Annotated in this window: 220 protein-coding genes, 1 tRNA gene, 2 pseudogenes and 3 other annotated features (1 of these 226 cut by a window edge); of the genes and pseudogenes, 192 read left to right on the top strand and 31 right to left on the bottom strand. The window is 35.0% G+C overall.

The features are described 5' to 3' along the window. Both NST60_RS23900 and NST60_RS23895 read right to left on the bottom strand, forming a co-directional pair. On the bottom strand, nt 1–271 hold the beginning of the coding sequence (locus tag NST60_RS23900; protein ID WP_016201726.1) for a PilW family protein. 311 nt of this gene lie to the left of the window's left edge; only the first 271 of its 582 coding nucleotides appear in the window; it begins with the start codon at nt 269–271; its stop codon lies beyond the left edge, outside the window. Continuing rightward, a complete protein-coding gene (locus tag NST60_RS23895) occupies nt 255–749 on the bottom strand; it encodes a type IV pilus modification PilV family protein (protein WP_016201725.1) in 495 nt (164 codons plus the stop codon). Before NST60_RS23895 ends, NST60_RS23900 begins: the two co-directional genes overlap by 17 nt. A gap of 155 nt (nt 750–904) precedes the next feature. On the opposite strand from NST60_RS23895, the gene NST60_RS23890 reads away from it, so the two are divergent. From NST60_RS23890 to pheA, 30 genes are all read left to right on the top strand, one after another. Beyond that, the gene (locus NST60_RS23890; protein WP_341100563.1) at nt 905–2,104 is read left to right on the top strand and encodes a hypothetical protein; all 1,200 of its coding nucleotides are present in this window, start codon (nt 905–907) and stop codon (nt 2,102–2,104) included. Between the two features lie 24 nt (nt 2,105–2,128). Continuing rightward, nucleotides 2,129–2,869, top strand: a complete 741-nt coding sequence (locus NST60_RS23885; RefSeq protein ID WP_341100562.1) for a PRC-barrel domain-containing protein — start codon at nt 2,129–2,131, stop codon at nt 2,867–2,869. A 19-nt stretch (nt 2,870–2,888) separates the two neighbouring features. Continuing rightward, nucleotides 2,889–4,247, top strand: a complete 1,359-nt coding sequence (locus NST60_RS23880) for a G5 domain-containing protein (protein ID WP_341100560.1) — start codon at nt 2,889–2,891, stop codon at nt 4,245–4,247. 24 nt (nt 4,248–4,271) lie between these two features. Then, nucleotides 4,272–5,936: a GspE/PulE family protein gene (locus NST60_RS23875; protein WP_341100558.1), complete on the top strand. Its 1,665-nt coding sequence runs from the start codon at nt 4,272–4,274 to the stop codon at nt 5,934–5,936. Nucleotides 5,937–5,947: 11 nt separating this feature from the next. Next, the gene (locus NST60_RS23870) at nt 5,948–6,988 is read left to right on the top strand and encodes a type IV pilus twitching motility protein PilT (protein ID WP_341100556.1); all 1,041 of its coding nucleotides are present in this window, start codon (nt 5,948–5,950) and stop codon (nt 6,986–6,988) included. Between the two features lie 2 nt (nt 6,989–6,990). Beyond that, nucleotides 6,991–8,196, top strand: a complete 1,206-nt coding sequence (locus NST60_RS23865; protein WP_016201718.1) for a type II secretion system F family protein — start codon at nt 6,991–6,993, stop codon at nt 8,194–8,196. Nucleotides 8,197–8,298: 102 nt separating this feature from the next. Next, nucleotides 8,299–8,730 (top strand): type II secretion system protein, encoded by a 432-nt coding sequence (locus NST60_RS23860; protein WP_341100555.1) that lies wholly within the window; start codon nt 8,299–8,301, stop codon nt 8,728–8,730. A 14-nt stretch (nt 8,731–8,744) separates the two neighbouring features. Further along, nucleotides 8,745–9,491: a prepilin peptidase gene (locus NST60_RS23855; RefSeq protein ID WP_341100553.1), complete on the top strand. Its 747-nt coding sequence runs from the start codon at nt 8,745–8,747 to the stop codon at nt 9,489–9,491. A 68-nt stretch (nt 9,492–9,559) separates the two neighbouring features. Further along, nucleotides 9,560–10,552, top strand: a complete 993-nt coding sequence (pilM, locus tag NST60_RS23850) for a type IV pilus biogenesis protein PilM (RefSeq protein WP_341100551.1) — start codon at nt 9,560–9,562, stop codon at nt 10,550–10,552. 2 nt (nt 10,553–10,554) lie between these two features. Beyond that, nucleotides 10,555–11,205 carry a hypothetical protein gene (locus NST60_RS23845; RefSeq protein ID WP_016201714.1) on the top strand — a complete coding sequence of 217 codons (651 nt, stop codon included), beginning with the start codon at nt 10,555–10,557 and terminating at the stop codon, nt 11,203–11,205. After that, nucleotides 11,202–11,963 (top strand): pilus assembly protein PilO, encoded by a 762-nt coding sequence (locus tag NST60_RS23840; protein WP_254415469.1) that lies wholly within the window; start codon nt 11,202–11,204, stop codon nt 11,961–11,963. The genes NST60_RS23845 and NST60_RS23840 overlap by 4 nt, the downstream gene beginning before the upstream one ends. A gap of 30 nt (nt 11,964–11,993) precedes the next feature. Continuing rightward, on the top strand, nt 11,994–12,449 hold the full coding sequence (locus NST60_RS23835) for a type II secretion system protein (protein WP_341100548.1): 456 nt from the start codon (nt 11,994–11,996) through the stop codon (nt 12,447–12,449). Nucleotides 12,450–12,550: 101 nt separating this feature from the next. Further along, entirely contained in the window at nt 12,551–13,651 is a 1,101-nt protein-coding gene (locus NST60_RS23830) for an SPOR domain-containing protein (protein ID WP_341100544.1), read from the top strand. 214 nt (nt 13,652–13,865) lie between these two features. Next, nucleotides 13,866–14,444: a Maf family protein gene (locus NST60_RS23825; protein WP_016201710.1), complete on the top strand. Its 579-nt coding sequence runs from the start codon at nt 13,866–13,868 to the stop codon at nt 14,442–14,444. 61 nt (nt 14,445–14,505) lie between these two features. Next, the gene (gene radC, locus NST60_RS23820) at nt 14,506–15,189 is read left to right on the top strand and encodes a RadC family protein (protein WP_040342753.1); all 684 of its coding nucleotides are present in this window, start codon (nt 14,506–14,508) and stop codon (nt 15,187–15,189) included. 169 nt (nt 15,190–15,358) lie between these two features. Then, nucleotides 15,359–16,381 (top strand): rod shape-determining protein, encoded by a 1,023-nt coding sequence (locus NST60_RS23815; protein ID WP_016201708.1) that lies wholly within the window; start codon nt 15,359–15,361, stop codon nt 16,379–16,381. Nucleotides 16,382–16,402: 21 nt separating this feature from the next. Continuing rightward, nucleotides 16,403–17,293, top strand: a complete 891-nt coding sequence (gene mreC, locus NST60_RS23810) for a rod shape-determining protein MreC (RefSeq protein WP_169188897.1) — start codon at nt 16,403–16,405, stop codon at nt 17,291–17,293. Beyond that, on the top strand, nt 17,290–17,805 hold the full coding sequence (gene mreD, locus NST60_RS23805; RefSeq protein WP_016201705.1) for a rod shape-determining protein MreD: 516 nt from the start codon (nt 17,290–17,292) through the stop codon (nt 17,803–17,805). The genes mreC and mreD overlap by 4 nt, the downstream gene beginning before the upstream one ends. A gap of 608 nt (nt 17,806–18,413) precedes the next feature. Further along, nucleotides 18,414–19,091 (top strand): septum site-determining protein MinC, encoded by a 678-nt coding sequence (minC, locus tag NST60_RS23800; RefSeq protein WP_016201704.1) that lies wholly within the window; start codon nt 18,414–18,416, stop codon nt 19,089–19,091. Nucleotide 19,092: 1 nt separating this feature from the next. After that, nucleotides 19,093–19,896, top strand: a complete 804-nt coding sequence (gene minD / locus NST60_RS23795) for a septum site-determining protein MinD (RefSeq protein ID WP_016201703.1) — start codon at nt 19,093–19,095, stop codon at nt 19,894–19,896. Nucleotides 19,897–20,278: 382 nt separating this feature from the next. Continuing rightward, nucleotides 20,279–21,049 carry a M23 family metallopeptidase gene (locus NST60_RS23790; RefSeq protein WP_101730739.1) on the top strand — a complete coding sequence of 257 codons (771 nt, stop codon included), beginning with the start codon at nt 20,279–20,281 and terminating at the stop codon, nt 21,047–21,049. Beyond that, nucleotides 21,042–21,908, top strand: a complete 867-nt coding sequence (locus NST60_RS23785; RefSeq protein WP_169188895.1) for a M50 family metallopeptidase — start codon at nt 21,042–21,044, stop codon at nt 21,906–21,908. The genes NST60_RS23790 and NST60_RS23785 overlap by 8 nt, the downstream gene beginning before the upstream one ends. A gap of 142 nt (nt 21,909–22,050) precedes the next feature. Continuing rightward, the gene (locus NST60_RS23780; RefSeq protein ID WP_341100538.1) at nt 22,051–23,490 is read left to right on the top strand and encodes an Rne/Rng family ribonuclease; all 1,440 of its coding nucleotides are present in this window, start codon (nt 22,051–22,053) and stop codon (nt 23,488–23,490) included. An 83-nt stretch (nt 23,491–23,573) separates the two neighbouring features. Beyond that, nucleotides 23,574–23,655: a sequence feature (ribosomal protein L21 leader region), on the top strand. A 15-nt stretch (nt 23,656–23,670) separates the two neighbouring features. Next, nucleotides 23,671–23,979 (top strand): 50S ribosomal protein L21, encoded by a 309-nt coding sequence (gene rplU / locus NST60_RS23775; protein WP_016201698.1) that lies wholly within the window; start codon nt 23,671–23,673, stop codon nt 23,977–23,979. 12 nt (nt 23,980–23,991) lie between these two features. Continuing rightward, nucleotides 23,992–24,324 carry a ribosomal-processing cysteine protease Prp gene (locus NST60_RS23770; protein WP_224427800.1) on the top strand — a complete coding sequence of 111 codons (333 nt, stop codon included), beginning with the start codon at nt 23,992–23,994 and terminating at the stop codon, nt 24,322–24,324. Nucleotides 24,325–24,341: 17 nt separating this feature from the next. Next, entirely contained in the window at nt 24,342–24,632 is a 291-nt protein-coding gene (rpmA, locus tag NST60_RS23765) for a 50S ribosomal protein L27 (RefSeq protein WP_016201696.1), read from the top strand. 665 nt (nt 24,633–25,297) lie between these two features. Beyond that, a complete protein-coding gene (locus NST60_RS23760) occupies nt 25,298–25,849 on the top strand; it encodes a Spo0B C-terminal domain-containing protein (protein ID WP_101730742.1) in 552 nt (183 codons plus the stop codon). Between the two features lie 338 nt (nt 25,850–26,187). Further along, on the top strand, nt 26,188–27,477 hold the full coding sequence (gene obgE, locus NST60_RS23755) for a GTPase ObgE (RefSeq protein ID WP_016201694.1): 1,290 nt from the start codon (nt 26,188–26,190) through the stop codon (nt 27,475–27,477). A gap of 269 nt (nt 27,478–27,746) precedes the next feature. Next, complete coding sequence (locus NST60_RS23750) at nt 27,747–28,202, top strand: ACT domain-containing protein (protein WP_341100530.1); 456 nt, start codon at nt 27,747–27,749, stop codon at nt 28,200–28,202. A gap of 194 nt (nt 28,203–28,396) precedes the next feature. Further along, nucleotides 28,397–29,251: a prephenate dehydratase gene (gene pheA, locus NST60_RS23745; RefSeq protein WP_101730744.1), complete on the top strand. Its 855-nt coding sequence runs from the start codon at nt 28,397–28,399 to the stop codon at nt 29,249–29,251. Nucleotides 29,252–29,532: 281 nt separating this feature from the next. Here the strand turns inward: pheA and NST60_RS23740 are convergent, their stop codons facing one another. Further along, on the bottom strand, nt 29,533–30,075 hold the full coding sequence (locus NST60_RS23740; protein ID WP_016201691.1) for a transcription repressor NadR: 543 nt from the start codon (nt 30,073–30,075) through the stop codon (nt 29,533–29,535). A 478-nt stretch (nt 30,076–30,553) separates the two neighbouring features. On the opposite strand from NST60_RS23740, the gene safA reads away from it, so the two are divergent. From safA to yajC, 11 genes are all read left to right on the top strand, one after another. Then, entirely contained in the window at nt 30,554–32,332 is a 1,779-nt protein-coding gene (gene safA / locus NST60_RS26885; protein ID WP_445304424.1) for a SafA/ExsA family spore coat assembly protein, read from the top strand. After that, a complete protein-coding gene (locus NST60_RS23730; protein ID WP_212116948.1) occupies nt 32,322–33,302 on the top strand; it encodes a phosphotransferase in 981 nt (326 codons plus the stop codon). The genes safA and NST60_RS23730 overlap by 11 nt, the downstream gene beginning before the upstream one ends. Before the next feature lie 14 nt (nt 33,303–33,316). After that, a complete protein-coding gene (locus NST60_RS23725; RefSeq protein ID WP_341100526.1) occupies nt 33,317–34,090 on the top strand; it encodes a YhcN/YlaJ family sporulation lipoprotein in 774 nt (257 codons plus the stop codon). 277 nt (nt 34,091–34,367) lie between these two features. Then, the gene (locus tag NST60_RS23720) at nt 34,368–35,291 is read left to right on the top strand and encodes an NAD-dependent epimerase/dehydratase family protein (protein WP_341100524.1); all 924 of its coding nucleotides are present in this window, start codon (nt 34,368–34,370) and stop codon (nt 35,289–35,291) included. A 147-nt stretch (nt 35,292–35,438) separates the two neighbouring features. Beyond that, nucleotides 35,439–35,969 carry a BofC C-terminal domain-containing protein gene (locus NST60_RS23715; RefSeq protein ID WP_016201684.1) on the top strand — a complete coding sequence of 177 codons (531 nt, stop codon included), beginning with the start codon at nt 35,439–35,441 and terminating at the stop codon, nt 35,967–35,969. A gap of 209 nt (nt 35,970–36,178) precedes the next feature. Further along, nucleotides 36,179–36,790 (top strand): Holliday junction branch migration protein RuvA, encoded by a 612-nt coding sequence (gene ruvA / locus NST60_RS23710; RefSeq protein WP_016201683.1) that lies wholly within the window; start codon nt 36,179–36,181, stop codon nt 36,788–36,790. Between the two features lie 62 nt (nt 36,791–36,852). Beyond that, the gene (gene ruvB / locus NST60_RS23705) at nt 36,853–37,848 is read left to right on the top strand and encodes a Holliday junction branch migration DNA helicase RuvB (RefSeq protein ID WP_016201682.1); all 996 of its coding nucleotides are present in this window, start codon (nt 36,853–36,855) and stop codon (nt 37,846–37,848) included. A 52-nt stretch (nt 37,849–37,900) separates the two neighbouring features. After that, nucleotides 37,901–38,107 (top strand): DUF2905 domain-containing protein, encoded by a 207-nt coding sequence (locus NST60_RS23700; RefSeq protein WP_016201681.1) that lies wholly within the window; start codon nt 37,901–37,903, stop codon nt 38,105–38,107. A gap of 36 nt (nt 38,108–38,143) precedes the next feature. Next, nucleotides 38,144–39,172 (top strand): tRNA preQ1(34) S-adenosylmethionine ribosyltransferase-isomerase QueA, encoded by a 1,029-nt coding sequence (queA, locus tag NST60_RS23695; RefSeq protein WP_016201680.1) that lies wholly within the window; start codon nt 38,144–38,146, stop codon nt 39,170–39,172. 163 nt (nt 39,173–39,335) lie between these two features. Then, on the top strand, nt 39,336–40,475 hold the full coding sequence (tgt, locus tag NST60_RS23690) for a tRNA guanosine(34) transglycosylase Tgt (RefSeq protein WP_016201679.1): 1,140 nt from the start codon (nt 39,336–39,338) through the stop codon (nt 40,473–40,475). A gap of 29 nt (nt 40,476–40,504) precedes the next feature. Next, nucleotides 40,505–40,804 carry a preprotein translocase subunit YajC gene (yajC, locus tag NST60_RS23685; protein ID WP_016201678.1) on the top strand — a complete coding sequence of 100 codons (300 nt, stop codon included), beginning with the start codon at nt 40,505–40,507 and terminating at the stop codon, nt 40,802–40,804. 366 nt (nt 40,805–41,170) lie between these two features. Here the strand turns inward: yajC and NST60_RS23680 are convergent, their stop codons facing one another. Beyond that, nucleotides 41,171–41,551: a TIGR04086 family membrane protein gene (locus tag NST60_RS23680; protein WP_040342744.1), complete on the bottom strand. Its 381-nt coding sequence runs from the start codon at nt 41,549–41,551 to the stop codon at nt 41,171–41,173. 256 nt (nt 41,552–41,807) lie between these two features. On the opposite strand from NST60_RS23680, the gene NST60_RS23675 reads away from it, so the two are divergent. Further along, nucleotides 41,808–42,449: a DUF421 domain-containing protein gene (locus tag NST60_RS23675; protein WP_016201676.1), complete on the top strand. Its 642-nt coding sequence runs from the start codon at nt 41,808–41,810 to the stop codon at nt 42,447–42,449. A gap of 87 nt (nt 42,450–42,536) precedes the next feature. On the opposite strand, the gene spoVB is transcribed toward NST60_RS23675, so the two are convergent. Beyond that, complete coding sequence (gene spoVB, locus NST60_RS23670; RefSeq protein WP_016201675.1) at nt 42,537–44,081, bottom strand: stage V sporulation protein B; 1,545 nt, start codon at nt 44,079–44,081, stop codon at nt 42,537–42,539. Between the two features lie 215 nt (nt 44,082–44,296). Between spoVB and NST60_RS23665 the strand changes: the two genes are divergently transcribed. The 7 genes from NST60_RS23665 to dtd all read left to right on the top strand — a co-directional run bounded on the left by NST60_RS23665 (nt 44,297) and on the right by dtd (nt 54,405). Next, nucleotides 44,297–44,596 (top strand): post-transcriptional regulator, encoded by a 300-nt coding sequence (locus NST60_RS23665; RefSeq protein WP_016201674.1) that lies wholly within the window; start codon nt 44,297–44,299, stop codon nt 44,594–44,596. A gap of 379 nt (nt 44,597–44,975) precedes the next feature. Beyond that, nucleotides 44,976–47,228, top strand: a complete 2,253-nt coding sequence (gene secDF / locus NST60_RS23660) for a protein translocase subunit SecDF (protein WP_341100519.1) — start codon at nt 44,976–44,978, stop codon at nt 47,226–47,228. Nucleotides 47,229–47,703: 475 nt separating this feature from the next. Beyond that, the gene (locus NST60_RS23655) at nt 47,704–48,003 is read left to right on the top strand and encodes a LapA family protein (RefSeq protein WP_341100517.1); all 300 of its coding nucleotides are present in this window, start codon (nt 47,704–47,706) and stop codon (nt 48,001–48,003) included. A gap of 316 nt (nt 48,004–48,319) precedes the next feature. Beyond that, entirely contained in the window at nt 48,320–50,683 is a 2,364-nt protein-coding gene (gene recJ / locus NST60_RS23650; protein WP_224428360.1) for a single-stranded-DNA-specific exonuclease RecJ, read from the top strand. After that, the gene (locus NST60_RS23645; protein ID WP_016201669.1) at nt 50,674–51,186 is read left to right on the top strand and encodes an adenine phosphoribosyltransferase; all 513 of its coding nucleotides are present in this window, start codon (nt 50,674–50,676) and stop codon (nt 51,184–51,186) included. Before recJ ends, NST60_RS23645 begins: the two co-directional genes overlap by 10 nt. Before the next feature lie 571 nt (nt 51,187–51,757). Then, nucleotides 51,758–53,953: a RelA/SpoT family protein gene (locus NST60_RS23640; protein ID WP_016201668.1), complete on the top strand. Its 2,196-nt coding sequence runs from the start codon at nt 51,758–51,760 to the stop codon at nt 53,951–53,953. 11 nt (nt 53,954–53,964) lie between these two features. Continuing rightward, nucleotides 53,965–54,405: a D-aminoacyl-tRNA deacylase gene (gene dtd, locus NST60_RS23635; protein ID WP_341100512.1), complete on the top strand. Its 441-nt coding sequence runs from the start codon at nt 53,965–53,967 to the stop codon at nt 54,403–54,405. 254 nt (nt 54,406–54,659) lie between these two features. On the opposite strand, the gene NST60_RS23630 is transcribed toward dtd, so the two are convergent. Next, entirely contained in the window at nt 54,660–56,198 is a 1,539-nt protein-coding gene (locus tag NST60_RS23630; protein ID WP_341100509.1) for an N-acetylmuramoyl-L-alanine amidase, read from the bottom strand. Nucleotides 56,199–56,406: 208 nt separating this feature from the next. Between NST60_RS23630 and NST60_RS23625 the strand changes: the two genes are divergently transcribed. From NST60_RS23625 to NST60_RS23585, 9 genes are all read left to right on the top strand, one after another. Then, nucleotides 56,407–56,583: a hypothetical protein gene (locus NST60_RS23625; protein WP_016201664.1), complete on the top strand. Its 177-nt coding sequence runs from the start codon at nt 56,407–56,409 to the stop codon at nt 56,581–56,583. A 235-nt stretch (nt 56,584–56,818) separates the two neighbouring features. Further along, nucleotides 56,819–57,052 (top strand) — a binding site (T-box leader). 99 nt (nt 57,053–57,151) lie between these two features. Further along, nucleotides 57,152–58,426: a histidine--tRNA ligase gene (hisS, locus tag NST60_RS23620; protein ID WP_016201663.1), complete on the top strand. Its 1,275-nt coding sequence runs from the start codon at nt 57,152–57,154 to the stop codon at nt 58,424–58,426. Between the two features lie 55 nt (nt 58,427–58,481). Then, the gene (gene aspS / locus NST60_RS23615) at nt 58,482–60,251 is read left to right on the top strand and encodes an aspartate--tRNA ligase (protein WP_224428362.1); all 1,770 of its coding nucleotides are present in this window, start codon (nt 58,482–58,484) and stop codon (nt 60,249–60,251) included. Between the two features lie 280 nt (nt 60,252–60,531). Next, nucleotides 60,532–61,299, top strand: coding sequence for a tRNA threonylcarbamoyladenosine dehydratase (locus NST60_RS23610; protein WP_016201661.1), 768 nt, complete (start codon nt 60,532–60,534; stop codon nt 61,297–61,299). 172 nt (nt 61,300–61,471) lie between these two features. Then, nucleotides 61,472–61,669, top strand: a complete 198-nt coding sequence (locus NST60_RS23605; protein WP_254415451.1) for a hypothetical protein — start codon at nt 61,472–61,474, stop codon at nt 61,667–61,669. Between the two features lie 290 nt (nt 61,670–61,959). Further along, on the top strand, nt 61,960–62,235 hold the full coding sequence (locus NST60_RS23600; RefSeq protein ID WP_341100501.1) for a hypothetical protein: 276 nt from the start codon (nt 61,960–61,962) through the stop codon (nt 62,233–62,235). Between the two features lie 7 nt (nt 62,236–62,242). Continuing rightward, entirely contained in the window at nt 62,243–62,620 is a 378-nt protein-coding gene (locus NST60_RS23595) for a GntR family transcriptional regulator (RefSeq protein ID WP_016201659.1), read from the top strand. Continuing rightward, entirely contained in the window at nt 62,621–63,310 is a 690-nt protein-coding gene (locus tag NST60_RS23590; RefSeq protein WP_254415449.1) for an ABC transporter ATP-binding protein, read from the top strand. Between the two features lie 21 nt (nt 63,311–63,331). Further along, a complete protein-coding gene (locus NST60_RS23585) occupies nt 63,332–64,234 on the top strand; it encodes an ABC transporter ATP-binding protein (RefSeq protein WP_341100495.1) in 903 nt (300 codons plus the stop codon). Nucleotides 64,235–64,485: 251 nt separating this feature from the next. Here NST60_RS23585 and NST60_RS23580 read toward each other — a convergent pair whose 3' ends face one another. Beyond that, a complete protein-coding gene (locus tag NST60_RS23580) occupies nt 64,486–65,925 on the bottom strand; it encodes a DDE-type integrase/transposase/recombinase (protein WP_169187685.1) in 1,440 nt (479 codons plus the stop codon). A gap of 166 nt (nt 65,926–66,091) precedes the next feature. On the opposite strand from NST60_RS23580, the gene NST60_RS23575 reads away from it, so the two are divergent. The 32 genes from NST60_RS23575 (at nt 66,092) to NST60_RS23420 (ending at nt 105,533) form a co-directional block, all read left to right on the top strand. Continuing rightward, nucleotides 66,092–67,045, top strand: coding sequence for an ABC transporter permease (locus NST60_RS23575; RefSeq protein WP_169188884.1), 954 nt, complete (start codon nt 66,092–66,094; stop codon nt 67,043–67,045). 434 nt (nt 67,046–67,479) lie between these two features. Next, nucleotides 67,480–68,763 carry a replication-associated recombination protein A gene (locus tag NST60_RS23570; RefSeq protein ID WP_212116986.1) on the top strand — a complete coding sequence of 428 codons (1,284 nt, stop codon included), beginning with the start codon at nt 67,480–67,482 and terminating at the stop codon, nt 68,761–68,763. A gap of 333 nt (nt 68,764–69,096) precedes the next feature. Then, nucleotides 69,097–70,464, top strand: a complete 1,368-nt coding sequence (locus tag NST60_RS23565) for an extracellular solute-binding protein (protein WP_341100491.1) — start codon at nt 69,097–69,099, stop codon at nt 70,462–70,464. A gap of 135 nt (nt 70,465–70,599) precedes the next feature. Continuing rightward, nucleotides 70,600–71,508: a carbohydrate ABC transporter permease gene (locus NST60_RS23560; protein WP_084668613.1), complete on the top strand. Its 909-nt coding sequence runs from the start codon at nt 70,600–70,602 to the stop codon at nt 71,506–71,508. 10 nt (nt 71,509–71,518) lie between these two features. Further along, a complete protein-coding gene (locus NST60_RS23555) occupies nt 71,519–72,349 on the top strand; it encodes a carbohydrate ABC transporter permease (protein ID WP_016201651.1) in 831 nt (276 codons plus the stop codon). A 6-nt stretch (nt 72,350–72,355) separates the two neighbouring features. Continuing rightward, nucleotides 72,356–75,463: an alpha-mannosidase gene (locus tag NST60_RS23550; RefSeq protein WP_341100488.1), complete on the top strand. Its 3,108-nt coding sequence runs from the start codon at nt 72,356–72,358 to the stop codon at nt 75,461–75,463. Nucleotides 75,464–75,618: 155 nt separating this feature from the next. Continuing rightward, complete coding sequence (locus NST60_RS23545; RefSeq protein ID WP_254415445.1) at nt 75,619–77,850, top strand: helix-turn-helix transcriptional regulator; 2,232 nt, start codon at nt 75,619–75,621, stop codon at nt 77,848–77,850. 269 nt (nt 77,851–78,119) lie between these two features. Next, entirely contained in the window at nt 78,120–79,235 is a 1,116-nt protein-coding gene (locus NST60_RS23540) for an IS4 family transposase (RefSeq protein WP_100525938.1), read from the top strand. Between the two features lie 204 nt (nt 79,236–79,439). After that, on the top strand, nt 79,440–80,561 hold the full coding sequence (gene menC, locus NST60_RS23535) for an o-succinylbenzoate synthase (protein ID WP_169189703.1): 1,122 nt from the start codon (nt 79,440–79,442) through the stop codon (nt 80,559–80,561). A gap of 20 nt (nt 80,562–80,581) precedes the next feature. Further along, entirely contained in the window at nt 80,582–81,406 is an 825-nt protein-coding gene (locus NST60_RS23530; RefSeq protein ID WP_341100484.1) for a hypothetical protein, read from the top strand. Between the two features lie 27 nt (nt 81,407–81,433). After that, nucleotides 81,434–82,576, top strand: coding sequence for a M20 peptidase aminoacylase family protein (locus NST60_RS23525; RefSeq protein WP_016202897.1), 1,143 nt, complete (start codon nt 81,434–81,436; stop codon nt 82,574–82,576). Between the two features lie 471 nt (nt 82,577–83,047). Further along, nucleotides 83,048–83,731 carry a YczE/YyaS/YitT family protein gene (locus tag NST60_RS23520; protein ID WP_169188876.1) on the top strand — a complete coding sequence of 228 codons (684 nt, stop codon included), beginning with the start codon at nt 83,048–83,050 and terminating at the stop codon, nt 83,729–83,731. Then, nucleotides 83,731–84,150 (top strand): cysteine metabolism transcriptional regulator CymR, encoded by a 420-nt coding sequence (gene cymR, locus NST60_RS23515; protein WP_101730770.1) that lies wholly within the window; start codon nt 83,731–83,733, stop codon nt 84,148–84,150. The genes NST60_RS23520 and cymR overlap by 1 nt, the downstream gene beginning before the upstream one ends. Nucleotides 84,151–84,660: 510 nt before the next feature. Further along, nucleotides 84,661–85,803: a cysteine desulfurase family protein gene (locus NST60_RS23510; protein ID WP_101730771.1), complete on the top strand. Its 1,143-nt coding sequence runs from the start codon at nt 84,661–84,663 to the stop codon at nt 85,801–85,803. 46 nt (nt 85,804–85,849) lie between these two features. Further along, complete coding sequence (mnmA, locus tag NST60_RS23505; RefSeq protein WP_016202901.1) at nt 85,850–86,965, top strand: tRNA 2-thiouridine(34) synthase MnmA; 1,116 nt, start codon at nt 85,850–85,852, stop codon at nt 86,963–86,965. A gap of 518 nt (nt 86,966–87,483) precedes the next feature. Next, nucleotides 87,484–88,134: a tetratricopeptide repeat protein gene (locus NST60_RS23500; RefSeq protein WP_016202902.1), complete on the top strand. Its 651-nt coding sequence runs from the start codon at nt 87,484–87,486 to the stop codon at nt 88,132–88,134. 33 nt (nt 88,135–88,167) lie between these two features. Then, nucleotides 88,168–90,594, top strand: a complete 2,427-nt coding sequence (recD2, locus tag NST60_RS23495; RefSeq protein WP_169188874.1) for an SF1B family DNA helicase RecD2 — start codon at nt 88,168–88,170, stop codon at nt 90,592–90,594. Nucleotides 90,595–90,919: 325 nt separating this feature from the next. Next, on the top strand, nt 90,920–91,108 hold the full coding sequence (locus tag NST60_RS23490; protein WP_016202904.1) for a hypothetical protein: 189 nt from the start codon (nt 90,920–90,922) through the stop codon (nt 91,106–91,108). 55 nt (nt 91,109–91,163) lie between these two features. Continuing rightward, nucleotides 91,164–91,295, top strand: coding sequence for a DUF3918 family protein (locus tag NST60_RS23485; protein WP_084668708.1), 132 nt, complete (start codon nt 91,164–91,166; stop codon nt 91,293–91,295). Between the two features lie 133 nt (nt 91,296–91,428). Then, on the top strand, nt 91,429–92,508 hold the full coding sequence (locus NST60_RS23480) for an AI-2E family transporter (RefSeq protein WP_224428005.1): 1,080 nt from the start codon (nt 91,429–91,431) through the stop codon (nt 92,506–92,508). Between the two features lie 59 nt (nt 92,509–92,567). Further along, nucleotides 92,568–92,800, top strand: a binding site (T-box leader). Between the two features lie 85 nt (nt 92,801–92,885). Beyond that, nucleotides 92,886–95,513, top strand: a complete 2,628-nt coding sequence (gene alaS / locus NST60_RS23475) for an alanine--tRNA ligase (RefSeq protein WP_169188873.1) — start codon at nt 92,886–92,888, stop codon at nt 95,511–95,513. Between the two features lie 74 nt (nt 95,514–95,587). Then, the gene (locus NST60_RS23470; RefSeq protein ID WP_016202907.1) at nt 95,588–95,854 is read left to right on the top strand and encodes an IreB family regulatory phosphoprotein; all 267 of its coding nucleotides are present in this window, start codon (nt 95,588–95,590) and stop codon (nt 95,852–95,854) included. Nucleotides 95,855–95,858: 4 nt separating this feature from the next. Beyond that, on the top strand, nt 95,859–96,275 hold the full coding sequence (gene ruvX, locus NST60_RS23465; RefSeq protein WP_016202908.1) for a Holliday junction resolvase RuvX: 417 nt from the start codon (nt 95,859–95,861) through the stop codon (nt 96,273–96,275). Between the two features lie 12 nt (nt 96,276–96,287). Beyond that, complete coding sequence (locus NST60_RS23460; protein WP_016202909.1) at nt 96,288–96,575, top strand: DUF1292 domain-containing protein; 288 nt, start codon at nt 96,288–96,290, stop codon at nt 96,573–96,575. Between the two features lie 183 nt (nt 96,576–96,758). Beyond that, nucleotides 96,759–97,910, top strand: a complete 1,152-nt coding sequence (gene mltG / locus NST60_RS23455) for an endolytic transglycosylase MltG (protein WP_341100474.1) — start codon at nt 96,759–96,761, stop codon at nt 97,908–97,910. A gap of 317 nt (nt 97,911–98,227) precedes the next feature. Next, a complete protein-coding gene (locus tag NST60_RS23450; RefSeq protein ID WP_226752509.1) occupies nt 98,228–98,869 on the top strand; it encodes an O-methyltransferase in 642 nt (213 codons plus the stop codon). A 2-nt stretch (nt 98,870–98,871) separates the two neighbouring features. After that, nucleotides 98,872–99,801, top strand: a complete 930-nt coding sequence (locus NST60_RS23445; protein ID WP_169188871.1) for a peptidase U32 family protein — start codon at nt 98,872–98,874, stop codon at nt 99,799–99,801. Nucleotides 99,802–99,821: 20 nt separating this feature from the next. Continuing rightward, entirely contained in the window at nt 99,822–101,090 is a 1,269-nt protein-coding gene (locus tag NST60_RS23440; protein ID WP_016202914.1) for a peptidase U32 family protein, read from the top strand. 6 nt (nt 101,091–101,096) lie between these two features. Continuing rightward, a complete protein-coding gene (gene udk, locus NST60_RS23435) occupies nt 101,097–101,732 on the top strand; it encodes a uridine kinase (RefSeq protein ID WP_016202915.1) in 636 nt (211 codons plus the stop codon). A 518-nt stretch (nt 101,733–102,250) separates the two neighbouring features. After that, entirely contained in the window at nt 102,251–102,727 is a 477-nt protein-coding gene (gene greA / locus NST60_RS23430; RefSeq protein WP_016202916.1) for a transcription elongation factor GreA, read from the top strand. Between the two features lie 282 nt (nt 102,728–103,009). After that, nucleotides 103,010–104,773, top strand: a complete 1,764-nt coding sequence (locus NST60_RS23425; RefSeq protein ID WP_016202917.1) for a peptidoglycan D,D-transpeptidase FtsI family protein — start codon at nt 103,010–103,012, stop codon at nt 104,771–104,773. A 115-nt stretch (nt 104,774–104,888) separates the two neighbouring features. Beyond that, nucleotides 104,889–105,533, top strand: coding sequence for a YrrS family protein (locus NST60_RS23420; RefSeq protein ID WP_169188870.1), 645 nt, complete (start codon nt 104,889–104,891; stop codon nt 105,531–105,533). A 276-nt stretch (nt 105,534–105,809) separates the two neighbouring features. On the opposite strand, the gene NST60_RS23415 is transcribed toward NST60_RS23420, so the two are convergent. Then, a complete protein-coding gene (locus NST60_RS23415; protein WP_016202919.1) occupies nt 105,810–106,022 on the bottom strand; it encodes a YrzA family protein in 213 nt (70 codons plus the stop codon). A gap of 234 nt (nt 106,023–106,256) precedes the next feature. Here NST60_RS23415 and NST60_RS23410 point away from each other — a divergent pair, with 234 nt between their 5' ends. The 8 genes from NST60_RS23410 (at nt 106,257) to NST60_RS23375 (ending at nt 111,389) form a co-directional block, all read left to right on the top strand. Continuing rightward, nucleotides 106,257–106,904: a class I SAM-dependent DNA methyltransferase gene (locus tag NST60_RS23410; RefSeq protein WP_169188869.1), complete on the top strand. Its 648-nt coding sequence runs from the start codon at nt 106,257–106,259 to the stop codon at nt 106,902–106,904. A gap of 4 nt (nt 106,905–106,908) precedes the next feature. Next, entirely contained in the window at nt 106,909–107,601 is a 693-nt protein-coding gene (gene mtnN, locus NST60_RS23405; protein WP_169188868.1) for a 5'-methylthioadenosine/S-adenosylhomocysteine nucleosidase, read from the top strand. 348 nt (nt 107,602–107,949) lie between these two features. Next, nucleotides 107,950–108,873: a cysteine synthase A gene (cysK, locus tag NST60_RS23400; protein WP_169188867.1), complete on the top strand. Its 924-nt coding sequence runs from the start codon at nt 107,950–107,952 to the stop codon at nt 108,871–108,873. Then, entirely contained in the window at nt 108,874–110,007 is a 1,134-nt protein-coding gene (locus NST60_RS23395; protein ID WP_169188866.1) for a bifunctional cystathionine gamma-lyase/homocysteine desulfhydrase, read from the top strand. Nucleotides 110,008–110,190: 183 nt separating this feature from the next. Continuing rightward, nucleotides 110,191–110,430 carry a YrhC family protein gene (locus tag NST60_RS23390; RefSeq protein WP_016202924.1) on the top strand — a complete coding sequence of 80 codons (240 nt, stop codon included), beginning with the start codon at nt 110,191–110,193 and terminating at the stop codon, nt 110,428–110,430. Between the two features lie 471 nt (nt 110,431–110,901). Further along, complete coding sequence (locus tag NST60_RS23385) at nt 110,902–111,051, top strand: YrzI family small protein (protein WP_016202925.1); 150 nt, start codon at nt 110,902–110,904, stop codon at nt 111,049–111,051. 27 nt (nt 111,052–111,078) lie between these two features. Next, nucleotides 111,079–111,231 carry a YrzI family small protein gene (locus NST60_RS23380; RefSeq protein ID WP_016202926.1) on the top strand — a complete coding sequence of 51 codons (153 nt, stop codon included), beginning with the start codon at nt 111,079–111,081 and terminating at the stop codon, nt 111,229–111,231. Between the two features lie 20 nt (nt 111,232–111,251). Continuing rightward, a complete protein-coding gene (locus NST60_RS23375; protein ID WP_016202927.1) occupies nt 111,252–111,389 on the top strand; it encodes a YrzI family small protein in 138 nt (45 codons plus the stop codon). A 227-nt stretch (nt 111,390–111,616) separates the two neighbouring features. Here the strand turns inward: NST60_RS23375 and NST60_RS23370 are convergent, their stop codons facing one another. Then, nucleotides 111,617–113,554 carry a fructose-1,6-bisphosphatase gene (locus NST60_RS23370; RefSeq protein WP_169188864.1) on the bottom strand — a complete coding sequence of 646 codons (1,938 nt, stop codon included), beginning with the start codon at nt 113,552–113,554 and terminating at the stop codon, nt 111,617–111,619. A gap of 307 nt (nt 113,555–113,861) precedes the next feature. On the opposite strand from NST60_RS23370, the gene sigK reads away from it, so the two are divergent. Next, nucleotides 113,862–114,581 (top strand): RNA polymerase sporulation sigma factor SigK, encoded by a 720-nt coding sequence (gene sigK, locus NST60_RS23365; RefSeq protein WP_016202929.1) that lies wholly within the window; start codon nt 113,862–113,864, stop codon nt 114,579–114,581. Between the two features lie 154 nt (nt 114,582–114,735). On the opposite strand, the gene NST60_RS23360 is transcribed toward sigK, so the two are convergent. Then, nucleotides 114,736–115,056: a hypothetical protein gene (locus tag NST60_RS23360; RefSeq protein WP_016202930.1), complete on the bottom strand. Its 321-nt coding sequence runs from the start codon at nt 115,054–115,056 to the stop codon at nt 114,736–114,738. 436 nt (nt 115,057–115,492) lie between these two features. Between NST60_RS23360 and NST60_RS23355 the strand changes: the two genes are divergently transcribed. The 4 genes from NST60_RS23355 (at nt 115,493) to NST60_RS23340 (ending at nt 119,249) form a co-directional block, all read left to right on the top strand. Beyond that, nucleotides 115,493–115,960: a hypothetical protein gene (locus NST60_RS23355; protein WP_169188863.1), complete on the top strand. Its 468-nt coding sequence runs from the start codon at nt 115,493–115,495 to the stop codon at nt 115,958–115,960. A 168-nt stretch (nt 115,961–116,128) separates the two neighbouring features. Continuing rightward, the gene (locus NST60_RS23350; RefSeq protein ID WP_016202932.1) at nt 116,129–116,893 is read left to right on the top strand and encodes an N-acetylmuramoyl-L-alanine amidase; all 765 of its coding nucleotides are present in this window, start codon (nt 116,129–116,131) and stop codon (nt 116,891–116,893) included. A 112-nt stretch (nt 116,894–117,005) separates the two neighbouring features. Continuing rightward, complete coding sequence (locus NST60_RS23345) at nt 117,006–117,218, top strand: hypothetical protein (protein WP_016202933.1); 213 nt, start codon at nt 117,006–117,008, stop codon at nt 117,216–117,218. A gap of 246 nt (nt 117,219–117,464) precedes the next feature. Continuing rightward, complete coding sequence (locus NST60_RS23340; protein WP_169188862.1) at nt 117,465–119,249, top strand: M3 family oligoendopeptidase; 1,785 nt, start codon at nt 117,465–117,467, stop codon at nt 119,247–119,249. 148 nt (nt 119,250–119,397) lie between these two features. Here NST60_RS23340 and pssA read toward each other — a convergent pair whose 3' ends face one another. Further along, complete coding sequence (pssA, locus tag NST60_RS23335; protein ID WP_016202935.1) at nt 119,398–119,937, bottom strand: CDP-diacylglycerol--serine O-phosphatidyltransferase; 540 nt, start codon at nt 119,935–119,937, stop codon at nt 119,398–119,400. A gap of 119 nt (nt 119,938–120,056) precedes the next feature. On the opposite strand from pssA, the gene NST60_RS23330 reads away from it, so the two are divergent. Continuing rightward, nucleotides 120,057–120,863, top strand: coding sequence for a phosphatidylserine decarboxylase (locus NST60_RS23330; protein WP_169188861.1), 807 nt, complete (start codon nt 120,057–120,059; stop codon nt 120,861–120,863). A gap of 192 nt (nt 120,864–121,055) precedes the next feature. On the opposite strand, the gene NST60_RS23325 is transcribed toward NST60_RS23330, so the two are convergent. After that, complete coding sequence (locus tag NST60_RS23325; protein ID WP_016202937.1) at nt 121,056–121,196, bottom strand: sporulation histidine kinase inhibitor Sda; 141 nt, start codon at nt 121,194–121,196, stop codon at nt 121,056–121,058. 601 nt (nt 121,197–121,797) lie between these two features. On the opposite strand from NST60_RS23325, the gene NST60_RS23320 reads away from it, so the two are divergent. From NST60_RS23320 to NST60_RS23285, 8 genes are read left to right on the top strand one after another with little or no spacing between them, the layout of a single operon-like run. Next, the gene (locus tag NST60_RS23320) at nt 121,798–122,313 is read left to right on the top strand and encodes a YqeG family HAD IIIA-type phosphatase (protein WP_016202938.1); all 516 of its coding nucleotides are present in this window, start codon (nt 121,798–121,800) and stop codon (nt 122,311–122,313) included. 3 nt (nt 122,314–122,316) lie between these two features. Continuing rightward, nucleotides 122,317–123,420 carry a ribosome biogenesis GTPase YqeH gene (yqeH, locus tag NST60_RS23315; RefSeq protein WP_016202939.1) on the top strand — a complete coding sequence of 368 codons (1,104 nt, stop codon included), beginning with the start codon at nt 122,317–122,319 and terminating at the stop codon, nt 123,418–123,420. A 49-nt stretch (nt 123,421–123,469) separates the two neighbouring features. Further along, nucleotides 123,470–124,297, top strand: a complete 828-nt coding sequence (aroE, locus tag NST60_RS23310; protein WP_169188860.1) for a shikimate dehydrogenase — start codon at nt 123,470–123,472, stop codon at nt 124,295–124,297. Between the two features lie 2 nt (nt 124,298–124,299). Continuing rightward, entirely contained in the window at nt 124,300–124,593 is a 294-nt protein-coding gene (gene yhbY / locus NST60_RS23305) for a ribosome assembly RNA-binding protein YhbY (RefSeq protein ID WP_016202941.1), read from the top strand. Between the two features lie 23 nt (nt 124,594–124,616). Beyond that, nucleotides 124,617–125,186: a nicotinate-nucleotide adenylyltransferase gene (locus NST60_RS23300; protein WP_016202942.1), complete on the top strand. Its 570-nt coding sequence runs from the start codon at nt 124,617–124,619 to the stop codon at nt 125,184–125,186. Next, the gene (gene yqeK, locus NST60_RS23295) at nt 125,176–125,745 is read left to right on the top strand and encodes a bis(5'-nucleosyl)-tetraphosphatase (symmetrical) YqeK (RefSeq protein WP_016202943.1); all 570 of its coding nucleotides are present in this window, start codon (nt 125,176–125,178) and stop codon (nt 125,743–125,745) included. Before NST60_RS23300 ends, yqeK begins: the two co-directional genes overlap by 11 nt. After that, on the top strand, nt 125,746–126,102 hold the full coding sequence (gene rsfS / locus NST60_RS23290) for a ribosome silencing factor (protein ID WP_016202944.1): 357 nt from the start codon (nt 125,746–125,748) through the stop codon (nt 126,100–126,102). Further along, complete coding sequence (locus tag NST60_RS23285; protein ID WP_016202945.1) at nt 126,099–126,854, top strand: class I SAM-dependent DNA methyltransferase; 756 nt, start codon at nt 126,099–126,101, stop codon at nt 126,852–126,854. Before rsfS ends, NST60_RS23285 begins: the two co-directional genes overlap by 4 nt. Before the next feature lie 183 nt (nt 126,855–127,037). On the opposite strand, the gene comER is transcribed toward NST60_RS23285, so the two are convergent. Next, complete coding sequence (gene comER / locus NST60_RS23280) at nt 127,038–127,865, bottom strand: late competence protein ComER (RefSeq protein WP_169188859.1); 828 nt, start codon at nt 127,863–127,865, stop codon at nt 127,038–127,040. A gap of 88 nt (nt 127,866–127,953) precedes the next feature. Between comER and NST60_RS23275 the strand changes: the two genes are divergently transcribed. The 4 genes from NST60_RS23275 (at nt 127,954) to holA (ending at nt 133,334) form a co-directional block, all read left to right on the top strand. Beyond that, nucleotides 127,954–128,574 carry a helix-hairpin-helix domain-containing protein gene (locus NST60_RS23275; protein WP_016202947.1) on the top strand — a complete coding sequence of 207 codons (621 nt, stop codon included), beginning with the start codon at nt 127,954–127,956 and terminating at the stop codon, nt 128,572–128,574. Nucleotides 128,575–128,875: 301 nt separating this feature from the next. Further along, a complete protein-coding gene (locus NST60_RS23270) occupies nt 128,876–129,454 on the top strand; it encodes a ComE operon protein 2 (RefSeq protein WP_016202948.1) in 579 nt (192 codons plus the stop codon). A gap of 48 nt (nt 129,455–129,502) precedes the next feature. Further along, nucleotides 129,503–131,833 (top strand): DNA internalization-related competence protein ComEC/Rec2, encoded by a 2,331-nt coding sequence (locus tag NST60_RS23265; RefSeq protein ID WP_224427397.1) that lies wholly within the window; start codon nt 129,503–129,505, stop codon nt 131,831–131,833. A 478-nt stretch (nt 131,834–132,311) separates the two neighbouring features. Then, entirely contained in the window at nt 132,312–133,334 is a 1,023-nt protein-coding gene (gene holA, locus NST60_RS23260; protein WP_101730804.1) for a DNA polymerase III subunit delta, read from the top strand. 97 nt (nt 133,335–133,431) lie between these two features. On the opposite strand, the gene rpsT is transcribed toward holA, so the two are convergent. Continuing rightward, the gene (gene rpsT / locus NST60_RS23255; protein ID WP_016202952.1) at nt 133,432–133,698 is read right to left on the bottom strand and encodes a 30S ribosomal protein S20; all 267 of its coding nucleotides are present in this window, start codon (nt 133,696–133,698) and stop codon (nt 133,432–133,434) included. 208 nt (nt 133,699–133,906) lie between these two features. Here rpsT and gpr point away from each other — a divergent pair, with 208 nt between their 5' ends. From gpr to deoC, 12 genes are all read left to right on the top strand, one after another. Next, nucleotides 133,907–135,028, top strand: coding sequence for a GPR endopeptidase (gene gpr / locus NST60_RS23250; protein ID WP_101730805.1), 1,122 nt, complete (start codon nt 133,907–133,909; stop codon nt 135,026–135,028). Nucleotides 135,029–135,145: 117 nt separating this feature from the next. Next, nucleotides 135,146–135,493, top strand: a complete 348-nt coding sequence (locus tag NST60_RS23245) for a YqxA family protein (protein WP_101730806.1) — start codon at nt 135,146–135,148, stop codon at nt 135,491–135,493. Nucleotides 135,494–135,595: 102 nt separating this feature from the next. Further along, the gene (gene lepA / locus NST60_RS23240) at nt 135,596–137,431 is read left to right on the top strand and encodes a translation elongation factor 4 (RefSeq protein ID WP_016202955.1); all 1,836 of its coding nucleotides are present in this window, start codon (nt 135,596–135,598) and stop codon (nt 137,429–137,431) included. A gap of 189 nt (nt 137,432–137,620) precedes the next feature. Beyond that, the gene (gene hemW, locus NST60_RS23235) at nt 137,621–138,763 is read left to right on the top strand and encodes a radical SAM family heme chaperone HemW (RefSeq protein ID WP_341100433.1); all 1,143 of its coding nucleotides are present in this window, start codon (nt 137,621–137,623) and stop codon (nt 138,761–138,763) included. Nucleotides 138,764–139,293: 530 nt separating this feature from the next. Next, complete coding sequence (gene hrcA, locus NST60_RS23230; protein ID WP_016202957.1) at nt 139,294–140,322, top strand: heat-inducible transcriptional repressor HrcA; 1,029 nt, start codon at nt 139,294–139,296, stop codon at nt 140,320–140,322. Between the two features lie 122 nt (nt 140,323–140,444). After that, nucleotides 140,445–141,047 carry a nucleotide exchange factor GrpE gene (gene grpE, locus NST60_RS23225; RefSeq protein ID WP_016202958.1) on the top strand — a complete coding sequence of 201 codons (603 nt, stop codon included), beginning with the start codon at nt 140,445–140,447 and terminating at the stop codon, nt 141,045–141,047. Nucleotides 141,048–141,082: 35 nt separating this feature from the next. After that, nucleotides 141,083–142,912 (top strand): molecular chaperone DnaK, encoded by a 1,830-nt coding sequence (gene dnaK / locus NST60_RS23220; RefSeq protein WP_016202959.1) that lies wholly within the window; start codon nt 141,083–141,085, stop codon nt 142,910–142,912. 183 nt (nt 142,913–143,095) lie between these two features. After that, the gene (dnaJ, locus tag NST60_RS23215) at nt 143,096–144,220 is read left to right on the top strand and encodes a molecular chaperone DnaJ (RefSeq protein WP_101730808.1); all 1,125 of its coding nucleotides are present in this window, start codon (nt 143,096–143,098) and stop codon (nt 144,218–144,220) included. A gap of 190 nt (nt 144,221–144,410) precedes the next feature. Continuing rightward, nucleotides 144,411–145,352, top strand: a complete 942-nt coding sequence (gene prmA / locus NST60_RS23210; RefSeq protein ID WP_016202962.1) for a 50S ribosomal protein L11 methyltransferase — start codon at nt 144,411–144,413, stop codon at nt 145,350–145,352. A gap of 123 nt (nt 145,353–145,475) precedes the next feature. Beyond that, nucleotides 145,476–146,219, top strand: a complete 744-nt coding sequence (locus NST60_RS23205; RefSeq protein WP_016202963.1) for a 16S rRNA (uracil(1498)-N(3))-methyltransferase — start codon at nt 145,476–145,478, stop codon at nt 146,217–146,219. Between the two features lie 5 nt (nt 146,220–146,224). Continuing rightward, nucleotides 146,225–147,577 carry a tRNA (N(6)-L-threonylcarbamoyladenosine(37)-C(2))-methylthiotransferase MtaB gene (mtaB, locus tag NST60_RS23200; protein WP_016202964.1) on the top strand — a complete coding sequence of 451 codons (1,353 nt, stop codon included), beginning with the start codon at nt 146,225–146,227 and terminating at the stop codon, nt 147,575–147,577. Between the two features lie 137 nt (nt 147,578–147,714). Beyond that, on the top strand, nt 147,715–148,380 hold the full coding sequence (deoC, locus tag NST60_RS23195) for a deoxyribose-phosphate aldolase (RefSeq protein ID WP_341100428.1): 666 nt from the start codon (nt 147,715–147,717) through the stop codon (nt 148,378–148,380). Nucleotides 148,381–148,459: 79 nt separating this feature from the next. Here deoC and NST60_RS23190 read toward each other — a convergent pair whose 3' ends face one another. Next, nucleotides 148,460–149,245 (bottom strand): helix-turn-helix domain-containing protein, encoded by a 786-nt coding sequence (locus NST60_RS23190; RefSeq protein WP_016202966.1) that lies wholly within the window; start codon nt 149,243–149,245, stop codon nt 148,460–148,462. Between the two features lie 471 nt (nt 149,246–149,716). On the opposite strand from NST60_RS23190, the gene NST60_RS23185 reads away from it, so the two are divergent. Further along, nucleotides 149,717–151,477: an ABC transporter ATP-binding protein gene (locus tag NST60_RS23185; RefSeq protein ID WP_341100426.1), complete on the top strand. Its 1,761-nt coding sequence runs from the start codon at nt 149,717–149,719 to the stop codon at nt 151,475–151,477. Beyond that, the gene (locus NST60_RS23180; protein ID WP_016202967.1) at nt 151,467–153,248 is read left to right on the top strand and encodes an ABC transporter ATP-binding protein; all 1,782 of its coding nucleotides are present in this window, start codon (nt 151,467–151,469) and stop codon (nt 153,246–153,248) included. The genes NST60_RS23185 and NST60_RS23180 overlap by 11 nt, the downstream gene beginning before the upstream one ends. A gap of 446 nt (nt 153,249–153,694) precedes the next feature. Here NST60_RS23180 and NST60_RS23175 read toward each other — a convergent pair whose 3' ends face one another. Continuing rightward, on the bottom strand, nt 153,695–154,612 hold the full coding sequence (locus tag NST60_RS23175; protein WP_016202968.1) for a Na/Pi symporter: 918 nt from the start codon (nt 154,610–154,612) through the stop codon (nt 153,695–153,697). 325 nt (nt 154,613–154,937) lie between these two features. On the opposite strand from NST60_RS23175, the gene rpsU reads away from it, so the two are divergent. The 25 genes from rpsU (at nt 154,938) to NST60_RS23050 (ending at nt 179,135) form a co-directional block, all read left to right on the top strand. Continuing rightward, nucleotides 154,938–155,111, top strand: coding sequence for a 30S ribosomal protein S21 (rpsU, locus tag NST60_RS23170; protein WP_003152957.1), 174 nt, complete (start codon nt 154,938–154,940; stop codon nt 155,109–155,111). A 17-nt stretch (nt 155,112–155,128) separates the two neighbouring features. Continuing rightward, complete coding sequence (locus NST60_RS23165; protein WP_101730811.1) at nt 155,129–155,572, top strand: GatB/YqeY domain-containing protein; 444 nt, start codon at nt 155,129–155,131, stop codon at nt 155,570–155,572. 227 nt (nt 155,573–155,799) lie between these two features. After that, nucleotides 155,800–157,140 (top strand): NfeD family protein, encoded by a 1,341-nt coding sequence (locus tag NST60_RS23160; protein ID WP_016202970.1) that lies wholly within the window; start codon nt 155,800–155,802, stop codon nt 157,138–157,140. Continuing rightward, complete coding sequence (gene floA / locus NST60_RS23155; protein ID WP_016202971.1) at nt 157,140–158,141, top strand: flotillin-like protein FloA; 1,002 nt, start codon at nt 157,140–157,142, stop codon at nt 158,139–158,141. Before NST60_RS23160 ends, floA begins: the two co-directional genes overlap by 1 nt. 25 nt (nt 158,142–158,166) lie before the next feature. Next, on the top strand, nt 158,167–158,607 hold the full coding sequence (locus NST60_RS23150; protein WP_254415424.1) for a hypothetical protein: 441 nt from the start codon (nt 158,167–158,169) through the stop codon (nt 158,605–158,607). 244 nt (nt 158,608–158,851) lie between these two features. Then, a complete protein-coding gene (yqfC, locus tag NST60_RS23145; protein WP_016202973.1) occupies nt 158,852–159,136 on the top strand; it encodes a sporulation protein YqfC in 285 nt (94 codons plus the stop codon). Nucleotides 159,137–159,150: 14 nt separating this feature from the next. After that, nucleotides 159,151–160,344, top strand: a complete 1,194-nt coding sequence (yqfD, locus tag NST60_RS23140) for a sporulation protein YqfD (protein WP_016202974.1) — start codon at nt 159,151–159,153, stop codon at nt 160,342–160,344. Continuing rightward, nucleotides 160,341–161,306: a PhoH family protein gene (locus NST60_RS23135; RefSeq protein WP_016202975.1), complete on the top strand. Its 966-nt coding sequence runs from the start codon at nt 160,341–160,343 to the stop codon at nt 161,304–161,306. Before yqfD ends, NST60_RS23135 begins: the two co-directional genes overlap by 4 nt. A 315-nt stretch (nt 161,307–161,621) precedes the next feature. Then, nucleotides 161,622–163,793, top strand: a complete 2,172-nt coding sequence (locus NST60_RS23130; RefSeq protein WP_101730812.1) for an HD family phosphohydrolase — start codon at nt 161,622–161,624, stop codon at nt 163,791–163,793. Between the two features lie 12 nt (nt 163,794–163,805). Then, nucleotides 163,806–164,276 carry an rRNA maturation RNase YbeY gene (ybeY, locus tag NST60_RS23125; RefSeq protein WP_016202978.1) on the top strand — a complete coding sequence of 157 codons (471 nt, stop codon included), beginning with the start codon at nt 163,806–163,808 and terminating at the stop codon, nt 164,274–164,276. Then, entirely contained in the window at nt 164,254–164,649 is a 396-nt protein-coding gene (locus NST60_RS23120) for a diacylglycerol kinase family protein (protein WP_016202979.1), read from the top strand. Before ybeY ends, NST60_RS23120 begins: the two co-directional genes overlap by 23 nt. 539 nt (nt 164,650–165,188) lie before the next feature. Next, on the top strand, nt 165,189–165,626 hold the full coding sequence (locus tag NST60_RS23115; RefSeq protein ID WP_084668711.1) for a cytidine deaminase: 438 nt from the start codon (nt 165,189–165,191) through the stop codon (nt 165,624–165,626). Beyond that, nucleotides 165,613–166,527: a GTPase Era gene (gene era, locus NST60_RS23110; RefSeq protein ID WP_016202981.1), complete on the top strand. Its 915-nt coding sequence runs from the start codon at nt 165,613–165,615 to the stop codon at nt 166,525–166,527. Before NST60_RS23115 ends, era begins: the two co-directional genes overlap by 14 nt. Before the next feature lie 240 nt (nt 166,528–166,767). Next, nucleotides 166,768–166,911 carry a YqzL family protein gene (locus tag NST60_RS23105; protein WP_016202982.1) on the top strand — a complete coding sequence of 48 codons (144 nt, stop codon included), beginning with the start codon at nt 166,768–166,770 and terminating at the stop codon, nt 166,909–166,911. A 33-nt stretch (nt 166,912–166,944) separates the two neighbouring features. Then, entirely contained in the window at nt 166,945–167,700 is a 756-nt protein-coding gene (gene recO / locus NST60_RS23100) for a DNA repair protein RecO (protein WP_040343267.1), read from the top strand. 377 nt (nt 167,701–168,077) lie between these two features. Then, complete coding sequence (glyQ, locus tag NST60_RS23095; RefSeq protein WP_016202984.1) at nt 168,078–168,968, top strand: glycine--tRNA ligase subunit alpha; 891 nt, start codon at nt 168,078–168,080, stop codon at nt 168,966–168,968. Continuing rightward, nucleotides 168,961–171,027: a glycine--tRNA ligase subunit beta gene (gene glyS, locus NST60_RS23090; RefSeq protein ID WP_169188854.1), complete on the top strand. Its 2,067-nt coding sequence runs from the start codon at nt 168,961–168,963 to the stop codon at nt 171,025–171,027. The genes glyQ and glyS overlap by 8 nt, the downstream gene beginning before the upstream one ends. A 213-nt stretch (nt 171,028–171,240) precedes the next feature. Further along, the gene (locus tag NST60_RS23085; protein ID WP_169189702.1) at nt 171,241–171,891 is read left to right on the top strand and encodes a helix-turn-helix transcriptional regulator; all 651 of its coding nucleotides are present in this window, start codon (nt 171,241–171,243) and stop codon (nt 171,889–171,891) included. Next, nucleotides 171,884–172,714 carry a pyruvate, water dikinase regulatory protein gene (locus tag NST60_RS23080; RefSeq protein WP_016202987.1) on the top strand — a complete coding sequence of 277 codons (831 nt, stop codon included), beginning with the start codon at nt 171,884–171,886 and terminating at the stop codon, nt 172,712–172,714. Before NST60_RS23085 ends, NST60_RS23080 begins: the two co-directional genes overlap by 8 nt. A gap of 404 nt (nt 172,715–173,118) precedes the next feature. Next, the gene (locus NST60_RS23075) at nt 173,119–173,580 is read left to right on the top strand and encodes a YaiI/YqxD family protein (protein ID WP_169188853.1); all 462 of its coding nucleotides are present in this window, start codon (nt 173,119–173,121) and stop codon (nt 173,578–173,580) included. A gap of 37 nt (nt 173,581–173,617) precedes the next feature. After that, nucleotides 173,618–175,432 carry a DNA primase gene (dnaG, locus tag NST60_RS23070; protein ID WP_169188852.1) on the top strand — a complete coding sequence of 605 codons (1,815 nt, stop codon included), beginning with the start codon at nt 173,618–173,620 and terminating at the stop codon, nt 175,430–175,432. A gap of 39 nt (nt 175,433–175,471) precedes the next feature. Beyond that, nucleotides 175,472–176,596, top strand: coding sequence for an RNA polymerase sigma factor RpoD (gene rpoD, locus NST60_RS23065; protein ID WP_016202990.1), 1,125 nt, complete (start codon nt 175,472–175,474; stop codon nt 176,594–176,596). Nucleotides 176,597–176,746: 150 nt separating this feature from the next. Next, entirely contained in the window at nt 176,747–177,286 is a 540-nt protein-coding gene (locus tag NST60_RS23060) for a hypothetical protein (RefSeq protein ID WP_016202991.1), read from the top strand. Between the two features lie 26 nt (nt 177,287–177,312). Then, nucleotides 177,313–178,023 (top strand): tRNA (adenine(22)-N(1))-methyltransferase, encoded by a 711-nt coding sequence (locus NST60_RS23055; protein WP_169188851.1) that lies wholly within the window; start codon nt 177,313–177,315, stop codon nt 178,021–178,023. Continuing rightward, nucleotides 178,017–179,135: a Nif3-like dinuclear metal center hexameric protein gene (locus tag NST60_RS23050; protein ID WP_328823071.1), complete on the top strand. Its 1,119-nt coding sequence runs from the start codon at nt 178,017–178,019 to the stop codon at nt 179,133–179,135. Before NST60_RS23055 ends, NST60_RS23050 begins: the two co-directional genes overlap by 7 nt. 178 nt (nt 179,136–179,313) lie before the next feature. Here the strand turns inward: NST60_RS23050 and NST60_RS23045 are convergent, their stop codons facing one another. Together NST60_RS23045 and vrrA are read right to left on the bottom strand one after the other, a co-directional pair. After that, a complete protein-coding gene (locus NST60_RS23045; protein ID WP_169188849.1) occupies nt 179,314–180,255 on the bottom strand; it encodes a 4-hydroxy-3-methylbut-2-enyl diphosphate reductase in 942 nt (313 codons plus the stop codon). Nucleotides 180,256–180,522: 267 nt separating this feature from the next. Beyond that, nucleotides 180,523–181,101 (bottom strand): VrrA/YqfQ family protein, encoded by a 579-nt coding sequence (gene vrrA / locus NST60_RS23040; RefSeq protein WP_169188848.1) that lies wholly within the window; start codon nt 181,099–181,101, stop codon nt 180,523–180,525. 285 nt (nt 181,102–181,386) lie between these two features. Between vrrA and NST60_RS23035 the strand changes: the two genes are divergently transcribed. Both NST60_RS23035 and NST60_RS23030 read left to right on the top strand, forming a co-directional pair. Further along, nucleotides 181,387–182,697, top strand: coding sequence for a DEAD/DEAH box helicase (locus tag NST60_RS23035; RefSeq protein ID WP_169188847.1), 1,311 nt, complete (start codon nt 181,387–181,389; stop codon nt 182,695–182,697). A 20-nt stretch (nt 182,698–182,717) separates the two neighbouring features. Beyond that, nucleotides 182,718–183,611: a deoxyribonuclease IV gene (locus NST60_RS23030; RefSeq protein ID WP_016202997.1), complete on the top strand. Its 894-nt coding sequence runs from the start codon at nt 182,718–182,720 to the stop codon at nt 183,609–183,611. A 53-nt stretch (nt 183,612–183,664) separates the two neighbouring features. Here the strand turns inward: NST60_RS23030 and NST60_RS23025 are convergent, their stop codons facing one another. After that, nucleotides 183,665–183,922 (bottom strand): DUF2624 family protein, encoded by a 258-nt coding sequence (locus tag NST60_RS23025; RefSeq protein WP_016202998.1) that lies wholly within the window; start codon nt 183,920–183,922, stop codon nt 183,665–183,667. Between the two features lie 290 nt (nt 183,923–184,212). Between NST60_RS23025 and NST60_RS23020 the strand changes: the two genes are divergently transcribed. Continuing rightward, a complete protein-coding gene (locus tag NST60_RS23020) occupies nt 184,213–184,626 on the top strand; it encodes a Fur family transcriptional regulator (protein WP_016202999.1) in 414 nt (137 codons plus the stop codon). 62 nt (nt 184,627–184,688) lie between these two features. Here the strand turns inward: NST60_RS23020 and NST60_RS23015 are convergent, their stop codons facing one another. Next, nucleotides 184,689–185,267: a hypothetical protein gene (locus NST60_RS23015; RefSeq protein ID WP_169188846.1), complete on the bottom strand. Its 579-nt coding sequence runs from the start codon at nt 185,265–185,267 to the stop codon at nt 184,689–184,691. A gap of 170 nt (nt 185,268–185,437) precedes the next feature. On the opposite strand from NST60_RS23015, the gene NST60_RS23010 reads away from it, so the two are divergent. Beyond that, nucleotides 185,438–185,809: a DUF4190 domain-containing protein gene (locus NST60_RS23010; RefSeq protein ID WP_016203000.1), complete on the top strand. Its 372-nt coding sequence runs from the start codon at nt 185,438–185,440 to the stop codon at nt 185,807–185,809. Nucleotides 185,810–185,904: 95 nt separating this feature from the next. On the opposite strand, the gene ispG is transcribed toward NST60_RS23010, so the two are convergent. Both ispG and NST60_RS23000 read right to left on the bottom strand, forming a co-directional pair. Next, a complete protein-coding gene (gene ispG, locus NST60_RS23005; protein ID WP_198013196.1) occupies nt 185,905–187,020 on the bottom strand; it encodes a flavodoxin-dependent (E)-4-hydroxy-3-methylbut-2-enyl-diphosphate synthase in 1,116 nt (371 codons plus the stop codon). 240 nt (nt 187,021–187,260) lie between these two features. Beyond that, entirely contained in the window at nt 187,261–187,581 is a 321-nt protein-coding gene (locus NST60_RS23000; RefSeq protein ID WP_016203002.1) for a LysM peptidoglycan-binding domain-containing protein, read from the bottom strand. 180 nt (nt 187,582–187,761) lie between these two features. On the opposite strand from NST60_RS23000, the gene NST60_RS22995 reads away from it, so the two are divergent. Beyond that, nucleotides 187,762–189,441, top strand: a complete 1,680-nt coding sequence (locus NST60_RS22995; RefSeq protein ID WP_016203003.1) for a methyl-accepting chemotaxis protein — start codon at nt 187,762–187,764, stop codon at nt 189,439–189,441. A gap of 185 nt (nt 189,442–189,626) precedes the next feature. Here the strand turns inward: NST60_RS22995 and NST60_RS22990 are convergent, their stop codons facing one another. Continuing rightward, nucleotides 189,627–190,406 carry a DUF1189 domain-containing protein gene (locus tag NST60_RS22990; protein ID WP_016203004.1) on the bottom strand — a complete coding sequence of 260 codons (780 nt, stop codon included), beginning with the start codon at nt 190,404–190,406 and terminating at the stop codon, nt 189,627–189,629. 144 nt (nt 190,407–190,550) lie between these two features. Here NST60_RS22990 and NST60_RS22985 point away from each other — a divergent pair, with 144 nt between their 5' ends. Then, a complete protein-coding gene (locus NST60_RS22985) occupies nt 190,551–191,030 on the top strand; it encodes a DUF456 domain-containing protein (RefSeq protein ID WP_016203005.1) in 480 nt (159 codons plus the stop codon). Nucleotides 191,031–191,435: 405 nt separating this feature from the next. On the opposite strand, the gene NST60_RS22980 is transcribed toward NST60_RS22985, so the two are convergent. Next, nucleotides 191,436–192,131, bottom strand: a complete 696-nt coding sequence (locus NST60_RS22980) for a Crp/Fnr family transcriptional regulator (RefSeq protein ID WP_169188845.1) — start codon at nt 192,129–192,131, stop codon at nt 191,436–191,438. Nucleotides 192,132–192,745: 614 nt separating this feature from the next. Here NST60_RS22980 and NST60_RS22975 point away from each other — a divergent pair. The 9 genes from NST60_RS22975 (at nt 192,746) to phoU (ending at nt 204,066) form a co-directional block, all read left to right on the top strand. After that, entirely contained in the window at nt 192,746–193,354 is a 609-nt protein-coding gene (locus tag NST60_RS22975) for a superoxide dismutase (RefSeq protein WP_169188844.1), read from the top strand. A gap of 169 nt (nt 193,355–193,523) precedes the next feature. Next, nucleotides 193,524–194,741, top strand: coding sequence for an MFS transporter (locus NST60_RS22970; protein ID WP_169188843.1), 1,218 nt, complete (start codon nt 193,524–193,526; stop codon nt 194,739–194,741). A gap of 219 nt (nt 194,742–194,960) precedes the next feature. Next, nucleotides 194,961–197,081, top strand: coding sequence for a peptidoglycan D,D-transpeptidase FtsI family protein (locus tag NST60_RS22965; RefSeq protein WP_341100397.1), 2,121 nt, complete (start codon nt 194,961–194,963; stop codon nt 197,079–197,081). 263 nt (nt 197,082–197,344) lie between these two features. Further along, nucleotides 197,345–199,450 (top strand): peptidoglycan D,D-transpeptidase FtsI family protein, encoded by a 2,106-nt coding sequence (locus NST60_RS22960; protein ID WP_341100395.1) that lies wholly within the window; start codon nt 197,345–197,347, stop codon nt 199,448–199,450. Nucleotides 199,451–199,668: 218 nt separating this feature from the next. After that, complete coding sequence (locus tag NST60_RS22955; protein ID WP_016203011.1) at nt 199,669–200,637, top strand: PstS family phosphate ABC transporter substrate-binding protein; 969 nt, start codon at nt 199,669–199,671, stop codon at nt 200,635–200,637. A gap of 68 nt (nt 200,638–200,705) precedes the next feature. Further along, a complete protein-coding gene (gene pstC / locus NST60_RS22950) occupies nt 200,706–201,656 on the top strand; it encodes a phosphate ABC transporter permease subunit PstC (RefSeq protein WP_169188839.1) in 951 nt (316 codons plus the stop codon). 1 nt (nt 201,657) lies between these two features. Next, complete coding sequence (gene pstA, locus NST60_RS22945) at nt 201,658–202,536, top strand: phosphate ABC transporter permease PstA (protein WP_016203013.1); 879 nt, start codon at nt 201,658–201,660, stop codon at nt 202,534–202,536. Nucleotides 202,537–202,556: 20 nt separating this feature from the next. Next, nucleotides 202,557–203,375 (top strand): phosphate ABC transporter ATP-binding protein PstB, encoded by an 819-nt coding sequence (pstB, locus tag NST60_RS22940; protein WP_016203014.1) that lies wholly within the window; start codon nt 202,557–202,559, stop codon nt 203,373–203,375. A 37-nt stretch (nt 203,376–203,412) separates the two neighbouring features. Further along, the gene (phoU, locus tag NST60_RS22935; protein ID WP_016203015.1) at nt 203,413–204,066 is read left to right on the top strand and encodes a phosphate signaling complex protein PhoU; all 654 of its coding nucleotides are present in this window, start codon (nt 203,413–203,415) and stop codon (nt 204,064–204,066) included. Nucleotides 204,067–204,522: 456 nt separating this feature from the next. Here phoU and NST60_RS22930 read toward each other — a convergent pair whose 3' ends face one another. Both NST60_RS22930 and NST60_RS22925 read right to left on the bottom strand, forming a co-directional pair. Next, nucleotides 204,523–205,011 carry an endolytic transglycosylase MltG gene (locus NST60_RS22930; RefSeq protein WP_169188838.1) on the bottom strand — a complete coding sequence of 163 codons (489 nt, stop codon included), beginning with the start codon at nt 205,009–205,011 and terminating at the stop codon, nt 204,523–204,525. Between the two features lie 4 nt (nt 205,012–205,015). Next, the gene (locus NST60_RS22925) at nt 205,016–205,366 is read right to left on the bottom strand and encodes a hypothetical protein (protein WP_328019316.1); all 351 of its coding nucleotides are present in this window, start codon (nt 205,364–205,366) and stop codon (nt 205,016–205,018) included. A 545-nt stretch (nt 205,367–205,911) separates the two neighbouring features. Here NST60_RS22925 and NST60_RS22920 point away from each other — a divergent pair. From NST60_RS22920 to NST60_RS22880, 9 genes are all read left to right on the top strand, one after another. Beyond that, nucleotides 205,912–206,610: a DUF4912 domain-containing protein gene (locus tag NST60_RS22920; protein ID WP_016203019.1), complete on the top strand. Its 699-nt coding sequence runs from the start codon at nt 205,912–205,914 to the stop codon at nt 206,608–206,610. Next, nucleotides 206,607–209,060 (top strand): glycosyltransferase, encoded by a 2,454-nt coding sequence (locus NST60_RS22915; protein WP_341100388.1) that lies wholly within the window; start codon nt 206,607–206,609, stop codon nt 209,058–209,060. The genes NST60_RS22920 and NST60_RS22915 overlap by 4 nt, the downstream gene beginning before the upstream one ends. A 25-nt stretch (nt 209,061–209,085) precedes the next feature. Further along, nucleotides 209,086–209,712 carry a hypothetical protein gene (locus NST60_RS22910; RefSeq protein WP_169188835.1) on the top strand — a complete coding sequence of 209 codons (627 nt, stop codon included), beginning with the start codon at nt 209,086–209,088 and terminating at the stop codon, nt 209,710–209,712. Nucleotides 209,713–209,779: 67 nt separating this feature from the next. Next, nucleotides 209,780–209,929: a 50S ribosomal protein L33 gene (gene rpmG / locus NST60_RS22905; RefSeq protein ID WP_016204868.1), complete on the top strand. Its 150-nt coding sequence runs from the start codon at nt 209,780–209,782 to the stop codon at nt 209,927–209,929. Nucleotides 209,930–209,998: 69 nt separating this feature from the next. Beyond that, the gene (locus NST60_RS22900) at nt 209,999–210,568 is read left to right on the top strand and encodes a 5-formyltetrahydrofolate cyclo-ligase (protein WP_169188834.1); all 570 of its coding nucleotides are present in this window, start codon (nt 209,999–210,001) and stop codon (nt 210,566–210,568) included. Further along, entirely contained in the window at nt 210,561–211,337 is a 777-nt protein-coding gene (locus NST60_RS22895) for a DUF92 domain-containing protein (protein WP_169188833.1), read from the top strand. The genes NST60_RS22900 and NST60_RS22895 overlap by 8 nt, the downstream gene beginning before the upstream one ends. Before the next feature lie 110 nt (nt 211,338–211,447). After that, nucleotides 211,448–211,648, top strand: a complete 201-nt coding sequence (locus NST60_RS22890; RefSeq protein ID WP_169188832.1) for a hypothetical protein — start codon at nt 211,448–211,450, stop codon at nt 211,646–211,648. 366 nt (nt 211,649–212,014) lie between these two features. Continuing rightward, the gene (locus NST60_RS22885) at nt 212,015–213,130 is read left to right on the top strand and encodes an IS4 family transposase (RefSeq protein ID WP_100525938.1); all 1,116 of its coding nucleotides are present in this window, start codon (nt 212,015–212,017) and stop codon (nt 213,128–213,130) included. A 299-nt stretch (nt 213,131–213,429) separates the two neighbouring features. Continuing rightward, nucleotides 213,430–214,947, top strand: coding sequence for a rhomboid family protein (locus NST60_RS22880; RefSeq protein WP_169188831.1), 1,518 nt, complete (start codon nt 213,430–213,432; stop codon nt 214,945–214,947). On the opposite strand, the gene NST60_RS22875 is transcribed toward NST60_RS22880, so the two are convergent. Then, complete coding sequence (locus NST60_RS22875) at nt 214,937–215,809, bottom strand: hypothetical protein (RefSeq protein WP_169188830.1); 873 nt, start codon at nt 215,807–215,809, stop codon at nt 214,937–214,939. The genes NST60_RS22880 and NST60_RS22875 overlap by 11 nt on opposite strands. 362 nt (nt 215,810–216,171) lie before the next feature. On the opposite strand from NST60_RS22875, the gene NST60_RS22870 reads away from it, so the two are divergent. From NST60_RS22870 to NST60_RS22840, 7 genes are all read left to right on the top strand, one after another. Further along, the gene (locus tag NST60_RS22870; protein ID WP_040344238.1) at nt 216,172–216,384 is read left to right on the top strand and encodes a YqgQ family protein; all 213 of its coding nucleotides are present in this window, start codon (nt 216,172–216,174) and stop codon (nt 216,382–216,384) included. A gap of 2 nt (nt 216,385–216,386) precedes the next feature. Next, nucleotides 216,387–217,349, top strand: coding sequence for an ROK family glucokinase (locus tag NST60_RS22865; protein WP_016204876.1), 963 nt, complete (start codon nt 216,387–216,389; stop codon nt 217,347–217,349). A 316-nt stretch (nt 217,350–217,665) separates the two neighbouring features. Next, nucleotides 217,666–219,564, top strand: a complete 1,899-nt coding sequence (locus tag NST60_RS22860) for an LTA synthase family protein (RefSeq protein ID WP_341100378.1) — start codon at nt 217,666–217,668, stop codon at nt 219,562–219,564. Between the two features lie 232 nt (nt 219,565–219,796). Continuing rightward, the gene (locus NST60_RS22855; RefSeq protein ID WP_016204878.1) at nt 219,797–220,984 is read left to right on the top strand and encodes a M14 family metallopeptidase; all 1,188 of its coding nucleotides are present in this window, start codon (nt 219,797–219,799) and stop codon (nt 220,982–220,984) included. 188 nt (nt 220,985–221,172) lie between these two features. After that, nucleotides 221,173–222,300, top strand: a complete 1,128-nt coding sequence (locus NST60_RS22850; protein ID WP_016204879.1) for a YqgU-like beta propeller domain-containing protein — start codon at nt 221,173–221,175, stop codon at nt 222,298–222,300. A gap of 99 nt (nt 222,301–222,399) precedes the next feature. Further along, entirely contained in the window at nt 222,400–222,717 is a 318-nt protein-coding gene (locus NST60_RS22845) for an MTH1187 family thiamine-binding protein (protein WP_016204880.1), read from the top strand. 12 nt (nt 222,718–222,729) lie between these two features. After that, nucleotides 222,730–223,365, top strand: coding sequence for an MBL fold metallo-hydrolase (locus NST60_RS22840; protein ID WP_016204881.1), 636 nt, complete (start codon nt 222,730–222,732; stop codon nt 223,363–223,365). Between the two features lie 60 nt (nt 223,366–223,425). Here the strand turns inward: NST60_RS22840 and NST60_RS22835 are convergent, their stop codons facing one another. Then, a complete protein-coding gene (locus NST60_RS22835) occupies nt 223,426–224,124 on the bottom strand; it encodes a helix-turn-helix transcriptional regulator (protein WP_016204882.1) in 699 nt (232 codons plus the stop codon). A gap of 579 nt (nt 224,125–224,703) precedes the next feature. On the opposite strand from NST60_RS22835, the pseudogene NST60_RS22830 reads away from it, so the two are divergent. After that, nucleotides 224,704–225,635: pseudogene (locus tag NST60_RS22830) on the top strand (cation diffusion facilitator family transporter). 429 nt (nt 225,636–226,064) lie between these two features. Here NST60_RS22830 and NST60_RS22825 read toward each other — a convergent pair. After that, a tRNA-Gln gene (locus NST60_RS22825) sits at nt 226,065–226,136 on the bottom strand. Nucleotides 226,137–226,348: 212 nt separating this feature from the next. Between NST60_RS22825 and NST60_RS22820 the strand changes: the two are divergent. Beyond that, nucleotides 226,349–227,053, top strand: a pseudogene (locus tag NST60_RS22820) (ATPase, T2SS/T4P/T4SS family); the annotation flags it as partial. A gap of 22 nt (nt 227,054–227,075) precedes the next feature. Here NST60_RS22820 and NST60_RS22815 read toward each other — a convergent pair. Together NST60_RS22815 and NST60_RS22810 are read right to left on the bottom strand one after the other, a co-directional pair. Next, the gene (locus NST60_RS22815) at nt 227,076–228,530 is read right to left on the bottom strand and encodes a recombinase family protein (protein ID WP_341100369.1); all 1,455 of its coding nucleotides are present in this window, start codon (nt 228,528–228,530) and stop codon (nt 227,076–227,078) included. A 73-nt stretch (nt 228,531–228,603) separates the two neighbouring features. Continuing rightward, nucleotides 228,604–229,236 carry a LexA family protein gene (locus NST60_RS22810; protein ID WP_341100366.1) on the bottom strand — a complete coding sequence of 211 codons (633 nt, stop codon included), beginning with the start codon at nt 229,234–229,236 and terminating at the stop codon, nt 228,604–228,606. Between the two features lie 176 nt (nt 229,237–229,412). Here NST60_RS22810 and NST60_RS22805 point away from each other — a divergent pair, with 176 nt between their 5' ends. The 4 genes from NST60_RS22805 to NST60_RS22790 form a co-directional block, all read left to right on the top strand. Then, nucleotides 229,413–229,658 carry a helix-turn-helix domain-containing protein gene (locus NST60_RS22805; protein ID WP_341100701.1) on the top strand — a complete coding sequence of 82 codons (246 nt, stop codon included), beginning with the start codon at nt 229,413–229,415 and terminating at the stop codon, nt 229,656–229,658. Between the two features lie 23 nt (nt 229,659–229,681). Next, nucleotides 229,682–229,822 carry a hypothetical protein gene (locus NST60_RS22800; RefSeq protein WP_341100364.1) on the top strand — a complete coding sequence of 47 codons (141 nt, stop codon included), beginning with the start codon at nt 229,682–229,684 and terminating at the stop codon, nt 229,820–229,822. Further along, on the top strand, nt 229,797–230,474 hold the full coding sequence (locus NST60_RS22795) for an ORF6C domain-containing protein (RefSeq protein WP_249937858.1): 678 nt from the start codon (nt 229,797–229,799) through the stop codon (nt 230,472–230,474). The genes NST60_RS22800 and NST60_RS22795 overlap by 26 nt, the downstream gene beginning before the upstream one ends. Before the next feature lie 13 nt (nt 230,475–230,487). Then, the coding region (locus NST60_RS22790) for a hypothetical protein (protein WP_341100355.1) at nt 230,488–230,686 on the top strand (199 nt) is incomplete at its 3' end.

The raw sequence follows: 230,686 nt of genomic DNA, 5'->3' as shown, positions 1-230,686 counted from the left end.
TCTCAAAAACTGTTTGCTCCGTATCATATAAGCTAATTTTAGTATCCCCTTCAATCGATACATAATCAAAAGGGATGCTATTAAAGGCATTCATCATCATTGATACAGCGTAATCAGCATCGTCACGTATTTGGCCTTCGATTTGAATTTTATTATATAAAGATAAACCTGACTGAAAGACACCATAAATGACAGGCAAGACGATAGCAAGAATCGTCATGGTTGCCAACAGTTCGTATAGTGTTATTCCTTTTTCATCGAAGATCTTCACTTTTAATGGCTCCCTCCATGGATGTACTATATTCTTTATTGTTCACACTCCATGTAACAGTTACCGTTAAAGGAATGAAGAAATTACTGTAATTTTCATCTATAGTAGGCTTAATATTTACATGATAATCAATATTATTAATTTTAATAGGTGTACAGGAAGTATTAGTTTCAGTATTCCAAATGACTTTATACTCATTATTGCAGACAAATAACTCTCCTGTTGTGTCTGAATTCTTGTCTATTCTGTTTTTGATGCTAAGAAAGGAATCTTCCATTGAAGCTTGTTCCATATAGGTTAAAGCATTTCTAGCAACATTTATGCCAGCAGTCTTTTTCTGGTTAAGATTTGTGAACGAATAAGCTTGATTAAAAAAGTTCATTATACCTAATAAGATAATACTAAGGATAGTGAGAGACAATAAGACTTCTATTAATGTTAATCCCTTTGAACTAGATATCAGCTTGAAATTTTTCATATTTTCCCCTGCTTTCAAAAATGCTAATCTTATTATACAATACTAAGTAGTTATTATATGAAGAAAATTGTCAAAAAAATAATGCAAAAGTTTTAGAAAAATTACAAAAAATGTCGTATTATTAGGAGAATGATTTGAATAGAGGAGGTGTGTGAATGAGTTTATATATTTTGGCGCTTTTGTCCTTGGTTATAGTTGTGCCTGTCATGTATTTATTGCCATTAGGACTTTCGAATCGCGGGAAATTTATTACTATTGGTTTGGCATTGTGTGTTTCTGCTATCGGTATATTGTCAAGGGAGTTATTTCCTATCTGGCAAAGTATTTTAATCATGCTATTATTTCTTATTATTGCAAGTTATTTCTTGATGAAAAATTGGTCAAAGGTTCTTTTTGAACTGTCAGAAGAAGTAGCAGAATCAGTTACAGAGAATGTTCAAGAAACAATAGAAGTGAAGGATAGCAAAGCAACAACGAATAGCGTAATAGAAGAAGAGGATATAATTACCTATGTGTCAAATATAAATTCTGAAGAAATTTTAATAAATGAAGAGAATGTGACCCTAGACAAAACGGTCGACAGTTTAGATGTGGAACTTGATCTTGATGTAATAGAGAAATTGGAATTAACCGAGCAAGAGGAAGTAATTTATCCTTCTGTTGAGGAACAGGAAATTCTCGATAAGGAATTAGATGATGAAGCAGTAGAGAAAAGTTATCTCGCTGAAATTGAAAAAATGCTGGACGAAGATGCTTCTCCTGTAATCGATTTAATCGAAGATAGAAAAGAAGATGAAATCGAAGAAATACCTTTTCCTATTTACGAGGAATCGGAAGTGGCAGTTTCATCGGAAAAGAATGAACAAGAACAGCATTTGGATGATCTATCACTCGATGTTTTAGCTGAAGTGGATATAGAGGATGAAAAAATCTTAGAACAAGAAAATATAGAGGAACTGCAAGATTTTTCAGCTAAAGAAATGTTGGACGAAGTAGCAGAAATTACTATTGAAGAAGACCAAGCGAATCCGATAGAATCAGATGGTCACGAAAAAGAAAATGAGGTAAGTGGATTAGCCTATAAAATTATCAACAATACTTTATCACAATTAGAAATGATGAAGCATTCAATGGATAAGGAAAAATTTGAAATAGTGCTTAAACAGTGCTTGAAGGAGAGTATGCCTTTAAATGAATATTTCGCTTTTTCCACTTTGTTGATTGATATATATGTACAAAATAATGAAAACGATAAATTAAAAAATTTATTGTATATATTACATGATAAATTTGCGGAACAACCAATTGTATTAGAACAAATTAAATTTATGGCAGAAAAATATCTGAATGAATAATAGATAGAATAGGGGACTTATTTTATGAAAATCAGCACACAACTAAAAGGTTTACCGATTATTAGCATCTCTAATGGACAGCAAGAAGGAAATGTACAGTCATTAATCATTAATCCAGAAAAAGGCTTTGTCGATTTTTTAGCATTAGAGCAAGAAGAATGGCAAGAAAGCATTCAAGCAATACCTTTTAAAAAGGTAATCGGTGTGGGGGGATATGCTGTAACGATTGAAAGTGTAAACTCTATCATTGATTTAACACAGATTCCGATTGCGAGTGAATTGGCAAGCAAAAAAATCAATATTATTGATACAAACGTTATTACTAGAAAAGGGGAACTTGTTGGTAACGTAACGGAGTACCAAATTAATGAAGAAACAGGTGAAATTATTGGCCTTATTCTGAAAGGGCAGGAGTCTGTTATCTCATCTGAATATGTCATTACATATGGGAAAGATATCATTATTGTGAAAGAAGAAGCAGCGGAACCAATTTCTGTTCACGAAGAAGTTGTTCTTACTAATGACCACATAATTGAAAAACTACCTAAAGAAGAATTATTGGCAGAAGAGGAAGCTAGTCTTAATGGGCTGAAAGAAAAACAAAGAGAGTTATTGTTAAATAAACAAGTGACAAAAGATATTTATTCAAATGATGGTGAATTGATTGTCGCAGGAGGATCTGTATTAACATTAGAGGATATTGAAAAGGCGCAAAATGCTGGGCCAAGTGTAGTAATTGATTTATCTATGAGTGTGAATGCATAACAAAAGGAGTCATTACTTCATGAAAAACGTTCAAGGTGTAAAGCTATTTGTAGCTATCGTGGTTACGACTGCGTTTATTTTTAGTTTTTCGCATTTTGGTGCAAATGCTTATGAAAGAATCTTTTCTAACAAGGAAGGATATGCAGAGGGGACGACTGTAGCAGGCGTAGATATCTCTGGGATGAATTTAGAAGAAGCATTGCAAGTATTGAAGGCTTCTCAGAATGAATGGCTTCAGTCAACTTCTATTCATTTGAAGTATAAAGAAAAAACAGTTGAATTTGATCCGAATTTATTTACCTTCCAATTTCAAGAAAGCTTAGAAAAGCTCCATCCAGGCACAGACAATGTATTGGTTGTTTCGCTAAATCAAGATGATTTATTGGGGGTGCTTTACTCGATATCTTCATTTCTTATTGAAGAGGATGTTTTTTATACAAATAAATGGAATGATAGTTTACTCGCAATAGCTTCTCAGTTGGATAAAGGAAATCATGAACTAGCACTTCAGGAATACTTAGTCAGCCAAAAAGAAGAAGAAGTAATTTTAGCTGATACTACATTAGATGTGCAGCAAAATAAGGAAAATGTCGCTAAATGGGTGAAACAATTTCCTAGCATTGAAGTTGGGCAAGAAGATACCATTTCCTTGCTAGACTTAATAGGCAATCAGGCAGAGGGTTATTCAGATACCACATTAAGTATGGTTGCAACTGCTCTCCATCAAGTAATATTGGCTACTAATTTTACGATTGCTGAGCGCTTTACGAGTAGCCAATTAACTAATTACGCACAATTAGGCTATGAAACAAAAATCAATCAATCAAAAAAAATGGATTATCGTTTTTATAATCCGAATGCTTCTGTTTATCAGCTTCAATTTAAAATGGCTGGTAATAAGTTGTATGCTTCGTTAGTTGGTATTCCGTTTCTATTTCAATATGATGTAGTTCTTTCCGATCAAGAAACCTTTAAGCCGAAAACAGTCATCCAATTTGATTCTTTATTAGGCTTTAATGAATATAAACCAATCTCGGAAGGAACGGACGGACTATTAATCAAAGTTTATCGTGTGGCAAAAAATAGCGATGGAGTAGAAGTTAAAAAAGATTTAATGAGTGAAGACTTTTACGCTCCAATCAATAAAATAGTTGCTTCGGGATTAATCGAAGAACGAGAAACAGTTATTGATACAGATAATGTCGACGACTCAAATGACTTAAATAATAATGTTGATTCTGAAGAAAATATCGACACTGAAGATAATGATTCCGGTAATCAAACAACAGAGGGTTCTACAGAGACGGACTCGAACAGCCAAAATCCAGAAGGCGTAAAGGAAGAGATTCCGCAATCAGAAGTAGATATGCAAAAATAAGCATAGAAATCAGAGGATAAATCAATGAAACAAATACGAAAGCGTTTAGGAGACTTGTTGGTGGAAGCTGGCTTGTTGACAGAAGATCAATTGCAGCAAGCACTTAAAGATAAGCATCCGGATCAAAGGCTTGGAGATAGTTTGCTTCAAAAAGGTTATATTACGGAACAACAATTAATTGAAGTGTTGGAATTTCAATTAGGTATTCCGCATGTCAGTTTGTATCGATATCCCTTTGATCCTAAGCTATTTACCATCATTTCAAAGGAAACAGCGAAAAGACAATTAATAATTCCGCTTAAAAAAGAAGGCGAAAAGTTATATGTTGCAATGGCTGATCCGATGGATTTCTACACAATAGATGATTTGCGTTTATCTACCGGTTTTCAAATTGAGACAGCTATTGCAACGAAAGATGATATTTTAAGAGCGATCAATAAATATTACGATATGGATGAAGGCTTTGAAGAGTTGCTGTCCGATAATGGGACAATTGGCGAAGATGTGAGTGGAAGTGTGGCGGAACAACAAGATACACCGATTGTCCGCTTAGTAAACCAGATATTATCGAATGCTGCAACCTTAAAAGCTAGTGATATCCATGTTGATCCTCAAGAAACGAAAGTCGTAATCCGTTATCGGATAGATGGCGTTCTACGTGTAGAAAGAGTCTTGCCGAAGCATATGCAGAGTGTATTAATTGCGCGTTTAAAGATTATGGCAAACTTGGATATTACCGAGCACCGTATTCCGCAAGATGGAAGAATGAAGTTTAATCTAGACTTTCATCCTATTGATCTCCGTGTGTCTACGCTTCCTACTGTTTTTGGGGAAAAAGTAGTTATGCGTATTTTGGATCTCGGAAGTGCACTAAATGATTTAAATAAGCTTGGGTTTAATAAAGTAAATTTGTCTAGATTTACAAATCTGATTGAAAAACCAACAGGTATCATTCTTATTACAGGTCCTACAGGTTCTGGTAAATCCTCGACGCTTTATGCAGCACTAAACCGTTTGAACAGTGAAGAAATCAATATTATTACAGTTGAAGATCCGGTTGAGTATCAGTTAGAAGGAATTAACCAAATTCAAGTAAATACCAATGTAGGAATGACCTTTGCTACAGGATTACGGGCAATTTTGCGTCAGGATCCTAATGTAATTATGGTTGGAGAGATTCGCGATAAAGAAACAGCCGAGATAGCCGTCCGGGCTTCTTTAACCGGTCACCTTGTATTAAGCACCTTGCATACAAATGATTCACTTGGTTCTGTTACAAGGCTATTAGATATGGGGGTAGAGCCGTTTTTAGTAGCTTCATCGGTAACAGGGATAGTCGCTCAACGTCTCGTTCGCAGAGTGTGTAGAGACTGTGGACAAGTTCATGCTGCCACAGTAAGAGAAAAAGAAATCTTCGCAAAACGAGGGCTGACTATTGATAAAGTTGTCAGAGGCAAAGGCTGTGCTTCTTGTAATATGACTGGTTACAAAGGAAGGGTAGCAATCCATGAAGTATTAGTCATGAATGATGAAATGAAAAAAGTCATTATGAATGGTGAATCATTCACCATGCTGCGCGATCTTGCCATGAAAGCAAAAACAATTTTCCTTATTGATGATGGATTATTAAAGGTAAAGCAAGGAATTACGACAACAGAAGAAGTATTAAGAGTAGCTATCCCTGATTAGGAGGGACATCATTGAATAATAATATTGATTACTTATTGAGAGTAGGCTTTGAATTAAAAGCCTCTGATATCCATTTAACAGTTGGTGTTCCCCCTGTTATGAGAATAAATGGAGATTTAAAGCGATACGGGAAAAATAATTTAGCACCAAATGATACTGAAATAATGGCTCAAACGATGATTCCTGAGAAACTGTGGGAAGTATTCGAAGACAGAGGGGAACTTGACTTTTCCTATAGTTTAAAAGGAGTATCTAGATTTAGGGTCAACGTTTATAAGCAAAGGGCATGTATTTCATTGGCGATACGAGTTGTGCCTACGTCTATCCCTAGTCTAGATGATTTAAAGCTTCCGAATATTTTAAAGAAAATTGCAGAAAAGCCACAAGGACTTATTTTAATTACTGGACCAACAGGCAGTGGGAAATCAACGACCTTAGCAGCGATGATTGCTTATATGAATGAAAATATGAGAAAGCATATTATTACTCTGGAGGATCCAATTGAGTATTTGCATAAGCATGGAAAATGTATTATTGATCAACGAGAAGTTGGATTTGATACGAATAATTTTGCCAATGGCTTACGAGCATCCTTGCGCCAAGACCCTGATGTAATTCTTGTTGGAGAAATGCGTGATTTAGAAACGATTCAAACAGCTATTACTGCAGCAGAAACAGGGCATTTGGTGTTAGGGACACTTCATACGTCAAGTGCTCCAGCAACTATTAACCGGATAATTGATGTATTTCCGCCGGTCCAGCAGGATCAGATACGAATTCAGTTGGCTTCTGTTCTAGTAGGTATAGTAGCCCAACGACTTTTCCCTACACCAGATAAATCGAGAAGGGTTTCAGCAACCGAGATTCTTGTTAACAATTCAGCTGTAGCCAATTTGATTCGCAATGAAAAAATCCATCAGATTTTAAACATTATGCAAACGTCGAAAGCAGCAGGAATGCATACATTGGAAAGCAATGTAAAAGAATTAGCCCAAGCTGGAGCCATTTTAAGAGAGGCTGCACTTCCTTATCTTCAAGAAAAGGAGCAATAAATATGGCCCGCTATAAATATGCAGGAAGAGATCGAAAAGGAAAAAAACAAGGGGTAGTAACAGCTGGATCTAAACGAGAAGCGATGGTGCAGTTAAAAGAAAAAGGGATTAAGGTAACCGAAATAAATGAAATCCCTGAAACGCTATTAACAAAGGAAATTTCATTTGGCAGCCCAGTAAAACTACAAGACTTTGTAATATATTTACGCCAATTCGCCACACTAATAAAAGCAGGGATATCGGTAGTAGATGCGACTGCTATACTTGCTGAACAAACGGAAAGTAAGGCCTTGCGAAAAGCGTTACTAGCGGTTGAGCAGGATTTAAAAGATGGAAATCCTTTATCTGTAGCTACAGCGAAACATAAAAAAGTGTTCTCCAGTATGTTTGTCAATATGATTCGCGCCGGAGAAGCTACAGGAAGCATGGATGAAACATTAGAAAGACTAGCTAATCATTTTGAGAAGCAGCATTATACGAAGCAGAAAATCATATCAGCCCTTACGTATCCTATTGCAATTGCAATTATTGCATTTATCGTTGTTATATTCTTGTTGGTAAGTGTAGTGCCAACATTTGTGGACATGTTTGCTGATTTTGATAGTGAGTTACCAGCAATTACCCAATTCGTTCTTTCGGCAAGTAGCTTTATGCAAAAGTTTTGGTGGCTAGTATCTTTGCTGTTGATCGCCGTTATTATTGCAATAATGGTTATTCGTAATAATAAAGCATCTAAGTATTATCTTGATTATTTTCTGTTAAGAGTGCCGATTTTCGGAAAAATCTTGCAGAAAGCAGCGATTGCGAGAATGACGCGAACACTTAGTTCTTTGTTTTCGAGCTCTGTCCCCATTTTACAGGCAATCTCAATTGTCGAAAGGGTTATTGAAAATGAAGTAATGGCAAAAGTCCTCGTTCAGTCAAGAAGTGCGCTAGAACAGGGGCAGTCATTAACTGTCCCAATGAAAGCCCATTGGGTGTTTCCACCCCTCGTGACACAAATGATAGCAATAGGCGAAGAAACAGGATCATTAGATGAGATGCTTTCAAAAGTAGCAGATTTCTATGAAAAGGAAGTAGATACCGCAACAGATCGATTAAAATCGTTGATTGAACCCATTATGATTGTTTTTCTTGCAAGCATTGTTGGAACCATTGTGTCATCTATCCTAATACCAATGTTTGAGATTTTTAATCACGTCCAATAATTTCTAAGGATTTATTGAAAAAAAGATATAATTAGAACAATCTATCTAGTATAATAGTAATAGATTTAAAACAAAAAATGACAATTAAAAGGAGATAAATACATGCGTCAATTAATCAAACAAACTATAAAAAATGAAAAAGGTTTAACACTTATCGAGTTACTAGCAGTTATTGTAATTTTGGGGATTATTGCAGCGATTGCAGTGCCTAGTATCGCTGGGATTATTCAGAATTCTAAAGAAGATGCGGTGAAGGCAGATGCTATTACAGTACTGAACGCAGCCAAAAACTATGTAGCAGCTAATGATATTCCAAATGATGGTGAAATTGATCAGGCGGAACTCCAAAGCTATGTAAGTGGTTTAAAGACAACGTTTGGTGATTATGTGGTTACAAGTACAGATGGTATAAATTTTACTTTAACAACTACTGATAAAGTTGCAGCAGGGAAAAAGTTCATTAAATTCACTGCGGCATCTATTGACGATATTAATAATGATACTGCAAGCAAAGTAATTGTAACAGATAATTAATAGTAGGTTAGAAAATGATCCATCTACTAATCTTCCTATACGGCATAACCCTTGGTTCGTTTTACAACGTAGTTGGCTTAAGGGTTCCTATAAATGAATCGATTGTTAGACCAAGATCTCATTGTTCAAGCTGTGGACGAACGTTATCGGCGATGGAGCTTGTACCAGTTTTAAGTTATGTATTATTAAGGGGGAAATCAAAATGCTGTAAAGCATCGATTTCCCCCTTCTATCCTATATTTGAGCTTTTAACGGGTGTTCTCTTTGTCATAAGTCCATTACTGCTTGGCTGGAGTTCCGAGCTGTTTGTATCATGGACACTGATTTCCTTGTTTATCATTATTACGGTAGCTGATTTAAAATATATGATTATCCCTGATAAAGTATTGCTGGTTTTTTCGGTTATTTTTATAATCGAACGATTTTTCATCCCGTTGCATCCTTGGTGGAATTCTTTACTTGGTGCAGTGGTTGGATTTACGCTTCTCCTCATTATTGCCATTGTTTCAAAAGGGGGAATGGGCGGAGGAGACATCAAGCTTTTTGCGGTAATTGGCTTTGTTTTAGGAATTAAGTTACTTTTTGTTGCCTTTTTTCTTTCTACTTTCTTAGGAACAATCGGAGGTCTTATCGGAATGGCTCTTGGTAAATCGAAAAAGAAACAACCTATTCCCTTTGGTCCTTATATTGCTCTAGGAACACTCATCGCTTACTATTTTGGTAATTCAATTATCCAATGGTACTTAAACATTGTCCTTTAAAACAGCTAAAAGGTCTTTTGGAAGGGAATTTTTCTTCCTCCATCTAGTAACAATAAGGAGTTTTCAATATGGCACTAAATTTTAATTTTGGCAAAAAGAGAGTGGTTAGCTTAACGATAAAGGATCATGTTATTCGATATGTGGAAATGAAGAATTCCCAAGATGCTTCTGTGCAAAGTTTTGGAGAGCGTTTTTTGCCGCCTGGATTGATTCATGATGGAACTATTCAGGATGTCGAAAATTTTCTGTGGATTCTAGAAGAATGTATGGATGAATGGAAACTATCGAAGAAACAAGTTCGCTTCTTAGTTCCAGATTCTTCGATTGTCATTCGAAAGCTTCCTATTCCAGAAGATGTGAGTGAAGATGAAATTAAAGGTTATTTGTATATGGAACTTGGAACATCGATCCATTTGCCATTCGAGGATCCTGTTTTTGATTATTACTTGTTGAAAGAAAAAGAAAAAAATAAACAGCAAATTATTTTATTTGCTGCACCTGAAGAAAGTGTTGCACAATATGCAGATCTATTAGAAGAGGCAAAATTATCTCCGCAATCTGCCGATATTTCCGCTTTAGCACTCTATCGTTACTTCTTTCATTCTAATAAAGTGGAAGCTGATGAAAATATCATGTTAGTTGAAATCGATATTAAAACAGTAAACGCCAGCATTTTTGAAGAACATTATCCTTTATTGATGAGACATTTATTACTAGAAATCGATGAACAACAGTGGACCATTACGACAGATGAGCATTTGCAAGAAGAAAAGCTGACATTTACAGGTGATAAGGCTGAGATTTGGAATGGTCTTGAGGATGTTTATAAAGAATTGGAAAAAGTGATGAGCTTTTATCGCTATACTTTAAATAAAGGCGACAAACAAGTGACAAAATTAGTAGTAGCAGGAGACCATCCATGGCATTCTACGATTGTAGAAAGTATAGAGAACCGTTTTGATATTCCTGTTCTTGCATTAAAAGTGAACCAAACAGTTTCTAACAAGCCTATACCATCAAGTTTTCTTTTAAACATTGGTTTAGGATTAAAAGAGGTGTAAAAATGTTAGTAGAAATAAACCTCCTTCCTAAAAAAGAACCAAAGAGAAAGTCACAATTACTTTGGGTTATCCTAGCTTTATTGATTACTTTATTATTAATAGGCTTATTTATCTGGCAGTCTACGACCAAAAAGGCTGAATTAGAGGCAACAGAAAACTCGTTAGAGATGACGACAAATCTTGTTAATACGTACAATCAGAAGTTAGATAACTACAAAAATTCAGAGTCTGTCCAAAGCCTTGAGTCAGCCATAAATTGGGCGAATAATCAATCAGTGGATTATGTTCTCTTCTTGCAAGAATTAACAAAAAACTTGCCCGAAAGAGGCTTTATTCAAGAATTAAAGGTATCGGATGATCTTACAACAAGTATGATTATACAGTTCGATACAAAAAGTGATGCAGCTTATTATTTAAATTCCTTACTAGATATTAGCTGGGTCGATGAGGCTCTTTTAACGGAAGCGAAATCAACAGACACACTTGAAAATAAAATTAGCGATCAAGTGGATCAAGCGATTGATATTTTGAAACAAGCTGAAGTGGAACCACGCTATTTTGCTAGTTATGAATTTGTACTAAATAAAGCAAAGCTGCGAGACGAAATGGAAAAGAAAAAAGAAGATAATGAAAAAGGGGAGGATTCCCCATGAGATTAAGTGATCATAAGCCACTCGTGTTCTTTTCTCTCAGTATGATTCTCTTAGTATTAGCAGCTTTATATAGTTATTATTTCTATTTAATGCCTTTATACAATGACGTAAATATGAAAAAAACAGAGTTGCAAATGGCAGAGCAACAAGCGAATATTTTGGAATCTAAACTAAAGACGACTGGTTCAGAAGCAAATACAAACACTATCGAGTTGCAGAAAAAGGTACCTGTGAAACGTTTGTTAGAACAGGCACTCCTTGAAATAGAAAAAGCAGAGATTATTTCTGATACGAATATTATCGAAATGAGTATAAATGGAACCGACACAGAAGAAGTGACAAATGGAGAGCTTACTACAGCCGATCAAGCAATCAGTGATGCAAATAAGCAAGAAAATGAGGACGCGGATGAAAAGACAAATACGGAAGAGATTGTTCTTCCAAGTGGTATTCATCAAACTTCAATCAACATTATTGGTGAAGCATCTACTTATTTCGAACTAGAGCGATTTATCGAAAAAATTGAAGCTTCCAACCGTATTATGACTATTGATTCGTTAAGCATTACAGGGCCAAAAGAGATTACATCAGTTGAAGAAAGTGATCAAGTGATAGACTTCGAACTAACAGTGTCTATTTATTACTATCCAGCATTAAATGATTTAATAGAGGATCTTCCTCGATTAGATACTCCTAAAGTATCTGAACGAAAGAATCCTTTTGATACCGGAACATTAGAAAATAGTAAAGATGAATAGTGGAACCGTAAAAAGAAGGTGGGTCTAGCAATGCTAAAAACTAGACTAAATGATAAGGGACTAACCCTAATGGAGTTGCTTGCTGTTCTTGTCATTCTTGGCATAATAGCTGCGATAGCGATTCCTTCTGTTCTGAAAGTAATAGGAGATATGCGTGATCGAGCTTTTATCGCAAACGCATGGAATATGAAAGAAGCTACTGATTTTTATATTAAAGAAGCAACAACTAGTGGAACGGATGCAAAAGAGAGAATTACTTATCATGAACTTGTCGAAAGTGGTTATATGGGAACATTTAATGATCCGGATACAGACCGCGAACTAGTTCCTTCTGCTAAAAGCTATGTAACCATTCAAAATAACATAGCTATTGCAGTTTGTTTAAAAGGGGAAAATCGAAAGCTTTGTACAGAGGAAGATGGAGTAGAGCAAGCAATTCAATATAAGGACCTTTCCCCAAGTCAGATTGTGTCTAACAACAACTGAATTTGACGAAATCATTCTATAACAAGACGACAAAAGTCTTGTTATTTTTTTTTATTTGTATGATAGGATAAACAAAATAAATGAAAATGGGGGTAGGACGAGTGAGTGAAAAACCGGAGAATCGAAAAACAATAACGATTAAAATCAACGGGAAAGACCGTCCATTCCAAAATAAGGATACAGATGAAGCGGTGGAGCGGAAGCAGCCTTCTGTTTTTCATAAGGATCAAAATAACGAGAATAAAGAAAAAGATTATTTTAGGGAAGAGTCAGCAGCCGGTCAAGAAACAGAGGTAGAAGAAAGTTTTGATTGGATTCTTCCGGAACCAGAGGAAGCACCAGCAAAAAATAAAGAAAAAAGTTTATTTGCCTTTCAATCTCCTCTTACTAAAAAGGACAAGCCAGCATTATTAAAGAACAGTAAAGCAAAAGAAGGTAAGAAAAAAAGCTTGCCGAAAGGAATCGTTGCGTCTATTTTCTTTGCCGTTTTTTTTGCGGTTATTTTGGGAACGAGCTTTGGATTTATTTTATTAAATATGGTGAGTAGTGATCAGAGCGCTGCAACAAATGGAAATATAACGGCTTCAGCCAATAATTCTTCCGATACTTCCAAAGGTGGACAAGCTTCTGCTGCAACGGAAATCGCCACGAAAGCAGATATCACTACTTATGTCCTTCAAAAAGGCGTCTTCTCTAATGAAGAGCGAGCAAAAATCGAACAAAAAAAATTAACCGATGCAGGAAAAACGAGTCAAATTATCTCGATTGATGAAAAGCAGTTCCTTTTAATAGGGGTTGTCAGTAATTTGGAGAATGCAAAAGCTTGGCAAAAGCAAGTAAAAGATACTTATGCAAAAGAGATGGTCTTTAATGGTAATGAGATAGAGAATGTGTCTAAGGAAGAAAAGGGGGTAATAGAAGCTTCTTCAGCCATTTATTATTCTATTCTTCAAATTGTCACAAGTGTTCAGTTTGATAAATCCATTTCTACGGAAGAGAAAAGTAAGTTAGAGAAAGCACTCGCTATCGTGGAGGAGAAAAAAATCTCTAATTTTTCGAATGAAAAGGTTCAAAAAATGGCGACCCATCTTGCCATGGGAGGGGAGCTTACGATGAAACTAACGAAAAATAGTAGTGAGAAAGAGATAGAGGCAATTCAACAGCAATTGTTAAACTATTTAGCCGCTTATGTAGCGCTGTAAAATTTAAGAGGGAGCGTAAAGTTTAAAAAACTAACGCTCCTTTTTATTATTTTAGGATAAAAAAATAATTTTATAAATATTTCTACAAATTTCGTCATATTACATTTTATTTACTATTCGATAAAAAATTCAGTTTCAAAATTGTGTATCCTGCGATTCTTTGATAGGATTAGTGTGTATCTCTCAATTTGAAAATAAGTAGGTAGGTGTAATCATGTTAAAGCAAACCCTCATATTGGCCTCTTCTTCTCCTCGACGAAAAGAGCTCCTTGAAGAACTCCAAATACCATTTGTTATATCTAGTAGTAATGTAGATGAAAGCTTTGACCCTTCTCTTTCACCAGAAAAAATTGTAATTGATTTAGCGGAAAGAAAAGTGGAAGCCATTTATTTGAATAACCAACACTCATTTATTCTAGGTGCCGATACGGTAGTATGTCTAGATGGTGTTATATTAGGAAAGCCTACTTCGAGAGAGGATGCGTCTCGCATGCTAAGTGAGCTTTCAGGCAAAACGCATTCTGTATATACTGGTGTCGCCATCATGGCAAATGGAATATGTTCCACATTTTATGAAAAAACTGACGTGTTATTTTGGGAATTAACAGATGAAGAAATACACGATTATCTAGACACCGGGGAACCATTTGATAAAGCAGGTGCGTATGGAATTCAAGGAGTAGGCAGAACGCTTGTGAAAGAAATTAAAGGAGATTATTTCACCGTAGTTGGTCTTCCAATTTCTCGAACGGTACGCGAATTGAAAGCGCATGGCTTCCATCTGCCTAAGTAAATCAAAGGGTCCCTAATTCTCTTCTTCCCAAAATCAAAGATAAGGGAGGAACGAATAAAGAATGGATTCGTTGTTAATAAAAGATTTTCCAAATGATGAACGACCAAGAGAACGTTTTATTAAACAGGGGCCAGAAAGCTTAGCAAATCATGAGCTAATTGCTTTATTGATTCAAACAGGTTCCAAAAATGAATCAGTATTAACGTTAGCGAACAAGCTTTTAATTCATTTTGATGGCCTTCGTCTATTAAAGGATGCAAGTCTTGATGAGTTAAAAGCAATCAAAGGGATTGGAACGGCAAAAGCAATTCAATTGATGGCAGCAATTGAATTAGGCAGACGTGTCTCCAATTTAGAATTTACCGATCGATATTGTATTCGGTCACCAGAAGATGCTGCTAAATATATGATGAACGAAATGAAATTTTTATCGCAAGAACATTTTATTTGCTTATATTTAAATACGAAAAATCAAGTGATGCATAAGCAAGTAGTTTTTATTGGGAGTTTAAATGCTAGCATTGTCCACCCAAGGGAAGTATTTAAAGAAGCATTTCGTAGATCGGCTGCTTCCATCATCTGTCTCCATAATCATCCATCAGGTGATCCATCCCCAAGCAGAGAAGATATTGAAGTAACGAAGCGATTAGTTGAATGCGGAAAAATTATTGGGATTGATTTGCTAGATCATATCATAATGGGGGAAAATAAATTTATCAGCTTAAAAGAAAAAGGCTACGTATGATACTATTCTTTTTTGTTGAAATAAGCTATAATATAATTTATGATTTTTTGGGTATTTATGTCTAAACATGACAAAATATAGATAAGTAATAATAAAAAGATAATTACAAAGAGGAGAATATCTACCTACTTTATAATATTGCATTAGTTTCAGAAAGGGAGATACATTTATGTTAGGTTTTGGAACAAGAGATCTTGGAATTGATTTAGGAACAGCGAATACGCTAGTTTATGTAAAGGGTAAAGGAATTGTACTAAGAGAACCTTCTGTTGTTGCACTGCAAACAGATACAAAGAGCATTGTAGCTGTAGGAAACGATGCGAAGAATATGATTGGTAGAACACCAGGGAATGTTGTAGCATTACGTCCAATGAAGGATGGGGTTATTGCTGATTATGAAACAACAGCAACGATGATGAAATACTATATTAAGCAAGCAACAAAGAATAAAGGTTATTTTTCTGGTAAGCCATATGTTATGGTTTGTGTACCATCAGGGATTACAGCAGTAGAAGAAAGAGCGGTAATCGATGCAACACGCCAAGCTGGTGCAAGAGATGCTTACACGATTGAAGAGCCTTTTGCTGCTGCAATTGGAGCAAATCTTCCAGTATGGGAGCCAACTGGTAGTATGGTAGTTGATATCGGTGGGGGTACAACAGAAGTAGCAATTATCTCTCTTGGTGGTATTGTAACTAGTCAATCGATTCGAATTGCTGGTGATGAAATGGATGACGCAATCGTTAACTATATTCGCAAAACATATAATTTAATGATTGGGGAACGAACTTCTGAAAGTATTAAAGTGGAAATTGGAAGTGCTGGAAATCCAGATCAAATTGAAAATATGGATATTCGCGGGAGAGACTTATTAACAGGTCTGCCGAAAACCATCAAAATTACTGCAGATGAAATTGCTAAAGCATTAAAAGATACAGTAGCAGCAATAGTTGATGCAGTTAAAGTTACATTAGAAAAGACACCTCCAGAACTTGCAGCAGATATTATGGATCGTGGAATTGTTCTAACAGGTGGTGGAGCATTGCTTCGAAATCTTGACAAAATTATTAGTGAAGAAACAAAAATGCCTGTTGTTATAGCAGAAGATCCATTGGATTGTGTGGCTATTGGAACTGGTAAAGCTTTAGATCATATTCATTTATTCAAAAATAAAGCAAAAGATTCACGATAATTTTATTAGAGGTGTATAAGCATGCCACAGTTTTTTATGAATAAACGCCTGATTATTTTGCTTGTTAGCATCATTATTCTCGTGGCATTAATAGGGTTTTCATTGAGTGATCGAAATAAATTAACCTGGCCGGAGCAGTTCGTAAAAGATACAACCGGCTGGGTTCAAACCCTTGTATCTAGACCTGCCCATTTTGTGGTGGGTTTTGTTGATAATGTCAAGTCATTACAAGATACATATAAAGAGAATAAAGAATTGAAGGCAAAGCTAGAGGAAAATGCTCAGCTTAAATACCAGGTTCAAGGTCTCAAAAAAGATGTACAAGCACTACAGGACACATTGGAAGAAAAAGAATCTTTAAGTGATTATACGCTCATGAAAGCAACGGTAATTCGTAGAAATCCTTCCCAATGGACAGAGTTAGTTACCATCAATAGAGGAGATAACGATGGTGTCGAGAAAAATATGGCTGTTATTACTTCTGCTGGATTAATTGGGAAAATAAAATCAGTGGCTCCTAATACGGCAACTGTACAGCTACTTAGTTCTGAAGATCCTGCTAATCGTATTTCTGTTTTTATTCAGCCTAAAGAAGACGAAAAAAAGAATAAAAGTAAAACAGAAGTGTTTGGTATTATTGCTGATTATGATAAAGAAACAAAGCAATTAATTATGACTTGGGAAGAAGTTCCAAATGGTCTGAAAGTGGAAAAAGGACAGCTTGTTACGACTTCAGGAATGGGTGGAGTCTTTCCGAAAGGGTTAGCTATTGGAACAGTAGAAAAAGTAGAGCCAGATGAAAATGGACTTCAGAAAAAAGTGTTTATCAAGCCAGCAGCAGATTTCTATGATATTGAACATGTAATGGTAGTAGACAGGGCAGCGTTATCTCCTGAAGAGGAAGAACAATGAGGAAAGTTTTAATTGGCTGTTTAATTTCATTCATGTTTATTTTAGAAAGTGTTTTTCTCGAATTGCTACCAACAGACCCATTCGGAAAAAATTGGATTTTCGTACCGTATTTTTTGCTGATTACCATACTTTTCTTTTCCGTTTATGGAAATAGAAACGTCGGCGTTCTCTATGGCTTTGTTTTTGGACTGCTTTTTGATATTGTTTATACAGAAATTTTAGGTATCTATTTTTTTGCATTCCCTTTTATCATTTATATTTTCAATAAATTAATGAAAATTTTCCATAGTAATATTGTCGTTGTTTCCGTCATGAGCTTACTTGCTGTTTCTGCTTTAGAAATGATTGTTTATCAAGTGATAAAAGTGATAAATCTGACAACCATTGATTTTGCGAGTTTCTTGCATTTAAGACTTTTGCCATCTTTAGGGTTGAATTTAGTATTTATCGTGATTGTCGCATACCCTTATAAACGTTTATTTGAGAAGTATGCAGCAGAGTTAAAAGAATGATATAGTTAGAAAGAATGGAAAAATGGAAATAAATTTCAGGTTGGGCATGTAGGTTGTCTTCGATCTGAAATTTATTTGCCTTGTGACTGTTTGTCTTCAGTCTTTTTAAGAAATATATTTGGCTTGAAAAGGAATTTTAAAAGTGTTTGTCGAATGATATTAAAAAGGATAGAAATAGAGGTCTAAAGTCCTTCATCTTATATCAGAGTATTTATGGAAAGACTTGTTAATAAGTGAACGGAGACGTAAAAATTTATTTTTGCATGTACAAATGCATTTATGAAAAACAGTAAATGCTCTAGCAGAGGTGTCAACCATCTATCAAATGAACAGGTTGAATCGAATAGCGTAAGTATCGTTAATGATATTTGGTCTCGTTCGAATCATACTTTATTGTTTGATGAGGATGTTTGCGCTTTTTTATGCAAAGTAAGATTTATAAGTATAACGATATCCGAGCATTAGCGTCTATTGCCCTTCTACACTAGATAAATTTTGTTTGCAGTAAATAAATAATATGTTTGATAAAACAGGGTAGTATGTCTTTATGTCCCGTATGAGAGATGGGAAGACGCTTACGCTTTTCTTACAGAGGTGAACAACTTGAAATGAAAAAAAGGCAGCTAGTAACAATAAAAGGAACGAAGAATGGACTGGGCTTGCATTTGTATGATAATTGTTCTTATGAAGAATTATTAAGAGAACTTCAGTATAAATTAAACGAAAGCTCCAGCCTGCATAATGAAAACCGTGATATAAAAGTGACAGTAGAGCTTGGAAATAGATATGTAACAGATGAACAAAAGGAAGAGATTGTTCATTTAATTCAAGAAAAACAAAATTTAACTGTTCAATCCATTAATAGTAATTTAGTAACAAAGACAGAGGCGGAAAATTGGCTAAGACAAAATGAAGTAAAATCCATAACTAGTATTGTGCGATCAGGTCAAATATTAGAAGTGCCCGGTGATTTACTATTAATTGGCGATGTAAATCCAGGTGGCAAGGTTATAGCTGGAGGAAATATCTATATCATGGGACAGTTGAAAGGGATAGCTCATGCTGGATATAATGGTAAAGATGATGCGGTGATAGCTGCATCAATTATGAAACCGACCCAAATCCGGATTAGTCATTTTATTGAGAGGGAAATAGAGAATACGTCTTCTGAAAAAACAAGAGAAATGGAATGTGCATATGTGAATGACAGTGTCATTAAGATTGATAGATTACAAGTATTACCACATTTAAGACCTAATTTGCTGAAATTGGAAGGAGGATATTAAGATGGGAGAGGCAATTGTTATAACATCAGGTAAAGGTGGAGTTGGAAAGACGACCACTTCTGCAAACATTGGAACAGCGCTTGCGTTACAGGGAAAAAAAGTTTGTTTAATAGATACAGATATTGGCTTGCGAAATCTTGATGTCGTGATGGGATTAGAAAATCGCATTATTTATGATTTAGTGGATGTGGTCGAGGAAAGATGTAAAATTCATCAAGCGCTTGTTAAGGATAAACGATTTGATGATCTTTTATATTTGTTGCCAGCTGCACAAACGAGTGATAAAACAGCTGTAAGGCCAAATCAAATGAGGGAATTGGTTCTTCGTTTAAAACAGGATTATGATTATATTATAATAGATTGCCCTGCAGGAATAGAACAGGGGTACCAAAATGCTGTCGCTGGTGCAGACAAGGCCATTGTTGTTACTACTCCTGAAGTGTCTTCTGTTAGAGATGCAGATAGAGTAATTGGTTTACTAGAAAAAGAAGAGCAAATGGAACCACCAATGCTTGTTATCAATAGAATTAGAAATCATATGGTGAAAAATGGGGATATGTTAGATATTGATGAAGTAACTAGTCATCTTTCCATTGATTTATTAGGAATTGTTGCTGATGATGATGCGGTTATTAGAGCTTCTAATAACGGAGAACCAATCGCGTTAAATCCGAATAGCAAATCTGCGATTGCCTACCGTAATATCGCCAGAAGAATTTTAGGTGAAACCGTTCCTTTACAGCATTTAGAAGAGGAATCAAAAGGGGTTTTCGCTAAAATTAAGACATTCTTTGGTGCAAGATAAGATAGTAAAATAATTGATTTTTTCTATACGTACATAGATATGCGTATGTGATAAAGTATAAAAGATAGGAGGGAAAAGCTCCTGCCTTTTATACTTGGATCATGTTAAATGTAACAATGAAATAAAAAAACTTCCATTAGTGGGGGTTATACTGCCCGTTAAGAGTGGGATAAATAATGCTGTTTACAAAACTTTGCCCTGCAAAGAAGTTGATTCAAGAACGATCAACTTCTTTGCAGGACTTTTTATTTTTTCTGTTTTAATAGAAGTGATTACTGGAATTCTTTTCATTAAGGTTTCCTCCCTGATTAAAGGCATACTTTGTTCTTCCCTTACATAAATATAGGGTAAAGAGGACAAGTAGGTTAGGGGAGAGGAGTATATGGGGTCAAGAAATGATGATGTTAGAAAAAAAATCGAAAAAAGAAGAAAAGAACGGGCAAGAATAGAAAAAAATATTGATAACAGAGTGTTATGGTCTGATGAAGAGGCTGGCTATGACTACAATTTTTCTGATAAAGAGGAAAATTACCCAACAAAAATTCATCCTTTGTTTCGAAAAGATCTATTTATGTTGAAAATTTTAGGTGCGGCTATTCTTTTTCTAGCTGTCGCCATCATTGTAGATCATCCTTCTACAAAATTAGCAAAAGTCGAAAATACGATCAAACAGGCAATGTCCAAAGAATTTAATTTTATGGTTGTTTCTAATTGGTATGAAGATCAATTTGGTAAACCACTAGCCTTTTTGCCAGAACAGAAAGGACAAGAACAAGATACGGAGCAATTACAGCAATATGCTTTATCTGCCTCAGGGAAAGTTTTAGAGGAATTTCAACAAAATGGGCAAAGAATCGCAATAGAAACTGGAACGGATACAACTGTACAATCCTTTAATGAGGGTCAAATAACTTTCATAGGCGAAAAAGAGGGCTTTGGTAAAACGGTTGTAATAAAGCATAGTGATCAAAGCGAATCTTGGTATGGCAACTTAGAAGAAGTGGATGTAAAGTTATATGAAAATATTAAAAAAGGTACAAAAGTAGGAAATGCTTCAAGGTATGAAGGAGATGAAACACTAGGTTTATTCTTTTTTGCTATTAAGCAAAATGATGACTTTATTGATCCTTTACAGGTGATTGAAATTGAATAGGTTCGTAAGCGTCTTTAAGCACCTTCATATCCATCCACTATTATGGGTTGTCATTGCCATCGGGGTAATGACTGCCCATTTTTATGAACTATGTTTATTAATTCTGATTATTTTTGTTCATGAACTAGGTCATGCGTTTGCTGCTGCTTTTTTTTCATGGAGAATAAAGAAAATATCTTTATTACCTTTTGGTGGAGTCGCAGAGATGGATGAACATGGAAATAGACCTTTGCGGGAGGAAGCAATCGTGATTCTTTCTGGTCCTTTGCAGCATATATGGCTTGTTGGGCTAGGCTTTCTTTTATGGCAAGGAGGCATTTTGACAGATTCCTTGTATCAGACCTTTATTCAATATAATATGATGATTTTTTTCTTTAATATACTGCCGATATGGCCGTTAGATGGTGGTAAACTGCTGTTTCTTTTATTTTCCCTAAAAAAGTCCTTTCCTAAGTCCCATAAATTAACACTTTATCTATCCATAATGGGTGTTTTTTTATTTCTTTTAATCGTTCTCTTTATAATGCCAGCGAATTTAAATGCATGGATTATTATTAGCTTCTTACTTTTCTCTATTTATTATGAATGGAAACAAAGAAGATTCTTATTCATGCGATTTTTGCTGGAACGATATTATGGAAAAACAAATGAATTGCGAAAATTACTGCCATTAGAAGTCCAAGAAGAGGACTATTTATTAGATGTATTAGAACGGTTTCATCGAGGATGTAAGCATCCAATAATCGTAAAAACAAAGGGCAAAGAAAATACAATTCTTGATGAAAATGAGCTATTACATGCCTATTTTAAAGAGAAGAACGTTACAGCGAAGATAAAGGATATATTATACGTATTATAGGACTATACATAGGGGGAAAATAAAGTGCTTTTAATTATCAGTTAAATAGTTACTTGAAATTTATTTCAAATCAATAGGTCCTTGAGTTTACTAAAACATTTCTTCTAAGCTAAAATAAGAAGATAACCATAAAAAAGGATGTATGATGTTGAATCAAGTAATCGTTAATCTGAAGACTAGAGAAAATAGATTTGTTTATCTAATAGATGGAAAAGTAGAAAAAATATATGTCCAGCAGCCTCAATTTAAAACGACTGTTGGAAATATTTATTTGGGACAAGTGACAAAAGTTGTTCCAGGAATGAATGCTGCCTTTGTTGAAATTGGGGAAGGGAAAGGAGCCTATTTGCCGAGAGAAAAAATGGCTTCCTTTGTCCGGAACGAAGGGACTTTAGAAGAGAAAAAGAAGAAAAGTGTCTCTAGCTATGTTAAACAAGGAGAACGGGTACTTGTTCAAGTAATGAAAGATGCAGCTGGACCAAAGGGCGCAAAAATAACAGGCATTATTGAGATGACTGGGGAACATATTGTGTATATGCCTTATGGCAGATACGTAGCAGTATCGAAAAAAATTAACTCTAGCACTTCACAAAAACACTTAAGAAGTTTTGGAATACGTATAAAATCAGAAGCGGAAGGCTTGATTTTTCGCACATCTGCAGCAAACTGTTTAGAAGAAGAATTAATAAAGGAACTGGAAGTATTACGTCAGGAATATAAGGATTTGGAACAAAGAGCTACACAAAAGAAAATAATGCTTTTACAAGAAAATAATGAATTTACGAAACAGCTATATTATCTTTTTCAGCAAATGAAAGAGGGAGAAGTCATTGTAGATAGAGTGGAAGAACGAAAGCAATGGCAAACGATGTTCCCGCATTTAACAGTTTCCTATCATCAAGGAAATGAAGAGCTTTTCTCTCATTATCATGTAGACACGGAAATAGAGAAGGCGTTGAAAAGAATTGTGTGGCTAAGCAACGGTGCCTATATGATTATTGACCAAGCAGAAGCTGCAACCATTATAGACGTAAATACAGGCAAATATGAAGGGAAGCATCAATTAGAGCATACTGTGTTTCAGACCAATAGTCTTGCTGCGAAAGAAGTAGCAAGACAAATTAGATTAAGAGATCTATCCGGAATCATATTAATTGATTTTATTGATATGAAAGTAGAGGAAGAAAAGAAAGTTATTGCTATTATGGAGAAGGAACTAACGGCGGATAATAGACAATCGAAAGTAATTGGATTTACTTCACTAGGGATATTGCAAGTAACACGAAAGAAAACGATGAAGTCCTTATCTGAAACGGTTCAAAGTAAGTGTACGGTTTGTGAAGGTACAGGACTCGTGAAGAGTGCAGAGAGTATGGCTTTTCAATTAGAAAGAGAGCTATGGGAATATCGGAATAGGGATATTGAGGTTGTGGAAATTAAAGCAGCGCAAGACGTCCATCATTTTTTTATCGGAGAAGGAAGTATTCATAAAAAACGGTTAGAGGAAGTATTAGGTTTTGCAATAAAAATCGAAGAAGCTGAATTTCCAAAACCAGATTATACAATTCGAATGGTTAAATGATTGTTGGTTCAAGTTTATTAATAGAGAATATCATTGACAGTACCCTTTAAACATGTTAGTATTTTAATGTTGTTTGTAGCACCCGTGCTCTACAACCGCGCATAGCAGGTAATTAAGCTTTTGCTTCTAGCAAAACGCCTGTCATTGGCGAGTCTTAGTCTATTAAGGAGGTGCAGTTTAATGTACGCAATTATTGAAACAGGCGGAAAACAAATCAAAGTTGAAGAAGGTCAAGCTATCTACATCGAGAAATTAAACGGTGAAGCTGGTGACACTGTTACTTTTGATAAAGTTCTTTTCGTTGGCGGAGAAAATGTAAAAGTAGGAAGCCCAGTTGTTGAAGGAGCTACTGTTACAGCTAAAGTTGAAAAACAAGGCCGTCAAAAGAAAATCATCGTTTTCAAATACAAAGCGAAGAAAAATTATCATAAAAAGCAAGGTCATCGTCAACCTTACACTAAAGTTGTTATCGAAAAGATCAACGCTTAAGGTTGAATTTGTATGATCGAAATTACGATTGACAAATCGAACGATGGGCTCATTCATGCGTTTACGATAAGCGGTCATGCTCTTTTTGCAAATAGTGGGAATGATATTGTGTGTGCTGGAGTATCAGCTGTTTCTTTTGGAAGCATCAATGCGGTTATTTCACTTACTGGTATAACTCCTATTATAAAGCAGGGGAAAGATGGAGGTTTTATTTCTTGTACGATTCCTGAAAATATTCCGGAAGAAACAAGAGCTAAAATTCAACTTCTTTTAGAAGGAATGATTGTATCTTTAGAAACAATTGAAAGAGACTATGGTAAATACGTAACTATCACTTATAATTAAATAGGAGGTGGAACGAAATGTTAAGATTAGATCTTCAGTTTTTTGCATCTAAAAAAGGGGTAGGTTCTACTAAAAACGGACGTGACTCCATTTCTAAACGTTTAGGAGCTAAACGTGCAGATGGTCAATTAGTAACTGGTGGAAGCATTCTTTACCGTCAACGCGGTACAAAAATCTATCCAGGAGTAAACGTTGGTCGTGGTGGCGATGATACACTATTCGCAAAAGTTGACGGAATCGTTAAATTTGAGCGTCTTGGTCGTGATCGCAAACAAGTTAGCGTATACCCAGTAGCACAAGAAGCATAAGATAATGATTAGATAGGCTGGCTCGATTAGGGTCAGTCTATCTGTTTGTTAAGGGATAGATTTTATGATGAATTAGTTGATGCCGAGATATGTTGTGGATGATGATTTCAACACTTAGACAAATAAGCAAGAGGGCTTTTGATCCCTTAGAAACTACCTTGTCTAATATATACATATCACTATGTTATTGCCTTTTCCTGCTTTTGGTCTAAGTGTTGAAAAATAGTGTAATCAATTGCTTTTTCGTATGCTATCAAAGGATAAGTTTGGCTCTTTATGTATAGTTTGTTGTTCCCGCAGCTTTCATACACTTCGATTTTGACCTTTCTTTATAAAATTAATCCCAAAAAAGTTAGCGATTATACGTGATTAGAGATTTTAGTCCATCTAGGAGGCTTGGCGCTCGCCCCATGGAAAGCGAGCGGACGCCATGGAAAACAAAAATGTGGCTACCATAAATTATCAATGACTAGGAGTTTTCAGTGACTTCAAAGCGAAGTGTATTCAGGTTGCCTACTTATAGCAAGAAACTTTACGAAAACAGTCTTTTAATTCAATCAGTTGAAGTTATGGTATTATCGTTTTTGTTCATAGATGGTTCATTTTTTGTTATACTTACTTAAAGCAGTCTTCTAAGACTTAATAACCTTGGTAGGAGTACAAGAATGAATAAAGACTGGAATACGATAGAGTTTTTAAGACATGTTCGTCATGATTGGCTAAATAAAATCCAATTGATTAAAGGGAATTTGGACTTAAATAAACCGGATCGGGTAAAAGAAATTATTAATGAGATTATTACAGAGACAAAACAAGAAGCAAAATTATCTAATTTAGATATTCCGCAATTTGCAACAAAATTATTAATTGCAAACTGGGAAAATTATTATTTTCGGTTAGAATATGAAGTGTTGGCAGAAGAAAAATGTCAAGTTACAGAAGATGAAGTGCTTTCCGAATGGACAACATTATTTTTTCAAATGTTAAATCAATATATTAAACCTTTCGCGGACAATCACTTATTCATTTCCATTCATTCAATGGTAGAGGGAATACGATTGTATATTGATTTTAACGGTATACTATTAGATAGAGAAACGATGTCTCAATTTCTCCAGCAACAGTTTTCCAAGCAATTGACTTTGAAAAATATAGAGATTAGTGAGGAAGAACTGGTTTTTGAAGTCTGGATGAATAGAGAGCAAACAGGTAAATAATAAGAATTGTTGGTTAACTATCTTCGGTTTTGTATATAGACAATGGAAAATCATGATTTTAGAAAAGATAGTAGTAAATACTTGTAGCAACGAAAGAATTGCCTTTTATCCCCTTCTTAACGGACAGTAAGACTCTGTTCTCAAGCTTATGAGATCGAGGAAGATAGATGGGAAATCAACTGTCCGTAAAGGTCTGAATGGTTCAATTAACCATCAGTGGGGGAGGAAGGAAAAGCCCCATTGATGGAAGTTTCCCTTTATTTAAAAGGGAGGCTCTTTTGTTCAACAATAGACAACTATGCTGCTTAAGGTTTTCTTAAATAGGAGGAAATGAATTTATGTTTGTGGATCAGGTAAAGATTTATGTGAAGGGCGGAGATGGCGGAAACGGTATGGTAGCCTTTCGCCGAGAAAAATTTGTCCCTAAGGGTGGTCCTGCTGGTGGAGATGGCGGGAAAGGAGCAGACGTAATATTCCAAGTCGAAGAAGGTCTGCGCACGTTGATGGATTTTCGTTATCAACGTCATTTTAAGGCTCCGCGTGGAGAACATGGAATGTCTAAGAATCAGCATGGTCGTAATGCGAAAGAGATGATTGTCAAAGTTCCGCCTGGTACGATTGTATCTGATGCGAATACGAAAGAAGTAATTGCTGATTTAACAGAACATGGCCAGCAAGCGGTCATCGCCCGTGGTGGTCGTGGGGGAAGAGGAAACTCTCGCTTTGCAAGCCCATCAAACCCGGCACCTGAATTATCAGAAAATGGGGAACCAGGGCAAGAAAGAGATGTTACACTAGAGTTAAAGGTACTGGCAGATGTTGGGTTGGTCGGTTTTCCTAGTGTCGGTAAATCTACATTGCTTTCTGTTGTATCGGCAGCAAAACCAAAAATTGCAGATTATCATTTTACGACAATCGCGCCTAATTTAGGAATGGTGGAGACAGAAGATAATAGAAGTTTTGTAATGGCAGATTTGCCTGGATTAATTGAAGGAGCACATTCTGGTGTTGGATTAGGGCATCAGTTCCTCCGTCATATAGAACGTACAAGAGTTATTGTCCATGTCATTGATATGGCTGCTATTGAAGGCAGAGATCCATATGAAGACTATGTGACGATTAACAACGAGTTGCAAGAATACAATCTTCGCTTATTGGAAAGACCGCAAATCATTGTGGCTAATAAAATGGACATGCCAGATGCTGAGGAAAATTTAAAAGTATTTAAAGAAAAATTGGAAGAAGACTATCCAATTTTCCCTGTGTCTGCTTTAACAAGATCTGGTTTACGCGAACTTCTTTTCTCTATTGCGGATAAATTAGAGGATACTCCTGAGTTCCCATTAGAGGAAGTAGAAGAAGAAGCAGGAATTCACCGCGTTGTCTATAAGCATGAAGTAGACGAGCGTCAATTCTATATTACAAGAGATCCAGATGGAAGCTTTGTTCTTTCTGGAGAAGGCATTGAAAAGCTATTTAAGATGACAGATTTCTCTCGTGATGAGTCAGTTCGCAGATTCTCTCGTCAAATGCGCGGAATGGGTATTGATGAAGCACTGCGCCAACGCGGAGCAAAAGATGGAGATATAGTAAAATTAATGGAATATGAATTCGAATTTATTGATTAAGAAAGCTTGGATTAATGCTGTTTTCTTCATTAGAAAAAGAATTAATGGTGAATATGGAGAAGCCGGAATACACGTAGACGTCACGGGGATTAGCGAAACAGATGAACCCCTTGGAAAGTGAAGTGTATTCTGGCTGTGGGGAATTGCCACAAACTTTACGAAACAGTTAATCTATAAAAGAAAATTCCCTCTCGTCAAAAAAGACGGGAGGGGAATTTTTCATAAACATACATAATGAATTTTCCGTTATGCCTTACAGGGGTGAGCAGATGAAAGAAAGTAAACTGGATCATAAATTTTTTTTAGTAAGAGAAGATGTGCTTTCAGAAGCTATGCGCAAAACATTGGATGCGAAAGAACTATTGGAAAGAGGAAAAGCAGAATCGGTGCATGAGGCAGTCAAAAAAGTAGATTTAAGTCGCAGTGCATTTTATAAATATCGCGATACAATCTTTCCTTTCCAAACAATAGTAAAAGAAAAATTGATTACATTATTCTTTTATATCGAAGATCGATCGGGTACCTTATCCAAACTACTAAGTGTTGTTGCATCAGCTGGGTGCAATGTACTGACTATTCATCAAACCATTCCGCTACAAGGAAGAGCGAATGTTACCCTTTCACTAAATACAGCAGAGATGCAGATATCCATTGATATGCTGCTTGAGCGTTTGCGTATGCTTGAATTTGTAGAGAAAGTCGATGTTTTAAGCTCAGGGGGATAAAGTGTTTCAATTTACGCTCATAAAGGTCCGATAAGTGCAACTAACCCTCAGCGAAGGATGAGGAGAGGGTCCCGCTGAGGGAAGTCTTCTTTATTAGGTGACGTCATCGTTCTTTAGAAGAGAACTTTTTGTAGTCGTTCTTCTTCTATAGGTTTTAAATTCAGAATAAATAATTTTTTCAGGGGGAGAAATAGGTGAAAGTAGGCTACTTAGGTCCAAAAGCAACGTTTACAAATATGGCGGTAAATCAACAATTCCCTGGGGTGGAATCCATTCCCTTTTTAACCATTCCAAATTGCCTTGATGCTGTAATGGAAGATAAAGTAGATGTAGCTTTAGTACCGGTTGAGAATACATTAGAGGGCTCTGTCAATATCACCCTAGATTACTTAATTCATGAAGTATCTTTACCGATTCATGGGGAAGTGACGGTTCCCATTAAACAACATTTAATGGTCCATCCGCATCGCAAAGAGAAATGGAGAGATATCGATGTAATGTATAGTCATTCACATGCAATCGCTCAATGCCATAAATTTATACATACACAATTTAACGGAATTACTTGTGAATATATGACTTCCACAGCAGCTGCTGCACAGTTTATTAAGGAAAATCCAAATATAAATGGTGCTGCGATTGGGAATTTGTTGACTGCGGAAGAATATGGGCTTGAAATAGTGAAACATCATATCCATGATTCAAATAATAACCATACTAGATTTCTCATTTTATCAAAAAATCCTGTTCATTATCCAGAAACGACAAGTACTTTTTCAGGTTATAAAACAAGTCTAATGGTCACTCTTCCTTCTGATCGCTCTGGTGCGCTACATCAAGTGCTTTCTGCTTTTGCTTGGAGAAAATTAAACTTGGTGAAAATTGAATCAAGACCAACAAAGACTGGATTAGGAAATTATTTCTTTTTAATTGATTTAGATAGAAAAATGGATGACGTGTTAATACCAGGTGCTATTGCTGAACTTGAAGCAATTGGATGTGAAGTAAAGACACTTGGGAGTTACCCTTTTTATATGATAGAAAAGTAAGGACTTTAGAAAAAAAGCTAGCTGAAAAAGGCTGGGACAAAACAAAATATATAATAGATAAAGACGAATAATCTCTCATTTAGTAGCAAAATCAACTTGCGCCATGGAAAGCGAAGTGTATTCAGGCTGCGGGTGATCCCCACAAACCTTCTTTCATAAAATGAATAAAACCCCAAACAATTATACGGACTTTTCTTAGTATGTACGTATAATCGTTCGGGGTTATTTGGTTGAAAATACTTATGTCCCAGCTTCTTTTTTGTTTTTAGCCTTTTTGGTTGTTACGCTTCTTCTTCGATTAAAAAATGGGCCTTTCGTAAAGCATCTTCTGCTTCTGTTAATGTCTCGATAGAATGGGCTGTAATGGTATGTAAATGGATACCAGAAGTTAATTCTGATAAATAAGCTGCGTTTGTATGCTTAATTTTCTTCATAAACTGTTTAACTTCTTTTCGATTAGAAACGAGAATAGAAGCTGTTAGATCTCCATAGACTGGATGTTCAATTTTAACATCTTTGACAGTTACCCCATTATCTACAAGAATATTTAATTCTTCTTCTGTTTTTTCGGGTGGATGATTACAGGCGACAATTCTTTCATAAAGCAATGGCTTTGATTCCTGTAGGTATAAGTAGCCTTGACTAGTCGCTAATATCGGTTCGTTTTTTGCTTTTAGAAGTGTAATGTCACCCACAATTATTTGTCTGCTTACATTTGTCAATTTAGAAAGTTCACTTCCAGTATAAGGGCGATTATTTTCTTTTAGCAATGAAAGAATATATGCTCTTCTTTCTTCACCTAGCATTTTTTTTGATTCGGTCATCTAATCTCTCCTTTTGTAACTATTTTATCGAGCAGGAAGTTAATTTACTCTATTTGCTTATTCGGTAATGCTCTTAATAGCTAAGGCACTTTTTTAGAAAATAGTGAATAGGAGAATCCTAATTCACTCAGAAGGCAGAACTTAATATTTATTCCACACTTAATGTCCGTAAAGGTCCGAATGGTTCAACTAACCATCAGTGGGGGATGAAGGAAAACCCCACTGATGGAAGTTTCACTTTATCTTTTATCTTCTTTCTATTTTACCAAAAGAATGTATAAAAGAATAAACCAATTTGTTTATGTAAGGGGAAAATGAATAAATAAAATTAGGAAAAGAAGGACAAAGGTATGGGCAATCTTTGTGTAGCCAGAACACATAATTTTGAAAAAAATCGCATAGATTTTTGAATAGATTGATAACCATTTTGCATTGTGAACATAGACTATATGGACATATGCATAGGAGGGAATCTATAGTGAAGATCCATATTGTTCAGAAGGGGGATACTCTTTGGAAAATTGCCAAAAAATATGGGGTGAATTTCGAAGAGTTAAAATCGTTAAATTCCCAATTGAGTAATACAGATATGATTATGCCTGGCATGAAAATTAAAGTCCCTACTTCAGGAGGAAGTATAAAGAAAGAAGCTCCTATTATGGGAACGAAAAAAGAAATGCCGATAGCGATGAAGCCAATTGTGAAGGAAGCGCCTAAAAAGGAAATGCCTGTTAAAGAAATGCCCAAAAAAGAAATACCGAAAAAAGAAGCTCCAAAGGAAAAACCATACACGCCAAAAATGCCTACTCCAATCATACCAGAAATAGATGTTACTAATTATTATTCCATGAATATGACAAATATTGATGTGGATGTTGATGTGGAATTGGAAGAAAAAAAAGTTCAACCACCACCAATACCTGCACCAGTTTTGCCAAAACAGGAACCAATTCAACAAGAAGTATGTCCGCCAATTGTTCCTTATCAACCGTATTGTTATGAAGTGTCTCCAATGATGCCAGGAAGCGGTTTTCCTCCGGGAGTGTGCCCTCCAGTAGGAGTACCGGTTGAACAAGTAGCGCCTCAAGCCTATCCAACACTTCCTGGGGTAGAATATACAGAAAAACACAAATGGGAAGAGTCTTCCTCTTCTTACTCTCCGTATACAAATGGAGGATTTCAGGCACCTGCTCATGGTAATCATGTGCCACAAGAGTATTATCAACAACCATTAGTTCAGTATGGACAGATGCCTGTTGAACATCACCACCATAAAGGAGAAGAATCATCTTATGTAGCCGGTACAGCATATCAACCATATGCTCCTACTCACACAGAGCCAGTTCAACCTTCCTATAATCTTCCTTATAAAGAGGATTGTGGATGTGGTGCTCCATCATTTCCACAAGCAGCTTATCCAAGCGATTTAGCCCAAGGTTATGGAGCAGCACCACAAGGATTCGGTCCAGAAATAGGAGGATATCCACCAGCAGGAGGGTTTAATCCAGGAATAGGAATGGGAGCAATACCACAAGGATTCGGTCCAGAAATAGGAGGATACCCACCAGCAGGAGGGTTTAATCCAGGAATAGGAATGGGAGCAATACCACCACAAGGATTCGGTCCAGAAATGGGAGGATACCCACCAGCAGGAGGGTTTAATCCAGGAATAGGAATGGGAGCAATACCACCACAAGGATTCGGTCCAGAAATGGGAGGATACCCACCAGCAGGAGGGTTTAATCCAGGAATAGGAATGGGAGCAATACCACCACAAGGATTCGGTCCAGAAATGGGAGGATACCCACCAGCAGGAGGGTTTAATCCAGGAATAGGAATGGGAGCAATGCCACCACAAGGATTCGGTCCAGAAATGGGAGGATACCCACCAGCAGGAGGGTTTAATCCAGGTATGGGAATGGGAGCAATGCCACAAGGATTCGGTCCAGAAATGGGAGGATATCCAATGTCCCCAACTCCTTACCCTCAAGGAGTTAGTGGAAATACGCCAATGCCTTATCCAGTAGAAAACACTGGGCTAGTTCAAGATGCACCATCTTATGAAGGCAGTATTGCACAGCCAGTATCTCCAGAACTGACACCACCTGTATACGGACCTGGAGGAAATGCGCCAGTGTTTACGCCTGCTTATAATCAAAATATGGGCCAGCCACCATTTATGAATCCGTATGGCGTTAATCAAGGCACGCCATTTGGAATGCCAAGATACCAAGAGGACGAAAGCAGTGATCTATGATTTTTATCACAGAGGGGACGATACTTTTTATTATCGTCTCCTTTCTTTATTAGAAAAAAAAATACCTGCGCAAATTTTAGAAATAAACAGAATCAGAAATGACGTTTATTTAGTAAAAACGAAGCAATTTTGGATTATTTTAAAAGGGTATAATAGTTATCAGAAACTAAAAATCCAAGAGACTTTTACAAGGGCAATAAAGCTAGAAGGCTTTAAACAGACGTATCAATTTTATGTATTCGATGAGGAACCACTTATCATCGATAAGAAAGTGTATGGAATGATTGAATACATTTCTCCACATAAAGATTCCTTTACATATAATAGTAAATGGAATAGAAGGGAAGCACTCCAATTATTAGAGCAATATTATTCAGTAACAGAACGACTTGTTGAAATATATAAGTATATTTTACCTGCGTTCGATTTAATGAAAAAATTGGAACAAAGATTAGAAGAATTTCGAATGAATAGACCAATAATTGAGCGTTTTTTAAAAAAAGAAACCGTAGAGGAAATTATCGAATGGGCTGATACATCTTTTCATTATGTGAAAAAAAATCAAGATTATCTAAACACACAATCAAACGTTATATTACATGGGGATGTTGCCCATCATAATTTCATGCGAGATGTAAAAAATCAATTATATTTAATTGATTTTGATTTAATTAGTATTGGTCCAAGAGTAGGAGATTATTTGCAGTTTGCAAATCGGATTATGCCTAGTATAGGCTGGTCCATGCAGCAACTACAAAAAATGCAAGGATATGCTCATTACTTCAAGGATGATTGGTTTTTAATGGCTTTAATGTATCCAACAGACATCCTAAGGGAATGGAATAGATTAATCAGAAATAAAAATGATAAAAATGCTGTTTTATTGGAACAAGTATATTTTTTAACAACTGACCAGTATCAAAAAAGGAAAAAGTTTTACGATAAACTTCGCCAAATCGTAGGGATTTAAGCCGATTAAAGAGGATGGCTAGACTTTACAGTTATGATTCTCTCCTAACAGTAGAAGATAAAAGAGAGCAAAGTTTTGCTCTAGATTTAAATAAAGGGGAGAATACTGTGCGTAAAAATAAATTAGTCGCTCCAGTTCTTTTGACGTTAACTTTTGGATTAACAGGCTGTGGTGTAAACGAGGATCAAACTGCAGATCAAAATCGTGTGAATAATGCTAGACCGATTGGATATTACTCAAATGAACAACATGAAGTAAATAATGGTAATAGATATACAACAGATAACGATGGTCCTATTACCGAAATAATGGACCATACCTATGGGGATGAAGGATATCGAAATGATGTAAATGTTCGTAACGTTAACAACAGAAACAACGTAAACGTTCGAAATGTAAACGATAGAAATGTTAATCGTGATAATATCAATAGAAATGATCGAGATGAACGCGTTTCTTATGATACGAAACTAGCTCAAAAAGTATCTAATACGGTTGCTAAAATAGATAATGTTAAAAATGCACGTTCAATCGTTTATGGAGACAATGTATTAGTTGCACTTGAAGTAGAAAATACAAAGAATGTAGATAAAACAAAAGCGAATGTAAAAGATAAACTAAATGATTCTCTAAATGGAAGAGATATTTCAGTTGTAACAGATAGAGGAATTTTCACAAGTATTGAGGATATCAATCGTTCGATTCGAAATGGTCAGCCACAGCAAACGATTACCAACAATATTGAAAATATTTTCCGTGATTTGAACCCAACAAGAGATAATAGATAATTACCAAAAACTAACTTCGGGTGAAACCAATGTCTTGCTCGAAGTTAGTTTTTTGTTCTATTTGTTCTTTATAAAAAACATATAAAAATGGATAACTCCCCATATATAACGCATAAATAATTTATTAAAGGAAGCGAATTAGCAATTATTAGAAAAATGTTCTATATAATGAATTTTTTCGTTGAATTTACTGTTAAAAAGAGTTATGCTTTATAATGAAATATTTATTCGTTATAAAGAACTGTTTGCGAAAAGCTAAATGGTGGAGGGATTTATAGTGAGAGTGTTAATCACAGGTGGACAAGAGAATGAAATGAAATATGCTCTAATGGAGGAACTTAAAAATAAAAAGATTCATTATATAACTGCTGAACACCAGAGGGAAAATAGCGTATGTTCATCTCTTGGAAATAGTGATGTCTACACTTTCTCCACCTCTAGGGAATTAGCGGAATTGTTGATGATGCAGCAAATTAATTGTGTGATTCATCTATCCAATAAAACAATTACTTCAAACAGTATAAAAGATTCTTTTGATCAATCCGAAGAAAATATAGCTTGTACGGTTGAAGTGCTTGAAGCATGTGTGCAAGCAAAGGTAAATAAAATCATTTTTCCATCCAGCATTGCCGTTTATGGAGATATAACAGGAAATATAACAGAAGAGATGACGTTACAACCGGTTCTTTTTGAAGGGCTTTCGAAGAAGATTGAGGAGAAATATATTCAAACATACCATACACTTTATAATCTTTCTTACACAATTTTAAGATTTCCCATTGTTTATGGACAACCTTCTATACATAATCAGAACGAAGGGATGATGGAAGCAACGATTAAAAAGGTTTTAGAAAATCGTCCCCCTATTATATTTGATGACGATGGGCAGAAAAAACATTTGCTGTACATTAGTGATGCAATCGAAGCGATTATTTCCAGTATATATAAGGGGGAAAATGAAGTATTTAATATTTGTCCTGAAGAAAAGTTTTCTATGAAGGAAGTTGTTGCAATCATTCAATCTGCCATAAAAGATGATACCTTTTATGCCATGGAAGAAGGAGAGAAAAACAGAATTTCAGCAAGAAAGGCACAATTGCAATTGGGATGGCATTGTAAAGTTTCCGTTGCACAAGGAATTCGTTTCGTTATAGAAGATATTAAACATAATGAGGGACAGACGAATCAAACATTAAAATAAGATTGCTATAAATTAGGAATGAAATAATTATTTATGGTGAGAATAATAGAGAGTAAGGTTGTTTTAAAACCAGACTTTAGATTGACAGTAACCTATTTCCTTGGAAATAACGTTTGCTGTTGTGAGTAATGTAAAGAGGTGGTTATAATGAAAACCAGATTCCTTTTATTTTCAACTGTTCTTCTTGTTAGTATACTTGTTGTCTTTTTATCCAACGGGCAAGTTTATGGAAAGAGTGGAAGCGACGTCTCTCAAAATGAAAATCCTAAAAAATTGGAAGTGGTATTGAAAAGGATTTATTTAGATGGAGAAGTGAGTGAAGAAACAGTGGAAGAAACAGTGTGGTCGATGGAAGATTTCTGGTCAAAGTATGATAAATGGCAACTAGTAGATATGGGGAGTAAGGAACTTGTTTTTAAACAAGAGGTTGATGACATATCTCCGTTGTTAAAAGCAAATGGTTATTTTGGAATTAATGAAGAGGGGATCTTAACCATTTATAATGGAAAACCAGCTAAGGAGAATATAATTCAGTCGTTTTTCCAAATTGATCTGAAAAAACTGGAATCGAAACAGCAGGAAGATTTACAAAAGGGGATTCCAATTAAATCAAGAGATCGTTATGTAAAGGTACTTGAAACCTTTAAAAACTTAACAACAATTGAAACTTCTAATTAAGAAATTACACCAGTGAACAGAAGAAGCACAGAAAAAGTGTCGATTCTGGTCACTGTTTTTTTATTTTTTGATAGAATATTATGAAAATCATCTATAATAGCAGTTCTGTAAAATAGTATGATAAAATAAGTTTTAGGATTTATTTCACACTTAACGGGCAGTAAGATCACCGCTGATGGAAGTTGTCTTTATAAGGGAGAGAAAGTATTTTGTACGAATATATAAAAGGAAATATAGAGTTTGTTGGCCCAGAATACATCGTGGTCGAAAATAATGAAATTGGTTATCAGATTAAAACCCCTAATCCATTTTCATTTTCTCCGTTTTCAGGAAGTAAGATTACTGTTTATACATATCATTATGTGAGAGAAGATAATATTAGCTTATATGGTTTTCGTTCTCCAGATGAAAAAGCATTATTTACAAAACTTCTAAATGTTTCTGGAATTGGTCCAAAGGGAGCGTTGGCTATTCTCGCATCTGGAGAACCTAGTCAAGTTATATCTGCAATAGAAGCAGAGGATGAAGCATTTCTAGTGAAGTTTCCAGGAGTTGGGAAGAAAACAGCAAGACAAATGATTTTGGATTTAAAAGGCAAGTTAGCAGATTTTATGCCAGATTTCTCTCCAGATTTATTTACAGTAGAGAAGCATGTGGCTAAAGCAGAAAGTGATTCAGCGATGGATGAGGCGATTCTTGCTTTAACTGCACTTGGATATTCAGAAAAAGAGGTTAAGAAAATTATTCCGCATTTGAAAAAGGAACAATTGACAACAGATGGTTATATTAAGCTGGCATTAAAGCTTCTTTTAAAAAGGTAAGTTAGTTTAAACTTAATAGATTGTTGAAAATCGATACTATCTTTAGGAAAGGAGTGAATGCTATGGATGATCGAATTATTTCAGGTGAAGCAGATACTCAAGACTTATCATTTGAAAAAAGTCTACGGCCAATTCAATTACAAGAGTATATTGGTCAAGACAAAGTAAAAGAAAATTTAAAAGTATTTATTGAAGCGGCTAAATATAGAGAAGAAGCCCTTGATCATGTATTATTATATGGCCCGCCTGGTTTGGGTAAAACAACACTTGCAACAATTATTGCGAATGAAATGGGAGTTAACATTCGAACAACTGCCGGACCAGCAATCGAAAGGCCAGGCGATTTAGCTGCAATTCTAACTGCTTTAGAGCCAGGAGATGTGTTGTTTATTGATGAAATTCATCGATTGCCACGAGCAATAGAAGAGGTTTTATATCCAGCAATGGAAGATTATTGCTTAGATATTGTAATTGGTAAAGGGCCAAGTGCTCGTTCGGTTCGGCTAGATTTGCCTCCATTCACTCTTGTTGGAGCAACAACTAGGGCCGGCTCAGTTTCTGCACCACTAAGAGATCGGTTTGGCGTTTTATCAAGATTAGAATATTATGAGATAGAACAATTAAAGGACATTGTTTCACGAACAGCAGAAGTTCTTCAAATTGGGATAGAGGATCTTGCTGCATGGGAAATTGCTAGAAGATCAAGGGGGACACCTCGAATTGCTAATCGTCTTTTACGAAGAGTGCGAGATTTTGCACAAGTAAAGGGGGATGGAGTGATTACCAAAGAGTTGGCGGATGATTCCCTAGAACTTCTGCAAGTAGACCGTTTAGGGTTGGATCATATTGACCATAAATTATTACTAGGGATGATTCATAAATTTAAAGGTGGTCCAGTCGGACTAGAAACAATTGCTGCAACAATTGGAGAAGAATCACATACGATTGAAGATGTGTATGAACCATATTTGCTTCAGATTGGTTTCTTGCAACGAACTCCTAGAGGGAGAATTGTTACCCACCTTGTTTATGAGCATTTACATATAAAGCCTGATTAATTTAATAAAATATGAAGAAATAAAAGAATAAATAAAATAAAGGACGAGAAGGATGAATGAAATTTCTAAATATATCATGATCATCGGAGGAATTGTATTTTTAATCGGACTAATCATGCAATTTGTTCCAATTGGCAAACTTCCAGGTGACATTATGATAAAAAAAGAACATTCGACTTTTTATTTTCCTATTACAACTTGTATTGTAATTAGTATCGTTTTATCGTTGGTATTTTATTTAATAGGGAAATTTCGCTAACATTATGATTGCATGAAAGAGAATAGGTGGACAGACATGAAAGTAGATTTATTTGATTTTCATTTACCAGAAGAATTAATTGCACAGACTCCTTTAGAGGATCGCACAAGTAGTCGATTAATGATAGTAAATAAAGTGACTGGTGAATTACAGCATCGCAAATTTAAAGATATATATGAGTATATTAATCCTGGTGATTGTCTAGTACTGAATGATACTAGGGTATTGCCAGCAAGATTGCATGGAGAAAAAGAGGATACAGGAGCACATATTGAGGTTCTTTTGCTGAAACAGCAAGAGAATGATAAATGGGAAACGCTTGTCAAGCCTGCGAAAAGAGTCAAAGAAGGAACCATTATTACCTTTGGAGAAGGAAAGTTAAAAGCAGTTTGTGTGAAAGAATTAGAGCACGGTGGTCGTATTCTTGATTTTCAGTACGAAGGCATTTTTTATGAAATCTTGGATCAACTTGGCGAGATGCCATTGCCACCTTATATTAAGGAAAAGCTTGATGATCAAGATCGTTATCAAACTGTTTATGCAAAAGAACGAGGTTCTGCAGCAGCACCAACAGCTGGTCTACATTTTACTACTGAATTGTTAGATGCCCTGAAAGAAAAAGGAGTGCATATTTTATTTATTACTTTGCATGTTGGTCTGGGCACCTTCCGACCAGTTAATGTCGAGGACGTAGATAAACATGAAATGCATGCTGAGTTTTATCAGCTAAATCAAGAAACGGCTGCGTTATTAAATAAAGTGAGAGCACAAGGCGGTCGAATTCTTTCTGTAGGCACAACTTCTACGAGAACACTTGAAACAATTGCAACAGCAAATAATGGAGAATTTGTAGAAAGTAGCGGATGGACGAGTATTTTTATTTATCCTGGCTATGAATTTAAAGGGATTGATGGGATGATTACGAATTTCCATTTACCGAAATCAACATTAATTATGTTAGTAAGCGCCCTAGCGGGAAGAGAAAATGTTCTTCATGCTTACGAGACAGCAGTGAAAGAAAGATATCGCTTCTTTAGCTTTGGAGATGCGATGTTTATCCAATAAGTAAAAAATGATAAGGTTCATGAATTGCTTGAGTTTCGTGGTGATATTCATTAGAATATATAGTTGATTCTAATGCTTTTGGTTAAATGGTTTTATCTTGATTAAAACAGTAAGCAAATTATGAATCTATAGAAGTTTTACTTTATATGAAGGAGAAAATACTTTGACAGCAATACGTTATGAATTAATAAAAACTTGTAAGCAAACAGGCGCAAGGTTGGGCATTGTACATACACCGCATGGATCTTTTGAGACACCAGCTTTTATGCCAGTGGGAACGTTAGCAACTGTAAAAACAATGGCTCCAGAAGATTTAAAATCTATGGGAGCAAACATCATTTTAAGTAATACTTATCATTTATGGTTAAGACCAGGTCATGAAATTGTAAAGGAAGCTGGCGGGCTTCATAAATTCATGAATTGGGATAAGGCGATACTCACGGATTCTGGTGGGTTTCAAGTCTTTAGTTTAAGTGACTTTCGAAAAATAGAAGAAGAAGGAGTACATTTTCGCAACCATTTAAATGGCGATAAATTATTTCTTTCTCCTGAAAAAGCAATGGAAATACAAAATGCTCTAGGCTCAGATATTATGATGGCGTTTGATGAGTGTCCTCCTTACCCAGCAGAATACGATTATATGAAGAGATCAGTGGAACGGACTTCTCGCTGGGCTGAACGTTGTCTAAAGGCGCATAATCGTCCTGAGGATCAAGGCTTATTCGGTATAATTCAAGGTGGAGAATATGAGGAACTTCGCAAACAAAGTGCAAGAGACTTAGTCTCATTAGATTTTCCTGGATATGCAGTGGGGGGATTATCGGTTGGAGAACCGAAGGATGTGATGAATCGTGTCCTTGAATTTACAACGCCATTAATGCCGGATAATAAGCCGCGTTATTTAATGGGTGTAGGGTCACCGGATTCATTAATTGATGGTGCTATTCGTGGTATTGATATGTTTGACTGTGTATTGCCAACCAGAATAGCAAGAAACGGAACGGTAATGACAAGTGAAGGTCGACTTGTTGTGAAAAACGCCAAATATGCCAGAGATTTTGGACCTTTAGATCCAGAATGTGACTGCTATACTTGTAAAAATTATAGCCGTGCTTATATTCGTCACCTTATTCGATGTGACGAAACATTCGGAATAAGGCTTACATCTTACCATAATCTATATTTTCTGTTAAACTTAATGGAGAATGTCCGAGACGCAATCAAAAACGACCGTTTAGGAGATTTCAAAGAAGAGTTTTTCGAACGTTATGGATTTAATAAACCGAACGCTAAAAACTTTTAATAGAGAATTTGAAAGGAGGGGAAATATAGATGGGACAACTTGCAAGTTTACTACCGTTTATTTTAATGTTTGTATTATTCTATTTCTTGCTAATCCGTCCACAGCAAAAACGTCAAAGAGCTGTGCGTGATATGCAGAGTAGTCTGAAAAAAGGGGACAAGATTGTCACGATTGGCGGTATGCATGCCACAATCGATGCAATTGACGAAGGAACGATTGTATTAAAATCAAAAGACGGCTCACGTCTAACATTTGATCGTAATGCAATTCGTGAAGTAGTAGAGTCTTCTGCTCCAGTAGCTAGTACAACATTAGAAAAAACAGAATAATAAAGATAAAAAGTGCAGTCTTAATAGCCTAAGGTTGCACTTTTTTATTTAGGCTGTTTTCTAAAGGATTGTTGTTTTTCAATAGGAAAAAAGAATTAGTTGGAAAAATGGAGTAGCCGGAATACACGAAGACTCCTGTGGGATTAGCGAGACAGCCTGAGACCCCGGAGGCGAAAGCTGAGGAGGCTCAGCGCGAGCCCCACGGAAAGCGAAGTGTATTCCGGCTGCGGGTAATCGCAACAAACTTTACGAAAACAGCCTTTATTTATCTAACTCTTAACAGTTTTAAGATCATGTAACTAACCATCAGTGGGGAATGAGGGAAAAACCCCACTGTAGAAGTTTGCTTTATCATTCAGTTTTTAGCTAATTATTTTTTGCAAGATTTACTCCTAATATTCCACCCATCATACAAATAAGGGTATAACAAACATGATAAATTGTTTGCTCCATCGAAAATAGTTGGTCAGATCCCAAAAAGGAAAACAAAAAAATGATAATGGAGTAGATTATCCCAGTAACCCCGCCTAAAAACCAACCTTTTTCTTTCCCTTTTCCCCCAGAAATAAAACCACCTGCAAATAAAGTGATAAAGGATACGGCTGTAATAATATATTGCAGAGACGATTCTTGAACTGACGTAAATCTTAATAATAGGGAAAAGAACAAACTGCTAGTTATTAACATAATGAAAATGGCAATTAGACCGTATAAAACAGCACTGCCAACATGTTTACTCTCTTCGATTGTAAACCTCTCCTTTCCATTGCATCTAAAATTTTCAAAAGCTCTCTAGTACAAGCATATTCAGCATGAGAGAAAATAGAATGAAAAAATACTTAATATCTCATTTTTATTCTGAAGGCGAAGACAGCAATAGGTTGAGGTCGATTTTTTTCATTCTAAACGTCTGAGATTAGCAAACCAATATCATTTATTTTCCGTATTATTTTTTTCTTATGGAGCAGATTAAAAAGGAACATGTTTGATCGGAGGAGATAATGTGGACCAATATTTGATCATTTTGTTTAGAACGATTTTAATATATGCTCTAATCGTTCTTATTTTTCGTTTGATGGGAAAAAGAGAAATAGGGGAATTGAGTATATTAGACTTAGTCGTATTCATCATGATCGCAGAAATTGCTGTGGTTGCAATAGAGGATTACCATGACCCGTTATTACCAACACTGTTTCCCATGTTTATACTTCTTTCTATTCAAGTACTTCTCGCTTTCTTATCCCTGAAAAGTAAAAAAATGCGTGATTTTATTGAGGGAGAACCGACCCTAATTATCAAAAATGGCGAAATTAACGAAGCAGCGATGAGGAGCCAGCGATATAATTATGATGACTTATTAGTGCAGCTCAGAGAAAAGGATATCCGTAATATAGCAGATGTAGAATTTGCTATCTTAGAAACATCAGGAAAATTATCTGTATTTGAAAAAGAGAACAATAAATCATCCATTACAATTCCATTAATTATGGATGGAATTATTCAAGAAAGTAATTTAGATAAAATGGGGAAAACAAATCTTTGGCTAAGGCAGCAATTAAAAGAAAAAGGCTTTCTCCATATTAAAAATATCTCTTTTTGCAGTTATCAAGATGGGGAATTTTATGTTGATTTGATTGATAAATAGCAGCAAATATATCTATTTTGGATAAAAAAGCAACCAGTGGAAGGTATATTCTCACTGGTTGCTGATGGAATAAATCATCAAAAAAATTTAAGAGAAAAAACGGCCAATCCATGGGATTTTTGCTAAGTCCTTTTTGTTCATTAAACGAAGAAGGAAAAGTAATAATACATAAAAGATACAGATGATGCTTGTAATAGTAATCAATTGCAGCAGAATGGATGGAAATATAATGGTTTTAACTAAGAATGTACCAAGTACTGCTGTTAACGAAATAGTAAGGAGCATTTTTACATAATCTTTGACAATAATAGAGAAACTTATTGTCTTTAATATTGTGGCGAAATGGAGCAGAGTAACAAGGACAAACCCAACAATCAAAGCAATCGCTACTCCATATATCCCAAACTCTGGCCGACTTGCTAGAATAAAGATTAGCGCTGTTTTAACTGCCGCCCCAATAAAACTATTAATCATTGCGGCTCTTGCGAAATTTAGGGCCTGTAAAGCGGCTTGGAGTGGGCCTTGATAATAATTAAGAATAAAGAATGGAGCCATTATTTGAATGAAAGAGGTTCCTCTTGTACTCCCATACATAATGCTCATTAAAGGCTCTGCTAATACATAAAGCACAACGATGGCAAGACCACCTGTCATAAAGGTAAATTTGAGCGCCTGCTGTAATAAGTGTTCAATCAGCTTATATTGATTATTTGCCTTTGCTTCACTAATGGCAGGAACAAGAGATGTTGATAACGATTGAGTGAAGAAAGAGGGCAACATTAAGAGTGGGAGAGCAAACCCTGTTAACACCCCATATTGTTTTGTCGCATTTATGGCAGAGAGACCTGCTATCGATAAACTGTGGGCGACAACAATTGGTTCAATAAACCATGCAATGCTTCCAATCATACGGCTTCCAGTGGTCGGTAACGCAATCGTCATTAACTCCTGGAAAGTATTTTTTCCATTATGTACATATTGGAAGAACTTTTTCCGCAAATGAAATTTTTTTTTCCATTTGAACGATGCAAGTAAATACAATAAAGAAGCTAGTTCTCCAAGAACCGATGCTAGCATCGCTCCTGCCGCAGCATATTCGACTCCAAGTGGTAAAAATGCTTTTGTAAACGTTGCAATTAAAGCAATCCGAATGACTTGTTCAATCACTTGAGAGATGGCAGCAGGCTTCATATTTTGTCTTCCTTGGAAATACCCTCTTAATACAGATGACACAGCAATAATTGGGATAATCGGCGTAATCGCAAGAAGTGGTAAAAGTGTTCGTTCATCGGTAAAAAGTGTTTGGGAAAGATATGGAGCCAATAGAAATAAAGCAGGCGTAAATAAGATAGTTAAACCTAACGTTACACTTAAAGAAACAATTAAGATGCTTTTTACTTTGCGGAAATTCCCGGCAGCTTCTGCCTCTGCTACATTTTTAGAAATAGCAACAGGTAGTCCAAGTTGAGTGATGGTCACAACCAAGATCATGGTAGGATAAACCATCATATAGAGACCAACTCCATCATCTCCGATAAAACGTGCGATAACGATTCGATTTATAAATCCTAACACTCTCGTAATAAATCCAGCTATAAGTAAAATCATTGTACCTTTTAAAAACTTAGACATTCTATTCCCTGCCTTCTCAAATAGCGAATAATACTATACAATTATCTATATGCAACAGAGTGGACAAAGCATGACAAGGTTTTTAAAAAGTAGACGTGTTGATTGGAGAAGAGTCTATTTTTATTAGAGTCTATTCCCAAAAAAATGTTGCTTTCATAAAAGAGATTGCTCATGATTAAAGTAAGCATAAAATGACTGTAATGGAGTGAATATTAATGTCGTCAACACACATTTATGACCAATATCGTTCACAAGTAAAGCCTGTATTAACGAGCAAGATAGAAGAATTTCAATTACTTGGCTATGACACTATTAAAGAAGATGAACTGTGGGAATATTTAACGAATAAAAAGTGGAAAAAACCATCTGAAGATAGAAGAATTTCAGAATTAGTACAGGATATACTCCATGTAAAGGTTGCAGAGTATATGAACTATGCCACAATCGAGGCATATAAAACAGCAGACTTTTTTTCTGTACTATCAGAAGAAGAGAAAAAAGAATTATTGAAATAGGAAGTTTTCATTATTGGTTCCAATTTATAAAGCTTCCTATTATTTTTGTGCTAAGTTAGAAAGTCTTTTTAATGATTTGGAGAGGGATTAATCAAAGTCGTTAATTTTATGTGACAAGTATGAATAATTTTACTAGTATATTTTTCTATACAAATTGACAGTGAAGATAAACTGTTCCATAATGAGTTTATTCTAATAAGAGAAGAACTTGCTAATAGAAGTTACTTGAAAGAAGTGAGCGGCGAAAATAGAATAGCACCTAATTAAAAGGTTCATATTAAAGATGACATAATTTTGGGACAAACTATTAATGAATAGGGTCAGTAAGCCTATTTGGGGAAGTTTCTGCTTTGTATTTCATGAGGAGGATTAATACATAATGGTTAAACGCAGTAGAATTGTTGCCTTTTTCTTAATCATTGTCTTGGCGGCAGGATTAATGGGAGGTACAACAAATAAAATATTAGGTGACATTAAGCTAGGGTTAGACCTGCAAGGTGGGTTTGAAGTTCTTTATAAAGTAGAACCACTGGAAAAGGGAAAAGGAACAATTGATGAATCGGCATTAAAAAGTACTGCTCAAGCGTTAGATAAAAGAATTAACGTTTTAGGAGTAAGCGAACCGGTTATTCAAATTGAAGGAAAAGACAGAATAAGAGTTCAGCTTGCTGGTATTACCGACCAAAATGAAGCAAGAGAAATGCTTTCAACAGAAGCGAACTTAACATTTAGAGATATTCAAGACAAGAAATTACTTGATGGCTCTGATTTAGTTCAAGGTGGAGCTAGCCAAGAATTTGATCAGTATGGGAAACCTAGTGTTTCTTTAAAATTAAAAGATGCAAATAAGTTTAAAGAAGTAACGCAATCTGTTTTAGGAAGTCCATTGGTAATTTGGCTAGATTTTGAAGAAGGAGATTCCTACAGTGCAGAAGCTACGAAGGAAGAACCAAAATTCTTATCAGCTCCAATGGTAAGTGAAGTAATTAACTCCGATACTGTTTCTATAACTGGTAATTTTACAGTTGATGAGGCGACAAGGTTAGCAGAATTATTAAATGCTGGTGCATTACCGGTTAAATTGACTGAAGAATATTCAACTAGTGTTGGTGCCCAGTTCGGGGATCAAGCATTAAAGGATACTGTATATGCTGGTATAATTGGTGTAGGACTAGTATTTTTATTTATGCTCCTCTATTACCGCTTGCCTGGATTAGTAGCTGTCATTACATTGTCTATTTATGTTTATTTAAATCTGCTCGTTCTTGATTTAATGAATGGTGTATTAACCCTTCCAGGAATTGCAGCACTTATTCTTGGTGTTGGGATGGCTGTGGATGCTAATATCATTACTTATGAAAGAATAAAGGATGAATTGAGAGTAGGAAAGTCGCTACGCGCTGCATTTCAGGCGGGTAATAAAAATTCTATCGGAACCATTCTTGATGCAAACTTAACTACAATCATAGCTTCCATTGTATTGTTTGTTTATGGTACAAGTTCCGTAAAAGGATTTGCCACCCTCTTAATTGTCAGTATATTAGTTAGTTTTATTACTGCCGTTTATGGTTCTAGATTATTACTTGGTTTACTAGTTAAAAGTAAATTGTTTGATAAAAAAATTACGTGGTTTGGAGTCAATCGAAAAGATGTAAAACATAATAGCGAGAATTATGATACGTTGACATTGCCAACTAAATTTGACCGGCTTGATTTTGTGAAATATAAAAATGTGTTTTTTGCAATTTCTGGTATTTTAATTGTTGCAGGGATTGTAATTATGTTTATATTCAAGCTTAACCTTGGAATTGATTTTGCAAGTGGATCACGCATAGAAGTCATGGCAGATAAGGCATTAACAACTGCTGAAATTGAAGACCAATTGGACAAGCTGGATGTAAAAGCGGACGATATTATTATTTCAGGTGAAAAGCAAGAGATTGCCGCTATTCGTATTAAAGGGGATTTGAGTCAAGAGAAAATTAATACGATAAAATCAGAGTTTAAAAATACGTATGGGCATGATCCGAGCGTAAGCAGTGTATCACCAACTGTTGGTAAAGAATTAGCTAAAAATGCATTTTATGCGATAATATTCGCTTCTATTGGGATTATTATTTATGTAGCGATTCGTTTTGAATTATATATGGGACTTGCTGCAGTGTTAGCGCTACTTCATGATGCGTTCTTTATTATAGTAATTTTCAGTCTCACACGATTAGAAGTAGATATTACCTTTATTGCAGCGGTGTTAACGATAGTAGGTTATTCGATTAATGATACGATTGTTACTTTTGATCGTATTAGAGAAAATCTAGCGAAGAAAAAGCGTATAAAAACACCACAAGAGATTAAAGATATTATCAATACAAGTATTAGACAGACTCTTGCACGCTCAATAAATACTGTAGTAACAGTTGTAATTTGTGTTGTTGCTCTATTAATATTTGGTAGCAGTGCAATTACAAACTTCTCATTAGCGTTACTTATCGGTTTAATTGGTGGAGCGTATTCCTCTATCTTCATTGCATCCCAGCTTTGGTATGTATGGAAGAAGAAAGAATTAAAGAGAAAAGGTGTCTTAGTTACTTATAAAGAGAAACGTCCTATTTCTGACGAACCACAAGTATAATATAAATAGTTAGTTTTAGCCTGTCTCCTTTTAGTAGAGGAGGCAGTTTTTTTTGGCTGTTTTCAAAAGGATTGTTGTTTTTTCAATAGAAAAAAAGAATTAATTGGAAAAACGGAGCAGCCGGAATACACGAGGACGCCACGGGGATTAGCGAAACAGCCTGAGACCCCGGAGGCGAATCTGAGGAGGCTTAAGCTTAGCTCCACGGAAAATGAAGTGATATTCCGGCTGCGGGTAATCGCAACAAACTTTACGAAAACAGCCTTTTTTTTGAAAAGAAGAAAGTATAAGTATTTGAAATTAATAGGGAGCCTCTAGCACAAGCAGCCTACTGCCTAGTAAATATCAGGTTACCTCTTTTACGTAAGGAAACACGAAAAAGCTACGTTCTTTGTGTTTGCTTTTCTTGTTTATATTAGTGAGAATGTGGAAATTAGGGAATAATGAATAAAGTATAGAAAAAGGGGGGGAAGAAATGAAGTTTCAATGGAGTATGCTTTTAGGAATTATTTTCGCCTTAATTGTAGCGGTATTTGCAGTTATTAACGTAGATCCAGTGTCTGTTAATTATCTATTTGGTGAAGGACAATGGTCACTTATTTTAGTAATACTAATTTCTGTTCTACTAGGTGGGTTGATTATTGGCTCTGCAGGAATTATTCGCATCTATTCATTGCAGCGCAAGATTAAAACATTGGAGAAAGAAAAAAGAGAATTAGAACAAAAAAATGGTAGCAAAAAAGAAAATCCAAAGATTCTTACAGATTCAAAATAAAAAAGATGCCTGTTTGGAGATAGTTTGTTGTGATTCATTCCTTCGAATAATTTCTGTGCAGGCATTTTTTTAAGGTGTAAAATGATTAGTAATACATCTTTATTTAGTCCACTCTTACTGTCCGTGAAGGTCCGAATGGTTCAATTAACCATCAGTGGTGGAGGAAGGAAAACCCCCACTGATGGAAAATTTCCCTTTATGAGAATTCTATATGCTTTTAAAGTATTTACAAAAAAGGAAACCTCTATCTTTTCCATTCTTCTTGCATTGAAACGACTTCTTTTAACTTGTATAATAGTTAAATTGAGGTGATTGAATGTTACGTTCTAAAAAAAGATGGATAAAAGAAGAAGCTCCCAATAAAGAAAAAGCTTCCGAATTAGCGGAAGAATTAAAAATAGCACCACTAGTTGCCTCACTTTTAATAAAAAGAGGTTATTATACTACAGAAGAAGCAAAGGCTTTTTTATTTGATGATAATAATGAATTTCATGATCCGTTTTTACTTTTAGGAATGAATATAGCGGTTGAACGAATAAAGAAAGCAATTTCTAATAATGAATCAATCTTAATTTTTGGAGATTATGACGCCGACGGAGTAACCAGTACGACTGTAATGATGAAAACATTAGAAGATCTCGGTGCGAATGTGCAATTTTATATTCCAAACCGATTCACCGAAGGGTATGGCCCCAATGAAGGTGCTTTTCGTTATGCCAAAAGCATAGGGGTTCAATTAATTATTACTGTTGATACAGGTATTGCTGCAGTACATGAAGCACAAGTGGCAAAGGAATTAGACATAGATTTAATCATTACCGATCATCATGAACCTGGTCCAGTGTTACCAGAGGCACTAGCGATTATTCACCCAAAAATAGAAGGTAGTAAATATCCGTTTCGCGATCTAGCAGGGGTTGGTGTTGCTTTTAAGCTATCCCATGCTTTATATGGTAGTGTTCCTCTTCATTTATTGCCATTTGCAGCAATAGGAACGATTGCTGACCTTGTCTCCTTGACTGGGGAAAATCGTCTTCTTGCGAAAAAAGGAATCAAAGCATTACAAGAAACAAATAATATCGGTTTAAATGCATTATACCGCCAAATGAATGTAGAAAAAAATGCGATTAACGAAGAAACAATTGGATTTATGCTTGCCCCCCGAATTAATGCAATAGGAAGATTAGGAAGTGCTGATCCTGCGGTAGAGCTATTATCAACTGACGATCCAGAGCTTGCGAAAGAGCTTGCATTAGAAATGGAAGAAACCAATAAGGAAAGACAAGCCATTGTAAATCAAATCACAGAGGAAGCGATAGAACAAGTCGAACAAAACTACCCCTTGGCTGAAAATCGCGTTCTAATAGTTGGGAAAGAAGGGTGGAATCCAGGAGTAGTAGGAATTGTTGCTTCAAGATTGGTAGAGAAGTTCTACCGTCCAACGATTATATTAAGCTTTGATTATGAAAAGGGTGTAGCAAAAGGGTCTGCTCGTAGTATTGAAGGATTTGATTTATATCAAAATTTATCGACTTGTAGAGATATTCTGCCCCATTTTGGTGGCCATCCAATGGCAGCAGGAATGTCCTTGAAAATAGACGATGTAGATGTGCTAAGAAATAACTTAAACAAATTAGCCTTTGATCAATTAACGGAGGAAGATCTCGTGCCATTAACAAAGGTGGATGGCAGTTTTTCGATAAGTGACATTTCCATTCAGTCAATAGAGGATATGCAAATGTTGGCTCCGTTTGGTGTTGATAATCCGAAACCGAAGCTGACATTCTGTGATTTAGAAGTAGAGAACATGAGGAAAATAGGTTCAAATCAAAACCATTTAAAAATTTTATTAAAGCAAAATGAATTTGATTTGGATGGTATAGGGTTTGGAATTGGTGACTTATGTGATCATATTGCTCCAAATGCAAAAGTATCTGTATTGGGAGAACTTTCGATAAACGAATGGAATAATCGCAAAAAAACACAAATCTTTATTCAAGATATCGAGGTTTCTCATTGGCAGCTATTTGACTATCGAAGTTTGAGGAAAATGAATCATTTATATGATGTAGTACCTGAAAATGCTCATTGGATTTTCTTCCATCAAGACTCTGTTCCAAAGGATATGAATCAACAAGTCTCCTATCAGGTAATGGAAACGATAGAACAAGCAGCTTTTTTTGAGTCAGTCGATAATGCTATAGTATTAGCAGATTATCCGCCAAATATAGATATGTTAAAAACGTTGTTAGCGAACAATCAACCTGAAAGAATCTATGCTGTTTTTTATAAACAACAAAGTGACTTTTTTAGTACGATGCCAACTCGAGACCATTTTAAATGGTTCTATGCCTTTTTAGCGAAACAGGGGACGTTTCACCTCGGAAAATTCGGTGGAGAGCTAGCTAGAAGAAAAGGTTGGAGTAAAGAAACGGTAGATTTTATGTCAAAGGTGTTTTTTGAATTGAATTTTGTTACAATGAAGGATGGATTTATTTCATTGAATAAGAATGTACCGAAAAGAGATTTATCAGAGTCTATCTCTTTTCAACAAAAGCAGGCGCAATTTGAGCTAGAAAATGAATTGATTTATTCATCTTATGAGCAACTTAAAAATTGGTTTGATCTTATTCTAAAGAAATCCGTTAATAATGAGGAGGCAGTAAAAGAATGGATTTAAAACAATATGTTACCATCGTTGAAGATTGGCCAAAAGAAGGGATCAGATTCAAGGATATTACAACATTAATGGATAATGGAGAAGCATATAGATATGCAACAGATCAAATAGTAGCGTATGCAAAAGAAAAGGAAATTGATCTTGTTGTAGGACCAGAAGCAAGAGGCTTTATCATTGGCTGTCCTGTTGCTTATTCTCTAGGAGTAGGTTTTGCTCCAGTTCGTAAAGAAGGGAAATTACCTAGAGAAACAATTAAAGTAGAATATGGATTAGAGTATGGAAAAGACGTATTAACAATCCATAAGGATGCAATTAAACCAGGTCAACGTGTGTTAATTACAGATGATTTATTAGCGACTGGCGGCACAATTGAGGCAACAATTAAATTAGTAGAAGAGCTTGGTGGAGTTGTTGCAGGTATCGCATTCTTAATTGAATTATCTTATCTTGAAGGACGTAAAAATTTAGATGGATATGATATATTAACATTAATGGAATATTAATATATATATTTTTTCAGCTTGAAAAATTTTAAACAAAGAGCGCTTATAATGAGCGCTCTTTCAGTATGTAGACAAAAAGATTTTTAAAAAGTTAAATGGAATTTTTATGGGTTGCTTGGAGTGGAAGGGGTGAGACCCTGCAGGCCAAAGGCAGACCGCGGCTCAGCGCGAGCCCCACGGAAAGCGAACCCCTGGAGCGGAAAGTAACATCCCTCTTCAAAGGGACTAATAAATATGCTATATACAAACTTCTATTTTAAATAATTAGGGGTTTGTCTACAGTCTGAAAGAGCGTTTATAAAGAGCGCTCTTTTTTATTTTAAATGGGAAATAAGGAAATAAATTCATGAATTTTTATAAAAATCGCCTTTATTCGACATTTTTCTATGATTCTCCATAAAATTTCCTTCCAATCCCTTTACATTCTTCGTTTTTTTTTCGATAATAGTAATAATCATTCTAAAATAAATTTTATTCTTTTTTGTAATTTCGCATAAAAGTAGTAGGATAGAAAGAATGTCTAAAATATGATACATTTAAATAATATAATCGTGATATGAAAGGTGATTACATGGCGAATGATCAAGTATTAACCGCCGAACAAGTCATCGATAAGACTAGAGGATATTTAAACGGAGAGCACGTAGCTTTTATTGAAAAAGCCTATGACTATGCAAGAGAGGCTCATCGTGAACAATATAGGAAATCTGGGGAACCATATATTATTCATCCAATCCAAGTAGCAGGTATTTTGGCTGATTTAGAAATGGATCCAGCAACTGTAGCAGCAGGTTTTCTCCATGACGTTGTTGAAGATACGGAAATTACTTTAGAAGATATAAGTAAAGCATTTAACAGTGAAGTGGCCATGCTCGTTGACGGTGTAACGAAGCTCGGGAAAATTAAATATAAATCGCATGAAGAACAGCAAGCAGAGAATCATCGCAAAATGTTTGTTGCAATGGCACAAGATATTCGTGTTATTTTAATTAAACTTGCAGATAGGCTCCATAACATGAGAACATTGAAGCATTTACCTGCAGAAAAACAGCGTCGTATTTCTAATGAAACATTAGAAATTTTTGCCCCACTAGCTCATCGTCTTGGAATCTCCACAATTAAATGGGAACTAGAGGATACAGCATTACGCTATATGAATCCACAGCAATATTATCGTATTGTTAACTTAATGAAGAAGAAAAGAGCAGAAAGAGAACAATACTTAGATGAGGTAGTTACTGAAATTCGTGAAGGAACAGCAGAAGTAAATATACAGGCAGATATTTCAGGAAGACCGAAGCATATCTATAGCATTTACCGCAAAATGGTTTTACAGAACAAACAATTTAATGAGATATACGATTTGCTAGCAGTAAGAATTGTCGTAAATAGTATTAAAGATTGCTATGCGATATTAGGAATTATTCATACTAGATGGAAGCCAATGCCAGGGCGCTTTAAAGATTATATTGCCATGCCAAAGGCTAATATGTATCAATCTTTACACACAACTGTAATTGGACCGAAGGGTGATCCTTTAGAAGTGCAAATTCGTACCCAAGACATGCATCGGATTGCTGAATATGGGATTGCAGCACATTGGGCATACAAAGAGGGGAAATCAGTAAATGAAGGATCCTCACTAGAAGAAAAATTAACTTGGTTTAGAGAAATACTTGAATTCCAAGATGATATCGTCAATGCGGAAGAGTTTATGGAAAGTCTGAAAATTGATTTATTTTCCGATATGGTTTTTGTTTTTACACCAAAAGGAGATGTGTTTGAGTTACCTTCAGGCTCTGTACCAATTGACTTTGCTTACCGCGTTCATTCAGAGATAGGGAATAAAACCATTGGAGCTAAAGTAAATGGCAAGATGGTAACCCTTGATTATAAATTAAAAACAGGCGATATTATTGAAATCCATACGAGTAAACATTCTTACGGACCAAGTCAAGATTGGTTAAAGATAGCACAAACCTCTCAAGCAAAAAATAAAATTAGACAATTTTTCAAAAAGCAGCGCCGAGAAGAGAATATCGAAAAAGGCCAAGAATTAGTTGAAAAAGAAATTCGCAATATGGAATTTGATATCAAAGAAATTCTTACTCCGGATAATGTGAAGGCTGTGATTGAGAAATTTAATTTTATGACAGAAGAGGATATGTATGCAGCTGTTGGTTATAACGGAATAACTGCACTTCAAGTAGCAAATCGATTAACAGAAAAATGGCGTAAGAAAAGAGATGCAGAACAAGTATCTACCATAACAAATGCTGTTGCTGAATTAAAATCCTTTCCTAATAATAAAAAAAGTGCTTCAGGTGTTCGAGTAACTGGAATTGATAATTTACTCATCCGTTTATCCCGCTGTTGTAATCCAGTTCCAGGTGATGAAATAGTCGGATTTATCACAAAAGGAAGAGGAGTTTCTGTCCATCGTGCAGATTGTACTAATATTGATACAGACGATGCAAAAGCTCGACTAATTCCTGTTGAATGGGAAACGAATTTAAATAATCGTAAAGAATATAATGTTGAAATTGAAATAAGTGGCTATGACAGAAGAGGTTTATTAAATGAGGTTCTACAAGCAGTAAATGAATCGAAAACTAATATCTCAGCAGTATCTGGTAAGTCTGATCGGAATAAAGTCGCGACAATTAACATGAGTATTATGATTTTAAATGTAAATCACCTTCATAAAGTTGTAGATCGAATTAAGCAAATTCCAGATGTCTATTCTGTGCGAAGAATAATGAACTAAGGAGTATTAATGTGCGTGTCGTATTACAAAGATCAAAAGAAGCAAAAGTAGAAGTGGACGGAAAAGCAGTGGGGTCGATTGAGAAAGGTTTTGTTCTCCTAGTAGGCATTACCCATAGTGACAAGCTAGAGGATGTCAAATACCTTGCAGAAAAAATTGCTCACCTTCGCGTGTTTGAAGATGAGAATGGGAAGATGAATCAAAGCATTTTGGATAGTGGAGGAGCAATTCTTTCGATTTCTCAGTTTACCCTTTACGGAGATACCCGTAAAGGAAGAAGACCAAACTTTATGAATGCAGCAAAACCAGATCAGGCAAAAGAACTATATGATCAATTTAATATTCTTTTACGTGATCAAGGCTTAACGGTTGAAACGGGCATCTTTGGTGCCATGATGGATGTCCATTTAATTAACGATGGACCAGTAACTCTTATTCTAGATAGCAAATAAAATAAGCTTAAAGATAAAAAATCATAAAAAAGTTCTTTCAACAGATAATATTCTGTGAAAGAACTTTTTTGTTTAGAACTGATTAGAAATATGGAGCAGCCTAAATACATGTAGACTTATGGCGGGGATTAGCGATGCCTAAGGAGGCGAAAAACGTAGCCCCGTCGGAAGCAATGTTTATTCAGGCTGCGGGATATGCAACTCACAAATCATTATATTTGCATAATTTTAACTAACTAGTAATTTGGAGAACTTTAATAGCTAAAATAATTCTCTAAACCATGATAAATAGCTGTAGTAATGGTCTCTTGATATTTACTTGAAAGCAGTGTTTGTTCTTCAGCAGGATTACTTAGATAGCCTAATTCTAAAAGAGATGCAGCTTGTCTATTTTCCTTGAGTACAACAAACGTATTTTGTCTAACACCTCTGTCTTTTCGATCGGTTGCTTCAATGATACTTTTATGTAAGCTAGTAGCTAGTTTTTTTTGATTTGCTGTATAGTAATAGCTTGTGACGCCATTTACAGAGCTATCATTTATACTATCATAATGAAGACTGATAAAAGCATCTGCATGATAGAAATGGCTGATATCCACTCGATTTTGCAGTGGAATGAATATATCGTTAGATCTAGTAAGAATTACTTTTGCACCTGCAGTTTTTAGTTTGCTAGCAAGTAATTGGGCAGTACGAAGATTTAAATCCTTTTCTAGTGTACCAATTACTCCGATTGTACCGCTATCCTTTCCACCATGACCTGGATCTATTACGATCGTTTTTCCTTTTAAATCAGCTGAATTTGTAGCACTTGCAATTTGCTGATCTAAAGGGTCTGTTTCTTCTACAATCCATTCGGCAATATATCCAAATTCTCCATCTGAAAGTTTAATTTTATACCAATCATCGATTATTTCTACTGCTTGAAATGTTTCTCCATTATTGGCAACAAGTAAGACCTTTGAATTGACTGTTGCATCACTTCTGATGTTTGTTCTGTCGTATACAAGTTTGATTGTCTTATCTGTTTTTTTTCCTTTTCTGCTTTCGAGATCACTATTCTTTAGTAAATCTTTGTGAACCCAGCCGATATTACCAGAATATTGGATTTTTGCCCAATTAGATTCTTCTTCTATTATAGTAATTACAGTGCCTATGCTAATTTTACCAATGATTTCAGCACTTGTAGATGGATTACTCCGAAGATTGATCTGATCTTCTGTAACAGTCGCAATTTGCTGTTTAGGTTTTTCCGGTTCTCCAGTATCTGCTTGAGTTTGAGGATCCTTAAGCAGGAGATAATCATTATGGACCCATCCAGACCCTAAGTCCGTTTTTATTTGATACCATTCTCCATTAGTTGAAAGTATGGTAACTTCGATTCCTTTTCCTAAAGATGTAATAACTTGGTAATTGGTACCAGGACCTTTTCTTAAACGAAGACCATTTTCTATAATCGTGGCTTTGTTTGAAAGGGGAGTTATTTTTTCTTCTTCTATCGGTTTTTCTTCTACGTTTTCTCCATTTTTGGTTACTAAATAGCCGGCTACCCAACCAGTTAAAGAGGAAGTAAATTGAATTTCCAGCCAACCCTCTTCTTCTTTTATTAAGGGATACGCTTTTCCTATCTCCATTTTCCCAATAACGTTTTGATCAAGCCCTGGATTATCTCTAACATTTACTACTGTATTAGCTTGAACAGTTGATTGATTTTCTGCTGATACATATTGATTGTATGTAGGAATGAAGAAGATGCTTACTAAAAGTAATAGCATCCATCTTATATTCTTCAAACAAGCTACACTCCTTCCGTATATTGTCTAAAGATGACTAGTGTATTTTTGGGCCTATAAAAGAGAATTCTTCATTAGGAAGGTAGATTCCTTTATGATATTCTCTTTTTTTCTAATCAAATTTAGACAAGAAACTATTTTTTGGATGATATTTTTTAGCCACTCATGGTAATACTATAAAAAAATAACAGAAAAAAGGGTGAATTGCATGAGATTTGGTGAAAAAAGTTTATCAGCTGGTGAAATTGATTCCAAATTACTAGGCGTAGATTTTCACGATTTTATTCAAAGAGAAGGAAATTCCAATGCTGTGGAACTTGCTTCTGAATTTGGTTTATCATTAGGAGAAGTAAAAAAACTAAAAAAACAATTAGGGAAATCATAAAAGAACAGGGAAATCATTTTTGGCCCACTCTCAACGGAAAGTAAGACTCTGGACGTAAGCTTAAGAGAATTCGAAGAAAATAGGTTGGAGATTAACTGTCTAAAAGGTCCGAATAGTTCAACTAACTATCATTGTTGAATGAAGAAAAATCCCCTTGATGGAAGTTTCACTTTATAGCCTATTGACAATATAATCGTTCCTATTTATTATTAATTAGATAATAATAAATAATCAAGTAAAGCTATTGATCGAGAAAAGTATCTAAGAGACACATGAACAGAGAGGAAATGTCCATAAGGCTGCAAGCATTTCTACATGATGACTTAGAGAAAGAACACTCTGGGAGGCTTTCTTCTGAAAATATTGCTTCATTAGTAGGTAGAAACGTGAGCAGGCGTTAACTGCAAAGTGGAAGATTTATGATAATCTTCAATTAGGGTGGTACCACGGGAAGAATCTCGTCCCTTGTATTCAGATGGATGCAAGGGACGAGATTTTTTTTGTACAAACTATTACGGAAAAAGCACGAATAGCCGGTGCTTTCTAATATTAGGGAGGATACATAAAAATGCAAATTAATATTCCAAGAGGAACCCAAGATATATTGCCTGGAACAGTAGAAAAGTGGCAATATGTTGAACAGAAAATGAAGGAACTTTGTGAACGATATCAATATAGTGAAATCCGCACACCTATATTTGAACATACAGAGTTATTTCTACGAAGTGTTGGAGATACGACGGATATCGTGACAAAGGAAATGTATACTTTTGAAGATCGAGGAAAAAGAAGCCTAACATTAAGACCAGAAGGAACAGCAGCGGTTGTTCGTTCATTCGTAGAGAACAAAATGCATGGTTATGCTGCTCAGCCAATTAAGCTCTTTTATTTAGGACAAATGTTCCGTTATGAAAGACCACAGGCTGGTCGTTTTCGTCAATTTGTTCAATTTGGTGTGGAAGCAATAGGGAGTAAAGATCCAGCTATTGATGCAGAAGTAATCGCACTTGCTTATTCTGTTTATCAAACAATGGGACTATCTAAGTTGAAAGTGGTTGTAAATAGCTTAGGAGATAAAGAAAGCAGACAAGCTCATCGTGAAGCATTAATTGCACATTTTAAACCAAGCATCGGTGAATTTTGTCATGACTGTCAAACAAGATTAGAGAAAAACCCAATGAGAATCTTAGATTGCAAAAAAGATCATGACCACCCATTAATGAAATCTGCTCCATCGATCTTAGATTATTTAAATGAAGAATCAAAAACATACTTTGAAAAAGTGCAGAAATATTTAACAGCGTTAAACATTCCTTTTGTTGTAGACTCCAACCTAGTTAGAGGATTGGATTATTACAATCACACAGCTTTTGAAATAATGAGTGAGGCAGAAGGATTTGGGGCAATTACTACCTTATGTGGTGGAGGCAGATACAATGGCTTAACAGAAGAATTAGGTGGACCAGAAGCACCGGGAATCGGTTTTGCCATGAGTCTAGAAAGATTACTTGCTGCACTTGAAGCGGAAAAAATCGAATTACCTATTGAAAAAAAAGTGGATTGTTATTTAGTTTCATTAGGGGAAGAAGCGAAGGATTACACGGTAGGCTTATTATATGAGCTTAGACAAGCTGGTTTCTCTGCTGAAAGAGATTATCTTGATCGCAAAGTAAAAGCACAATTTAAAGCTGCTGACCGTCTTGGTGCTAAATATGTAGTTGTTATAGGAGAAGATGAGCTTCAAAATAACAAAATTAATGTAAAGCATTTAGAAACCGGGCAACAAAAAGAGATTGAATTAACGAATCTTGTAAGTGTACTGAAAGATTTTGGAGCTTTTTAATACAAGGAATCGTTTTATAGAATTATTAATACAAGATAATTAGGGAGGATACTTCATGTTTGGAAGAACATATTTTTGTGGTGAAGTAACAGAAAAATCGATTGGAGAAAGTATTGTTTTAAAAGGGTGGGTTCAAAAAAGACGTGACTTAGGTGGACTTATTTTCATCGATTTGCGTGACCGTACTGGTATTGTACAGGTAGTGTTTAATCCTGAGATAAATAAAGAAGCAATAGAAATTGCTGATAAAGTGCGAAACGAATTTGTTCTTGATATAAAAGGAAAAGTAGTGGCACGTCAAGAAGGAACAGTTAATGAAAACATTAAAACAGGAAAAATTGAAATAATAGCGGATGAAATTTCGATAATAAATGAAGCAAAAACTCCTCCATTTATTATTTCTGATCAAACAGATGTAGCAGAAGATGTCCGTTTAAAATATCGTTATTTAGATGTTAGAAGACCTGTTATGTTTGAAACATTAAAGATGCGTCATCAAGTAACCAAAGTTATGAGAGACTTTCTTGATAGTGAAGGATTCTTAGATATAGAAACACCAATTTTAACGAAAAGTACGCCTGAAGGAGCAAGAGATTATTTAGTTCCTAGTCGTGTTCATCCAGGTGAATTTTATGCTCTTCCACAATCTCCGCAAATCTTTAAGCAATTGTTAATGGTTGGTGGAGTAGAAAGATACTATCAAATTGCTCGTTGTTTCCGTGACGAAGACTTACGTGCAGATCGACAACCAGAATTTACGCAACTTGATATCGAAACAAGCTTTATGAGTCAAGAAGACATTATGGCTATGATGGAAACAATGATGGCAAAAATCATGAAAGAAGTAAAAGGAATAAATGTTTCTTTACCTTTTGCAAGAATGCCATATGATGAAGCGATGAGCAGATACGGTTCTGATAAACCAGATACTCGTTTTGAAATGGAATTAGTAGACCTTTCTGAAATAGTTAAAGATTCAAGCTTTAAGGTATTTGCTTCAGCGGTCGAAACAAATGGTCAAGTAAAAGCAATTAATGTAAAGAATGCAAGCGGAAAATATTCTCGTAAAGATATTGATGCATTGACAGAGTTTGTAAAAGTGTATGGTGCAAAAGGTCTTGCTTGGTTAAAAGCAGAAGAAGATGGCTTAAAAGGACCTATTTCCAAGTTTATTTCAGAAACAGAGCAAAAAGGTTTAGAGCAAGCTTTAGCAATTGAAACTGGAGACCTTCTATTATTTGTTGCCGATAAAAAGAACGTTGTTGCAGATGCATTAGGAGCTCTACGTTTAAAATTAGCAAAAGAGCTAGATTTAATCGATCAAAGCAAATTTAATTTCCTTTGGGTGACTGATTGGCCATTATTTGAATATGACGAAGCTGAAGGTCGTTTTTACGCAGCTCATCATCCATTTACGATGCCACAAAGAGCAGATCTTGAACTGCTTGATAGCAATCCTAAAGCAGTGAAAGCACAAGCCTATGATATTGTATTAAATGGATACGAGCTAGGTGGAGGATCTCTGCGTATTTTTGAAAAAGACATCCAAGAGAAAATGTTTAGCTTACTAGGCTTTACGAAGGAAGAAGCGCATGCTCAATTTGGCTTTTTATTAGAAGCTTTTGAATATGGTACACCACCACATGGCGGGATCGCGATTGGATTAGACCGCTTAATTATGTTGTTATCTGGCCGTACTAACCTTCGTGATACAATTGCATTCCCTAAAACGGCAAGTGCAAGCTGTCTCATGACAAATGCTCCAAGTGAAGTAAGTGAAAACCAATTAACAGATCTACATTTATCACTAAAACTAGATAAATAATGATGAAGAGCAGAAGAAAACATTCTAGAATATGTTTTCTTCTGCTTTTTTTATTCATGGGATATTTAGTGTTGACAATGACTTCCTTGTAAAATGAACTAGTATGGTAAACAAAATTTGATGCTTATTTGGAAGCAAGAAAAGGAAGAGTGGTAGCTGATAAAAAATTATGATATATTTCATAAGTAATTATTTTTATTCTCCCAGAATGAAAGTTCCCTGTAAGGGAATATGTAAACATAATTAGCTTATAGGAAAAATTAAATGGAGTTGAAAACAGATGTTACACCAATTTTCGAGAAATGAGTTAGCCATTGGTAAAGAAGGATTAGACACGATGAAAAACAGCACTGTAGCTGTTTTAGGTATTGGGGGCGTTGGTTCTTTTTCAGCAGAAGCCTTGGCCCGCTCTGGCATAGGAAGATTAATTTTAATTGATAAAGACGATGTGGATATTACAAATGTGAACAGGCAGGTCATTGCATTGTTATCCACTGTTGGCCGTCCTAAAGTAGACATAATGAAAGAGCGTATTGCAGACATTAATCCTGAGTGTGAAGTAATTGCCTTGAAAATGTTCTATACAGAAGAAACATATGAAGAAATTTTTGACTATGGCTTAGATTTTGTGATAGATGCTTCTGATACAATTGCGTATAAAATACATTTAATGAAAGAGTGCCTAAAAAGGAATATACCGATTATTTCAAGCATGGGTGCTGCAAATAAAATGGATCCAACCCGTTTCCAAATTGCAGATATCAGTAAAACACACACAGATCCGATTGCGAAAGTTATTCGTACAAGACTACGTAAAGAAGGGATTAGAAAAGGAATTAATGTCGTATTCTCTGATGAAAGTCCCATTATCATTCGTGAGGATGTTCGTAAAGTAGTAGGAAAAGATAATGCACCAATACGTAAAGCAAAAATGCCGCCCTCTTCTAATGCATTTGTACCTTCTGTAGCTGGATTAATTATGGCTAGTCATGTTGTAAAAGAGTTATTAAAAGAGATAAAAATAACACGTGTAAAAGATGAAAAATAAGTTATTTATTTTATAATTACAGTCTTTACGTCGTAAAAAAGGGTGAACTCATAATTGATGAGTTGATCCTTTTTTATTTGTGTTTAGAAATACCACTCCAATGTCCTATTGACGAATGTTTTTGCATTAGTGTACTATGTTGATAGTACACTAATACAATGAGGTGATTTGTTTGCATTCCTTTAATGGACTATTGAAGAAAGATTTAAAGCTTGGTCTCCCTTTTCTATATACAATTCTTCTTATTATGGGATTAGGGATGGTCACGGCAATTGGTTTTGCAGGTTATTATCAATCATTTGTTTTGGTAGCGATTTTAGCTATTTCTTTATGTTTTGCCCACCTTTTTTTCTTCCTGCCTTTTTATTGACTTCGTTGAATATAGAGGGGAAAACACAATTATGGCTTCATAATCCAAATAGCAGTATAAAACTTCTTTTATCCAAATGGATTGCTGGCTTTCTCTATTCTTTAGGATCTTTAAGTCTAATATTTATTGTTGCAGTGATCAGCATTGTAAATGCAGGAGACTTTCAGTTAGCTTTCAATCAGTCGGATTTATTTTTTATGTGTTTGGTTATTTTAGGAATGTCCATATACTTTAGTAGCTGGATTTTTTTCTATTGGGCTCTCTATCACAGTATGAAAAGAATCGCATGGATGAACAAAATACGTTGGCTGCTTTTAATCCTTATTTGGAATGGCTGGAATGTGGCAGTCTATTGGTTTAATCGAATTCCCATTATTGATGCGCTTAAAAGGAAAAGTGTGATTTCAGTAGACCATACATTCACTTTTGAAGGAAATCAGCATTTTTTTCAGGCTTCAATAGAAAGAACAGATATATCAATTTTTACATTACTAGGATATTTCATAACATTCATTGCCGTTTTTCTAGCAGCTTCTTGGTTACTGGAAAAGAAAGTGGAGGTGTAGCTTTACAATGGCAGATGAATTTCAAGCATCAAGACCAATTTATATGCAAATCGTCGAAAAAATCACACAGCAAATTGCTCGTTATGAACGAATGCCAGGAGATAAACTACCATCTGTTCGAGAAATGGCTATTGCTTTAGGCGTAAATCCTAATACGATTCAACGAACGTACAGTGAATTGGAAAGGATGAAAATTGTGGAAACGAGAAGAGGTCAAGGTACATTTATTACTGAATCAGGGGAAGTTTTAGATAAGCTAAGAACAAAGTTACAACATGATTTACTAGATCAGTTTGTTTGCAATATGAAAGAGCTAGGAATCAAAAAAGAAGAAATGGTTCAGTTATTAACAAGCTATCTTCACGAGAAGAAGGGTGATAAGTAAATGATACAATTTCAACATGTAACCAAAAAATATGGCAAAGACTACGCTGTGAATAATATAAATTTAAGCCTAGAAGAAGGAAAGATTTATGGTCTTCTTGGAACAAACGGGAGCGGCAAATCAACTATATTAAAGATGATTGCTGGGCTTGTTCAACCGACTAATGGAGAGGTGTTAGTCAACAAGAAAAAGGCTAATCGTAGAATTGCTGAGGAAGTTTCGTATTTAACAGAGTTAGATCGTTTTTATGAATCCTTTACTGTCCATGATATGGTTCAATTCAGTGCATCACAATTTAACGATTTTCAGCTTGATAAAGCAAAAGAATTACTAGAATTTATACACCTAGATGGAGATAAAAAAATAAAGCATCTTTCAAAGGGGAATAGAGGGAGACTTAAGCTTGTCCTCTGTATAGCTAGAACAGTGCCTATTCTTTTACTGGATGAACCTTTTTCTGGACTCGATCCATTGGTTCGTGAATCCATCGTTAAAAGCTTATTAACATATATAGATTTTGGAAAGCAAACAGTTGTGGTTGCTACACATGAAATAGCAGAGGTTGAATCTATTTTAGACAATATTATTGTATTAAATAATGGGGATTTAATCGCCAATCTTTCTGTAGAAGATTTGAGAGAAGACAAAGGGCAATCAATTATTGAGTGGATGAAGGAAAATATAAACTAGTGAAAGGTTGGTAGAGAAATATTGACTTCAATTGTAGACTTAAAAAATGTTTCTAAAGTAATCAAGGGGAGAAAAATTATTGATTCCTTAAGCTTCCAGGTAGAAGAAGGGGAGGTATTCGGTTTTCTCGGTCCGAATGGAGCTGGTAAAACGACAACCATTCGAATGATTGTGGGATTAATCAGTATGAGTGACGGCGATATTTTTATTTGCAACGAGAGTGTTCGTGATCAATTTGAGAAAGCAATCCAGCATGTCGGCGCAATTGTAGAAAACCCTGAAATGTATAAATTTTTAAGTGGCTATGAGAATCTCTTGCATTATGCGCGAATGATGAAGGGGATATCAAAAGAGAAAATAATGGAGACGGTTGAATTAGTAGGACTAACAGAACGCATTCATGATAAGGTTCGTACGTATTCACTCGGTATGAGACAGCGATTAGGTCTTGCACAAAGCCTTTTGCATGATCCGAAGGTTCTGATTTTAGATGAGCCAACTAATGGGTTAGATCCTGCTGGAATCCGAGAAATAAGAGATTATTTAAGAATGTTAGCAAGAGAAAGAAATATGGCAGTTATTGTTTCTAGTCACTTATTATCAGAGATGGAAATGATGTGTGATCGTATCGGTATCATTCAAGAGGGGAAACTTGTCGATGTACAATTAGTAAAAGATTTTGTTGCAGTGGAACAAGTATTTGAAATAGAATTGAATCCTGTTGATACAGCGATCAATTATTTGAAAAATGTATATCCTGATGTGCAAATGACATCAAGTGAATCAGGAATTTCGCTTACTGTGACAAGAGATAAAATACCAGAAATAATTAAAACACTTGTGTTACAAGATTTTCGCATTTTCGGAATAAAGGAAGTATCGAAGACATTAGAAGATAGATTTTTAGAATTGACTAATCGGTAGTGTCAAAAGATTTATGAAAACTACCTAAAGGGTTAGTTTCTCTCCTATTTACTGGATGGAGATGCGCCGCAATCGCTCTTGACAAACACGCCAATGGTTTGAGGATTGTTTAACAAGGGCGAAGGGAACAAAAGAAGGCATACCAAATAAGCCCTTGGTTGTTTCCATTTTAAACCATTGGCAAGTTCGGTTTGTCAAGAGTTCGCTCCGCCGATTGCTGAATTAGCTTAAGGGCTCAGCTAAACAAAAAGTTAGGCTTGTCTTTGTTCTACTATCCATTGTTGTGCTAATCCAATGAGCTTTGTCCAACGTGCTGGCATTGTTGGAAGCCCCTTGAGTTCTGGATTCACTACGGGCACTTTTCCTTCTAAGGCGGCATGCGGACGCAAAAAGTTAAAGTAGGCCGTAAATAAGGTGACGTATGAAATGGAACCATGTTCAGAGCCGAATCCATGAGTGGAGCGATAATTGCCCTTAAAGGTGCGGTTAAGTCTCTCAATTATTTGTTTCAGTGGTCTATATTCGGTCGAAACAGGGTCCTCATTGGTTAATCCAATGACCTGCTTCACATCGAATGAAATCCCATGTTGAGCGAAGAAATGTTGGGCTAAAAGATAGATTGGATTCCCGTCTACCACAAAGGTCAGATTTTCTGGAATCTCTTTCATCTTGATTAAGACCTCATCAATTGCTCGAATGGCTGTTGCTGTGTCTCGATTAGGCGACACCGGATACGAAAGAATAATCTTTTTCACGGCGTCAAAAAAGAAAAATAAATAATGCCATCGACCGTTTACTCTGATATACGTTTCATCACCGCAGAATTGGTCTGAAAGTTCATAGGGATAGTGATCCACATAAGGTTTAAGTAATAAAGCTACGCTATTTTCGTAGTTCAATACAGTCTGATGTGAAATCATCACTCCGTGTACGTCCTGCATAATCGCAGCTGTTTTACGGGCCGAAAGGCCATAGTTTACATGATAGGTTAGGATTAATCCTAATGTATGTGGTGATGCATAAATCTTTGATAAGTCAACGGCCGGCAGTTCTGGTGATTCCTTGGATAACGGCTGGAAATCGATATGAAACTGACGGAAAATGTATCTTAATTTAAATGCTTGAGGGTCCTTTTTGAACCTTTTCTTTTCTTTTGAAGTCATCCCATTGAGCTTCTTTTGATAATAAGAACAGTCATTGTTCTTGCACTTAAACACGTGAAAATCTTTTCTTTCTTTTATTTTCTCGAGAGTTTTGGAACAATGAGGACACTTCAGGATGGCTTCCTTAGAATAACGGTTCTTTTCACTGAAGAGCTCTGTACACACCTTGCATTGATACTGGCCTTTATCTCCATTGTTGGCATAAAGATAATCTGATGGAGCACCACACTTTGGGCAGTTCATGGATTTAGGTACGGAAACTTTTGCATTCTTACGCCTTTGAACAGGTTTAAGTGGTTTCCCGTTCTTCTCTAGATATTCACTAAGAAGAACTCGATAATCAAGCTGTTCCAGAACTTCAATGACCGGAAGGTCGTCCACTTGAAGTTTTCGATATGGTTTATTTACTGGCTGTTCAGTAGGCTTATCAAACATACTCTTACCAATCAATAAAGTAAGCAATGTTCGAATTAGTTGTTCTTGATAGTTTATAAAAGTTAATAAATAGGTTATAATTTGAGGGTACAAATTGTCACTTCCTTTTCTAGGTTGTTGAGAGTGTCGTAACCTCAATTATCCTTAGAATTCAGGGGGTGGCAATTTTTTTGCTTATAAAGCCCTCTCAGATAGGATTTAATAACCTATTTACTATAAAAGTTTTGACAATACGGACTAATCAAGGGGAGGGACAGAAATGATTCAGCTAATAAGAAATGAATGGATGAAAATATGGAAACGTCCAGCTACATTAGTAATGATAGTGATTTTGTTAATTGCTGTACTGCTATTAGGTGCTTTTAATAAATATCAATCAAGTGGATTTTCTGTTCCAGATAATGAGAACTGGCAACATGGACTTGAATTGGAAAATAAACGCTATAAAGAAATGCTAAAGGATGAACATCTTCCTTCAGAAACAAGAAATTATTATACAAAAGAAATAGCACTAAATGAGTACCGTATTACGCATGATTTAAGTACAAACATAGAATATTCGGCATGGGATTTTGTTTCTGATAATATCCAGTTAATAAGTATCGTAGGCTTATTTACTATTATTATAGCAGCTGGAATTGTTGCGAATGAGTTTAATTGGGGAACGGTGAAACTTCTGCTTATCCGACCATTGAGCAGAACGAAGATATTATTGTCCAAGTATTTAACCGTGCTATTTTTCGGTTTTATAGCTCTTTTTGTCTTATTCGCATTCTCCTTTGCACTAGGTGCTATCCTTTTTGGTCTACCAGAAGAAGCCTATCCATATTTATATTATTCCGATGGTGTAGTGAAAGAACAAAGTATCTTCATTCACTTAATCGGTTTTTATGGGTTAAATTCGATTAGTTTAATTATGCTCACTACGATGGCGTTTATGATATCGTCCGTCTTCCGGAACAGTTCATTAGCAATTGGTATATCCATTTTCTTAATGTTTATGGGAAATACAGTAACGTTTTTATTAGCTAATTGGTTCGACTGGGCAAAGTATCTATTATTTGCTAACACTGATTTAACACAGTATTTTGATGGAACACCTCTTGTTAGTGGCATGACCTTGTTTTTCTCTATTATAATGCTACTAGTTTATTTTATCGTGTTCATCGGGTTAGCCTTTTGGGTATTTAAGAAGAGGGATGTGGCGGCATAATAGTAAAAAAGAATGAAGTGATATTATTCGCTTTATTCTTTTTTTATAAAGAATTATTAAATACAGAATGTAATAGTTATATTAGAAAGACCCCCTTTTAATAACTCCATTTCACTATTTAATAAAGTAGAATGAGAAAACAAAGGATCATTTTAAATAATCTTATGAAAATAGAAAGAAATTAATAAGCAAAAGTATTTCCCAAGGAATAGTAGATAGGTAAAGAGCTTTGCTATTTTATCCCACTCATAACAGCCCCAGCTCAAGCTGTTGAAAGTATCCCCTAAAGGTCATATAGTGCAACTAACCATCAGTGGGGGAGAAAGGAAAACCCCCACTAATGGAAGTTTCATTTTATTAGACAAATCAACTTTTTTCTTACTTTCTTCTTTTACGTTATAATAAAGGTAAGATGTTTTAAAGAAGGTGTATAAATGAACGGAGAACCACTTGCTTTTCGAATGCGACCGACAAACCTAGATGAAGTAGTTGGGCAAAAAGAAATTATTGGGAAAAAAACAAGTTTATATAAAATGATTAAAAATGGTCATGTTCCATCCATGCTATTGTATGGTGAGCCTGGTATTGGCAAAACCTCGATTGCATTTGCGATTGCTGGAACGACAAAGCTTCCTTTTATTGCATTAAATGCAACCACATCTGGTAAAAAGGATGTGGAGGCAGTTGTAGATGAAGCAAGAATGACAGGAAAGGTTATTCTCTTTTTGGATGAAATTCATCGCTTTAATAAAGCACAACAGGATTATCTACTCCCACATGTAGAAAGAGGAGATATTGTTTTAATAGGTGCTACTACAGAGAATCCCTATCACGACGTAAACCCTGCGATTAGAAGCAGATGTGGTCAAATTAAGCAATTAAAGAGATTAACAGATGATGATATTAATGAATTACTGCATCGAGCATTAAAAGAGGAAAAAGGGCTTGGAAATCTCTCCATTCAAATTAGTGATAATCAGGTGGAAAGAATCGCAATGGGAACAAATGGCGATGCAAGGAAATCGCTAACGCTATTAGAATCAATTGTATATTCATCAGATAAAGAAGAAGGAACTTTTATCATTAAAGATGAAACGATTGAACAAATGATTGAAAAGGTTGGTGTTTTTGGGGATAAAAAAGGTTCGCATTTTTATAATCTTTTATCAAGTCTACAAAAAAGTATTAGGGGAAGTGATGTAGATGCAGCCCTTTATTACCTTGCTCATTTGTTGGAAAGTGGAGATTTGGTAGCTGTGAACAGAAGACTACTAGTTATTGCTTATGAAGACATTGGACTCGCTAAAACATCTGTTGGAAATAATGTTTTAGCAGCAGTAACAGCTAGTGAGAGACTAGGTCTGCCAGAAGCACGTATTCCCTTATCTGTAGCGGTCGTGGAAATGTGCTTATCCTCAAAATCGAATGCTGCTTATAAAGCGTTAGATGCAGCGATAGCAGATGTTCGTAGTGGCAGAGTAGGTGATATCCCGATGCATTTAAGAGACGGGCATTATGAAGGTAGCAAAAAGCTTGGACATGTTGGCTATATTTATCCGCATGACCATCCAATTGGAACATTCGGAGGATGGGTCGATCAAGATTATTTACCAGAGAAGTTAAAAGGAACGCAGTATTACCACCCAACAGAAGCAGGGGAGGAGAAGAAGCTGGGATCTATATATGACAAACTTAGAGGGTTTAAAAAAGATAGATGATAAAGAATAGATTTGAATAATTAGAGTCTGCGTAAATGACACTTATGAACAAAAGGTAGTCATTTATGTAGGCTTCTTTTTTAGGCGAATTATTAGGTGAAAAAATCTATGCGGAATAATCTTCATTTTCTTAGATGGTAGATAAAATGTCATTCTAGCAAATCAATATTTTTTGTTAAAATCTTCATTTTTTTAACTATATATGAAAAATATTGACTTTCTTTTATTTTATAGATTGAAATAGAGGTAATTAGAGCTTAAATTGAAAGTGCTTACATTTTAGTGGCTGATTATATCCACTAATGATTGAATAAAAATGGAGGGGTTGAAAAGATGGGGAAATCGTTTAAAAAAGTATTTTTGATTCTCTTATGCATTCCTTTTTTATTGATTGGATGCTCTAGTGAAAGTAATACTGATGAGGGGAATAGTGAAGGAAAAACACAGGTTAAAATAACATGGAGAGATGTAGGCGAACATGATAATTTGAAAAAATATTTAACTAACACCTTTATTCCTGAATTTGAAAAAGAAAATCCAGACATAAAAATTGTTTTATCTCCGATCACCGCTAGTGAAGGAGACTATTTCTCAAAAGTAGCCTTATCGATGCAATCAGAAAGTACAGCACCTGATGTTGTAGCAGAAGACTCCTTTATGTTAAATTCTGATGCTAATGCAGGATATTTATTGCCTCTTGATGATTATGTAAGTGATTGGGATCAATGGGAATATTATACGGAAAATTTAAAGTCAGGTTCGCTTGGAGAAGATGGGAAATTGTATGCCATTCCAGGGACGTCTGATTCCCGTGGACTGTGGTATAACAAAAATGTTTTTAAAAAAGCTGGCTTACCAGAAGATTGGCAGCCTAAAAATTGGGATGAAATTATAGAAGCTGCTGAAAAAATAAAAGATTCTTCCTCAGATGTGATTCCTCTTTCCATGGGAGTGGCAAAAGCAAATGGAGAATCTGTATCGATGCAAACTTTCGAGATGTTACTCTACGGCACAGAAGATGTTTTATTTGATGCTGAAACAAAAAAATGGCATGTAAATACAAAAGGAATTGAAGATTCCTTAAAATTTATTGACAACGTATACAATCAGAAAAAATTAGGGCCTCCTCTTTCCATTGCAATTAATAGTAACTACAGTTCCGTTCTATTTCAAGAGAAGTTCCCTAATGATGAAGCGGGAATTATCCTAGATGGATTCTGGAATACAGGCAATTATTCGGAAAATGGGGCAGTACCATTAGATAATGTAACAGAACGATTTGGTTTTGCTGCAATGCCTACCCAAAATGGACAAGAGCCTGGTAATACTACGATGTCTGGGGGATGGACATGGGCTATTCCAGCAAAAGCAAAAAATCCTGAAGCATCTTGGAAGGTTATCCAAGCTTTAGGTGGCAAAGAACAGCAAGCAGCACGCGCTGTTTCAGAAGGTAACTTAACAGTACGAGATGATTCGGCTGAGATTCCAGAATATAAGGAACAAGCATTTATTTCAGAAGCAACCGAATATTTGAAGAATGCACATTTTCGTCCTGCTAATGATAAATATCCGAATGTTTCAGTAGAAATTCAAACAATGGTAGAAGCGGTAGCGACTGGAAGTAAAACTCCAAAACAAGCTGCAAAGGATTATGCAAGTAACGTAACTAGGATTGTTGGAGAAGAGAATGTAGTTAAATAAGTTTTAAGCTGTACAAAAGGTTAGATAAATCTAAATGATGAGACCCTACAAGGAATTATCAGCCAGATTATGTATTATTCCTTGTAAGGTCTAAACCTTTTTGTCATAGTGATAAACTTTTTTAAAAAAGGTGGGATGAAATTGGAAGCCGCATTATTAAAGAAGCCTAAAAAGAAAGGCAAATCGGATCACTTTAAGGCAGCTATCTTTCTAGCTCCAACTTGGCTTTTATTATTGATTTTTTTTATTGGACCTATGATTTTGACCTTGCTTTTTTCTTTTACGAATTTAGCCCTGACCGGAGCAGAAGCTAGTCAGCTAAGATTTGTAGGTTTTGAAAACTTTACCCGAATGTTTCAAGATCCAGATTTCCGTGCTAGTGTATGGAACACAATTGTTTTCGTGTTTTTTTCTGCAGTATTAGGACAATGTTTTTTTGGCTTTTTGATCGCCTTTTTAATGAAAGAGAAAAATAAAACATTTAGAAGAATTGTTGGTTTAATCATTATTGCTGCTTGGGTAACTCCAGAAGTTGTTGTAGCATTCTGTTGGGTGGCATTTCTTGGGGAAAGCGGGACGGCTAATTGGCTATTGAGTCTTTTTGATATTAAGCCAATTGCCTGGTTGTTTACCTTCCCTATGATTAGTGTAGTCATAGCAAATATGTGGAGAGGAACGGCTTTTTCCATGATGGTGTTTCAGGCTGCTTTAGACGATATTCCTAAAGATGTGGAAGAGGCAGCTATTATGGATGGTGCCCGCCGCTTTCAGGTTATTCGCTATATCACTATCCCGATGGTAAAAGGAACGATCGCAACGAATATGATGCTAGTTACTCTGCAAACTCTTGGGGTATTTGCTTTAATTTATACAATGACTGGCGGTGGTCCAGGTGTAAGTACAGCGACTCTACCTGTATTTATGTATAAACAGGCATTTGTTAGTTATCAGTTAGGATATGGAACTGCCATTTCCTTTGTGTTGTTAGTATTAGGAGCAATTGCCAGCTTAATATATATGAAAACCTTGAAAGTGAAAGTGTAGGTGATGTAAGTTGGTCCAAAAAGGATATAAAGTCGAAAAATTTATTCATTATTTAATTCTCTCTATTCTAGCAATCCTGTTTTTATTGCCACTGCTATGGATGATTTTCGCATCAGTAGATCCAGGGGCAATTCAGGCACTAAAGATGCCAGAAAAGATAACGTTAGATAACTTTAAGTCCATATTGTCAGAAACAGCGATTTTGCGTTCGTTTTTTATTGGTATCGGAATCTCAACTTCGCAAGCATTGTTAGTAGTGATTTTATGTATTTTGGCTGCGTATCCACTATCTAGGTATACGTTAAAATATAAAAATAGTTTTATGATGACAATCTTGTTTATGACTTCATTACCAATGACAGCAGTCATCGTACCTGTATTTCAATTATTTCTTTATTTGAAATTTCAAGATTCTTTAATTGCGATGACACTTTTTTTAACAGCATCCTCTTTGCCATATGGTATTTGGATGATGAAAAATTTTATGGATTCTATTCCTTTAGATTTAGAAGAATCAGCATGGGTTGATGGTGCATCAATCTTCCAAGGAATAAAAAAAATCGTTGCTCCATTAATGCTTCCTGGTATATTTACAGTTGCTATTTTTACTTTTACAGGCAGCTGGGGAAATTACTTTGTTCCATATATCCTGATTCAAAGTCCTGAAAAAATGCCAGCATCTGTGACGATATTTCAATTTTTCGGAAATTTCGGAATGGTTAATTACGGTAGATTAGCAGCGTTTTCGGTAATGTATACATTACCTGTTGTCATTTTGTATACAATATCACAAAATTTTATGTCAAAAGGCTTCAGTTTAGGTGGAGCTACGAAAGGATAGGGTGCTATGTTTTATACAATTGAAAAATTAGAAGCGAGGATTAAAGAATTAAATACTTATCGTTACATGGAAAAAAGTAGTCTCAACGGTTGGAAAGCAAAAGAGAGCATTGATGGAGAAGAGAAATATCCTCCTTACCTCTCTGCTGATTGGAAAGACTTTTCTATAGGGGATATTTGGGAAGGAAGAGACTATTATTTATGGATTCAAACAACCTTTAAAGTACCGAGATCAGATGGGAAAGTAATCTTATTATTGGATTTTGGACGAACAGGTGGAGGTTATAATTCTGGGTTTGAGTCATTACTTTTTATTGATGGTCATCCATATCAAGGTGTTGATTCCAATCATAAAGAAGTCTTTATTGATTCGGAATTGTACGGAAAGGAAATTACTCTCTCATTAAAATTATGGTCCGGGTTAGAAGGCGGAGGACCTGAACACATTCAATCACATAAATTTAAAGCAGCGGATTCTGCTGTTTTAAATGAAGAATGTGATGATTTATATTTTACAGCTGATTGTGTCTTAAAAACGATTAAACAATTAAAGGAGGATAACCCTGATCGATACGAACTTTTGCCTTTATTAGAAAAGGCAATGAAATATATTGATTGGTCTTATCCAGGAAGTCCGTCTTTTTATAAAAGTGTAAAATTAGCAAATGACATGCTACAAAAAGGAATTGATTCTTTAGACAAACGTGATTTAGTAGCAATTACCACTATAGGTCATACACATATTGATGTTGCTTGGTTATGGAGATTAAAACATACAAGAGAAAAAGTAGCCCGTAGTTTTTCAACTGTTTTACAGTTAATGAAGCAATACCCAGACTATATATTTTTACAAACACAACCCCAACTCTATAAATTTATTAAAGAGGATTATCCTCTAATCTATGAACAAATTAAAAATAGAATAGCGGAAGGACGATGGGAAGTAGATGGAGCTATGTGGCTTGAAGCTGATTGTAATATACCATCTGGGGAATCATTAACTCGGCAAATTCTCCATGGAACGCAATTTATAAAAAAGGAGTTCAATAAAGATGTCCAGTATCTATGGCTGCCAGACGTATTCGGTTATTCGTGGGCATTGCCACAGATTTTAAAAAAGAGTGGAATAGAGACATTTATGACCACTAAAATAAGTTGGAATCAATATAATCGAATGCCGCATGATACATTTGTGTGGCGTGGAATAGACGGATCTGAGGTGTTAACGCATTTTATTACTACACCTGAACCAGGAAGAAACTTAGTTGATAATGAATGGGCGTCCCGCTGGTTCTATACGTATAATGGACAGTTAGAACCAGAAACAGTGTTAGGCAGTTATAAAGCTTACCGGAATAAAGATTTGAATAAACAATTACTGATATCATACGGGTATGGCGATGGCGGTGGAGGAGTCACTAGAGATATGTTAGAAAATCGCCGTCGAATGGATAAAATACCTGGTCTTCCTCACGTCAAAACAGGGCGTGCTGATGAATTTTTCAAGCAGCTTCATGAAACCGTAAATGCAGCAGAAAGTTATGTGCATAAATGGGATGGTGAATTGTATTTAGAATATCATCGAGGAACCTATACTTCTCAAGCGTTTGTAAAAAAAATGAACCGCAGATTAGAACTTGCATTAAGAGAGCTGGAAATTTTGTATGCAACAGTTCAAAATACGGAAGGAGACCCTTATCCGAAGGAAGAAATATATGATTTATGGGAAGTGTTATTACGTAATCAATTTCATGATATTATTCCTGGTTCATCGATAAAAGAAGTCTATCAAGACCATAAGGTGGAGATAGGAGGAGCGATGGAAAGATCAGCCCAACTTTTAACACGATTGAATGATGTCGTTATAAATCAATGGAACGTATATAACTCAGCAGGCTGGGAAAGAAGAGAATTGGTGACGATTGATCTAAATGAAAGCGGAAAATTCGTAACGGATTCTGGTGAAGAATTACAAGCTGTTCCTTGTGAGGAAGGATATATTGTTCAGACTCCTAACATTCCTGCTTTAGGGAATTGTATCATTCAGTTTGTACCAACTAAAGAGGATAGCATAGAAACCCATTTTGTTAAAGAAATAGAAAGTGGCATTGAGACAGATAAATACGTGATAAGCTGGAATGAAAAGGGACAGCTAATTAGCATCTATGACAAAAAATATCAGCGGGAAGTATTAAAAGAAAATGGTCTTGGTAATAGACTTCAATTATTTGAAGATAAACCAATGAACTTTAATGCATGGGATATCGATATTTTTTACCAAGAAAAATGTATTGAGTTAACCGCAGAATCAATTACGATCAAAGAACGAAATAAATTATATGCCTCGGTTGAATTTGTTTATTCGTTTGGTACTTCGAGAATTATTCAAATCATGCAGGTTTATAAAAATTCACGTCGAATAGATTTTATTACTCAGGCTGATTGGAAAGAAAGGGAACAATTGCTTAAAGCAGGATTTGATGTGGACATTCGCAATACAGAAGCAACTTATGATATTCAATACGGTAATGTTAAGCGACCAACACATTGGAATACGAGTTGGGATATGGCAAAATTTGAAACAGTGGCACACCAGTGGGTGGATTTTTCTCAAAGGGACTATGGAGTTAGCTTATTAAATGACTGTAAGTACGGTCATGATATTAAGGATCAAACGATGAGAATTACCTTATTAAAAGGTGGAATTTATCCAGACCCAACAGCTGATATTGGTCAGCATGAATTTACGTATAGTCTTCTACCACATAAAGGAGATTTCATAGAGGGAAGAACAGTTGAGGAAGCTTGGGCTATAAACCAGCCGTTATCTATAGTGAAAGGCAATAAATTAATTAAGGGGCTATTTAAATTACACGCAGAAGAAAGCGTATTCATAGATGCTATTAAATTAGCGGAAAATGGTAAGGGTCTAATTTTACGAGTACATGATCATCTAGGTAGTAACAGAGTTTTAAGTCTCGAGCCATTATTTGATTGTAAAGAATGGAATGAAACGAATTTACTGGAAAAGGACATGACCCTTCCTGTAGATATACAGGGGAATATCACATTTGAGTTAAATCCTTATGAGATTAAAACGATCCGTATTATATAAGGGTAATAATTAATTACAAGAGATTAATAGGTGGAAACAGTTTCTCCACCTATTAATCGTCTTTAACCGTGAGTTTAGCGACCTCTTCTAACATATTGTTTTTCATTATAATCGCACAAATATAAGTTGAATAATAACAAAAAGAGGGGGATATAATGTTTCGGAAAACTATCTTTAAGAAAATTTTTCTGTCATTCTCCGTTGTTATCATTATTTATACTTCTATCATTCTATTTGTTACAATTTCCCAAGAGTATTCCCAGAATAGGCTAGAATTGGATAAATTAAATGAAATGTTTCTTGAAAGGGAAAGTAATATAATTGACTATCGTTTAGATGTTTCGTTAAATGTGGTCAAGCTGCTATCCCAACAAGATGTTATTGTGGAGTTCTTAGAAAAGAATCAGTTTGATTACAATACATATAGTAAATTGTTTAATGAGTTAACAGGCAATCATTTTTCGAATGATCAATTAGGGTTTAATCTTGCTGTTTTAAAAGATTTTGGGACAGATGTAACGAGCTCTGATGGTTATTTTTTGTTTAAAGACTACATGAAATTTATTCATATGGATAAGAATTTGGAGAAATTAAAAGGATTTATGGGTTCGGAAGGAAACAATGATTTACAATGCTATGATGCAAATGACAAATTAATCATTGTTCATAAAATCTATTATCATCAGGAAAAGCAAAACCTTTACTTTTTTATTGTATGGGAGAAAAAGGACTTGTTAATGACGAATTTACCAGATGAGAATGGTATTTTTGGGATTGTCAATGAGTCTACCTTAGCCTCTACCGCAAATAGAGGGGAAAACATACTATCTAGTTTTTTACCAGTGGAAAATACGCATGAAAATCAAATTGTTTCTCGTTCATTAAATGATTATGATGGCTATCAAAAGGGTTCCAATGCGATACCAACAATTAATTATTTATATATAACGAATGTACATAAAGGAATAGGGTTACCGATTCATACCATTAAGAGCATAGCAATAATTTTGTTCGTATTACTTCTGCTCGGTTTCATTCTAACTACAATCTTAAGTAGAAAATCGTATTCACCGATTGAAGAAATTATCAAAAACATAAAAAGCGGTGAAAAAAAGAATAATACAGAAGAGTATATAAAAAATGAACTAGATTATATTATCTCTAATATTCATGATATAAATAAAATCAATAAAAATTTAGTGCAATTGCAAGAAAGCTCATTAAGCGATTTACAAGAGAACTTTTTAAAGAATATCATTTATGAAAATTATGATAAGCAGTTTATAGAGAAAAGATTGAATCTTCTTCAGTTAGATCCATTCCGTGACGGTGGAATTCTTGCAATTGTATCAATGGAGGGAATTTCAGAGTGGGAATCAACTTTAAGTGAAGGCAATATTTTGACATTAAGAAAAAAAGTATTAGCTTTATTTAATGACAAAGATCCCAACCAAAAATTCATATCATTTCCGATTGATTATCAACATTTTTGCTTATTTTTTGCAGAAAAAAATCAGCATCTTATTTTAGAGATGTTAAATAGAATGATTCATAGAATAGAGCAAGAATTAGGAATAGAAATAACTTTTACCCTCTCGCAAGCTTTTTCTTCGTTAATAGATTTACCAGATATATTTAAGTCATCTTTTCAGCTTATGGAACAGAAATATTCTTTTATCGATACAAAATGTTTATGTACCAGCAATGTTCCTTTAACGTCTGAAAAAGAATACTTCTATAGTGTGGAGACGGAAAGTATTTTAATAAATTTTATGCAGAAAAGAGACTTGAAGCAAGCTGAAAAACTGATAAAGGAGATTGTCGAAACAAATTTTAGAGAAGAAAGCATGGATATATTTAGTATTTATGATTTTAGAAATGCCCTTATCAACACATTAAAAAGAATCTTGAATAAATTTAATTTACCGTTTGGCGATTTTTTGAAAGAGAATAAGGCTTTGTTTTTTCATTTGAACAGTACCGATATTGAGATTTTAAAGAGCACCTTTATCGATATTTTCAATGAGTTAATGCTTCTTCTAGGAGAAAAACATTCTCTTAAACTTTCAACTGTAGAAAGTGTTATCAGTTATATTCAAGATAATTACACAAACGATCTTTCCTTAGGGGAAGTTGCAGATCATTTTCAATTAAGTGAATCCTATGTAAGCAAGTTGATCAAAGATCATTTGAAGTCTTCTTTTAAAAATTATGTAAACCAGCTGAAGGTAGAAAAATCCAAGGATTTATTGAAATCAGGTAAATATATGGTATCAGAAGTTGGCGAAATGGTAGGGTGTAAAAATGTTAATACTTTTATAAGGATTTTTAAGCAGTATGAAGGAATAACACCAGGAAAGTATGTTATCAATAAAATGGCCAAATAAATATAATGATATACAAAGTGTGTTTACTCTGTGTAAGCACACTTTTGTGTATTTAGGCTGCGAGTAATAGCTATAAACTTTTTCTAAGATATTTCGACTTTTTAAATAAATTTACACACAAAATTCAAATCACTAGTGTTGCGTTAATTTAATTTAACTATTAAAAATACTTGAAATGTTCAATTTTATCATTTTATGCAAAGAAAAAGTCCTTTATAATGGATAAGTTAGGTGGTAACCCGTCCAAATCCACTAAAAAGGACTATCGCATGGACAAGATTACACGAAAAACTTCATTTGGACAATGGTTTTCACCAATAAATCTTCAATTATTTGAAGAAAACGTGAAAACGTTGAAATTAGATTTCTATACGAAAAAACTAACGACAGAGTCATTTCTAAAATTATTACTTTTTGCGCAGCTAGAAGAAGTCGAAAGTCTGCATGCGCTGAGCGATTGTCTTTTCGATGATCAACTGCAAAAGGGCATTGATCTTGATTCTATCAGTATTTCCCAACTCTCACGCCGTTTAAATGGCATGAATCCAGACTTATTCCAAAAGCTTTTCCTTGATTTAGTTTCACAAATTCATGCCAAAACGCACAACACGAAACTTGTGATGCCATTAAAAATCATTGATTCAAGCACATTGCCTCTCAATTTGACTAATCATAAATGGGCAAAATTCCGCAAAACAAAAGCGGGTGTTAAATTGCACTTACGCCTTGTGTTTATGGAAAAAGGTATATCCTATCCCGAAAAGGCCATTATGACAACGGCCAAAGAACATGACCGCGGTCAGCTTGAAGTAATGGTTGATGACAAGGAATGTATGTATGTGTTTGACCGTGGTTACTTAGACTACGAACGCTTTGATCGGATGACAGATGACGGCTACTTTTTCCTTTCTAGGCTGCGAAAAAACGCAGTCATACGGGAGGTTTACGATTTTAAACTACCCGAGAATACATCTGTTTTGTCGGATCAAATGGTGTTGATTGGTACGACGCAAAACCGTGCCGAAAATTACTTTCGTCTTCTAAAAGTGATTGATTCAAAAGGAAATGAGCTTCATTTAATCACAAATCGTTTTGATTTAAGTGCTGAAGAAATCTCAAAGATGTATAAATCACGCTGGGCGATTGAGTTATTTTTCAAATGGATTAAACAACATCTCCATATCAAAAAGTTTTACGGCCAAAGCGAATGGGCAATTCAGAATCAAGTGTTTATCGCACTTATTGTTTTTTGCCTGCATGTTCTCGCACAAATCGAGACAAAAAGTAAACGAAAAACCCTACAAATTAGCCGATATTTACGGGCAGCTTTGTGGAAACCAGCACATATTTGGCTTCGAAAGATTGAAGGAAAAACCATTCCTTAATAAACAAATTGTCGTCGTCTCTTAAGTCTAATTGTAAAAAAATTTCCAAATGGATGGATCCACCTTTAGTTGGGTATTTACTTTTTTGGCTCTTAACAGGGGACATATTTAAACTGAATATTCTAACAAAATTTATGCAACACTAGTGAATTCAAATAACTATTAAAATAGAATAAAGAGACTTGATGAAAAGGGCGTGAAATGGTGCAAATCGATAAAATAGAAGTTCAGCATGTAAAAATGCCGTTGGTTAGTCCTTTTGAGACGAGCTTTGGCAAACTGTTAGAGAAGGATTTTCTTATAATTAAAATATATAGTGGAGAGCACATTGGCTATGGAGAGTCTGTCGCTTTACCTGATCCTACTTATAATGAGGAAACGACTGGAACAGTCATTTACATGTTAAATGAGTTTTTGATACCACTCTTGTTAAAAGAAGAAATAAATCATCCAGATGAAGTTTCAAAAAGATTCGCTCCTATCAGAAGAAATAATATGGCAAAAGCAGCTTTAGAAGGAGCGATATGGGATTTATATAGTAAGAAATTAGGTATTTCTCTTTCTAAAGCACTTGGTGGTGTACAAACTTCGATTGATGTAGGGGTTAGCATTGGAATTGAACCTACTACAGAGATGCTTTTATCAAAGGTGGATCGTTTTTTGTCAGAGGGCTATAAAAAAATCAAAGTAAAAATTAAACCTGGTTATGATTTGGAGCCTTTAACGAAAATAAGACAGACTTTTGGATATGAAATACCGTTAATGGCGGATGCTAACTCTGCGTATACATTAGCAGACATTGAAAGAATCAAAGAATTAGATCCACTTAAATTGATGATGATTGAACAGCCGTTAGCATATGATGATATTATTGACCATTCTATCCTACAGAGCGAGCTTGCTACACCAATATGTCTAGATGAAAGTATTCATTCCGTAGAAGATGCGCGAAAAGCGATTGAATTAGGAAGTTGTAAAATTATTAATATTAAGATTGGCCGTGTTGGTGGATTGACCGAATCGAAGAAAATTCATGATTTATGTGAAAAACATGGTATCCCTGTATGGTGTGGAGGAATGCTGGAAGGCGGTATTGGCAGAGCGCATAATATCGCGATTACAACACTCCCAGCCTTTACTATAGCAGGAGATACATCTGCTTCCAATCGATACTGGAAAAAGGATATCATCTGTCCAGAAGTCACATTGTCTACCCCAGGAAAAATAGATGTGCCCTCAGGAGCTGGTATTGGATTCGACTTAAACGAAGAAGTGATTAATCAACATATGATTTCGAAGAAGGTATATCCTAATCTATCTATATAGTTAAGGGGAGAACAAATAAAGTGAAACCTTATATGATAAGAGAAGTGACCGCAAAAGATGAAATCCAAATGGTGGTTGTTTTTCAAGATTTAATTTGGGGGAAGAAGAATACGATGCCTTTTCCATTTTTGGTTGCCTCCCTTCATAATGGAGGGATCATTATAGGGGCTTTTCTCAAGAAAGAATTAGTCGGTTTTTGCTATGGTTTTCCTGGCTTTCATCAAAATGAAGTATATTTGGTGTCACATATGATGGCAGTAAAGGATAAGGAAAGAAATGCTGGATTGGGCTTTAAAATGAAAGTTAAACAAAAAGAATTAGCTTTGGAGCGTGGCTATAAAAAAATTATCTGGACTTTTGATCCGCTAGAATCACGTAATGCCTTTCTTAATATTGCAAAATTAGGAGGAGCAGTCAAAACATATTATTCCGATCATTATGGAATAATGGACGATGAATTAAATAGTGGTCTTCCTTCAGACCGTTTTTTATTAGAGTGGAGTCTTAAGGGGAAATCTGTTAATAATATTCCGGCGGAGGAGCAAATTCAATCGATTGTTACTTGGGAAATGGCGGCAGATATTCCTGTGCCATTATTCGTAGAATCAATTTCCAAAAAGGCAGAATTCTATAAGGTTCCTGTTCCAAATAACATACATACAATAAAAGAAAGAGACATTGCGATAGCAAAAAAATGGCGCATCATGCTACGAAATGCATGTAATCACTTGTTTGAAATGGGATATATCATTCATTCTTTTCAAAAGACAAATGAACCAGTGAATTATTATATTGTAAGCTCAGGCAAAGTCGCTTGTTTTAGCAAAACAATACAAGCTGAATAACGAGGTGCATAAACTAGGAGGGGAAAAATGCGCGAGCAAATTGACGGCTGGGTAGATAGGCAAAAGGAAAATATAATAGAAATGTACCAGTTTCTTCATAATAATGCAGAAATAAGTTGGGAGGAAGTTAAAACAACTCAATTTATAAAGAATGAACTAGAGAAATTATCAATCTCTTATGAATTATTTAATGATCAAACTGGTATTGTAGGTGTATGGGGAGAAGGTAATGCTCCTGTCGTTGGCCTTCGAGCAGATATGGACGCATTATGGCAACAAGTTAAAGGGAAATGGAAAGCAAATCATTCATGCGGTCATGATGCACATACAACTATTTTACTTTTTACTTTAAGATGTCTGAAGGAATTGGGTTTTGAACCAAAAGGAAAGATTAAGTCTCTTTTTCAGCCGGCCGAAGAGACTGGTGCAGGGGCAATTTCTTTTATTAATAAGGGGCTTTTAGATGATGTGGATTATTTATTAGGACTGCATGTACGGCCAATTCAAGAAATGAGATTTGGCGAATGCTCTCCTGCTATTTATCATGGTGCAGCAGCAAGCTTTAAAGGGAAAATATATGGAATGCAGGCACATGCAGCAAGACCTCACTTAGGTATAAATGTAATCGATAGTCTTACAGCAATCAATGTGGCGATCCGTTCTATTCCTTTAAATCCGATCATTCCAGCATCCGCAAAATTAACTTTTGCACAAGCAGGAGGGAAAAATTTCAACATTATCCCAGATTATGCCGAGTTTGGGATCGATGTTCGTGCCCAAACCAATGAAGCGATGGCTCAATTAATTTCCAGATTAGAGAGCCAAGTAAAACTAGCAGGAGAGGCAAATGGAGCAAGAATAGAATTAGAACTATTATCCGAAATGCCAGCAGCAAGTCCTAATAAATGGATGGAGGAAATAGTAGCAAGAAGCATTAAAGATATACTTGGGAAAGAAGGGCTTGTAAAACCACCAATAACACCTGGAGGAGAAGATTTTCATTATTATGCAAAAGTAAATGAACAACTTCAAACAACCATGATCGGATTAGGTACTGATTTGCAGCCAGGTTTACACCATCCTGACATGCATTTTCAGCTAAATAGCTTACTACATGGGATAAAAATCATGGCACTATCTACAACTAAATTAATGGAAAGAAACCACTAAATAGAATGGGCTGGGACATAAGTATTCCAACCAAATATAAACCTAAACAATTACACGAAGATGCTAAAAGAATTTCGTATAATTGTTTGGGTTTTTTATTCATTTTACAAAGATGGTTTGTGGTTATCACCCCCAGACTAAATACATTTCGCTTTCCGTGGGACGAGTGCCAAGCCTCCTTGTCATATTATTCCTGCGGGAAGTAGAGCAAAATCTTTTTAATCTAATTTACGAGATTTTCTAAAAGAAAAAATAATAGCCTCCCCATGTAAATGGATAAATCCACTAATTATTATGCAAAGTGAAAAAATATGATATCCTATTGAATAGATAGGATATAAAATAATTATACTGGATAAAGGATGAATATTAGGTCTTTATACCAACAATTCATAAGTAATTATGCTATAATGCTTAATGGCAATTATACAGAAAAACCGCATACTATAGGGAAATTAAAAGGGGCTACAAATGAAAGCATTAATAAGCCAAGATAAACCGGTTAAACGACTAGCTATTTTTATTTTAGGGCTTTTGATTATGTCATTAGGTATTGTTTTAGTTATAACAGCAAATTTAGGTTCAGCCCCTTGGGATATTTTGAATATTGGATTACATATTCAGTTTGGTCTAACCATTGGCAGCTGGGCAATAATAGTTGGATTTTTAATATTATTAATTGCTGCGATTCTTTCCAAGAAGCTTCCACAGTTTGGGGCTTTATTAAATATGGTGTTAGTAGGAGCCTTTATTGATCTCTTTTTACTCCTTCCTTTTATGAATACCCCTTCCTCCTTATATCAAAAATGGATCATGTTTTTAATTGGGTTGATCATAATGGGCTACGGAATGGGAATCTATATTTCTGCAAAACTTGGTGCCGGACCTCGTGATAGTCTAATGATCGTCTTATCCGAAAAATTTGGTGGAAGTATCGCAAAAACGAGGTTATTTATGGAGGCGATTGTTTTAGTAATAGGATGGATGCTCGGGGGACCCGTATCTTGGGGGACGATTATCTATGCTGTTTTAATAGGAAGAATTGCCGGATGGAGTATCCCACAGTGTACAAAATGGACGAACTATATACTGAATCGAAGCGAAAGAACAGTGAATAATATTCACCAACATAATATGGAGCAGGAGGCAAAATAATGAAGATATCAACTAAAGGAAGATATGGATTAACCATTATGATGGAGTTAGCAAAGAAGCATGGAGAAGGACCGATTTCCTTAAAATCTATTGCTCAAACAAATAATTTATCGGAGCATTACTTAGAACAATTAGTTGCACCATTGCGTAATGCTGGTTATGTACGTAGTATTCGCGGAGCATATGGTGGGTATGTTTTAGGGGATGAACCAAATAAAATTACTGCTGGAGACATTATTCGCATATTAGAAGGACCGATTAGTCCGGTCGAAGGAATCGAAGATGAAGAACCAGCCAAAAAAGCATTATGGATGAAAATTAGAGATGCTGTAAAAGATGTGTTGGATTCAACAACAATAGAAGACTTAGCTAATCATAAAGAAGACGGCAGTTCAGACGGTTATATGTTTTATATATAAAAAGCTGTTTTCGTAAAGTTTGTTGCTAGTAACCCGCAGCCTGAATACAATTCGCTTTCCATGGGGCTACGCTTGAGCCCCCTTGGCTGGCTCATCTGTCTCGCTATCGAGGCCACTGAAAAAGTCTTTTTTTCGTGCGAAATGAAGAGCAAGCATTTTTGAAAGTGAAAATAAGGTTGGTTTGGAGAGGCGTCCGCTCGACTCCTATGGGAGCTGCGAGAAAGTCCGAGACCCCGCAGGAACGTAGTGACGAGGAGGCTTGGCGCTCGCCCCATGGAAAGCGAGCGGACGCCTCGGAAAACAAATCGATCATCTTATGTTTAAAAAGTGGCTATTGCCCATTATCATTAACTAGCCAGTTTTTCAGTGCCCTCCTCGATATCCCAAAGGAGTCTATGTATATTCAGGCTGCTGCTCAGTTTTCCAATATATAAATTTTCCCTATTAAAAACAACAATCTTATAGAAAACAGTAACATAAAAAGATACTAACTAAATGTAGGTGAATAACGTGGAACATATTTATGTGGATCATGCGGCAACTTCTCCCATGCATCCAAAGGTAATTGACAAAATGTATGAAATCATGAAAGATCAATTTGGAAATCCATCGAGTATTCATACTTATGGAAGACAGGCAAGAAATATTTTAGATAATGCAAGGGCGGTAATAGCTTCTAGTATTGGCGCACTCGAAAATGAAATTATTTTTACGAGTGGTGGAACGGAGGCAGATAATTATGCTATCTTTGGAATTGCTGAAGGAAAAGAAACAAAAGGAAAACATATTATCACAACAGAAATCGAACATCATGCCGTATTGCATGCTTGCCAAGAATTAGAGAAAAAAGGCTACGAGATTACTTATCTTCCCGTTAATGAATACGGAGTAATAGATTTAAATGAATTTAAAACGGCATTAAGAGAAGATACAATACTTGTTACCATAATGTATGGTAATAACGAAATAGGTTCGATTCAGCCAATTAAAGAAATTGGTTTATTGTTAAAAGAGCATCCTGCAGTATTTCACACAGATGCCGTACAAGCCTATGGTTTAGAGGAAATCGATGTAAAAGAACAGCATATTGACCTTTTATCTGTTTCTTCCCATAAGATTAATGGACCTAAAGGTATTGGGTTTTTATATGTTAGAAACGGCATTAAGTTAAATCCCCGATTTTTTGGTGGGGAACAAGAGAAAAAGAGAAGAGCAGGGACAGAAAATGTTCCTTCTGTAGCTGGTTTTCAGCTAGCAGTAGAGATTGCCGAGCAGGATAGATTCCATAAGAGAGAGCAATATAAAAAATACAAAGAAATACTTATCGGCATCTTAAAAGAAAATAATATTTCATTTAAACAAAACGGATTAGTTGATAATACCTTACCACATGTTTTAAACTTAAGCTTTCCTGGTACAAATGTCGAAGCGATGTTAGTTAATCTCGATTTAGCAGGTATTGCGGCTTCAAGTGGTTCAGCTTGTACAGCAGGATCAATCGAACCTTCCCATGTGTTAGTAAGCATGTTTGGTAAAGAATCGGAAAGAACGAAAAATTCGATTCGATTTAGCTTTGGTTTAAATAATACGGAACAACAAATAGAAAAGGTCGGTCATGAATTAGTCAAAATCATTAACCGTCTGACAAAATGATAACCTTCCCTTCCGTGTTAAGGGAAGGGCTAAGGGGGAAATGGAAATGGAAAAAGCACCGAAAGATACCCGTGTAGTAGTTGGAATGTCCGGTGGAGTAGATTCATCTGTTGCAGCACTTCTTTTAAAAGAGCAAGGATACGATGTTATTGGTATATTCATGAAAAACTGGGATGATACAGACGAATTTGGTGTCTGCACAGCAACAGAGGATTATGAAGATGTTATTCGTGTCTGCAATCAATTAGGGATTCCTTATTATGCGGTGAATTTTGAAAAACAATACTGGGATAAAGTATTTACTTATTTTCTTGATGAATATAAAGCAGGTAGAACACCTAATCCTGATGTGATGTGTAATAAAGAAATTAAATTCAAAGCTTTCTTAGAGCATGCGATGAGCCTTGGCGCTGATTATCTAGCAACAGGACATTATGCACAAGTTGTTAGAGAAGATGGACAAGTCAAAATGCTTAGAGGAAAAGATGATAATAAAGACCAAACTTACTTTTTAAATCAACTAACAGAAGAACAATTAAGCAAAGTAATGTTCCCTATTGGTGGCATGGAAAAATCAAAGGTTCGTGAACTTGCTGCTAAAGCAAATCTTGCAACTGCAACTAAAAAAGACAGCACAGGTATTTGTTTTATTGGAGAACGTAATTTTAAAGAATTCTTAAGTGGATTTCTTCCTGCCCAAAAAGGGAATATGGAAACAATGGATGGAGAAATAGTAGGTCGTCATGATGGGCTTATGTATTATACAATTGGACAAAGACATGGACTTGGCATTGGTGGAAGTGGAGAACCTTGGTTTGTTATCGGCAAGGATTTAAAGAGAAATGTTTTATACGTAGGACAAGGTTTCCATCATGAATTATTGTATTCTGACAGTATTATCGCAACTAATATTAGCTGGGTGTCTAAAGATAGAATTGGTACATCGTTTGAATGCACAGCTAAATTCCGTTACCGTCAACCAGATAATAAAGTGACGGTAGAGATTATCGATGAAAATACAGTGAAAGTTATTTTCCATGAGCCAATTCGTGCCGTTACACCAGGTCAAGCAGTGGTGTTCTATCAAGGGGAAGAATGCTTAGGCGGTGGAACGATTGACAAAGTATTTCGGGATAATGAAAGATTAACATATGTAGGTTAATGGTGAACGGGACTGGGACATAAGTATTCCAGCCAAAGATAAATCCAAACAATTATACGAAGATACTAATAAAAGTTCCGTATAATTGTTTGGTTTTTTATTTGTTTTTAAAAGGATGTTTCCATGAAGTTTAGTGCAATTCCCCGCAGCCGGAATACACTTCGCTTTCCGTGGGGCAAAGCTTAAGCTTTCTCAGCTTCGCCTCCGGGGTCTCAGACTGTCTCGCTAATCCCCTTGGCGTCTTCGTGTATTCCGGCTGCTCTGTTTTTCCAACTAATTATATTTCCTCTTGTAAAAAGTATGCGAAAGCAGCTGCTATTTACTAGCTAGATTAGAAATTGTTCGTCTTTACAGAGTATCTATTTAGTTATGTCCCAACCTTGTTTTTTACATATCGTAAAAGTAGCTAGCAATTTTCCTGAAGTAGGATGATTTGCTAGTTTCTTTTGTGCTATTGGTTTTCTCATTTTTGATTAGAAAATATGCTATACTACCAATTAGAAATGGAGTGTTTTAAGATGGATAATAGTCAATTAGGAATACAATATATGCAAGAAGGTAAATGGGAAGAAGCAGCAAAGTTTTTTATGGAAGAGATTGAGAAGAATCCGAATAATGCCGTTTCTTACGTTAATTTTGGGAATGTTTTATCTGCTTTAGGAGACGAGACAAGAGCGTTATCTTTTTACCAAAAAGCGATAGAAATAGATGATACTACTGCTGCAGCCTACTATAGTGCAGGAGCTGTTTACTATGAGAAAGAAAATTTAGAATCTGCAAAAACGATGTTTGAACAAGCACTAGCAAAAGGATTAGAAACAAGTGACAATTTCTTTATGTTAGGATTAACATATGTTGGTTTAGAAAAAGGAAAACTTGCTATTCCTTATTTTCAGAGAGCAGTTGAGTTAAATAATCAAGATGCTGAGGCATATTTTCAATTAGGTCTCTGTTTGGCACAAAGCGATTATATTGAGGAAGCAATTGCGCAATTTCAATCCTGTATAACAATAGATGCTAATCACGCTGATGCTTATTATAATTTAGGCGTTGCGTATGGTTTTAAAGAAGAAACAGAGAAAGCAATAGAAATGTTTGATAAGGCACTAGAAATCCAACCAGATCATCTCCTTGCCGGTTATGGGAAGCAAATTATCGAAGGAAAATAATAGGAGATTAAAGCGTAGAAAGGAGGATTCCAGTTGAACGAGCAGAACTCCTTGGATCTTTTTGAACAAGAAAAAAAGTATGTTAAGGGACGTCATCTTGTTACCATTTTTCATAATGAACAGAACCTTTACTCTGTAATAAGAATAAGAGTAGACGAAACGAATCATGATTATGATGATAAAGAAGCGGTTATTACTGGCTATTTGCCGAAGATGAATGAAGAAGAGACATATACATACTATGGTGATTTTAAAGAGCATCCAAGATTCGGGCTACAGCTGCAGGCAACTTCCTTTCGAAAAGAAATGCCACAAACAAAGCAAGGGGTTGTGGCTTATTTATCCAGTAATCTGTTTAAAGGGATTGGGGAAAAAACAGCTGAAAATATAGTGGATACATTGGGAGAAGAGGCAATATCTAAAATCATGAATCAGCCATCGATTTTAGACACAGTGCCTAAACTTGCAGCTGATAAAGCGAAAATATTATATGATACCTTAATGAAAAACCAGGGCTTAGAACAAGCAATGGTTTCGCTAAATCAATACGGTTTTGGTCCACAATTATCGATGAAAATTTATCAAGTATACAAAGAAAATACTTTAGAAGTGGTTCAGACTAATCCGTATAAATTGGTGGAAGATATAGAAGGGATTGGTTTTGGAAAGGCAGATGATCTTGGTTCACAAATCGGAATTACAGGTAATCATCCAGATCGTTTAAAAGCTGGGTGCTTGTATATTTTAGAGCTAAGCAGTAATCAAGAAGGTCATGTCTATCTTCAAGCTGAATATTTGCTTGAAAAAGTTAAAGTGTTACTTGAAGAAAATCAAAAAGAGGAAATAGAGTTTTCGCAAATAGCAGAGCAGATTATTCAGCTAGAAGAAGAAGGGAAAATTATAGTTGAGGATAAAAAAATATATTTGCCTTCTTTGTTTTTTTCGGAAAAAGGACTTGTACGAAATATTAAGCGGGTAATGGAACAATCAGAATATAAGGATCAATTTCCAGAATCAGAATTTTTGCTTGCCTTAGGAAATTTGGAGGACCGCATTGGCGTTCAGTATGCTCCATCGCAACGAGAAGCGATTCAAACGGCGCTTATGTCTCCGATGCTTATTTTGACAGGTGGTCCTGGTACAGGAAAAACGACAGTAATCAAAGGAATTGTTGAATTATATGGAGAATTGCATGGTTGTTCCTTAGATCCAAACGATTACAAAAATGATGAGCCCTATCCGTTTATTCTTGCTGCACCGACTGGCAGAGCTGCAAAGCGAATGGCTGAATCGACTGGTTTACCTGCTGTTACGATTCATCGATTGTTAGGTTGGAATGGGACAGGGACATTTGAGCGAGATGAGGATCATCCTCTCGAAGGTAAAATTCTCATAGTGGATGAAACATCGATGGTAGATATTTGGTTAGCCCATCAATTATTTAAAGCCTTGCCTGAGCATATTCAAGTCATTATTGTTGGGGACGAAGATCAACTACCCTCAGTGGGACCAGGTCAAGTTCTAAAGGATTTACTTGATTCAGCTTGTATTCCTACTGTTAAGCTGAAAGATATTTATCGTCAAGCAGAAGGGTCATCTATCATCGAATTAGCACATGAAATGAAAAAGGGACAGTTACCGGCTAATTTGCTTGTACCACAAGGAGATCGATCCTTCATAAAGTGCTCTTCCAGTCAAATTCCACAAGCAATTGAAAAAATTGTTTTAAATGCAAAAAATAAGGGATTTGCACCAATGGATATTCAAGTATTGGCACCGATGTATAGAGGACCTGCAGGTATTGATCGGTTAAATGCTATTTTACAGGAAAGTTTAAATCCTAATCCTGACGGAACCAGAAAAGAGCTGAAATTTGGAGACGTTACATACCGAATAGGGGATAAAGTCCTTCAACTAGTCAATCAACCAGAAAGCAATGTTTTTAATGGCGATATGGGAGAGATTGTATCGATTTTTTATGCGAAGGAAAATACGGAAAAGCAAGACATGGTTATTGTTTCGTTCGATGGTATCGAAGCAACTTATACACGACAGGATTTAAATCAAATTACCCTTGCTTACTGCTGCTCTGTCCACAAATCGCAAGGAAGTGAGTTTCCAATCGTCATCATGCCTATCGTTAAAAGCTATTATCGCATGTTGAGACGGAATCTCATTTATACGGGCATCACAAGAAGCAAACAATTTTTAATTCTTTGCGGTGAGGTAGAAGCGATAGAATTGGGAGTTAGTCGAAATGACGAGCTGAATCGGCAAACTACCTTAAAAGAAAAAATCAAAGAGGCATTCGCTGATGTATACCAACCAGACGAAACGAAAGAAATGACGTCAGAGAATTCATTTGATTTATTGTACGAAGGCAAAATCAATCAAATTGATCCAATGATTGGTATGGAAAATATCACACCGTATGACTTTATGGAAACGTCTGAAGTATAAGATGATAAATTTAAGTTGTATATTGGTTGTCAAGGCATCCACTCGCTTATCCCTATGAAAAGTTAGTATTTTTGAAGTTGAAAATCTCCATTTTTAGGGGATTTTTTTTGCCAATGTTTGCACTACATGTTTTTAATTCTTAGGAGAAAAATAATATTGTTATCTTCTTCGAATAGCCCAGTAGGATTCCAAGATTTCGTAAAAAAAGCCAACTCCTAAGGAAATTCTGGTATATTTGGAAGCTGTTTAGAGCATAATGGGAATACTTAACTAGAAATTCCATGATGGAATATTTCATGAAACGAATGAAGATGAGGTGTTTCCTGTGCTCAAATGTCCAAATTGCCAGAGCAAAGATATTGGAAAAATTGGAATCAATCAATACTACTGCTGGAATTGCTTTATTGAATTATCGCTAACAAAAGGGATTATTCATACACATCAAGTAGAAGAAGATGGAAGCTTAAGTTCTCTAGACGACTTATTTGAAGAAGAAGAGCGTCGATTAAGCTAAGTTCTTCTCCACATTCATTGGCGCTCACTTCTATATAAAAGGAGTGCAAAGTAAAATGGGTAAAGTGATGAATACAGCAATAGCTATTGGTGCTGGTGTAGTAGCAATGAGCTATATGCAAAAAAATAATATGATGAGTCAAAAACAATTGAAAAAAATGCAAAAAAAAGTAATGAAGATGTTTTAATTAGTCTATTAGAAGATTGTAGATGCTCAAAAAAGTGTATCTACAATCTTTTTTTGTTGAAAAGTTTCGTCAATGATGATGTGCATAAAAATTCCTTTTATCTCTCACAATAGGTTATGAGGGAGGAAAGAAAATGGATATAAGAATGAAATGGTATTACCGGTTAGGGTTTACCTTATTACTTTTTATTGTATTATTTGTTTTTATAAAATTATCACCGATTTGGTTGCCTATTTTAAGCCTTATAACAAAAGTTATTATTCCTTTTATAATTGGAGCATTTATTACGTATTTATTACATCCGATTGTAGAATTACTACATAAAAAAGGCTTATATAGAGGTTTATCTGTTGCACTTATTTATATCCTTTTTTTTGGTGGGATTGGCTATGCCTTATATAAAGGGATTCCTATTCTTATCCATCAGCTTGAAGAACTTACGGAAAGTGCTCCTGAGCTTGCGGCACGATATAAAGATCTGATTGACTCCATCCAAAATAAAATGGAGTCATGGCCATTTAATTTACAGGAAAAGGTTGACCGGGGGATTGATTTATTTGAAACAAAGATGGAATCTCTTTTAAATAAAGTAATTAATGGGGCAATGGGGATTATTAATTATTCCATTGTCATTATGCTGATACCATTCATCTCTTTTTATATGTTAAAAGATATTGATGCTGTAAGAAAAGCTTTTAACGGCCTAATTCCAAATAAATGGCGCAACAGTGCTCATTTATTTTTAGAAGACGTAAATGAATCATTAGGCAGCTATATACGAGGGCAATTATTGGTTTGTACAATTATTGGAGTAATATCCATGATCCTATTTTGGGTTTTTCATATGAAATTTGCGCTTGTATTAGGAATCATCGTTGGGATAACGAATGTCATTCCCTATTTTGGTCCAATCATAGGTGCTATTCCTGCCTTAATCGTAGCAAGTACCGTTTCTGTTAAAATGCTAATTATTGTAGTCATCATCATTATTATTTTGCAATTTCTAGAAGGGAACATATTGTCGCCTTATATAGTTGGAAAAAGCACCCATATGCATCCGCTATTTATTATGTTTGCTCTTCTGCTTGGAGAAGAGGTTGGTGGAATGATTGGGATGATCGTAGCAGTTCCATTATTATCGATAGCGAAAGTGGCAATCGTTCATATGAGAACACACTTCGGGAAAAAAGACCCGGAAATTAAACGTATATAAATAGACCGATATTGACAATACTGCCTAATAATCAGTATAATTCGAATGAAGCATATATCGAAAAAATGGTGAAAGAAACAAGTAGATTATAGACCACTTTAAAGAGAGAAATTCCCTTAGGCTGAAAGGAGTTTCAAGTGAAGGATAATTGAAAGCTAATTCTTGAGTGCAGCTAATCACTGCCGTTTTCCGCGTTAAGGAGTATTGAGAGATGGATAGAAATTTTTAAGTGTCTTTGTATACTTTTATCCATAATCAGGGTGGTACCGCGAGCAATACTTTCGTCCCTGTCCAGGGATGGGAGTTTTTTTTATGCAGAAAAAAGGTAAAACTCTAAATTCGTAGCAATTACATATAGAAAAATAGGAGGAAATGCGATGAAGAATTTAACTGGCGCAGAAATAAGAAGCAAATTTTTAGAATTTTTCCAGGGAAAAGGACATGCAATTGAACCAAGTGCATCTCTAGTTCCTCATGATGATCCATCATTATTGTGGATAAATAGTGGAGTAGCAACCTTAAAAAAATATTTTGATGGTCGTGTTATACCAGAAAATCCAAGAATAACAAATGCACAAAAGTCTATTCGTACAAATGATATTGAAAACGTAGGGAAAACAGCTCGCCACCATACTTTTTTTGAAATGCTCGGTAATTTCTCCATTGGGGATTACTTTAAGGAAGAAGCAATTGAATGGGCTTGGGAGTTCTTAACTGATGAGAAGTGGATCGGCTTTGAGAAAGAAAAGCTGTCAGTAACGATTCATCCAGAAGATGAAGAAGCGTATGTTCTATGGAGAGATAAAATTGGAGTGCCAGAGAATCGTATCATTCGATTAGAAGGAAATTTCTGGGATATTGGCGAAGGGCCAAGTGGTCCTAACACGGAAATATTTTATGATCGTGGTCCAGAGTATGGGGATGATATAAATGATCCTGAATTATATCCAGGTGGAGAGAATGATCGTTATTTAGAAGTATGGAATCTAGTTTTCTCTGAATTTAACCATAATCCAGATGGAACATATACTCCACTCCCAAAGAAGAATATTGATACAGGAATGGGTTTGGAACGTATGGCATCCGTTGTTCAAAATGTTCCAACAAACTTCGATACAGACTTATTTATGCCTATTATTCATGCTACGGAACAATTAGCAGATGTAAAGTATGGTAAGGATTCTTCAAGTGATGAAGCATTTAAAGTGATCGCAGACCATATTCGTACAGTTGCTTTTGCAATTGGCGACGGAGCACTTCCATCGAATGAAGGAAGAGGTTATGTTTTAAGAAGATTATTACGTAGAGCAGTACGCTACGCAAAGAAAATCAACATTAATCGTCCGTTTATGTTTGAGCTAGTTCCAGTCGTTGCAGAAATAATGGTCGATTATTATCCAACGGTGAAAGAAAAGACGGAATTCATTCAAAAAGTAATGAAAAGTGAAGAAGAACGATTCCATGAAACCTTAAATGAAGGGCTTGCCATTCTTTCTGAAGTAATTGAGAAAGCAAAGGGAAATGGGGTTATCGCAGGAGAAGATATTTTCCGTTTGTATGATACGTATGGATTCCCAGTTGAACTTACAGAGGAATATGCGGAAGAACAGGGACTTCGCATTGATCATGAAGGCTTTGAGAAGGAAATGGAAAGTCAGCGTGACCGTGCCCGTAAAGCAAGACAAGAAGTAGACAGCATGCAAGTTCAAAGTGGTGTTCTAGGGAATATTAAAGTAGAAAGTGAGTTTATTGGCTATGATCAATGGGCAACTGAAGCAAAAATAGTTGCATTGTTGAAAAATGGGGAAGAAGTGGACGCAGCTGAAGCAGGCGATGAAATTCAGTTTATATTAGATAAAACACCTTTTTATGCAGAGAGTGGCGGACAGATTGCTGATAAAGGAACGTTAAAATCAGATCATGTCACAATCAAAGTCGAGGACGTTCAAAAAGCACCTAACGGACAAAACTTGCATAAAGGAACGATCGAAACGGGAGCTGTAAGGATTAACGATGTGTTAGCAGCTAAAGTGGATAGCCAAAATCGTTCGAAAATAGTCAAAAATCATACAGCAACACATTTATTGCATCAGGCACTTAAAGATGTTTTAGGAACACATGTTAATCAGGCAGGTTCCCTTGTGCGATCAGATCGCTTACGTTTTGATTTTTCTCATTTCGGGCAAATTACTGCAGAAGAATTAGATGAAATTGAACGCATCGTAAACGAAAAAATTTGGGAAAGTATTGCAGTCCAAATTGACTACAAAGATATCAATGAAGCAAAAGCAATGGGTGCTATGGCGTTATTTGGTGAAAAATACGGCAAAATCGTTCGTGTTGTTCAAGTGGGTGAATACAGCTTAGAATTGTGTGGAGGATGTCATGTTGACAACACTTCAGCAATTGGCTTATTTAAAATTGTATCGGAAGCTGGAATAGGTGCGGGAACAAGACGTATTGAAGCAGTAACTGGACAAGCTGCATATCAACAATTAACAGATCAAATTCACTTATTAAAAGAAGCTGCAAGTAAATTAAAGACAAATCCAAAAGATGTTACAACTCGAATTGATAGTCTTCTAACGGAAGTCAAGCAATTACAGCGTGAAAATGAGTCGCTTGCTGCAAAATTAAGCAATATTGAGGCTGGCAATCTTGTAGATCGAGTAAAAATGGTAAATGAAGTTCCTGTATTAGCAGCTTCTATACCAAATGTGGATATGAATAATCTACGTACAATGGCAGACGAATTAAAACAAAAAATTGGCTCTGTTGTGTTGGTTTTAGGAAGTGTTAATGAAGGAAAAGTAAATATAATTGCTGGTGTAACGAAAGATTTAATGGATAAAGGTTACCACGCAGGAAAGATTGTAAAAGAAGTAGCTTCTATTTGTGGAGGCGGCGGAGGCGGTCGTCCAGATATGGCTCAAGCAGGCGGTAAGGATCCATCTAAATTAAATGATGCTTTAGATTTTGTAGAAGAATATGTGAAATCCGTTTGATATTAGGGACAAGTAGTGTAAAATGTAGATAACTCTTAACAGAAATTGTTCGAAAAGGAAATGGGGTGTTCAAAATGAGCTCATTCGATAAAACAATGAGATTCAATTTTCCAGAAGAACCATATGAACATGATGTAAAGGAAGTACTTTATCAAGTATACGATGCACTTCAAGAAAAAGGATATAATCCCATCAATCAAATTGTTGGTTATCTTCTTTCCGGGGACCCTGCTTATATTCCCCGCCACATGGATGCACGCAATATCATCCGTAAATTAGAGCGTGATGAAATTATTGAGGAACTTGTGAAGTTTTATTTAAAACGGCAACGAGAGGAATAGATGTATGCGACTAATGGGCTTAGATGTGGGCTCAAAAACAGTAGGAGTTGCTGTTAGTGATGCTTTAGGATGGACAGCACAAGGAATTGAAACGATTCAAATTGATGAAGAGAAAGAACAATTTGGTCTAGACCGTATTGCGTCCTTGATTGTTGAGTATGATATAGGTAAAATAGTGGTTGGACTTCCAAAAAATATGAATGGTAGTATAGGTTTTCGAGGAGAAGCTAGTCAAATGTACGGGAAGCTTTTAGAAGAAAGATTTGAACTGCCAGTTGTTTTTTGGGATGAACGACTAACAACGATGGCTGCTGAAAGAATCCTATTGGAAGCAGATGTTAGTAGAAAAAAACGAAAAAAAGTTATCGATAAAATGGCGGCGTCTATTATTTTACAAGGGTATTTAGACAGCCAAAAATAATGAGGTGGAAATATGGAACACGGTGAAACAAATACAATTACGGTTGTAGACGAACAAGGAAATGAACAATTATGCGAGATTTTATTTACATTTGAATCTGATGAATTTGGAAAATCATATGTATTATACTACCCTCTTGGAGAAGAAGGCGATGATGAAGAAATCGATATCCACGCATCTTCCTTCATACCAAATGAAGAAACAGGAGACGGTGAACTTTCTCCAATTGAAACAGAGGAAGAATGGGATCTAGTCGAAGAAATGTTAAATACATTCCTCGCAGAACAGGAAGAAGAGTAATAAATAAAAAAAGAGTCCTATAGGGCTCTTTTTTTATTGTGGAAAGTCTTCTCACAAATTGCTCCTGCCCTTGGAGGAACATGTAAATTTCGCTAAAAGCTACAACTTCTTTTGCAAAATATAGTATAATAGGTCGAGATATGTAAAAAATGTTTGATTGGTGTGTGTCAAGGAGGGAAAAGTTTGACTAAAAATAAAGACGAAAACAATACTCTAAATAGTAAGAAAGAGTTATTTTTAGCTAATTTACATCAGAGACAACAAGAAGCAAAATTAGTAAGAAGAATCGTATTAATTGTTGCCTTTGTATTAATCATGATTATTGCAATTGTAGGAACTTCAGGATATTTCTACATAAAATCAGCATTACAACCAGTTAATCCCAAAAGTGATAAAGAAATTATTGTGGATATTCCAATAGGTTCAGGTGTTAACACTATTTCTCAATTGCTGGAGGACAATGGACTCGTAAAAAATGCAAAGGTATTTAAATATTATGTGAAATTTAAAAATGAATCGAATTTTATGGCAGGGGAATACCATATGAATCCGTCCATGTCGATTCAAGAAATTATTGATAGCTTAAAAACAGGTAAGATTATGCAAGAGCCGATTTTTACAATGACGATTCCTGAGGGAAATCAGTTAAGTGAAATTGCCGCCATTATTGCTGAGAAAACAAAGCAAAATGAAGAAGACATTTGGAAGCAATTAAATGATGAAGCTTTTATTAAAGGTTTAATGGCTAAGTATCCTGATCTTCTTACAACGGAAATTTGGGCAAAAAATATAAAGCATCCGCTTGAAGGGTATTTATTCCCGGCAACTTATTCTTATTATGAAGAAAAACCAACACTGGAAGCAATTGTTTCCGAAATGCTTGATAAAACAGAAAGTATAGTAAAAGCCTATGAAACGGAGCTTGCAAGAGATAATTTAACCGTTCATCAATTTTTAACGATGTCTTCGTTAATCGAAGAAGAGGCAACAAAGAATGTCGATCGTAAGAAAATTGCCAGTGTGTTTTATAATCGTATCGAAGAAGGTATGCCACTGCAAACAGATCCTACTGTCCTGTATGCGTTAGGTGAACATAAAGATAGAGTGCTTTATAAAGATCTCGAAGTAGATTCACCTTATAATACTTATCAAAATGTAGGATTACCACCTGGTCCGATCGCGAATGCTGGAACAGTTTCTATGGAAGCAGCACTGCATCCAGATGATACAGATTATCTCTATTTTTTAGCTTCGAAAGATGGGAAAGTTTATTTCTCTAAATCGCTCAATGAGCATAATGAATTGAAAGCTAAGTATATTACCGAGAATAATTAGAGCAAATGAAATGATAGAAACAAGACTGCAGACAAACAGAAAGGTGAATGACTGCAGTCTTGTTTTATACTCGTATGCAATATTTGTTCAATAATTTGTCAATGATTATATATATATAGCCTTTGATAAATAAAGATTTATTAGCATTCTCTAATATTTTATGATAAAATAGTACAAGTGTTTTTGAGTATGTATTACGTAATTAGCTAAATTTCATACACTGTTTTTGATTTGTTAGGTTCTTTAGAAGAAGCTAACTATTTTTAGGTAGAAGACCAAAAGGATAGGGCTTTAAGGAAAATAGGAGGGACTCATCCTTGCAAAATAAACAACTCCTGGATTATATGGAAAATTTAATTCCAGCAAGAAGTAACCAGATAAGTGAAATAGAACAATATGCTAAAGAAAATGAAGTCCCGATTATGGAATTAATAGGGATTGAAGCATTATTACAATTACTACGTATTCAGCAGCCTAAAAAAATTTTGGAAGTTGGTACTGCTATTGGTTATTCTGCATTAAGAATGGCGGAAGTATTGCCATCATCGCAAATAATTACAATCGAAAGAGATGAACAAAGACACTTAGTTGCGAAAGAGAATGTGAAAAAGCTTAAACGAGAATCACAAATTGTTTTGTTGTATGGAGATGCACTAGAATTAGAGTCGATTGTCAAACAATATGGACCGTTTGATGCCATTTTCATTGATGCCGCTAAAGGACAGTATCAAAAGTTTTTCGATTTATATAGCCAGTTTTTAACAAATGACGGAATCGTGTACACAGATAATATTTTGTTTCATGGTTTAGTTGCTGAAGAAGAAATAGACAGTAGAAATCTTCGCCAATTAGTACGTAAAATAAGAAATTATAATCAATGGCTTATGGAAAATCAGGATTATCACACAGCAATTTTGCCTGTGGGAGACGGTATTGCAATTAGTAAAAAGAGGGGATAATAATGAAAAAACCGGAATTACTAGTAACGCCAACCAGTATAAACGATATAGAGCCACTAATTGATAATGGAGCAGATGCTTTTGTTATTGGTGAACAAAAATTTGGTTTAAGATTAGCTGGTGAATTTAATCGTGAAGAAGTAAAAAAGGCGATTGAAATAGCGCATCAAAGAGGGAAAAAGGTGTATGTGGCTGTAAATGCCATTTTTCATAATGATAAAATCGAGGATGTAACGGAATATCTTCGTTTTCTAGTGGATGTGAATGCAGATGCTATTTATTATGGTGACCCAGCTGTATTAATGATCGCTAGAGAAGTAGCGCCAAATATGAAATTACATTGGAATACAGAAACAACAGGGACGAACTGGTACACATGTAATTATTGGGGACGCAAAGGTTCAAAAAGAGCTGTCCTTGCAAGAGAAATTAGCATGGATGCCATAATTGAAACAAAAGAACATGCAGAAGTGGAGATTGAAATTCAAGTTCACGGAATCACAACGATGTTTCAATCAAAACGTACCTTGTTAGAACATTACTTTCAATATCAAGGGAAAGAAGTTGAATTGGAAGCTAGCAAAACAGATAAAAACCTCTTCCTGCATGATAAAGAAAGAGAAAATAAATATCCAATTTTTCAGGATGAAAACGGGACACATATTTTGAGTCCAAATGATATTTGCATTATCGATGAGTTACAAGAGCTAATTGATGCTGGGGTTGATTCTTTTAAAATTGATGGCCTTTTAAAAGATCCAGCATATATTATGGCGGTTACAGCTCTTTATCATCAAGCGATAACCTTATATTTAAAAGATCCAAATCAATATGAAGATGAAAAAGATCACTTACTTGCTGAGATAGAGAAGATTCAACCACCTAACAGACCATTGGATACAGGATTTTTCTTTAAAGAAACGGTTTACTAAACAAGTGGAGGAGAAGGGAAATGACATTAGTTAAAGATCCTATTTCTGAAATAAGAGATGGGAAAAGAGTAATTGTAAAGAAACCGGAACTGTTAGCGCCAGCTGGTAATTTAGAAAAACTAAAAATTGCTATTGCTTATGGTGCAGATGCTGTTTTTATTGGTGGACAAGAATATGGACTTCGCTCAAATGCTGGAAACTTCACTTTTGCAGAAATGAAAGAGGGAGTGGAGTTTGCTAAGAAATATCAAGCAAAAGTTTATGTAACTACAAATATCTTTGCACATAATGAAAATATAGACGGTTTAGAAGATTATTTATTGGGTTTAAAGACAGCGGGTGTTCATGGAATAATTGTTGCAGATCCATTAATCATTGAGACTTGTAGACGAGTTGCTCCAGAAATAGAGGTTCATTTAAGTACACAGCAATCCCTTTCTAACTGGAAGGCCGTTCAGTATTGGAAGGAAGAGGGATTAGAACGTGTCGTGCTGGCTCGTGAAACGAGTGCTGAAGAGATTAAGGAAATGAAAGAAAAAGTGGATGTCGAAATTGAAACTTTTATTCATGGTGCAATGTGTATCGCTTATTCTGGTCGTTGTACATTAAGCAATCATATGACAGCAAGAGATTCAAACCGTGGAGGTTGCTGCCAATCTTGTCGCTGGGATTATGATTTGTACAAGCTAGATGGTACAGAAGAACAACCTTTATTCACCGATGGAGATGCGCCGTTTGCGATGAGCCCTAAAGACTTAAAGCTAATCGAATCCATTCCAAGGATGATTGAACTAGGCATAGATAGTTTGAAAATCGAAGGTAGAATGAAATCTATTCACTATATCGCTACTGTTGTTAGTGTGTATCGAAAAGTTATGGATGCTTATTGTCAAGACCCAGATAATTTTGTCATAAAAGAGGAATGGCTAAAGGAACTCGATAAATGTGCAAATCGAGATACGGCTCCGGCTTTCTTTGAAGGTCAGCCTGGGTATAAAGAGCAAATGTTTGGAAATCATAGCAAAAAGACCACTTTTGACTTTGCTGGTTTAGTGCTTGATTATAATGAAGAAACAAAAATAGTAACATTACAACAAAGAAACTTCTTTAAACAGGGACAAGAAGTTGAGTTTTTTGGTCCAGAAATCGATAATTTTACAATGATAGTTGATAAAATTTGGGATGCAGACGGGAAGGAAATGGATGCTGCTAGACATCCATTACAAATTGTTAAATTTAAGGTGGACCACCCTGTTTATCCAAATAATATGATGCGAAAGGAGCTTTAAATAAGCATGCAGCCAAAACCAGTAGTTATTGGTGTCGCAGGTGGCTCCGGATCTGGAAAAACAAGTGTGACCAAAGCGATATTTGACCATTTTAAAGGACATTCGATTTTAATGATCGAACAAGATTATTACTATAAAGACCAATCTCATTTACCATTTGAAGAAAGGTTAAAAACAAATTATGACCATCCGCTGGCATTTGACACGGAATTGCTAATAAGTCATATTCAAAAGTTAATAAATTATGAGGCAATTGAAAAGCCTGTATATAACTATGCAATGCATACTCGTTCGGATGAAACAATATTAGTGGAGCCTAAGGATGTAATCATCGTTGAAGGGATCTTAATACTAGAGGATGAAAGCCTCCGTGATTTAATGGACATGAAGTTGTTTGTGGATACAGACGCTGATTTGCGCATTATCAGAAGATTGATGAGAGATATCAAAGAAAGAGGCAGAACGATTGATTCTGTAATTGAACAATATGTTAATGTGGTTCGCCCAATGCATAATCAATTTATAGAACCAACGAAAAGATATGCGGACATTATCATTCCTGAAGGTGGCCATAATCATGTAGCGATCGATTTAATGGTTACTAAGATTCAGACCATTCTTGAACAAAAATCACTTTTGTGAAACAATAGATGGTGTTCATTAAATTATCAGGAAAAATAGGCTGTTTGTCTATAGTCAGCCTATTTTTCCCAATATTGTTTATGTAAGAAAACAATAGGTTAAGATAACAGGAAGAATGAATGAAGAAATATTAACGTAGTTTTATGAGGCTGTTCTTATCATATTGGCATTATTTTAAAACGAGAGTGAAATACAGCAAAAGACACTCAACTCCTACAGAAAGAAGGGGAAAGAAAGTGTCTATAGCGCAATGGAATAAACATGGTTAACTTTATAAAAACAATCATTCTTTAACAAATAAACACTAATTAGTGAAAAAATGTTAAAGTAGAACAGATAATCTAATAGAAAATGCTTTCTTTTTTCTTCAATCCGTATTAAACTCATTCTATTAGAAAAAAAGCGCGTCTATCAAAGTTGTCGTGCAATTATCTTTAAATACATAAATATTAGGGATTTTCTAAAATAGCATTTGTGCTATTTTTTCTACATATCCCATACTTGAAGGAGTGAAGATTTTGGCAATCGAAAAAGAATTTCCAATGACATTAGCAGGTAAAGAAAAATTAGAACAGGAACTAGAACAACTAAAAACAGTAAAACGTAAAGAAGTAGTGGAACGTATTAAAATCGCCCGTAGTTTCGGTGATTTATCCGAAAACTCTGAGTATGATTCAGCAAAAGAAGAACAGGCTTTTGTAGAAGGTCGTATTACTACAATTGAAAATATGATTCGAAATGCAAAAATTATCTCTGAGGATGAGTTGGACCGTGATACAGTTTCTCTAGGTAGTTCGGTTACTTTTATTGAACTTCCAGACGGTGAAGAGGAAACGTATACAATCGTTGGTAGTGCAGAGGCAGATCCATTTGAAGGGAAAATTTCTAATGATTCACCGATTGCGAAGAGCTTAATCGGGAAAAAAGTTGGAGATAAAGTAAATGTACAAACTCCAGGTGGAGAGATGAATGTACAAATCGTTTCAATTAAATAGGCTGTTTTCTAAATGATTGTTGTTTTTTCAATAGGAGAAAAGAATTAGTTGAAAAAAATGGAGCAGGCGGAATACATGTAGACTCATGGGGGAATTAGCGAGACAGGTGAAAGTAGCTTGTGATGCCTGAAGAGGTTAAAAGCTTGCCCTACGAAAAGCGAAGTGTATTCAATCTGCGTTTTATAGCAATAATCAATACGAAAACACCTAGAATAAAAAGTTATCTTGTTTTTGTTTATAAATAAAGCACCTCGTCAACACTCTTGATGAGGTGTTTTTTATATGTGGAGAAAAAGAATAGTTGGCATTGGTATCGTTTTTTTACTTGCCTTATGTGTTTTGCTTGGACGATTAATACAAGTGCAATTAGTAGAGACAAATCATTTTACAAAGCACAATATTAATTTGGTGGAAGCAAGCGTAAAGCAAAGATCACAGGAAATGCTGTTGGACAATGGCAGGGGAACTTTTCTTGATAAAAATGGAGATTCGCTTACACATCAGACAAAATCTGTTTTAATATTATTTCCCTTTTTAAATAAAATGGAATGGAATAGCAAAAAAGTAGCGGATATTATTGGGACTAGTGAATACAATGTAAAGAAAAGTATTATAGATGCCAAAGATCCAGTAGTCTTTGGAGGTAAGAACCCTTTAGAATTAACAAGCAGCCAGATGTCTGCAATTAATCAATTGAAAATTCCAGGTGTATTTGCTGCCGAAAAAAAATTTCATATTAATAACAATATCGCTGAACAATTACTCGGTATAACGGGACAAAATGAAGAGCAATTACAAAAGCGATATCCAGATAGAGAGCTTGTAGGCACAACATTAATTGGCTTAACAGGATTGGAAAGAAGTTTTGATGAATTTCTTTTGCCAGATGGGGAATCAAAACTTGTTTATCATGTCGATGCGAAAGGTGGACCACTTTTTGGATTGAATGTTAAATACGTGGAACCAGCAAATCCTTTTTATCCTGTTAATATTCGAACTACAATTGATACAGAACTACAGGAGATGGCTGAAAAATTAGTTGATGAACAAGGTATAAAGAAGGGTGGACTAGTACTGTTGAATCTTGAGGATAATACTGTTGCGGCAATGGTTTCTAGACCACAGATAAATAAAACAAATCCATACCAGACAGATGGAGTAAATAACTACATGCTAAAACAGCAGATAGTTGGATCTGTGTTTAAGACCGTCATCGCAGCGGCAGCGATTGATAATAAATTAGATGACGCCAATACGCAGTATGATTGTAGTAAGAAGATTAATGGAGAGCAAGACCCGAATTATCAGCATGGAATGCTGAATTTTACAGAAAGCTTTGCGGTTAGCTGTAACAACACATTTGGAACATTGGCGAAAGACTTAAAAGAGATAGATGAAAATTTACTGGAGATATATGCCGAAAAATTATCTTTAACAAGCTTGGTTGGTTGGCAGGGAAGTATCTTTCATTCAGCAGAATTTCAACAGTTTAGTGGAGAAGAAAAGGGAAGAGTGTTTCTCAACGAGGAAGCAAAAAAGGATAAAAACTATGTTGCTTTAACTGGAATTGGTCAACATGAGGTTCGTGTTACACCGTTAGCTGTGGCGAATATGATGGCGACGATTGCAAGAGGAGGTACGAAAGAAAGTGTACGAGTTGTCTCAGATATTCAATACAAAAATGGCACAACCTTATACTCTTTTGACAGACAAGAACTGGACGGAGAGAAGATTTCCCCCTATACTGCTTCAAGATTGCAAAAGCTGTTAAGAGAAGTTGTCACAAACGAAAAAGGGACTGGTAGATGGTTCCAGGATCTACCTTTTGAAGTTGCAGGTAAATCAGGGACTGCAGAAACAGGTGTTTTGAAAGAGGGAAAGCAGCTTCATAATAAATGGTTTGCAGGATACTTCCCATTCGATAATCCTAAATATGCATTAGTAACGGTGAATCTAGATGTTTACTCGGACGAAGGTGGAGTAAATCAGCTTTTTGCAGAGGTGGTAAAAGGGGTTTATGAAAAGGAGCAAAAGTCCGCTCAATAGTAGACATATATGGTTCTTGCTTTTCTAAAAGTACACTACCATGTTAAAATAGGTACAGTGAAAAAATAATCGTTTGTATTTAAGGATATGGAAAGTCAATAGGAGGAGAAACACCTTGAGTAAAGAGATAAATGATGAAGGTAGAACAAGATATCAACAACGTTCCAAAAGAAAGAAAACAAACTTTATTCTAAATGGATTAATTATTGTCGTTATTCTACTAATAGTTTTCGTATCTTATTCTATTTTTCATACAAATGATGAAAAAAATGCTGATAAAAATAAAGATAGTGATACGAAAACTGGGCAACAGGCATCTGGTGATAAAGAAACAGCTAGTTCAACAACTGGATCGGATAATACAGATGAAAATACTACTACTGAAGAGGAAGAGGAAGAGGAATCAGAAGATGGAGAAGTCGTCACAGAAGGCGGCAGTGACTCTAATGTCATTAAAACGATAGAAAATTCTTCCTGGCAGCCAGTTGGAACAACACAAACGGGTGAACATGTTGCCTCTTATTCAGAAGGTGTAGATTGGAATGAGCAGATAAAAGCATTGTCCTATGCGACTGGTTTAGATAGCGGGAATATGACTTTGTGGTTCCTCGGCAACAATAATCAAGATCCACATAAATCCATTGGAACCGTATCATCCAAGGACAAATCTGAAAAATATAGAGTGTATATTGAATGGGTTGATGGAAGTGGATGGAAACCGACAAAAGTAGAAGAAATAAAAGACTTGAATATTCGGTAAAAAAGAGCTGGAGAAATAATCTCCAGTCAGTTTGTCGATAAAAAGATTTTTAAAAACTTAAATGGAATTTTCATGCGTTGCTTGGAGTAGAAGGGGGGAGACTCCTGTGGTATCAGCGCGAGCCCCACGGAAAGCGAACCCCTGAAGCGGAAAGCAAAAGCAAATCCCTATTCAAAGGGACTAATAAATAAATTATAGATAAACCTCTATTTCTAAAATTCAGGGGTTTGTCTACAGGCTGGCTGGAGAAATAATCTCCAGTTTTTTTGTTTGTTTTTAATAACTTTTCTTCACTTTGAAATGAACCACCGCTGTATAATAAGGTCGACCATTATCTAATATAGTGACTTGATGGGAGACGGAATGAACAGAAAGTAAAATGGCTTTATTCACTTCAATTTGTTCATTGATTTTTTTCTCAATTGTCTTCAGACTCTCCCCTTCAAAAAATTCCACTTTATCCTCTATCATTTCTAATTGGATATTCATGCTTCAAACTTCCTTTCTTTCTAACAGTAAAATTATCATACCATAAGCACATAATGGAATAATAACAAAATAGATAAACAGATGGAATAATTATTGCAAAATAGGGAATAAACTTACTATTTAAAGATTCTTGATTAGAAAAAGGAAGATATGATAAATTAAGAACAAGTAATATTAAAAACCATAGTATACTTATAGGAATTATATATATTTAAACAACAGGGGTGCAAAGCTATGGGAAAAGAGTTCCTTGAGATATTTGAACAATGGGCTGATTCTTATGATGACAGTCTTACGAATAACAAAGAGTATGAAGCAGTTTTTCACCATTATGATCATATTTTAAATAATGTAGCAGAACGTTCCACTGGTCATGTTGTCGAATTCGGACCTGGTACAGGAAACCTTACACTAAAATTGATTGCAAAGGGTTTAAAGGTTACTGCAATTGAACCATCACCTGCTATGAGAAAGTTGGCGAAGGAAAAAATCGGTGCAAAGGCACAGTTAATAGAGGGTGACTTTCTTCAATTTAAGTTAGATAGTAAACCAGATACATTTGTAAGTACCTATGCATTTCATCATTTAACCGATCAAGAAAAAGAAGAAGCGATTAAACAGTATAGTAATCTTCTACCTATAGGTGGTAAAATAGTGTTTGCTGATACTATGTATGTCACAAAAGAAGCGTACAACCAAGCAATTCTAGATGCAAGTAAAAAAGGGCAGCATAATTTAGCGGAAGACTTACAGAGAGAATACTATACAACAATCCCCATTCTAACAGAACTCTTAGAAAAGAATGGTTTTACTACACATTTCAAAAAGATGAATGATTTTGTCTGGATTATGGAAGGGGAAAAAATAAACGAAAGAGGTTAATGAATTGAAAATCGCAATAATCGGTGCAATGGAAGAAGAAGTAACTTTATTACGCGAAAAAATAGTAAATAAGAAAGAACACACAGTCGTTGGATTTCAATTTATTGAAGGCGAATTATTTGGAAAAGAAGTTGTCTTACTTCGCTCAGGTATAGGGAAAGTCAATGCAGCGATGAGTACCACAATTCTTCTTCAAACATTTAAGCCAGATTATCTCATTAATACTGGTTCAGCAGGAGGGTTGAATCCTGAGCTAGAAGTAGGAGATGTTGTCATTTCGAATGAAGTGCGTCATCATGATGTAGATGCTACTATTTTCGGCTATGAATACGGGCAAGTCCCACAAATGCCAGCAAGTTTTAAGGCAAATGAAAAACTAATTGCTGTTGCAGAACAAAGTGCAAAAGAAATTGGTAATCATACAGTAGTAACAGGATTGATTACAACTGGTGACTCGTTTATTAATCAGCCAGAAAAAGCAGCGTTTATAAAATCGAAATTCGAAAATCTGCAAGCTGTTGAAATGGAAGCAGCAGCCATCGCTCAGGTTGCCTATCAATACAATATACCATTTGTAATTATACGCTCTTTATCAGATATTGCTGGGAAGGAATCCCATCTATCTTTTGACCAATACTTAGAAAAAGCTGCTGTACATTCAGCAAATTTAGTAATGGGAATCGTTGATAAAATTTAAGGTTGTTTTCTTCTAAAGGATTGTTGTTTTTCCATCGAAAAAAAGAATTAGTTGGAAAAATGGAGCAGACTGAATACACGTAGACGCCACGGGGATTAGCGAGACAGTCTGAGACCCCGGAGGCTCAAGGTTAGCCCCACGGAAAGCGAAGTGTATTCCGGCTGCGGGTAAGCGCAACAAACTTTACGAAAAACAGCCAAATTTAAAAAGAGATAAAGAAGGGGAGTATTTCGCCCTTCTTCATCCCTAAACACTAGTAAATCACTAAGAATAGTTGGAACGGAAGTAATTTATGGATGGAACGAAATTTCTTGTAAATAAGGTAAGAATAAAAGGGGGGTGTAGAGTTTGAATGTTTATCAGAATGTACATCAATTAATTGGTCGTACACCTATGGTTGAACTTACTCATTTTTCATTACCTGAAAATGTTCGTATATTTGCCAAATTGGAATTTTATAATCCAGGTGGAAGTATAAAAGATAGACTAGGATATGAATTAATTCAAGAAGCATTGCAGAGTGGAAAACTTGCTGAAGGCGGCACGATTATCGAACCTACTGCGGGGAATACGGGAATCGGGTTAGCACTTGCATCGTTAAATACAGGTATAAAGGTAATTGTTTGTGTACCTGAGAAGTTTAGCCTGGAAAAGCAAGAGATAATGAAAGCGTTGGGAGCAGAAATTATTCATACACCAACTTCATTAGGAATGAAAGGTGCAATCGAAAAAGCGAAAGAACTGCAAGAACAAATTCCTAACTCTTATATCCCAGGACAATTTGAAAATGAGGCAAATCCTAATACGTATTATAAAACACTCGGTCCGGAAATATGGGAGCAATTAAATTATCAAGTTGATATATTTATCGCTGGTGCTGGCACAGGCGGAACCTTTATGGGAACGGCTCGGTATTTAAAAGAACAAAATCCAGGTGTTAAAGCAGTAATAGTAGAACCAGAGGGCTCTATTTTAAATGGAGGGGAAAGTGGCCCGCATAAAACAGAAGGAATTGGGATGGAGTTTTTACCAGCATATATGGATAAAAGCTATTTTGATCAAATTTATACTGTTTCTGATGCAGATGCCTTCCATTATGTAAAGCTTGTAGCCAAAAAGGAAGGTCTGCTTGTAGGCAGTTCCTCAGGAGCAGCTTTATATGCCGCTATACAAGAAGCTAAGAAAGCAAAAAGTGGCAGTAATATTGTTGTAATTTTCCCTGATTCTAGTGATCGTTATATAAGCAAGAAAATATTTGATGGAGGAATTTAAATGAAAAGAAAAACGAAATTAATACATGGTGGAGTTCCAGGAGATCCTCATACTGGTGCAGTTAATGTTCCTATTTATCAAGTAAGCACATATAAACAGGACGGAATTGGAAATCATAAAGGCTTTGAATATTCTAGAACTGGAAATCCTACTCGTCATGCTTTAGAAGAGCTCATCAAGGATTTAGAAGAAGGAAAAAGGGGTTTTGCTTTCAGTTCTGGTATGGCAGCTATTACTGCGGTTATGATGCTATTTAAAAAGGGAGACCATGTTCTATTAACAGACGATGTGTATGGTGGAACTTTCCGTGTTATGACAAAGGTGTTAAATAAGTTTGGTATAGAGGCCACCTTTATTGATACAAGTGATATAAGCAACATTCATGAGGCTATAAAAGAAAATACAGTAGCGCTATATATAGAAACGCCGACGAATCCATTATTAAAAATAACAGACATAGAAGCAGCATCTCGTGTTGCCAAAGAAAATGGATTATTAACGATAGTAGACAATACTTTCTCTACACCTTATTGGCAAACTCCACTAACATTAGGGGCAGATATTGTTCTTCATAGCGCAACGAAGTATCTGGGAGGCCATAGTGATGTAGTATCAGGCTTAGTTGTTGTTAATGATGAAAAATTAGCTGAAGATCTTCATTTTGTGCAAAACTCAACAGGTGGAGTGTTAGGACCACATGATTCATGGCTCTTAATAAGAGGGATGAAAACACTAGGAATTCGCATGGAGGAGCATGAAAGTAATACAAAACAAATTGTAGCTTTTCTAGAAGAGCATGCTGCCATTTCAAAAGTATATTATCCAGGACTTCCTGCTCATCCGAATCATGAAATAAGCAAGAAGCAAGCACTTGGATTTGGTGGAATGGTAAGCTTTGATGTAGGAAGCGCAGAGAACGCTGATAAGCTTTTAGAGAAAGTTAGATATTTTACGCTTGCTGAAAGCTTGGGAGCTGTAGAAAGCTTAATTTCAGTGCCTGCGAGAATGACGCATGCGTCTATCCCAGCAGAAAGAAGAGCGGAGCTTGGTATCACAGATGGACTTGTAAGAATATCGGTTGGCTTAGAAGACGTAGAAGATTTAATCGAAGATCTAAAACAGGCATTACAATAATAATAGACAAGAGATTTACAGATAGTGCATCTATTTGTAAATCTCTTTTGTTTGATGGATACTTAGTTGCGGAGATCGCTGTATTTTCCATAATATCGCAATTTAGCTATTGATTTCATAAAGCTTATTCTTCTATTCCTATGTTATGGTAATTATATAGTTTACTAGGAAGTAGGGGAAGAAATGGAGAAAAAGATGAAAATCTTAACGGACAAAATATCTGATTATCAGCAATTCGGCACCGTTTTATTAGCAGTTGGAGCGTTTTTTTATATAGGAATAATCATTCCGAAAATGGACAAGGTAGCTGGTTATAACATTGGAATGCTCATTACTTCGATTCTTTTCTTAAGTGCTTCGATTTTATTTTTGGGTAAAGCTAAGAAATTAAAAAAACTTTTGGATGAATGGAAAGAATCATAAGTTAGATTTAAAGGGGATTTTAGCCATAATCTTTCTGGATGTAGAGAATAAGGGGCTGCGGGCAATAGCAACAAACTTCATAGAAGCAGATATAACAAAAAAACTTGAAAAATAGTGTGAAATGTCCATTTTTTCAAAAAGAGGTTTACAAAAATGGCATCGAAGGATATAATTACCAATGTGAGAACAAAAAAATTCTAAGGAGGTTGAATAAAATGGTCAGAAATTTACCAGAATTAAACAGTGTAGTAGTAATTGAATATGTAACATACACGAATTCAACCACTTCGGAATGGGATTTGTTATCTTAGTTTTATTTTAACTAAAATATTCCAACCGCTGGGTAGTCGTGTCCTGCGGTTTTATTATGCCTTTTTTTGAACCGCAGATCAGTCTATTTGCGGTTTTTTTGTGCGCTCACGAGAAAAATATACCATTTATGGAAAAAAACGAAAATTAGGAGTGGGAAAGATGACGTTAAATCTAATTTTTCTAACGGTAACGATTAAGAAAAAGCAGTATACAAACACAGAGTGGTTACAAGAGATGGAAATGGAGAAGAGAATGGAGGAAAATCGCAGAAAGCTGCATGAAATTGGCTATTTAAACCATAGGTTGTAAAAAAATTCACTCTTGGGAGGTGAAGACATGACCTTAAATATTTTCTTTATTACAATAACTATTAACTTGAAAAAGTGGAGTGAAGAAGAACATGCTCATTTACAGGAAATCGAGCAAATATTCGAAGAAACAAAAAACAAGCAAATTCGATCTGGGTATTTTTCTCGAATCAATTACTAACATCATAGGTGGTGATAATTATGACGATAAATATGTTATTTTTTACAATTACTGTTCATCAAAAACAAATGACTGAAGAAGAAATCATTCATCAGCAAAATATTGAAGAAATTATGGAGGAACATAGAAGGAAACAGTTTTCTATGATGCGTTTTTAATAAAAATATAGATAAAAAGGAGAGGTGGATAAAAATGTTTTTGATCATCTTGCAATGTCGACAATCAATCTTATGGGCGGAGAAAGATACTGACTAACTTAGGGGTTTGAATGAACAACCTGCACGAATGAAGCGCTTATGGGGAAGCAATCTTCTATCGATAAAAAAGAATTACAGAAAAAAACAAGCAGCGGGCAAAAATAAAAACCCGCTGCTTGTTTTTTCTCTTATTTTTTAATATAGCGGTATTCCAACAATCGATTTAAATCATTCATTTGCTCCAGTAATTTTTGACCTACATTTGTTTCTAATACCTTTTTGCGTTGTAACTCTCTATCGACTACTCTTTTTACAGACAAGACATCTGTACCATTTTCTAAAACATCTTCCTTTGAAGTAAAGCGCTTATGTGCAACCAATTGCATGCCATAAGAGTTATATAATAAAGTGTAGCCTGCGATTCCTGTTTTTGATTGATAGGCTTTGGAGAAACCACCATCAATAACAATCATTTTCCCATTGGCTTTAATTGGGTTTTCTCCATTGATCTCAGCTACGGGTGTATGCCCGTTAATAATATGTCCTTGATCAGGATTTAGCCCAAATTCTTCTAAAATGTGGCGACATACCTCTTCGTTTTCTCGCAAGGAGTAATAAGGATTCTTTTTCTCTTTATGGATTTCCTTTTCTTTAATAAAATACCGCTCGAATGTAGTCATGTCTTTTTTGCCAAATAACGAGGAATTTTCACCAGTCCATAAATACCAAACTAAATCTGTTGCAAAGTCATCCGATATTTCAGGATGATTAAAGCTATAGCGTAAATAGTATTCAAATAGATCAAATAATTCCTTTCCGCAATAATCTTTTCCATCAATGCGCATCGTTTTCATCGTTCCATCTTCATTTAAAGGAATACAACCATGGATTAATAAATTGCTGTTATATCTTAAGTATAGATTCCCCTTATTCATAAGAAAGTGAATGTGCCTTGCAAGTTTCTCTGAATGCTGGATCGAAAAAAGCAGCTTATCCATGACTTGTTCTTCTTCTTTTAATAGCTTTGAAGGATCTTTTGGATTAATTGTATTAAAACAAATATTTTCTAGTGAATAATTTTTTTCGTTTAAATCAATGGTATTATTCTCGTAATTAATTTTTTCTAAAAGTAGACGGTGGTGCATTTGGAAATCAGGACGTCTTTTGATAATAGGCATTTCTAGTTTAAATTGAATGATGGAAATAGCTTGATGGATTTTTGTTATTTGTAAAATATTTTCTTCTGAGTTTTCTTCTTTTTTGGCATTCATTTTTGGACGAAAAGCTTTATTATCGTTATAATATTTATTCGCTAAATTTAAGAGTGGCCGTAAGTTTATACCATATGCATCCTCGATAATATCTAAATTATCATATCTTGCACAAATACGAATAATATTAGCAAGACAGACTTTTGACCCTGCAAATGCACCAATCCATAGAACATCATGATTCCCCCACTGTATATCCACGGAGTGATACTCCATTAATGTTTCGATGATTTTATCGGGGTAGGGTCCTCGGTCATATATATCTCCAACGACGTGCAAATGATCAACAACTAGTCTTTGTATTGTATAGGATAGGCCGATAATTAATTTATTCGCTTGTCCTAAAGAAATAATTCTGTTAATGATGCTTGAATAATAATCGGTTTTATTATTTAATTCATTTTTCTCATACAATAATTCTTCAATTATGTAAACAAACTGCTGTGGCAACGCTTTTCTCACTTTGGAATTTGTATACTTGGAAGATGCATAGGATACTAGGCGAATCATCCTTTCGATCGTATCAGCATACCAAGTATCCAGTTCTGTTGTATGTATAAATGAATTTACTACTCTTTTTAGCTTTTCTTCTGGATAATATACCAATGTTGCAAATTCATCGATTTGCGTTTTGGAAAGCTCGTCTTTAAATAAATCGCGAATTTTTTCCTTAACATTTCCAGAACCATTTCTTAAAACATGTTGAAATGCGTGATACTCTCCATGCAGGTCACTGACAAAATGCTCGGTCCCCTTTGGAAGATTGAGTATGGCATCTAAATTTATTATTTCAGTAACCACTTTTTCTTCAGAATCATACTTTTCTGTTAGTAAATCCAAATATTTAGTATCCATTTTGTTTGTCCACCCCCATGTAATAGAAAAAAGCTATCAATATATGTATTATACAAGGAAATAATGAGAATTTTGTATTCATTTTAAAATAATTGGAAAATTATTCATTGTTTTTTGTATCCATAGAAAATAATTAAATAGAAGTTTATCGATTTTGTGCTTCTTGATATTACCCAAAGCAGATAGTGAATAAACCAAAATAAAATAGATTTTCCAAAGTTTATTGTCACTTGGACATGCAAAACCACCTCACTTTTTACATAGTAATGAAGTATAGGCAATTGTCCTTGAATGTGGAGGTGGAAAGATGACTGGAATCTTGTTGTCGCTTGGAGCTTTACTCAAAGAATTGGTTTTTCTTGTGTCCTATGTTAAGAACAATGCATTTCCCCAACCATTATCAGCGAGTGATGAAAAGAAATATTTACGATTGATGGCTGAAGGTGATTCGCATGCGAGAAATATGCTAATAGAGCATAATTTGCGTTTAGTTGCCCATATTGTGAAAAAATTTGAAAATACAGGGGAAGATTCAGAAGATCTAATTTCGATTGGAACAATCGGTCTCATAAAAGGGATAGAGAGTTTTTCAGAGGGAAAAGGAACAAAATTAGCTACTTATGCCGCTCGCTGTATTGAAAACGAAATACTTATGCATCTTCGAGCTTTGAAGAAAACAAAAAAAGATGTTTCTCTTCATGATCCAATTGGTCAAGATAAGGAAGGAAATGAAATCAGTCTTATAGATGTACTAAAATCAGAATCGGAAGATGTTGTAAATACGATACAGTTAAATATGGAGCTCGAAAAAGTAAAAGAATATATTGATGTATTAGATGAAAGAGAAAAAGAAGTGATTATCGGAAGATTTGGTCTCGATTTAAAGAAGGAAAAAACACAAAGAGAAATTGCGAAAGAACTAGGAATATCGAGGAGCTATGTTTCGCGAATAGAAAAGAGAGCCTTGATGAAAATGTTTCATGAATTCTACCGGGCCGAAAAGGAAAAAAAGCGAAAAAATGAATAACAATTTTACATAAGAATGTTAACAATATGCATTCTTATGAGGATCGTTTTGCATAAAAAACATCATAAACTAATAGAAAATCTAGTTGAAAAGGCGAGAAGGATAAAAGAGCAGCTTAGTCGATTGGTTCGTATCTTTGACTAAGCGGCTTATTTTATCTTTTATACTTTGCGTAATGTATGTATTCTGTGTTGTCGGTAGCTACGGTTTTTACTACTTCTCCTTGCCGATTTTTGTAAATTTCATATTCTCGGTAAACTTCCACTATAAACCCATCCACTTCTTTTGTCTCATCTAATTTATATTCAAGATCAGGAGCACCAAATATTTCACTGGCATTACTGGAAACCTCTTGCTCTTCATTTGTAGATCCATAAAAGAGAACTTGATTTTTATTAATTTTAGCAGTTGGAGTTTCTATGTAAGCAATAAAACCCAATAAGATGATAATGGATATTAAAGAGATTTTTTTCACCTTTTCTCTCCTCCTTCCTTACATTGTATGCATGTCCTTTTAAAGTATGCGAATAAGTAAAGGGTGGAGAACGAAAGAATTGGAAAATTTAATCATTTTTAGATTACGAAAATCATAGGGTTAAAAAGGTACAGGCCCTCCAAATATTTTTATAAGGAAAAAATGAATTGCCTCAAAAAATTTTTGCATCTCGTAAATATTTTAAAATATTTGTAATATAAATGAAATATAAAGTAAAACTTCCGTCAGTGGGCAGATCCTTTTTCCCCCACTGATGGTTAGTTGAACCAATCGGACCTTTACGAACAGTTGATCTCCCACCTATTTTCCTCGTATTCTCCTAAGCTTGAGGGGGAGTCTTACTGTCCGTTAAGAGTGTGGGATAACGTTGATGCAAAACGGAAGGATTAGAGCTTATTGAAGGGGTTGAAGACCAGTGTTTATAAGACACATACTATTCTTAACATTATTGATATCTTTGCTTACCACCACTTGGCCAACGCATGGTATGGAGGATAAAGCAAGCACACATCATGATGAATTCAATTATTCCATGTCTGAGCTAAAAGATACAATAAGAAATATACAAAGCAAAGCTGACATCAACTCCAATCTAGGCATGAAGCATGAAGTAGTTAGAGGTGATATGTACAACAATGTTGTATGGAGATTTGATTTGGGTTCGCAACCAACGTATCAATTTGTTTCGGAAAATGACAGCATCGATATGGAAGGTTTGCAAGAAAGAACGATCAAGTATATCGTATTTTTAAGTTTTGGGGAAGACGAGGAAACGATTATTAGTAAATCCATTTACTATTGTGATGAGAATGGTGCTATTCATGAAGTGAAATATATTGAGAATATAGAAAGGGAGAATATTATTTTGCCGCCAAGCAAGTAATAAGAGAATCGGCGTAAAGCTTGCCTTTACTAACGTAGGTTTATGCCTAAAAAGAGAACCATTTTCTTTGCAACTTAATAGTATAAGAATAATAATGTGTGATATATGGGCTTTAAAACAAGCGATTTTTCACCACCTTACTATACTATTAGAAAGGTGGTGAAAAGCATGGTGAAAATTTTTATCGATCCTGGCCATGGTGGATCTGATTCTGGAGCAGTAGGAAATGGATTACAAGAAAAAAATATTACATTAATGATTGCTCAACAGATTAGAAATATTCTTCAGAATGAATATGAAGGAGTAGAAATTCGGATGAGTCGTAATGGCGATTCAACGGTAAGCCTGGCAGCAAGAACGAATGCCGCCAATAACTGGAATGCTGATTTTTTTCTTTCAATTCATGTTAATGCAGGTGGTGGTACTGGCTTTGAAAGTTATATATTTCCAGGAGTTGGTGCACCAACATCAACTTATCAGAATGAGATTCATGAAGAAGTAATTGCTGAGACCAGATTTAACAATAGAGGAAAGAAAAGTGCGAATTTCCATGTATTGAGAGAAACAATCATGCCTGCGCTGTTAACAGAAAATGGATTTATTGATACAGCAATAGATGCTAATCAGTTAAAAGACAGCAATTTCATTACAAAGATTGCTAGAGGGCATGTCAACGGATTAGAAAGCGCTTTTTCCCTTCAGAAAAAACAAACTCAGTCTCCGATATACCGTGTACAAATCGGAGCTTTTAAAGTAAAAGAAAATGCCGAAAAAACAGCATCTCAAGCAAGTGAAAAAGGGTTTGACACTGCTGTTTTGTTTAGAGACAACCTATTTAAAGTACAAATTGGAGCATTTAGTAATAGAAATAATGCGGAGCGATTAGCACAAAGAGCAAGGGAAGCAGGATTTAATGCGTTCATTACTAGTTAGAAGAAAGAAGAAGTAATCGGCGAAAGTAGGAAAATTGCTAGAAAATAGGACAATTGCCTAAAACATTAGGAACAAAATAAGAATATTTTATAGAAAGAGAGGAGGAATTTTAATGGTTGGTTATGGATATTCGAATCAAGTACCACCCGCTGTTCCACTTGGAGGAATAGGACCTGCGCCAGTTGGATATGGTGGTGCCCCTTATCCAGCATATGGAGGAGTATATGGTGGAGCTGGTGGTTTCTGGTACGCATTCTTAATCATTCTATTTATTGTTATTATTCTATTTTGGGGTTTTTGGGCATTTGGCAGTTATTATCGGTAAGTAAAAAAGAAAGAAGAATAGGCAAGCATATATTTTTTTGATAAAAGTTATTAGTGCTACTAAAATAATGGACAATACATGCAAGCTTTCAGTCATTTTTAGTTGTTAATGAGCATCTTGATTAAAATCGGGGTGCTTGCTTCTTTTAGTCTGAAAAATTTTACTATTTTCATAGAAATAATGGAAATAGTTCGATAATCAAACTATAATGGCATAGTAGTAATTAAAGGAAGGAGCTTGAGTATAGTGTACATTAAAAAATATCAAGAAACATGGGATTTAGAAGGATTATTTCCTGGAGGCAGTGATTCCTCAAAGTTTAGAGAGCATATTGCCATTTCAATAGATGAAATTGATAAATTGTCAACATATGTACATAAGTTTGAGCCATTAAAAGAAGAAGCAGAGGTAGAGGCTTTACGGGAAATTGTAGGACAGTTTGAGATCGTGGTAAAAAAAGTAAGACAAGCAGGTGCCTTTGTCAGTTGTTTAGAGGCACAGAATATGGAGGATAAAGAAGCGAGTACACTAAGAGGGAGAGTAACAGAACTAAGTACTTCGTTTCAAAATGTATTAACTATCTTGGACGGAAAATTATCTTTATATAGTGACATAGAATGGGATTCTTTATTTAAAGGTAACGATCTGGAAGAACTTTATTTTGTACTGTCGGAAAGAAGAACAGCTGCAAAAGAAAAATTATCAGAAGTAGAAGAAACACTCATAAATAAATTAAGTGTTGATGGATATTATGGCTGGGGCCAAATGTATGATACCATTGTTGGAAAAATCCAGATTCCTTTTGAGGAGGAAAATTTATCTGTTGGACAAGCAGCAAATAAATTTTCAAGTCCTGAGCGCATGGTTAGAAAAAAAGTGTTTTCAGAATGGGAAAAAGCATGGGATGCAAATGGTGAAGTGCTTGCAAAAACATTAAACCATTTAGCTGGCTTTCGATTGAATGTTTATGGTATGAGAGGCTGGAGTAGTTTTTTGAAAGAGCCATTAGCCATTAATCGTATGCAAGAAGAAACATTACAAGCGATGTGGAATGCTATTGCAAAAAATAAACAGCCGTTTGTACAATTTTTAGATAGAAAAGCCAAACTGTTAGGATTAGAGAAATTAAGCTGGTATGACTTAGATGCACCGCTTGGAAAGGTAGAAACAAAAATGTCGTACCAAGAAGGTGCTGAATTTATTATTAAGCACTTCGAACAATTTGGCGCTGAGATGGCCGCTTTTGCAAAAAAAGCGTTTGAAGAGAGCTGGATTGAGGCAGAAGATAGAAAAGGAAAAAGACCAGGAGGCTTTCACACCTATTTTCCAGAAAGTGCTCAGTCACGTATTTTTATGACGTATTCTGGTACTCCCTCCAATGTCTCGACATTAGCCCATGAATTAGGTCATGGCTTTCATACTTACGTAATGAGGGATATGCATACATTAAATAGGAATTATGCGATGAATGTGGCTGAAACAGCGTCTACATTTGCAGAGATGATTGTGTCAGATGCGGCAGTAAAAGCTGCTTCAACAGAAGAAGAAAAGGTAGTATTATTAGAAGACAAAATACAGCGCTCCATAGCATTATTGATGAATATTCATGCGCGCTTTCTTTTTGAAACAAGCTTTTATGAAAAACGCCAAAATGGTCTAGTTTCTAAAGAACAACTAAATTCGTTAATGCTGGATGCACAAAAAGAAGCATATGGAGACTCCTTAGAGGAATATCATCCATCTTTCTGGGGTTCAAAATTACATTTTTATATTACAGGTGTACCTTTTTATAATTTCCCTTATACATTTGGTTTCCTATTTTCGCTTGGAATTTATGCAAAGGCAATTGAGGAAGGTAAGGGGTATGAAGAGAAGTATATTGCTTTATTAAAGGATACAGCAAGCATGACGGTGGAAGAGTTGGCATATAAGCATCTTCAAATTGATTTAACGAAAGAAGATTTTTGGAATAGTGCGATTGAGCTTTGTATAAAGGATGTAGAAGAGTTCTTGGCACTAACCAACGAATAGATATTAAGTGGTGTGTTCGGACCAAAATAAGGGCAATGGACGCCTTTAAAAAGTTATCAAAAGTAAAGAGACCACATAACAGCTTCTTTAAGCAGTTATGTGGTCCTCAGAATTAATCTATCGCCTTATAAAAAGGATAAATTGTTTGTTAAATTTTTCTCCACTTAAAACTCCCAATCATTAATACTGAAAGAATGAGCATCAGAAATAAATAAATGTGTGGAGGGATGAAAGCAAACCATAGACAGCTAAACGTTAAGATACAACCAGCAGCCGTAATTGGTAAGCCTGTAAAAAAGCCATGACTTTCAGTAATATTAAATCGAGCTAATCGAAAAGCGCCACACACAATATAAAGCACTGTAAAAAAAGAGCCTGGTGCCCCCAAATCAAATAGTACCCCTTGATATACTAATAATGCTGGTGCTACCCCAAATGAAATGATATCGCTCATAGAGTCCAGCTGTTTGCCAAGTTCTGATTCAATATTAAATTTTCTGGCAGTCATTCCATCAAGTCTATCTGCTAAGGCGGCGATAAAAATAAGTAATAGACTTAATTGAAGATGTCCCTTTAAACTATAGATAATTGCAAAAGCACCTAAAGAAATATTCGTTAAGGTTAAAACATTAGCCAGTTGAGTTTTAATTTTCTTGATAGTTTGTTCTAAAACTCCATGTAGAAACATTAGATTCACTCCCAGTATGAAATGAATTTCATACAACTATTTTATATAATCATATATAATTTTAATGTAGTATATGAATATCCGTAAAGAAAAATTTTATTTATTGGAGGATTGCTTCATTGAAAGAAACAATGTATCGACTTTGTATTGAACTAACAAACGGAAGATGGAGTTCCTATTTAATTAAGAAATTTGCTTATTCTAGATGGAGCCGTTATATTATTCCTTCCTTTGCAAAAGTTTATAAAATAAATATAGATGAAATGGAAAAACAGCTACATGAATATCGGTCATTACACGAATTTTTTATTAGAAAATTAAAAGTCAATTGTAGAAAGGTAGATGCGGAGACTCGAGAAATCATAAGTCCTGTTGATGCGGTAATTGAAGATATTGGGCAAGTAAGGACGGATCGTTCTATTTTAGTGAAAGGAAAATCGTATTCGATTCATGAAATGCTTGGTGATGAAAAAACGGTTGATAAATACGTAGGTGGGACGTATCTCATATTTTATTTAAGTCCTAGTCATTATCATCGAATTCACTGTCCTGCAACAGGCTTAGTAAAAAAGCGTTGGACGCTTGGAAGTAAATCGTATCCTGTTAATAAATATGGTTTAAAGTGGGGGGATTCGACCCTTTCTAAAAATTATCGCTCTATAACTGAAATCCAAACAGAAGAAGGAAGTAGTATTTGTATGGTAAAGGTTGGTGCGATGTTTATTAATTCTATCGTACTAAGCCATAAAAAAGACCGCTTAGTACAAGGTGAGGAAATGGCCTATTTTTCCTTCGGCTCGACCGTTGTGTTACTATTTGAAAAAAATACATTTATAGAGAAGGACTTTATTTCTATACCGTATCCGGTTAAAATAGGGGAGGTTATCGGCGAAATTAGGGAATTGGATGCTTCAAAGGCTCAATGAGAATTTCTATTCCGTGTGGGCTAAAATGGAAAAAGATAAGCACACATTGTTTGTTTGGATGGCAGGCTTGCCTTGTTTTGAAAGTGAATTTATTATGTACAAGGAAGAGACAATCAAATATCGTTAAAAACAAAAACAGCCTGCAATTAAGGCTGTTTTCAAATGTATAGATGGCTCATATTATTCTTTCATTTAAGAGGAGACTTTTATCTTGTTGCTTAGAGAACGTCGGTGAATCTCTGTTTCGATGAGACGAATAAATTCAGGGCTTAAGTTTAGTTCCCGAGCTTTATGGTATGACTCGATCAATAATTCATCTGACAGTTTCCGCATGCCAGAAACACCTCCATTCGAATATAGTAAGAACATTTTCTAAAAAACATATATAAATGTAATTATCTTCAATGCTGAAAAAGGTTTTTGTGCTTTCATGATGAAATAACTTTTAAAAAAGTGCGTAGTATACATACTAGATGTACAATTTCGACATTATTTTTTGAGAAACTTGCTTGTCCAACATGATTATTCATGGAGGAAGCACTTTTTGATTTAGTTCCTTTTTCTGCGTGTTAATCTTGGAAGTTTTTTGGATATTATAATGTATCCTTACTTTAACAAAAATAAACATAGAGAACAACTGTTCGTTTATCCACAATAGTTAGTGGATAACCTGTGATTATTTTGTTGAGAAGTATGTGGATTGCATATAAATCAATGGGTATTATGTGTATAATGTTATCCACAAATGTTGAAAAATGCGTATTTTGTCGAAAATTATTTTATTTTTATTAAAAAAAGAATGGATATGGTATCTTCTTTAAGCGGAAAAACGGTATAATATTACTTTCTTCTATCGAAAAAAATGGTTACCATAATAATAGTAGGACATTCTGGTTAAACAATAGAAATGAGAGAGTTAAGAGGTGTTTTTTAAGTGTTCAATCAATTTTTGCCAAATCAATTTGTTAAAAATATATTTGAGATTTCACCAGAAAGTTTAAAAGAAAAAGGGATTAAGGGGATTATCACGGATTTAGATAATACGTTAGTAGAATGGGATCGCCCGCTTGCGACGCCGCAAATTATTGAATGGTTTGCAGAAATGCAGAGAAATGACATTAAAGTAACAATTGTTTCCAATAATAAAGAAACAAGGGTTAAGTCTTTTTCTGATCCATTGCAAATTCCTTTTATCTTTGCTGCCCGGAAACCACTTGGCCGAGCTTTCAAAAAAGCTATCATGCAAATGAATATTAAAAAAGAAGAAACAGTTGTTATAGGTGATCAATTATTAACAGATGTTCTTGGTGGAAACAGAAGTGGATTTCACACCATTTTAGTAGTTCCTGTTGCTCAAACAGATGGGTTTATGACAAGGATCAATCGGAAAATTGAAAGAAGAATTTTAAATTGGTTTCGTAGAAACGGAAAATTGACTTGGGAGGATTAATACGTGACAGAAAGAATACATTGTATAGGCTGTGGAGTTGCCATTCAAACGGAAAATAAGGATGAATTAGGGTATGCACCTCCTTCTTCTCTAGAAAAGGAAGAAGTAATTTGTCAAAGATGTTTCCGTTTAAAGCATTATAATGAAGTACAGGATGTTTCTTTAACAGACGATGATTTTTTAAAGATTTTAAATGAGATTGGAAAAAGTGATAGTCTAATTGTAAAAATAGTCGATATTTTTGATTTTAACGGCAGCTGGCTCCCTGGTCTCCACCGTTTTACAGGAAAAAATAAAGTTTTACTAATTGGAAACAAAGTCGATCTTTTACCAAAATCGGTGAAACAGCAAAAAGTTATTAATTGGATGAAAAAAGAAGCGAAGGATTTAGGGCTAAGACCGGAAGATGTCTATCTTGTTAGTGCGGAAAGAGGCAAGAACATCAAAGAAGTATTAGAAGCCATTGAATATCATCGTCATGGAAAAAATGTGTATGTAGTTGGTTGTACGAATGTAGGGAAATCGACATTTATTAATCGAATCCTTAAAGAGGTTTCTGGGGAAGAAAACGTGATTACTACTTCCCATTTTCCTGGTACGACATTAGATATTATTGAAATACCATTATCCGACAGTAAGTATTTAGTGGATACACCAGGAATTATTAATCATCACCAAATGGCTCATTTTGTAGATAAAAAAGATTTAAAAGTTATTACTCCGAAGAAAGAAATTAAATCGAGAATTTTTCAATTAAATGATAAACAGACACTATTCTTTGGTGGACTAGCTAGGTTTGATTTTGTAAAAGGAGAACGCAGTAGTTTTGTATGCTATTTTTCTAATGAGATAACGATACATCGTACGAAATTGGAAAATGCAGATGAATTATATAAAAAGCATGCAGGAGAGCTATTAACGCCGCCAAATAGAGACCATTTGGATGATTTCCCAGAGCTAGTTAGACATGACTTTTCTATAAAAGAGCCAAAGACGGATATTGTTTTTTCAGGACTGGGGTGGATAACGGTTAATGAACCGAATATACAAGTATCGGTTTATGTACCAAAGGGAGTTCACGCTATGCTGCGTAAATCACTGATATAAGTGAGCAGCAAAGTTTTTTATAAAAGGGGAAAGGGAGAGAGCTGCTTAAATGAAGAACTATGCAGTAATTGGCGATCCAATTCAACATTCCATGTCACCGGTCATGCACAATGATCTTTTTCAATTTTATGGATTGGATGCTGAAATGAAAAAAGTGCATATAAAAACGGAAATGCTTGAAGTGGGATTGCAAAGTTTAAGGGACATGAATATAGATGGCTTCAATGTTACTGTACCGTATAAGCAAGCAATCATTCCCTATTTGGATGAGCTAGACCCACTGAGTGAAGCAATTGGTGCTGTTAATACGGTAGTTTGTGAAAATGGAAAGTGGATGGGGTATAATACGGATGGAGAAGGATATCTAAAAGGGCTTTTAGAACAACTACCTGATTTGAAACAGAGAAGAACATTGATTGTTGGGAGTGGCGGTGCTGCAAGAGGCATTTATTTTACATTGGCTCACTATGGGGTACAACAAATAGATATTTGTAATCGTACACTAGTAAAAGCAGTTGCCTTAAAAGAGGCATGTCCTTTTCCGGTAAAAACCAATATAATGGAAGTTGCCTTAGCGGAAAAAATGCTTGGCGAATATGAACTTATTATACAAACCACTTCTATTGGAATGTCTCCGAAAATAGGTGCTTCGCCCATTAAAATGACTAATTTGAAGAGGGAAGCATTTGTAAGTGACATTATCTATAATCCATTGGAAACAAAAATATTAAGTGAAGCGAAAGCCAGAGGGGCAAAAACTCAAAATGGCATTGATATGTTTGTATACCAAGGAGCTTTAGCATTTGAGAGATGGCAAGGTTTTTTTCCAGATACAGACAGAATGAGATACAGTGTTTTAACACAACTAGGAGGATAAACATGTTAAGAGGTAAGCAAAAAAGATTTTTACGAGCAAAGGCACACCATTTAAGTCCTATTTTTCAAGTGGGAAAAGGTGGCGTTAATGACAATATGATTAAGCAAATTAGTGAAGCTTTAGAAGTAAGAGAATTATTAAAAATAAGCATTTTGCAAAATTGTGATGAAGATAAAGATACGGTTGCAAGTGAATTAGTAAATGGAACGAAGAGTGAACTAGTTCAAATTATTGGAAATACAATCGTTTTATATAAAGAGTCTAAAGAAAACAAAACGATAAATTTACCATCTTAAATTGGTAGAAGAGGCGATTTTTTGTGAAAAAAGTAGGGATATTAGGAGGAACATTCGATCCTCCTCATATAGGCCATCTAATCATAGCAAATGAAGTGCTGCATGCCCAAAATTTAGATGAGATTTGGTTTATGCCAAATCAAGAACCCCCACATAAAATAAAATCAGGGGATGTAACGAATATTCAGCGAGTGGAAATGTTACAATTATCCATAGAGGTTCATTCTGCCTTTCGAATCGAAACGCTGGAGTTAGACAGAGAAGGTAAATCATATACGTATGATACGATGACGCTTTTAAATGAGGCTCACCCGGATATTGACTTTTATTTTATAATTGGAGCCGATATGGTAGAATATTTGCCTGAATGGTATAAAATTGAAAAACTTATGCAAATAGTAAAATTCATTAGTGTAAACCGTCCTAAATATCAATTGGAAACAGATTACCCTGTTCAGTATGTAAAGGTTCCTGATATTAATATTTCTTCTAGTTTAATTCGTGAAAGAGTCAAGGACGGGGAAACGATTTCGTTTTTAGTAAGAGATGAAGTAAAGCGATATATTGAGGAGAACCGACTATATGAATCGTGAAGAAGCCTTACAAATAGTGAAAGAACAGATTACCGAAAAGCGTTATATTCACACAATTGGTGTAATGGAAACTGCCATTAAACTAGCGATTAAATATGGTGGAGATGCTGAAAAGGCGGAAACGGCAGCAATATTTCATGATTATGCAAAATTCCGTCAGAAGGATGAAATGAAAAAGATTATTGTAGAGCAAAATATGGATCCAAATCTTTTATTATTTCATTCTGAACTTTGGCATGCTCCAGTAGGTGCTTTTCTAGTAGAAAAAGAAGTTGGAATAAAAGATAAGGAAATACTGGATGCTATTCGATATCATACATCTGGAAGACCAGAAATGAGTATGCTAGAAAAAATAGTTTATTTAGCAGACTATATTGAACCAGGAAGAGCTTTTCCTGGTGTCGATGAGGTAAGGGAATTAGCAGAAATAGATTTTGAACGTGCTTTTTTACAAGCTGTAAAAAATACCATTATTTTTCTAATCCGAAATAATCGGGCAGTATTTCCTTTAAGTTTTGAAACATATAATAGTTATTGTATAAATACGGAGGTTGATTGAATGGATGAACGTACTTTATTATGGACTGCTGTAAAAGCAGCTGATGCAAAAAGAGCAGAAAATATTGTCGCGCTTAATATGAAAGGTATATCGCTTGTAGCAGATTATTTCGTGATTTGCCACGGTAATTCTGACAAACAAGTACAAGCTATTGCAAATGAAATCAAGGATAAATCTGGGGAACTTGGAATTTCCGTAAAAAGATTTGAAGGCTTTAATGAAGCAAAATGGATTTTAGTTGATTTAGGCGATATTATTGTTCATGTTTTCCATCGCGATGAAAGAACTTATTACAATTTAGAACGTCTTTGGGGAGATGCGCCAGTTGAGAACATTGAAAGTGTGATTAGTCAATGAGTTATCAGCAGTTTGCCTATCTTTATGATCGTTTAATGAATGATGTGCCGTATGATAAGTGGGTAGAGCTTGTAAAGAAGGCGGTAAGCGATTATAAAGTGAATGGAGCAAACCTTTTGGATTTAGCTTGTGGAACTGGTGAGTTGTCAATTCGGTTTTCACAAGCTGGGTTCCGTGTGACTGGGGTTGATTTATCAGAGGATATGCTAAGTGTAGCACAAGCAAAAACGATCGAAGCAGGTGAAGGAGTTTTTTACTTGGAGCAGGATATGTCTCGCTTAGAAGGCTTACCTGTTTTCGATCTAGTTTGCATATGCTGCGACTCTATTAATTATTTAAGAACAGAAGAAGATGTTATCAATACTTTTAAGGGTGTTTATGAGCATTTAGATGAAAACGGCCTTTTTATATTTGATGTACATTCTTTGTATAAAATGAACCAACTATTTATTAATCAAACATACGCTGTCAATGACGAGGATTTGAGCCTCATTTGGCAATGTTATGAAGGAGAAAATCCTAATAGCGTAGAGCATGATTTAAGCTTTTTTGAATTGGACGAAGAATCAGGTATGTATCATCGTTATGATGAACTCCATTTTCAACGAACCTATTCCGTTGAACAATATAGCGAATGGCTAGATTTAACTGGATTTAGTGTGGTGAAAGTCGAAGCAGATTTTTCCGAAGGGATAGAGGATCTCGCAGAACGGATTTTCTTTTACTGTAAGAAAAAAGAAATGATTAAATAAAAAATTTTAGATTTAGTGCAATAGGCCATTCTAAAATCGTTATTATAATAAAAAAGGGAAGTGCTCCGCAGATGGACCATCTCCCTTTTTTATGTTCTCGACTATTTTCAAATTTACTTGATAATAATTTGAAAGGAAAGAAGGAATTCGAATAGGTATAATAGAAAGTATTATTAGCATCAGCTATTTTTGTCCTGAAACAAGATTTCTAAGGGATCGCTGATCATCTTCATACTTAGCCTGTGTTGCCTGAAATAATTGATTAAAAGTATCTCCTAACTGACTCTCCAGTACGTTTATTCCTTCACCCGTTATTCCGCCTTTTACACACACCTTCTCCTGTAAAGTAGGTAATGTATAATAACCTTTTTTTAACAATTCTCCTAACCCAATAAGCATTTCACTAGCTAATTTTGTTGCGGTTTCTGAATCAATTTCCGTCTCGTCGACTGCCCCTTCTATAAATCTGCGAGTAAGATAACTAAAAAATGCTGGTCCACAGCTGACAATATCAGAGGCAACTCTCGTAATATTATCTTCAATTTCTAATGGAGTCGAAAAATTTTCATAGAAACTCTCTAATTGTTTTTTCCACGCATCCGTACAATTGCTTCCATAAGAAAATAAAGAGACCCCTGCTAATGCTCTATTTGTGATGCTTGGAATAATCCGTGCAACAGAGCAGCTAAAGAAAGAATCTAGTTGGTCAGGGCTTATTGGACTAGTAATAGATACAACACATTTATCCTTTGTTAAATATGGAGATATGTTCTTGGCAACTTCATACATATCATGTGGTTTTACACATAAAAAGGTAAGATCTGTTTGTTTAGCTATTTCGATATCGCTATAGCATACATTTATGTTTGGATAATCTTCCTTAATTTCTAATGCTTTGTTAATTGTTCGATTAAAGATAAATAAGTCTTCGGGGGAAATAGCATTTCCATCAATCATCGCTTCTACTAAGATTTTCCCCATATTTCCAGTACCAATCATTCCAATTTTCACTTTTTCTTCCCCCCCTATAATGAGCGGTTTCTCATATAACGATATGAAGCAACAATACAAAATATACCTGAAAGGATGATTAGTTATCATGGACTGGCTTCGAAAAAATAAAAAATTCATTCTATTTGTTTTAGGTGGGATATCCCTACTTTTGCTGTATCGTTTTTATCCTATCCTTATGCCAAAGAATGAAGAAGAATACTTCCCACAAGATGACTTATTAACTGAAAGGGGGGAGGAAATAACAGAGAGCGAGTTAGCTGAGGAAGAACCACAAGTTACGTTTATACTCGTAGATGTAAAAGGAGCAGTCAAAAATCCAGGCGTTTATGAGGCGAATGAGGGAGATCGCGTGAATGACATTATTCAAAAGGCAGGAGGGATTTTGAATAACGGTGAAAAAAATGCAGTGAACCTTGCAATGAAAGTGTCGGATGAGATGATTATTTATGTACCTTATATAGGAGAAGAGGGAGAAGTAGTTAATGACCAAGCAAGTCTCTCTGCGAATGAAGGCCTAGTAAATATTAATAAAGCGAGCGAAACGGAATTGCTTCAATTACCAGGAGTGGGTCCGTCTAAAGCGGCAGCCATTATCGAATACCGTGAACAAAATGGAGGATTTTCTACAAAGGAGGATTTAAAAAAAATAAGTGGAATTGGAGAGAAAACATATGAAAAATTAGAACCCTTTCTTACGATAAATTAAATTTCTTTCCAATTTTAAATGGTCAACAGAAAAGGATATAGGGTAAAAGTAATCTTACATCTTTTTTGTAATTGACTGAAAACATACTTCCCGATAAACTTAATGAAGAATTGAATTATTGTATTTATCCCACTCTTAACAGGAAGTAAGACCCAATCCGCGGAAAATCAAGGAAGTGAGGTGGGGGCTAACTGCCCGTAGAGGTCCGATAAGTGCAACTAACCATCCGTAGGGGCGAGGGAAAACTCTTATTGATGGAAGTTTCTTTATTAATTTTGTTAACTTATGGGAGTGAATATAATTGGAAAGAATCTCATGGAATGAGTATTTTATGGCTCAAAGCGAATTGTTGGCTTTAAGAAGCACATGTACAAGATTGGCAGTAGGGGCAACTATTGTCCGAGACAAGCGGATAATCGCTGGAGGATATAATGGTAGTATAGCCGGTGGTGTTCATTGTATTGATGAAGGCTGCTATGTAATTGATAACCATTGTGTTCGAACCATTCATGCGGAAATGAATGCTATTTTACAATGCGCTAAATTTGGTGTTCCGACTGACGGAGCAGATATCTATGTAACACATTTTCCTTGTCTTCAATGCTGTAAAGCGATTGTACAAGCAGGTATAAAAACGGTTTATTATGAGATGGATTATAAAAATCACCCCTACGCTCTTGAGCTTTTTGAACAGGCAAATATCGCAACAGTGCAAGTGGAAAGAAAAGAGCTTGAGAAAATAGAAGAGAAAAAGGCGTTTGTAGAATCCCTTGTAAAACAATTAAAAGAAAATAATGCAGATACTGTAGAGGTAGAGGTTTTGGAAAAAAGAGCAGAAGAATTATTCTCCATAATACCTACAGCAAAGACGTCTATTTAATCTGATTTCTCCATTCTCGGTCTACAGCGGTCTCGTGAGGAGCGATGTATGATTCAATCAAGATTATTGTATTTCGCGGTGTCAGCCCTATTTGGCTTATTATGTTCATTAACACAACATATAATAGTCTATTTAATCTATTTCCTATTCGTAGGCTGGTTGTTTCTAGTAAAAAAAGCAGCAGTAAAATCAGGTGTTTTTCTGCTTTGTATTTTTCTTTTATTCCTTGTTCGGGGAAGTTATAGCTATCAGTGGAGCGGCTCGAAAATGAAGGAGGATGCTTCATCTTTTTTAATCACCTTCTTAGAGCCAGCAGACATAGACGGTGATAGATGGAGAGTAGTAGGAAAGGAAAAACAAACTGAAGAAAAATTGCTGCTTTTCTACAAAATGGAAACAGAAGAAGAAAAAATTTTGCTAGAAGCCGAGCAGGTGATAGGGAAGACTTGCCAGATTAAAGGCTCATTGTCTCTTCCCTCTTCCAAGAGAAATGAAAATGGCTTTAACTATAAACAGTACCTTGAAAACAATTCGATTTATTGGCTATTATCAATTGAAGAATTGGATCTAACAAGTTGTGTCACAGAAAGAAATGGTATTTTATTATTAAAGCAACTAAGAGAAAAAGGAACCGTTTGGATTGCAGAGCATTTTACTGATACAACTATTCCAATCGCAGAAGCGCTAATTTTTGGAGAACGTAGCATGATGGACGAAAATCTTCAAAATGCATTTCAACGCCTAGGGATTATTCATCTATTAGCTATATCTGGTTCACATGTTGTCGTTTTAGTAGGTATACTTTATTTTTTACTGATTCGTTTTGGATTAACGAAAGAATGGACTAGCACTATTTTATTACTACTTTTGCCGATTTATGCTGTTTTAACAGGATTAAGCCCATCGGTTGTAAGAGCTGTCTCCACTTCTTTCATTCTCTTAGCCATAAATAAATTTCGTCTCCCCTCTAGATTTCCGATGATTGATATAATTAGTATCGTTTTTTGTTTTTGTTTATTGATTCAGCCGCGAATGCTGTTTAGTATTGGATTTTTATTATCGTTTATCGTATGTTTTTTTCTCATTCTCTCTTCCTCACTTATTAAGGAGTATCATACCTCAACCATTAAAATGTATTTCTTTATTACGTTTATCTCCGAATATGCTGTACTTCCTATTATTTTATACTACTTTTATGAAATTCCTACATTATCATTACTAGCAAATCTTATTTTCATCCCTTTTTATACGACTATTGTTTTGCCTTATTTACTGATTCTCTTTGTTGTTTCCTTTTTGTTTCCGCAATTGTTTTCCGTCTTTTCATTCCCTTTAGATCTTCTGATAATGCTTTCTGATAGGCTGGTGTTGAAATTAGCGAGTTATCCTTTTAGCACGATCATTTTGGGAAGACCATCCTTCTTTTTTGTTTGTGTCTATAGTGTCAGTCTGCCAATGTTCTTTTATTTATACGAAAATATTTCGAAGAACTCAAGGAAATGGTTATATTGTCTTCCACTCTTGCTCATTAGTCTTCAATTCATTAACAATATCTATCCCGCTAAAGGGGAAATCACTTTTATTGATGTTGGGCAAGGGGATAGCATTCTTATTCAGTTGGCAAATAATAAGGGAACATACTTAATTGACACAGGTGGAACGGTTACATTTCCTCAGGAGGACTGGCAAAAGAGAAAAGAGCCCTTTGAAGTTGGTGCAAAGACAGTTGTTCCTTTTTTAAAAAGTAAAGGAATTCATACGATTGATAAATTGATCTTAACACATGGCGATTTAGATCACATTGGGGGTGCCACAGCGATTATCGAACAATTAAAGGTAAAAGAAATCATGTATCCAAATGTAACAGAAGAACGTACTATGGAGGAAGAAAAGGTATTAAATTTTGCACAGAAGAAGCAAATCCCTATTCGTCTTATTCAAGCTGGTCATAAATGGAACGCGGGGGAAGATTTCTTTTCTGTATTGGCCCCTTTACAAAAAAAGGAACTAACGAAGAATAATGGTTCGATTGTAATTTATGCGAATATCGCTGATATTACATGGCTATTTACAGGTGATTTAGAGAAAGAAGGGGAACAAGAGGTTCTGAATAATTATCCGAATTTAAAAGATGTAGACGTTTTAAAGGTAGGACATCATGGCAGCGAAACGTCTTCTAGTAGCGAATTTATTGAGCGGCTTAAGCCGAAAATTGCTGTGATTTCTGTAGGTGAAAATAATAGATATCATCATCCTAGTAAGGAAGTGCTTTCTACTTTAAATGAGAATAAAGTAAAAGTATTTAGAACAGATGAAAATGGGGGGATTTCTTTTTATTTTTCCGAAAAAGGTGGCACATTTCATTTGCAAATTCCATAGAATATAACATAAGTGAATGGCGATAAAATGGCGATAAATAATGGGAAAATGTCATCTAAATACCTATCCAATTGGACTAAAAAATACTTATCTATATTGACATGATTCGCACAGATTTCCTTTGCTGTCAGGACTTGACACAAATAGATTTAAAGCCATTCGAGCACACTAGTAATACAAAAGTGTACCGTTACATATTAAGTATCCTAGGCCTTAGTGTGTAACGTTCATTATAGATCGAAGGAAGGTTCCTTAACTTATCATTTCTTGCTACTAGTAAATCTTGCTAAAGCGATAACACAAGCTTTATGGAAGAATTCTTTAACAAGAGAAATGGTAGAAAGAGGACCTTCTTTCTGTATTTACATAAGCTGATTTTTGATAAAAAAAGGACAATTCAAAGGAATTTCGTATATAATAATTGTTTAGTGATGAACTAAATCACAAAGGAAAAATGTTTTAGGAATGGGGAGAAGAAATGATCGAAGAATTATGGAAAAAAATAAAAAATAAAGATTTTTCTTTTGTCTATTTATTATATGGACTCGAGACTTTTCTAATAAATGAAACGAAATATTTATTATTGCAATCTTTATTAAACGAAGAGGACGAGGATTTTAATTTATCTACATATGATTTGGAGGAAACTCCGATAGAATTAGCAATAGAGGATGCAGAGACAATTCCTTTTTTTGGGGAAAGAAAAGTAATTGTATTAAATAACCCTTTTTTCTTAACAGCTGAGAAATCTAAGTCAAAGGTAGAACATAATGTAAAGAAACTGGAAGAATACTTGAAAGAACCTTCCCCGTTCACTACTATGATTTTTGTAGCTAATTATGAAAAATTAGATGAAAGAAAAAAAATAACGAAGCAGTTAAAAACGATTTCCTCTGTTTTAGAAGCGAAAAAATTAAATGAACAAGAACTGAAAAAATGGTTAAGACAACGGGCGGCATATAATCATGTAGAGATAAATGAAGACGGTTTAGATACTATTCTCAGTCTTGCTGGAACAAATTTATCCCTTTTAACAACAGAAATAGATAAAATGGCCTTATATGTGCAGGATTCAAAACTAATTACGAAAGACATTGTGGAAGAATTAGTGGCGAAATCGCTCGAGCAAAATATTTTTACGCTTGTCGATAAGGTAATCTCTAAAAAAATTGATGAAGCATTGCGCATTTATTATGATTTATTAAAGCAAAATGAAGAACCATTAAAGATTCTTTCAATCATAGCAAATCAATTCCGCTTAATCTATCAAGTGAAAGGCCTATCACAGAAAGGTTACGGGCAGCAGCAAATTGCTTCTGTGTTAAAGGTTCATCCATTTCGAGTCAAATTAGCAGCAGGACAAGCTCAGCGCTTTACAGAAGAGGAATTAACTAAATGTATCCGCCTATTTGCAGAAGGTGATTTTCAGCTGAAAACAGGTACTATGCCAAAAAATATGGTGATAGAAATGATATTGTTTCAGTTAGGACATGGGTTGTAGAAGATTGGGATTTTTAGACTTTATAGTGAAATTTTACAAGGGGATAAAATAAAAGGCATAAAAAAAGACTATCGTTTCGATAGTCTTTTTTTACTCATTATGCGTTTAAAGCATTTTTTCTTTTAGCTAAACGAGATTTTTTACGAGCAGCAGCATTTTTATGAATAAGACCTTTTGCAGCAGCTTTGTCTAACTTACTAGCAGCTTCTACAAAACTTTCATTTGCAGCAGTTGTATCATTAAGAGCAATAGCAGCTTCAGTCTTTTTAACAGCAGTACGCATTGCAGATTTAACTGTAGTGTTTTGAGCGTTACGAGCTTCACTAGTTTTCACACGTTTAATAGCAGATTTAATATTTGGCATTTACGTTCACCTCCTAAAAAGAAGCATCAAGTTCATTATTTAAACTCGATATATACATTCCTAAAAAACTTAAAGAACAAGAGATATTTTATCAAACGAGGACTAATAATGCAATACCTCATACCAATTTGCACGATATGAATTTTTTTCGGGAGAAAGGCAATGCTAGTAATACTCTTATAATTAAATCGATTGGAAGGGGATAATGATGGAGGAAAAACTAGATTTAAGCATGTATTCTATCCGTACAGACTTAGCAATTGAAGCAAAAGATTTAGCTTTACATAAACAAGGACTTGTTCAAAATGAACAGGATCAATCAAACCTTGATGGCGTAATTATCAAGGAAAAAGAAGAAAATGGAATTAAAATGTCCTATGTGGAAGTTACAGAAAAGGGCGAGGAGATTATAGGAAAAAAACGAGGGAAATATTTGACAATCGAAGTATTAGGAATAAGACAGCAAGATACAAAATTGCAGGAAAAAGTAGAGCGAGTATTTGCGAAAGAGTTTTCGCAATTTTTAAAGCTGAGCAATATAAAAGAGGATGCTTCCTGTCTAGTAGTGGGATTGGGAAACTGGAACGTTACTCCCGATGCGCTAGGGCCACAGGTTTGTGAAAATATACTAGTGACAAGACATTTATATGAATTACAGCCAGAAAGTGTAGAAGAGGGCTATCGTCCGGTATCAAGCCTAGCTCCAGGTGTGATGGGCTTAACAGGAATAGAAACGAGTGACATTATAAAAGGCGTTGTCGAAAAAACAAATCCTGATTTTGTGATTGTTATTGATGCTCTTGCATCACGTTCTATTGATCGTGTGAATTCCACTATTCAAGTTTCTGATACAGGTATTCATCCTGGGTCTGGAGTCGGAAATAAACGAAAAGAGCTTAGTGAAGAAACTCTCGGAAGACCTGTTATCGCGATTGGTGTTCCAACTGTTGTTGATGCTGTGTCGATTACAAGTGACACAATTGATTATATATTAAAGCATTTTGGAAAAGAGCTCAGAGAAGGGAATAAACCATCGAGAGCGCTGGCTCCTGCGGGCTTAAATTTTGGTGAAAGAAGAACATTGACAGATGAAGACTTACCGGAGGAACAGCATCGTAAGACATTTCTCGGCATTATCGGTACTTTGCCTGAGGAAGAAAAACGAAAGTTAATTTATGAAGTGCTATCCCCAATTGGTCATAATTTAATGGTAACACCGAAAGAAGTGGATGTTTTTATTGAAGACATGGCAAACCTACTTGCAAATGGATTAAATGCTGCCCTTCATTCAGCCATTAATCAAGACAATGTTGGTTACAATACACACTAAATAAAAGAAAAGGGTTCTACCTTTCCTAGTAACTTCATACATTTTTAATAGAGTTACTAGGAAAGGTGATTTTTGGAATTACAAACTTGATACTTAAAATAAAGGGGATTGATCAAGTTGAAACTATATACATTAGGCGCGGTAGGTATCGTTTTGTTAATGTTTATATGTGTATTATTCGGAATGCAGCAAGCAAATAGTGGAATACACAAAATGAAAGGCTATGAAGATCAAGGATTTCAAAGTGCTGTATCCATTAAAAATGAGGATGGTAATATGGAGGCATCAGTTCTTGGCCAAAATATCACAAGCCATGATTTGGATCAAAAAAAACAGCAATTAGAAGAAATAAAAGCTTTTAACTTACTGTCCAGTATTGGTAAAGGGGTAGCAGATACGATATCTTCTTTAGCGGAAAAAGGAGTTAGTCTTGTTGGAGATATAATAGAGGAAAAAGAAAAATAGAAAACTGTTTAGTAATTCATTTTACTTTTCGTTGAATCTTATTCTTCACACTGCTATAATCAAAAATAGTGTACATGCGCGATTATTGTAGGAGTGAACTAAATGAACAGAGAAGAGATGCTTAAAAGACAATCAAAAATTAGAAATTTTTCTATTATTGCACATATAGATCATGGGAAATCAACCCTAGCTGATAGAATATTAGAAAAAACAAATGCACTCACTGCACGTGAGATGAAAGATCAGCTTTTAGATTCAATGGATTTGGAAAGAGAACGCGGAATTACGATTAAACTAAACTCAGTCCAATTAAAATATCAAGCAAAAGATGGAGAAATATATACCCTTCATCTCATAGACACACCAGGACACGTGGATTTTACATATGAAGTATCACGTAGTTTGGCTGCGTGTGAAGGAGCTGTATTAGTAGTTGACGCAGCACAAGGAATTGAAGCACAGACATTAGCTAATGTTTATTTAGCAATTGATAATGATTTGGAAATAGTTCCTGTTATTAATAAAATCGACCTTCCAAGTGCTGATCCTGAGAGAGTTAGAAACGAAATTGAGGAAGTTATTGGATTAGATGCTTCAGAGGCTGTGCTTGCTTCTGCAAAAGCTGGTATTGGGATAGAAGATATACTTGAACAAGTAGTAGAAAAAGTTCCTGCGCCAGAAGGAGATCCAGAGGCACCGTTAAAAGCACTTATTTTTGATAGTTTATATGACGCTTACCGGGGTGTAGTCACTTATATTCGTGTGGTTGATGGAACAGTTAAACCAGGTGACAAAATTAAAATGATGGCAACAGGTAAAGAATTTGAAGTTATTGAAGTAGGGGTATTTACACCGAAAGCTGTTAATACCGATGAATTATCTGTTGGAGATGTAGGTTTTTTAACAGCTGCAATTAAAAATGTTGGTGATACTCGAGTAGGGGATACGATTACAAGCGCGAAGAATGGCGCAACAAAAGCATTACCAGGATATAGAAAGCTTAATCCAATGGTTTATTGTGGTTTATATCCAATAGACAGTGCAAAATTTAATGATTTACGTGAAGCATTGGAAAAATTAGAGCTGAATGATTCAGCATTGCAATTTGAACCGGAAACATCACAAGCATTAGGATTTGGCTTTCGTTGTGGTTTCTTGGGCCTACTTCATATGGAGATTATTCAAGAGCGAATTGAGCGTGAATTCAAAATTGACTTAATTACAACTGCTCCAAGTGTTATCTATGATGTTATTTTGACAGATGGAACAGAAATCAAGGTAGATAATCCATCAGCGATGCCAGATCCTCAAAAAATCGAACGAATTGAAGAACCATACGTGAAGGCAACGATGATGGCTCCAAATGAATATGTTGGTGCCATTATGGAATTATGTCAACAAAAAAGAGGCGTATTCATCGATATGCAATATATGGATGAGACTCGCGTCAAGATTATGTATGAAATTCCATTATCCGAAATTGTTTATGATTTCTTTGACCAATTGAAATCAAACACGAGAGGATATGCTTCATTTGATTATGAACTCATTGGATATAAAACATCGACTTTAGTGAAGATGGATATTTTACTGAATTCAGAACAAGTAGATGCGCTTAGCTTTATTGTTCATAAGGATTTTGCTTACGAAAGAGGAAAAGTTATTGTGGAGAAGTTAAAGGAACTGATTCCGCGTCAGCAATTTGAGGTGCCAATCCAAGCAGCAATTGGCCAAAAGATTGTCGCTCGTTCTACCATTAAAGCAATGCGTAAAAACGTATTGGCAAAATGTTATGGTGGGGATATTTCCCGTAAGCGTAAATTGCTAGAAAAGCAAAAAGAAGGAAAAAAACGGATGAAGCAAGTTGGATCTGTTGAAGTTCCGCAAGAGGCGTTCATGGCAGTATTGCGTATGGATGATAATAATACGAAAAAGTAAAAAGGCAGAATGACATAAAAGGAGTCAATCAAAATGATGCAAGAAACTTGCTAATCATATCATTGACTGCTATAAGTAAGGGAGGTAGGTGCCAACAAGCATCACCTCTTTTCTTATTTATTCATTGAAACAAGTTGATCTTAAAACTTGTTTCATCACATAGTTAACTAATTAAAAGGTTGTGAAAAATTGATACAAGCAGCATATATCCATATTCCATTTTGTGAGCATATTTGTCACTATTGTGATTTTAATAAAGTGTTTTTAAAAGGACAGCCAGTAGATGAATACCTCGATTCTCTAGAGAAAGAAATGAAGTTAACCATTGAAAAATATGGGGAACAAAAGCTTTCTACGATTTTTGTCGGGGGAGGAACACCAACAAGTTTAACTGCACCTCAATTGGAACGACTTTGTGGAATTATTAATAGAGAACTTAAAGTTCATCCAGAAATAGAATATACCTTTGAAGCAAATCCTGGGGATTTAACAGAAGATAAATTAAAGGCTCTTTATGAGGGAGGCGTCAACCGTTTAAGTTTCGGTGTTCAATCTTTTAATAACAAGCTATTACAGAGGATTGGTAGAACTCATAAGGCTGAAGAGGTGTTTTCATCCATCGAATCTGCAAAAAAGATTGGGTTTGATAATATAAGTGTAGACTTAATTTATAGTTTGCCTGGACAAACATTGGAAGATTTTCAAGAAACCTTAAAGACAGCATTTACACTAGATATCCAGCACTATTCAGGATACTCCCTGATTATAGAGCCAAAAACTGTTTTTTATAATTTGATGCGGAAGGGGAAACTACCTACACCTGGTGAAGATGTGGAAGCAAGCATGTATGGCGTATTAATGGAGGAGATGGCAAATCACGGTTTTCAACAATATGAGATTAGTAATTTTGCGAAACCTGGTTTTGAAAGTCGTCATAATCTCACATACTGGAATAATACAGAGTATTTTGGGTTTGGAGCAGGCTCACACGGTTATGTAGGTAAGAACCGATACTCTAATTATGGGCCATTAAAAAAATATATGCAGCCATTAGAACAAGGCGAGTTTCCACTTATGCACGAACACGAAGTAACAGTCGTAGAACAAATGGAAGAAGAATTATTCCTGGGATTAAGAAAAAACAAAGGGGTAAGTTTACTATCTTTTGAAGAAAAATATAATCAAAATCTATTACAGCTTTTTGATAAAGAAATAAAGGGGATAATTAGTCGAGAGCTTATTGAAATCGAGGATGGATATTTGAGATTAACCGATAAGGGCAGATTTTTGGGGAATGAAGTTTTTCAATCCTTTATTGGAGTGCTTAAGTAATGAAGTCTCTTTATTTAGAAAGGCTGTTTTCTAAAGGATTGTTGTTTTTTCAATAGGAAAAAAGAATTAGTTGGAAAAATGGAGCAGCCGGAATATACGTAGACTCCTGTGGGATTAGCGAGACAGTCTGAGACCCCGGAGGCGAAGCTGAGGAGGCTTAAGCTTAGCCCCACGGAAAGCGAAGTGTATTCCGGCTGCGGGTAATCGCAACAAACTTTACTAAAACAGCCTTTAGAAAAGAAACCTAACTTATTTTTGGGTTTTAAAAATGTGTTGGTTGTAAAAGAAGAAATACAGAGTGGGCTGCATAAAGGTAGATAACGAAGTGTTTAACATTCTTCTTACTTGAACGGAGTGTATTTTTAGTAACTAGTAAAGAGATAAAAAGCAATTCAATGTCTAGGTTGACTAGAAGGTAAAAATTTCTTGCAGAAAAAAGGACCAAATTATTGACACAGACCCTTTGTTTTTGCTACTTTATATATAGATTTAGCACTCGTTAATAAAGAGTGCTAACAGAGGTGATTAATGTGTTAACTGATCGTCAATTATTAATATTACAAGTGATTATTGATGATTTTATTTCAACAGCACAACCCGTAGGCTCAAGGAGCTTATCGAAGAAAGAAAACATCACGTTTAGCTCCGCTACCATCCGTAATGAAATGGCTGATTTAGAGGAGTCTGGATTTATAGAAAAAACGCACTCTTCTTCAGGGCGTGTACCCTCAGAAAAGGGATATCGTTTTTATGTTGATCATCTATTATCACCACAGAAATTAAAGCGTTCAGATATTATGAGGATTAACTCATTATTTGCAGAAAAAATTTATGAATTAGAAAATATTGTGCAAAAATCTGCTAAAATATTGTCTGATTTAACAAACTATACTACTATTGTCCTTGGACCTGCCGTTAAGGAAAACAAGTTGAAGAAAATTCAAATTGTCCCTTTGAACAACCATACGGCAATCGCCATTATTGTGACAGATTCAGGCCATGTAGAGAACAGAATGTTTCATTTACCTGATTCTATCCATGCAGGGGAAATAGAGAAATTGGTTAATATTTTGAATGAACGGCTAATGGGAGTTTCAATTGACAAGCTTCATAACAAGATTTATAAGGAAGTAGCTTTCTTATTGAAACAACATATTAGTAATTATGAGTATTTTATCAACTCACTTTCAGAAACAGTGAAAATTGATACCCATGAAAAATTATTTTTTGGTGGGAAAACAAATATTTTAAGTCAACCTGAATTTCATGATATTACGAAAATAAGAAATTTATTGAATATGATTGAAAAAGAGGATGGGATTCCAGAGCTCATTCGCAATAACTCATCTGATATTAGCATTAAAATTGGAAGAGAGAATAATAACACCGCAATGGAAAATTGCAGTATTATCTCCGCTTCCTATAGTATCGGGGATGAACAAATTGGTTCAATCGCTATTCTTGGTCCAACAAGAATGGAATATTCAAGGGTTATAAGCTTATTAAATATTTTATCAAATGACCTAACAAAAGTACTTACTAATTTGTATCAAAAGTAACTTATGTGGAATATTTAAAAGGGTAGAAAATCGATTTATATAAAGACCATAAAAGATTGATAAATTTCTATCAATCAGTATGGTTTTCATTGGAATGATTCCTTTAAGGGAGGTGAAACAAGTTGGCAGAAGAAAAAACAACGAATAGTGCAGAGATGGAACAACAAGCAGCACAAGAAGACATCCAAGTAGAAGAAACAGTCGAAGAAGTATTCGAAGAGGCAGAAGCAACTCCTTCCAATGAGGAAAACACAGCTGAAGAATTAAAGGCAGCTAATGAAAAAATTGCTGTACTAGAAGCAAAATTAGAAGAAGAATCTAATCGCTATCTTCGCTTGCAAGCTGATTTTGATAATTCACGTCGCAGAGCAAGGCTTGATATGGAAACGGCTCAAACATATAGAGCACAAAGTCTTGTAATGGACTTATTACCAAACATAGATAATTTGGAAAGAGCTTTGAAAATTGAGGCTGTTGATGAACAAACACAAAGTTTATACACAGGTGTGGAAATGGTTTATCGTGGAATCCTTGAAGCTCTTAAAAAAGAAGGTGTAGAAGCTATCGAAGCGGTTGGAAATGAATTTGATCCACATCTTCATCAAGCAGTAATGCAAGAAGAAGTAGAAGGAACGGAATCTAATATCGTGGTAGAAGAGTTTCAAAAAGGGTATAAGTTAAAAGACAGAGTGATTCGACCTGCAATGGTTAAAGTAAGTCAATAAGCTTTACATATCTAAAAAATAGGAGGGAAATTTCCATGAGTAAAATTATTGGAATTGATTTAGGTACAACAAACTCTTGTGTTGCTGTACTTGAAGGTGGAGAACCAAAAGTTATCCCAAATCCAGAAGGTAATAGAACATCTCCATCTGTAGTAGCATTCAAAAATGGAGAACGTCAAGTAGGGGAAGTTGCAAAACGTCAATCTATTACAAACCCAAACACTATTATGTCTATTAAACGTCATATGGGTACAGACTATAAAGTGGAGGTAGAAGGTAAAAACTATTCTCCTCAAGAAGTTTCTGCTATTATTCTTCAATACTTAAAAGGATATGCTGAAGAGTATCTAGGCGAAAAAGTAACAAAAGCTGTTATTACAGTGCCTGCTTACTTTAATGATGCAGAACGTCAAGCAACGAAAGACGCTGGTAAAATTGCCGGTTTAGAAGTGGAACGTATCATTAACGAACCTACAGCTGCTGCATTAGCTTATGGACTTGATAAAACAGATGAAGATCAAACAATCTTAGTTTATGACCTTGGTGGAGGTACTTTTGACGTATCTATCCTTGAGCTTGGTGACGGTGTATTTGAAGTTAAATCTACAGCTGGTGATAACCGTCTAGGCGGAGATGACTTTGACCAAGTTATCATTGATTATTTAGTAGAACAATTCAAAAAAGAGAATGGTATTGATTTAAGCAAAGATAAAATGGCTCTACAACGTCTTAAAGATGCTGCAGAGAAAGCGAAAAAAGACCTTTCAGGTGTAGCTTCTACACAAATTTCTTTACCATTTATTACAGCTGGAGATGCTGGCCCACTTCACTTAGAAGTAACTTTAACTCGTGCTAAATTCGAAGAGATTTCAGCTTCACTAGTAGAACGTACAATGGGACCAACTCGTCAAGCACTTAAAGATGCTGGTCTTAGCGCTTCTGAAATTGATAAAGTTATCTTAGTAGGTGGATCAACACGTATCCCAGCAGTACAAGAAGCAATCAAAAAAGAAATCGGTAAAGAGCCTCATAAAGGGGTAAACCCTGATGAAGTAGTTGCAATGGGTGCAGCTATTCAAGGTGGCGTAATTACTGGTGATGTAAAAGATGTTGTTCTTTTAGACGTAACACCACTTTCATTAGGTATTGAAACAATGGGTGGAGTATTTACGAAGTTAATCGAGCGTAATACTACAATCCCTACATCTAAATCTCAAGTATTCTCAACTGCTGCTGATAACCAAACAGCTGTTGATATCCATGTGCTTCAAGGGGAGCGTCCAATGGCTGCAGATAATAAAACATTAGGCCGTTTCCAATTAGCTGATATTCCACCAGCACCACGTGGAATTCCACAAATCGAAGTATCATTTGATATCGATAAAAATGGTATCGTAAATGTTCGTGCGAAGGATCTTGGCACAAATAAAGAGCAAACCATTACAATTAAATCTTCTACAGGCTTATCAGATGAAGAAATTGACAAAATGGTAAGAGAAGCAGAAGAAAATGCAGAAGCTGATAAAAAGCGTAAAGAAGAAGTAGAACTACGCAATGAAGCGGATCAATTAGTTTTCACTACTGAAAAAACGTTAAAAGATTTAGAAGGTAAAGTGGACGAAGGCGAAGTAGCGAAGGCAAACGAAGCAAAAGATGCTTTAAAAGCAGCTATCGAGAAAAACGAATTAGAAGAAATTCGTGCGAAGAAAGATGCTCTTCAAGAAATCGTTCAAGCCCTTTCTATGAAATTATATGAAGAAGCTGCTCAAGCTGCACAAGGAGCAGAAGGAGCAGAAGGCGGAGCATCTGGTAAAGATGATAACGTTGTGGATGCAGAGTTTGAAGAAGTAAAAGACGATAAGTAATTGAAATAAACAATAGACGTCTAGTAAAAAGTCAAAGTCAGGTTATCTTGACTTTGACTTTTCTTTTAGAGAATAAGTTTTTAATCGATATTTAAGAAAGATAGCAATAAACTATTGTACTTTGGAAAGGCAAAATGATACAATAGCATCTATGTGAAAAGAATCGGGGAGTGGTAATCAATTATGGATAAACGAGATTACTATGAAGTCCTGGGAGTAAGCAAAGGCGCTTCTAAGGATGAAATAAAAAAAGCATATCGTAAGCTTTCGAAAAAGTATCATCCAGATATTAATAAAGATGCAGATGCAGATGAAAAGTTTAAAGAAGTCAAAGAGGCATACGAAGTTTTAAGTGATGATCAAAAAAGAGCTCATTATGATCAATTTGGGCACACAGATCCTAATCAAGGATTTGGTGGCGGGGGAGACTTCGGTGGTTTCGGTGGCTTTGAAGATATTTTCAGCACATTTTTTGGTGGTGGAGGTTCAAGAAGACGAGATCCTAATGCTCCACGCCAAGGGGCTGATTTACAATATACAATGACCCTTTCATTTGAAGAAGCGGCATTTGGCAAAGAGACAGAAATTGAAATACCAAGAGAAGAAAACTGTGAAACATGTAGTGGAACAGGTGCAAAACCTGGAACCAAACCAGTTACATGTAAGCATTGTAGCGGTACAGGGCAATTGAATGTAGAGCAAAATACGCCGTTCGGTCGTATTGTGAATAGAAGAACATGTAATTATTGCCATGGTACTGGTAAAGAGATTAAGCATAAATGTTCTACTTGTGGCGGAACTGGTAAAGTGAAAAAACGCCGTAAAATCAGTGTTAAAATTCCTGCAGGTATCGATGATGGCCAACAATTAAGAGTATCTGGTCAAGGTGAGCCTGGAGTGAATGGAGGACCAGCAGGTGATTTATATGTTGTATTCCACATAAGAAGACATGATTTCTTCGAGCGTGATGGGGAAGATGTATATTGTGAAATGCCGATTACTTTTGTTCAAGCTGCACTTGGGGATGAAATTGAAGTCCCTACGATTCATGGAAAAGTGAAGCTAAAAGTACCTGCAGGAACACAAACAGGAACGAAATTTAGACTTAAAGGCAAAGGTATTCCAAATGTGCGTGGATACGGTCAAGGTGACCAACACGTGATTGTACGACTAATAACGCCAACAAAGCTATCCGAAAAACAAAAGCAAATTTTACAAGAGTTTGCTGATGTAACAGGGGCTTCCCCTCAAGGAGAAGAAGATGATAGCTTTTTCTCTAAAGTGAAAAAAGCATTTAAAGGTGAATAATCAGAGTTGTATTTGCTCAAATTCTTTTTTCTATAGAAAAAAAGAATTAGTTGGAAAATGGAGCAGCCGGAATACACGTAGACTCCTGTGGGATTAGCGCGATCCCCACGGAAAGCGAAGTGTATTTCGGCTGCAGGTAATAGCAACAAACGTTACGAAAACAGCCATAATCAAAAAGGAGTTGGTAGAAATGAAATGGTCAGAAATCACAATTCATACTACAAATGAAGCGATTGAACCTATTTCAAATATTTTGCATGAAGCAGGTGCTAGTGGGGTAGTTATTGAAGATCCCTTTGAATTAATTAAGGAAAGAGAAGACCAATTCGGCGAAATCTACCAACTAAATCCTGATGATTATCCTGAAGAAGGCGTTCTAGTTAAAGCATACTTACCGATCAATAGTTTTCTTGGAGAAACAGTGGAAGCAATTAAAGAAAATATTAATAATTTAGTACTATTTAATATTGATATTGGATTAAATAAAGTTTCTATTATGGAAGTTAATGAAGAAGAATGGGCGACCGCTTGGAAAAAATATTATCATCCTGTAAAGATATCGGAGAAATTTACAATTGTGCCAACTTGGGAGAATTATACTCCAGTTCATACAGATGAATTAATTATTGAATTAGACCCAGGTATGGCATTCGGTACAGGAACTCACCCAACAACTGTATTATGCATCCAAGCTTTGGAAAGAATAGTAAAAAAAGATGATGTGGTTATTGATGTAGGGACTGGATCTGGTGTATTAAGCATTGCCGCTGCGATGCTAGGAGCTAGCTCTGTACTGGCTTTAGATTTGGATGAAGTTGCAGTACGTTCTGCAAAGCTAAATATTAAGTTGAACAAGGTTCATGAAAAAACAACAGTTCGCCAAAATAATCTATTAAGCGGTATAGACGAACAGGCAGATGTAATTGTTGCAAATATTTTGGCAGAGGTTATCGTACGATTTACAGATGATGTTTACCGTTTACTTCAGAAAGACGGTTACTTTATTGCTTCTGGTATTATTCTTCAGAAAAAAGAAGAAGTGAAAGATGCTATTATAGCTTCAGGACTAGAAATAATAGAAACAGTACAAATGGAAGATTGGGTAAGCATTACCGCTCAAAAAAAGAACTAAGGTATAACAAATGTCTTTTTGACGGCGCTAAGCTGTAAGAGTAAGCGTATATTCTAAAGGAAAAGGGAAGTTTCGTTTTGCGATTCTTCCTTCTCTATTGCTTAAAGGAAAGTAGGTATTCGATTGCAGCGTTATTTTGCTAAACAGGAAGAAGATACTTTTATAATCCAAGAAGATGATTATCATCATATAGTTCGTGTGATGCGCATGAATGTTGGAGATAAAATATACTGTGTCAATAATGATCAACAGGTAGCACAGTGTTCAATAGAAAATATTTTCGAAAACGAAGTCACTGCAAAAGTGGTACAATGGTTAGAAGGAGAAATAGAACTACCTGTTTCTGTTTCCATCGTGAGCGGACTGCCAAAAGGGGATAAGCTAGAATGGATTATTCAAAAGGGGACAGAATTAGGCGCTTATGAGTTTATCCCTTTTATAGCAGCTCGCTCTGTCGTTAAATGGGATGAAAAAAAAGGGGCAAAAAAGCTCATTCGCTGGAATAAAATTGCCAAAGAAGCGGCTGAACAATCTCATCGAACGATGATACCAGAAGTAAGTACCCCAATCAGTATGAAAGAATTAATCAAACGCTCAAAAAGCTATGACGTAAAGATAATTGCTTATGAGGAAGAGGCAAAAGAAGGCGAATCGGCTATGTTAACGAAGAAATTACAGTCGATGACAAAGGGGCAAACAATCCTTGCCTTGTTTGGACCAGAGGGTGGTCTAAGTGAATCAGAGGTAAATTTATTAAAAGAGCAAGATTTTGTGACATGTGGACTTGGTCCAAGAATATTAAGAACAGAGACTGCACCGTTATATCTATTGTCTGCTGTATCTTATCATTTTGAATTGATGGAGTGATAAAAATGCCAACAGTTGCTTTTCACACATTAGGATGTAAAGTAAACCATTATGAAACGGAAGCGATCTGGCAGTTGTTTAAACAACAAGGCTATGAACGTGTAGATTATGAAAATATTTCAGATGTATATGTTATAAATACATGTACTGTTACGAATACAGGGGATAAGAAGAGCCGTCAAGTTATTCGTCGTGCAGTCCGCAAAAACCCTGATGCGGTTATTTGTGTTACAGGTTGTTACGCACAAACATCACCAGCAGAAATCATGGCTATCCCTGGTGTCGATATTGTAGTAGGGACACAGGATCGTGTGAAAATGCTAGAGTACATTGCGCAATTCAAACAAGAAAGACAACCAATTAATGCAGTTGGAAACATCATGAAAAATCGTGTTTATGAAGAAATGGATGTACCTGCATTTACAGATAGAACGAGAGCATCTTTAAAAATTCAAGAAGGCTGTAATAACTTTTGTACTTTCTGTATAATTCCTTGGGCAAGAGGATTGATGCGTTCTAGAGACCCACAAGATGTTATTAAACAAGCGCAGCAATTAGTGGATGCTGGCTATAAAGAAATCGTGTTAACAGGTATTCACACAGGCGGATATGGCTCTGATATGAAGGACTATAATTTAGCTAACCTACTTCGTGATCTAGAATCGCAGGTGAAGGGGCTAAAGCGTCTTCGGATTTCTTCTATTGAGGCTAGTCAAATAACAGATGAAGTAATCGAAGTATTGGATAAATCTAAAATAATTGTAAATCATCTTCATATTCCTATTCAATCAGGATCAGACACTGTTTTAAAAAGAATGAGAAGAAAATATACGATGGAATTCTTTGCGGAAAGAATTACGAGATTAAAAGAGGCTTTACCAGGATTAGCAATTACATCCGATGTTATTGTCGGTTTCCCAGGAGAAACAGAAGAAGAGTTTATGGAAACATATAATTTTATTAAAGACCATAAATTTTCCGAATTACATGTATTCCCTTATTCAAAGAGAACAGGAACTCCTGCTGCACGTATGGACAACCAGATTGATGAAGATGTGAAGAATGAGCGAGTACATCGTTTGATTTCGCTTTCTGATCAGCTGGCAAAAGAATATGCGTCTAACTATGAAGCGGAAGTAGTAGAAGTTATTCCAGAAGAAGTTTACAAAGAGGATGGAAATGGCAAGCTTTATGTAGGATATACAGATAATTATCTAAAGGTAGTTTTCCCTGCTACAGAGGAAATGGTTGGGAAAATTGTTAAGGTTAAAATCATCAAAGCTGGCTATCCTGTGAATGAAGGACAATTTGTCCGCGTTCTGGAAGAAATAGAAGATCAAGCAGCGATTGTTTCTTAAGAAAAAATTAATTGTTCACTTTTTGTGTTACGGAAAGTAATATTAATTTAGAATATGTTGTTGAATCTCTTTGTTTCAATTGCTGCAAAGAGCTTCGACATCATTTTCATTAGTACATAAATCAAAGGAGAATCATAATGAATATTGCTAAAATGATTGATCACACTTTATTGAAAGCAGATGCAACAAAAGAACAGGTTGTTACTCTATGTGAAGAAGCAAAACAATATGTATTCGCTTCGGTCTGCGTTAACCCAACATGGGTGAAAGTTGCAAGTGAATTACTGAGTGGAACAGAAGTAAAAGTGTGTACAGTGATCGGTTTCCCTTTAGGCGCAACTACTTCCGCAACAAAAGCATTTGAAACAGAGGATGCAATCAAAAATGGTGCGACAGAAGTAGATATGGTTATTAATATTGGTGCGCTAAAGGATAAAAATTATGATTTAGTTAAAGAAGACATAAAAGCAGTTGTTGACGCTGCTAAAGGCAAAGCTTTATCAAAAGTAATAATTGAAACTAGCCTGCTAACAAATGAGGAAAAAGAAATCGCTTGTAAATTAGCTGTAGAAGCAGGAGCTGACTTTGTAAAAACCTCAACAGGCTTCTCTACAGGTGGAGCGACGGTTGAGGATATTGCATTAATGAGAAAAACGGTTGGACCAGATGTAGGTGTAAAAGCTTCTGGAGGTGTGCGCAGCAGCGAAGATACAGAGAAAATGATTGCTGCAGGAGCAACTAGAATTGGAGCAAGCTCTGGGATAGCAATCGTTAATGGCTTAACGAGCACTGGTGATTATTAATAGTTGTAATAGAAAATCCTTAGAATAAACGATACTTTCGTTTTTCTAAGGATTTTTTGGTATGTGATTATTAATAGTATTAATATGTTTCTGTATATGCTTTTCGGTAATTACTTGGGGTAGTATGCATAATTTTTTCGAAGTTTCGATTAAAACTGCGAATGTTTTTATATCCAACCATATCAGCAATTTCTGTGATTTTACTATCCGTTGTTTTTAATAATTGGGATGCCAATGTAACCCGATGCCCGTTTAAAAAATCAACGAATGGTACTTTTAGTATCTTTGTAAAAAATCTAGATAGGTAAGAATAATCATAACCAAACCTTTGTGATAACTCTTTTAATGAAAGTTCCTCTGTAAAGTGATTTTGGATATAGTTCAGTAAATCATGTAATAAATAATCATCTCTCCGTGTTTCCTCTTTAAATGATGTTTGGTTTAATAATTCCGCACAAATCAAATATAATACTCCTTTTTTAGCAAGCATCGAGCTTTTACTTTTAATGAACAACTCCTTTATCATCTCACAAGTGTTAGGTTGTAAACTGAATACTGGATGGATTAAGTCTTTATTTTTACTTAGTTGATAAAACTGATTAACCAATTCTGGTGAAAAGACATAAATCCAAGAGTGATTTTTCTGAGTGCTATGCAAACTATGTATCTGATTTGAAAGAATGAGAGCGTTTTCTCCAGCTTGCAGTGTATAGGTTTTATTCTGTATATTAAGCTCCAGTGTTCCTTCATCGACCATTATCAATTCCATGCTGCGGTGGAAGTGTGGAAGGTTAGTAGGAGTGAATGCTGATATACGATCAAAATCGCCATTTTGTCCAAAATAATTTGATTGATAGTATAACATTCAATGTACTCCTTTCAAGTCAAATTTTGTCCATAATTATACAATTTAAGTACTAGTTACGTCAAACAGTCATGACTAAAATTAATCTGTGATAAGAAATGAGTTCTTTCTTATCTTTTTAAACTTACAAGTAGTGTCTGCACTTAAGCAGTGATACTATTTGTAGCATTTTAAAATAAAATAATTTAAATGGCATTGTTAACGTAGTTGTTACCTGCAAAAAGGCAGATAAGGAGGATCAAAGTTTGTGATAGGCAGCAGAGCGTAACAAATGGTTTAACAACGCCAAAAAGATGGGAGAGAGGCAGAAAGTATGAAAGCGAATCTAAACTTTTTATACACCCCTTTATTTGTATTAAGAGATATTATTGATTTCACTTAGTGAATTTAGTTTTACAAGTATATTTATCTATCTTTAGAAATATCATTTTTGAAGTAAACAAATAATAAAAGAAAGAGTGTAGATTCCTATTGAATAATTACCAATGGATTTGGAGTTATGTAAAGAAGAATAAGAAAAAAGTAATTAGTGCAACGTTGATTTTATTGGCAAATTCCTTCTTTGTAGTGATTATTCCTATTTTAAGCGGAAAATTGATTGATGAAGTCATTGAGAATAATCGAGTCCAACTCTTAGTTCCAATTCTGTTAGCGATGATAGGGGCAACACTTATTAGAACGGTTACTCGTTACATATACCAAATGTTCTATGAACATGTTGGTCAAGATGCACAGTTTGAAATCAGGCAAGATATGTACAAAAAACTACAAGAGCTTGATTTTGACTTTTTCAATCATAATAGAGTAGGAGATATTATGGCGAGGATGACAGGGGATATGGATGCGATACGCCATTTTGTTTCATGGGTTTGCTACAATATCGCTGAATGTGTCATCTGGTTTGTCGTTGCTATTCTAGTAATGATGAGCATCGATTGGAAACTAACATTAGCACTTGTTGCCGTTACACCAATTATTTTTATTTTTACGCAAAAAATGTCCAAAGCAGCACATCCTGTATTTTTAGAAATTCGCGAAAGTTTTTCAAGACTGAACTCCATGGTAGAAGAAAATATTAGTGGAAACCGAGTAGTTAAAGCGTTTTCTCGTGAAGAATATGAAATTGAAAAGTTTAATCATTTTAATAATGATTATCGGAAGCGTAATCTTGATTCTGCCAATGTTTCGAAAAAGTATTTACCCTGGTTGGATGGATTTGCAGGTGTATTAGCTGTTATTACATTATTATTAGGTGGTTTATTTGTTATCCAAGGAAGTATGTCCATTGGTGATTTGGTTGCTTTTAACGGCTTTATGTGGCTTCTAAATATGCCAATGCGTATGAGCGGATGGCTGATAAATGATGTGCAGCGTTTTAATGCATCGTGTGTAAAAATTAGAAATTTATTAAATACCGAGCCGCAAATTATGGTGGAAGACAGAAAGAAAGGCAAGAAAATTTCTGGATATGTAACATTTGAAAATGTCTCTTTTGCGTTTTCCGATGATCCAGAAACACCAATCTTAAAAAATGTTTCCTTTAGCGTTCGACCGGGGCAAACAGTGGGGATTTTAGGTGAAACAGGATCAGGCAAATCTACGCTTGTTAACTTAATTGCAAGATTCTATGACCCGACAGATGGGGAAGTATTAATTGATCAAGTCAATGCCAAAGAATGGCCAGTACGGAAGCTCCGTGATCAAATTTCGATGGTAATGCAAGACATCTTTTTGTTTTCCAATACGATTGAGGAAAATATCTCCTTTGGAAATCCATATTTGAATATGGAACAGATTCAGCGTGTAGCAGCTATTGCAGATGCTCATAATTTCATTGCTAAAATGCCTGAAGGATACGATACAATCGTAGGCGAGCGTGGGGTTGGATTATCTGGCGGTCAAAAGCAAAGAATCTCCTTAGCGAGGGCGTTAGCAAAGGATCCGTCTATTTTAATATTAGATGATACGACATCGGCAGTAGACATGGAAACAGAAAGTAAGATTCAAAAAGAACTAACTCAGCTAACGCAAACTAAAACAACATTTATTATTGCGCATCGGATTTCTTCTGTGAGAGAAGCAGACTTTATTTTAGTTCTTGATAAAGGCGAAGTAAAGGAACGAGGAACACATGCAGAGCTCGTTGCCAAAAAAGGAATGTATTACGATGTATACAAAAGACAGCTAGGATTAGTAGAGCAGGAAGAAGGGGGAGCAACCATTGGCCCGTAATAAATTTAATGTCGATGAAGAATTAGAAACCGAATTTAATTGGAGTCACTATAAACGAATCGGTGCTTATATTAAACCTTATAAAAAGGCATTGTTTATTACATTGCTAATCATATTAATTGCCAACGTGGCAGGGATGCTTGGTCCGTTTTTTACGAAAATTGCAATTGATGAAATTATACCAAATAAAGATATATCATTACTGATAGGAATTAGTATTTTGTTTATTCTTTCTCTAGTTGTAATCGGAATATGTATGCGCTACCGTATTCAATGGATTACACAAATTGGTCAGAATATTTTAAAGGATATGCGCTTAGATATTTTTCAGCACTTACAGAAGCTTCCCTTTTCTTATTTTGATAATCGTCCCCATGGGAAAATTTTGATAAGAGTCGTTAACTATATTAATACATTAAGTGATTTATTGAGTAACGGTTTAATCAATCTCATTTCTGATATCATCAGCGTAATTATTACGTTAATTTTCATGTTTGCAATTGATGCAAAATTAACGTTGTATAGTTTAGCACTCTTGCCGATTTTAGGATTATTAGTATGGGTTATCAAAAATATGCAGAGAAAAGCATATCAAGTGTTAAGTAATAAACAATCTAATATGAATGCCTATATCCATGAAAGTATTGCTGGGATAAAAATTACCCAATCATTTGCTAGGGAAGAGGAAAACTTTGAAATTTTCGATGAAGTTAGTAATGAGACACGTACATCTTGGCTTAAAGCAGTATCCATTCAGTTTTTATTATGGCCAGGGGTGCAAAACATCTCTGTTTTAACGACAAGTTTAATTTATTTCGTAGGAATACGTCAGATTGGGGTAGATGTTAGTACAGGAACACTTGTGGCGTTTATTGGATATGTCAATAATTTCTGGAACCCTGTTATAAATATGGGGAACTTCTATAATGCGCTTATTACTGCTTCCGCTTATTTAGAGCGCATATTTGAAACATTGGATGTAGAACCAGATATTAAGGATGATCCAAAAGCGATCCAAATGCCAACAATAAAGGGAAATGTCACATTTGACCATGTTTCTTTCCGCTACGAAGAAGGGAAAAACATCCTTAACGATGTTAGCTTTCATATAAATGCGGGCGAAAGCATTGCCTTAGTAGGACCAACAGGTGCCGGAAAATCAACCATTATCAATTTGTTAAGCAGGTTTTATGATGTAAATGAAGGAAGCGTAAAAATTGATGGGATAGATGTCAGGGATGTTACGCTGAAATCTCTCCGCTCGCAAATGGGTGTGATGCTTCAAGACACTTTTGTATTTTCAGGAACCATTCTAGAAAATATTCGTTATGGAAAGCTGGATGCAACTGAAGAAGAAATTATTGCAGCAGCTAAAATTGTAAGAGCTCATGATTTCATTAAAGATTTAAAGGACGGTTATCATACTGTTGTAGAGGAACGAGGCAGTACATTATCAGCGGGACAAAGGCAGCTGATCTCTTTTGCACGAGCCCTCTTAGCAAACCCTAAAATACTGATTTTAGATGAAGCTACGAGTAGCATTGATACAAAAACAGAGGAACTCCTGCAAGAAGGAATTACCGAATTGTTAAAAGGTCGGACTTCTTTCATCATCGCCCATCGCCTATCGACAATTAAAAATAGCAGTCAAATATTTTATGTGGATGGTGGTAGAATTGCGGAAAAAGGTACCCATGAAGAGTTAATGACTAAAAAAGGATTGTATTATCATTTATATCAATCCCAATATGATTTATTAAAAGTAATGTAAAGAGACTGAAACATAAGTATTTTCAACCAAATAACTCCGAACGATTATACGTACATATAAGAAATATTCGTATGATTGTTTGGGGTTTTATTCATTTTAAGAAAGAAGGTTTGTGGTGATCAGCCGCAGCCTAAATACACTTCGCTTTCCATGGGGCGAGCACCATGCCTCCTCGCTTCTTAAGTTCCTGCGGGGTCTTGGACTTTCTCGCAGCTCCCATAGGAGTCGAGCGGACTCCTCTCCAAACCAATCTTATTTTTACTTTCAAACATGCTTGCTCTTCATTTCGCACGAAAAAAGACTTTTTCAGTGGTCTCCATAGAGTGTCTGTAGCGTAATGGAACGAGTTGGTTTCGCTACTAAATGAGAGATTGTTCGTCTTTATTTATTATATATTTTGTTCTGTCCAGTCTCTTTTCATTAACCCAATATAGAGAAAAACATCTTTAACTGTGTATACGCATGATTAATTTGCCAAAACGTTCAGCAAAGGGAAGAACTAAAAGCGAAGACAAGACATTAAATAGTAGACTTGCATGGGCCAGTTGGACATCAATATCGGACGTCATATTTTTAACAATAGCAGCTAATTCATGGATAAATGGATAAAACAAAATAACCCCACCGATATTTAACCAAATATGGGCATATGCACAGAGTTTCGCACTTTTTTCTGTTCCGAGTGAAGCCAAAAAAGAAGTAACGCATGTTCCAATATTAGAACCTAACATAATTGCAATAGCAATCTCGATAGGAAGCAGTCCTGCCGTCAAAAAACCCATAATAATTCCAATTGTAGCAGTACTTGATTGAATCAATGCGGTAATAACAATGCCAACTAGAAGAGCGAGGAAAGGACGATCTGCCAATTGGAGAAAAAAAGTATTTAATGTTGTTTGGTTTTCAATCATTCCAGCAAAATATTTAAAGCCTCTCATCGTTGTAAAGACGATAGAAATACCAAATAAAATGAAACCAAAACTTCTTAACTGATATTTATTTATAATCATAAACAGTACACCAATAATGGCAAGTGGCAGTAAATAATTATTAATATCAAAAGTAATAAATTCGGTTGTAAATGTTGTCCCAATATTTGTTCCTAAAATAATTCCAATGGATTGAGGAAAAGTTAAAACTCTTGCAGAAATTAATCCGATTGTGAGCACCATAACTGCAGCACTGCTTTGGAGAAGTGCTGTAATAATGATGGACACGATTAAGCCCTTCCAAGGTTTATCTGTTAATTTTTCGAGTAAACCTTTCAATGAATGAGAAGATAAATTAAATAAGCCTGTTCGTAAAAGCGTCATTCCATAAATAAATAAAAGGATAAGTCCGATAAAAAGTAAAAGATAAATCATTGTATGCTTCCTCCTTATCAGAACTATATGAAGAGAAGAAGAAGGACATGCCATTTAAATGATAGAAGAATAAACTTCTTTATAGTAGCTTATATGGCAGGGTGTTTAAAATGATTTATAGAGGGAAAAATTGAGGACGAGAAAGGAATGGAGGGAGAAAAAGGCTGATTTCTCGTGTAAAACACCTTTTTTTTACGTTTTTTTAAAACAATTTGTCTAACTAGGTCAAATACGGTTGACCTTGTAACTTTGATATATTATAATGTCAAGGTACATGGAAACCATGTTGATGTTAGTGTGTTGTGTTCGGAGGGAGGGAAAGAGAATGTCTAAAACCGTCGTTCGTAAAAACGAATCGCTTGAAGATGCTCTTCGTCGCTTCAAACGTTCAGTATCAAAAACTGGTACTTTGCAGGAAGCTAGAAAGCGCGAATTCTACGAGAAACCAAGTGTGAAACGTAAGAAAAAATCAGAAGCAGCAAGAAAACGTAAGTTCTAAGAGAGGGTGTAGCTAAATTGAGTCTTCTCGAACGCTTAAACAATGATATGAAGCAAGCGATGAAAAACAAAGAAAAAGATAAACTAGTTGTAATTCGAATGATTAAGGCTGCCATTCAGAATGAAAGAATTAAGCTTGGTAGAGATCTTTCTGAAGAAGACGAGTTATCTGTCCTTTCTCGCGAAGTAAAACAACGCAAAGACTCCCTCCATGAGTTTGAGAAAGCAGGTCGTGAAGATCTTGTTGACAAAATACGTGCGGAGTTAAAACATGTTGAAATATATATGCCTGAACAGCTTTCGGAAGAGGAGCTAGCAGAGATTGTGAAACAAACAATCGCCGATACTGGTGCTTCTTCGAAGAAAGAGATGGGAAAAGTGATGGCTGCTTTAATGCCTAAAGTAAAAGGAAAAGCAGACGGTTCACTAGTAAATAAACTTGTACAACAACACCTTTCATAAATAAGTTTATGTTTTAAAGGCTGCAGATTAAGTCTGCAGCCTTTTTACATAAATGGATTGAAAAGGTTTTCTTTTTTTAGAGTACGAGGTCGTTTGCCTAATTTTTGTTTTATCTATTTACAAAAAAACATCTAATAAAAAATTAAAAAAAAGTGAAACTTTTCATCAAGTTAACCGTATACATAGTCATAAGCTTTTCCTATTATATTTTAGAAAGGAGGGAGAATTTGAAAAGGCAAAAGAAATTATTGTTTATTCCTCTTCTTTTTATGCTTTTACTATCTATCATTCCAAGCATCATTTATGCGAATAATGACAAGATAGTATATGTGGTTCCGATTAAGAATACTGTTGAAAAAGGTTTGAGTGAGTTTATCGATCGAGCAATAACAGAAGCAGAAGAAAATCGCGCTAGTGCCATTATTTTTGATATGAATACTCCTGGTGGAGACGTTTCGGCTGCTATTGAAATAGGAAAAAGAATATCTGAAACAGATATTAAAACCGTAACTTACATTAATCAAGATGCTATTTCAGCAGGTTCTTATATTGCGTTAAATACCGATGAAATCTATATGGTGGAAGGAGGCAGGATAGGCTCTTCTGGAGTGATTGACCAACAAGGAAACGCAGCGGATGAAAAAGCTCAATCTTACTGGCTTTCTGCGATGAAAGGTGCAGCAGAGAAGACAGGGAGAGATCCAATTTATGCGATGGCTATGGCAGATAAATCTATTGCTATACCGGGAATAAAGAAATCTGGGACTTTTTTAACCTTAACTTCATCTGAAGCACAAGAAATAGAATATTCAAACGGTACTGTTAAAAGTTTAGATGATGTATTGAATCAGTTAGACTTGAAGGATGCAAAATTAGAAAGGCTAGATGAAAGTTTCGCAGAGAAAATAGCAAGGTTCGTGACAAATCCTATTATCGTTCCTATTTTATTGTCGATTGGAAGTCTAGGGTTGATTATTGAGTTATATTCACCTGGATTTGGACTCCCGGGAATTGCGGGAATATCTGCACTGCTGCTCTTTTTCTATGGTCACCTAGTCGCAGGACTTGCAGGATATGAAAGTCTAATTCTCTTTGTGATAGGTATCCTTTTAATTATATTGGAATTCTTTGTCGTCGGAGGAATAGCGGGAGCAATAGGGATTGTTTCAGTCATAGCAAGTATGTTTCTTGCAAGTGGAGATATTGCGGTCATAGGGATAAGCCTTGTAATCGCAATAGGGGTTTCGATTATCGCATCTATCTTATTAGTAAAGGTGTTTGGTAGAAAAATGAAATTCTTTAGAAAAATAATATTAACAGACTCAACTAGTACAGAAAATGGGTATGTCTCTAATCAAAATCGCGAGGATTTGATTGGAAAAACAGGAATTGCCTTGACTGCATTACGTCCTGCTGGCGTAGTTCTCGTGAACGAGGAAAGAGTTGATGTAGTGAGTGAAGGTAGTTTTATTGATAAAGAGAAAAATGTAAAAGTGGTAAAAGTTGAAGGTTCTAGAATTGTGGTAAGGGAAATACTAACGAAAGATATACTAAAGGAGGATGAGTAATGTTAGTTGGAGGATTTGAAATTTTTTGGATTATCGTAGTAGTACTGGCAGTTATTTTATTAGGGGTACTATTAACTTTTGTGCCAGTCATGCTATGGATATCTGCTTTAGCAGCTGGAGTGAAAATTAGTATTTTTACATTGGTGGGGATGCGTTTAAGAAGGGTAATTCCAAGTCGTGTCGTAAATCCGCTAATTAAAGCACATAAAGCTGGGATAAATGCAACGATTAACCAATTAGAAAGTCATTATCTTGCCGGAGGTAATGTAGATAGAGTTGTAAATGCTTTAATTGCTGCCCATCGTGCAAATATTGAGTTATCATTTGAAAGATGTGCTGCTATTGACTTAGCAGGACGGGATGTATTAGAAGCGGTTCAAATGAGTGTCAATCCGAAAGTAATTGAGACACCTTTTATCGCTGGTGTAGCGATGGATGGTATTGAAGTTAAAGCGAAAGCAAGAATTACAGTGCGTGCAAATATTGAGAGACTAGTAGGGGGAGCTGGAGAAGAAACAGTTGTAGCCAGAGTTGGGGAAGGAATTGTTTCGACAATCGGTTCGTCTGATAACCATAAAAAGGTATTAGAAAATCCAGATATGATTTCTCAAACTGTTTTATCTAAAGGCTTAGATGCTGGTACTGCCTTTGAAATTCTATCGATTGATATTGCGGATGTTGATATCGGCAAAAACATCGGAGCGGAATTACAAACAGAGCAAGCAGAAGCAGATAAAAAAATCGCTCAAGCGAAAGCAGAAGAACGTAGAGCAATGGCTGTAGCCCAAGAACAAGAGATGAAGGCAAAAGTACAAGAAATGCGTGCTAAAGTTGTGGAAGCAGAAGCAGAGGTTCCTATGGCTATGTCTGATGCATTGCGTTCTGGCAATATGGGTGTAATGGATTATATGAACTTACAAAATATAACTGCTGATACAGAAATGCGAGGCTCCATTGGCAAATTGACAGATGATCAGAAAAATAAAGATGATAATGAGTAAACTTTAAGAAAGGGAGGGAAAAGATTTGGAAATCCTTCCAATAATAATTGCTGTTGTAGCTTTTCTCTTCTCTTCTATATTTGACAATAGCAAAAAACAACAGGCTCCTAAACAAACAAGACCACAGGTGCCAAAGCCTGTTAACCGAGAAGTGGAAAGAAAACAACCAGTCATGGCAGTTCCTGAAAAAACAAAAAAAGTGGTGGAAAAGAAAAAACCACTTTCTGAGTTGGAAAGGCTTCAAAGAGAAAATGCAAGTTTACAAAAGAAAATTAAAATGATGGAACAGCAACGAAATCGAGGAGCTCAAGTGCCAGTTTTAAATAAGGTGGTTAAAGGAGCAGATTCGGAAGGCTTCTTTACAAAGGAAAATATTGTTCAGGCAGTCGTATTTTCTGAAGTTTTAGCTTCCCCTCGATCAAGAAATCCGCATAGAGCATCTATGCAAAGTAAAACTAAAAAATAAGAAATACAAGTATAGAGAGTTATTATTAAGCGTTATTTCTCCCTTCGAGAAACTATTTGCTTGATAATGGCTCTTTTTTTATGCGTGTAAGATTAAACAGAAGAAAATTTCGATAGAAAGCATGCTGCCAATGTTTTTCTTAGCATAATGTAAAACTCCTTGAATATGATGATAGTAAGTGTAAGAAAGCGTACTGTCTATCTAGAGAATCTCATAAAAGAGAGGAAAGGGGGGTTCTTTTTTTATGGCTAAAAAGTGGGGACATAACTTGCGGAACTGGATGATTAAAAACTTAGAACTTCCTCAAGATGTCATGATGGACTTACCTAGAATCACAATGATCGGACAAATACATATTTATGTAGAGAACCACCGAGGGTTAATAACCTTTTCAGATAAAGAATTGCGATTGCTTTTAAAACAAGGGCAACTGTTAATCAAAGGAAAAGGGTTCGTTATTAAAACGATATTGCCGGAAGAAATATTATTAGAAGGGAAAATAGATCAAGTTTTATACATAAATGAGTGATTTGGGAGGAAATTATGAAAAATCATTGGATTGAATATTTAACAGGGATTATTACAGTGAAAGCAACGGGCAAAGGTTTAGAACGCTTTTTAAATAAGTTATTAAAAAATGATATTGCTATCTGGCGTGTAAAAAAACATGGACCTCAAGCTGTAACTTTTCAAATTAGTTTAAAGAAAATTCACCATTTTCGTCGTTTAGTTAGAGGTAGCGGTATAAAAATAGAGTTTCAGCGCAGAGCTGGAGCTCCATTTCTATATAAGAGATTGTGGAAGAATAGTGGTTTTGTGATGGGGTTATTCCTTTTTTTAGGACTAGTTCTGACTTTATCCAATATGGTATGGGGAATAGAGGTTAAGGGAGCAAATCCGGCAACAGAATATCAGATACGTAAGCAGCTTGACAAGATGGATATTAAAATTGGTAAATTTCAATTTTTTGCGAAAGAGTTAGATGAAATCCAAGCGGAACTAACGAATAATATTGATGCGATTACATGGATTGGTGTGGAGTTAAAAGGGACAACTTATCATTTCCAGGTTGTTGAGAAAAATGAACCGAAGAAGAAGGAAGAAGTGGGACCACAAAATTTAGTAGCGACGAAAAAAGCGACAATAGTATCTGATTTTGTGGAATCTGGTACGAAACAATATACAATCAATGAAGTTGTAAAAAAAGGACAATTGTTAGTTTCTGGAACAATAGGAAAGGAAGATAATACGAAAAGTGTATCTGCTAAAGGAAAAGTATGGGGGGAAGTCTGGTATACAACCGAAGTGACAGTTCCTTTAGAAACAACTTTCCAAGTATTTAATGGAGAAGAGAAACAAAAATTTTATATAAGGCTAGGTAAGTGGGATATACCTGTATGGGGATTCGGCAAAGTAGAATATAAGCAGTTTGAGAAAGAAGAGAACGAGACGAATGTTAAGTTTTTCAAATGGGAGTTACCGGTGAAGGTTGTAAATGAGACTTATCGGGAAAAGGAAATTGTGAAAAGGGGATATAGTGGCAAGGAAGCTGTGAAGAAAGGGAAGGAAGATGCAAGAAAGGATATTATGAAACGAATTGGAGAAGATGGAAAAATTAAGGAAGAAAAAATTTTGCAACAAGATATAAAGAATGGTAAAGTAAAACTAAATATAGCTTTTACAACAGTAGAAAACATTGCGAAAGCACATCCTCTAACTCAAGGAGATACAGAATGACAGAAGATTTAAAAACGATGAATGTAAAATTGAAAGATCCAAACGAAGCGATTGCTTTACTTGGTAATGGAGATAGCAATCTGCAAGTGCTTGAGAAAGAATTAGATTGTAACATCGTAACGAGAGGAGAAACATTGCTTGTTTCTTCTGAAAGTCCTGATTCAATAGAGCTCGTGGGGGATATTGTTGAGAAACTTTTACAAGTTATCCGTAAAGGTGTTTCTATCAGTCAACGAGATGTGATTTATGCTATTTCTTTGGCAAAGAAAGGAACACTTGAATATTTCGGGTCACTATATGATGAAGAAATAGCGAAAACGATTAAAGGTAAATCAATTAGAGTAAAAACAATTGGACAAAGTGAGTATATACGCTCTATAAGAAGACATGATTTAGTGTTTGGAATAGGGCCAGCAGGTACCGGTAAGACTTATTTAGCCGTTGTGATGGCCGTAAATGCTTTAAAGAATGGTAAAGTAAATCGAATTATTTTAACAAGACCAGCAGTAGAAGCTGGTGAAAGTTTAGGATTTTTGCCAGGAGATTTGAAAGAAAAAGTGGATCCATATTTACGCCCATTATACGATGCGTTGCATGATGTTCTCGGTATGGAGCATACAACACGTTTGATTGAAAGAAATACGATTGAGGTTGCTCCACTTGCGTATATGCGTGGAAGAACATTGGATGATGCATTTGTAATTTTGGATGAAGCACAAAACACAACTCATGCTCAAATGAAAATGTTTCTAACGAGGCTTGGAGTTGGTTCCAAGATGGTGATTACAGGTGACAAAACACAAATAGATCTACCAAAAGGTGTTAAATCTGGTTTGGTGGTTGCTGAACAAATACTGCAAAGTGTTAACGGAATTGGCTTTGTTCATTTAGAAGAAAGTGATGTAGTAAGACATCCATTAGTTGGAAAAATCATTAACGCATATGGAAAACAAGATGTGTAAGAAAAAAGGGACAATATCTTAAGTGTTTTAGAGGACTTAAGGTATACTGTCTCTTTTTTATGTTTGAATCCTTTTGGAAAGATGAAATATTTCGAAAAAGGGTGAAAACAATCGAAAAAACTGTTATCATTTTACATATGATAAGGTTTTTGCTTCTATGTTAATGATGACTTTACTTAGCAAAAAGGAAAGTAAAGAGGAGCCTCTAGACCAGCTGCAAAGGGAGAAATTTCATCTAGATAGGTTAAGGGTTAAGAAATAGGTTTAAGATGATAAATAAGCTAATCAACCTATTTTTAATGATAGGAGGTAAATATGAGCGTTTGGCAGAGAATGAGTAATAACGTAATAAAACTAATGAATATTACCCTTTTTAAAATAATTCTATTTGTTTTAATTGGTGTTATTCTATTCTTTACACTGTATGGAAATGTAAAGCCGGAAAAATTAAACGTACAGCTATTTTCTGTTGCAGATCAAACGATTCGTTCACCAATCACGGTGGAAGATAAAGAAAGTACAGAAAAAAAGAAAGAAGAAGCAAAAAATCAAGTACAGGACGTATATGTTGTTAATAAAGAAATAGCGCAAAATCGTGTGGATTTAATATCATCCATATTTGATTCAGTGACGGAAGTAAATAATGAAGTAGAAAAAGAATTGGAAGAAAAAAAGAAAAAAGCAGAAGAAGAGGATAAGGACAAAGATTCGATAAAAGAGCCATCTGTTGATGAGAAGGTCGAATTGCTAAAGGGAAAACTAACCAATGAAGTGACGAACGAAATAATGGATCGATCTTTAAAATCACTTATTCCTTATTCAGAAGATCAATTAGAAATAGCAAAAGATATTACAGTTACAGCGATACATACAGTCATGAATGGAAAGATTCCTTCTGACGAGGTTGAGAATGCGAAAAAAAGAGTGGAGGATATTTTAAAGGTTAATGATGGTTTAACATCTGATTTAAAAAGTGCAAGTATCGACTTAGGAAGATTTGCCATTATTCAAAATGAGTTTTATGATCCGACTGCGACTGAAGAGATGCGTCAGCAAGCTGTGGATAGCGTTGAGCCGATAAGAGTCCTTCAAGGTCAAGTTCTTGTAGAAGAAGGTCAATTAATTAGCAGGGAAATACATAGGCAGCTTGAGCTTGTTGGATTGTTGGATAGTGATAATTCGATTCAGCCCTTTATTGGTTTAGGTTTAATTATATTATCCATACTAGCTGCTTTATATTTTTATACATTCAAAAGAATATCAAAGGAAAAAGAGAAAAATATTCAATTTTATTTAATGTTCTTTCTAGTATTAAGTGTAACGATTGTCCTCATGAAAACGATAAGTATGTTTCAACAGTTTGAATATACAGAGATTGGTTATATATTTCCGGCTGCAATGGCTGTGATGCTAATTAAAATATTAATGGAAGAGAAATCAGCCATGTTGGTAACCATTATTCTTGCCATTTGTGGAATGATTATGTTTAATGAAGGCGTTGCTGGAACTTTTAACGTTGGAATGGGAATATATATTATTGCGAGTGGTTTGGCAGGAACGTTATTTTTAAATAAAAGGAATCAGCGAAACAATATTCTTTATGCAGGATTCTTTATTTCTTTCATTAACATTGTTACGATATTAGCGATTTTATATTTGCAAAATGGCCATTATGGTGCAAAAGAATATGGCGTGTTCATTTTATTGGCTATTATATCAGGAATTAGCTCTGCTGTTTTAACAATTGGTTTCCTTCCATTTCTTGAAACAGGCTTTGGAGTTCTTTCAACAATCAAGTTAATTGAGCTCTCCAATCCAAATCATCCGTTATTGCGAAAAATTTTAACAGAGGCACCTGGTACCTATCATCATAGTGTTATGGTTGCTAATTTAGCAGAATCAGCATGCGAGGCGATTGGAGCCAATGGCTTACTAGCAAGAGTAGGTTGCTATTATCATGATATTGGCAAAACAAAAAGGCCGCATTTCTTTATTGAAAATCAAATGAATATGGGGAATCCCCATGACCGCATCCCGCCTCAAGCAAGTAAAAATATTATAATTGCCCATGCAACGGATGGCGCGGAATTATTAAGAAAATATAAAATGCCAAAAGAAATAGTCGATATTGCTGAGCAGCACCATGGAACCTCTTTATTAAAATATTTTTATTATAAGGCAAGAGAAAAGGGTGGAGAGGTAAAAGCACATGATTACCGTTATCCTGGACCGAAGGCGCAGACACGAGAAGTAGCAATTATCGGGATTGCAGATAGTGTGGAAGCAGCCGTAAGAAGTTTAAATGCGCCAACTACGGATCAAATTGATTCATTAATTAAAAATATTATTTCTGATCGTTTACAAGATGGACAATTGGACGAATGTGATTTAACATTAAAGGAATTAGAAATTGTTCGAAATACATTAAGTGAAACATTAAAAGGGATTTTTCATTCACGAATCGAATATCCTGAAATGAAAAAGTAAAGGAAGTATAGTATGAATTTAGAAATTGATTTTATTGATGAAACGGAAAAAGTAAAGGAAAGTGAAAGAACAAAGATTAATGATCTTCTTCAATTTGCAGCTAAAAAACAAAACCTGCAAGGAGAAATTGAGCTTTCCATCACTTTTGTTCATAATGAGCAAATTCAAGAAATAAATAGGGAATACAGAGAAAAGGATCAACCAACAGATGTCATTTCTTTTGCACTTGAGGAATTAGGAGAAGGCGAGATTCAGTTGGTTGGGGAAGGTCTTCCTAGAATGTTAGGCGATATTGTCATTTCTATCGATAAAGCGGAGGAACAGGCAAAGGAATATGGTCATTCATATATGCGAGAACTTGGATTTTTATCTGTTCATGGCTTTTTGCACTTGCTAGGATATGACCATATGACAGAAGAAGAAGAAAAAGTGATGTTTACTCTACAAAAGGATATATTAGATGAGTTCGGATTACAAAGATAAAAGGATTCGAAAGAACAGTCAATTATCCTCCTTCCGCCTAGCTGTTTTAGGAATACTAACTGCTATTAAACAAGAAAGAAATGTAAAGATTCATTTGGTAATATCTATTCTTGTTATTATATTAGGTATTTTAAATGATTTATCGAAACATGAGTGGATGTTCATTGCGTTTTGTATTGGGTTAGTCATTAGTTTGGAGCTGATAAATACTGCTATTGAACGAGTAGTAGATCTGGTTACAAGTGAATATCATCCATTGGCAAAAGAGGCAAAGGATATAGCGGCAGGTGCCGTATTTGTAGCAGCAATTCTTTCTGTGGTGATTGGTGGAGTTATTTTTATCCCGAAAATACTACAAGCTATAATGAGCTAGAAATAAGAAAAAGCTATCTAGATAAAAATTAGATCGATGAAGCAATGATTATCATTCATTGCGATTGGATCTTATTTTTAAAAGATAGCTTTTTTCTGTTATTTTACATGACTTTTTTAACCCACTCTTAAGGCTAGTTAAACCCCAACCGAAAGAAACGGAAAATCGAGGAAGTGAGGTTGAACTCTCCTGTATAGGTCCGATAAGTTGCAACAATCCATTAGTCAAAGATAGAATCGTTACGACAATTTTTTAAGAAATAGTAAACAATTAAAACTCCTGACTTCTGCCTCTTTATTGTATGTATAAATTAGTATATAATTTTAAGACAGTATATATTACATAGGGTCAATGATAATGAGATTTGAAAACGCTAATTTTTTTCTTTAAAATAATTTATAAGCAAAAATTTTGCTGACAAAAAGGGATAACCATCCACTGTAAAATATTATTTTAAAATAAAGTTTGTTGAAAGAGGGATTGGCAACTCAAATACCTATCAACATTCAGTTAATACTCTTAATGTAAACTGCAAACGAATGAAAAAACAGCTAAAAGAAAAGAGGGATTTTATGAAAGTGGAACTTCTAATGGATGAAGCTAAGCTTGCTCGTGAGAAAGCATATGTACCATATTCAAAATTTAAGGTAGGCGCTGCTCTTCTTTCAGAAAATGGAACCGTTTATCATGGGTGTAATATTGAAAACGCAGCCTATAGCATGGCAAATTGCGCTGAAAGAACAGCGTTGTTTAAAGCTGTTTCAGAAGGTGATACTACTTTTAAGAAGTTAGTTGTCGTTGCTGATACAGACGGTCCAGTTTCTCCGTGTGGAGCATGCAGACAAGTAATTTCTGAATTATGTCCAAAAGATATGGAAGTAGTATTAACCAATTTAAAAGGCGATGTAAAAACATTGACAGTCGCAGAATTATTACCAGGAGCATTTTCACCGGAGGATTTAAATGAACATAAATAATCAAACAGAACATAAATCAGGATTTATATCTATTATTGGAAGACCGAATGTAGGGAAATCCACTTTTTTGAATCGTGTTATCGGTCAAAAAATTGCTATTATGAGCGACAAGCCACAAACAACTAGAAACAAAGTGCAAGGTGTATTAACAACAGATGATGCGCAGCTTATTTTCATCGATACACCGGGAATTCACAAGCCTAAACATAGACTCGGCGATTTTATGATGAAGGTTGCTCAGAATACGCTTAAAGAAGTGGATTTAATTCTCTTTATGGTGAATGCTGAAGAAGGGTTTGGTAAAGGAGAAGAATTTATTCTTGAAAAATTCCAAACAGTAAAGACACCGATATTCCTAGTTATTAATAAAATTGATACCATTCACCCAGATCAATTATTTACAATCATAGAATCTTATAAAGAAAAGTATCCGTTTAAAGAAATTATTCCTATCTCTGCTTTAGAAGGAAATAATGTGGAAACATTGTTGACGCAAATTAAGAAATATTTGCCAGAAGGGCCGCAATATTATCCAGCAGATCAAGTAACAGATCATCCGGAACGCTTTATCGTTTCTGAATTAATAAGAGAAAAAGCACTCCATTTAACGAGAGAAGAAATCCCTCATTCCCTTGCCGTAGTCATGGAGAAAATGGAGAGAAAATCAAATGATGTTATCAATGTGATGGCAACAATTATCGTGGAACGTGATTCTCAAAAGGGGATTATTATCGGCAAACAAGGTAGTATGCTGAAAGAAATCGGAAAAAGGGCAAGAATCGATATCGAAAATCTTCTTGGAAATAAAGTATATTTAGAGTTATGGGTGAAAGTCCAAAAAGACTGGCGTAATAAAATGACTCAGCTTCGTGATTTTGGATTTAGAGAAGACGAATATTAATAACCTATTTTTTAAAAGGCTGTTTTTAAAAGGATTGTTGTTTTCAATAGGAGGAATTTAGAAATATGTGTAGACTCCTGTGGGAAAGTGAACAGCTTTGTTTAAAAAAGCGGAACTGGTAATTAAAAATTATACATGCGATCAATTAACAATATTTTCGTCTCATGATTTTATAAAGACAGGCTATGATAAGATTAAGGTTGTAAACAGCTAGTTAAAAATCGAAAGGTGGGGTTTTACATGTTAGACTTTACCTGGAAAGTTTTTTCCCAAACAGGTAACATTGATACTTATCTACTTTTTAAAGAATTAGAAAAGGCTAATCATGAAATACCAGGAATGAAAGAAGAGGAACTAGCAGAACTTGATTATCCCATCTCATAGCACTGTCCTTATAGTAAGGGATGGTGAATGGTGATGCTGGAAAAGTGTGAAGGGATCGTAATTAGATCAATTGACTATAGTGAATCCAATAAAATAGTAACTCTTTATACGAGAGAATGGGGAAAGGTTGGGGTAATGGCTAGAGGTGCCAAAAAGCCAAACAGCAGACTTTCAGCTGTAACCCAACCTTTTGTCTATGGTTATTTTCTTGTCCAGCGTAGTAGTGGATTAGGACTTTTGCAGCAAGGCGATATTATTTCTAGCATGCGTGGATTAAAAGAAGATATTTTTCTTACTGCATATGCTAGTTATATAGTCGAGCTTACGGATAAGTGTACAGAGGAAAAAAAGCCAAATCCGTTTCATTTTGAATTATTGTTTCAAACTTTAAACTATATGAATGAAGAATATGATCCGGAAATATTAGTGAATATTTATGAGCTGAAAATGTTAAACAGTTTAGGGTTATATCCAACATTAGATCGTTGCGTTTTTTGTGGGGCAACCGAAGGCCATTTTTCTTTCTCGATTCGGGAAGGTGGGCTGATTTGTCATCAATGCTTGGAAAAAGATCCATATCATTATAAGGTTTCCCAGGCTACGGTAAAGCTTCTCCGCGTTTTTTATTATATGGATATTTCACGTCTAGGAAGTATCTCAGTGAAAGAGTCAACTAAGAAAGAGCTTAGTATGATTATTGATGCTTATTATGAAGAGTATTCTGGTTTGTATTTGAAATCCAAAAAATTTATTCAATCAATGAAAAATTTAGGGGATGCTTTTACATAAGGTTTAAATATAAATGACAAGTGGTTTAAGAAGATATAGACTTTAGCAAGGTTGACAATTTAAAAAAATTTCGATATTATTCATGTAAATAAGAGTGTTGTGGTGAATAGAAAGTAGTACTTAATTCTCCTCATGAAAAGCGAGCTTGGGACAGTGAAAGCCAGGTACATGAGCATTAAGGAAGGCGTTCTTGGAGCAACTGCGTATGAAAGTGGCTGTATTTATACAGCAAATAGGGTGGAACCGCGGGTTTACTCTCGTCCCTATGTCAAATATTTGGCATAGGGATGGGAGTTTTTTGCGTTCCTAAAAGAACAAACTCTACCTAAATCTATGCTGAATATACGTTTTATTAACTCGGAGGTGTATTAAAAGCAATGAATATTCAAAACATGATTTTAACATTGCAAAAACATTGGTCTGATTATGGCTGTATTCTTATGCAGGCTTACGATGTAGAAAAAGGGGCAGGAACAATGAGCCCATATACTTTTTTAAGAGCGATTGGTCCTGAGCCATGGAATGTGGCATATGTGGAGCCATCTAGAAGACCAGCAGATGGAAGATATGGAGAAAATCCAAACCGTTTATATCAACATCATCAATTTCAAGTAATTATGAAGCCGTCTCCAGATAATATTCAAGAATTATACTTAGATTCTTTAAGAGCATTAGGAATTAATCCACTTGAGCATGATATCCGTTTTGTAGAGGATAACTGGGAGAATCCCTCTTTAGGCTGTGCTGGGCTGGGCTGGGAAGTATGGCTTGATGGCATGGAGATCACTCAATTTACTTATTTCCAACAAGTTGGTGGTATGGAATGTAAGCCAGTGTCTGTTGAAATAACATATGGGATTGAGCGATTAGCGTCCTACATTCAAGATAAAGAAAATGTTTTTGATTTAGAATGGACAGATGGGTTTACGGTTAAAGATATATTTTATCAACCAGAATTCGAACATAGTAAATATACATTTGAAACATCTGATACAGAAATGCTCTTTAACTTATTTTCTATTTATGAAAAAGAAGCACATAGACAAATGGACGAGGGGCTAGTACATCCTGCATATGACTATGTTTTAAAATGCTCTCATGTTTTCAACCTATTGGATGCTAAAGGAGCAATTTCTGTTACGGAAAGAACTGGTTACATTGGAAGATGTAGAAATTTAGCGCGTAAAGTTGCAAAAACATTCTACGAAGAAAGAGAAAAGTTAGGATTCCCAATTTTAAAAAGCAAGGAGGGAGAAAGTCATGAATAAGAGAGACTTATTATTGGAGATTGGTTTAGAAGAAATGCCAGCACGCTTTATCTCTGCAAGTATTCTGTCCCTAAAGGAGAAGATGGAGGCTTGGCTTGCTGAGAAGCAATTAGGATATACTTCTGTTCAGGCTTTTTCTTCTCCTCGTAGATTAGCACTTCTTGTTGCTGGTTTAGATGAATCACAACAAGATATGGAAGAAGAAGCAAAAGGTCCTGCTAAACGTATTGCTCAGAACGAAGCTGGCGAATGGTCTAAGGCAGCTGAAGGTTTTACAAGAGGGCAAGGGTTAACCGTAGAAAATATTTATTTTAAAGAGATAAATGGTGTTGAATACGCTCATGTTAAAAAGTTTATTAAAGGGAAACAAACAAGTGAATTGTTACTAGAATTAAAAGATTTGATTCTAAGTTTAACATTCCCGAAAAATATGCGCTGGGCAAATAATGATTTACGCTATATACGTCCAATTAAATGGATTATCGCATTATTTGGAGAAGAAATTATTCCATTCTCAATTACTAATGTGGAGACCTCTAACGAATCACGTGGTCATCGTTTCTTAGGTGGAGAAATAGTATTTACTAATCCATCTGATTATGAGAAGAAAATGTTGGCTCAGTATGTGATGGTTAATGCAATAGAACGGAAAGAGGCAATTGTTTCGCAAATAAAAAAATTAGAAGAAGAAAACAATTGGATTATTCCAATCGACGAAGACTTATTAGAGGAAGTTACCAATTTAGTTGAGTATCCAACTGCGTTATACGGTACTTTTGAAGCGTCCTTTTTAGACTTGCCTACAGAAGTATTAATTACTAGTATGAAAGAACATCAACGCTATTTTCCTGTTAAATCGAAGGAAGGAGAGTTATTGCCTTACTTTGTAACCGTTCGTAATGGAGACCATCAACACCTAGACAAAGTTGCAAAAGGAAATGAAAAAGTATTAAGAGCGAGACTTGCGGATGCTGCATTCTTCTATAAAGAAGATCAAAAATTAATGATAGACGAACTTCTTAAAAAATTAGAAGCAATTGTTTATCATGAAGAGATTGGTACTTTAGCAGAAAAAGTAGCTCGTGTACGATTGATTGCTTCCAAGTTATCGGAAGAACTACATTTAACTACAGAAGAAAAACAAGATGTTGATAGAGCAGCACAAATTGCTAAGTTTGATCTCGTAACAAATATGGTCTATGAATTCCCAGAATTACAAGGATTGATGGGAGAGCGTTATGCCCTGCAAAAGGGAGAAAAAGAGTCAGTAGCTAAGGCTATTAACGAACATTATATGCCACGCCATGCTGATGATGAAACAGCTCCAAGCAATGTCGGGGCAGTGCTTGCATTAGCAGAAAAATTAGATACAATTGTTTCATTCTTTAGTATTGGATTAGTACCAACAGGTTCACAAGACCCTTATGCACTAAGAAGACAGGCAACAGGGATTGTGCAGACTCTTATGGATAAAAATTGGAGTATTTCTATTGAGCAATTAGTTGAACTTGCGATAAAAGCAATGCCTAATACTTCAAAAGTTACTGGTAAGGACTTAGTAGAATCAGTTCTTTCATTCTTTAAATTACGCGTGAAGCATATTTTACAAGAACATGGTATCCGATATGATATGATAGATGCAATATTAGCAGATAAAATCGGTGGAGCTGCACAGGTCTTAAAAAAAGCAAAAGTTTTGGAGCTTCATAAAGAAGATGCTAATTTTAAAGAAGGAATAGAAGCACTAAGCCGAATTATCAATATCTCTAATAAAGCAACAACGATTTCAACGGTCGATCCAAGTTTATTTGAAAACGAATATGAAAGTGAACTATATAATCGTTTTACAGCTGTTAAGGAAAAAATCAAGACAGATGTAAGCGAAGAAGAGTACTTCCAATTATTATTCTCGTTACAAGACGCAATCTCCGCATACTTTGACCATACTATGGTTATGGCTGATGATGAGAAGATTAAAGAAAATCGATTAAATCTGATGGTGGAGATAGCAAATTCTATTAAAGGATTTGCTGGCGTAAACGAAATAATTGTAAAGTAGAAAATAGGTCGTTTAATGAAAGCTAGGCAGGGAAAATCCCTACCTAGTTTCATTTTTGTAACAACATTCGGCATAATGAAAAGGATATACAGGAACTTTTAAAATTTATTGATTCAAAAGAGATAACCTTGGATTCTTTTTCTTTTGATTCTGCTTATTTCGTATATAATAGTTAGTAGATATCGTTACCTAAATGAAGGTGGTGAATAGGAAATCGAACTGAATAAACGTCAAGAAAAAATAATTGAAATAGTAAAAGAAAATGGTCCGATTACAGGTGAGCATATTGCAGATAAATTAAATTTAACAAGAGCTACCCTTCGACCAGATTTAGCGATATTAACAATGGCTGGCTTTTTAGATGCAAGACCTCGTGTAGGATATTTCTATACTGGCAAAAACTCAGAAAAGTTAGTGATAGATAATATCCGAAATATATTAGTGAAAGATTATTTTTCACACCCAGTAGTGGTTCATGAAAATTCCTCTGTCTATGATGCGATTGTAATTATGTTTACAGAAGATGTTGGAACCATTTTTGTCGTTGATGAAAACTCCACCTTAACTGGGGTGGTTTCCCGCAAAGATCTGTTGCGTGCAAGCATAGGTAAACAAGAGTTAAATTCTTTACCTGTGGCGATTATTATGACTAGAATGCCCAATGTCACGTATTGTTTTAAAGAAGATATATTAGTGGAAGTTGGCTGCAAGTTAATGGATCGAGAAATTGATGCACTGCCAGTCGTAGAAAAAACAGAAAGTGGTCTTCTTGTGATAGGAAGAGTTTCGAAGACAAATATTACTAGAGCGTTTGTAGACTTATCTAACAATCATAAAGGAACTGTGGAGGAACATAATGACTGAAAGACAAATTATTTATGTTGTATCTGATTCAGTTGGAGAAACAGCTGAACTTGTAACAAAAGCGGCGATTAGCCAATTTTCAGGACATAATGTAAATGTGTTAATTAAAAGGTTCCCATTTGTGGAAGATAAATCAAATATTCATGAGGTAGTTATGCAAGCAAAATTAGAACATGGAATGATTGCTTATACACTTGTCAAACCAGAAATTCGCAATTACATGAGTGAGTTAGCTCGTCAAGAGGGCGTGTATGCATGCGATATAATTGGTCCGATTATTGATCAATTTCAAGTGTTATGGGGAAAGACTCCTTTATATGAACCAGGACTAGTTCGAAAATTGGATGAAGACTATTTTAAAAAAGTCGAAGCGATTGAATTTGCTGTGAAATATGATGATGGCAGGGATCCAAGAGGGCTAGAAAAGGCAGATATTATATTAATTGGTGTTTCTCGAACTTCCAAAACACCTCTTTCTCAATTTTTAGCACATAAAAGAGTCAAAGTAGCAAATGTTCCAATTGTACCCGAGGTTGATCCACCAAAAGAATTATTTGAAGTTCCAGCAAGTAAATGTTTTGCATTAAAAATAAGTCCGACAAAATTAAACAATATAAGAAAAGAACGTCTTATCTCCCTTGGGTTAAGTGACCAAGCAAGCTATGCGCAAATTGAAAGAATAAAAGAAGAGTTAACCTATTTTGAGGATATTGTTAATCGTATCGGCTGTCCAGTTATTGATGTAACAAATAAAGCTGTGGAGGAAACAGCGAATATTATTCATAATTTGTACTATCGCTCCAAGTATAATGCAAATAATTAAGTATTTTTATAGAAGCTTAGAGTGGTAAAGACTTGGTTCTCCATGGGTAGAATCAAGTTTTTAATTGTTAAAAATGAGCAGATATACGCTCGTAATCAAATAGACTATCTTCCATGGATTTATTTTCATTACATATCTTTTTTTGGTTCTAGTATCGCATAAAAGGAATAATTATAGATAAAAAAAGATGGAATTTCAAGCGGATTTGTACTATAATAAAAAATTGTGATAAAAAAGTATCATATTTTAGGTTTAGACTTGGCTTTTTACGAATAAACTATTTATTGTGAGAAGTCAAGGAAAGGGATAAAAAAATTTTCGACATTACTTCTTTCGTGAAAAAATTATCTAGGAAGAAGGAATATGTGGAGTGATGTAGAATTAATAGTACATTAGGAAAACATATGATATATGTTGATGCAGATTCCTGTCCAGTAAAAGAAGATATTGTCGAAATAGCTTCTTCTTATCATTACAGGCTGCTATTCGTTGCATCTTATGCACATATGAAGAGAGAGAATGATAAGCAGAACTGGAAGTATGTGGATAGCGATAAAGAAGCTGTAGATTTATTTATTATGAATGCTACCAAGAAAAAGGATATTGTCGTAACTCAGGATATTGGTTTGGCCTCCACGTTATTGCTAAAATATGTTACTGTTCTTTCACCAAGAGGAGTAATGTATGAGGAAGAAACAATAAATGCTGCACTTGATATGCGCTATTTATCTGCTAAAGCTAGACGAAAAGGGGTATATGGTAAGGGGCCAAAACCATTTACAGAAGAGGACCGACAAAAATTCAGAAGAAATTTTATAAGGATTTTGTCGAAAAATGAAGGAGAATCGATTGGACACGTCGAATAATTTATTAGTAGGCTATAAGTAGGGAGATGTGTAGATAATGGTGGCACGCATTCCTGAAGAAAAACTCAATGAAATTAAACAAGCTACTGATATTGTTGAAATCATTGGAGAACATCTATCCCTTACAAGACAAGGGCGTAATTTCATCGGTCTTTGTCCTTTTCACGGCGAAAAAACACCTTCTTTTACCGTATCGCCAGATAAACAAATATTTCATTGCTTTGGCTGTCATGCAGGTGGTAATGTATTTACCTTTCTTATGGACTTAGAAGGTTCTTCTTTTGTAGAAGTGGCAACAAGTCTTGCGGACAGAGCGAATATTGACTTAGGAATAGAAGTAGCTGAACTGGAAAAGAAACCAGCAATTCCTAATGATTTACAGCAAATGATTGATGCACATGAACTATTATCTAAATTCTACCATCATTTGCTCGTAAATACAAAGGATGGTCAGCATGCATTAGAATATTTGACTAATAGGGGCTTTACTCTACCTATGATTGAAAAGTTCCAAATAGGCTATACACTTAATTCTTGGGATTTAGCTGTGAAATTTTTAGGGAAACGTAAATTTGATGTTTCACTATTAGAAAAAGCTGGTTTGATTGTAAAAAGTGAAAGGGATGAAAAATATTTTGATCGTTTTCGCGATCGAATAATATTCCCAATTAATGATCGAAATGGTAACACAATTGCGTTTTCTGGACGTGCATTAGGGGATAATAATCCCAAATATCTTAACAGTCCAGAAACACCAATTTTTAATAAAAGCAATACACTTTACAATTTTCATAAAGCAAGGCCTATAATACGAAAGCTTCAACATGTTGTTTTGTTTGAAGGGTTTGCAGATGTTATTGCTGCAAATAGAGCAGGTGTTGAAAATAGTGTTGCGACAATGGGAACCTCTTTAACAGAGGAACATATCGCAATACTAAAAAGAAACGCACGAAATATAACAATTTGTTATGATTCTGATTCAGCAGGGATAGAAGCAGCCTTTCGTTCAGGAAAGCTTCTTACAAAGGCTAATTGTGTTGTAAAAGTAGTAATGTTACCAGATGGAATGGACCCAGATGATTATGTGAACAAATTTGGGGAAGATAAATTACAGCAAGAAATTCTTCATGGAAGCATCCCTTTTATGGGATTCAAAATGCTGTACTATCGAAGAGGGAAAAACCTTCAAAATGAAGGAGATAAACTTGCCTATATCGAAGAAGTAATAGGAGAAATTGCTAAACTGGATAAGGCAGTAGAAAAAGATCTCTACTTAAGGCAACTAGCGGATGAGTTTTCACTTTCCCTAGAGGCGTTAAAACAGCAAGAGATGCAAATGGAACGATCGATTCCAAAGGAACAGGCTGTTGAGCAAAGTGTCGTTCCTGTGAAGCAATATACGGTGAAAAAAAGAGCGACTGGTTTGTTGCCTGCATATCATACCGCCGAAAAAAGACTGCTTGCACATATGTTTAAAAGTGAGGATATTGCCTACAAAGTGCAAAACTCATTACAGGGAAGAGCATTTAATATTGATGAACATCAAGCTATTTTCACTTATCTTCTTGCTTACTATGAAAAAGGTCTTGGCAATGATACAAGTTCTTTTATGAATTTTATTGATGATCCAGATTTACAACGGATTGTAGCTGAAATCGAAATGATGGAAGTGAATGAAGAGGTAAGTGAGCTAGAAATTAGTGATTATATGAAACAAGTCATTAATTATGAAAAAATGCTTGAAATAAAGGAAAAGAAACAATTGCTTAAAGAGGCAGAACGTCAAAATGACTATATAAAAGCTGCTCAAATAGGTATGGAAGTCCTTTTATTAGAAAAAACGTTAAAATAGGTATATCATTGTCTTGATTTTTTGGAAGGAGGGGGACATATGGCTGAAAAGTCTGCCCGTTCAAAAGAGATTGAAACGGAACTAACCCTTGATCAGGTAAAGGAACAATTAACAGAAGTAGGAAAAAAAACTGGTGTGCTCGCATATGATGATATCGCTGAGAAATTATCTAGTTTTGAATTAGATTCTCACCAAATGGATGAGTTTTACGAATTTTTAGGTGATCAGGGAGTCGAATTAATTGGTGACGGAGAAGAAGAAGCTCCGAATGTCCAAGAACTCGCTAAAGGGGAAGAAGAATTCGATTTAAATGACCTAAGTGTTCCCCCAGGTGTAAAAATAAATGATCCAGTTCGTATGTATTTGAAAGAAATCGGAAGAGTTGATTTGCTTTCAGCAGAAGAAGAAATTAACTTAGCAAAGCGTATATTGCAGGGTGACGAAGAAGCGAAACGTCGTTTAGCAGAAGCTAACTTGCGCTTAGTTGTAAGTATTGCAAAACGCTATGTTGGACGTGGAATGCAATTCTTGGATTTAATTCAAGAAGGTAACATGGGCTTAATCAAAGCTGTTGAAAAATTTGATTACGAAAAAGGATTTAAATTTAGTACGTATGCAACATGGTGGATTCGTCAAGCAATCACACGTGCGATTGCGGATCAGGCAAGAACAATCCGTATTCCTGTTCATATGGTTGAAACCATTAATAAATTAATACGTGTTCAACGTCAATTACTACAGGATCTTGGCCGCGAACCAACTCCTGAAGAAATTGGAGAAGACATGGATTTATCTCCAGATAAAGTAAGAGAAATATTAAAAATTGCGCAAGAGCCTGTATCTTTAGAAACGCCAATTGGTGAAGAAGATGATTCTCATTTAGGCGATTTTATTGAGGATCAAGATGCTACTTCTCCTTCAGAACATGCTGCTTATGAGTTGTTAAAAGAGCAATTAGAAGATGTTTTAGATACATTAACAGATCGAGAAGAAAATGTTTTAAGATTACGTTTTGGACTTGACGATGGTCGTACACGTACACTTGAAGAAGTTGGGAAAGTATTTGGTGTAACCCGTGAGCGTATTCGTCAAATTGAAGCGAAAGCATTAAGAAAGTTAAGACATCCAAGCAGAAGCAAACGATTGAAGGATTTCTTAGAATAAGCTAATTTAGCTTAAGTGGTCTTCAATATGATTCTATAAAGAAATAGTTTACTTCCTGTGAAGTAGCTATTTCTTTTTTTTAAGGTGAGACCAGTGTTTCTTTTTTAACTTTTATTTGATCATAAATACTTAAGGAAGTGATGCTTTAAAATGGATGATCAGAGAAAATTAATTATTGTTAAGGAAATTACTTATTGGAAAGAGAATAAAATGCTTCCAGAACATTATTGTGATTATTTACTCACATTATATACAGAAGGAAATGGTGTAGAAGAAAATAAGATAAGGAAAAAAAGAAATAGTGTATTCTTTCTGCCATTATTATTTTTTTCTTTCATTCCATTAACTATATTTTTATTATATTTTACTGAATTGTCTTTCATTTTGCAAATGGCTATTTCACTAATTTTTCTGATTTTTTGTTTTGTAGGAATTTTTTTGTATAATAAGAAACAGTTAAATGTTGATATACCAGCTGCTGTTGCTGCAATTATTTTTCTTTTATTTAGTGTAGCGTTTGTTTTGAAGTTTTTTTCCAATGCAATCATATTTTTATATATCATTTTATTCCTTAACTGTTTATTTTGGTATTTATGTGGAAAGAAATATAAGCTACTCTATTTTACGATTGCTGCTATAATTGGTGCTACTTTATTAATTATACTTGTCGTATCAAAGTATTTGCTTTAACTAGAATTTGAAATGTGGTGTAAATAATGAATACAGATAAATTATCGAAACGATTAGAAACCGTCGCCAAATACATACCTAGAGATTCAACGTTTGCTGATATAGGATCCGATCATGCATATTTGCCGTGCTATATGGTAAAAAGGAACGCTGTTCGTTTCGCCATCGCTGGAGAGGTGGTTGACGGTCCCTACCAATCAGCTATTAAACAGGTGAAACAAGAAGGATTAACGTCAAAAATATCTGTGCGAAAAGGTAATGGTCTTGAAGTAGTTGAAACAAATGAAGTAGATTGCATTACGATAGCAGGAATGGGTGGGGCACTAATCGCATCTATTTTAGAAAATGGAAGAGATAAATTAAAGAATGTTCAAAGATTGGTCTTGCAGCCAAATATTAGTGCAGTCTCTATTCGTGAGTGGCTGTTAAGAAATAATTGGACTCTAGTAGCAGAAGAAATATTAGAAGAAGATGGTAAAATTTATGAGATACTAGTGGCCGAAAAAGGGGATTCTTCTGCTTTATACGAAACAAGAGAAGAGAGCGCAATTTTATTTGGACCATTTTTAATGAAAGAAAGAAATGATGCATTTGTGAAAAAATGGAACTTAGAGAAAAAGAATTGGCAAAGGATACTTGCCCAGTTAGAAGCTGCACCTGAATCAGAAGAAAATATACAGAAACGCAAAGAACTGCAACAAAAGATAACATTAGTGGATGAGGTGAATAAATCATGAAGAATATTAATGGTTATGAAATAATATCTTTGTTTGAGCAATTCTCCCCTAAAGTATATGCAATGGAAGGTGATAAAATAGGGTTGCAGGTTGGCGATTTAAGTAAACCTGTAAAACGTGTCATGATTGCACTCGACGTACTTGACGAGGTAGTCGAAGAGGCAATTTCACAAAAAGTAGATTTAATTATCGCTCATCATCCACCGATTTTTCGCTCACTCTCCAAAATAACAATGGATAATCCATCAGGAAAAATAATGCATAAATTAATTAAGCACGATATTTCGGTTTATGCTGCACATACAAATCTTGATGTCGCAAAAGGCGGCGTCAATGATCTTTTAAGTGCTGCATTAGGATTACAGGAAACGCAAGTATTAGTGCCGACTTATGAGGATAAATTAAAAAAATTAGTTGTCTATGTACCTACAGACCAGGCAGAACAGGTAAAGAAAGCGATCGGTGATGCTGGAGCCGGGGCAATAGGCAACTATAGTCATTGTGTTTTTTCAACAGAAGGAATCGGTGAATTTCAACCTCTAGAAGGAGCTGATCCTTACATTGGAACTGTCAATAAATTAGAACATGTAGAGGAAGTGAAAATCGAATCGATTTATGCAGCTTCTAAAGAAAAGAAAATAATAAGAGCAATGCTTAAAGCTCATCCATATGAAGAAGTTGCTTATGATATCTATGATTTGCAAATAAGAGGGGAACAATTAGGTTTAGGTCGTATTGGTAAAGTAAAAGAGACGACCTTAAGAGAGTTCGCTAATCATGTCAAAAAAGTCTTTGAAGTAGATGGAGTCCGTGTGGTCGGAAATTTAGAGGCAAAGGTCAAAAAAGTTGCTGTCTTAGGTGGAGACGGTAATAAATATTATTCCCATGCTTTAATGAAAGGCGCGGACGTCTATATTACAGGAGATATGTATTATCATGTTGCCCATGATGCACAAGCTGAAGGGTTAAATATTATTGACCCTGGACACAATGTTGAAAAAGTGATGAAGATTGGGGTAACAAAGGTTTTAACAAAAATGTGTAAAGACAATGGCTATGAAGTGGAGATTTTCCCTTCTGTAATTCATACTGATCCGTTTACTTTTATTTAATGAGGATTATTGTAAATGAAAAGCAGACAAACTTTTTTTGGGTAGATTAAAGGCTTTGCCTGCTTTTTTATCTTGAAAAACAGAGCAGCCTGAATACAGCTTGCGCTCCATGGAGCGTTAAGTGTATTCAGGCTACGGGTGATTGCAACAAACTTTATAGAAACATCCTCTTCAAAGATTATTTTACCTTAACTTTTGGTAAAATCTTATTTAAAGGAACCTTCTTTTCGAACTGCCATGTACTTTCGTCTGTTGGATCATATTGATCCAGAAAATTTATAACCTCTTTTGTAATAGGGGTTGGAGTCGATGCACCAGCTGTTACTGCAACACTGCTTGCGTCTTTTAACCATTCTAGTTTGAGTTCTGAAATGTCTGCAATACGATATGCAGCCGTATGGGCAATTTCTTCAGAAACTTGTGCTAAACGATTGGAGTTATTGCTCTTTGGATCGCCAACAACAATTAATACGTCAGCTTCCCCTGCCTGTTTTGCAACCGCTTCTTGTCTTACTTGTGTTGCTAAGCAGATTTCTTTATGGAATTCAGCCTGCGGGAAATTTTTCTTAATATTCTCCATTAAATCAGCAACATCCCATTGACTCATCGTTGTTTGGTTTGTCACAAGAATTTTATCTTGATGAATTTTTAAGCTGCTAACATCTTCAAGAGTTTCTACCAATGATACTGCATGTGGAGCAACACCAACGGCCCCCTCTGGTTCAGGATGTCCTTTTTTCCCTATATAAATTATATAGTAACCCTCTTTGACCTTTTCTTTAATTAAATCATGTGTTTTTGTTACATCTGGGCAAGTAGCATCTAACGTTACTAACCCTTTTTCTGCTGCTATTTTACGAACCTCTGGAGATACACCATGCGCAGTGAAGATGACTGTTCCAGAATCTACTTTTTCTAATATTTCTTTTCTATTTTGACCATCTAAAGTGATAATACCTTCTTCTTCAAATGCATCTGTTACATGTTTATTGTGAACAATCATCCCTAGAATGTAGATAGGACGAGGCAATGTTTTATCTAAAGCAGCATTTCGCGCAATTACCATAGCATCGACAACTCCATAGCAATACCCTCTTGGTGCAATTTTTATGACTTTCATTCTCCGATTCCTCCTGCACGATACTTCTATAAACAAATATATTAAGTAAATGTACTAATATTTCTTAAATAATGTAACATGTCTATTATATATAACATACGAGAGGTTTACAAAGTATATGTGTCTGGAAAAAAGACCACATAAAAATATTTAAAAAAATACTGACCAAACAAGGTGAAAGCCAATATAGATTCATTAAAAAAGGTATTGTAAGAAACCTTGAGTCTGAATCGATTTATTGGTTATTGCTTGTAAGGTCAGAAGTACTTACACATATAATTTTGGCTTAGGGGCACCTGTAGGCTTTTCCGGTGCTAAATCAATTTCAAAATCATCTAGTTGATCATCAATTGCATTTGTTTGCTTCTTTGGTTTTTTTGCTGGTTTTTCACTTTTTACTTTATCTGTTGTTTGTTCCGATACTTCTAATTCGTCTGTTTCTTTACTTGAGCTCGTTAATCCTCTGTACATTTTCCAAATAGCAGGGATGTTTTTTACCATTGGTCCATATTGATTAATCATTGGACCAAGTTGACTTGCGGTATTAAGAAACTTTTGAGAATTTGCTAAAAATCCATTTATGGATGAAGGGTTAGTTAAAGTCTTTAACAACCCTCCGCCTGCAGATGCTGCACTTCTAGTACTTGCGTTTGTAGCAGCTCCTGCAGCATTATTGCCTCCTCCAAGTAATTTGGATAATAATCCGCCGCCACTCCCACTCCCTCTGCTAGACGCTCCACTTCTGCCCATAGCGCCTCCAGGAAAGTTAGTTGGACCTCTCATTCCTTGCATTCTACCGCCCATTGGTGGTCCTTGGAACGGTCCCCGTTGCCTTGGTGGCATCATATAAAAACGCCTCCTTTCACTAATACTACTTTATAGAATATGCATTAGATATCAATATGTTTAGGTTTTACAAAGAAATAATGGATAGCTGCGTCGGTTAAGATAAAAGCTAGAATTAGGGATAATAAGCAATTTATTGATTCAATGGTATTGGAAAAAATAAAAAGGGCACTCGTATAGCCTTTTAAGCAAATTTTTATTATAATTAAATGATGGACAAAAGAGCTATAGATAAATGTCAAATCTGTGCACACTCATTTATCTGGCTATTAAGGAGTTTTATATATGAGTAATAATCAATTTAAACAATACGAATTAAAACCATTTATTATAGATGCAATTGATGAATTAGGTTTTTATGAGCCTACTGAAATTCAGCAGAAAATAATTCCCCTTGTTTTAAAAGGCGAGAGTGCGATTGGTCAATCACAAACAGGAACTGGTAAAACTCATTCATATATTTTGCCAATCATTCAAAAAATTAATGTGGAGAAGCAAGCAGTACAAGCAGTTATTACGGCACCTACTAGAGAATTAGCTAATCAAATTAATCAAGAAATTTTGAAAATTATTAAGCATTCAGAACAGCCAATTACATCACGCCTATTTATCGGTGGAACAGATAAACAGCGTTCGATAGAAAAGTTAAAAACGCAGCCACAGATTGTTGTTGGTACACCAGGAAGAATTAATGATCTTGTCAAAGAACAAGCGTTATTTGTGCATACAGCAAAAATTCTAATTGTCGATGAGGCAGACCTAATGCTTGATATGGGCTTTATCGAAGATGTTGATCAAATTGCAGCAAAAATGCCAAAGGATTTAAGTATGTTTGTATTCTCAGCAACTATTCCTAAGAAATTAAAACCATTCTTAAAGAAATATTTAGAAAACCCAACGTATGTTCATATAGAGCCAAAGCAATTAACAGCAGCAAAAATTGAACATATTTTAATTCCTTCTAGACATCGAGATAAAATTACAACTGTATATGAAGCATTAATTAGTTTTAATCCTTATCTTGCAATTGTATTTACCAATACAAAGCAAATGTGTGATGAAGTTGCTAATGGTCTATCAAACAAAGGACTTAAAGTGGCTAGACTTCATGGTGGCTTAACACCGCGTGAACGCAAAAAAGTAATGAAGCAAATTCTTGATTTAGAATTCCAATACATTGTGGCAACAGATTTAGCAGCAAGAGGAATTGATATAAAAGGAATCAGTCATGTTATCAATTATGAGTTGCCGACAGACTTAGATTTTTATGTACACCGTGTAGGAAGAACAGCAAGAGCAGGTTATTCCGGAATTGCTTTAACTATTTATGAGACGTCTGATGAAGACAAGTTAAATCAATTAGAAAAACTCGGTGTAGAATTTAAGCATATGGATCTTAAGAAAGGTGAATGGGTTGAGTTAGAAGATCGTAACCGCCGTAAAAATCGCAAAAGGCAAGTAGATGAAATTGACTTAAAGGCTAAATCGCTTGTCAAAAAGCCGAAAAAGGTAAAGCCTGGTTATAAGAAGAAAATGCAGCAACAAGTAGAAACGATTAAAAAGAGAGAAAAAAGAATTAAGAGTAGAAAAAAATAAGGAAAAGAGGAGTGAGTAGGTTGTTGAAAATTGGTTCACATGTATCAATGAGCGGAAAAAAAATGTTGTTAGGAGCAAGTGAAGAAGCAGTCTCCTATGGGGCAAATACTTTCATGATCTATACAGGTGCACCCCAAAATACAAGAAGAAAGAAAATAGAAGACTTAAATATTGCTGCAGGACAACTGCATATGGAGCAAAACGGGATTGAAGATATCATCGTTCATGCACCATATATTATTAATATTGCTAATACTACGAACCCAGCTACTTTCGAATTGGGCGTAAACTTTCTACGCAGTGAGATAGAAAGAACAGAAGCATTAGGAGCAAGACAGATTGTGCTTCACCCAGGTGCCCATGTAGGAGCTGGAGCAGAAGTAGGCATTAAAAGGATTATTGAAGGCTTAAATGAAGTGCTGACAGGAAATGAAAACTTGCAAATCGCCCTTGAAACAATGGCTGGAAAAGGATCTGAATGTGGCTGTACTTTTGAAGAGTTAGCAATGATTATGGATGGCGTTACACATAATGATAAATTATCCGTATGCTTTGATACATGCCATACCCATGATGCTGGATACAATATTGTAGAAGATTTTGATGGGGTATTACAAGAATTCGATCGAATCGTAGGAATCGATAAATTAAAAGTATTGCATATTAACGATAGCAAAAATATCCTTGGTGCCAGAAAAGATAGACATGAGAATATTGGTTACGGTCAAATCGGTTTTGAATCATTAGTGAAAATTGTTCATCATCCACAACTAGAAGATGTACCTAAAATATTGGAAACTCCATATGTTGGTACTGATAAAACGAATAAAAAAGCACCTTATAAGCATGAAATCGCCATGATTAAAAATAAAGCATTTAATGAAAACTTATTGCAGGAAATCTTACAAAGTTAAAAAACGCTCATTCGAGCGTTTTTTATTTCAAATAGTAAGTTAAGTATCCTAGTTTACTGCTCTGCAAATAAATTAAATAAATCGTTTAGTTCCTTTGCTGTAGCAGGACTTGTCAGTTTAGCTACCTCTCTGATTAACTGTGCGCGTTCATTAGGTTTGAAAATATTTACTTTTCGACCATTAAGATGATTAGCAAGCTTTACAGCTTCCTCATTTGTAATCTTAATTTTGAATTGTTTGCTGTATTTCAGTAATTCAGTAGAGGTTATGTTGTTTATTTTGTGATTGATTATGTTTTCAAAAATTTTCATGTCATCACTCCCCATTCTAACATATGAGGGGAGAGGTAAAAATGTGCTAATTTTTTTGTTTCTTTATTTTATCTTATAAAAATGAAGATGTCTTTACAATAATCAATCGTTCTTGTATACTGATTCTGAACCATTAGAGCTAATAAATCGTAATGATTACTATAGATTTTTTATTTGCTTAATATTGTATGGCTGTTAATATTGGAGCGGAAAAAGACCCGGATTTTTTCTCCAAAAGATTAACGTATAATTACTATTATGAAAAATGAAGCAGAAATGAGGTGGAGAAAATGAATGTTCAAAGTGCACTCGATATCTTAAAGGAAAAAGGATATAAACATACAGACAAACGAGAAGATATATTAGCTTTATTTTCTAATGAAAATAAATATTTAACAGCAAAAGATGTATTAGAAGCATTAAAGGATGATTATCCAGGATTAAGCTTTGATACGATATACCGTAATTTATCCTTATTTGAAGAATTAGATATATTTGAAATGACAGAGTTAAATGGAGAAAAACATTTTCGTTTTACTTGTTCTCACCATCATCACCACCATCATTTCATTTGCTTAGACTGTGGAAAAACAAAAGAAATTATTACTTGCCCAATGGAAGAACTAGCAGAAAATTTAAAAGGCTACGATGTTTCTGGTCATAAATTTGAAATATACGGTAAATGTCCAGAGTGTCGAAATTAAAAAAACGAAGCATATCTTAAAGATATCGCTTCGTTTTTTGATGGTAATTTTCCCATAAATATTTACTTTACAGAAGACTTTGCCCATTCTTCCACCCACTCATACGCTTCATTCCATGTAGTTACCCGTTTAACTCCATTAGGGATCGGCTTTCTATTATAAGGTGTGTCAAAGAGAATAACTGGAATGCCTAATTCTTCATGAAGCATTACAGCATTATCGTGTTTATCTTCAAAAAATATATCGACCTTCTGTTTTTTGGCGGCAGCTATTTTATGATGGGAACCAATTAATTCAATATGATCAAAACTAATTCCATGATTAATAAACCATTCTTTTGTTAGCTCTAGCATTCCTTCACCTCTTGCGCTAATAAATATTAGCTCATGTTGTTTTGCCCATTTTTGAAGGACAATATTTGCTCCTTCAGCAAGCGGTGATGCTGTATAAATTCTTGCTTCATTTTCTACAAACCAATTGTCAAATTCTTCATTAGATACATTCACTAATGGATAAAATTCATATTGTACGATATCTTCTAATGTGATATTTAACTGAAAGCTTTCGTTTAAAAAGGGAACAAATGTAGCCGGGCTTGTTACTGTTCCATCAATATCGATTCCAAATCGCAATTTTTTCATTTTTTGCTCCTTTTTCCATTGTTGTTCTTATCTAGCTTATCAAATAATAATGATTTGGAAAAGCAAAGCATTTAAAAAAGGAGGATATCATGTAAAACATTAACAGACATAGTAACAGTGAATTTGGTGATGATAATAAATGCTCCTATTAAAGAAAGCGAGGGATCATCATGCCAGATCAAAATAGCAATGAAGGATACAGTCACGATTTTCAAGATAGAGAGCGAACTGGAACACCTGTTGATTACTTGGAAGAAACATCAGCAGAAATAACACCTCCAATGACATATAATGCTACAACTCGCCCAGTGACCTCTGATGTTGAGAGAGATAGGGAAGTAGTAGGCGGAAAAGGAATTGGGATTACGGCGTTGCTGATTTCTATCTTGTCTTTATTTGTAATGCCTATTATATTAGGGATTGTCGGGATAGTATTAGGATTCGTCGCTAGAAGCAGGGGAGCAAGTGCTCTTGGGACATGGGCTATTTCACTAGGTGCAATTTCCATTATTATAGGAATTTTTATCGCCCCATTCTTTTAACGATAAGTGGGAAATCAAAAAAAATCTAACCTCTCATTGTGAGAGGTTAGATTTTCTAAGAAGGATAGAAAAGAAAAGCTTTCTCTGTTAGCTAATTATGGTTGCACAACAGTGCCATCTTCCTTTTCCTCTGCTGCTTTTTTCGCAAAATATTCCTCAGCGATTGCATCAATTTCTTTTTTCAATTCTTCTACCATTGTTTCCTCTGGAACTTTACGGACTATTTTACCTTTACGGAATAGTAAACCTTCTCCACGGGCACCAGCAATACCTATATCAGCTTCTCTTGCTTCCCCTGGACCATTTACGGCACAGCCAAGAACAGCAACTTTAATCGGTGCTTTTATGGTAGAGATGTATTCTTCTACTTCGTTTGCAATACTAATTAGGTCGATTTCAATTCGTCCGCAAGTAGGACAAGAAATTAACGTTGCTGCATTGGAAGAGAGTCCGAATGATTTCAACAGTTCTCTGGCAACTTTTACTTCTTCAACAGGATCAGCACTTAAGGAAATACGTAATGTATTACCAATTCCTTTACTTAAAATAGCGCCTAAGCCAGCAGCACTCTTAACAGTACCAGCAAATAATGTTCCAGATTCCGTTATACCTAAATGTAAAGGATAGTCAAATGCTTTTGCTGCTTTTTCATATGCTTCAATCGCTAAGTTAACATCAGAAGCTTTCATGGAAACGATAATATCATGAAAATCAAGGTCTTCTAATATTTTTATGTGGTGAAGAGCACTCTCGACCATTCCATCAGCAGTTGGATAACCATATTTCTCCAAAATTTTCTTCTCTAAAGAACCAGCATTAACACCAATTCGAATAGGAATTCCTTTTGCCTTCGCAGCTTTCACAACCGCTTCCACTTTTTCTCTTTTCCCAATATTACCTGGGTTGATTCGTATCTTATCTGCTCCGCCTTCAATTGCTTTTAAGGCTAAACGATAATCGAAATGGATATCCACTACTAGTGGTATATTGATTTGTTTTTTAATGTCACTAATGGCTTCTGCAGCACGTTCATCTGGACATGCTACTCGGACGACCTGACAACCAGCTTCTTCTAAACGTTTAATTTCGGCAACTGTTGCCTCAACATCATGGGTTTTTGTAGTTGTCATACTTTGAATAAATAGTTCATTACTTCCCCCAATTGTTAAGTTACCAACTTTAATTGGGCGGGTTTTTGTACGATGTATAATTTCACTCAAGGGTGATTCGCTCCTTTTATATTGGACAAGCCAAAATAATTAGCTTTTTATTTAATCTTGATATCCTTACCTATTGTAACAATGAATCATTGATATTGACAAGAAACTTGCTGAAAAAGTGAATTGGCTTTTTACTGGGAAACCTACTACTAAAGGGAAAAGCTTTTATGTACAAGAGAATATAAAAAAACTTCCTCAAAATAGATTATTTTCGGAAGATTGTTTTTATGTTTATTTATATATCGGGAATAAATATGTTTTTCCAATTTGTATGTCCTCAGGTTTGAGCCCATCATTTAATTTTTGAAAATCAGTTACAACTGTCTCAAGACTAACAGATAGACCGCCAGTGGAATATTGTTCGATAATCGAAAGGACGGTATCGCCAGATTGAACTGTTTGTTCAAAATATAAGGATGAATCCTGAGGGGTGCCCTGTACTTCAATTGTAGGTTCTTGTTCTTGGTTGGAGGAAAGTGTCCCTTCGTTTAGATCAATATAGATGACATAAATTGTAATTAAAATAGCAAAGGTAATAAAAAACCTTTTCATCCTAAATCCCCCTAAACTAGTTATAACAAAATATATGCTTGTCCAATAAGGTTTAGAACAAATTAAGAGTATAGGAAAGTAGGGGTGGGTAAATAGTCATGAAAATTAATATTAAATTACCTAATCTTTACATGTCCTTAATAAATATTTGTGACAATGTTGACTAGGGGGGACAGCTGGATGAAAAAAATTAAGGACAAGCTTTCTATACAAAATCGGTTATTTCTTTTTATTTTGCCTTTATTTATTATTACCATTTTGATTTTAACTTTTATCTCCATTAACAGTTCTGAAAAGATGACAATTAAGATGATGCATGAAAGATTAGAGAAGGAAACCAGTACTATTTATGTAATGGCCCAAAATACAATGCTAATGTATGTTGGACAGGAAGAGAAATTTCAATCAAAAATGGAACAAATAATTAGAGACCAAGATGCTAGTTTTGCTAAAGAAGGGTTAAATGCTTCCTTCTTTTTGCTCTCAGAAGCTGAAGTTAAGCCATTTAAAGTAAGTCAGACTTCCCAGTTCAAGTGGGAGGATTCCTTTATTCAAAAAGTAAAAAAATTAGAAGCAGGCGTATTAGAGACAAAGTGGAATGGTCAAACATATACAGTAGCCTTTCAACACATTCAAGAGTTAAAAGGGATTTATTTATTAGTAATTCCACAAGAAGAATACTTACATAATGTTAATCAGTTAAAAAATAGTTTATTGCTCTTTTCGGTATTGAGTATTGTCATTATAGCAATTGTTATTCTTCTTTTTGTTAAAACAATGGTTAGCCCACTATTAAAATTGCGAGAAATTATGAGAGTAGCAAGAGATGGTCAATTAGCAGAAGTTACGTCAATAAAAACGTCTATTCCAGAAATCAACTCGTTAATTAATAGTTATAATTTATTAATAAAGAGATTAAAACTTCTTTTATCAGATATGCATGCTACTAGTACTCATTTAGCTAAAACGAATAATATTTTACAAATGGAAGCACAGCAGATGATTGAAAGTGGTGTAACACTTTCTGAGATGATTAGTGCCGTAAAAAATGGAGCGGAGCAAACCGCTGTTAGTTCAGAACATAATATAACTGTTTTTCAAGAGATGAAAGCATTAAGTGAGCAAATTGAAGAGAGCAGCCAAAAAATAAATGAGCATACAGAAAAAATGAATCGTGCTGCAATACTAGGTGAAGAAAATATGAATAATTTATTTGCTAGTCAACATTTGCTGCAAGACAAAGTGACGGTTATATATAGTAATAATGATTTATTGAATAAACACGCTTTATCAATAAAAAATGTAGTAGAAGATATAAAGGGACTTGCTGAACAAACAAAACTTTTAGCTTTAAATGCAACTTTAGAAGCAGCAAGGGCTGGCATCCAGGGGAAAGGATTTGCGGTGGTTGCCAATGAAGTGAAAAAACTTGCTGTTTTATCATCAAAATCAGCGGAAGATATTAAAGCTTTCACACTTGATATGGATCATATCATACAAAAATCATCAACCGATTTAGAAGATATCCAACTTAATTTTGCGAAAAGTGATGAATTAGCTAATAAGGCTACCGTTTCTTTTAATCAGTTATTACAGGGAATTTCTCTCGTCAATGAAGGATTAAAAGATAATCATTATTTACTAAATGAGCTACAAGCATTTTTTCCAAAAATGGAGCATAGTACGTTACATGTTACATCGATAAGTCAACAAACCCTTGCAAGTTCAGATGAAATGAAGAAGATAGGCGAAATACAACAGGATAGTATTCAGGTAAATGCAGATATAAGTTCCAGACTTTCGAAGCTAGTGGCGAAACTTGAGGAAAACATAAAGATGGATGAACAAAAAGATAATTAATTTATCCCACTCTTAACGGACAGTAAGACCCTAATCTAAGCTTATGAAAATTCGAAGAAGAAGGGTAGGAGATCAACTGTCCGTATAGGTCTGAATGGTTAGTTTACGTTATGAAAACAACCTTTTATATAAAAAGCAAAAACTACATGTAGATAGTTTTTGCTTTTTAATGTTGTATAGGACATTTAAGGTTGGAGAGGTTTTTCCGGTTGAACTTCTTTAATAGCTAAGCAAACAAGGAATAAGCTAATAAACCAATTTAATAAATAACCACTAGGAACAATTGTTTGTAAACAGTCCATAATAGCAAAGAAAATAACGGGAATAGTTGTGCTATATACAGTTATTTTCCAGCACTGTGCAAACGTTAATGTTCTGCCAAAAATCTTGGAGAAAAAGCTGCCGAACATAGCAAGTACGAGTGTTTGCAAGACTTTGTAAATAAGCATGAACAAGATATAGATAACCACTAAAATAATAATAAACACATAGGCTAATGAATCCATCGTTTGAATAAATTCAATAAGCTCCTCATTTGTTAAGGAGATATTCCCAAAAGAAGAATAATCAAATGTTTGAGCCTGTCCAGACGTTACAATTACGAATTCATTTTTTAAAAGGGCTACGGTATTTCCATAAGAATTAATTTTCGCATGATCATAGGTTCCAGAAGAATCCACAATAATGGTTAAATCAGGTTTCTCAATAATAGTTGGTTCTTTATCATTATCTGTATGGAGTGTATTATCACTTATTGTAAAAGAAGGAACTTCTTCTTCCATCGTTACACTAAACGTATGTATTGCTTCATTAATACCTTTATTTAAATAATATAAATTAGGTAGTGATGCAATAATGGTTAATAGCACCAAATAAATAATGGTCTTTCCGATACCTTGAAAACGGAAGCTTGCTATATCTTTTGGAGAATAGAGGCTTCGATAAAACTGCTTAAAAATATTCATTCTGACACATCCTTCAAAAGTTTCATCCTTATTGTATCTTTTTACAACCAATAGATACAAGTCCGAGCATTTGATTTGCATAAAAAAGTATGATAAACATGAGGCAGGGATATGTTATATTAGACAGAAGAAAAGGGGAACGTTATGGATATTATTTATTGGATTATTATTAGCGTTTTATTCATTATCGCGTTTATAGGACTGATTTATCCAATCATTCCAAGCGTGCTGTTCATTTTGGCAGGATACCTTTTGTATGGACTATTTTTTTCATTTGAAGAACTTACTATACTATTTTGGGTCATCCAAGGAATGTTTGTCATTCTATTATTTTTTGCAGATTCTATATCCAATTGGATAGGTGTTAAGAAATTTGGCGGTACCAAGGCTGGTATTTGGGGCAGTACGATAGGTTTACTCGTAGGACCTTTTGTAATCCCGGTAATTGGAATCCTTCTCGGTCCATTTATAGGAGCTGTTCTGGCTGAGCTTATTGTTAGTAAGACTAATTGGAAGAATGCACTTAAAATTGGAGTAGGCTCATTAATTGGATTTCTCAGTAGTGTAGTGACAAAGGGACTAATCCAGGCAATCATGATTGTTTATTTTTTCCTAAAAATATAAAAGGAACCAGAGGCTGGGACAAAATAAATTATATTATAGATAAAGACGAACGATTTCTCATTTAGTAGCGAAACCAACTCGTTCCATTACGCTGCAGACACTCTATGCGCTGGGGAGCAATCTAAAGCCTGTGGGGTCTATAGATTGCTCTACTTCCCGCAGGAGTTGAGTGTCCTTGCTTCATTTCACTCCATTTTAAAAGATTGTTTCGATCCATCATATTTATAAAAGAAAATATAATTAGTAGGAAATACGAAGTGTATTCAGTCTGCGGGTGATCACCACAAACCTTCTTTCTTAAAATGAATAAAACCCCGGACGATTATACGAACATTTTTTTTGCATGTACGTATAATCGTCCGGGGTTATTTGGTTAAAAATACTTATGTCCCAGCCTTATTCTTTTTAATTTAATCCACAAATTTCGGCGGGACAGTTTTGGCAGTCTACTGCTCTTTTTAAATAGGCAAGGTTTTTCACCGTAATTTTTTGATTGCTATAGTCAATTACTTCTCTTTCTCTTAAATCTTTTAATATTCGTTGAATGACTTCCCGTGTCCCAAAGGTTAAGTTTGCTAACTCTTGATGGGTGATGGGGATATCAATGAGAATTCCTTCCATATTTTTTACTCCAAATGAATGAGATAATCTTATCAATATGCTATAAAGACCACCTTTTTTTCCGTTCATAATAAGATCTTGGCATTTCATATGTGCTTTTAAATACCCGGTACTTAACCAGCTTGTAATGGAAGTCAGGAGCACAGGATCTTTTAATGCTAATTGTTCAAATTCTTTTCGATCAATGGCGAGCACATCACAATCAGTCAGGCTTTTAGCAAAGAAATAATATTTAGGAGAATGTTTGAATAGTTGGTATTCTATTAATAATTCCTCATCATGGAGAATTTTCATGATAAATTCTTTGCCTTTCTCGTGCACTCTTCCAAGAGAAATGGTTCCATTTAATAAAATATATACTTTTTGCACAGGATCTTTTTCCTGAAATAATAAAGTTCCCTTTTTTATATGTTCGATTTTTTCTATATCAAAAAAATGTTGTATTAATAAACTATATAGTGATAGTTGCACTTCATTCATAAGAAAGCACTCCTTAATAAGCCTCTTTTCTTGATTAAAAAACATTGTGAAATATTTGTCAATCTTCAAATGGGATAAAATGGAATTTGTATAGATAGCAATGATTCTATTGGTATTAGGAACGTTGATACAAAAGGGTAAATTGAAAAAATGACAATTTATCGAACTTATTTCAATAGAGCTTCTAATAGACTCGGTAATACTATAGAAGGAGAGATTTTAGAAGTGATGTTAATCACTAGAGGTAACTTGAAAAGTGTAAAATGCTATGAGAATAAATATTATTAGCTTTCTATTTACTATTTTGGTTTATAGTAAAAGGTTTTTATGAAGCGGAAAAAAGCATATATACGCATTTATTATTGCAAATTCTACTCTTAGATTACAGCAATTAATGATTTCACCTTTTTTAGCTCCAATAACCTAGTATGCCGGTGTTTAAAATTATATTAAATGGGTATTTTAAAGAGGGAATCTTTTCAAGCAAATAGATTGAAAGTAAGTTCTTTATTTGATAATGTATTGTTAAAGGGCTTCCCATATATAAATTGTCGGAATAGGACAAACCTTATAGGGGAAGAAAATAATACATATAATATTAGGAGGAATTAGACATGGCTTATTCATTACCACAATTACCTTACGCTTATGACGCATTAGAACCACACATCGATAAAGAAACGATGAACATTCACCATACGAAACATCATAATACTTATGTTACAAATTTAAACAATGCATTAGAAGGAAATGAAGAATTACTTTCTAAAACAGTAGAAGAGCTTGTATCTAATCTTGATGCAGTTCCAGAAGCAGCACGCACTGCAGTTCGCAATAACGGTGGCGGTCATGCTAACCATTCTCTATTCTGGGAAGTTATTTCTCCAAATGGTGGCGATCAACCAACTGGTGATTTAGCAGCTGCAATTGACAGCAAGTTTGGAAGCTTTGAAAACTTTAAAGAAGAATTTTCAAAAGCTGCGACAACTCGCTTCGGTTCAGGTTGGGCTTGGCTAGTTGTAAATAACGGAGAATTAGAAGTAACAAGCACTCCAAACCAAGACAATCCTTTAATGGAAGGGAAAACTCCTGTATTAGGATTAGATGTTTGGGAGCATGCATACTACTTAAATTATCAAAACCGTCGTCCTGAATACATTAGTGCATTCTTCAATGTTATTAACTGGGATGAAGTAGCAAAACGTTTTACAGCTGCACAATAATGAATAATAAAAAAAAACTGTGAAGCTTACGCTTGCAGGTTTTTTTGTGTAGCATTTCCTTAGAAGTCTTAGCATTGTTAATATTATTTTCAAAATTGTTAGTTTTTATATATAATGCATAACGAAATTCATTTTGTTAGAAACTACTCTAGAACAAAGGGGAGTTTCTATGATGAAAATAGGAAAATTAATAGGTAATGTAGAGCTAACAAAAGACTTGAAAATATTGTTGCTCACAGGGGGCTTATATTCACTCAGTGTAGCACTTTCTAATACTTTCGTTAACGTGTTTTTATGGAAACAGTCAGGTGAATTCAGAGATTTAGGCTTGTATAACCTGGCTATTATCTTGCTGCAGCTACTTACCTTTACACTTGCAGGCAGGTGGGCAAAGAAGATTGATCGGGTGATTGTATTCCGAATTGGAGTAGCCTTTCTTACCATTTTTTATTTAACCGTTTTATTAATTGGAGATAAAGCATCAACATTTCTTCTGGTCCTTGGAGCAATTCTGGGAATTGGCAATGGATTTTATTGGCTAGCCTATAATGTTTTAACATTTGAAGTGACAGAACCGGAAACCAGAGATTTCTTTAATGGCTTTTTAGGCTTGTTAAATTCGGTTGCGGGAATGATTGGACCAATGATTGCTGGATATATTATCTCCCAGTTAACAAAATCGACAGGTTATATGATTGTTTTTGGTATGTCTCTAGGTCTCTTTCTTCTAGCAGTTGTCTCTAGTTTTTTTCTAAAAAGAAGGCCAGCAGAAGGCAAATATTTTTTTAAAAGAATTGTTGAAGAGAGAAAACATAATAATAATTGGAAACTCATCACGAATGCTCATTTTTTCCAAGGCTTACGGGAAGGCGTCTTCGCGTTTATGATAACTGTCTTCGTTTATATTGCTACAGATAGTGAATTAGCTTTAGGTAAATTTGGGTTAATTAATTCAGGTATTTCCTTTATAGCCTATTATATTGTTTCGAGGACAATCAAAAATGACAATCGGAATAAGTCTATTTTAATTGGGGGAATTATGTTATTCCTTTCAATGTTTATTATCGTTTTTGATTTTTCTTATACGAAATTGTTGATATATGCAGGAACAATTGCCATTGCTTATCCATTAATTCTTGTTCCCTATACTAGTCTGACCTTTGATGTAATCGGAAAAGGCTGGAAAGCAGGAGAAATGAGAATCGAATATATAGTAGTGAGAGAATTGTTTCTGAATCTAGGAAGGCTATTATCAGTGCTCGTTTTCATTATTGGTGTCAGCATATTTAACCCTAATAAAGTAATTCCTGTATTGTTGTTTATATTAGGAAGTGGACATTCTGTGATTTATTTCTTCGCTCGAAAAATTAAATGGAAGGCTGCTTGAACCGAGAGGATCTGTTGTAAAGTTACAGATCCTCTTCTCTTTTAAAAGACTGTTTTCTATAGATGGTTGTTTTTCAATAGGGGAAATGAAGATATAGGATTATTGAGCAGCCTGAACAAACGTGGGATTCACTTAAATATCCAATATCATATAGTAATCTTTGTAAATTTCCTTTAAAATAGAAATAGGAAAGTTTTGGAGGAAATGGTGGGATCTATCATGGGGGAAAAAAAGAAAAAAAAGAGAAATCCAATACCTTTAAGGGTTAACATTATATTCTTTACGGTATTTTTATTATTTTCAGCACTTATATTAAGATTAGGATTTGTCCAAATTGTTTATGGCGATGAATATAAAAAGGAAGTAGAGAAGAAAGAGGACGTTATCATTAATACTTCTGTCCCGAGAGGCGAAATATATGATAGGACAGGTAAAAGCATCGTAAGTAATGTTGGTAAAAATGCCATTACATATACGAATTGGAAAAAGGATAAGCCAGAAAAAATGCGTGAGACAGCAGAAGAGTTAGCAAAAATTATTAAAATGGATAGTGAAAAAGATCTTAAAAAGATAACAGAAAGAGATAAAAAGGATTACTGGATTCTTATCAATCCAGATGAAGCCAAAAAGAAAATACCAGAAGAAGAAAATGACCAGCTTAAACTAAAATATAAAGATGATAATAAAGAATATCAAAAAGCATATGATGAGCTTTTGCGTGATCGTGTAACAGAAAAGGATTTAAACACACTTAGCGACCTGGATCTGGAAACATTAGCGATTTATCGGGAATTTCAAAGTGGATATTACTATACCCCTCATATTGTTAAAAATGAAGGTGTAACCGATAAGGAAATTGCGATTATTAGTGAAAATTTAGAGAAACTACCTGGTGTCGATACAGTTCGTGACTGGGATAGAGAATATGAGTTTGGTGGGACATTAAAAACTGTGCTTGGGAATGTAAGTACATCACAAAGGGGAGTTCCAGCAGAAGAAAAAGATAGCTATTTAGCTAAAGGCTATAGCATGAACGATAGAGTCGGGTTAAGCTATCTGGAAAAGCAATATGAAGATGTTTTAAAAGGACAAAAGAAAAAAGTTAAATATATTAAAGATAAAAAAGATGAGATTGTCAATTCCGAAGTGCTGTCTAATGGTGCTGCAGGAAATGATTTAGTATTAACGATTGATATGAAATTACAATTAGAAGTAGAGAAAATTATTGAAGAAGAGCTTAAAAAGACGAAATATGGTTATGCTGGTACCCAATATTTAGATAGAGCATTTGTCGTATTGATGGATCCTCATACAGGGGAAGTATTAACAATGGCAGGAAAACAGTTAGGCAAAGATGATAAAACAGGAAAGCAAGTTGTTCAAGATTTCGCGTTAGGTAATATTACCACTTCTTATAATGTTGGGTCAGCAGTTAAAGGGGCTATGGTATTAACTGGTTATAAAGAAGGGGTTATTCGTCCCTATTCTGTTTTGCGTGATGAAGTAATTAAAATCAAGGATTCACCAGATTTTAAATCTCATTCAAGTTCATTGTGGGGTAATATGAATGATTTAACTGCATTAAAAAGATCGTCGAACGTATATATGGCTAAGATTGCATTGGCAATAGGTAAGGAAAGCTATACGAGACCAGGACAAACTTTAAACGTCGATCCGGCTGCATGGGATAAAGTTAGAAATTCCTTTAGCGAGTTTGGTCTAGGGGTAAGAACAGGAATCGATCTACCAAATGAAATGGCGGGCTTTAAAGGGCAAGATACAGCAGTTCCCGGTAATTTAATGTTCCTATCAATCGGGCAATATGATACATATACTAATATGCAATTAGTCCAATATGCCTCTACAATCGCTAATGGTGGTTATCGAATACAGCCGCGACTGTTGAAGGAAATAAGAGAATCAGCTCAAGGAGATGAGAAGTTAGGTCCAATCGTGCAGGAAATTCAACCGAAAGTTTTAAATAAATTAGATTTAGAACCAGGATGGATTGAACAAGTACAAACCGGATTTCGCATGGTTATGCAGCCAGGAGGAACAGGTGGGGTATTTATAGGAGCGCCATATAGCCCAGCTGGTAAGACTGGAACAGCACAGGCGTTCTACGATGGACCACTAAGAACGAATTATAATGTCCCGCCACCTGAGGTTATGAACTTAAGTTTAATCACATATGCTCCTTCTGATAATCCAGAAGTGGCCATGGCTGTATTGGTCCCGTGGGTTTACACAACAAATAATGGCCCTTCTCCTAATTTAACAATCGGAAAACGTGTTATGGATAAATATTTTGAATTAAAGAATAATAAAGAAAAAGAATAGATTAATAGACTCTTCCAATAAAACACTATCTATAGGGCTCATAATGTCTGCCTTTATAGATAGTGTTTTTGGTGTATTTTGGATAAAAGAAACGTGGATATATAGGGATTTTTTCTCCCATATTAATGAATAACATAGAAAGAAAAAGCTGATTTCAAGTGCTAAACAATCTTAGAAGATTATTCCAATTAGTTATTAATAGAATAATCTACTGTTTTCTATTACAATAGAAAAAGAATATTTAAGGAAAGTGTGATTAAACGTTGGGAAAAAAGAAAAAGAAAAAAACGATACCTGTACGTCTTAATATTATTTTCTTTTTTGTTTTTTTACTGTTCTCAGCATTGATTCTGCGTCTAGGTTTTGTGCAGATTGTTTATGGAGAGGATTATAAAAGAGAATTAGAGAAAACAGAAGATGTTACAGTAAATACCTCTGTGCCACGTGGGAAAATGTATGATGCAACTGGAAAAGTAATAGTAGATAATGTTGCACAAAAAGCAATTACTTATACCAATTCTGGTGTTAAGCAAGAAGAAATGCTCGAAACTGCTGAATTGCTTTCAAAGTATATTATAAAAGATACGAAAAAGGTAACAGAGCGGGAGAAAAAGGATTATTGGATTATAAAAAATGAAGAAAAGGCTAATCAGAAAGTTTCGGAAAAGGAAAAAGAGGCTTTAGCTGAGAAGTACCCGGATCAGGATGAATACAATAAACAAGTATATCAATTACAGCTTGATCGTATTTCAGAAGAGGATCTTAAGACACTCACTAATCATGATCTGGAAGTATTAGCTATTTATCGTGAGTTCATTAGTGGATATAAACTAACTCCACAAATGGTCAAAAATAAAGAGGTAAGTGACGAAGAATTTGCAGTAGTAAGTGAGAATTTAGAATCATTGCCCGGTGTAGATACAACAACAGACTGGGAAAGATCCTATGCATTTGGGGATACCTTAAAATCTGTCTTAGGTAATGTGAGTTCCGCAGAAAAGGGTCTTCCTGCAGAGAAATTAGATTATTATGTTTCAAGAGGATACAGTCGAAATGATCGAGTTGGAACAAGTTACTTAGAGCTACAATACGAGGATGTTTTAAAAGGTCAAAAAGAGAAAGTCCGCAATAAAACAGATAAAAAAGGCAATATTGTTAGTACCGAGGTCATCACAGAAGGAAAAAGAGGCAATGATTTAATCCTCTCCATTGATATGGAGCTTCAATTAGAAGTTGAAAAAATCATCGAGGAAGAATTGAAAAAAGCAAAAACGTTTGCTGGCACGAAATTGCTTGATCGAGCCTATGTCGTTCTTATGAATCCAAACACAGGAGATGTTCTCTCAATGGCTGGAAAGCGGCTAGTAAGAGATGACGAAACGGGAAAATTGGAAGTTCAAGATGATGCACTCGGTAATATTACTACCACTTATAACGTAGGTTCTGTTGTAAAAGGTGCTACTGTATTAACTGGGTATAAAACAGGAGCAATTTCACCAGGAACAGTGTGGAATGATACACCTGTAAAAATTGGAAATACTATTAAAAAGTCTTGGACAACAATGGGACCAATTAGCGATCTTACTGCTTTACAACGCTCATCCAATGTTTATATGTTCAGAACGGTGATGAAGATGGCTGGCGCTAACTATGTATACGGTAAACCATTATCTGTCTCACTTGATGACTTTTCCTTAGTGAGAAATGAATTTGCTCAGTATGGATTAGGAATTCGCACGGGAATTGATTTGCCTAATGAACAAGTTGGATTTAAAGGCCAAGATACACTGCCAGGTTTCTTACTGGATTTATCCATCGGACAATATGATACGTATTCCAATATGCAGCTTGCACAATATGTGTCAACCATCGCTAATGGCGGAAAACGGATGGAACCACATATTGTCAAAGAAATTCGTGAACCAGTTGCCGATGATAGTACACTCGGTCCAATCATAGAGACAATTAAACCTAAAGTATTAAATAAGGTCGATGTGAAACCTGAATGGATTGAAAGAGTACAGCAAGGATTTAAAATGGTGGCACAAACTCCAAAAGGTACTGCTTATTCTAATTTAGGTGGAAAAGATTATTCTCCAGCGGCTAAAACAGGTACAGCAGAAGCATTTTATGATGGTCCATCTAGAAGTGATTATGGAAAAGAACCACCTCAAGTCATGAACTTAAGCTTAATTAGCTATGCTCCTTCAGATAACCCAGAAGTAGCAATGGCCGTAATGGTTCCATGGGCATATCAAGGAAGTGTCGATAATGGGGCTAATAAGAAAATCGGAGAACGTGTATTGGATGCGTATTTCGACTTGAAAAAAGAAAGAGAAAAAGAATATAGTAAAGAAGAAAAAGAGTAAATAAAAAAGGACGAAACTAGCCAAAACTAGTTTCGTCCTTTTTTTATTATTATTACTAAAGGTAGAAACATTCTAGTCATTAACAAAAATAGTTCGAAAAACCCCTACTTTTACATTCTGTTAACATTGATTTACAAACAGTTAAAACCAAGTTAATACTAAAGACTTATAGTTAACTTGTAAAACAAAACAACCATCCTTAGGGGGTAAAGAGAAAAATGAAGAGCTTTAAAACAGTAGGATTGACAGCAATGATTGGAACAATGTTAGCATTAGCAGCGTGTGGTGGAAATAACGATGCTAGTCCGTCAAATTCATCCGATTCATCAAAGGATAATGGAACTGAACAATTATCGGGCCAAATCAAATTAGACGGATCATCAACTGTATATCCAATTATGGAAGCAATCGTTGAAGAGTATCAAGCAGAGCAACCAAATGTAAAAGTTTCTGTTGCATCATCTGGTACAGGTGGAGGATTTAAAGCATTTATCGCAGGTGAAACAGATTTCAGTAATGCATCCCGTCCAATTAAGGATGAAGAAAAAACAGAGCTAGAGTCAAAAGGAATTGACTTTACTGAATTAAGATTAGCATATGACGGACTTTCCGTTGTCGTGAATAAAGATAATACTTGGGTTGACCATTTAACAATAGACGAGTTAAAGAAAATTTGGCTTGAAGATGGTACAGCAAAAAAATGGTCTGACATTCGTGAAGGATGGCCAGAAGAAGAAATTAAATACTATTCTCCAGGAACTGATTCTGGAACATTCGATTATTTTGATGAAGTGATTTTAGAAGATCAACCAATTGCAAAAGCGGCGACTTTATCAGAAGACGATAATATTTTAGTACAAGGTGTAACAGGTGATAAAAACGCTATTGGATACTTTGGATATGCTTATTATGCAGAAAATAAAGATAAGTTAAAAGTCGTGCCAATTGATGGTGGTAACGGCCCAGTTGAACCAACAAATGAAACAGTTGAAAGCGGAGAATATGCTCCATTATCAAGACCATTGTTCACATATGTAAAAAATGAATCGATGAAAAAAGCAGAAGTAGCTGATTTCGCTGAATTTATGATTGAAAATGCTGCAGATCTATCAGAAGAAGTAGGCTATGTAAAATTGCCAGAAGAAGAATATGAAAAAGATTTAGAATTAATTAAAGGACTTAAGTAATAAGTTTTGATGGAAAGCTTTGTACTTGGCTTTCCATCTTGCTGTTTGGATTAAGGGGGGCTAAAAGCATGATTAAGCAGGAAGTTAAAGCAAACACACCATCTGTGCAAGAGTTAATCGCAGAAAGAAAGCAAAAAAACAATATCAGTAGGGTGCTAGAAAAAATAATGCCCAAGGTATTATTGATTACAGCTATTTTATCTGTTTTAACAACACTAGGTATTCTATTTACATTAATCATTGAAACATTTACTTTTTTTGAAAGAGTAAATATAAAAGAATTTATAACGAGTAAATCGTGGTATCCATTTTCTGACCCAGGCTCATTTGGAATTATGCCACTTGTGTCTGGAACATTAAAAGTAACGATTATTGCAGGAATTGTTGCTGTGCCAATAGGGTTAGCATCTGCCATTTTTTTAAGTGAATACGCGAGTGATAAAACAAGAAGAATTATTAAACCAATTTTAGAAGTTCTTGCAGGTATCCCAACGATTGTCTACGGTTTTTTTGCTTTAACATTTGTAACACCGTTGCTTCGATCAATGATTCCTTCTTTAGAAATGTTTAACGCGTTAAGTCCAGGAATAGTAATCGGAATTATGATTACACCAATGATTGCTTCTTTATCAGAAGATGCAATGAGTGCCGTTCCAAGGGCAATGCGCGAAGGGGCTCTAGCGATGGGTTCTACTAAGTTTGAAGTTGCAATCAAGGTAGTCTTACCAGCAGCTGTTTCCGGGATTGTTTCTTCTATTGTTTTAGCTTTATCAAGAGCAATTGGAGAAACGATGATTGTGGCAGTCGCAGGGGGAAGTACACCTAAGCTCAGCTTTAACGTAACAGAATCTATTCAAACGATGACAGCTTATATTGTTCAAGTTAGTCAAGGAGATGCAGGATATGGTACAACTATTTACTACAGTATTTACGCAGTTGGATTTACGTTGTTCTTATTTACCTTCTTAATGAACTTGCTTGCCCAATACATTTCTCGTCGCTTTAGGGAGGAATATTAAGATGAAGTTAATAAATCATTCTGATGTCATAAAGAAAATGAAACCGAGATTATTGAAAAATGTCATAATGAGAGCTTTATTTTTTAGTGCAACTTTATTTGGTTTAGTTGTTCTCGGTGTTCTTTTTTATCGAGTATTGACTCAAGGAATTGGCTATTTAGATTTTCAGTTTTTAACAAGCTTACCTTCTCGAAAACCAGAAAATGCTGGAGTATATACTGCATTAATAGGAACAGTATGGCTAATGGGGGTAGTTGCACCAGTTGCTCTACTTGTTGGAGTTGGTACAGCTATTTATCTTGAAGAATATGCAAGTAAAAATAAGTTTACAAATTTCATCCAAATTAATATATCAAACCTTGCTGGAGTACCATCCATTGTCTTTGGTTTACTTGGATTAACTTTGTTTGTTCGTGCATTATCACTTGGAACAAGTGTCCTAGCAGCTGGATTAACAATGAGTTTGTTAGTTCTACCAATCATTATTGTAGCAGCACAAGAAGCAATTCGTGCGGTGCCAAATGAATTGAGAGAAGCATCATTGGGGATGGGAGCAACAAAATGGCAGACGATTGTAAGAGTAGTAATGCCTGCAGCTATTCCTGGTATTTTAACGGGAGGAATACTAGCACTATCACGTGCAATCGGGGAAACGGCCCCTTTAGTAGTATTAGGGCTACCTTTATTCCTAGCATTCTTGCCTAGAACAGTCTTTGATATGTTCACTGTATTGCCGATGCAAATATATAACTGGACAGGAAGACCACAGGAAGAATTCCAGAATCTTGCAGCCGCAGGGATTATCGTTCTATTAGTGTTATTAATTTTAATGAATTCTATTGCAGTATTTATCAGAAATAAATTTCAAAAACGTTATTAAACGTACAGGGGGAACTTCAAATGAGCACAGTTTTTGTAGACAAAGTGAAAAAAGCAGTAGAAAGCACAACAGATGTTAACACAAAAAATTCTGTTTATAAAACAAATCAGCTTAATTTATGGTATGGGGATAATCATGCATTGAAAAATATTGATTTAGATATTATGGAAAATGAGGTAACATCCATAATTGGTCCGTCAGGCTGCGGGAAATCAACTTATATAAAAACATTAAATCGTATGATCGAATTAGTGCCTGGAGTGAAAACATCAGGGGAAATTAACTATCGCGGTCGTAATATTTTTGACAAAGATTACGGGGTGGAAGAATTAAGAACAAAAGTAGGAATGGTCTTTCAAAAACCAAACCCATTTCCAAAGTCAATTTATGAAAATGTTGCATATGGACCGAAAATTCATGGTATTCGCGATAAGAAAATTTTAAATGAAATAGTAGAGAAAAGTTTAAGAGGTGCGGCAATTTGGGATGAAGTAAAAGATAGATTAAACCAAAATGCATATGGACTTTCTGGTGGACAACAGCAGCGTCTTTGTATTGCTCGCTGCCTAGCTATTGAACCAGATGTGATTCTAATGGATGAGCCAACATCTGCTCTCGATCCGATTTCTACTTTAAAAGTAGAGGAACTTGTTCAAGAATTAAAGGAAAATTACAGCATTATTATTGTTACACATAATATGCAGCAAGCGGCACGTATCTCTGATAAAACAGCTTTCTTCTTAAATGGAGAAGTAGTAGAGTTTGATGTAACAGATAAAATATTCTCTAACCCAAAAGATAAAAGAACAGAAGATTATATTACAGGTAGATTTGGATAATTATTATAGCTGAAATCCCAAAAAGGAGACTTATACCATGCCAGTTAGAGAGAAATTTGAAGCAGGTCTTAAGGAACTACAAGGAAAATTAACAGAGCTTGGAGAATTTTCTATTCAAGCTTTACAAAGATCTTTAGAAGCACTTGAAACACAAAACATAGAAATGGCATTAGAAATTATTGATGATGATGCAGAGGCAGATAGATTGTATGAAGAAATAAATGATTTTGCTATACTTCTAATTGCGAAACAGGCCCCTGTAGCGATTGATCTGAGACGGATTATTGTTGGAATAAAGATTGCAACAGATATTGAAAGAATCGCCGATTTTGCCGTAAATATTGCAAAAGCTACTATAAGAATAGGCAATCAAGAATTAGTAAAACCGATGGTTCACGTAAAAAAGATGCTGGAAATTACGAATGAAATGCTGCGTTTATCGCTAGATGCATATAATAAGGAAGATACAAAATTAGCACGGAAAATTGCTGAGATGGATGATGAAGTAGATGGTTTGAACAAACAAGCGTTTATTGAGTTATTCGAAATCAGTAAAAATAAACCTGAATATTTGCATCAAATCTCACAGCTGACGTTTGTATGTCGCTACTTAGAAAGAGCAGCAGACCACACTACTAATATTGCTGAAAATATCTTTTATTTAGTAAAAGGTAGACAATATGATTGGTAAATGGCAAAATTTAAAAAATGATTAAAACGCCAATATAAAAAACTGGAGACAAACCTTTAACTTAAGTTTGTTTCCAGTCTAAAGAGGATGGGACATAACTAAATAGATACTCTGTAAAGACGAACAATTTCTAATATAGCTAGTAAATAGCGGCTGCGGGGAATCGCACCAAACTTCATGGAAACATCCTTTGAAAAACAAATAAAAGCCCGAACAATTATACGGAACATTCATTAGCATCTTCGTATAATTGTTCGGAATTATCCTTGGCTGGAATACTTATGTCCCAGCCTCTTTTTATTTCACTCTTAACGGACAGTAAGACTCCCCCTCAAGCTTATGAGAATAAGAGGAAGATAGGTGGAAGATCAATTGTCTGTAAAGGTCCGATTGGTTTAACAAACCATCAGAAGGAAAACCCCCACTGATGGAAGTTTCACTCTTATGATGCATTATTTATTCCGTAAGTGTCTCGGCAATTTTTTTGTAGCTCATGTCACTAGTTAAGCGGAAGCTGCCAACTTGAATTTTTGTATGGTAGTCATTATCAATTAAATAGGTTTCAAATTCTTCTTGGTCTTTTACAATGTTTTCGTTAAATAATAACTCGGCGATCGTAGAAATACTCATACCACTGGTAATTTTAAGCGTGTAGGAATAGGTCTCCTTTTTTTCCTCTTTAGGTTCTTCTTGCTCCTCTTTATTAGCTCCCGCATTTGGTTTTGTTTGATTCTGGGTGCTTTCCTCTAATTTTGTTTGTAAATCTGTGTATTCAGCCTCTGTTAATACAGTAAAACCCTCTCTCTGTAAATAGGTAGTCGCATTTGAAACGTTTAGGGTGTTCTGTTCTTGCTTGTTGTTATCTTGATATAGATAAAAACTAGCAATTATACTTGCTGAAAGGAGCATTCCGATTGCCAACGAACGTAAATTTTGTTTCTTCATCTCGTTACTTTCCGACCCTTTCATTTATAATTTGCTGAACTTGAGTAATCGATAGGGAAGATTGATTTGCGATCTGATCAACGGGAACGCCACTTGCCGCAAGTGTCCAAACTTGATTTTTAATAATGGCATGAATTGGTTGGATATTTTCAGCCTGGTCTGATTTTGATTCTTTTATCGCAGATGATGGTTTAAAAGCAAAATTCTCTTCACCAATCATTAATTCTTCTTCAAGCACTTTTAATTTCTTTTTTATTTTATACATTTCCTGTACTTGTTGAATGGAAAGTTGGTCTATTTCTTCGCGCAAATCTTTAATAGGGTCACGAAGGAAAAAAGATAGAATTAGGAGCAATAAGGAAACTCCTATTAGTACTAGCATAACAGTTAACATAATTCACCTCAGGATAATTTCTTCATTTTAAATTATTTTAATAAAGTAAGCTTTATAGAAGCTGTCCAGTCTAAAGATATTTTATCATTTTCCATAAATAATTCCTATTTAATCAAAAAGAAAAGCTAGGTGCTTTTTACAGGACAGTTGGAAATTTCATTAATTTCTTCAAAAAATGGGAGACAATATTCGAATTCATTTGCGAAACATTTAAAAATATGTCGTAATTAAACTGTTTTTTTTTAAAGCATATGTCGAATTTGGGTTACTAAAGCAGATGGCTAAAAGGTTGAAAAAATTTTTTGAGCCCTTTAGATAAACGTACGTAAGTTAAAGCATAATCCGACAAAATCTGTTCATTGTAGCATTACCAATTCAGTGGTAACATAATAGTATAAATAGGGAACTAAAAAGAATCTTGTAGACATATACTAGTAAGTTGCGATACATACAACAAAGATAAAACAGGAAAAGAAAACAAAATTTAGAAAGAGGTGCTAGTTCTATTGATTGAACAAATTGTAAATTTAAGACGTAAAGGACTTTCTTTCCGGAAAATTGCCATCGAACTAAATTCAACTGTAGGTAAAGTTCAATACCAATGGAAAAAGTACGTAAAAGAACAAGAGGTAACTGGACAAGTAGAAGAGAAAAAGATTAATAAGGAATTACAAATGAAGAATCCTTATGTAACCGAAAATTTTTGGACAAGCATTGATTTATTAGCAAAGAAAAATGGCATGGAAGCTTGGTTAACAAGCGAAGAAACGGCATTAGTATTTTGGAGAATACCTGAAGGGAAATGGCAGCTAATTTCAACTTATTATGATATTGACCCCAATAGCTGTTCTTTGGCAATAAAGATTAACGATATAACGAGCATTATATATAATGGAAGCAATGCGCATAATTATCGTTTGCTACCGGTTGAAAATAAACAGGAATCGGTTGTACTAAAAGACTTAGTGCCAAACAGAAGTTTTTGTTTTGAAATTGGCGTCCTCGATGTTTATCAATCCTTTTTGCCTATATTACAGTCTAATTCATTACATACGCCTAGAACTTCACAAGATCATACTGGAATAATGGAAAAAGAGTTGCTGAAATGGGAAAATGGGGATGTTTCCATTCCAAATTGGATTGAGCATGTAAGTACCTATAGCTATTATGAATTAGAAGAGCAAGAGGATGTGAAAAAGAAATGAATGGTTCTTATTTTCAATTGATTGTAATCAATAAGATCCCTTTTATGAACTATTTTTCGAAAGATAAGCACGCTAAAAAGGAGTTTTATGAACAGACAATAAATTTTATAAACTTTCTTTACCATACTGAAAAGGATAATCCGTCTTATACCATTCAACTTGTTATACCACCAATATATTTGGAGATGCTGGATTTACCGTCGTTTCGAGAAGAAATAACAGAATTTTTAGAAAAAGAAGCTCAGGATGTTGAATTACTTTCTTATTGGCTTCAAAAGGAGAAAAATTTATTAAAAGTACTTAAGAAACTCATCCAAGAAAATCGAATCGAACTGCTTGGAAGTCCCGCTTCTTTCTCCCTTTTATCAAATGTTTCAACCAGTACAGGTGTTCAATTGCAAATGGAAATGGGTTTATCGATTATCGATGATTATTTAGATTATCGTCCAAAAGGATTTTGGTTTCCAGAAGGATATTTTTCACCTGGCTTGGACTTATATTTGAAAAAAGAGAAGTTAACATACAGTTATCTAAATAGTGCAACAATCTATCATAGCGATCCTTTACCAAGTGATGTTGGAATCGCAGTGGAATCCCCACATGATGTGGTTTTCTTTCCGATAGAAGAAAGTTTGTATCAGATTTTTCAAGTAGAGAATGTGACTAAACATGCCTGGGATAAAGCAATTATGGAGTTGCTTGAGTCGTATAATCATTATACAAATGAGTCGGTCTTGTCCCTACCAATTAACTTAGATAACTATGTAAAGGTGCGGGAAGATCTTAATAAAACGATCCGTTACTTAAGTGATGAAGGCTATATGGTTCATATCACGCCTAATACGTATTTAACGCAATTTAGTCAAGGGATGGATCATGTACATTTATGTGCCTCTTTCTTAAACCGTGACAGAAAAAGAAATATGCATAAACAAAGCTCTTCATATGTCTCTTTAGCTTTTATGGAAAGAGAAATTCATCAATGGAGACAAACTACTTTAAATACGGACAGTCAAAGGATTCAGAAACAGCTGGAAAAAGAATGGATAATGCTAAGCGCTTTACTTTACCAAGATAATGGGGAAAAAGAAGTAGCTGCAGACTACCTGGACGCAGCAAATAAGTTAAGTAGGTATTTGAAAGGATCTATTGATAAAGAGTGGTTATCTTTCAGAGAACAAGAGTACCCGATTTTAAATACAACAATCCAGATGACTAATCAGAAGTTAATCCAAAAGGAGTCGGCAAATAGAAAAAAAGCACTCATTTTATCATGGGAATATCCACCAAATGTAATCGGTGGTCTCGGAACACATGTAGTGGGATTAACAAGTAGTCTAGTGAAAAATGGATATGAAGTTCATCTTATTACAGCACAAGATATGAACAAAGGAGCAGAAGATGTAGAAGAAAAGGACGGTTTATTTGTTTATCGAGTCAAACCAATGCATAGTATGGAACATAATTTTATCCATTGGATTGGCGGATTAAATCTTGCAATGTGGGATAAAGCAGTAGAAATAGCTAAGCATATGACTTTCGATTTGATTCAAGCACATGATTGGCTAGTAGGTGCTGCCGCGCTTTCATTAAAGGATCAATTCCAAATTCCTTTAATCGCCACAATACATGCGACAGAGCATGGCAGAAATGGCGGAATCTATACGGAAATGCAGAAGTTTATCCATGAAAAAGAAAGGCAGCTTATACATGCAGCAGATTCTTTAATCGTTTGCAGTGAATATATGCAGAATGAAGTAATGACGGTTTTTGAAGTAGAACAAGCAAAAATTTCTGTTATCCCAAATGGAGTAGAATCTTTAAAAATGGAAGAGATTTCGCTTGCGCCAATTGAATCCTCTTATCTGAACAGTAACCAAAAAATTATTTTTGCTATGGGAAGAATGGTTAAAGAAAAAGGTTTTGGGACGCTATTAGAAGCGGCAAGAAAATTGCTTAAGAAGAGATCGGATATTTCTTTTGTTATAGCGGGAGTCGGACCAATGTATGATGAGTACCAAAAATTTATTGAGAGAAACCGACTATCGGAAAATGTCCGGTTGATAGGCTATTTACAGGAAGAACAGAAGAATGCATTTTATGCCCATGCAAATATCGTAGTGATACCGAGTTCATATGAGCCATTTGGGATTGTAGCCCTAGAATCATTAGTATTTGCAATTCCAACGATTGTTTCCCAGACGGGTGGCTTAAAAGGAATTATTAAAGATAAAGAAACAGGACTATATATGGAACCAAATAATGCAGAAAACTTAGTAGAGAATATAGAGTATTTATTGGAAAACCCATTAGTAGGTAAAGAGATTGGTCAAAATGGCAAAAAATTAGTGAGCCACCTTTTTAGTTGGAATCGAATTGGGGAAGAAACAAGAAGAGTTTTTGATGAACTAATCGTTCATGCTAAGGTGAAAGAATCCATATCTAATTAAAAATATTAGAGTAGGTGAAGATAGAATGAAAATTGAGGCTAATTTACAAAAAGACTTTCAAAGTGTTCAAAGAAAGCTATTAATGAAAAAATTAACGACAACACCTGGAATTTGGATTGATGGCAAAACATATTGGATTCAGAACGGTTATGAAAAATTAATACCTGAGCATTCCATTTCTGTGCATGTAAAGCAAATACACAAACATTCCAAAATACAATATAATGAAATTTATGTGCGTAATCATTCTACTGAAACGAAGAAAATGAAAATTCTAGTCTTAAATTACTTTACTAAAGCTTATCAAGAACATCTTTCATTTGTTTCACCTACGGAAAACGTCATCTATCATTCCATCGATGACCAGCTCTATTTAGTAAATGGGAAACATGAAACAACGAGTATCGAACAGAGAACGGTACAACCTATTTGGAATGTACACACAGAGCTTATCTGGAACAATAATCATAAAGGCATTCTTAAATATCAACCAATGGCTAAAGGTTCAAGTGTAAGTATCTTTTCCTTAAACATGGAAGTTAAGCCCCAATCAACTGGCATTAGCCGTGCTTGGTCGATAACGGGCACAGAAAAAAAAGATATTTTAGATTTGAATCATATTCTAATGAAAACAAGTACTAGCATTTCCTAACAAAAGATGTTATCATATAAAAGTCGTATGCACGAACTAGCAACCTATAGTTTGGAGGGAAATAAACATGCGTGTAAACATTACGTTAGCTTGCACTGAATGTGGTGATCGTAACTACATTTCTAAAAAAAATAAACGAAATAATCCAGATCGTCTTGAGCTAAAAAAATATTGCTCAAGAGAAAAACGTACTACAGTTCACCGTGAAACAAAATAAGCAGAAGGGGATATCCCTTCTGTTTTTTTCATATTTTAAAACAGAAGGCAAGGATGGTGTGTACATAAGATGCAGGAAAAAAAACAGTTTCGAACAAATATAATCAAACAACTACATAAAATTAGTAAGCCTCAATATGAGCAAATGTCTTATCAGATAGCTCTCCAATTATATAAGGACGTTTCCTTTACTTCTGCTAATCATATCGGGATTACCATTTCCAAATTTCCTGAAGTTGATACTTATCAAATTATTCGTACAGCTTGGCAATTAGGAAAAAAGGTAAGTATTCCAAAGTGCGACCCCGCAACTAGACAAATGACTTTTCGCCAATTAGAGCATTTTAATCAGCTTGAATCTGTTTATAGTAATTTGTTCGAACCTATTGTAGAAGAAACAGAACAAACAGATCCAGCACAAATTGATTTACTCCTTGTTCCAGGGCTAGCCTATTCGCCAAAAGGATATAGACTAGGTTTCGGAGGAGGATATTATGACCGCTTTCTGCAAAATTATAAAGGAAAGACAATATCGTTAGCTTTTTCTATGCAGCTACAGAAAGAAATCCCAAAAGAGAACCATGACCTAGCAGTCCAAAAAATAATTACAAATGAAGGGGTATTATGTACAGATGAGTAGTATTATATATCCTATTTTCATTTTTTTTGTTTCTTATTATGCTTTCAAACGTCGATCTTTAACTAAGAGTGGTGCAATTGCAGCTTTTTTCGTCGGTACAGGAATTGCGATCGGGTTTGGCTATAAAGGATTAATTGTTCTAGGAGTATTTTTTGTGTCTTCTAGTATGTTTTCAAAATACAAAGGGAAAACAAAACAATCGATGGCAGAAAAAACACAAAAAGGATCTACTCGCGATGCATTACAAGTTATGGCAAATGGAGGGTTTGCTGCCATTGCTAGTATCGTTTATTATTTTACTAAAGACTCCATTTGGATTACTGTTTTCTCCATTTTGCTTGCAGCTGCCAATTCGGATACATGGGCTTCTGAAATTGGTTCATTAAGTAAAAAAAATCCAATCTCTGTTCGAACATGGAAACCAACAGAAACAGGCACTTCAGGGGCAATCAGTGTTTTAGGGACATGGGCTGCATTAGCAGGGGCGTTTGTTATTGCATTAACAGCAATCGTATTATTTCCCATTCATTTAGGAGGATTTGTTAGCATCATTCTATTTGGATTTCTAGGGAATGTTATTGATACCATTTTAGGAGCATTTGTACAAGTGGAGTATAAGTGTCCAGTTTGTGGGAAAATTTTTGAAACAAAGTGGAAATGTCATGAAAGCCTAGTTAAGATAAAAGGGTTTGCTCTATTTAATAATGATATGGTGAATGTACTTTCTGGTTTGTTGGCAGCCTTGTTGTATTTTGTCTTCTTTCAGTAATGATTTACCATAGCCTATTTGCGGAATTAAGATACGGGAATATTTTCACATAATCAAAACGGATAAAATTAATTTTTATCACCAAACTAACTATTAGGAGGGATGGAAAAATGTCAAGAGTATTCTCCATTTTACTAATTGTGTTAGGTGGATATTATTTAATTCAAAAACGTTACCGTGTCATGAATACCATATTAAGGAATCCATTGATCCGTAAATATGCTGTAAGAGTATTATTGAGTGTTCCTAGTATAAAAAGAATGATGATGAATTCTGTTTTTGGCCGTTCGCAAAACACTATTTATCAATAACTTTCAAAAAGCATAGAATGGTTGATAGATCCTGTTTAAAACACCGAATTTATTTCAGTCATAATACCCTGTGAGATCACACAGGGTATTTCCTTTGCTATTATAGTTTCTAAATTTCTTTAAAGGGTAATCTGTAAAATACGGTTTCCCTTTATTATTAGCAAACATTAAAACATGATCTAGCTACATATATTAGCTGCATAGAGTATAATTTAATGGTATTTTATCACTAGTGTTGCGTTAATTTAATTTAACTATTAAAAATACTTGAAATGTTCAATTTTATCATTTTATGCAAAGAAAAAGTCCTTTATAATGGATAAGTTAGGTGGTAACCCGTCCAAATCCACTAAAAAGGACTATCGCATGGACAAGATTACACGAAAAACTTCATTTGGACAATGGTTTTCACCAATAAATCTTCAATTATTTGAAGAAAACGTGAAAACGTTGAAATTAGATTTCTATACGAAAAAACTAACGACAGAGTCATTTCTAAAATTATTACTTTTTGCGCAGCTAGAAGAAGTCGAAAGTCTGCATGCGCTGAGCGATTGTCTTTTCGATGATCAACTGCAAAAGGGCATTGATCTTGATTCTATCAGTATTTCCCAACTCTCACGCCGTTTAAATGGCATGAATCCAGACTTATTCCAAAAGCTTTTCCTTGATTTAGTTTCACAAATTCATGCCAAAACGCACAACACGAAACTTGTGATGCCATTAAAAATCATTGATTCAAGCACATTGCCTCTCAATTTGACTAATCATAAATGGGCAAAATTCCGCAAAACAAAAGCGGGTGTTAAATTGCACTTACGCCTTGTGTTTATGGAAAAAGGTATATCCTATCCCGAAAAGGCCATTATGACAACGGCCAAAGAACATGACCGCGGTCAGCTTGAAGTAATGGTTGATGACAAGGAATGTATGTATGTGTTTGACCGTGGTTACTTAGACTACGAACGCTTTGATCGGATGACAGATGACGGCTACTTTTTCCTTTCTAGGCTGCGAAAAAACGCAGTCATACGGGAGGTTTACGATTTTAAACTACCCGAGAATACATCTGTTTTGTCGGATCAAATGGTGTTGATTGGTACGACGCAAAACCGTGCCGAAAATTACTTTCGTCTTCTAAAAGTGATTGATTCAAAAGGAAATGAGCTTCATTTAATCACAAATCGTTTTGATTTAAGTGCTGAAGAAATCTCAAAGATGTATAAATCACGCTGGGCGATTGAGTTATTTTTCAAATGGATTAAACAACATCTCCATATCAAAAAGTTTTACGGCCAAAGCGAATGGGCAATTCAGAATCAAGTGTTTATCGCACTTATTGTTTTTTGCCTGCATGTTCTCGCACAAATCGAGACAAAAAGTAAACGAAAAACCCTACAAATTAGCCGATATTTACGGGCAGCTTTGTGGAAACCAGCACATATTTGGCTTCGAAAGATTGAAGGAAAAACCATTCCTTAATAAACAAATTGTCGTCGTCTCTTAAGTCTAATTGTAAAAAAATTTCCAAATGGATGGATCCACCTTTAGTTGGGTATTTACTTTTTTGGCTCTTAACAGGGGACATATTTAAACTGAATATTCTAACAACATTTATGCAACACTAGTGGTATTTTATTATAAAAAAGGAAATGATAGACCCTTTATAGTATTGTTAAGGAAAAGGTGATTTCCTAAAAATGACGACGTTTCTTTTTTAAGCAACTGGAGAATGAAAAAAGAGAAGTTTATACAGTGTTCGGAGAGTAGGGAGAGAACAGATGGAGATAGAACAATATAAATATTGGAGATTAGTCGATTTTTTAGTGACTGAATGTCAGTATAAAATAATTTATCTATCAGAAGACCAACAAGAGATATGGCTAGAGGAGCAAAGCGGTGCAATAAAGTATCCCGTTATTCGTTTATTTCGTATTGATTTGGATTGGAGTAATTGGCTAAGTAGAGATATGGAAAGAACCTCATTAAATGCTGAAAGAATTAGACGTACATTGCGCAATCGCTCTCTTAAAGTGGAGAGTATGTATATAACAGCTTTTCCTCCTGTCGATTCCTTTGCACATTTAATTGATAAGCCATTTATTAGTGCGGATAAAAAAGTAGAAATTAAAACAGTCCTTCTCGATCGGTCTATCGAAGAATGGGAGTTAGCTGGACATACTATAGCTGACTTGAATGTCGTTCCTGATACAGAGGAAGAACGAAACGCACAAATTGAAACATATAAAGAAGATGTTTTTACCCATATAAAACAAAATGAACAAGAAGAAAGACAGCTGTTTCATTTTGGCAAACCTTTTATATCTTATCTTTTTATCGCTATTCAAATTATTATGTTTTTCTTAATGGAAGGAAGTGGGGGAAGTACCAACAGTGAAACGTTAATTAATTGGGGGGCAAAAGTAAATTATTTAATCGCCGATGGGGAATGGTGGCGACTAATAACGCCGATTTTCTTACATATTGGGATATTACATTTACTAATGAATTCGATTGCACTATATTATGTGGGACCATTAATTGAGCGGATTTTTGGAAACAGTCGATTCTTATTTATTTATCTATTTGCTGGGTTTAGTGGGGTATTTGCGAGCTATTTATTAAGTCCCTCTTTATCTGCTGGGGCAAGTGGTGCCATTTTTGGATGTTTTGGGGCTCTTCTTTATTTTGCCTGGCAATTTCCAAAGCTTTTTTTTCGCGTGATGGGATGGAATGTTATCATTATTATCATTATTAATCTTATTTTTGGATTTACTATTCAAGGAATCGATAATGCCGGCCATATTGGCGGTTTAGTAGGTGGATTTTTGGCGACTGCTATCGTCCATTTTCCCAAGAAAAAAAGCTGGAAAATCCAGCTCAGCGCTTTGGTTATGACCTTATTACTGATAGGTATAGGGATTAGCTATACGGCGAGTACAGCTGTGTTACATAGAGTGGATAAATCCGCACTTAATTTGGTTAATAATTACATAAATGATGAAAAATACGCGCAAGCTGAAGAAGTGTTGAATAAAGTTGAATTTAAAAATAATGAAAACTATTATTTCTTACTTTCTTATATTCAGCTTAAGAATAAGGAATTTGCCAAAGCAGAAGAGAATCTTCAAAAAACAATCGCTTTGAATCCGCAATTTCATGAGGCTTATTATAATTTAGCCGTAGTCAGTCTTTATAATGAAGATTTAACCAAGGCAAGAGAATATATACAAACAGCGATAGAATTAGACGAAAATAATCTTAAATATCTTCGTTTATGGGATAAAATTAAAGAGTAGATATTTGCTGCCTTAAAACAATTGGCTCATCATCTGCTGTGGTAAATAAGATAAGAAGATGGTTGTCACTAATTAAAATTATTGGAATAGAACTTCCGATGGGATCTGCAATGGTTCCATCTTCTTTTATAATGCCAAGGAAATAGTTTTTGTAAAGTCCCTCTGTTAATTGTCCGATAATTTTGGCGCTTTGTTCCTTGGAAAAATGCGGGAGAGGTGCATCGTTGTATGGTGTTAATTCTGTAAGTAAAAGTTTAGTATGGTATTGATCAGCTGAAATATGGAATTTCTTTAACCCTTGACGATAAGCGTACTCCGCATAGTCAAATGCCTCTTTATCTAATGTTTTGGCCCAATCCTTTTCTACTAAGTTATTTGGATGATGAAAAAAAATAGGTGTGTTTTCAAATTTTGAGTTGATAACATATAAATTATCGGCAGAAATTTTTTGTGAGCTGAATATTCTTTCACTGGCATCATGTATTTCGGCATAATGAAAAGTAATAGCTTGTAAATAGTTGCTTTCTCTTTCAACGACTGTCTTTTTCTCGGAAAGTTCTAATGTATTTTGCTTCCATTCTCCCATCGTGCTTATCAATTTCCCATTTGCATACAGTAAGCTCATGTCTTGTCTTAAATAGGCTAGCTTATTAATAGAAGAATTACTTTCCCAAAGAATGCTGTATTCATCAAATCTTTTTTTGCTAAAGGTAAGCGTTGTATTTGCTTTTGGAAAGGTCACAGTAGGATCTATTGGAAAATAAGTTATACTCTCCTTTGCAATCTGCTTTTGTTGAAAAATATAGAAAATAGAAACGAGAATGAGAAGAGATAGAGTTAAACGAATAAAATCTTTTTTCATTATTTTCACCGCTCCATCTTAAGAATGCTAATGTGGCATAAGCCTGTCTTATATACACTTCTTTCATTATATGAATAAAAAAGAAAAATATGATAAAGAAAACTAACCATCAGTGGAGGTTTTTCTTTATCTTCCACTGATGGTTAGTTGCTCCTGCTGCCTGGGATAAAGGCTTGGTATTTAAGAGAAATTGATTCACTCTTTTTTGCTTTTTGACGAGGAATAACTATTCTAATAGTGAAAAACAATCTGCTGTTGAGGAAACAGTTCATTTCCTATATACTTAATTTGAAAACGATTAATTTATCACTTTATGCAAACCTTTGCAGCAGGTAGAATAATGGATGAAAGCGAGGGGTACCATGCAAACAATTTATGATGTACAACAGTTTCTAAAAAGTTATGGAACAATTATTTATGTAGGCGATCGAGTAGGCGATTTACAATTAATGAAATCGGAAATAAAAGAATTATATCATTCTCAATTAATAAAGGAACAAGAATTCGACTCTGCGATGCGCTTGCTTAATCATGAAATACAACATTTAACAGATGAGAAAAATAGGGGGAATTGAGGATGCAGGAAAAATGGGTAGCTGGAATTGATTTAGGCGGAACAACAGTGAAAATTGCCTTTTTATCATTAAATGGCGATTTAATTGATCATTGGGAAATCCCTACCGATAATTCAGAAGAAGGAAAAAACATTACTTCAGATATAGCAAAATCGATTGATGCTAAATTGCAAGAATTAGGTCATTCAAAGGAAGATGTTTTAGGTGCAGGAATGGGTGCACCAGGACCATTTGATTATGAAACAGGAATCATTTTTAATACGGTCAATTTAGGATGGCCAGATAATTTTCCATTAAAAGCTAGACTAGAAGCAGATTTAGGACTGCCAGTAACCATAGATAATGATGCGAATTGTGCAGCTTTAGGTGAAATGTGGAAGGGAGCTGGAGAAGGATCTAAAGATTTGGTTTGCGTAACACTTGGCACTGGTGTAGGTGGCGGTGTTATTATTAATGGAGATATCGTACAGGGAGTAAAGGGTGCTGCTGGTGAAATAGGACATCTAACTGCTATTGTTGAAAATGGTGCTCTTTGTAACTGCGGGAAAACAGGTTGTTTAGAAACGATTGCCTCTGCAACTGGAATTGTCCGTTTAGCGAAAGAACGATTAGCACAAAGACATACATTAAGTGAGCTTCATTCTGTGTTGGACCAAGAAGGCGCTATTACAGCAAAGGATGTATTTGATGCAGCAAAAAGAGGCGACGAATTAGCAAATGAAATCGTGCAATTTGTTGCATTTCATTTAGGGTTGGTATTAGCAAACATCGCCAATACATTAAATCCTGAGAAAATTGTAATTGGAGGCGGTGTATCAAAAGCTGGTGACGTTCTGTTGAATCCTGTAAAGGAGAATTTCATGAAATTCTCTTTTAAAAGCGTAGCAGAGTCAACAGTCATTGATGTGGCAACGCTTGGGAATACAGCAGGGGTAATTGGTGCTGCGTGGCTTGCAAAACATTAATCTAGTTATGTAGGAATATATAATATAACTTTTTAAATCTAATATTTTCGCAAATCTTCTTCTATTAGGGAGAAGATTTTTTGTGAGAAAAATAGATTGAACATTCAGAAAAATTCCTCTTTGAAAAAGTACTATTTTTTTGAAACTTTTCTTCTGGTTGGACGTCTAAAAAAGAGTAAGTTATTATAATAATACATGAAGATGAAAAATAGATTAAAATTTCATAAAGATTGGCTTTATATAATAAAATAATTGTAAAATGTGTAAAGTGATCATTTAGAGATTTTGTTTGATCAATAGTTAGGAGGATTCATCATTGTTTAAGAAAAAAATAGAATGGTCTAAGCTATCACTTATAACGATTGCAACAGTTTTACTATGGATTAAAACAAATATTGCATATATTACTAGCTTTGATATTAAAATTGAAAATTGGGTTCAACAATTTATCTTAATTATTAACCCTTTAAGCTCGTTATTGTTTATTTTGGGAATATCCATGTTTTTCTCAGCGAAAAATCAAAAAAGATATATATTCACCTCTAGTTTGATTCTCTCTTTTGTATTATATGCGAATGTAGTTTTTTATCGCGTCTATACAGACTTTTTAACCCTCCCGCTTCTATTTCAAACTAGTAATATGAGCGATTTGGGGAGTAGTGTCAGGGAGTTAATTCATGTTACGGATATTCTTTTCTTTATTGATATTATTTTGCTTGCAGTAATAATGAAAAAGAAACCATCCTTTTTAAAGATTCCAAAATACACAAAAGTTCAGCAAAGTATTTTCTATTTATTTACGATTAGCTTAGCATTTTTTAATTTGAGTTTAGCAGAAACACAAAGAACACAGTTGTTAACAAGAACATTTGATCGAGAGCTTTTAGTAAAGAATATTGGTACTTACAACTACCAGCTATATGATATTTTTCTGCAAACAAAGACTTCTGCACAAAGAGCATTTGCAGATGGCAGTGAATTAACAGATATGCTTAACTATAATCAGGCGAATTATACTGAACCAAATAAGGACATGTTTGGAATCGCCAAAGGAAAAAACGTGATAATGGTAAGTTTGGAGTCTACTCAGAGCTTTACTGTAAATCGCGAAGTAAATGGGGAAGAGATTTCACCTTTCTTGAACGAATTTATTAAAGATAGTTTTTATTTTGAGAACTTTTACCATCAGACTGGACAGGGTAAAACATCTGACTCCGAATTTATTGTAGAAAATTCATTGTATCCTTTAAGCAGAGGGGCAGTTTTCTTTACTCATTCTGGAAATGAATATCAAGCAGCACCAGAAATTTTAAGCGAGAATGGCTATTTTACCGCATCTCTTCATGCAAATAATAAAAGTTTCTGGAATCGTGATATAATGTATCAAAGTCTAGGATATGAACGTTTTTATGAAATTAATGATTACGATGTAAATGAGGAAAACTCTGTCGGTTGGGGACTGAAAGATATTGATTTCTTTGAACAATCTATTGCGCATTTAAAAGAAATGCCTCAGCCTTTTTATAGTAAATTTATTACGCTGACAAATCATTTTCCTTTTGAACTAGATGAAGAAGACAAATTAATTGAGCCGCTAACAACAGGAAGCAGAACGCTTAATAATTTTATACCGACTGTTCGTTATCAGGATGAAGCCTTGAAAATCTTTATTGAAAGATTAAAAGAGGAAGGTCTCTATGAAAATAGTATTATTGTTTTATATGGAGACCATAATGGAATTTCTGAAAATCATAATAAAGCAATGAGTGAGTTATTAGGAGAAGAAGTGACTCCATTTGTAAGTACTCAATTGCAAAGAGTTCCATTTGCAATCCATATTCCAGGAATGGAAGGAAAAACAATCTCCACTGTATCGGGTCAAATGGATATTAAACCTACTCTACTTCATTTGTTAGGGATCGAGACTAAAAATGATATTCAATTTGGATCTGATCTATTCTCAAAAGACAATGACCAATTTGTTGTATTGCGAGACGGTAGCTTTATCACTGAAGATTATGTATATACAAAAGAGGTATGCTATGATCGAGCAACAGGAGAAGCGGTTGATGGAAATGCATGTGAGGCATATATCGAACAGGCGAATTTAGAATTGCAGTATTCCGATAGCATTATTTATGGAGACCTATTGCGTTTTTATGATAAAGAAAAAGGAATGCTTGATATGATAGAAGAAACGAATCAAAAAGAATAGGATGATTGTAGCTTTGGGACATACTTGTAATAACTAGTATGTTACGAAGCTTTTTTTATTGTAGTAATACCTAAATGCAAGCTGCTGAGAACGAAGGAAGCCGAGGTCTGGCAAGTGTAACTAACCATCAGTGGGGATGATGAAAACCCCGGAAGTTTTCTTAATCGCCTATTTTCGCTATGAATGTTTTGATGGAATGTTCATATATATAAATAGGGAGAGGAGTGAACATATGGAGATAAAATTGAGACCAGGGGATACACTTTGGTACTATAGTCAGCTTTTTATGGTTCCCTTAAATCTTATTTTAGACAGTAATCCTAGCGTAAATCCAAATAAATTAGCAGTATCTGAAACAATCCAAATTCCTGGATTTGAATCACAAGTTCATCAAATAAAGCATGGAGAAACCTTGTGGAAAATTGCGGGTGTAAGAAATATTTCGGTTGATAGTCTTTTATTATTAAATCAACAACTGAATCCCAATAATCTTAAAGTAGGGGACGAAGTTTTAATTCCTAATCGCATCATTAAAAGGTTTGTAGATGGGAAGAAAAAATATGATTATTCTTCTTTGCAGGAAGATATCAATCGTTTAAAAAAAGTTTTCCCTTTCATTACAGTGCATACAATTGGTAATAGTGTATTAGGACAAAACATAGAGGAAATTAAAATTGGAAAAGGAACGAAAAACGTTCATATAAATGCATCCTTCCATGCGAATGAATGGATCACTACACCGATTATAATGACGTTTTTAAATGATTTCTTATTATCTTTAACTAATGCAACAACTTTCCGCAATGTTCGAACAATGCCCTTGTATCAGTCTGTGGATCTATCGATTGTACCAATGGTTAACCCAGATGGAGTAAATTTGGTTTTAAATGGACCTCCCGAGGGACAAAAGGAAAAAATTATCTCGATAAATGAAGGGAGTATCGATTTTACTGGCTGGAAAGCAAATATCCGTGGCGTCGATTTGAATAATCAGTTTCCTGCAAATTGGGAAATTGAAAAGGAAAGGAAAGAACCAAAAGGGCCAGCACCGAGAGATTATCCAGGAGATACTCCATTGTCCGAACCAGAGGCTCAAGTGATGGCAGAACTTGCAAAAAAGGAGCAATTTGACCGATTATTAGCTTTACATACACAAGGGAAAGAATTTTATTGGGGCTACGAAGGACTGGAACCAGCAGAATCAAGGACATTAGCTAATGAATTTTCAAGAGTGAGTGGATATAAGGCTATTCAAAATGTTGATAGTCATGCAGGGTATAAAGATTGGTTTATACAAGAATTCAGAAAACCGGGTTTTACAATCGAGTTAGGAAAAGGGATAAACCCACTTCCTCTTTCTCAATTTGCCGAAATCTACCATGATACAACGGGAATTTTCTTAGCTTCCTTATATATGTAGTATCATTTAAGCACTTGGATATGATTTTATAGGCAAACTGGAGCAAAAGTACATTAAATTGAGTCATATTTCTTATTTTAGCAAAATATCAAAGACTATTTAAAAAAAGCCGAAAAAAATCGGCTTTTTTGTGTTACTATTCTATAGAGTAAAAAAAAACAGGAAAAGTATTTATAGGGGTGTGAAAAATGTTTCTAATAGGTAAGAGAAATACACTAGGAATAGTTCTTCTCTTCACTTTTTTCACACTAATTCTGTCTAGCTGTAGCCCTAGACAGAATGATTCAGCCAGTGAAAATGAAGCGAAGGACAAAAATGTTAACAACAACACGATGCTTCCTCCTATAAGCCCGATTGAAGGAGAATTTGAGCAAGTATATGGCTGGATACAGAAAGATACGATTTGTTATTCGGCAAAAGTAGAAGGTGTATATAAAATTTATACATATAATATCTATACAGGGAAACATATCCCTTTGTATGAGTCGGACACAGAATTATCGAATGTGATGATAAACAATAATAAACTTTTACTATATAGTGCTCTTTCTGATGAGGAAGGAGAAATGCATATAATTGATGCAAAAGGTAGCGAGATCCTTTCTAGAAAGTTTCAAAGTTATGAAACAGATTTTGCATGGAATCCACATAATGAAAATGAATTATTAGTTACTACCTTCACTAAGGATTGGGAGAGCAAAGTGTTTACATTAGATATTCAAGAAGACGTATTAAATGATTTCCCTGTCTCTACACCGTTTCCACAATGGTTAACAACAGAGAATGTAATGTATCTTGATTGGGATCAAAATAATCCTTCCTTATATGCACCACTGAAAATATTTGATTTAGAAACAGCAGAAGAAAAGGAATTAGAACTTCCTAATATTTATTTTATCGATCAGAAAAATGAATTTCTCTTTACTCTATCAAGTACAGGGAACGAGGAGGAAGCTGTTTATTCCTTTTATGACATAGATTTAAATAAACATGGGACTATTCAAGTTCCACGACTATCCAAATTTGCTAATTGGCTAGTTCCGAACTATGCGATTTATCAGGATAAATTGATAACTTTTGTTCCGAAAGAAAATGGGAATGCTGAAACCTATCAAGATGGTTTTGAACTTATAGAAATAGATATGAACACAGGTGAAAGTAAAAAAATATTTACCGATACGGAATTAGAGGACCAGCCAATCCAAATTTCAAGCGACGGAAAGTACTGTCTTTTTGGCTATTATTTAGAAAATATGTTGGAGATAGAAACGGGAGAAATCACTCCTTTGTTTTCCTCTAATATTCACAATAGTTGATGTTGAAATAAAAATATGCCATCATAATCATGAACTAAGATCAATGGTTGATTGTATGAAAGACGACGACTAATTTTTGCAGCGGAAGGGGAAGTTAATATGGCAATTGTAGATGTAACAGTAATACCAGTAGGAACGCAAACGCCAAGTGTAAGTGCATATGTAGCAGATATTCAAAAAGTACTAATGGATTATGAGGAAAAAGGCCAGATTCGTTTTCAATTAACACCAATGAATACAATTATTGAAGGCGAGCTACCGATATTGTTTGAAGTTATTCAAGCAATGCATGAAGTACCATTTGAAAAAGGCCTTGTCCGTGTTTGTACGAATATCCGTATTGATGATAGACGAGACATTACTAGAAAAATGGAAGATAAAGTAGAACGTGTTCTAAGTCATTTGGAAAGCAAATAGGAGGAAAAGTTCATGGAATATAAACAAGTTCCTTTAGGGCCAATCCAAACGAATTGTTATTTAGTATGGAACGAAAATAAGGATTGTTTAGTGATAGACCCTGGTGCAAATGGGGAAAAGTTAATTAAGATAATTCAGGAGTTAGAGGTATCTCCTATAGCGATTCTTTTAACACATGCACATTTTGATCATATTGGCGCAGTTGAAGATGTTAGAACAGAGTATAGCATTCCTGTTTATGTACATAGCAAAGAAGAAGAATGGTTAATTAACCCGAAATTAAATGGAAGTGAAGCATTTAGACTTCCGAATCCTATTGTAGCGAGACCTGCTGAGCATTTCTTAGATGAAAACCCAAGCATGACAATCGGTGATTTTACATTTCAAGTGATGGAGACACCAGGGCATTCTCCAGGTAGTGTTACGTTTTATTTTAAAAAAGAGAATTGGGCATTTGTTGGAGATGCGCTTTTTTATGAAAGTATTGGCAGGACAGATTTAGTTGGCGGAAACCAAAGAACTTTACTAAATAGTATTCATGAGAAGTTATTGAATTTGCCAGAAGAAACATTGGTTCTGTCAGGTCATGGTAGAAAAACGACAATTGAGCATGAAATGGATCATAATCCATATATAAATGGGTTTTAAAAATTGCTGCAATAAGAAAAAGGAGAGAATGGGGAGCAATATCCCTTCTCTCCTTTTTTCTTATTGAACGATGGTTTTGTAGGCGCATTGATCACAGCCACTAATAATGTTTTGTTTTTCAATTAACTGAACATCTGTAAACAATGCTTCAAACATTCCAGTAAAGAAGGATTGATGCATCGTACAAACTTTATCCTTATGCTCTAGGGCTACTTCTTTAAATGGGCAGTTATATATTTCGAAATATAAAGAGGTTTGATCGTCGTTCCATTCTAGTGCAGGTAATTGTCCTGTCATTAAACTCGCATTTTGTAATAAACGCAGTTTATCTTCATTAGATAATATTGCTGTATTGTTTGTAAAACGGGCAATCTCATGCTCCATCATTTCCTTACCAAATGTTTTTCCTGTTTCATAAAGCGCTTTGCTTCCCTCTGCTCCAAGGCTTTCGAGCGTTTTCAACAAAATATTGCTTAATAATTGGTAGTCTCGAAACGGAAAGCTAAATTGAATGACTTCATCTGATAAGCGATATAATCTGCTTGGACGACCACCTTTACCCGTTTTCTTTGTTTCCGAGTGCAGCATTCTTACATCTTCTAATTTAGATAAATGCAAGCGAGCTACGTTTGGATGAATGGAGAATTCATCCGCAATTTCCTGAACAGTAACATCTTGATGCCTTTTAGTAATGTACTGATAAATATAGAAACGAGTTGGATCAGATAATACATTCGTAACTTTTAGTGTATTTTCCATATCAAATGTTCCTCCTGAGGACTAATTTTCTTTATTATAATATAGCAATCTACCATAAACATGGTTAAAACGATAAGTTTATAAAATGTTCACAACTTCACAAATATTTTGTTCATAAAATGTACATATTCACTGTTTGAAGCATGAACATCGTAATAAATTGTTTAATGATTAATATTTAAAGCATTCATTGACATCTTTTTGTACTGATTATATAATTTATATATGAATATATGTTCATATAAGAAAATAAATATCGTGTTTGATCTGCATTCCCTTTTTATAACAAGCTGAATCGCTAAGAAACTCTCCGGTAAATTTTCGATAAGTGCAATTAACCATCAGTGCGGGATCACTGCTGGAGGTTTTCTTTATCGATCAGGAAGTCATAAAATTTGGTTTTTGCCACAAAATATAGGGAATAAAATTATTTTCTAGAGGTTCTTAAACTGGGATATACATAGAAATTCCAGTAACTTCTAAAGGATTAATGCAGCAAAGCTACAGCAATATTTAGAGAAACGCGATTGAAAAAGTTAATAATATATCGATTTTAATTAGTGGTAGGAGGAAGATAATATGGGGCATTCTCATGGACACGACCATAGTCATCATGGACATCATCATGGTTTTGAAGAAATAAGAGAAGGAAATAAAAAGGGTTTACTTATAGCATTATTAATCACGACAGGTATTATGTTGTTGGAGTTTTTTGGTGGCTTGCTTACGAATAGCCTCGCTTTATTATCAGATGCAGGCCATATGTTAAGTGATGCGAGTTCCCTTTTTCTAAGTTTCCTAGCAATCTGGTTTGCGTCTAGACCGCCATCTGCTAATAAAACGTATGGATATTATCGCTTTGAAATTTTAGCTGCTCTATTTAATGGTGTTACTCTGTTTATAATCGCCTTTTTTATCATCATGGAAGCAATACAGCGATTTTCTCAACCACCTACTGTAGCCAGTGGAACGATGATGGTTATAGCTGTAATTGGTCTACTAGCAAATATGATCAGTGCCATCGCATTATTGAGAAAAGGGGATGTAGAGAACAATGTTAATTTACGAAGTGCCTATTTACACATTTTAGGGGATGCATTAGGTTCTGTTGGCGCAATTATAGCAGGTTTCTTCATGCTCTTCTTTGATTGGTATGTCGCAGATCCAATTATATCTGTCGTAGTCGCGTTATTAATTTTAAAAAGCGGTTGGGGAGTAATAAAAAATTCGATTCATATATTAATGGAAGGAACACCAAGTACTATCAGCCAGGCAGATGTAAAAAGAGAATTAGAAGGAATGGCAGGAGTAATCGATGTCCATGACTTGCATATATGGACTATCACATCTGGACTGGATACGTTAAGCTGCCATCTATTAATTGATGATAAGAGCGATAGTCAAGAAATTCTCCAGCTTGCAATCGATGTTTAAAAGAAAAATTTAACATTGACCATACAACCATTCAAATTGAAAAGTCGCAGATTCAACATGATGATATGAATGTATAACAGATAAGCCACAAGGTTGGGACATAACTAAATAGATACTCTGTAAAGACGAACAATCTCTAATTTAGCTAGTAAATAGCGGCTGCTTTCGCATACTTTTTACAAGAGGAGATATAATTAGTTGGGAAAATAGAGCAGCCGGAATACACGTAGACTCCAGTGGGATTAGCGAGACAGTCTGAGACCCCGGAGGCGAAGCTGAGGAGGCTTAAGCTTAGCCCCACGGAAAGCGAAGTGTATTCCGGCTGCGGGGAACCGCACTAAACTTCATGGAAACATCCTTTTAAAAACAAATGAAAAAATCAAACAATTATACGGGACTTTCATTAGCAGATTCGTATAATTGTTCGGTTTTATCCTTGGCTGGAATAAATATATCACAGCCCCATTTTTCTATATAAAAAAAGGACCCGAAAAGACGGGTCCTAACTGGGCTAGCTGGATTCGAACCAACGAGTGACGGAGTCAAAGTCCGTTGCCTTACCACTTGGCTATAGCCCAAAAATATTTGATATATATAATATGGATGAAAGATGAATTTTTTATACGGAAAACAAACTGAATTTTTTCGGAAATTCTCTGAAAGGTTAATCAACAGTACCTTTTGTAGGGTGCGATAATAAAAAGAAAAAAATTTATAAGTGAAGAAGGAATTTCACCTTTTTTGTCGAAATAAGTAATCGAATAAATAAAAAGGTGGTGTTAAATGAAAAGTGTTATCTATTGAAGCACTAGCAAATCGGATTATACGTGATGCAGTAGAGCAGAACGCTACTGATATTCACATAACCCCAAGGCAAAAGGAATCCATCCTTCAATTACGGATTGCTAATCGTTTGCTTACTAGATTAGTAATATCATCTGTGGAATGTGACAAATTAATTTCCCACTTCAAATTTACGGCCTCTATGGATATTGGCGAAAGAAGAAAACCGCAAAATGGTTCTATTTCCACAACAGTCAATGGTCAGTATATTGGTTTACGTTTATCGACCTTACCATCCCATCCCCATGAAAGCTTAGTAATTCGTGTACTTACCGATCAAAATATGCTCCCAATCTATCACATCTCCTTATTTCCGAATATTTCGCGTAAATTAATTTCCTTGTTAAAGCACGCTCATGGATTAATAATTCTCACCGGTCCGACTGGATCAGGGAAAACGACAACACTCTATTCCCTCTTAAATGAAAATGCACATCTTTATCAACGAAATGTTATTAGTTTAGAAGATCCAATTGAAAAAACACAGGAAAATGTTCTGCAAATCCAAGTTAATGAGAAAGCAGGAATTACGTATTCTACTGGCTTAAAAGCAATCCTACGTCATGATCCTGATATTATTATGGTTGGAGAAATCCGTGATAAAGAAACAGCACATATTGCAATAAGAGCGAGTTTAACAGGACATTTGGTAACTATAATAGGCGCATGCAAGATTATAAGAATTTTATAGATTCGATTACAACAGAGTTGGGCGTAAGTCGCTGTTCTGTTTTATTAACTCTAATTTCTTTAACAATTAATTGGATAAATTTTTTCTTTTCTTGAGTCTCTAATTCATTCCAGTTTTCTTGTAAGTTTTTAAGTGATTTTGCTAATTCAATATTTTTATGGTTTACCTCAAAGTGGTTTTTTATTTTCGAAAGTTTATCCTGTAATTCTTTCTCTTTTTCGTCTTCCTCCTTGTTTCTTTTAATCAAATCAGTATCAGACATCATGTTATTAGCCCATGCATATTGCCATTTAACTCTTCTTTCCTCTAGTTTACCGAGTTCTTTTGTGATTTTATTTATTTTATTTTTACTTTCATCATCATTAAGTACAGACGAAATTGCTTTATTAGCAACTTTATTGTTGAATGTCCATACTGAAATTGCCTTCATAAATTGAATTTCTAAATAATTTTGAGCTATATTAGGAGCGTCACAAGTACCAACCCTTTTATTATTACAATAGTAGTGGTGAGAAATATATTTTTTATCTTTCCTTGTCATACTGCTGGTCTTACCGTTCATAACACCACCACATCTTGCGCATTTTAAAACACCTGTAAATATATGTGGACTAGTTGCTCTTCTCGGATGTTTAACTGAACGTGACTTTATCATCTCTTGTACTTCATAAAATTTTTCCGAAGGAATAATTGCTTCTACTACATTTTCTACCTCAAAGTATTGATCTTTATTAACTCTGTAATTATATCTCATTGTTCCTATATAGATTTTATTAGTTAATACATAATGAATTGTTGCTGTTTTCCAGCTAACACCAGCTTTACTTCTATAACCTTTGTGGTTCATCATCTTGGCAATTTTAGTCATTCCATATAGTCCTGTTAGATAAGTATTAAAAATTTCTCTAACTATATTAGCTTCTTTTTCATTTATCTTTAGAAAATCTCCATCTCGGTCAAATCCTACTGGAGGAACATTAATTGCCCATTTTCCTTCTTTAGCTTTTTGGTTCAAACCCATTCTAATACGCTCGCCCATATTTTCACGTTCCCATTGTGCTAAAGCAGCAACCAATGTGATAAACAATCTTCCCATTGCTGTTGTTGTATCATATACTTCTGTTGCAGATTTAAACTTCACACCATGTTCTTCAAAAAAATTGAGCATTGTGTATAAATCAAGAACTGAACGAGTTAAGCGATCAAGTCTATAAACTAATACACAATCAAATATTCCTTTTTCTATGTCTTTCATCATTTTTTGTAAATCGGTACGCTTCATGTCTTTTGCGCTTTGTCCATCATCGATATAAGTTTTTACTATTATCCACCCTTGAGAAAGGGCATAAGCTTCTAATCTGCTAATCTGCGCTTTTATTGAATATCCTTCCTGAGCTTGTTCTTCAGTTGATACCCTTATATAGATAGCTATTTTCATTTTTATTATCCACCTTTAGAAAAAGGAGAGCCGTCGCTCTCCCCCAAATAATTTTAAATTTCTAGCTAGGAATTTAAAGATCGACTGTAAATCTAATTGCTTTTCCTATTATTCTCGCTGGGTTTTCCTTATTAATGATTATCGGTTCATACGCAGGGTTTTCAGGCATCAACATTATTACTCCGCCTAGTTTTTTCACTCTTTTCAAAGTAGCTTCAGTATCTCCGTTTACTAACACGGCTGCTATTTCTCCGTTTTCTACATCGCTTTGTTGTCTAATCATTACCGAAGATCCATCAGGGATTGTAGGCTCCATTGAATCACCTTTAGCATCAAGGTAATAAATTTCTCCACTTGGTAAATTTTCGGGTGATTCATATCTATAACCAGCAAAATTTTCTTCAACATATATTGGATCACCACAAGCAATTGTTCCTAAAATAGGAACTTTAACTAATTCAGTAGATGAAGAAAAAAGGTTATTAGGCTTGTCCTCCGTAAGATCAGAACGATAAATACCAAAGTAATCAGCCATCAATTGTATTTTATCTATTCTTGGATATGTATTAGCTTTCATCCAATTAGAAACTGTTGTCTCAGGTATATTCAAATCTCTAGCTAAATCAGTTTGATTTTTACCCATGCGATCTAAATATTTTTTAATATTTTTGGCCATTACTTGTTTCAAATTTTCTTTCTCGTCCATTTTCGCACCTCCTTTCTTCATTAATATTACCGTTTTTCGGTAGTGTTGTAAATAGATAAAATACTTTTTTTCGGTATTTTTTTTTACTTTTATGTTTGACAATACCGTTTAAAGGTAGTATATTAAGGACATAAGAAATAAGGAAAGGAGTTGAGAACATGAATCAAAACAATAATATCTTCCAAATTTCTTTAGCAGCTGCTCGTGTAAACGCAAAGTTAAGTCAACAAGAAGCTGCGATAAAACTTGGCGTTACTGAAAAGACATTAGGTAATTACGAGAGGGGGAAAACAGTTATCCCTGGAACAACATTACAAAAAGCAGCAAAATTATATGACATTCCATCTGATCTAATTCGATTGCCTAATGTTAATGATGGAAAACATGATGATGAATTTTTTTTAAATGGTAGTACCGTTTAAAGGTACTAGAGGGGTGCGTCTTAATGAACCAACCATCTGATGAAGCTTTAGAAAGACTATATGTGTTTTTATTAAAAACATCTGTTCCTAGGATTTTAGAAAAAGAAAGACTTAAAGGAGAAAAGGGTGGAAAAATCAATGAATCTAACCATAGCAAAAACTGAACTATTTAATGCAGCACAATGTGACTTTTGGACAAATGAAAATAATGAAGTGTTCATGACGACTGAACAATTAGGAGTTGCTCTAGGATATTCGCAACCTAAAGCAGCTATCGGAAAATTACTTGATAGAAATGAATACCTAAGTAATCAGGAGTTTTCAGGGGTTACCAAATTGACAACCCCTAGCGGCGGAACACAAATGACTCGAATTTTCACAGAAGACGGAATTTATGAAGTAACCATGCTATCCAAAACAGAAAAAGCAAAAGAGTTTCGCCAATGGGTCCGTCAGATACTTAAAGAACTAAGAAAACCCAAAGTACTTACAGATCGTGAACAACGTGTGGAAGCCTTAAAACTAACTCTAGAACATGAAGAAAAGCTGGTTGAATACGATGGCAGACTATCCAAGCTAGAAGACAACGTAAGAATCGATTCATTCGAACAGAATGCCTTGCAGAAGCAGATTAAGAAGCGAGTGTACAAAGTATTTGAAACAGCCAATCCGAATGGATTAGACCTAAAGAAATTGTTCCCCTGCATCCACAGAAACTTTAGAGATGCGTTTGGAGTACCGACCTATCGTGATTTACGCAAGTTGGATTATGAAGAAGCCATTTCATGGGTGAAGACATGGAGACCATTAATTTAAGGAGGACCACAAAATGAAGCAGCCATTACAAAAATTTGAATTTGCAACATCCATACTAAGATTTGCTAAAGATCATGATATTCCTACTGAAACGGTGAAAGAAGCTATTGAATTATTGCATAGAGACCTTTGTCCGAAAAAAGAGCCAATGATTCTTAACGTACCAGAAGTTAAATTTCCACCATTTAAACCATTGAAAGGGAGTTGGCTGT

The organism is Niallia sp. FSL W8-1348 (assembly GCF_038006745.1).
GTDB lineage: Bacteria > Bacillota > Bacilli > Bacillales > Cytobacillaceae > Niallia > Niallia alba.
Note: the sequence above shows the minus strand (reverse complement) of the source record. Positions and strands in the feature narration are given on the sequence as shown.

Bases quoted from the DNA above. Each gene is read 5' to 3' on its own strand.
- NST60_RS23895 (WP_016201725.1), bottom strand. From the start codon at position 749: ATGAAAAATTTCAAGCTGATATCTAGTTCAAAGGGATTAACATTAATA.
- NST60_RS23890 (WP_341100563.1), top strand. From the start codon at position 905: ATGAGTTTATATATTTTGGCGCTTTTGTCCTTGGTTATAGTTGTGCCT.
- NST60_RS23885 (WP_341100562.1), top strand. From the start codon at position 2,129: ATGAAAATCAGCACACAACTAAAAGGTTTACCGATTATTAGCATCTCT.
- NST60_RS23880 (WP_341100560.1), top strand. From the start codon at position 2,889: ATGAAAAACGTTCAAGGTGTAAAGCTATTTGTAGCTATCGTGGTTACG.
- NST60_RS23875 (WP_341100558.1), top strand. From the start codon at position 4,272: ATGAAACAAATACGAAAGCGTTTAGGAGACTTGTTGGTGGAAGCTGGC.
- NST60_RS23865 (WP_016201718.1), top strand. From the start codon at position 6,991: ATGGCCCGCTATAAATATGCAGGAAGAGATCGAAAAGGAAAAAAACAA.
- NST60_RS23860 (WP_341100555.1), top strand. From the start codon at position 8,299: ATGCGTCAATTAATCAAACAAACTATAAAAAATGAAAAAGGTTTAACA.
- NST60_RS23855 (WP_341100553.1), top strand. From the start codon at position 8,745: ATGATCCATCTACTAATCTTCCTATACGGCATAACCCTTGGTTCGTTT.
- pilM (WP_341100551.1), top strand. From the start codon at position 9,560: ATGGCACTAAATTTTAATTTTGGCAAAAAGAGAGTGGTTAGCTTAACG.
- NST60_RS23845 (WP_016201714.1), top strand. From the start codon at position 10,555: ATGTTAGTAGAAATAAACCTCCTTCCTAAAAAAGAACCAAAGAGAAAG.
- NST60_RS23840 (WP_254415469.1), top strand. From the start codon at position 11,202: ATGAGATTAAGTGATCATAAGCCACTCGTGTTCTTTTCTCTCAGTATG.
- NST60_RS23835 (WP_341100548.1), top strand. From the start codon at position 11,994: ATGCTAAAAACTAGACTAAATGATAAGGGACTAACCCTAATGGAGTTG.
- NST60_RS23825 (WP_016201710.1), top strand. From the start codon at position 13,866: ATGTTAAAGCAAACCCTCATATTGGCCTCTTCTTCTCCTCGACGAAAA.
- radC (WP_040342753.1), top strand. From the start codon at position 14,506: ATGGATTCGTTGTTAATAAAAGATTTTCCAAATGATGAACGACCAAGA.
- NST60_RS23815 (WP_016201708.1), top strand. From the start codon at position 15,359: ATGTTAGGTTTTGGAACAAGAGATCTTGGAATTGATTTAGGAACAGCG.
- mreC (WP_169188897.1), top strand. From the start codon at position 16,403: ATGCCACAGTTTTTTATGAATAAACGCCTGATTATTTTGCTTGTTAGC.
- mreD (WP_016201705.1), top strand. From the start codon at position 17,290: ATGAGGAAAGTTTTAATTGGCTGTTTAATTTCATTCATGTTTATTTTA.
- minC (WP_016201704.1), top strand. From the start codon at position 18,414: ATGAAAAAAAGGCAGCTAGTAACAATAAAAGGAACGAAGAATGGACTG.
- minD (WP_016201703.1), top strand. From the start codon at position 19,093: ATGGGAGAGGCAATTGTTATAACATCAGGTAAAGGTGGAGTTGGAAAG.
- NST60_RS23790 (WP_101730739.1), top strand. From the start codon at position 20,279: ATGGGGTCAAGAAATGATGATGTTAGAAAAAAAATCGAAAAAAGAAGA.
- NST60_RS23780 (WP_341100538.1), top strand. From the start codon at position 22,051: ATGATGTTGAATCAAGTAATCGTTAATCTGAAGACTAGAGAAAATAGA.
- rplU (WP_016201698.1), top strand. From the start codon at position 23,671: ATGTACGCAATTATTGAAACAGGCGGAAAACAAATCAAAGTTGAAGAA.
- NST60_RS23770 (WP_224427800.1), top strand. From the start codon at position 23,992: ATGATCGAAATTACGATTGACAAATCGAACGATGGGCTCATTCATGCG.
- rpmA (WP_016201696.1), top strand. From the start codon at position 24,342: ATGTTAAGATTAGATCTTCAGTTTTTTGCATCTAAAAAAGGGGTAGGT.
- NST60_RS23760 (WP_101730742.1), top strand. From the start codon at position 25,298: ATGAATAAAGACTGGAATACGATAGAGTTTTTAAGACATGTTCGTCAT.
- obgE (WP_016201694.1), top strand. From the start codon at position 26,188: ATGTTTGTGGATCAGGTAAAGATTTATGTGAAGGGCGGAGATGGCGGA.
- NST60_RS23750 (WP_341100530.1), top strand. From the start codon at position 27,747: ATGAAAGAAAGTAAACTGGATCATAAATTTTTTTTAGTAAGAGAAGAT.
- NST60_RS23740 (WP_016201691.1), bottom strand. From the start codon at position 30,075: ATGACCGAATCAAAAAAAATGCTAGGTGAAGAAAGAAGAGCATATATT.
- NST60_RS23725 (WP_341100526.1), top strand. From the start codon at position 33,317: ATGGCTAGACTTTACAGTTATGATTCTCTCCTAACAGTAGAAGATAAA.
- NST60_RS23715 (WP_016201684.1), top strand. From the start codon at position 35,439: ATGAAAACCAGATTCCTTTTATTTTCAACTGTTCTTCTTGTTAGTATA.
- ruvB (WP_016201682.1), top strand. From the start codon at position 36,853: ATGGATGATCGAATTATTTCAGGTGAAGCAGATACTCAAGACTTATCA.
- NST60_RS23700 (WP_016201681.1), top strand. From the start codon at position 37,901: ATGAATGAAATTTCTAAATATATCATGATCATCGGAGGAATTGTATTT.
- queA (WP_016201680.1), top strand. From the start codon at position 38,144: ATGAAAGTAGATTTATTTGATTTTCATTTACCAGAAGAATTAATTGCA.
- yajC (WP_016201678.1), top strand. From the start codon at position 40,505: ATGGGACAACTTGCAAGTTTACTACCGTTTATTTTAATGTTTGTATTA.
- spoVB (WP_016201675.1), bottom strand. From the start codon at position 44,081: ATGTCTAAGTTTTTAAAAGGTACAATGATTTTACTTATAGCTGGATTT.
- NST60_RS23665 (WP_016201674.1), top strand. From the start codon at position 44,297: ATGTCGTCAACACACATTTATGACCAATATCGTTCACAAGTAAAGCCT.
- secDF (WP_341100519.1), top strand. From the start codon at position 44,976: ATGGTTAAACGCAGTAGAATTGTTGCCTTTTTCTTAATCATTGTCTTG.
- NST60_RS23655 (WP_341100517.1), top strand. From the start codon at position 47,704: ATGAAGTTTCAATGGAGTATGCTTTTAGGAATTATTTTCGCCTTAATT.
- recJ (WP_224428360.1), top strand. From the start codon at position 48,320: ATGTTACGTTCTAAAAAAAGATGGATAAAAGAAGAAGCTCCCAATAAA.
- NST60_RS23645 (WP_016201669.1), top strand. From the start codon at position 50,674: ATGGATTTAAAACAATATGTTACCATCGTTGAAGATTGGCCAAAAGAA.
- NST60_RS23640 (WP_016201668.1), top strand. From the start codon at position 51,758: ATGGCGAATGATCAAGTATTAACCGCCGAACAAGTCATCGATAAGACT.
- NST60_RS23625 (WP_016201664.1), top strand. From the start codon at position 56,407: ATGAGATTTGGTGAAAAAAGTTTATCAGCTGGTGAAATTGATTCCAAA.
- hisS (WP_016201663.1), top strand. From the start codon at position 57,152: ATGCAAATTAATATTCCAAGAGGAACCCAAGATATATTGCCTGGAACA.
- aspS (WP_224428362.1), top strand. From the start codon at position 58,482: ATGTTTGGAAGAACATATTTTTGTGGTGAAGTAACAGAAAAATCGATT.
- NST60_RS23610 (WP_016201661.1), top strand. From the start codon at position 60,532: ATGTTACACCAATTTTCGAGAAATGAGTTAGCCATTGGTAAAGAAGGA.
- NST60_RS23600 (WP_341100501.1), top strand. From the start codon at position 61,960: ATGAACAAAATACGTTGGCTGCTTTTAATCCTTATTTGGAATGGCTGG.
- NST60_RS23595 (WP_016201659.1), top strand. From the start codon at position 62,243: ATGGCAGATGAATTTCAAGCATCAAGACCAATTTATATGCAAATCGTC.
- NST60_RS23590 (WP_254415449.1), top strand. From the start codon at position 62,621: ATGATACAATTTCAACATGTAACCAAAAAATATGGCAAAGACTACGCT.
- NST60_RS23575 (WP_169188884.1), top strand. From the start codon at position 66,092: ATGATTCAGCTAATAAGAAATGAATGGATGAAAATATGGAAACGTCCA.
- NST60_RS23570 (WP_212116986.1), top strand. From the start codon at position 67,480: ATGAACGGAGAACCACTTGCTTTTCGAATGCGACCGACAAACCTAGAT.
- NST60_RS23565 (WP_341100491.1), top strand. From the start codon at position 69,097: ATGGGGAAATCGTTTAAAAAAGTATTTTTGATTCTCTTATGCATTCCT.
- NST60_RS23560 (WP_084668613.1), top strand. From the start codon at position 70,600: ATGAAATTGGAAGCCGCATTATTAAAGAAGCCTAAAAAGAAAGGCAAA.
- NST60_RS23550 (WP_341100488.1), top strand. From the start codon at position 72,356: ATGTTTTATACAATTGAAAAATTAGAAGCGAGGATTAAAGAATTAAAT.
- NST60_RS23545 (WP_254415445.1), top strand. From the start codon at position 75,619: ATGTTTCGGAAAACTATCTTTAAGAAAATTTTTCTGTCATTCTCCGTT.
- NST60_RS23540 (WP_100525938.1), top strand. From the start codon at position 78,120: ATGGACAAGATTACACGAAAAACTTCATTTGGACAATGGTTTTCACCA.
- NST60_RS23525 (WP_016202897.1), top strand. From the start codon at position 81,434: ATGCGCGAGCAAATTGACGGCTGGGTAGATAGGCAAAAGGAAAATATA.
- NST60_RS23520 (WP_169188876.1), top strand. From the start codon at position 83,048: ATGAAAGCATTAATAAGCCAAGATAAACCGGTTAAACGACTAGCTATT.
- cymR (WP_101730770.1), top strand. From the start codon at position 83,731: ATGAAGATATCAACTAAAGGAAGATATGGATTAACCATTATGATGGAG.
- mnmA (WP_016202901.1), top strand. From the start codon at position 85,850: ATGGAAAAAGCACCGAAAGATACCCGTGTAGTAGTTGGAATGTCCGGT.
- NST60_RS23500 (WP_016202902.1), top strand. From the start codon at position 87,484: ATGGATAATAGTCAATTAGGAATACAATATATGCAAGAAGGTAAATGG.
- NST60_RS23485 (WP_084668708.1), top strand. From the start codon at position 91,164: ATGGGTAAAGTGATGAATACAGCAATAGCTATTGGTGCTGGTGTAGTA.
- NST60_RS23480 (WP_224428005.1), top strand. From the start codon at position 91,429: ATGGATATAAGAATGAAATGGTATTACCGGTTAGGGTTTACCTTATTA.
- alaS (WP_169188873.1), top strand. From the start codon at position 92,886: ATGAAGAATTTAACTGGCGCAGAAATAAGAAGCAAATTTTTAGAATTT.
- NST60_RS23470 (WP_016202907.1), top strand. From the start codon at position 95,588: ATGAGCTCATTCGATAAAACAATGAGATTCAATTTTCCAGAAGAACCA.
- ruvX (WP_016202908.1), top strand. From the start codon at position 95,859: ATGCGACTAATGGGCTTAGATGTGGGCTCAAAAACAGTAGGAGTTGCT.
- NST60_RS23460 (WP_016202909.1), top strand. From the start codon at position 96,288: ATGGAACACGGTGAAACAAATACAATTACGGTTGTAGACGAACAAGGA.
- NST60_RS23445 (WP_169188871.1), top strand. From the start codon at position 98,872: ATGAAAAAACCGGAATTACTAGTAACGCCAACCAGTATAAACGATATA.
- NST60_RS23440 (WP_016202914.1), top strand. From the start codon at position 99,822: ATGACATTAGTTAAAGATCCTATTTCTGAAATAAGAGATGGGAAAAGA.
- udk (WP_016202915.1), top strand. From the start codon at position 101,097: ATGCAGCCAAAACCAGTAGTTATTGGTGTCGCAGGTGGCTCCGGATCT.
- NST60_RS23425 (WP_016202917.1), top strand. From the start codon at position 103,010: ATGTGGAGAAAAAGAATAGTTGGCATTGGTATCGTTTTTTTACTTGCC.
- NST60_RS23415 (WP_016202919.1), bottom strand. From the start codon at position 106,022: ATGAATATCCAATTAGAAATGATAGAGGATAAAGTGGAATTTTTTGAA.
- NST60_RS23410 (WP_169188869.1), top strand. From the start codon at position 106,257: ATGGGAAAAGAGTTCCTTGAGATATTTGAACAATGGGCTGATTCTTAT.
- NST60_RS23395 (WP_169188866.1), top strand. From the start codon at position 108,874: ATGAAAAGAAAAACGAAATTAATACATGGTGGAGTTCCAGGAGATCCT.
- NST60_RS23390 (WP_016202924.1), top strand. From the start codon at position 110,191: ATGGAGAAAAAGATGAAAATCTTAACGGACAAAATATCTGATTATCAG.
- NST60_RS23385 (WP_016202925.1), top strand. From the start codon at position 110,902: ATGACGTTAAATCTAATTTTTCTAACGGTAACGATTAAGAAAAAGCAG.
- NST60_RS23380 (WP_016202926.1), top strand. From the start codon at position 111,079: ATGACCTTAAATATTTTCTTTATTACAATAACTATTAACTTGAAAAAG.
- NST60_RS23375 (WP_016202927.1), top strand. From the start codon at position 111,252: ATGACGATAAATATGTTATTTTTTACAATTACTGTTCATCAAAAACAA.
- NST60_RS23370 (WP_169188864.1), bottom strand. From the start codon at position 113,554: ATGGATACTAAATATTTGGATTTACTAACAGAAAAGTATGATTCTGAA.
- sigK (WP_016202929.1), top strand. From the start codon at position 113,862: ATGACTGGAATCTTGTTGTCGCTTGGAGCTTTACTCAAAGAATTGGTT.
- NST60_RS23350 (WP_016202932.1), top strand. From the start codon at position 116,129: ATGGTGAAAATTTTTATCGATCCTGGCCATGGTGGATCTGATTCTGGA.
- NST60_RS23345 (WP_016202933.1), top strand. From the start codon at position 117,006: ATGGTTGGTTATGGATATTCGAATCAAGTACCACCCGCTGTTCCACTT.
- pssA (WP_016202935.1), bottom strand. From the start codon at position 119,937: ATGTTTCTACATGGAGTTTTAGAACAAACTATCAAGAAAATTAAAACT.
- NST60_RS23325 (WP_016202937.1), bottom strand. From the start codon at position 121,196: ATGCGGAAACTGTCAGATGAATTATTGATCGAGTCATACCATAAAGCT.
- aroE (WP_169188860.1), top strand. From the start codon at position 123,470: ATGAAGAACTATGCAGTAATTGGCGATCCAATTCAACATTCCATGTCA.
- yhbY (WP_016202941.1), top strand. From the start codon at position 124,300: ATGTTAAGAGGTAAGCAAAAAAGATTTTTACGAGCAAAGGCACACCAT.
- yqeK (WP_016202943.1), top strand. From the start codon at position 125,176: ATGAATCGTGAAGAAGCCTTACAAATAGTGAAAGAACAGATTACCGAA.
- rsfS (WP_016202944.1), top strand. From the start codon at position 125,746: ATGGATGAACGTACTTTATTATGGACTGCTGTAAAAGCAGCTGATGCA.
- NST60_RS23285 (WP_016202945.1), top strand. From the start codon at position 126,099: ATGAGTTATCAGCAGTTTGCCTATCTTTATGATCGTTTAATGAATGAT.
- NST60_RS23275 (WP_016202947.1), top strand. From the start codon at position 127,954: ATGGACTGGCTTCGAAAAAATAAAAAATTCATTCTATTTGTTTTAGGT.
- NST60_RS23265 (WP_224427397.1), top strand. From the start codon at position 129,503: ATGATTCAATCAAGATTATTGTATTTCGCGGTGTCAGCCCTATTTGGC.
- holA (WP_101730804.1), top strand. From the start codon at position 132,312: ATGATCGAAGAATTATGGAAAAAAATAAAAAATAAAGATTTTTCTTTT.
- rpsT (WP_016202952.1), bottom strand. From the start codon at position 133,698: ATGCCAAATATTAAATCTGCTATTAAACGTGTGAAAACTAGTGAAGCT.
- gpr (WP_101730805.1), top strand. From the start codon at position 133,907: ATGGAGGAAAAACTAGATTTAAGCATGTATTCTATCCGTACAGACTTA.
- lepA (WP_016202955.1), top strand. From the start codon at position 135,596: ATGAACAGAGAAGAGATGCTTAAAAGACAATCAAAAATTAGAAATTTT.
- dnaK (WP_016202959.1), top strand. From the start codon at position 141,083: ATGAGTAAAATTATTGGAATTGATTTAGGTACAACAAACTCTTGTGTT.
- dnaJ (WP_101730808.1), top strand. From the start codon at position 143,096: ATGGATAAACGAGATTACTATGAAGTCCTGGGAGTAAGCAAAGGCGCT.
- prmA (WP_016202962.1), top strand. From the start codon at position 144,411: ATGAAATGGTCAGAAATCACAATTCATACTACAAATGAAGCGATTGAA.
- mtaB (WP_016202964.1), top strand. From the start codon at position 146,225: ATGCCAACAGTTGCTTTTCACACATTAGGATGTAAAGTAAACCATTAT.
- deoC (WP_341100428.1), top strand. From the start codon at position 147,715: ATGAATATTGCTAAAATGATTGATCACACTTTATTGAAAGCAGATGCA.
- NST60_RS23190 (WP_016202966.1), bottom strand. From the start codon at position 149,245: ATGTTATACTATCAATCAAATTATTTTGGACAAAATGGCGATTTTGAT.
- NST60_RS23175 (WP_016202968.1), bottom strand. From the start codon at position 154,612: ATGATTTATCTTTTACTTTTTATCGGACTTATCCTTTTATTTATTTAT.
- rpsU (WP_003152957.1), top strand. From the start codon at position 154,938: ATGTCTAAAACCGTCGTTCGTAAAAACGAATCGCTTGAAGATGCTCTT.
- floA (WP_016202971.1), top strand. From the start codon at position 157,140: ATGTTAGTTGGAGGATTTGAAATTTTTTGGATTATCGTAGTAGTACTG.
- yqfC (WP_016202973.1), top strand. From the start codon at position 158,852: ATGGCTAAAAAGTGGGGACATAACTTGCGGAACTGGATGATTAAAAAC.
- yqfD (WP_016202974.1), top strand. From the start codon at position 159,151: ATGAAAAATCATTGGATTGAATATTTAACAGGGATTATTACAGTGAAA.
- NST60_RS23135 (WP_016202975.1), top strand. From the start codon at position 160,341: ATGACAGAAGATTTAAAAACGATGAATGTAAAATTGAAAGATCCAAAC.
- NST60_RS23130 (WP_101730812.1), top strand. From the start codon at position 161,622: ATGAGCGTTTGGCAGAGAATGAGTAATAACGTAATAAAACTAATGAAT.
- ybeY (WP_016202978.1), top strand. From the start codon at position 163,806: ATGAATTTAGAAATTGATTTTATTGATGAAACGGAAAAAGTAAAGGAA.
- NST60_RS23120 (WP_016202979.1), top strand. From the start codon at position 164,254: ATGAGTTCGGATTACAAAGATAAAAGGATTCGAAAGAACAGTCAATTA.
- NST60_RS23115 (WP_084668711.1), top strand. From the start codon at position 165,189: ATGAAAAAACAGCTAAAAGAAAAGAGGGATTTTATGAAAGTGGAACTT.
- era (WP_016202981.1), top strand. From the start codon at position 165,613: ATGAACATAAATAATCAAACAGAACATAAATCAGGATTTATATCTATT.
- NST60_RS23105 (WP_016202982.1), top strand. From the start codon at position 166,768: ATGTTAGACTTTACCTGGAAAGTTTTTTCCCAAACAGGTAACATTGAT.
- recO (WP_040343267.1), top strand. From the start codon at position 166,945: ATGCTGGAAAAGTGTGAAGGGATCGTAATTAGATCAATTGACTATAGT.
- glyQ (WP_016202984.1), top strand. From the start codon at position 168,078: ATGAATATTCAAAACATGATTTTAACATTGCAAAAACATTGGTCTGAT.
- glyS (WP_169188854.1), top strand. From the start codon at position 168,961: ATGAATAAGAGAGACTTATTATTGGAGATTGGTTTAGAAGAAATGCCA.
- NST60_RS23080 (WP_016202987.1), top strand. From the start codon at position 171,884: ATGACTGAAAGACAAATTATTTATGTTGTATCTGATTCAGTTGGAGAA.
- NST60_RS23075 (WP_169188853.1), top strand. From the start codon at position 173,119: ATGATATATGTTGATGCAGATTCCTGTCCAGTAAAAGAAGATATTGTC.
- dnaG (WP_169188852.1), top strand. From the start codon at position 173,618: ATGGTGGCACGCATTCCTGAAGAAAAACTCAATGAAATTAAACAAGCT.
- rpoD (WP_016202990.1), top strand. From the start codon at position 175,472: ATGGCTGAAAAGTCTGCCCGTTCAAAAGAGATTGAAACGGAACTAACC.
- NST60_RS23060 (WP_016202991.1), top strand. From the start codon at position 176,747: ATGGATGATCAGAGAAAATTAATTATTGTTAAGGAAATTACTTATTGG.
- NST60_RS23055 (WP_169188851.1), top strand. From the start codon at position 177,313: ATGAATACAGATAAATTATCGAAACGATTAGAAACCGTCGCCAAATAC.
- NST60_RS23045 (WP_169188849.1), bottom strand. From the start codon at position 180,255: ATGAAAGTCATAAAAATTGCACCAAGAGGGTATTGCTATGGAGTTGTC.
- vrrA (WP_169188848.1), bottom strand. From the start codon at position 181,101: ATGATGCCACCAAGGCAACGGGGACCGTTCCAAGGACCACCAATGGGC.
- NST60_RS23035 (WP_169188847.1), top strand. From the start codon at position 181,387: ATGAGTAATAATCAATTTAAACAATACGAATTAAAACCATTTATTATA.
- NST60_RS23025 (WP_016202998.1), bottom strand. From the start codon at position 183,922: ATGAAAATTTTTGAAAACATAATCAATCACAAAATAAACAACATAACC.
- NST60_RS23020 (WP_016202999.1), top strand. From the start codon at position 184,213: ATGAATGTTCAAAGTGCACTCGATATCTTAAAGGAAAAAGGATATAAA.
- NST60_RS23015 (WP_169188846.1), bottom strand. From the start codon at position 185,267: ATGAAAAAATTGCGATTTGGAATCGATATTGATGGAACAGTAACAAGC.
- NST60_RS23010 (WP_016203000.1), top strand. From the start codon at position 185,438: ATGCCAGATCAAAATAGCAATGAAGGATACAGTCACGATTTTCAAGAT.
- NST60_RS23000 (WP_016203002.1), bottom strand. From the start codon at position 187,581: ATGAAAAGGTTTTTTATTACCTTTGCTATTTTAATTACAATTTATGTC.
- NST60_RS22995 (WP_016203003.1), top strand. From the start codon at position 187,762: ATGAAAAAAATTAAGGACAAGCTTTCTATACAAAATCGGTTATTTCTT.
- NST60_RS22990 (WP_016203004.1), bottom strand. From the start codon at position 190,406: ATGAATATTTTTAAGCAGTTTTATCGAAGCCTCTATTCTCCAAAAGAT.
- NST60_RS22985 (WP_016203005.1), top strand. From the start codon at position 190,551: ATGGATATTATTTATTGGATTATTATTAGCGTTTTATTCATTATCGCG.
- NST60_RS22980 (WP_169188845.1), bottom strand. From the start codon at position 192,131: ATGAATGAAGTGCAACTATCACTATATAGTTTATTAATACAACATTTT.
- NST60_RS22975 (WP_169188844.1), top strand. From the start codon at position 192,746: ATGGCTTATTCATTACCACAATTACCTTACGCTTATGACGCATTAGAA.
- NST60_RS22970 (WP_169188843.1), top strand. From the start codon at position 193,524: ATGATGAAAATAGGAAAATTAATAGGTAATGTAGAGCTAACAAAAGAC.
- NST60_RS22965 (WP_341100397.1), top strand. From the start codon at position 194,961: ATGGGGGAAAAAAAGAAAAAAAAGAGAAATCCAATACCTTTAAGGGTT.
- NST60_RS22955 (WP_016203011.1), top strand. From the start codon at position 199,669: ATGAAGAGCTTTAAAACAGTAGGATTGACAGCAATGATTGGAACAATG.
- pstC (WP_169188839.1), top strand. From the start codon at position 200,706: ATGATTAAGCAGGAAGTTAAAGCAAACACACCATCTGTGCAAGAGTTA.
- pstA (WP_016203013.1), top strand. From the start codon at position 201,658: ATGAAGTTAATAAATCATTCTGATGTCATAAAGAAAATGAAACCGAGA.
- pstB (WP_016203014.1), top strand. From the start codon at position 202,557: ATGAGCACAGTTTTTGTAGACAAAGTGAAAAAAGCAGTAGAAAGCACA.
- phoU (WP_016203015.1), top strand. From the start codon at position 203,413: ATGCCAGTTAGAGAGAAATTTGAAGCAGGTCTTAAGGAACTACAAGGA.
- NST60_RS22930 (WP_169188838.1), bottom strand. From the start codon at position 205,011: ATGAAGAAACAAAATTTACGTTCGTTGGCAATCGGAATGCTCCTTTCA.
- NST60_RS22915 (WP_341100388.1), top strand. From the start codon at position 206,607: ATGAATGGTTCTTATTTTCAATTGATTGTAATCAATAAGATCCCTTTT.
- NST60_RS22910 (WP_169188835.1), top strand. From the start codon at position 209,086: ATGAAAATTGAGGCTAATTTACAAAAAGACTTTCAAAGTGTTCAAAGA.
- rpmG (WP_016204868.1), top strand. From the start codon at position 209,780: ATGCGTGTAAACATTACGTTAGCTTGCACTGAATGTGGTGATCGTAAC.
- NST60_RS22900 (WP_169188834.1), top strand. From the start codon at position 209,999: ATGCAGGAAAAAAAACAGTTTCGAACAAATATAATCAAACAACTACAT.
- NST60_RS22895 (WP_169188833.1), top strand. From the start codon at position 210,561: ATGAGTAGTATTATATATCCTATTTTCATTTTTTTTGTTTCTTATTAT.
- NST60_RS22890 (WP_169188832.1), top strand. From the start codon at position 211,448: ATGTCAAGAGTATTCTCCATTTTACTAATTGTGTTAGGTGGATATTAT.
- NST60_RS22885 (WP_100525938.1), top strand. From the start codon at position 212,015: ATGGACAAGATTACACGAAAAACTTCATTTGGACAATGGTTTTCACCA.
- NST60_RS22880 (WP_169188831.1), top strand. From the start codon at position 213,430: ATGGAGATAGAACAATATAAATATTGGAGATTAGTCGATTTTTTAGTG.
- NST60_RS22875 (WP_169188830.1), bottom strand. From the start codon at position 215,809: ATGAAAAAAGATTTTATTCGTTTAACTCTATCTCTTCTCATTCTCGTT.
- NST60_RS22870 (WP_040344238.1), top strand. From the start codon at position 216,172: ATGCAAACAATTTATGATGTACAACAGTTTCTAAAAAGTTATGGAACA.
- NST60_RS22865 (WP_016204876.1), top strand. From the start codon at position 216,387: ATGCAGGAAAAATGGGTAGCTGGAATTGATTTAGGCGGAACAACAGTG.
- NST60_RS22855 (WP_016204878.1), top strand. From the start codon at position 219,797: ATGGAGATAAAATTGAGACCAGGGGATACACTTTGGTACTATAGTCAG.
- NST60_RS22850 (WP_016204879.1), top strand. From the start codon at position 221,173: ATGTTTCTAATAGGTAAGAGAAATACACTAGGAATAGTTCTTCTCTTC.
- NST60_RS22845 (WP_016204880.1), top strand. From the start codon at position 222,400: ATGGCAATTGTAGATGTAACAGTAATACCAGTAGGAACGCAAACGCCA.
- NST60_RS22840 (WP_016204881.1), top strand. From the start codon at position 222,730: ATGGAATATAAACAAGTTCCTTTAGGGCCAATCCAAACGAATTGTTAT.
- NST60_RS22835 (WP_016204882.1), bottom strand. From the start codon at position 224,124: ATGGAAAATACACTAAAAGTTACGAATGTATTATCTGATCCAACTCGT.
- NST60_RS22815 (WP_341100369.1), bottom strand. From the start codon at position 228,530: ATGAAAATAGCTATCTATATAAGGGTATCAACTGAAGAACAAGCTCAG.
- NST60_RS22810 (WP_341100366.1), bottom strand. From the start codon at position 229,236: ATGGACGAGAAAGAAAATTTGAAACAAGTAATGGCCAAAAATATTAAA.
- NST60_RS22800 (WP_341100364.1), top strand. From the start codon at position 229,682: ATGAACCAACCATCTGATGAAGCTTTAGAAAGACTATATGTGTTTTTA.
- NST60_RS22795 (WP_249937858.1), top strand. From the start codon at position 229,797: ATGAATCTAACCATAGCAAAAACTGAACTATTTAATGCAGCACAATGT.